Below are 228,663 nucleotides of genomic sequence, written 5' to 3'. Positions count from 1 at the left end.
AGGTCAGCTCATGGTCGCGCGACAGGTAGTGATAGCGGTAGCGTTCGGCCATGCGCGCATGGAATTTCGGCTCCACGTCGGGCATCACCAGCTGCATCGCTTCCTGCAAGCCCAGGCCGATCACGTGCGAAGCGAGCAACTCGGTGGGAATGGGCAAGCCGAGGTCTTTGGCCGATGCCTGGATGCACTTGACGATGGTCGAGGTACTGTCTATCAGGGTACCGTCCCAATCGAAGACGATCAGATCAAATTGCTTTCTTGCCATGTTTCCCGACAGCATAGCCGCCGGCTCCTTGAGAATGAATGATGGCGACTGACTACCTTATGAGTAGTGTCGCGCGCACGCGCTGCATACTTATCGTGCGGCAACGGCCAATGGTTTGCCCAAGCTTACCAAGAAACGCTCGCATTCGGCAGCCAGCGGTGCGTTCAGGGTCATCGTCTTGCCCGTTTCCGGATGCGTAAACGTGATCTGGTGCGCGTGCAGGAACATGCGTTTCAGGGCACCGCGCGTGCTGTCGGCCTTCAACAGGGCACGGTTGAGGGCAAAGTCGCCATATTTATCGTCGCCGGCGATGGGGAAACCGGACGAAGACAGGTGTACGCGGATCTGGTGCGTGCGTCCCGTCTTCAATTCCGCTTCCAGCAAGGCGAAGTTGTGATATTTATGCAACAGTGAAAACACCGTGTGCGACGCCAGGCCATCGGCCTGCACGGCCACCCGGCGCTCGCCTTCGGCCGTCGTATATTTATGCAGCGGCAACTTGATATGCTGGCGCGCATTCTTCCAGTCGCCGGCTACCAGCACCAGGTAGCGCTTGTCGGTGACGCCGTCGCGCATCTGCTCGTGCAGGTTGGTCAGCGCCGTGCGTTTCTTTGCCAGCAACAGCAGGCCGGACGTGTCGCGGTCCAGGCGGTGCACCAGTTCCAAAAACTTGGCGTCGGGACGCGAAGCGCGCAATTGCTCGATCACGCCGAACGACACGCCCGAGCCGCCATGCACGGCCACGCCGGCCGGCTTGTCGATGACGAGCAGCTGCGCATCTTCGAAGATGATCTTGAATTCGGCGGCCGGCGCGCCCGTAGGGGCCTTTTCGGCCACGCGCACGGGTGGAATACGCACCACGTCGCCGGCGGCGAGACGGTACAGCTGATCGATACGGCCTTTATTAACCCGCACTTCTCCCGATCGCAAGATCCGGTAGATGTGGCTTTTAGGCACTCCCTTGCACACTCTTAATAAGTAGTTGTCGATGCGCTGGCCTGCTTCTTCCTCGGCGATCGTTACGAATTGGGCTTGCGGCTGAACCGGGGGTGTTGAAGGGGGAACAACATCATTTTGACTCTTCATTTACTATGTCTTCCCAGAAATCTCTCTAAGTCCTTCATTTTGAATATATAATTGTTTTTGCTGCGGCCCTGGCTGCTGCGAGTGTAAGAATAAAAGCACATTTTACACAGGGGCGTCTCCACCGGCCTCGCCAAATTGCAAATTCGGTGGAAAAAAATGTATATGCACCATCCCTGCGCGAATCAAGGTTGCACCGTAGTTGTAATCGGATAACGCGTGGAGATGCTGAAGTGAGTGTGGGATTATAAGGATAAGTACCCGTTAGCGCGACTTATCGAGTCGGGCTCGCGGGTTGATGAAGTTGATAACGCTTGCCGTTTTCGCCAAACCCCGTATGTGGCCAAATACTGAGGGTTGTCGATGATAGGCTGAGGCCAAGCCTCGCCATCGCGATCCCTGTAATGAGCCGGCTAACGATTTTGGCTCTGAATTTGCTGACCACTTGCATTCTCTGCCCCCGATGCAGTTCATTCTCATCCGGGCTGTTTCAGATGAGTTGCAAGTGTCCTGTGCACTCGGCATGACGATCGACCTCACCGCGCCTGTTGCGGCCGTAACGTATACCTCGTACGCGTTGTTGCTCCGCACGCCTGGGCATTTCCCCCGCCAGCACTCCCGTTCTCGCATATATCCCTGTACTTCGCCGCTTCCCCGGAAGCGGCTTTGAGATGGCCTACGGGTCGCGGAGTTATAAAAATGAAACGCATGTTGTTTAATGCCACGCAGCAAGAAGAACTGCGCGTAGCGATTGTCGACGGACAAAAACTGATCGACATCGATATCGAGACAGCCGGGCGCGAACAGCGCAAATCCAACATCTACAAGGGCGTGATCACGCGCATCGAGCCTTCGCTCGAAGCGTGCTTCGTCAGCTATGGCGAAGACCGCCACGGCTTCCTGCCTTTCAAGGAAGTTGCCCGCACGTATTTCCGCGAAGGCGTCGACGTGCGTAACGCTTCCGTCAAGGAAGCGCTGCGCGAAGGCCAGGAAATCATGGTGCAGGTGGAGAAGGAAGAGCGCGGCAACAAGGGCGCCGCCCTGACCTCGTTCGTCTCGCTGGCTGGCCGTTACCTGGTCCTGATGCCGAACAACCCGCGTGGCGGTGGCGTATCGCGCCGCGTGGAAGGTGAAGAGCGCCAGGAATTGCGCGAAACCATGGATAAACTGGACTTGCCTGCTGGCATGTCCGTGATTGCCCGCACGGCAGGCATCGGCCGCAACGTCGATGAACTGCAGTGGGACTTGAATTACCTGATGCAACTGTGGCGCGCCATCGAAGGCGCCGGCAAGTCGGCCAACGGCGCTTTCCTGATCTACCAGGAATCGTCGCTCGTCATCCGCGCCATCCGCGACTACTTCCAGCCCGACATCGGCGAGATCCTGATCGACACCGACGAGATCTACGACCAGGCGCACCAGTTCATGAGCCACGTGATGCCCGACATGGTGCACCGCGTAAAACGCTACAGCGACGACGTGCCGCTGTTCTCGCGCTTCCAGATCGAACACCAGATCGAAACGGCGTACAGCCGCACCGTGCCGCTGCCATCGGGCGGCGCCATCGTTATCGACCATACCGAAGCGCTGGTCTCCGTCGACGTCAACTCGGCCCGCGCCACGCGCGGCTCGGACATCGAGACGACCGCCTTCAACACCAACTGCGAAGCGGCCGAAGAAGTGGCCCGCCAGCTGCGTCTGCGCGACTTGGGCGGCTTGATCGTCATCGACTTCATCGACATGGAAGTGGCGAAAAACCAGCGCGAAGTGGAACAGCGTCTGAAAGATGCGCTGCACCATGACCGGGCCCGCGTACAAATGGGCAAGATCTCGCGCTTCGGCCTGATGGAACTGTCGCGCCAGCGCCTGCGCCCTTCGCTGTCCGAAGGTTCGCACGTGACGTGCCCGCGCTGCTCCGGCACCGGCCACATCCGCGATACGGAATCGTCCGCCCTGCAGGTGCTGCGCATCATCCAGGAAGAGGCGATGAAGGAAAACTCGGCCACCATCCACGTGCAAGTGCCCGTGGACGTGGGCGCCTTCCTGCTCAACGAAAAGCGCGGCGAAGTGCTGAAGATCGAGAACCGCCACCGCATCGCCGTGATCCTGATCCCGAACAAGCATCTGGAAACGCCACACTACAAGCTGGAACGCATCAAGCACGACGACCCGCGTCTGGAAGACAGCCAGGCCAGCTACAACCTGGCGGAAAGCGCTGAAACCGACATGGCTTACAGCAAGCGCCAGAAGGAAGAAGCCAAGCCGCGCCAGGAAGCCGTCGTCAAGACGATCACGCCTGACCAGCCGGCACCGCTGGTCGAGCGCAAGCCCGTCGAAGCGAAACCGGCTCCAGTGGCCGCGCCTGCCGCACCACAGGGCCTGATCGCCAAGATCATCAGCTTCTTCACCGGCGCTCCGGCACCGGTGGCGCCCGCACCTGCTCCTGTCGCACCAGCCAAGCCGGCCGGCGCCGACCGTGGCGACCGCAACAGCCGTGGCCCGCGTGGCCGTGGCCGCAACGGCAAGCCTGGCCGCGAAGAACGCGAACCAGGCCAGGGCCGTCCAGCTCAGGACGATGCAGCGAAAGAAGCGGAAGCACTGGAAAAAGCGGCCCGTCCGCCACGTCCACCGCGTCCGCCACGCGAACCGCGTGAAGCGCGCGAGAACGGCGATACGGCGGCAGCACCGCGCGAACGCGGCGAACGCGGCGAACGTCCTGAACGCGCCGAGCGTCCGGAACGCGCGGAACGTCCAGAGCGCGCCGAGCGTCCGCCACGCCAGCCACGCGAAGCGCGCGAACCACGCGCCGACAAGGCTGTTGTTGCTGAGGTGAAAGCTGAAGAGCTGGCACTGGTTGGCGCCACCGCCAGCGCAGTCAACGTCGTCGTGCCGTCAAACGGTCCTGAATCCGACGCCGCACCGGCGAACCTGCTGAAGGCGCCAGCAAATGCCGGTCCTGAAGGCGAAGAGACGGAAACCGACGTGGAAGGCGAAGAACCGCGCCGCCGCCGTCGTCGTGGTGGCCGCAACCGCAACCGCCGCGACCGCGAAACGGGCGAGCTGATCGAATCGGCAAACGGTGAAAACGAAGGCCAGGACGCACCAGTGATCAGCTTTACGGTCGCTCCGGCGCCGGAAGCTGCAGCTGATGCCGCTCCGGCCGCCGTCGTGGCCGCCGCCGCTGTCGTCGCCGTTGCCGCACCAGTGGAAGCTGCATTGGATGCCGCTCCTGCCGTCGTGGCTGAAGTCGTGGAAGTGGTCGAAGTGGTGGAAGTGGCCAAGGTTGAGGAAGCCGCCTCTGCCGCTGAAGTGATCGTGCCGCCAGCCCCTGTGGAAGCCGTCGTTGCTGCAGCGCAAGCTGAACCAGCCGCTGGCGAACCAGCACCAGCTGCCGAGTACAGCTTTGCCGAGAAAGCGGAAGCCGCACCGGCGCCTGCGCCTGCTCCAGCGGAAGTCATCGTCGAAGCGGCGCCAGTCGTGGAAACGGCAGCTGCCGTGGAAACCGTCGCCGTGGCTGAAGAAGTTCCAGCAGCAGCGCCAGTCGCCGAAGCGGCGCCAGCCGTGGTGGAAGCTGCCCCGGTGGTTGCCGAAGCGGCTCCCGCCCCTGCTCCCGTGCCTGCTCCGGCACCAGCGCCAGCGCCTGTCGTTGCTCCTGCTCCTGCTCCTGCTCCTGCCGCGCCGCTGGACTTGAGCGCGGTGCTCGGTTCGGCCGGTCTGACCCTGGCTGCCACCGATCCGGAAAAACTGCGCCTGGCGCAGGAAGCGGCCGCCAAGGCAGTCGCTCCGGTCCGCAAGCCACGCGAACGCAAGCCATTGCCGCCGCAATCGGATGAGCCGTTGATCCAGGTCAACACGCAACGTCCATAAGCGCGCCGGGTTCGCCCAGCCGCCAATGATAAAAGGGGAAGCTCAGGCTTCCCCTTTTTTATGTCCACTTTTTTGCTGCCATCCACCCGCCATGCACGAGAACGCCAACCTGCCTCCCGCCCCCGTCAGCCTGCGCAGCGCCTTCTGGTACTGGCTCAAGCTGGGCTGCGTCAGCTTTGGCGGCCCGGCCGGGCAAATCGCCATGATGCATGCGGAGCTGGTGGAAAAGCGGCGCTGGATTTCCGAGCAGCGTTTCCTGCACGCGCTCAATTACTGCATGCTGCTGCCGGGGCCGGAAGCGACCCAGCTGGCCATCTACATCGGCTGGCTGATGCATCGCACGCGCGGCGCCCTGGTGGCGGGCCTGCTGTTTTTGCTGCCCTCGCTGCTGGTGCTGATCGCGCTGTCCTGGCTGTACATGGCGTATGGCCACGTGGGCGCCATCGCCGGCGTCCTGTACGGCATCAAGCCGGCCGTCGTCGCCATCGTGCTGGCGGCCGCCTGGCGCCTGAGCCGGCGCACCTTGCGCAGCCCCGCTCTGATCGCCATCGCGGCGGCCGCATTTGCCGCCATCGCCGCGCTACAGCTGCCATTTCCGCTGATCGTGCTCGCCGCCGCTTTGCTCGGCATGGCGGGCGGGCGCTGGCTGCCGGACCACTTTCATTCCAACGGCGCGTCGCATGGCGGCGCGGCCCGCTACGGCACAGCCCTGATCGATGACGACACGCCGACGCCGGACCACGCGCGCTTCCGCTGGCCGCGCCTGCTTGGCACGGCTGCCGTGGGCCTGGCGCTGGCCTTCTTCGTCTGGCTGGGCCTGGCGCTGGCGGGCGGCACGGACCAGCCGCTGGCGCAGATGGGCGTGTTTTTCAGCAAGGCGGCCCTGCTCACGTTCGGCGGCGCGTATGCCGTGCTGCCCTACCTGGTGCAGGGCGCCGCCGACCACTACCACTGGATCACGAGCGCGCAAATGATGGATGGCCTGGCGCTGGGCGAAACGACGCCCGGCCCGCTGATCATGATCGTCGCCTTCATCGGTTTTGTCGGCGGCTGGAGCCATGCCGTGACGGGTGAGCAGCTGTGGCTGGCGGGCGTGTGCGGCGCGCTCGTCGCCAGCTGGTTTACTTTCCTCCCCTCGTTCATCTTCATCCTGGCCGGCGCGCCCCTCGTGGAAGCGTCGCGCGGCAATCTGCGCCTGAGCGCGCCCCTGACGGCCATCTCGGCGGCCGTGGTCGGCGTCATCGCCAGCCTGGCCCTGTTCTTTGGCCACCATGTCTTCTGGCAAACAAACCCGCTGCCGCACTGGGACTGGCTGGCGATTGCCATCGCGCTGGCGGCCGGCGTGGCGCTGATCCGGTTTCAAGTGGGCACCATCAAATTGCTGCTCGCCTGTGCCATCCTCGGCCTCGTGCTATCGTATCTGCCTTGACCGATTTTACGTAAGTGGCATGACCTTTCATGGCTGACAAGATTATCTACCTCGCCGAAGCCCGCAATGGGGCACCGGCGATCCCCGCACGGCTGGAAAGTCCCAGCGGCAACGTGGCCGACAGCCTGGGCCGGCCCCTGCACGACTTGCGCATCTCGATTACCGACCGCTGCAATTTCCGTTGCGTGTATTGCATGCCGAAGGACGTGTTCGACAAGAACCACGTGTATCTGTCGCACACGGATTTGCTGTCGTTCGAGGAAATCACGCGCATCGCGCGCCTGTTCGTTGAACACGGCGTGGAAAAGATTCGCCTGACGGGCGGCGAGCCGCTGTTGCGCAAGAATATCGAAAAGCTCATCGCCATGCTGGCCGCGCTGCGCACGCCGTCGGGCCAGCCGCTGGATCTGACCCTGACCACCAACGGCTCCTTGCTGGCCAGAAAAGCGCAAGCGCTCAAGGATGCCGGCCTGAACCGCGTGACCGTGTCGCTCGACTCGCTCGACGACGCCACCTTCAAGCGCATGAACGACGTCGATTTCGCCGTGGCCGACGTGCTGCACGGCATCGATGCGGCGCACGCGGCCGGCCTGGGTCCCATCAAGATCAATATGGTCGTCAAGGCCGGCATGAACGAGCAGGAAATCGTGCCCATGGCGCGCCACTTCAAGGGCACGCCATATATCCTGCGCTTCATCGAATACATGGACGTGGGCGCCTCGAACGGCTGGAATTTGCAGGAAGTCATCCCTTCGGCCGAAGTCGTGCGCCGCATCGCCTCACACATGCCCTTGCTGCCCATTAACCCGAACTACACGGGCGAGACGGCGGCGCGCTGGCGCTATGCGGATGGCGGCGGCGAAATCGGCCTCATTTCCAGCGTCACCCAAGCGTTCTGCGCCGACTGCAGCCGTGCCCGCCTCTCGACCGAGGGCAAGCTGTACACGTGCCTGTTCGCCAGCAGCGGCCACGACCTGCGCAGCCTGCTGCGCGGCGGCCATAGCGACGCGGAAATATCCTCGGCCGTGGCGCAGTTGTGGCGCGGCCGCGGCGACCGCTATTCGCAATTACGCACCAGCCAGACGGATTTGACGGGCGGCACACTTGAGCACGGTAAAAAGAAAGTGGAAATGTCGTACATCGGCGGCTGAATCCGGGGCGGCGCACGCCCCGCGCTGCTACCATGGCGCATGCACCAATTTCCCTACCTGACATGATCAACAAACACGACATTACCGGCCTGATCCTGGCCGGCGGCCTCGGCACGCGCATGGGCCAGCGCGACAAGGGCATGCTGCCCCTGCATGGCCAGCCCCTGGCCCGCCACGTGCTGCAGCGCCTGGCACCGCAAGTGGGCGAACTGGCCATCAGTGTTCACGCCGATGCCGGCGATTACGCGCGCTTTGGCCTGCCCGTGTGGCCCGATGCGCTACCGGGCCAGCTGGGGCCGCTGGCCGGCCTGCACAGCGGCATGCGGCACGCCGGCACGCCCTATCTGCTCACCGTGCCGTGCGATTCGCCCCTGTTGCCGTCCGACCTGGCTGCGCGCCTGACGGCCGGTTTGATCGACAACGATGCCGACCTGGCCATCGCCGTCACCGAGGAGACCGACCCGGCGACGGGATCGGCCGTGCGCCGCCCGCATCCCGTCTTCTGTCTCGTCAAGACTGCCGCCCTGCCCCAGTTAGACTCGTATCTGCGCAGCGGCGAGCGCCGCATGCGCACCTGGCATGGCCCCTTGAAACTGGCTGAGGTGCTCTTCGAGAACCATGGCGCGTTCGGCAACATCAATACGCCAGACGAGCTGGCCGCCCTGCAGGCGCAAGGCTTGTCCGTGCCGATGGCGCAAGCCATCCTGGCCGACACGGTCGTGCCCGTCACCGAGATCGAGGAACTGGCGCTGCCGCAAGCGTTCGAACGCATCCTGGCCGCCGACATCATCTCGCCCATCAGCGTGCCCGCGCACGACAATTCCGCCATGGATGGCTATGCCCTGCATGGGGCCGACCTCGGTGGCGACGCACCCGTGACCCTGGCCGTGGTCGACACCATCCTGGCCGGGCGTCCCGGCACGGTCAACGTCGGGCGCGGGCAATGCGCGCGCATCATGACGGGCGCCGTCATGCCGGACGGCTGCGACAGCGTCGTGCCGCAGGAACTGGTGCGGCACACCAGCGAGCACAGCATCACCATCGCGCCGGACTCCATCCGCCCTGGCGACAACCGCCGTTTCAAGGGCGAAGACTTGATGCAGGGCCAGCCTGCGCTGCTGCAAGGCAAGCTACTCGGACCGGCCGAACTGGGACTGCTGGCATCACTCGGCATCGCCACAGTGCCCGTGCGCCGGCGCCTGCGCGTGGCCTTCTTTTCCACCGGCGACGAATTGCGCTCGATCGGCGAGCTGCTCGACGCGGGCTGCATCTACGACAGCAACCGCTACACCCTGCTGGGCATGCTGACCCGCTTGGGCTGCGAGGTGCTCGACATGGGCATCGTCAAGGACAATCCGCAAGCGCTGGAAGCTGCCCTGCGCGGTGCCTGCGCCAAGGCTGACGTCATCGTCACCTCGGGCGGCGTGTCCAGCGGCGCGGCCGATTTTACGCGCGAGATCCTCGCCCGCCTCGGTGACGTGGCCTTCTGGCACATCAACATGCGCCCGGGCCGCCCCATGGCCTTTGGCCGGATTGCCAGCGAAGGCGACACGACCTTGCTGCTGGGCCTGCCCGGCAATCCCGTGGCCGTGATGGCGGCGTTTTATTTCCTCGCCCGCCCCACCCTGCTGCGCCTGATGGGCGCCGATGCGGACACGTCCACCCTGCCACTGCTGCAAGTGGCGGCGCAAGCGCCCATCCGCAAGAAACGGGGCCGCACGGAATACCAGCGCGGTATCGTCGAACGCGACGCGGACGGGCGCCAGCACGTGCGCGTGACGGGTGCGCAAGGCTCGGGTATCCTGCGTTCGATGACGCAAGCCAATTGCATGATCGTGCTGCATGAAGCGCAAGGCCACGTGGCGGCCGGCGACCTCGTCGACGTCGTGCTGTTCCATGGGCTGATCTAAGCAGCTCCCGCTTCCCTTCTCCTGAACGGCCCGCCCTGCGCGGGCCGTTTGCATTTCCCCATTGCAATCAATTCCCCTGCGCGGCCGATGCTCGCCTATCGAGATAAAAATATCAATCATTTCTCCTTAAAACAAATCAATAAACACAACACTAATTGCAATAATTTTATTTATTAGTTGATATTGAAGTTTCTTCGGTGATAACATTCGAACTCATACAAAAAAGTTCAATTTTGATATTGTTTTCACGAGGAACAACAATGAGACACAGCTCATGGATCGCGGGAGCCAGCTTGCTGGGTACGGCCTGCCTGCTTGCCACCTTGTCCCTGGCGCCCTTGCCCGCCAGCGCGAAAGGCATCGCGCGCGCCGATGTGCTCGATAACTGCAACTGGAATCGTCCCGGCGTCGACCCGTTCATGGGTGACGTGGTGGCGGCCGTGGACCGCTATACGGATATCGCGCCGCCCGTACGCGAACAATTGAAGGAGCGCATGCGTGCGCGCCAGTACGATGAGATCGTCGTGATCAGCCGCGACGCCATCCGCGGCAAGGGCAATTACAACGCGCGCATCAGCGACATGCATTTCGGCCCGGGTCGCGTTTGCCGCAACGTCACGCGCGCGGGCTGGAACGAGCAGATGCAGGAACGGGGACTCGTGTATTGCGTGCAGGGCCAGTGCATCCTGGTGCCGACGATCTGCCGCAACGTCAGCCGTATCACGCAAGCGCCCGCATCAGCGCCGCCAGCGGCCGGTGCCGCTCCCGGCGGTGCGGCACCCGTTGCCGCCGCGCCCGCCGCCCCGGCAGCGGCAGGCGTACCACTGATCGACAACCCCGACGCCTTGCGCGGCGGTTCCTTCACGGGCGGCGCCATGCCGCCCGAGGTGGCCAGCATTCCTTTCCTGCCCTTCGATTATGTGCGTACCGTCGGCGGCATCACGTCGCCGGCCGGCATGGGCGGCGGAGGTGGTGGTGGTGGCGGCAGCGGCCGGCCGCCGGACCAGGGCAGCAGCATCATCGTGCCGCCCACCGTGATCATCCCTACCTTGCCACCGACCGTGCCGACCGTCTTGCCGGCCGTGCCGGAACCGCAAACCTGGGCCATGCTGCTGGCGGGACTGGCGCTGACAGCCTTCGGCGCCAGAAAACGCCTTGCCAGCAAGCATGCCGCTTGAGGCGTAGCCAGCCGTATGCGGACTTGTTACTATGGTGCATTCCAGACAAGGACCGCCATGCCCGACATCGATAGCCGTTCGACACGTCTCGTTGCACTGCGCAACGAAGGCCGACACGCGGAAGCGCTGCCGCTGCTGCAACAGCTGTTCGCCGAGGCCGGGCAAACCCTGAATCCGGCAAGGTCGAGCTATTTCATTGTCATGCTGGAGTGGAAGTTTTTGGCCGAGGCATACGCGCCAGCGTACGCCGCCCTGCAGGCGGAGCGTGATGCGCAAATCCAGTTGCTGCTGTCGGGCCAGCATGATTTCGGCCACCACGACAGCCGCGCGCCACAGGCAGGCAGCACGTTTGGCCGCAGGTCGCGCTTCTCTCTCATCGCCGAGATGAACGACACGCTGGGCGATGCCCGCTCCACCGCCGACCTGTTCGCCCAGCTGGACGCCAGCGCCCCCGAACTGGCGCCCCAATACGCTTGGCAAGCCCTGCCAGCTGTTGTCGAGGCGGGCAATTTCGCGCTCGCGGACCGCTATCACCGCGCCCCGCTGGAGCACCTCGATATGGTCAATGCCCTGTCCGCCAGCCTGCCCCTGTTTCCTGCGCCGGGCACGCCGCCGCGCCTGGCGGCGGAGTTGATGAATCTGGTAAAAGACGTGCGGATCGCCGCTGCCATACTGCGTGGACAAGGGCAAAGCGCCGAGGCGGACGCACTGGGCGCTGCCTTGCTTGCCGGCCTGGCGAATGACGCCATGCGGACACTGGCACAGCGCGAACTCGATGCGCCGGGCAGCATCACCGCTGAACTAGTCAACCATCAGATGGCGCAAGAACAGCAAGACCAGCAGACTTAGCCGGCCGCTGCGGCGAACGAAGCGGCGCTATTCGGCATCCGCCTTACCCAGCAGCAAGGCGGCCGCCTCGCCCGGCAAGGCTTCCACGGATTTCAATTTGCGCGCCATCTGCCGGCTGCGCACTTCCGCGCTTTCGATATTCTTCGCCGCCTTTTCCAGGGTCAACCGGGTTTGCGACAGCACCTCGCCGAACTTGCCGAATTCCGTCTTGACGGCGCCCAGCACCTGCCACACTTCGGACGAGCGCTTTTCCAGCGCCAGGGTGCGGAAACCCATCTGCAAGCTGTTGAGCAAGGCCGTCAGAGTCGATGGCCCGGCGATGCTGACCCGGTGCACGCGCTGCAATTCGTCGGCCAGTCCCGGGCGGCGCAGCACTTCCGCATACAGCCCCTCGGTAGGCAGGAACAGGATGGCAAAGTCGGTGGTCAGCGGCGGCGCCAGGTATTTCTCGGCGATGGTTTTCGCTTCGCCCCGCACGGCCCGTTCCAGCTCGCGTCCGGCCAGGGCCACGCCGTCGGCATCGGCCCGCTCGGCCGCCTCGACCAGGCGCTCATACTGTTCCTTGGGGAATTTCGCGTCAATCGGCATCCAAACGGGCGGCCCGCCGTCGACCATGCCCGGCAGTTTCAAGGCGAATTCCACGCGCGCGCCGCTGCCCGGCAAGGTTTCCACATTCTTCGCGTACTGGTCGACAGTGAGTACCTGCTCCAGCAGCATTTCCAGCTGCACTTCGCCCCACGTTCCCCGCGTCTTGACGTTGGTGAGCACCCGCTTCAAATCGCCCACGCCCAGCGCCAGCTGCTGCATCTCGCCCAAGCCCTGATGGACTTTTTCCAGCCGCTCCGACACTTGCTGGAACGAGGCGGACAGGCGCGTTTCCAGGGTCGCGTGCAGTTTCTCGTCGACCGTCTTGCGCATCTCTTCCAGACGCGCGCCATTGTCGGCCTGCAAGTCGCGGATCTTGTTTTCCAACGTGGCACGCACTTCCAGCATGCGCTGGGCATTCGATTCCGTCAGTTGCGCCAGAGTTTGATTGGTACTCTCGGCAAAGCGCGCCAGGCTTTGCGCCTGTTCTTCGCGTCCGACTTTGCCCTGCGCCTGCATCTGCGTGCGCAGGCTGTCGAGCTGTTGCAGGGTCGCCGCCTGGAATTGCGCCAGGCCCGCCGCCAGGTCTTGCCGCGTGGCCTGTGCCGAGGCCTGCAGCTGCAGCCGCACTTCGCGCTCGACCCGGTCGATGCGCTCCAGGCTTTGCTGCTGGTGCTGCTGCACCAGGGCCAGGGTGGTGGCGCCATCGCCAGCCGCGCCACGCGGGCGCAGCAAGATCAATAGCAACAGGACGATGGCGACGATGGCGGCGCCCAGCAGGCTGTAGAACTCGATTGGGCTCATGGGATCAGTCAGGTTTGTTGCGCATCCAGTCGGCCGTCTGATAGAACGATTCCATCAGGCGCACGCGCAAGGACTCTTCGATACCCGTGTCTTCCATGGCCCAGGCCATGGCGCGCAGCCACTGGTCGCGTTCGCTGGTACCGATGGCATACGGCAAATGACGGGCGCGCAGGCGCGGGTGGCCGAATTTCTCGATATACAAATCCGGTCCGCCCATCCAGCCCGTCAGGAAAAAATACAGCTTGTCGCGCGAGCCGTCCGTCGACGGCGGATGCATGACGCGGATGCCGGCGAACTCGGGCTCGAGCTCCATCAAGTCATAAAAACGGTCGACCATTTCGCGCAGCACGGGGGCGCCGCCGATGGTCTCGTACAGGGTGGGGGCAGTGGTATCAGTCATGGCCGCCATGATAGCGCAAGCGCTGGCGGCCCATGCGGCGCCAGCCCCCTCTGCCACAATAAATGGCAATATACTTGACTAATCAAGCTTTTATCAAATATCATGCAATTTTTAACGAGAGATAAAACAGCATGTCAACCGCCGTCCAACCTCCTTTGCTACGCAATACCAATTTCCGCTGGCTGCTCGGCGGCGGCCTCGTGTCGATGCTCGGTGACCAGTTCAGCATGCTGGCCCTGCCTTGGCTGGTGCTGAGCCTGACAAACGATAGCCTCAGCCTGGGCATCGCCGTGGCCCTGATGGGCGCGCCGCGCGCCGTGCTCATCTTGTTGGGCGGCACCATCGCCGACCGTTACTCGCCCCGGCGCGTGCTGCTGCTGAGCAAATATGCGAACGCCGCCATCCTGCTGGCACTGTCCGGCCTGCTGATGCTGGACCAGGCCAGTGTGGCGCTTGCGTATGCGGCCGCGCTGGCGCTGGGCGTCGCCTCCGCCTTCGGCATTCCCGCCGGCACCGCCATCCTGCCGCAAGCCGTGCCGCCGCAAGTGCTGCAAACGGCCAACAGCCTGCAGATGGGCGCGCGCCAGTTGTCCTTGCTGGCCGGCCCGCTGCTGGCGGCGCTCGTGCTCGGCGCCCGCGATGGCGGGCAGCAAACCGGCATGGCGGCGCTGGCCGCCGCCTTTGCCATCGATGCGCTGACGTTTCTGTTCTCGGCCTGGACCTTGCGGCAAGTCAGCCTGCGGCCACTGGCAGCGGCCACGGCGGCGCAAGGCATGTGGCGCGACATGGCGGCGGGCCTGTCCATGGTGTGGCGCGACATGGCCTTGCGCAGCTGCTATGCCTACTGGGCGGTGGTGGCGTTCTTCGTCATGGGTCCGCTGCAAGTGGCCCTGCCCGTACTGGCCAGCGAGCGCCTGCACGGCGCCTCGGCGCTCGGTTTGCTGATGGGCGCGCACGGCGCCGGTACCCTGGCCGGCATGCTGGCGTCCAGCCTGGGTGGCGCCTGGCTGCGCCGCCGCTTCGGCGCCACCCTGCTCGCCGTTGACGCCATCGTCGCCATCCTGCTGATGGCGCTGGGGCAAATCGATACAGCCTGGCAAGGCGCGGCCTTGCTGGCCGTCACGGGATTGCTGGGCGGCTACGTGCAGGTGGCCATCTTTACCTGGATACAGCGGCGCGTGGCGCCCGCCATGCTGGGCCGGGCGATGGCGCTGTTCATGGGTATCTTCCTGGGACTGGCGCCGCTGTCGGCAGCGGCCACGGGCGCGCTGCTGCGCCACCTGAGCGTGGGCGAACTCTTCTGCGCCGGCGGCGCCCTGCTGCTGGCCGCCGCCATCGCCGCCGCCCTGCTCACCGATATTGCGCGCATCGCAAGCACCGATTACATCACCCAAGCTTGAGGACGTCTCACCATGGATAAAACACAGCAAGCTGCCTTGAAAGCAGCTTACCGGCAACAAGCACCCGCGCTGGGCATCATCGCGCTGCGCCACCTGCCCAGCGGCCGCACCCTGCTCGAACGCAGCCGCAATGCGCCCGGCGCGCTGAACCGCCACCGCTTCGAGCTCGCGCTGGGCTCGCACCGCAATGCGCGCCTGCAGGCGGACTGGCGGCGCGATGGCGAGGTGGCTTTCCGCTTCGACATCATCGACACCGTCAAGCCATCGGCCGATCCCGGTTTCGACGCGGACGCAGAACTGGACGCCCTGCTGGCGCTGCACCAGGCGCAGCTGCTGGAGCAGGGGCAATCACGCTATTGAGCGGCCATGCTTTACACTTGCGCACTCACGCACTACGCACCATGCAGCAAATGAAAAGGATGTCATGACCGATCTCACTCCCCCGCCGCCGGACGGCGGCAGCGCGCTGGACTTTTGCCTGCGCCTGGCGCGCGCCCAGGCCATGCTCGTGCGCCGCTTCGACAGCACCCTGGGCAATCTGCATGGCTTGAGCTTTGGCGATTATCAATTGCTGTACCACTTGCAGCGGGCACCTGGCGGACGCCTGCGCCGCATCGACCTGGCCGAGCGCCTGGCGCTGACGGCGTCCGGCATCACGCGCTCGCTGATGCCGCTGGAGAAAATCGGTCTGGTGGCGCGCCAGGCCGATGCGCGCGATGCCCGTGTCGGCTACGCCGCCATCACGGCCGCGGGACTGGAATTGCTGGCGCATGCGAATACGACGGCGCAGGCGCTGGGCCAGGAATTGCTGGGTAATGCCAGCGCGGAACAGCTGGCGCCCCTGTCCCTGCTATTGAACGGCATCGCCGGCAACCAGCCCGGCCAAGTCTGAGGTCTACACCAGCGCCAGCTTGCGCAGGCGCCGCGTCGATGGCCAGCGCGCCATGCCCGTCTCGTCGCGGATGGCGGCGCAGGCGGCCAGCACCCTGGCGCACTCGTCCTCGCGCAAGCCCGCATTCAGGGTCAGGCGCACCAGCGAGCGGTTTTTCGGCGTGGCCGGCGCGCAGAAGACGGCGCCGTAGATGCCATGCCGTTCCAGCGCCTTGCGCAGGATCAGGGTATCGGGTTCGCTGCCCGCTTCCAGCGCGATGATCTGCTCGGTGCCGTCGCTGACGTTGTAGCCCAGATCCATCAGCCCCTGGCGCAGCTGCACGCTGTGGCGGTGCAGCGCAACGCGACGGCCATCGGCGGCGCGGATGAAATCGAGCGCCGCATCGAACCACGCCAGCTCGTGCTCGAGCAGGCAGGAGCTGAAGATGGCGGGCCGCGAAGCGGACAAAAAATATCCCTTGAAACGGGCCGAACAGGTAATCAGCCCGGCCCGGCCCGCAAACGCCTTGGCCAAGGACGCCGTGCGGAAATGCACGCGCTCGGCCAGGCCCAGCTCCACCACCAGCCCCGCGCCCTGCGGGCCGTGCGTGCCCAGCGAGTGCGACTCGTCAACGATCAGCATGCTGCCGCTGCGCTCGGCGATTTCCACCATCTCCAGCAGCGGCGCCACGCTGCCATTCGTGCTGTACAGCGCATCGACGATGATGATGCCGGGGCCATGCTTGTCGATCTGGCGCTGCAGGTGGGTGCCATCGTTGTGCAGAAAAGCAACAGGCACGGCTTGCGCCGATTGCACGCCTTCCCACAGCGAAGCATGGGCCTGCATGTCGAGGTACACGGGGATGCCGGGCCCGGCCAGGCTTTGCAGCAAGCCCACATTGGCGGCCCAGCCCGACTGCGCCAGCACGCACGCTTCACTGCCCAGATAGTCCGCGAATTTTTGTTCCAGCCGGTGCTGGCGGCTGCCTTCCTGCAGGAAGACGGACGACATCAGCATGGCGCCCCCGCCCTGCAAGACGCGCGCCTGGGCCGCCAGCAGCGCCGCCTCGCCGGCGATGTTCAGGTAATCATTACCTGCCAGCATGACCGCACTGGCCGGCATGGCTTGCCATTCATGCAAATGCTGGCCGCCAAGCAGCTTCTCGATGCGCTCGACGTAATGTTCATCCATGCGCGCACGCACGAAGGCGGGCATCCGTTGTTCGGCGTGGATGGCGCGGGACGACAGGGGGGAAATGGCGTTTAACATAGGAACTCCTGATTGGTTGCGAGGGAACTACCGCATCCAACATGCGCGAGCCATCGGGCAAGAGTTTGATACAGCTCAACAGTTATGCCGATATCCTGCTGATACAGAGGGAACCCGCCGATCATGTTGCATTGACACGCCTCAACGAACGCGCCCCCTGATCATGAAGCATGCGCAGTCCCCTTCCGGAAAACGATGGCAAGGCAAGCTGCTCCAGCCTTTCCTGCATTTCCACGACGCCATCGAACATACGCCTGTGCGGCGCGCACAGGTGCGTAAGCTGGCGCTCATCGGTGCGCTGGGCATGCCCCTGTACTACGCGCTGTGGCATTATTTTTTCCCGCAGGAATATGAATCACCGCTGCTGCGCATCGTGGCGGCGCTGCTGTTCCTGCCCGCGCTATGGCCCGACCGCTTCAGCAATACCTGGTTCAGCGTCTACCTGTTCCTGGGGCTGACCTTCGAACTGCCATTTTTCTTCACGTACATGTTCCTGATGAACCATGCCTCGACCATGTGGGTGCATTCGCTACTGGTGGCGCTGGTCGTGCTGTTTCACTTCGATACGCGTATCGCCATACTCGCCTACCTGAGCGGCACCCTGCTGGCCTGCCTGGCGTTTGCCGTGGCCGGCGATCCCGCCTTCCTGCTCAGCGGCGACGTCTTGCAGCAATTGCCCGTGCACTGGTTCACGATTGCAGTGCTGTCCGTGGTCAAGGTGGGGCGCAACGTGGGCGCGCAAGAGAAACTGGCCGGGCTGGCGGCTGGCCTGGGCAGCGTGGCGCACGAATTGCGCACGCCCCTCGTCAGCGTCGAGGCGAACGTGCGCGGACTGCAGCGCGGGCTACAGCAAAACATGCAAGACCAGCCACCTGACGCGGCCAGCCTGGAAGCGCTGGCGCGCATCCAGTTCGAAGTGCGCCATATGCACCACATGATCGATCTGTTCCTGCTCAGTGCCAGCGCCGTCAACCGCAAGCTCGAAGCGAATGAAGCGGTGGCCATGCACGACAGCGTGGCGGCCGTGCTGCGCCGCTATCCGTTTACCAGCACGGCCCAGCGCGACATCGTCAAGGTCGACGTGCGCGCCGATTTCACGTTTCCCGGCCAGTCGGAACTGTGCGTGGTGATCCTGCTCAACCTGCTGCGCAATGCCTTGAAAAGCATCCACCGCGCGGGCAAGGGCCGCGTGCGCATCATCATCGATGGCGCCCATCCCGTGCCGCGCCTGCTGTTCATCGACACGGGCTGCGGCATCGCCACCAGCCGCCTGCCGCTGATCTTCGACCGCTTCTATTCCTATCCCTCGCACAACGGCAGCGGCATCGGCCTGGCCCTGTGCCGGCAAATCATGCAAGCCTGGCAGGCGCGCATCCGCTGCGTCGCGCGCGAAGGCGCCTACGCCATCTTCGTGCTGGAATTTCCCCAGCCCCTGCCCGTGCCCACGCACAACCGTTTTCCATCCATCCACCGCGCGAGGTGACGCATGCAACTGCCCGTCTACACCCATCCGACCCTGACCGTACTGATCGACGACAGCGATTCCTTCCTGAAAAGCCTGGCGTTCCAGCTCGATCCCGGCCTGGCGCGCAAGACTTTTCACGACACCAGCAGCGCCCTGCACTGGCTGCGCCAGAGTGCGCAACCGGGCGAAACGCCGCTGCACGTGAACTTCGACACGCAAAACCTGCCGCCCGACCAATGCAACGTGGCGCTCGATATCGAACGCATCTGGCGCATCAGCGGCCAGGCGCAGCGCTTTGCCGTGCCCTCCGTGCTGGTGGTCGATTATTCGATGCCGCAGATGAATGGCCTGGAATTTTGCGAGGCCGTGCGCGATCTGCCGTGCAAGAAGATTTTATTTACGGGGGCGGCCGATGAAAAAGTGGCCGTGACGGCCTTCAACCGGGGCTTGATTGACCGCTACATCAAGAAAAGCGACGACGATGCGCTCGACATCCTGGAACAGGAAATCGTGGCCTTGCAGCGCGAATTCTTCCTGCAGCAAACGGAGACCGTGCGCGACTTGCTGATGCTGCACGATTACACTTTCCTGCAAGACGAGGCGCTGGCCGCCGTCGTGCACGAGCTGTGCCAGCGCCATGGCTTTGTCGAATACTATATTTTCCCCAATCCCAGCGGCATCCTGTTCTTCACGCACGACGGCCACGCCAAGCTGATGATCATCGAGACGGAACGCAGCCTGCACACGCAATATGAAATGGCGCGCGACAGCGACGCGCCCGAGTCATTGCTGCTGGCGCTGCTGGAAATGCGCGTGATCCCGTATTTCTCCGACGCCGACAGCGACGGCATGTACGCGGCGCAGATCGGCGAAAACTGGTTCCGCTACTGCGCCGCGCCCACCATCTGCCTGGGCCGCGTGACGTATTTCTGGGCCCTGTTCGACGTGCCGGCGCACCAGCTGGGGCAAGCAGTCATGTCCTACTCGCAATTTTTGCGCGCGGGCGCGGGCGACAGCGTCAGCGCTTAGGACTAGCCTTCGCGCAGGGTCTGCAGCGGCGGATGTTTGAGCACATTGCGCAAGCCCAGCCAGCCGCCGGCGATCGCGCACAGGGCGCCGGCCAGCAGGCCGAACGCCCACACGCCGGGCGCGAAGCTCCAGGCGAACTTGAACTGGTACGTGGCCAGGGCCCAGCCCATGGCGGCCGCGCCCGATGCCGCCAGCAAGCCGGCCAGCGCGCCGACGAGGGAAAACTCGATCAGCTGCGCCTGCGCCAGCTGGCGCCGCGTGGCGCCCAAGGCGCGCAGCAAGCCCGCTTCGCGCGTGCGCTCGTCCTGCGAACCCATCAGGGCCGCATACAGCACCAGCAAGCCCGACGCCAGCGTGAAGGCGAAGAGGAATTCGACGGCCGTGACCACTTGGTCCAGCACGCCCTGAATCTGTTTGAGCACGCCGCCCACGTCGACCACCGTCAGGTTCGGGTAGTCGCGCAGCAGAGCATTCCCCAGGTCCGCCTGCGCGGGCGGCAGGTGAAACGCCGTGATCCACGTCTGCGGCGTGTCCGCCATGGCCGCCGGGTTGATGATGACGAAGAAATTGACGCGCATCGAGCCCCATTCCAGCTTGCGCAAACTCGTGATGGCCGCTTCCACAGGCTGGCCGGCGATGTCGAAGCGCAGCTTGTCGCCCAGTTTCAGCTTCAGGGTCTTGGCGATACCCTCTTCCACCGACGCTTCGGCAGGCGCGCCTGCCGTATTGGCGAACCACTTGCCGGCCACCAGTTTGTTTTCTTCCTGCATCGTGGCCATCGTCGACAGATTGAATTCGCGGTCGGCCAGGCCCTTGGCGCGGTCATCCTCGTACGTGGTTTCCGTGATGGCGTTGCCGTTCACGGCCACCAGGCGCCCGCGTATCATCGGATACAAAGGCGCGTTGGCCACGCCCGCTTGCGACAGGCGCGCGGCGATCGGCTCTTTCTGTTCGGGCAGGATATTGATCATGAAACGGTTCGGCGCGTCCGGCGGCGTGGCATTACGCCAGGCCACCATCAGGTCGCCGCGCACCACCGTCAGCAGCAGCAAGGCCATCAAGCCCAGGGCCAGCGACACCACCTGGATGACGGTGGCGCCCGGGCGGCGCTGCAAGGACGTGACGGCAAAGCGCCAGCCCTGGTGGTTGAAAACGCCGCGCAGGGTTTTCAGCGACTTGATGCCCAGCCAGCCGGCCAGCGCGAACAGGGCGAAGCCGCCGAGGAAACCGGCCGCCGTCAGCAGCGCCAGTTTCACGTCGCCCGCCTGCCACAACAGCAGCACGACGAAGGCGGCGATGCCCAGGCCATACGTGGCCACGGCCAGCGCCTGCGGCGGCTCCTGCTCGCGGCGGATCACGCGGTTGTGCGGGACATTGCGCAACTGCAAAATCGGCGGCAGGGCAAAACCCAGCAAGAGCAGCATGCCGGTGGCCACGCCTTGCAGCGCGGGCAGCATGGACACGGGCGGCAAGTCGTTCTGCACCAGTTTTCCCAATAACTCCAGCAGCACCAGGTGGCCGCCGAAACCCACTATCACGCCGACGACGCTGCCGGCCAGGCCGACGAGCAGGAATTCAATCACGTACATGGCCGTGACCTGGTTTTGCGTCAATCCCAGGCAGCGCAGCATGGCGCACGCGTCCAGGTGGCGCAGCATGAAGCGGCGCGCGGCCATGGCCACGGCGACAGCCGCCAGCATGGCCGACAGCAAGCCGACGAGGGACAGGAAACGGTCGGCGCGGTCCAGGGTCGACTGCATCTGCGGGCTACCCGATTCCAGCGATTCGATGCGCACGCCCTTGATGGCCTGCGTCTTGATCTGGCTTTCCAGCCTGGCTTGATATTGCGCAAGCTCGGCGGCCTTGGCCGGTGGCGCCGACAGCAGCAGCCGGTACGACACGCGCGAGCCGTTCTGCACCAGCGCCGTGGCGGCCAGGTCGCCCAGGGGCAGCATGACTCTCGGGGCGAAGTTCAAGAAGGACGCGCCGCGGTCCGGTTCGCTGGCGATCAGTTGCGTGACCGTAAATGCCTTGTCACCGAGGGTCAGGGTGTCGCCCAGCTTGGCATTCAGGCTGGACAGAATCGCCGCATCGACCCACAGGGTGCCGGGCGCCGGCACCTGGTCCGTGGGTCGTCCCACGGCATCCTGCGCTTCGCTCAGTTTGGTCGTGATTTTCAGCTTGCCCCGCTGCGGGTAGCCGGGCGAGACGGCCTTGATGGACGCCAGCTGCGACAGCGACTGCTCGCCCTCGCCCGCCTGCGCCATGCTGGGAAACGTCACCGTATCGGCCAGGATGAAGCCGCGCTCGAGCGCTTCGGCGCGCCAGGCCGCATTGACGGGCTGGTCGGCGTTGATGACGAGATCGGCCCCCAGCAGCTGGTGCGCGTCGCGGTTCAGGCCCGCGCGCAGGCGGTCGACGAAGAAGCCGACGGCCGACAGGGCCGCCACGGCGACGATCAGCGCGACGAGCAGGAAACGCAGTTGCCCGGCGCGCCAGTCGCGGCCGGTCATTTTCAGGGAGAGGCGGAACATGGGCGGCGGGTCTTTATGCGAATTGGTTGTGATGCGTTATTGCGCGATGCCGTGGGCAGCCGCGTGCTGGGCGAAATACGCATCGACGGTGGCGAGGAAGGCGTCTTTCTGTGCCTGCGGCAGGAAGGCGGCGATGAAACCGTTGCGCGCCAGGCGATGCGCGTGGGACAGGCCCAGTGGCAGCGCGTCGAAGATGGCGTCGAAATTGTCGTTCATGTAGCCGCCGAAATACGCGGGATCGTCCGAGTTCACCGTCACCAGCAGGCCGGCGTCGAGCAGTTGCACCAGGTTATGGTCATGCATCTGGTCGAACACGCGCAGCTTGGTGTTCGACAGCGGGCAGACGGTCAGGGCGATCTGTTCGCGCGCCAAACGGGCCGTCAGTTCCGCGTCTTCCAGGCAGCGCACGCCATGGTCGATGCGTTCGACCTGCAAGTCGTCGAGCGCCGTGCGGATGTAGGCTGGCGGACCTTCCTCGCCCGCGTGGGCCACCAGGTGCAGGCCCAGCTCGCGGCAACGGGCGAATACGCGCGAGAATTTCTCGGGCGGGTTGCCCACTTCCGACGAGTCGAGGCCGATGCCGATGAATTTGTCGCGGTACGGCAAGGCGTCTTCCAGGGTCTCGAACGCCTCTTCCTCGCTCAGGTGGCGCAGGAAGCACAGGATCAGGGCCGCGCTGACGGGGCTGTCCTGGCAGGCGCGGTGGATGCCGTTGATCACGTCGGCCATGGCCACGCCGCGCGCCGTGTGGGTTTGCGGATCGAAGAAGATTTCAGTATGCAAGACGTTATCGGCCTCGGCGCGCTGCAGGTAGGCTTGCGTCATGTCGTAGAAATCCTGCTCTTTCAAGAGCACGCTTGCGCCAGCGTAATAAATGTCGAGAAAAGACTGCAAATCCGTAAAAGCATAGGCGCTGCGCAAGTGTTCCACGGATTCATAGCCAAGCGGCACGCCATTGCGCGCTGCCAGTGCGAAAATCAGTTCCGGCTCCAGCGAGCCTTCGATATGGATATGCAGTTCGGCCTTCGGCATGCCGCGGACGATCGCGCGCAATTGGGGGTTCATCATGGGTGTTCCTTATAGGGTGACGATAAAAATGCTGGCTCGCGCACGCGCGGCGCGCAGGGCCATCAGACATGCAGGCATCTTAGCGCAAGATGGCCAGCCTCACCGGCGACCGGCCGCCATGGCGCCGGCTGCGGCAGCGCCACGGCCGGCATCGGCACGCGCTGGCGAATTGTCGTATGATGGTTTAAAAGGCCTACAAAGGTTCATTGAAATTGAGGAAAAATTTGATGATTTATCCAATTAAATCAACAATTTACAAACAAGTATTAAGGATATGCTGACATATCTTTTGACTTCCTGATCCTTTAGAGCAATAATTAATTTCATGGGGTAAAGGTAAGTGCAACAAGCGCTATCAACAGTGAAAAAATAAGCCGGCTGGCCACGTCAGCACACGGCATCAAGCGCCAGTTTTTTGGTCCGGGCAATCCGGACTCGCAAAGACAGCCGGGCTTGAAACAACAATAAAAATCGGTACGGGGTACAGAAAAAATTCAGACGGCAAGCCCAGGCGAGTGCCAGGCGGGCGGCCATGGTGACTGGCAGTTCAGGTTTACATTAAAGGACATTGACATGACCATTTTTGATAACTATGCAGCACGCTACGAGCGCACCCGCGAAGAGGAAATGTCGCTCACCGAATACCTGGCCCTGTGCAAGAAGGACAAGCTGACGTATGCCAGCGCGCCCGAACGCATGCTGGCCGCCATCGGCGAGCCGCAGCTGGTCGACACGCGCAACGACACGCGCTTGTCGCGCATCTTCGCCAACAAGGTGATCAAGATCTATCCCGCCTTCCGCGAGTTCTACGGCACCGAGGAAGTGATCGAGCAAGTCGTCTCGTATTTCCGCCACGCGGCGCAAGGCCTGGAAGAACGCAAGCAGATCCTGTACTTGCTGGGGCCTGTCGGCGGCGGCAAGTCATCCATCGCGGAAAAACTCAAGTCGCTGATGGAACACGTGCCCTTCTATTGCCTGAAAGGCTCGCCCGTCAACGAATCGCCGCTGGGCCTGTTCAACGAGGAAGAGGACGGCACCATCCTGGAAGAGGATTACGGCATCCCGCGCCGCTACCTGCGCAACATCCCCAGCCCGTGGGCCGTGAAACGCCTGCATGAATACAATGGCGATATCAACCAGTTCCGCGTCGTCAAGCGCTATCCTTCCGTGCTGAAACAGATCGCCATCTCGAAAACGGAGCCGGGCGACGAGAACAATCAGGATATTTCCTCGCTGGTGGGCAAGGTCGACATCCGCAAGCTGGAAGACTATGCCCAGGACGACCCGGACGCCTACAGCTATTCGGGCGGCCTGTGCCTGGCCAACCAGGGCTTGATGGAATTCGTGGAAATGTTCAAGGCGCCGATCAAGGTCTTGCACCCCTTGCTGACGGCCACGCAGGAAGGCAACTACAAGGGCACGGAAGGCTTTGGCGCGATTCCGTTTGACGGCATCATCCTCGCCCACTCGAACGAGTCGGAATGGAAGACGTTCAAGAACAACCGCAACAACGAGGCGTTTCTTGACCGTATCTATATAGTCAAGGTGCCGTATTGCCTGCGCGTGTCCGATGAAATCAAGATCTACGACAAACTGGTGGCCAATTCTTCGCTCGTCAAGGCGCCGTGCGCGCCCGGCACCCTGCGCATGATGGCGCAGTTCGCCATCCTGTCGCGCTTGAAGGACCCGGAAAACTCGAGCATCTTTTCGAAGATGCTCGTCTACGATGGCGAAAACCTCAAGGATACGGACCCGAAAGCCAAGTCCATGCACGAATACGTCGATTACGCGGGCGTGGACGAGGGCATGAACGGTCTGTCGACGCGCTTTGCCTTCAAGATCCTGTCTAAGGTGTTCAACTTTGACAATTCCGAAGTGGCCGCCAATCCCGTGCATCTATTATATGTACTGGAACAGCAGGTCGAGCGCGAGCAGTTCGCGCCGGAACTCGAGCAACGCTACTTCTCGTATATTAAAGAGCATCTGGCGCAGCGCTATGTGGAATTCATCGGCAAGGAGATCCAGACGGCGTACCTGGAAAGCTATTCGGAATACGGGCAGAATATCTTCGACCGCTACGTGACGTTCGCCGATTTCTGGATACAGGACCAGGAATACCGCGATCCGGACACGGGCGAAAGTTTTGACCGCGAGTCGCTGAACAATGAACTGGAAAAGATCGAGAAACCGGCGGGCATTTCCAATCCGAAGGATTTCCGCAACGAAATCGTGAACTTCGGCTTGCGCGCCCGGGCTTCGAACGGTGGCAAGAATCCCGCCTGGACCAGTTATGAAAAGTTCCGCACCGTGATAGAAAAGAAAATGTTTTCGAATACGGAGGAATTGCTGCCCGTGATTTCCTTCAATGCCAAGGCCAGCGCCGACGATGCCAACAAGCACGCCGACTTCGTGGCCCGCATGGTGGAAAAAGGCTATACGGCCAAGCAGGTACGCCTGTTATGCGAATGGTACTTGCGCGTACGCAAGTCGTCATAGCGCGGACAGCGGAGGCGCGCTCCCGCCTGACGACCGGCGGGGCGCGCAAGACGAGAGGCAAGGAGGCACCCTTTGACATACCTTATCGACAGGCGCTTGCAAAGCAAGAATAAATCCGCCGTCAACCGCGAGCGTTTCCTGCGGCGTTACAAGGGCCAGATCAAGGATGCCGTGGGGCGCGCCATCAAGGGGCGCTCGATCACGGACGTCGAGAATGGCGAGAAGGTCAGCATCCCCGTCAAGGACGTGGGCGAACCGTCGTTTGGCCACGCGCATGGCGGCGTATGGGAAGTGGTCAATCCCGGCAACAAGGAATACCTGAAAGGCGACCAGATCGCCCGGCCGAAAGGCGGCGGCGGTAGCGGGCGGGGCAAGGCGGGCAATAGCGACGAGACGACGGAAGACGATTTCATCTTTGAGTTGTCGCGCGAAGAATTCATGAATTATTTCTTCGAAGACCTGGAATTGCCGCACATGGTGAAAACCCAGCTGACGGCCACCACGGAATTCAAGAACCAGCGCGCCGGCTACAATATGTCGGGCACGCCATCGAACATCCACGTGCTGCGTTCCTTGCGCGGCGCGCTGGGCCGGCGCATCGCCGTCGGCGGTGGCGCCCGCAAGCAGCTGGCGCAGGCCGAGGAAGACCTGGCAACACTGCTGCACGAAGGGGCGCCCGACAGCGACCCGCTCGTCACGGAACTGCGCCGCCTGATCCACCACCTGCACACGCGATTGCTGGCGATTCCCTTCATCGACCCGTTCGACTTGCGCTACAGCAACCGCATCAAGGTACCGAAGCCGATGACGCAAGCCGTCATGTTCTGCATCATGGACGTCTCCGGCTCCATGGACGAGTCGCGCAAGGACACGGCCAAGCGCTTCTTCATCCTCTTGTATCTGTTCCTCAAGCGCGTCTACGACAAGATCGAGGTGGTCTTCATCCGCCACCATACGGCGGCGGCCGAAGTGGACGAGCATGAATTCTTCAATTCGCGCGAATCGGGCGGCACCGTCGTGTCCTCCGCGCTGCACTTGCTCAATACCATCATCGACGAACGCTATGGCGCCGGACAATGGAACAGCTATGTAGCGCAGGCGTCCGACGGCGACAACTGGGACAACGATTCCATGCTGTGCCGCCAGTTGCTGATCAATACCATCATGCCCAAGGTGCAGTACTACACCTATGTCGAGATCACCGATGGCCCGCAGCAAAACCTGTGGGAGCAATATGCGGGCGTGCTCGACCATCACGCCCATTTCGCCATGCAAAAGATCGTCACGCCGGCCGATATCTACCCGGTCTTCCGCGAACTGTTCAAGAAACAGGTGAAATGATGAGTGCAGCCTTTGACCGCGCCAGCAATACTCCGGGCGAACCGTTCGTGCGCCTGCGCCACCCGAACGCCCTGCCCGAGCAGTCGGAATGGACGTTCGAGCTGATCGAGCAAATCCACGAGGAAATCCGCCGCGTCGCGAAACAGTTTGGCCTCGACACCTATCCGAACCAGCTGGAAATCATCACGGCCGAGCAGATGATGGATGCCTACACGTCGGTAGGCATGCCCGTCTCGTACAACCATTGGTCGTTCGGCAAGCATTTTCTGTCCACCGAGAAAAGCTACAAGCGGGGCCAGATGGGCCTGGCCTACGAGATCGTCATCAACTCGAACCCGTGCATCGCCTATTTAATGGAGGAAAACAGCCTGACAATGCAATCGCTGGTGATCGCGCATGCAGCGTACGGGCACAATTCCTTCTTCAAGGGCAATTACCTGTTCCGCGCCTGGACGGATGCAGACGCCATCATCGACTATATGGTGTTTGCCAAGAATTACATCGCCGAATGCGAACAGCGCCATGGCGTCGACGCCGTGGAACTGCTGCTCGATTCGTGCCACGCCATCCAGAACTATGGCGTGGACCGCTACAAGCGCCCGGCGAAACTGTCGATGGCGAAGGAATATGCGCGCCAGAAAGAGCGCGAAGCCTATGTGCAGTCGCAGATCAACCAGCTGTGGCGCACCCTGCCCCGGCGCGACGAAGACGAGGAGGAGGACGACCAGCGTAAGGCCGCCCCCCGCTTTCCGCCCGAACCCGAGGAAAACCTGCTGTACTTCATCGAGAAGTACGCGCCGCTGCTGGAACCGTGGCAGCGCGAGATGGTGCGCATCGTGCGCAAGATTTCCCAGTATTTCTATCCGCAGCGCCAAACCCAGGTCATGAACGAAGGCTGGGCCACCTTCTGGCACTACACGATATTGAACCAGCTCTACGACGAAGGCGTGGTGGGCGACGGCTTCATGATGGAATTCCTCAAAAGCCATACCAACGTCGTCTACCAGCCGCCCATCGACAGCCCCTATTACAGCGGCATCAACCCGTATGCGCTGGGTTTTGCCATGATGAGCGACATCCGCCGCATCTGCGAGCACCCGACGGACGAAGACCGCGCCTGGTTCCCCGACATGGCCGGCAGCGACTGGCGCAAGAGCCTGGACTTTGCGATGCGCAATTTCAAGGATGAAAGCTTCATCGCCCAGTATCTGTCGCCGCGGCTGATCCGCGAATTCCATTTCTTTGCCGTGCTCGACGACGACAAGAATGAAAAGCTGGCCATTTCCGCCATCCACGACGATGCCGGCTACCGCTACGTGCGCCAGCAGCTGGCCGAGCAGTACAACCTGGGCAACCGCGAGCCGAACATCCAGGTCTGGTCCGTCAATACGCGCGACGACCGCGCCTTGACCCTGCGCCACACGCAATTCCAGCGCCGCCCGCTGAACCAGCAGGCGGCCGAGGTGCTCAAGCACGTGGCGCGGCTGTGGGGCTTCGATGTGCACCTCGATACGGTCGACCCGCAGGGCGTCGTCCTGGGCACCCTGAATTGCCGACGGGAAAAACGCAACCGGCGCGACGACCCCGTTGTCCGGCCATGAAATGATTTGTTGATAATAATCAATGGCAAGAATATAAGCGTTTCCTATGCCTACATAGGAATTCAGTATGGCCTGGCGGCCTCAAATGGGCCGCCAGGACCGCCTTTTTTGACCTGGGTGAAGTGGCTTCCGCACCCGTTTGGTGCGCGCGTGCCGCTAAGTGGTCTGGTTCCGAGGTAAAACATTTCCAAAAGGAAAGATTTTCCTCCAAATTTAGCAGTTTCCATATTGAATATCACGAAATATAATTCCGCCATATGGGCACATCGGAGAACTTAGCAGTGGTAGCCCAAAACGGCTGTAAAAAACCGATAAGACCGCCTTTTTTTCTGTCCGAAAGCGTGCAAAGATGACATAAGCAAGTACGTTTTCAGGGCGCAAAAGCGCCGAAAATTTAACCGGTTTTAGGCGTTAAAAATCTGTGTAAAATAAAGAATTCGTATGTATAATTCGGCGACGTCCCGGATACGGCTGGAGCTTTGTGTCGTCATTTTGGGGTTCAGTTGCAAGACAAGAGATGGTATTTGGAGAAAGCAGGCATGAATTTTTCGAACGAGAAAAGTCCCAAGAACTACACAGGCATCACTATCGTTGTCCTGCTGCACGTTCTCGCGGCTTACGGGATCGTGACGGGCTTGGGCAAGCGGTTGGTCACCAAAATGATGGAACCGGTTGAAACCAAGATTATCGAGGAAGTCAAACCGCCTCCACCGAAGGATCTTCCACCGCCACCACCGCCGCCAGAAATGAAAGCGCCACCGCCGCCATTCATTCCGCCAGTCGAGGTGAACGTGCAGCAGCCGCCACCACAGCAAAACGTGATTGCAAATACGACTGCTGTGAAGCCAGCCACGAATGTATTGGCACCGCCAGCACCGCCTGCACAGCCTGCGCCAACTCCTGGACCAGCCAAATCGGTGCGTACACCGGCCGTGGTTGACTTCAGTGTCTGCGAAAAGCCGGCTTATCCAAAGTCGTCGCAGCGCAATGAGGAAACCGGTGTGGTGACACTGTCGTTCCTGATCGGTGTAGACGGCAAGGTCGCTGATTCGAAGATCGTGAAGTCCAGCGGCTTCAGAGACCTGGACAAAGCCGCGGTGCAAGGTATCAGCCGCTGTACATTTAAGCCGGCAACAGTTGACGGCAAGCCGGAACAAGGCTGGCAGCAAATGCAATACGTTTGGTCGCTGGATTAAAACCCGAGACAGTTATCCCCTGTCTCACACTATGATTTCGTTGTCATTACGTTCAGCGATCTGTTATTTTTAATTTTGGAGGAAGCATGTTTAAGAATACCCGTTTGTCCGCATTTTTTGCCGCGGTTCTGTTGTCCGTTACCGCTACTACCGCTCTGGTAGCAGCTCCGGCATTCGCTGACGCGCCAGCATCGGCAGCAGCTACGGCTCCAGCGGCAGACGCTGCAGCAGCACCAGCACCAGCTGCTGACGCAGCAGCTCCAGCAGCAGACGCAGCCGCTCCAGCCGCTGACGCAGCAGCTCCAGCCAAAACCGAAGAAGTCCACAACCCGTTCGGCCTGCAAGCAGTGTGGGACGGCGGCTTCGTGCCACGCGCCACCCTGATCATCCTGGCCATCATGTCGATCGGCAGCTGGTACATCATCATCACCAAGCTGATGGATCAAATGAAGATCTTCAAGCAAGCTAAAGAAACCGCTGCCAAATTCTGGAAAGCACCTTCGATCGCTGCTGGTTCGGCAACGCTGACCGAAGGCTCGCCATTCCGCTTCATCGCTGAATCGGGCACCAAGGCAACGGCTCACCATGACGGCGCCCTGCTGGAACAAATCGATCTGTCGACCTGGGTGACGATGTCGATCCAGCGCGCTTCGGACAAAGTCCAATCGCGTCTGCAAGATGGCCTGTCGTTCCTGGCAACCGTTGGTTCGACCGCACCGTTTATCGGTCTGTTCGGTACCGTTTGGGGTATTTATGGCGCGCTGACCAACATCGGCATGACCGGTAACGCTTCGATCGATAAAGTTGCAGGTCCAGTTGGTGAAGCACTGATCATGACCGCTTTCGGTCTGCTGGTCGCCGTTCCTGCCGTTCTGGGTTACAACTGGCTGGTGCGTCGTAACAAAACCGCAATGGAAGACGTACGCTCGTTCAGCGCCGACGTTCACTCGGTACTGATCTCCGGCGCAATGTCGACCAGCGAAGCTGGCCGTGCTGCCGGCGCTAAAAAGATCGGATAAGAATCATGTCGATGTCCGTCGGCTCCGACAGCGGAGATGAAGATCAAGTAATGTCAGAAATCAACACGACGCCGCTCGTCGACATCATGTTGGTTTTGCTGATCATTTTCTTGATCACCAGTCCGGTTGTCCTCAAATTGCAGAAAATCGATCTGCCGATCGAGGCCAACCAAGCCCTTCAAAGCAAGCCAGAAAACGTCAACATCGTTGTCAACAAGGATGGCGAGATTTATCTGGGCCAGAAGAAACTGAAAGATACGAGCGAACTGTTCGATTATCTGAAAGTTGAAGCAGTGAAAGTACCGCAGCCGGAAGTACACGTTCGTGGCGACCAAGAAACACGCTACGAATCGATCGGCCGGGTTATTTACACGACCCAACGTGCCGGGATCCAGAAGGTCGGCTTCATCACCGAACCACCTGACAAGGGCTGATAGCGACTGGCAGCGGCGCCCCGGCAACAAGGGCGCGCCACTGCCGGAAGCTGACCGGGCGGCAGTTTCGCCCGGTGCTTCGTTGGACTTCTTAAAGGAAACACTATGAGTATGAATGTCGGTTCGGGAAGCGCTCCAGGCGCGGATCCGGAACCAATGATGGAACTGAACATGACGCCCCTCATCGACGTGATGCTGGTGCTGATTATCATGTTGATCATCACGATTCCTAAGCAAAACCACTCGGTGAACTTGAACATGCCGGTCGGCACCCCGCCGCCACCGACAACCGAACCAGTGGTCGTCACGATCGATGTCGATTTTGACGGTACGATCTTGTGGGACAATCAGGTCGTTCCTGACCGCGCTTCGCTGGAAGCCAAGCTGAGCAACGTCGCTGCGCAAGCAGACCAGCCGGAAGTGCATCTGCGTCCGAACAAGCTGGTGGAATACAAAGTCGTCGCCGGTGTGATGGCGTCGGCGCAGCGTCTGGGCGTGACCAAAATCGGTCTGGTCGGCAACGAGCAATTCCAGTAAGCTGCAGCAATCAGGTTCTCTTTACATCCGAATAGGCAGGACTTCCTGCCTATTCGCTTTTTACTGAAAGACTTTCTTATGTCCAAGTTTCGTCTCGCTCATCTCGGCCTCGTCATGGCCGCTATCGGTTTTACCGCAGCAACTCCCGTAATCGGCCTGGGCTCGCTGGCATACGCCGCGGACACCGTGCGTGCCGAAGTGGGCAAGCCACTGCAAGAAGCGCAAAAACTCGCTAGCAGCGGCAAAAACAAGGAAGCGCTGGCCAAGCTGCGCGAAGCTGACAGCGTCGGCGGCAAGACCGCCTTTGAAAGCTACCAGATCGAGCGCGTGCGCGCCTCGGCCGCTGCTGCCGCCGGCGACAATGGCACCGCCATCAAGGCGTTTGAAGCCGTCATCAATTCCGGCCGCCTGAGCGCCGCCGAAGCCCCCAAATTCACGCAAGCGCTGGCAGGCATGTACTACCGCGCCAAGGACTGGCCGAACACCATCACCTGGATCAAACGTTCGCTGAAAGACCGCGAAGATCCACAGATGCGCGAACTGCTGATCCAGACCTACTACGTCAGCGGCAACTACGCCGAAGCGGCGAAGGAACTGCAATCGCGCGGCGGCAACTCGGAAGCGAGCCTGCAAATGCTGGCCAACATCCAGCTGAAACAGAACGACAAGGCCGGCTATGTCGCCACCCTGGAAAAACTGGCATCGAGCTATCCGAAAACCAGCTACTGGGCCGACCTGCTGAACCGCGTTTCCGGCAAACCTGGCTTCTCGCAGCGCCTGGGCCTGGACGTCCAGCGCCTGCGCCTGGCCAACGGCCTGTTCACCAAGCCATCCGAATACATGGAAATCAGCCAGCTGGCCCTGCAAGCAGGCAATCCTGGCGAAGCGCTGGCCATCATCGAGCAGGGCTACAAAAAAGGCGTGCTGGGCACCGGCACCGATGCCGCCCGTCACCAGCGCCTGAAAGACCTGGCCCTGAAGACCCAGGCTGACCTGAAGGCCAACGCCGCCAAGTCGGAAGCGGAATACGTCAAGAACAAGGACGCCGACAGCTTGAGCAAGCTGGGCTTCGCCCTGGTCTACGATGGCCAAGCCGACAAAGGCCTGGGCCTGATGAATGACGCCGTGAAAATGGGCACCGCCAAGTATCCGGAAGAAGCCAAGCTGCATCTGGGCATTGCCTACATCCACGCCGGCAAGAAATCCAACGCATCGACCGCGCTGAAAGCCGTCAAGGGCACGGATGGCGCTGCAGATCTCGCCCGTTACTGGGCCCTGATGAACAAATAAGACAACACGTCCAGGGCGTTGTTACCGCGTCTCGCCGTACATTCGTACTGTCTTCGACGCGGCGCCTAGCCCTGAACATGTTGTGAAGCCCTTAGTTAGCGAAAAGCGTTGCCAGCACACTCGCCGGCAACGCTTTTTATCATTTCAGCAGGGAAATTGCCCCTGCGCCCGCCCTGCCGGGTGTGCATCCCTGAAACAGTCCGTATAATCCCCCTTTTGGCACAGTTTTTCATCAGATTCCTATGAAGGTATTCCGCGGACTTCCCAATGCCCAGGCACGAGCGCCTTGCGCTCTGACCATCGGCAATTTTGACGGTGTCCACATCGGCCATCAGGCCTTGCTGGCGCGCGTGCGCGAAGCTGCAACCGAACTCGGCATCGAAGCGGCCGTGATGACGTTCGAGCCGCACCCGCGCGAATTCTTCGCGCAGCGCTCGGGCGACCTGTCGAAGGCGCCGCAGCGCATCGCCAACCTGCGCGACAAGCTGCAATCGCTGGACGACGCCGGCATCGACCGTGTCGTCGTCGAGCACTTCAGCGCCCAGTTTGCCGCCCTGACGCCGCAGGAATTCACGGAAAAAGTCCTCGTCGACGGCTTGCACGTGAAATGGCTGATGGTCGGCGACGACTTCTGCTATGGCGCCCGGCGCGCCGGCGACGTGGCCATGCTGCAGGAAGCGGGCCGCCAATACGGTTTCCACGTAGAAACTTTACCGACGGTGATGAATGGCAGCACGCGCATCTCCTCGTCGGCCGTGCGCCTGGCCCTGGCCGCCGGCGATTTCCCGCTGGCCACGCAGTTGCTCGGCCATCCATACGCCATTTCCGGCCACGTCATCCACGGCCAGAAGCTGGGCCGCACTCTCGGTTTCCCCACCCTGAACCTGCGCGTGGCGCACCGCCCCGCCCTGTCCGGCATCTTCATCGTGCAGGTACACGGCCTGGGACCGGCACCGCTGCCCGCCGTGGCCAGCCTCGGCGTGCGCCCCACCGTCGACGACAGCGGCCGCGTCTTGCTGGAAGTGCATTTGTTCGATTTCGCCCAGTCCTGCTACGGCAAGCTGGTACGCGTGGAATTCCTGGAAAAGCTGCGCGACGAAGAAAAGTACGACGACTTGCCCACCCTGACGGCCGCCATCGAGCGCGACTCGAACCAGGCGCGCGCCTACTTCGAGCAGCGCAGCGGCGCCATTACCGCCACCGACCGAATTTGACGCCGGCCAACTCCGCCGACTGGCGGCACCTGCCGCCGCAAACCATTCAATATCATTAAAGAAGATTATGTCCGATCAAAACAAGCCAGCCACGCCCAAGCAGAACAAGAAGCCTGAAAGCAAATACCCGGTCAACATGACGGAAACCCCATTCCCGATGCGCGGCGACATGGCCAAGCGCGAGCCTCAATGGGTACAGCAATGGCAAGACAAGAAGATCTACGAGCGCGTGCGCAAGGCTGCCGCCGGCCGTCCGAAATTCATCCTGCATGACGGCCCGCCGTACGCGAATGGCGACATCCACCTGGGCCACGCCGTCAACAAGATCCTCAAGGATATGGTCGTCAAGTCGCGCTCGCTGGCCGGCTTCGACGCGCCCTATGTACCGGGCTGGGATTGCCACGGCATGCCGATCGAGATCCAGATCGAAAAACTGCACGGCAAGAACCTGCCTACGGCCGAAGTGCTGGAAAAAGCGCGCGCCTACGCCAACGTGCAGGTCGAGCGCCAGAAGAAAGACTTTATCCGCCTGGGCGTGCTGGGCGAGTGGGACAACCCCTACCTGACGATGGCGCACGGCAATGAAGCGGACGAATTGCGCGCGCTGGGCAAGCTGCTGGAAAAAGGCTATGTCTACCGCGGCCTGAAACCGGTCAACTGGTGCTTCGACTGCCAGTCGGCCCTGGCCGAAGCGGAAGTGGAATACGCGGAAAAACGCGATCCCGCCATCGATGTCGGCTTCAAGTTCGCCGAGCCGGCCAAACTGGCGGCCGCCTTCGGCCTACCATCGCTGCCGACCGATAACGGTTTCATCGTCATCTGGACCACGACGCCGTGGACCATCCCGTCGAACCAGGCGCTGAACGTGCACCCGGAAGTCAAATACGCGCTGGTGAAAGCCGAGCGCGATGGCCAGCCATTGCTGCTGATCCTGGCGCAAGACCTGGTCGTGGCCAGCCTGGCGCGCTTCAAGCTCGAAGGCACGACGATCGCCACCTGCGACGGCGCGGCCCTGGCCGGCATCAGCTTCCGCCACCCGCTGCATGCGAGCGACGCTTTCTATGACCGCCTGTCGCCCTTGTACCTGGCCGAATACGTGACCACGGAAAGCGGCACGGGCGTGGTGCACTCGGCGCCAGCCTACGGCCTGGACGACTTCATCTCGTGCAAGGCGCACGGCATGAAGGACGACGACATCATCAAGCCCGTCATGGGCGACGGCAAGTTCGCCTCGACCCTGCCCCTGTTCGGCGGCATGACCATCTGGGAAGCGTCGAAGCCGATCTGCAACGCCCTGCGCGAAGCGGGCGCGCTGTTCGAAGTCAAGATGTTCGACCACAGCTATATGCATTGCTGGCGCCATAAGACGCCGATCATCTACCGCGCCACCTCGCAGTGGTTCGCCGGCATGGACGTGACGCCGAAAGACGGCGGCGCGACCCTGCGCGAGACGGCCTTGAAAGGCATCGCCGACACCGAATTCTTCCCGGACTGGGGCCAGGCGCGCCTGCACGGAATGATCGCCAACCGTCCCGACTGGACCCTGTCGCGCCAGCGCCAGTGGGGCGTGCCGATGGCCTTCATCGTGCACAAGGAAACGGGCGACCTGCATCCGCGCACGCCGGAATTGCTGGAGCAAGTGGCCAAGCTGATCGAAAAAGACGGCATCGAGGCATGGCAGGCGCTCGATCTGAAAGACCTGATCGGCGACGAAGCGGCCATCTACGCGAAGAACAAGGACACCTTGGACGTGTGGTTCGATTCCGGCGCCACGCACCAGACGGTGCTGGGCGGCCCGCAAGGCCACGGTTCGCACTCGACGCAGCTGCAATTCCCGGCCGACCTGTACCTGGAAGGCTCGGACCAGCATCGCGGCTGGTTCCACTCGTCCTTGCTCGTGTCCTCGATGCTCAATGGCCGTCCGCCATACAAAGCCCTGCTGACGCACGGCTTCACGGTCGATGGCGAAGGCAAGAAGATGTCTAAGTCGCTGGGCAACACCCTGGCGCCGCAAAAGATCTCGGACACCCTGGGCGCGGACATCCTGCGCCTGTGGATCGCCTCGACCGACTACACGGGCGAGCTGTCAATCTCCGACGAAATCCTGAAACGCGTGACGGAATCGTACCGCCGCATCCGCAACACCCTGCGCTTCCTGCTGGCGAACACCTCGGACTTCAATCCGGCCACGGACGCCGTGCCGGTGGCGCAGATGTTCGAGATCGACCGCTATGCGCTGGCCAACATGGCATCGCTGCAAACGCAGATCGAGAACAACTACGCGCGCTACGAGTTCCACCCGGTCGTGTCGAAGCTGCAGACGTACTGCTCGGAAGACCTGGGCGGCTTCTACCTGGACATCCTGAAAGACCGTCTGTACACCTCGGGCCTGACGTCGCACGCGCGCCGTTCGGCGCAAACGGCCCTGTGGCACATCACGCAAAGCCTGCTGCGCCTGATGGCCCCGGCCCTGTCGTTCACGGCCGAAGAAGCATGGGCCGTCTTCGCAGGAAGCGAAGCGTATGCCGCCAGCGATGAAACCATCTTCACGCAAACCTGGTGGCAACTGCCGGAAGTGGCGGATGCCGCCGGCCTGCTGGAGAAATACACGGCCCTGCGCGCCGTGCGCACGGACGTGACGAAACAGCTGGAAGACTTGCGCACCTCTGGCGCCATCGGTTCGTCGCTGCAGGCGGAACTGACGATCAAGGCCGCGCCGATGAAGTACAAGCTGCTGACCACCCTGGGCGAAGACTTGAAGTTCGTCTTCATCACCTCGCAGGCAACCGTGGCTGAAGTGGCCGACGAAGCGGCAGAAGAGGTGGTCGTGGCCGCGTCGACGGCGCCGAAGTGCGAGCGCTGCTGGCACTACCGTGCGGACGTGGGTACGGACGCCGCGCATGCTACCCTGTGCGGCCGCTGCGTCAGCAATCTGTTTGGCGCGGGCGAGAAACGCCGCTTCGCCTAAAACAGCAAGCCGGGGCTGGATGACTTCCGCCCCGCTCCCACCGCCGCTGCCCCAAGGGTAGCGGCGGCTTTATCTTCCCTGGAAAAATATGGCCACTAAAAACCGTTTTTCATCGAAATCGTCATCGTCTGCGTCGCTCGTGCCATGGCTGGGCATTGCCGCCATCGTCATCCTGTTCGACCAGATCACCAAGATCACAATCCTGAAGACCTTCCGTTATGCGCAGGAGATGGTCATCACCTCGTATTTCAACCTGGTGCTCGCGTATAACAAGGGCGCCGCGTTCAGCTTCCTGTCCGACCAAGGCGGCTGGCAGCGCTATTTCTTCACCGGCATCGCCCTGGCAGCCGCCATCTACATCATCTATCTGCTGAAAAAGCACGCGGGCCAGCGCATGTTCTGCTGGGCCCTGGCGCTGATACTCGGCGGTGCGCTGGGCAACGCCATCGACCGCCTGATGTACGGCCACGTGGTCGACTTCCTCGACTTCCACTGGAAAAGCTGGGGCCATTTCCCCGCTTTCAATATCGCCGACAGCGCCATCTGCATCGGCGCGGCCCTGTTCATCATCGATGAACTGCGCCGGGTAAACAAATAAACACGCGGGAGAACGGCATGGAATTGTCCGGCAAAAAAATCGTCCTGGGACTGTCAGGCGGCGTCGCCTGCTACAAGGCGGCGGAACTGTGCCGCGCGCTGACAAAGGCCGGCGCCTCGGTGCAAGTGGTGATGACGGATGCGGCCAGCCACTTCATCACGGCCGTCACGATGCAGGCGCTGTCCGGCCACCCCGTTCACACGAGCCAGTGGGATGCCCGCATCGACAACAACATGGCGCATATCGATTTGACGCGCCATGCGGACGCCATCCTGATCGCGCCGTGTTCGGCAGACTTCATGCGCAAGCTCGCGCATGGCGTGTGCGACGACCTGCTGTCGACCCTGTGCCTGGCCCGTCCCGCCCACCTGCCCCTGCTGGTGGCGCCGGCCATGAACGTGGAAATGTGGCAGAACCCGGCCACGCAACGCAATGTGCAGCAGTTGCGCGACGACGGTATCAAGCTGTTCGGCCCGGCCGCCGGCGAACAGGCATGCGGCGAAGTGGGCCTGGGCCGCATGCTGGAACCGGAACAGCTGCTGACGGAGCTGATCGCCGCCTTCCAGCCGAAAGTCCTGGCGGGCAAGCGCGTGCTGGTCACGGCCGGCCCCACGTTCGAAGCCATCGACCCCGTGCGCGGCATCACCAATCTGTCCTCGGGCAAGATGGGCTATGCGGTGGCGCGCGCAGCGCGCGAAGCGGGCGCCGAAGTGCTGCTCATTTCCGGCCCAACTGCCCTGGACGCGCCATTCGGCGTGCGCCGCATCGACGTGCAAAGCGCGCAGCAGATGCATGATGCCGTGCTGGCCCACGTCGACGGCCAGCACGTCTTCGTCGCCGTGGCCGCCGTCGCCGACTGGCGCGTGGCCAACGCCAGCGACCAGAAGATGAAAAAGCAGGCCGACGGCTCCGTGCCCGAACTGCAGTTCGTGCAAAACCCCGACATCCTGGCCACCGTGGCGGCACGCACCAACCTGGCCGGCTATCCGTACTGCGTGGGCTTTGCCGCCGAATCGGAAAACCTCGTGGAATTCGGCTCGACCAAGCGTGAAAAGAAGGGCATTCCCCTCCTGGTCGGCAATATCGGCCAGAACACGTTTGGCCAGGACGACAACACCATCATCCTGTTCGACGAGGAAGGCCATACCGTGCTGCCGCGCGCCTCGAAACTGAACCTGGCGCGCCAGCTGATTTCGGAAATCTCGAAGCGCATTGCCAAGAATTCGCTGCTCAAATAATCCCATTAAACGACTTAGCTTAGTTAGTTAGATTCATGAAAAATATCGACATCAAGATCCTCGACGCCCGCATGAAAGAACTGCTTCCGGCCTACGCCACGCCCGGCAGCGCCGGCCTGGACCTGCGCGCCTGCATAGCCTCAGCGATCACCATCGAAGCCGGCCAGACCGTGCTCATTCCCACTGGCCTGGCCATCCACATCGGCGACCCGTCGTATGCGGCCATGATTTTGCCGCGCAGCGGCATGGGCCACAAAAACGGCATCGTATTGGGGAATCTGGTAGGCTTGATCGACTCCGATTACCAGGGCCAGCTGATGGTATCGACCTGGAACCGGGGCCAGAGCGCTTTCACGCTCAATCCCATGGAACGCCTGGCGCAACTGATTATCGTGCCGGTGCTGCAAGTGGGCTTTAACGTCGTCGAGGAATTCGGCGACAGCGAACGCGGTGTTGGCGGTTTCGGCAGCACCGGCAAACATTAACAGCGACTGACAAACCGTAGCGAGCGGATGTGAGTTGTGGCTGAGAAGCGGAGCTGTGCGAATGCACAGTGAGCATCGGAGGCCGCAAATCGCGCCGCGCAGTAGGTTTTGTCAGGAGCTACACGAAGGAATAGTCCATGCCAGGTTTCCGCCATCTGATCCCAGCCCCAACTTCGCTGCGCCGATTGGCCACTCCTCTCCTGTTGGCCAGTGCGGCCATCCTCGCTGGTTGCACCACCCCGATGACGAATGTCAGCGGCCCGTTCAACGTCGTGCCGGCGCCCGATGCGCCCGCGCCGACGGCGCAGCAAAAGGCGGCGCAGGAAGAACTGGTGAAGATGGTGGCGCTGCAGGACCGCCTGTCGAAAGTCTCGGCGCCCCTGCTGATCAACAATGCGGACCTGTGCAAGACGTATGCGCGCAACCTGCTGGGCTTCACGGCGCAGAACAAGTATTCCTACCCTGGCATCTATGCCGACGCGGCGCAGGCGGCGCTCGGCTATGGCGAACAGATGCAGGTGTCCGGCGTCCTGCCGGGCAGCGGCGCCGCGCGCGCCGGCTTGCGCAAGGGCGACGGCTTGCTGGCCGCCGAAGGCAAGCCGCTGCCGGCCGGCCCGAAAGCGGAAGGCCCGTTCGGCGCCATCGTCGGCCCGCTGGCCTCGAAAAGCGCAAGCCTGAACATGACCATCGCCCGCGACGGCCAGCAGCAGGACCTCAAAATTCCCGTCACGCGCGCCTGCGCCTTCCGCGTCGCCCTGGGCAATGCGGACAATATCAACGCGTATTCAGACGGCGGACGTATCATGCTCACGCGCGGCATGGTCAATGCGGCGCAAAACGACGAAGGCATCGCCTTCGTCATCGCCCGCGAAATGGCGCACAACATCCTCGACCACGCGCGCAGCCAGCGCACGGCAGGCACGGCCGGCAGCATCATCGACAGCCTCGGTGCCGTGCAGCCCGACGTGTCAATGCTGACGGGCGCCGCCGGCATCAAGGCCATGCCGCAGGAACTCGACGTGCAAGCCGACACCCTGGCCATCTACCTGCTGGCGCGCGCCGGCTACAACGTCGACAACGCCGCCCGCTTCTGGCAGCGCCTGGCCGCGCAAGTGCCGGCGACAGTCGCCAACGGCTACACGGCCCTGCACCCGGGTACCAACTCGCGCATGGCGGCCGTCAACCGCGCCGTCATCGACGTGCGCGCAAAGCAGGCGGCGAAAAAGCCGTTGAAGCCTTAAACGCCAAAGGCGCCTGATGCAGCAGGTTTGCTCAGGCGCCGGGGAAATTCGGAAAGTAGGTGCCCATGACCCAGGTCAGGGCGCCGCAAAACACCACCGCCAGGAACAGGGCGATGAGCAGTTTGCCAAACTTGGGGATGCCGTCATCTTGCGTCTTTTGGTCGTTCGACATGAAACTCTCCGCAGGCTGTTGGAGAGCGTAGTATAGCCACAATATTAAAAAATATTCCATACTTTGCCGCCTACCTGCGGCTTTCCTTCCGCGCCCCATGGACAGCATCGACCTTGAAGTTCTGAAAACCAGCGCCGCCTGGCTCGCCGCCGGCCACCGCTGCGAACTCGTCACCGTCATCAAGACGTGGGGTTCCAGCCCCCGCCCCGTGGGCGCCACCCTGGCCATCTGCGACGATGGCACGGTGGTCGGTTCCGTTTCCGGCGGCTGCATCGAAGATGATTTGATCGATACCGTGCGCGTGCACGGCATCGTGCGCACGCAGCCGGAAATCGTCAGCTACGGCATCAGCGCGGACGAGGCGCACCGCTTCGGCCTGCCCTGCGGCGGCACCATCGAACTGGCCATCGAACCGCTGCATGCGGACAGCAAGGTGGCCGAACTGCTGGCGCGCCTGGAAGCGCATGAACTGGTCGAACGCCGCCTGGATCTCGATAGCGGCGCCGTCACCCTGCGGCGCGCCACGCCGGGGGCCGTGCTGGCCCTGGAAGACGGCATGCTCACCACCCAGCACGGCCCGCGCTGGCGCTTGCTGATCATCGGCGCCAGCCAGCTGTCACGCTTCGTGGCGCAGATCGCCACGGCCATGGATTACCACGTCATCGTCTGCGACCCGCGCGAGGAATACCGGGGCGGCTGGAACGTGCCCGGCGTGCCCCTGCTGCACGCCATGCCGGACGACCTCGTGCTCGAACTCAAGCTCGATAGCCGCAGCGCCGTCGTCGCCCTCACGCACGACCCCAAGCTCGACGACCTGGCCCTGATGGAAGCGTTGAAATCGCCCGCGTTCTACGTGGGCGCGATCGGCTCGCGCGCGAATAACGCCAAGCGCCGCGAACGGCTGCTGCAGTTCGACGTCAGCGCAGAACAGCTGGCGCGCCTGCATGGACCCATAGGCCTGTACATCGGCAGCAAGACGCCGGCCGAAATCGCCATTTCCATCCTGGCCGAACTGACGGCCGTGAAAAATGGCGTGCCCGAGACTCTGCAGATCCAGCACGCGGCGGCCCTGAGTCCACCCAGCACCGACATCTGCGCGCGCTAAGGTAAAAAGCAAGAAACGCGGTGCGCCCGCATCGGCCCCCTGATACCGTCCCTGATACGCTCCCTAATTTCCTGCCCACCATGACCCTGTTGCACTGGACCCTCCCCCTGCCCGCCGGCTACCGCCGCGACGACGTCATCGCCTTCCACAGCCGCGATGGCGAAGCCGTGGCCGAACAGGTCACCGAGACTGGACTGCGCAAGGGCATCCTGATGCAGGGCGTGCCGGTCGTGCTGGACGTGGCCTTCACGGACGCTGCGGCCATCTGCCAGGCGGACATCGATGGCGATACCGATGCCGGCCTTCAAACACCGCTGCACGGCGCCTTGCTCAACATCCTCGGCCTGCGCATCGACCCGCAGCCGTTCGCGCAACTGGCCGCCGGCGACCCGCTACTGGCGCCTCTGGTCAGCGTCAATCCGGGCCTGCGCATCGTGCAATCGGCCAGCCCTTTCGAAGCGCTGACCTGGGCCATCATCGGCCAGCAGATCAACCTGCCGTTCGCCATTTCCCTGCGCCGTACTTTCATTCTGCAGGCGGGACGCCGGCACACCAGCGGCTTGTGGTGCTATCCCGAGGCGCGCGACGTGGCACGGTTGTCGGTGGAAGATCTGACCAGCCGCAAATTCTCGCGCGCCAAGGCGGAAACCGTGCTGCGCCTGGCACGCCTCGTCGATGAGGGAGAACTGCCGCTGGAGCTGCCGCCTTCCGGTGACGTGGCGGCGATATCGCAAGCGCTGCTGGCCGTGAAGGGCATCGGCCCGTGGACCGTCAACTACGCGCTGCTGCGCGGCTACGGCTATGCCGACTGCTCGCTGCACGGCGACGTGGCCATCCGCGCCGCCCTGCAAAAGCTGCTCGGCGAAGTAACGAAACCTGACATGGCGCGCACGGAACAGTGGCTGCGCCAGTACGCGCCGCACCGCACCATGGCGGCGGCCCACCTGTGGGCCAGCCTGCATCCAAAAAATAATCCGCCAGCGCGGGAATAAACGGCGGGCGACACGCGTCTATCCCTTGCAAGCCCCCAAAACCTCAAGGAGACCATCATGCGCTTTACCACTTTCGCCGCCACCGCCCTGTTCACCGCCTTGTCCGCCCCGCTGGCGTTCGCCGCCGACGTCATGCCCGCCAACGGCATGCTGGTCAACGCCAGCGGCATGACCGTCTACGTGTTCGACAAGGATGTCGCCGACAGCGGCAAGAGCGCCTGCAGCGGTGGCTGCCTGGTGGCCTGGCCCGCCGTCATCGCCACCGAAGCGGCGCCCGCCGCCCCGTATGGCAGCATCAAGCGCGAAGACAACGGCGCCATGCAGCTGACCTACAAGGGCAAGCCTCTGTACCTGTACAAGGAAGACAAGAAGCCGGGCGACGTGGCCGGCGACAATTTCAAGAATGTGTGGCACATCGTCAAGCCGTAAGCAGCCCTTCCCGCCGCCACGATGACCACGCAAGACGATAGCCGCCAGCTGCAAGCGTGCCTGCCCGGCCTGCGCCGCTATGCGCGCGCGCTGGCGGGCGCCCTGCACGCGGACGACCTGGTGCAGGACACCGTGGAGCGGGCCTGGCGCAAGCTCGATCAGCGGCAGCGCGGCGGCGAGATGCGGCCCTGGCTGTTTTCCATCATGCATAACCTGCACGTGGACCAGTTGCGCCGCCCCGGCCTGGCGCTGCAGGAGCTCGACGACGACGCCCTGCTGCCCGCGCCCGAGCGTACGCCGGGGCAGTCCATCGCCATCGGCGAAATGGATGCGGCGCTGGCCCGCTTGCCGCTGGGGCAGCGCGAAGTGATCCTGCTCGTCGCGCTGGAACAGATGCCGTACGAGCAGGTGGCGGCCACCCTGGACATCCCCGTCGGCACCGTGATGTCGCGTTTATCGCGCGGGCGCGAGCGGCTGCGCGAACTGCTCGACGGCCGCCCCGTTGGCAGCCATGGCGCCCCCACCCTGAAAGTCGTGAAATGACAACGCAAGCCATCAGCGAAGCGCAATTGCACGCCCTGGCCGACGGCGTCCTGCCCGAGGAACAGCGCGCGGCCATCGACGACCACCTGCGCGCGCATCCAGAAGACGCCGCCCGAGTCGACGCCTGGCGCGAACAGAACCGGCAACTGCGCGCCCTGTTCGATCCCGTGCTGGACGAAGCCGTGCCGCCGACGCTGCTGCAAGCGACATCGCCAGCGGCGGCGAACGGCACCTGGCAGCGCCCCGCCATGCAGGCGGCAGCGGCCGTCGTGCTGGTGCTTGCTGGCGGCATGGGCGGCTGGCTGCTGCGCGGCGATGCCGGCGACAGCATCACTGCCAGCGCCAGCCCGATCTCCCTGGCGCGCAGCGCCGCCATCGCCCATGCCGTCTACACGCCCGAAGTGCGCCACCCCGTCGAGGTGGGCGCGGAACAGGAGGCGCACCTGGTGCAATGGCTGTCGAAACGCCTGGGTACGAAATTGCAGCCGCCCGCGCTGTCGCCGCTCGGTTATCGCTTGATCGGCGGACGCTTGCTGCCCGGCGATGGCGACGGCCCCGTGGCGCAATTCATGTATGAAGATGGCGGCGGCAAGCGCCTGACCCTGTACGTGGCGAAAGAGCGGGCCGGCAGGCAGGAAACGGCCTTCCGCTACACGCAGGAAAAGGAATTGAGCGTGTTTTACTGGATCGACGGCCAGCTCGGTTATGCCCTCTCGGCGAACCTGCCCAAGCAGGAACTGGGCAAGATCGCCGGCGCCGTGTACGCGCAGCTGGAACAGCCGCGTTAAGTTAAGGTTGGCGCGCGCCGCTGTGCGCCTGATCCGGCGAGGTGGATCGCTCCGGCCAGCAAGCCCAATACAACGCCAAACACCGCCACGCCCGTCCAGCCGAAACGCTGCATCAGCCAGCCGCTCACCGCCACGCCGGCGGCGCCGCCGATGAAGGTCGCCGTCATGTACAGGCTGTTGATGCGGCCCTGGGCGGCCGGATCGACGGCAAAGGCGCGCGTCTGGTTGGCTACCAGGGCGGCCTGCACGCCGATGTCGAGCACGATGACGCCGATCACCAGCAAGGCCAGCGACGAGGCGGCGCCCGCCAGCAGCAGGTAGGACAAGGTCACGATGGCGATGCTCAATCCAATGACCGTGCGCGAACCGAGTCTGTCGGTGGCCCTGCCGCCCACAGTGGCGGCCAGCGCGCCGGCCGCGCCGATGATGCCGAAGGCGCCGGCCCAGGCGCTGCCCAGATGCCATGGGCCGTTGGCCAGCAGCGAGGCCAGGTTGACCCAGAACGCATTGAAGCACGCCCACAACAGCGCCTGGATCAGCATCGATTCGCGCAGGGGACGATGGTCGCGCGCCAGTGGCCACAACGACGCCAGCAAGCCAAGGTAGGAGAGCTGGCTACCCGGTTTCCCGCGTGGCAGCAAGGCCGCCGCCGCGATCCACACGGGCACCATGAATGCCGCTTCCATGGCGTACACGGCGCGCCAGCCCCAGGCCTCGCCCACCACGCCGGCCACCGTGCGCCCGAGCAGGATGCCCACCATGATGCCGCTGACCACCGTGCCGACGGAACGGCCGCGCTCAGCGGGCGGCGACATGCTCGCGGCGAGCGGCACCAGTTGCTGCGGCACGCAGCTGACGATGCCCAGGCCAAACGAAGCGCCGATCAGCGGCCAGATGCCCGGTGCCAGCGCCGCCGCCAGGGCGCAAACGAAAGCCAGCGCGATCTGCCCCAGCACCAGGGTGCGCCGGTCGACGCGGTCGCCCAGCGGCAGCAGCAGCGCCAGCCCCGTGGCAAAGCCCAGCAGCGCCGCGCCGGCGACCAGGTTGACGGCCGCCAGATCGACACCGAGGCCGGACTGGATCAGGGGCAGGATAGGCTGGGTGCAATAGATGTTGGTGATGACCGCACCAGCGATTACCGCCATCATGAGGATCTTGCCGCGCGGCGCGGACGCCACGGTGTGTGCATCGGGCGGGGGAATGGGTGTGGGGCGCATGGCGCTCTCCTTTCAAGTTGCCGCGGCGACGTGCCGCAGCGAAGGAGACCAGCTTACTTACTTGCACCAACAAAGAGAATCTCATAAGATTGAGAATCATTCTTCCAATATTTGACAGGATCACATGAGAGCAAGCGATGGATAGACTGGAATCCATGACCATCCTGCTGGCCGTGGTGGACGCGGGCAGCCTGTCGGCCGCCGCACGCCATCTCGGCATGCCGCTGGCCAACGTCAGCCGCAAGGTGGCGGCGCTGGAAGCGCACCTCAACACGCGCCTGCTGCACCGCACGACGCGCCAGCTGTCGCTGACGGAGGCGGGCCACTCCTACGTGGCCGCGTGCCGCCGCATCCTCGAAGAGATCGGCGAAGCGGAGCGTATTGCGACGGGCGAATATGCGGTGCCGAAAGGCGAACTGACGATCACGGCGCCCGTCATGTTCGGACGCCTGCACATCGTGCCCGTGGTGGCGGCGTTCCTCGCCCGCTATCCGGACATCGAGATCAAGCTGGTACTGACGGACCGCGTCCTGCACCTGATGGACGAGCAGGTCGACGTGGCCGTGCGCATCGGCGACCTGCCCGACAGCAGCTTCGTGGCGACGCGGGTCGGCACGGTGCGCCGGGTCGTCTGCGCCAGCCCCGGCTACCTGGCCGCGCATGGCACGCCAACTGCGCCGGGCGATCTGGCCGCGCATGCCTGCATCAGTTTCGAGGTGCTGGAATCGCGGCGCGCCTGGGTCTTCGGCACGGGCAAGGCTGCGCAGTCCGTGCCCGTGCACTCGCGCCTGGCCGTCAATACGGTGGACGCGGCGATCGCCGCCGCCACCCTGGATGCGGGCGTGATCCGCGTGCTGTCGTATCAGGTCATGGACGCCCTGCGCGGCGACAGGCTGCGCATCGTGCTCGCGCCGTTCGAAGCGGCGCCCTTGCCCGTCAGCCTGCTGCACAAGGGACAAGCGCCGCTGCCATTGAAATTGCGCGCCTTCCTCGATTTCGTCACACCGCTGTTGCGCGCGGTGGCACTGGACGTCAGCCCAGCGCGCGTTGGAGTTCCGCATACGCGTCGACCAGCCGCTCCTTCGAATAGCCGCGATTGAGCCCACTGGGATTGGGCAAGATCCACACACGCGCGCCGCCGAAGCGCTCTGCCTGTTCGCCCCACTCCAGCTGGCGCTTGCCCGTCATCGCCGCGTAGGCGGCCTTGCCCAGGAAGGCGATCCACTGCGGCCGCATCAATACCAGTTTATGTTGCAGGCCCGCCGCCGCTTGCGCGAATTCGTCCGCCCCCACCTGGTCCGCGCGGCTGGTCGGGCGGCCGACGGCCGCCGTCAAGCCCAGTCCGAAATCGAGCACGCTGGCATCGTCCTGCGGCGCCACCAGATGCGGCGTGAAGCCGGACAGGTGCAGCACGGGCCAGAAGCGGTTGCCGCGGCCGAGAAAATGGTGGCCGGCCGCCGCCGCGTCCACGCCGGGGTTGAGACCGCAAAAAACCACCTGCAAGCCGGGAGCGAGGATGTCCGGCAAGCCTTGCGCCGCTGCGATGTATGTCATGGAGAACTCCAATATCAGAAGCCGCAGTATGCCACCGGGCCCCACTCCCTGCAGCGCATGGCGGCTGGTGCTACCATCCCCTACTGATGAGCTAATCCGTATGGCGGATGGCCGTCGCGCTTTCCGTACCAGCCCCCACAGAGGAATACACATGACGACCCTGACCATCAATGGCAAACAGCACGACCTTGCCCTGCCTGAAGACACGCCCCTGCTGTGGGCCCTGCGCGACGAACTGGGCATGACCGGCACCAAGTTCGGCTGCGGCATGGCCCTGTGCGGCGCCTGCACCGTGCACCTCGATGGTGTAGCCATCCGCTCCTGCGTGACGCCGGTGTCGGCCGCCGCCGGCAAGAAGATCACCACCATCGAAGCCGTGGGCGAAGACAAGGTCGGCCTGGCCTTGCAACAAGCGTGGCAGGAGCACGGCGTGCCCCAATGCGGCTACTGCCAGGCCGGGCAGATCATGTCGGCCACGGCCCTGCTGCACAAGACGCCCAAGCCGAACGACCAGCAAATCCGCGAAGCGATGAGCGGCAATATCTGCCGCTGCGGCACCTACACGCGCATCCACGCGGCCATCAAGCAGGCCGCCACCAGCATCAACGCAAAAGGAGCGGCCAAATGAGTATCCATGACACTCCCGCCGTCCATTCGCCTGCGCGGCGCAACTGGCTCAAGGCCGCCGGCGCGATGGCCGGTCTGACTCTGGTGGCAGGCCCTTCCGGCCTCGTGATGGCGGCCGACGCCGTCAAATATGGCGGTGACAAGATGGCCGGCGGCGTGGTCGACGACACCCTGGTCTTCCTGTCGGTGGCCGCCGACGGCATCGTCACCATTGTTGTGCACCGCTCCGAAATGGGCCAGGGCATCCGCACCAGCCTGCCCATGGTGGCGGCCGACGAACTGGGCGCCGACTGGGCGCAGGTGCGCGTGCAGCAGGCGCCCGCCGACGAAGCGCGCTACGGCAGCCAGGATACGGACGGTTCGCGCAGCATGCGCCACTCGTTCCGCGCCATGCGCCACGTGGGCGCCACGGCGCGCCTGATGCTGGAAACGGCGGCCGCCGTGCGCTGGGACGTGCCAGTCACCGAGGTGAAAGTCGTCAACCATGCGGTCGTGCATGCGGCCAGCGGACGTTCGCTGTCGTTCGGCGCCCTGGCCGAAGAAGCGGCCAAATTGCCGGTGCCGCCACGCGCGCGCATCAGCCTGAAAACGGCGGACGAGCTGCGCTACATCGGCCAGACCAGCACGCGCGGCATCGACCTGCGCGACATCGTCACGGGCAATACCCACTTCGGCATCGACACGCGCCTCGATGGCATGGCGTATGCCGTCATCGCCCGCCCTCCCGTCTTCGGCGGCAAGCTGAAAAGCGTGGACAAGACGGCGGCCCTGAAAGTGCCTGGCGTGCTGCGCATCGTCGAACTGGCGGGCAGCCCGCCGCCGGCCATGTTCAATCCGCTGGGCGGCGTGGCCGTCATCGCGCGTAACACCTGGGCCGCCATCAAGGGCCGCGAAGCGCTGGTGCTGGAATGGGAAGATGGCCCGAACGGCGATTACGACTCAAAAGCCTTCCGCAAGACGCTGGAAGCGGCCGTGCGCCAGCCGGCCAGCCCGGCGCGCGACCAGGGCAAGACGGTGGCTACCCTGGCCGCCGCTCCCGCCGCGCGCAAACTGAGCGCCGAATACTATCTGCCCCACCTGGCCCACGCCACCATGGAGCCGCCCGCCGCCACCGTGCGCATCGCCGGCGGCAAGGCCGAAGTGTGGGCCTGCGTGCAGGCGCCGCAAGCGACGCGCAGCAACGTGGCCAAGGCCCTGGGCTTGTCGTACGACGACGTGACCGTCCACGTGACCTTGCTCGGCGGGGGCTTCGGGCGCAAATCGAAACCCGATTTCGCCGTCGAGGCGGCGCTGCTGTCGAAGGCCATGGATGGTGCGCCCGTCAAGCTGACGTGGACGCGCGACGACGACCTGCAGCACGACTATCTGCACACGGTGTCCGTCGAACGGCTGGAAGCGTCGCTGGACGCGAAAGGCATGCCGACGGCCTGGCTGCACCGCACAGCCGCGCCCACCATCACCTCGACCTTTGCCGCCGGCGCGAACAAGCAGGCGCCGTTCGAACTGGGCATGTCGGCCATCAACGTGCCGTTCGCTATTCCAAACGTCCGCGTCGAAGTGCCCGAAGTGCCGGCCCACACGCGCATCGGCTGGTTCCGTTCCGTGTCGAACATCCCGCACGCGTTTGCCATCCAGTCGTTCACGGCCGAACTGGCCCACGCGGCAAAGAAGGACCACCGCGACTACCTGCTGGCGCTCTTGGGTCCCGCGCGCAAGATCAATCCGGCCGACCTGTCCGACGGCTGGAACTATGGCGAAGACCCGGCGAAGTATCCGGTCGATATCGGCCGCATGCGCCACGTGATCGAGCTGGCGACGGCCAAGGCGGGCTGGGGCCGCAAGCTGCCCAAGGGACGGGGGCTGGGCCTGGCCGTGTCCTACAGTTTCGTCACCTATGTGGCGGCCGTGATCGAAGTGGAGATCAATGCGGCCGGCGAAGTCATCGTGCCGAGAGTCGACATCGCCATGGATTGCGGCCCGCAGATCAACCCGGACCGCGTGCGCTCGCAGATCGAGGGCGCCTGCATCATGGGCCTGTCCTTGGCCATGAGCGGCGAGATCAGCTTTAAAAATGGCCGGGTGGAGCAAAGCAATTTCCACGACTACGCGGTGCTGCGCGCCGCCGACGCGCCGCGCGTGATCCACACGCATCTGGTGCCGGGCACCCTGGACATGGAGCTCGGCGGCGTGGGCGAACCGGCCACGCCGCCCATCGCCCCGGCCCTGTGCAACGCCATCTTCGCCGCCACGGGCAAGCGCATCCGCGCCCTGCCCGTGGGCATGCAGCTGGCGAAAAAGGCTTAAGTCCGCCGCGCGGCAGGCCACTGCAGCAGCAACGCCGCAGTGGCGACCAAGGCGGCGCCTGCCGCCAGCAGCCACATCGGCCAGTTGAGCAGGAGCAGCAGGCCGCCCGTGGCGGCGCCGATGGCGCTACCCAGGTACAGCGCCGATTCGTTGAGGGCGATGGCCAGATTGCCGTCGCCCTGCCGCGCACGCACGGTGAGCAGCTGCTGGTTTTGCGGCACTTGCAGGGCCCAGCCAGCCGCGCCCCACAGCGCGATCGGCGCCAGCATCAGCCAGGCCGACCAGCCGGCCGCCAGCGGCAGCGCGCACAAGGCCAGCGCCAGCAGCAGCAAGATGATGCAGGTCAGCTTCGGCGCCGCCACCTTGTCCGCCCATGGTCCGACCAGCACACTGCCCACGATCCCTCCCACGCCCCACGCCCACAGGAAGGGCGTGGCGAACATCGCCATACCGTTCGCGGACCACGCCAGCAGCGGCGCGATAAACGTGTACATGCCCAGGCTGGCGATGGCCGCCAGCAAGGACACGAGCAAGATGGCCAGCACCTGCCCATCGGCCAGCAAGGCCAGCTTGCGGCGCAGAGAAATCGCCGGTGCCGCCGGCAGCGCGGGCAGCTGCCACAGCAAGCCCGCCAGCGCCAGCCCGCCCAAAAGAGTCACCAGCCAGAGGGCTGCGGTCCAGCCCAGCTGCTGCGCCAGCAGCAAGCTCAATGGCACGCCCAGCACCGTACCGCCCGCCATGCCGCCCATGATCACGCCGATGGCCTTGCCCCGCTGCTGCGGCGCCGACACACCCGCCGCCGCCGCGATACCGAGCGCCAGGTAGACGCCGGCACCGATGCCCGCAATGGCGCGCCATGCGAGCAAACCGCTGAAACCGGACGCCAGCGCGCTAGCCCCATTCGCCAGCACGAACACACCCAAGGCGATCAAGAGGCCGGAGCGCTGCGCGCGCGCCGGCAGCAAGGCCACGGCCAAGGGCGAGCCGAGGCCATAGGCCAGGGTGAACGCCGTCACCAGTTGCGCGGCCATCGCCAGGGAAACGGAAAACGCGCAGGCGATCATCGGCATCAGGCCCGCCGTCACATACGACGCCATGCCCAGCGCGAACGCGCCAATGGCGATCAGGTAGACGGTGGCGGGAAGCGCGGTAGTGCCAACTGCGGGGGCGCTGTGGAAAGAGTCAGACATGGGCAAGCCTTCGGAAAGAAAGCAGGCATTCTGGAATACAATATAAACAATTACAATTTAACTGTTTATGCTATTACTGATAGCAACAGGCTCACCGGAAAGACCGTACCATGCGCACTTTAGCCCGCACCCGCCACGAACTGGCCGCCTACCTGCAGGCGAGGCGCGCGCGGCTGTCGCCCGAGGACGTGGGTTTGCCCGGCGGCGGACGGCGCAGGACGCCCGGCCTGCGCCGCGAAGAAGTGGCGGCGCTGGCCGGCGTGGGGCTGACCTGGTACACGTGGCTCGAGCAAGGGCGCGACATCGGCGTCTCGAGCGCCTTTCTCGACAAGCTGGCCGAAGTGCTGAAACTGGACGCGGGCGAACGGCGCCACCTGTTCCTGCTCGCGCATGCGCGTCCGCCAGCAGAAGAAGGCAAGACGTTTTGCGTGGTGCCGCCGCCGGTGCGCCGCCTGATGCACGAGCTGGCGCATCCGGCCTATGTGCTCAACCTGCGCTGGGACGTACTGGCGTTCAATGCGGACGCGGACGCGCTGTTCGGCTTCGCCGCGCATGCCGCCTCGCGCCGCAATCTGCTGTGGCTGCTGTTTACCGACCCGCTGCTGCGCTCACGCTTCACGGCCTGGGAAGAGCAGGCGCCGCTGATGCTGTCGAGCTTTCGCCGCGACTATGCGCGCGCCACGCAGGAAGCCGATATCCACGCGCTGGTGCAGGAACTGGAAAAAGTCTCGCCCGAATTCAAGCTGTGGTGGCGCCGCCACGACGTGCATGCGCCGTGTGCAGGCGTGCGCCAGCTGACAATCGACGGCGAGCAGGTCGCCTATGAACACACCTCGCTGACCATCGATGCGGACCGCCACTTGCGCCTGGTCGTGTATGCGCGCCAGGCGCCGGAGTAAACGGGGCGCACAACGAGGCGCACAACGAGGCGCACAACGAGGCGCACAACGAAAAAACCGCTGGCCCTCTTGCGAGGAACCAGCGGCTTCGAATTGGTTGCGGGGACAGGATTTGAACCTGTGACCTTCGGGTTATGAGCCCGACGAGCTGCCAGACTGCTCCACCCCGCAGGCGAATTATATACCAGTTTGCTGCACTGCGGGGAGCTAATCGCGGCAGGCGGCTGGAAGAGCGGCATGGGCGGCTTGAGAATGAAAAAAGCCGCTGATCTTTTGCAAGTATCAGCGGCTTTCCGGTATTGGTTGCGGGGACAGGATTTGAACCTGTGACCTTCGGGTTATGAGCCCGACGAGCTGCCAGACTGCTCCACCCCGCACAAGAATTATAAGGGCAAACGGGTGGCTTAGGCAATAGCTATCTCAAATTCAACCGTAATAGACCAATCTAATGAATACGCAGGCGGCACGAGCGGCAGCCAATCGTGCCTGCGCTGCTCGCCACGCGGCACGCAATCGGTGTACAGTAAGCGTTACACGAGACATCTCTTATCCTAAGCTGCCCATGAAATTCTGCTCCGAATGCGCCCATCCTGTCAGCCTGTCCATTCCGGAAGGCGACAACCGTCCCCGCTATGTGTGCGCCAACTGCGACGCCATCCATTACCAGAACCCGAAAATGGTGGTCGGCTCGATTCCCGTCTGGGAAGAAGATGGGCAGCTGCAGGTCTTGCTGTGCAAGCGGGCCATCGAGCCGCGCCTCGGTTACTGGACGCTGCCGGCCGGCTTCATGGAAAACGATGAAACGACGTCCGACGCGGCCGAACGCGAAACGGTGGAGGAAGCGGGCGCGAATATCGAACTGGGCCCCCTGTTTTCGCTGCTCAACGTGCAGCGCGTGCACCAGGTGCACCTGTTCTACCTGGCGCGTTTGCGCGACCTCGATTTCGCGCCCGGCATCGAAAGCCTGGACGTGCAGCTGTTTACGGAAGCGCAGATTCCCTGGGATGACCTGGCCTTCCCCACCATCCGCGCCACCCTGGAACTGTTCTTTGCCGACCGCGTGAAAATCCGCGAAGGCGGCAGCTACGGCGTCCATACGGGCGACATCACGCGCCCGATGGCGCGCGCGGACGCAGAGTAAGCCACCACGCCGCATGATTCCCTGGCTCGACATCCACACCCCGTTCCCCGACGTCTCGCACGCCCTGACCGACGAGGCGCCCGGCCTGCTGGCGGCCGGCGCCGACCTGTCGCCCGCGCGCCTGCTCGACGCCTACCGGCGCGGCATCTTCCCCTGGTTTTCCGAAGGCCAGCCCATCCTGTGGTGGAGCACCGATCCGCGCATGGTGCTGATGACGGAAGACTTCAAGGTGTCCGACAGCCTGGCCAAGGCGATCCGCAAGGTCGAGCGCAGCGCCGCCACGGATGGCCGCTGGCAGCTGCGCTTCGACGGCGATTTCGAGGCCGTCATGCGCGCCTGCGCGGCACCGCGCAAGGATGGCCCGGGCACCTGGATTTCGGACGAAATCATCGCCGGCTACACGGGCTTGCACAAGCTGGGCTACGCGCATTCGTCGGAACTGTGGTTTGACGGTGAACTGGTGGGCGGCGCGTATGGCGTGTCGATCGGCCGCATGTTCTATGGCGAATCGATGTTCGCCCGCGTTTCCGATGGCTCGAAGATCGCGCTGGCCCACCTCGTACGGTTTTTGCAGGCGCGCGGCGTGGCCATGATTGACTGTCAGCAAGAAACCAGACACCTGGCCTCGCTGGGCGCGGCGCCCATTTCGCGCGCGCGCTTCCTGGCCCATGTACGGATCGCCATTGAAGCAGCGCAAATCACCGATTGGCATGCTGCGCCCCCGGCGTAAAAAAGCTATGATAGATCAAGGCACACCGCCGCGGACAGACCAGACAGGATCAGCATGACGCACCTGAACGAACTACCGTTTGCCACCCTGCAGTTCTACACGACGGCACCGTACCCGTGCAGCTACCTGGACGACCGCCAGGCCCGCTCGCAGGTAGCCACGCCTTCGCACCTGATCAACAGCGACGTGTATTCGGAACTGGTGCGCAACGGCTTTCGCCGCAGCGGCATTTTTACCTACCGCCCGTATTGCGACGGCTGCCAGGCCTGCATCCCCGTGCGCGTGGTGACGGGCGATTTCACGCCCAACCGCAACCAGCGCCGCGCCTGGAGCCGGCACGCCGGCCTGCAAGCGGGCGTGGCCACCCTGTCCTTCCTCGACGAACACTACGAACTGTATCTGCGCTACCAGAGCACGCGCCACGCGGGCGGCGGCATGGACCAGGACAGCCGCGACCAGTATGCGCAATTCCTGCTGCAAAGCCGGGTCAACACGCGCCTGGTGGAGTTCCGCGATGCCGACGGTATCCTGCGCATGGTCAGCATCATCGACGTGCTGGCCGACGGCCTGTCGTCCGTCTACACGTTCTTCGACCCGGACGTGCCGGGTGCCTCGTACGGCACCTACAACGTACTGTGGCAGATCGCCCAGGCGCGCGAGCTGGGGCTGCCGTATGTGTATCTCGGCTACTGGATCGCGCAGAGCCCGAAGATGGCCTATAAAATCAACTTCAAGCCGCTGGAAGCCAGAATCAAAGGACAGTGGGTGGTGATGTAAAACCAGGCGCATGTCGGTGGGGGCAGTTGGTAGGTCGGATTAGCGCGCAAGCGCGTAATCCGACACCACCGGCGGCGCCAACAATATTGTCGGATTACGCTCCGCTAATCCGACCTACTCTTTCACTTGCTCTTGTCCGGAAACGCCGGACGCTTGGGCAGCACGGGCGGGTTTTTCGCCAGCTCGGCCTGGATCACTTCAATCGCTTTTTCCAGCTGCGGATCGCGGCCGGCGATGACGTCGGCCGGCGTTTGCTCGACTTCGATATCGGGCGGCACGCCTTCGTTTTCCACGCCCCAGCCGTTTTCGCGGGTCCAGAACGCCAGGTTCGGCGCCGTGATGGTGCCGCCATCCATCAGCACGGGGAAGCCGAGGATGCCCACCAGGCCGCCCCACGTGGCCTTGCCGATCAGCGGGCCCAAGTTATTTTTGCGGAACATCCACGGCAGCAGGTCGCCGCCCGAACCGGCCGTCTCGTCGATCAGCATGGCGCGCGGTCCCTGGATCGACGCGGACGGCGTCTTCATGTCGGCGCCGTAGCGCATGGTCCACCAGGCGATTTCCTTCTTCTGCAGGATCTCGATGTAGTAATCGGCCACGCTGCCGCCGCCATTGAAACGCTCGTCGACGATGATGGCCTGCCTGTCCGCCTGCGGGAAGAAATAGCGCTTGAAGTAGGTGTGGCCCAGGCCCGCCGTATTCGGCACGTACACGTACGCCACCTTGCCGCCTGTGGCGGCATTGACCTTGCGCATATTGCCTTCGATCCAGTCGCGGTTGCGCAAGGCGTCCTCGGTGGGCACGGGCACGACAGTGATCGTGCGCGCGCCCTTGCCGTCGGCCGATGGGCCCACGGTCAGGTCGATGGCCTTGCCGGCCGTGTTCTCGAAGGCGCTGTAGATATTCGTCGGCGGCGCCAGCGGGCGGCTGTCGACGGCCAGCAGGTATTCGCCCGCCTTGACGTTCAGGCCCGGCTCCGTCAGCGGCGCGCGCAGGGCCGGATTCCAGTTCAAACCGCCATACACTTTCTTGAAGCGGTAATGGCCATCGCTCACGTCATAGTCGGCGCCCAGCAAGCCCCCCGGCACCTTCTTCGCCTCGATAAAATCGTCGCCGCCACCACCGCGGTGATGGCCCACGGCCAGCTCGCTGCACATCCACTGGATCAGGCGGTTCAGGTCCGCGCGGCTCGACAGCTCGGGCAGGAACACGGCGTACTTGTCGCGCATGGCTTTCCAGTCCACGCCATGCATGCCCGGATCATAGAAATAATCGCGGTTGATGCGCCACACTTCGTTGAAAATCTGCGTCCATTCGGCGCGCGGGTCGGCTTTTACTTCGATGGCGTCGACCTTGATCTTGCCTTCGCCCGGCATCAGCAGCTTGCCCGTGGCGGAACCCATGGCCCAGTTATCCTTCTGGCGGTACAGCAGCTTCTTGCCGTCGGCCGACACTTCGAAATCATCGGCTTCGGCCACCACGGTTTCCGCCTTGCGCTCCTTCAGATCGAAGCGCTGCACGGCCTTCTTGCCATCGCTTTCGCGCAGCAAAAAGATCTGCCCCGCGGCACCGGCGGCGAGGCTGGAAAACTGCGCGGCCGGCAGCGGCAAGTCGACGATGCGCGTGGCGATGCCGTCGAAATCGATGCTGATCGGCGCCACAGGCGCCACGGCCACTTTCGGATCGTCGCGGCCCGTCTTCGGATCGATCTTCGGTTCAGTCTTCGGCTCCGCTTCCGCCTTGGCCGTGTCTTTTTTCGCGTCCGTGCTGGCGGCCTTTTCCTCGTCGCTTTCCTTGATCAGGGGCGACGGCAAGTCGCGCCGCAACACGGCCATCCACACGGTGCGCGTCACCAGGTTGTCTTCATTCTGCTGCGAGAACCAGTTGTTGCTGGGCCCCGCATTCGTCGACGCGAAGAAGTACAGGTATTTGCCGCTCTTGTCGAACACAGGTTCGGCCACGTCGGACAGGCCGTCGGTCACCGGCATCGACTTGTTCTGCTCGACGGAATAGATGTAGGCGCTGCGCGTGTAGGTGGGCGAATTGAGCGTGTAGGCCAGCCAGCGCGAGTCGGGCGCCCATGAGGCGCGCATGCTCTTGTCGACGCCATACATCGGTTCCGTGGCGACCTTCTGCACCTTGCCCGTGCCGACGTCGATCACGTACATGCTCCAGCCATTGTCGGCAAACGCGATCTTTTTGCTGTCGGGCGACCAGACGGCGTTGTCATAGAAGCCGCTGCCATTGAGCTTAAATTTGCGCACGGCGCCCTTGCCATCCTGCGCCCGCACATGCAATTCATATTCGCCCGACTCGTCCGAGAAATATGCGACCGAGCGGCCATCGGGCGACCAGATCGGCGTACGCTCGTGGGCGCCGGCCGTCTGCGTCAGATTGCGCACGTCGCCCTTGTCGGCGGGGATGGTGACGATCTCGCCCCGGTACTCGAAGGCGACCCTCGCGCCCGATGGCGAAATCGACGCGTCGCGGATGTATTTCGCGTTCTTGACCCAGCGGGGGCGTGTCTGCCCCAGATCGCTGGCCACGCCGATGGTCAGCTTGTGCGCCTGGCCGCTGGCGATGTCGAACGCGTGCAGATAGCCGGCCTGCTCGTAGACTATCTTACCGTTCGCGGCCGACGCGTTCAGCACGGGGAAATCCGCATGCCGCGTCAGCTGGCGCACGGCCTTCGTTTTCACGTCATACGCAAAGAGGTTGAATTCGCCGTTGCGGTCGGAGCGGAAGTACACGGTGTCGCCTATCCACATCGGGTCGACGTCGTTCGAGCGCGTCGTCGGCTGGGGGATTTTTTCAATCGATTTATCGGCGGACGAGAACAGCCACAGCCAGGAATTGGTGCCGCCCCGGTAGCGCTTCCACTGCTTGAAGGCGGGCGCCAGCGGGTTGTACGCGATGCGCTTGCCATCGGGCGAATACGTGGCGCGCGACGCGTTCGGGATTTCCAGCTGCGTTTCCACGCCGCCCGCCACCGGTACCGTGAACAGCTTCTGGAAGCGGTTGTTGAAGGCGGCGCGGGGCGAGGTAAACATCACGGACTGGCCATCGGGCGTGAACGACTGCGCCAGGTCCGCGCCCGGATGGAAGGTCAGGCGGCGCGGCACGCCGCCGGCCGCGGCGATCACGTACACGTCGACATTGCCGTCGATATTCGCGCTATACGCGATCAGGCTGCCGTCGGGCGAAAACACGGGATTGGACTTGTCGCCCAGGTCGGACGTCAGGCGCCGCGCGCCGCCGCCATCGAGGTTCGACAGCCACAAATCGCCCGCATAGATGAAGGCGATGTGGCGGCTGGAGACGGCCGGTTCGCTCAGCATGCGGGTGTCTTGCGTATTGGGCAGGGCCAGGGCCGGGTGGCTCAGCAGCAGTGCGCTGGCGGCCGCGATGGCCGTCAAGATGCGTGTCTTTTTCAATCGATGTCTCGCTTATGAAGTCAACAGAACAGAGAAAAAACAGAAAGGTCCGCGGCCCAATGCAAATTATGAATGAATCAATGTTGCTTTAGACCAAAGAGAACTATACACCCGGCAGCCGTGCGGAACACGGTAAAATACGGCACTTATTTCGCGCACCGCCAGCCCTTCCCGGCGGCCCGCACACCTACTCAAAGCGCCCCATGTCTGAAAAATTCCTGTACTCCCTCGCCCGCCCGCTGCTGTTCTCGATGGATGCCGAAGCGGCCCACCATCTGACCCTGCCCGCCCTGAAACGCGCCAGCGCGCTGGGCCTGACGAAGCTGGCCGGCAAACCGGCGGCGGACCCGCGCACGGTGATGGGCATCACCTTCCCCAACCCGGTCGGCCTGGCCGCCGGTCTGGACAAGGATGGCGCCTATATCGACGCGCTGGCCGACCTGGGTTTTGGTTCCATCGAAGTGGGCACCGTCACGCCGCGCGCGCAGGCGGGCAATCCGAAACCGCGCATGTTCCGCCTGCCGCAGGCGCAGGGCATCATCAACCGCATGGGTTTCAATAATGGCGGCGTGGACGCCTTTGTCGCCAACGTGCAGGCGTCGAAGTTCTACCAGAACCGCGCGGGCGTGCTGGGCCTGAACATCGGCAAGAACGCCGACACGCCCATCGAGCGGGCGGCCGACGATTACCTGCTGTGCCTGGAAAAGGTCTATCCGTACGCCAGCTATGTGACGGTGAACATCTCGTCGCCGAACACGAAAAACCTGCGCCAGTTGCAGGGCGCGTCCGAACTCGACGCCCTGCTGTCGCAACTCAAGGAAGCCCAGGCGCGCCTGGCGGACAAGCACAAGCGCTACGTGCCACTAGCCCTGAAAATCGCGCCGGACATGGATGGCGAACAGGTGAAAAGCATCGCCGAGTCGCTCACGCGCCACCAGATCGACGGCGTCATCGCCACCAACACGACCCTGTCGCGCAGCGCCGTCGAAGGCATGCCGCACGGCGCGGAAGCGGGCGGCCTGTCCGGCGCGCCCGTGTTCGAACTGTCGAACAATGTCATCCGTTTGCTGAAAGCGGAACTGGGCGACGCGCTGCCCATCATCGGCGTGGGCGGCATCATGCAAGGCCTGGACGCCGTGGCCAAGTTCGAAGCGGGTGCGCAGCTGGTGCAGCTGTACAGCGGCCTGATCTACGCGGGCCCCGCCCTGATCAAGGATTGCGCCCGCGCGCTGCGCGGCAAGCAGGCGAAATGATCGACAAGGTCAAGCTGGGTTCCAGCAGCCTGGAAGTGAGCACGATCTGCTTGGGCACGATGACCTTCGGCGAGCAGAATAGCGAAGCCGAAGCGCACAGCCAGCTCGATTACGCGCTCGAACGCGGTATCAACTTCATCGACACGGCCGAGATGTATCCGGTGATGGCCAGCGCGCAAACGCAGGGCAGCACCGAGCGCTACATCGGCAGCTGGCTGAAGAAAAGCGGCAAGCGCAGCCAGATCGTGCTGGCCAGCAAGGTGGCCGGGCCGAACTCGCGCATGCACTGGATACGCAATGGCAAGACGGACCACGACGCCGTCAACATCCGCGCCGCCGTCGAGGACAGCCTGCGCCGGCTGCAGACGGAGCACATCGACCTGTACCAGTTGCATTGGCCCAGCCGCAACCTGCCCATCTTCGGCGCCAGCGTGTACAACCCGCGCAAGGAACACGCGTCGGTCGCCATCGAAGACACGCTGGCCGTGCTGGGCAAGCTGGTCGACGAGGGCAAGATCGGCCACATCGGCGTGTCGAACGAATCGTCGTGGGGCGTGTGCGAATACATCAAGCAGGCCGAGCTGAAAGGCTTGCCGCGCATCGCCTCGATCCAGAACCTGTACAACCTGACGGCGCGCCATTTCGAGACGAGCTTGCTCGACGAGACCTGCCACCGGGAAAATGTCAGCTTGCTGGCCTACAGCCCGCTGGCGTTCGGCCAGCTGACGGCGAAATACCTCGACGATTCGCAAGCCAGGGGCCGCCTGACGATTTTCCCGCCCGGCTGGAGTCCCCGCTACGTGCGCCCCGCTACCATAGCGGCAGCCGCCCAGTATGCGGCGCTGGCCCGCGCGCACGGCTTGACGCCGGCGCAGCTGGCGCTGGCCTGGTGCTACTCGCGCTGGTTCGTGGCCTCGACCATCATCGGCGCCACCAGCGTGGCGCAGTTGCAGCAAAATATCGATGCCCATCAAGTCAGCCTGTCGCCGGACCTCGTGGCGGCCGTCGACGCCATCCACGCCAGCCTGCCCAACCCTGGGCAGTAAGCGCGCCCCTCCTGGCGGCGCAGGCCGCCGCCAGGCTCCCCCTCATCGCAGATAGTCGTATTTATACAACAGCTGGCAATTTACTGCTGTGCAGCATTGCGGCCTTGCCTTGCCCGGTCGTATGCTGGAAACGAGGCCATATGCGCTACTCGCGCCATGTTGACGTCTTTCAGATATTTATTGCATATCGATAGACAGAACGATTCGTAAGCACGCCGCGTTCCCACTGTTAATCTGATTGCATCATCGGACCGCCATGGTCCGCGCAACCACCAACCGAAGAGATATCGTCGATGAGTTCAAGCACCGCCCGCTCCCAGCTTCCCGCCCTCCCCGTCAAAACCGTTATCGCCGCCAGCCTGGTCGCCTGCTTCAGCCTGCCGATGCAGGCGCAAGCGCAGCAAGAGCTGCCGGCCGAAGGCGAATTGCAATCGGTGGTGGTCACCGGCACCTTCGCCAAGAACCGCCGCACCATCGATTCCGAATCGCCGATCGACATCCTCACATCGCGCGACCTGCAAAGCACGGGTTCGGGCGAGCTGGCGACCGTGCTGGCGCGCCTGCTGCCATCGCTGAACTTTGCCCGCGCCACGGGCGCCGACGCCAGCGACGCCGTGCGTCCGGCCCAGCTGCGCGGCCTGTCGCCCGACCAGACCCTGGTGCTGGTGAACGGCAAGCGCCGCTACACGTCGGCCGTCGTCAACGTCAACGGTTCGCTGGGCCGCGGCTCGGCGCCCGTCGACCTGAACGCCATCCCGCTGGCCGCCATCGACCACGTGGAAGTGCTGCGCGATGGCGCGGCGGCCCAGTATGGTTCCGATGCGATTGCCGGCGTAATCAACATCATCCTGAAAAAAGGCGCGGCCGGCGGCGACGTCGAGGTGGGCTATGGCCAGACGCAGGAACGCGACGGCAAGCAGAAATCCATCAAGGGCTCGGCCGGCTTCGCGCTCGGCGACGACGGCTGGGTGCGCGTCTCGGCGGAAGTGGCGGAACGCGATCCGACCAACCGCGCCGGCGCCGACTTCCGCAATCCGCTGGAGCCACGCTACGGCAAGGTCAACCAGCGTTATGGCGATCCGGAAAGCAAGCCGGCGACGATTTTCCTCAACAGCGAATACCGCATCAACGACAATATCGACTGGTACGCCTTCGGCAACTATGGCAAGCGAGATACGTCGGCCGCCGCCACCTGGCGCACGGCGCTGATCGCGGACCCGAATAATTCGAAGCAGTTCATCCAGCGCACGCCGCTGTTCCCGGAAGGCTTCTTGCCGCTGCAAAACAGCACCCTGACGGACCAGTCCATCGTCACGGGCTTGCGCGGCGAGGCGGCCGGCTGGCGCTGGGATGCCAGCCTGAACTACGGCAGCAACAAGTTCGAACTGGATCTCGACAACACGGTCAACCAGTCGCTGGGCGCGAACAGCCCCACGCATTTCTATGCCGGCTCGCTGAAAAATGAACAGACCATATTCAACCTCGATGCCGCGCGCGAATTTCCCGTCTCTTACTTTACGGGTCCGCTGACGGTGGCCGTGGGCGCCGAAGCGCGTCATGAAAAGTACAGCATCGGCGCTGGCGACGAAGCGTCGTACACGGGCGGCGGCTCGCAAGGCTTTGCCGGCTTCCGTCCTGCCAACGCGGGCAGCCACTCGCGCCACAACGAGTCGATCTATGTGAACCTGGAAGCGGAAGCGACGAAGAAACTGTCGGGCGGCGTGGCCCTGCGCCATGAGCGCTACAGCGATTTCGGCAGCACCACCTCGGCCAAGGGTTCCGCGCGCTATGCGTTCACGGACGCCTTGTCCCTGCGCGGTACCGTATCGAGCGGCTTCCGCGCGCCATCGCTGGCGCAGCAGTACTACACCATCACCACGACCAACTTCCAGGTCGTCAACGGCATCAACACGCCGATCGAGACGGGTACCTTCGCCGTCAACACGCCGCAGGCACGCGCCCTCGGTGCACAGGATCTGAAACCGGAAAAGGCCCGCAACTACAGCCTGGGCCTGCAGTTCCAGCCTAACCGCAACTTCACGACGACGGTGGATGCCTACCGCATCGACATCGACAACCGCATCCTGTTCTCGGCCAATCTGGTCCTCAACAATGCCTTGAAAAGCGTCCTGGCCGCGCAAGGCACGCCTGTGGGCTCGGGACGCTATTTCACCAACGCCGTCGATACGCGCACGGAAGGCGTCGACATCGTCAGCACCTACCGCATCGACCTGCAGGACAAGGACCGTCTCGACCTCACCGTGGCGTACAACCACAACAAGAGCAAGGTACAGAAAATCGCCGACAATCCGGCCATCCTGACGGCCAACAACCTGAAACTGATCGACCGCCAGAGCATCGACCGCATCACGGTGGCGTCGCCAAAGGACAAGTTCAGCCTGGCCGCCGACTACGGCTTCGGCATCTGGAATGCGCATGGCGTCGTGACGCGCTACGGCAGCTTCACCGTGCCGCAGAACGACGTCAAGCTGGACCAGACGTATGACCCGCAATGGGTGCTGGACGTGTCCGGTTCCGTGAAACTGGGCAAGAACTGGCGCCTCGTGGCCGGCATCGACAACGTGACCAACCGCTACCCGGCGCAAGTGACGAGCGCCGGCAACCTGAACGTCAACGGCACCCAGCCCTACAGCATTTTCGCGCCGAACGGTTTCAACGGCCGCTACTACTACGCCAAGGCTGGCTATAGCTGGTAAATAGCGCTCTGCCATGCAAAAAGCCCGGAACGCATAACGCGTTTCCGGGCTTTTTCACGTCTTGCGCCCGCAGGCGCATCAGGCTCAGGCGCGGCGGCGGCGCGCGGCAAAACCGACCAGGCCCAGGCCCAGCAGCATCATGCCGTAGGTCGCTGGCTCAGGCACTGCCGAGACCGAATTGAACGCGCGGAAATTGCTCAGGCCACGCGGCAGGTTGCCCAGGCTGAAAACCGTATTGGCGGCCAGCGGCGTGTCCCAGTGGAACAACAGTTCGCCACGGCCATAATGCACGGCCAGGTAGTCGAAGCTGGAGTTGACGGTGAACGAACCGGACTTGCTGCTGACCAGGTCGCCTTGGGCGGCCAAGACCAGCGAACCGGTGCCGCTCGATGGCAGACCAAATTTGCTGCTGACCAAGCTCTTGATGGCGGCCGCACTTTGCGCGCCCGACGGGTTGGCGCCGTCATAGACCCAGACCGAGTCCGCTGCCACGCTGCCGTAGGTGACGGTCTTGCTGCCCACAGCGAAGCCGCTCATGGCAGGATCGGTAATTTCCACCCAGCTCGCAGCTTGGGCCAATGGCGCCAGGCAAGCCGAGACAGCAAGGCAGAGACCCAGTACAGCACGTTTAGTCATATTCATAGTTTCCCCTATTGATGAATTTCAAAAATTACAATGTTGTTTATATTTTTATTACGCTTCTTTGCGATTGGACAAAAGATATCATTCAGGAAATCAAAATGCAATAAAAGAAACATCTTGAGTCATTGAAAATTTCAATCGGTCTCATGCATTGAATGCATTAGCCTGCTTTGCGTAGTGTCATGCTTCGTACAACCGGGACGACGAAACCTGCTGACTGGATGGAAGTGTTGTTAATGCACACAGACGCATGCGCCGTTCAGGCAAGCCCGGCCGACTTTATCGCACGCCGTCTTGCGCCAGCGCAGACAAACGCCATGCTTCCTGCCGGACGGCCCCTCGCCGCGCCCTATCATGCATGCTCCTGCCGACATCCATCACGGAGCACGCCATGCTGACTTTAAGCAAATTGAGTCCCTCCATCACCGACATGATCCGCTTCGACCATAGCCACGTGCTGCTGGCCTTCCATCAGTACACCACCAGCAAAAAACCTGCCGTCAAAAAAGCCCTGGCAGAAACCATCTGTAGCGCACTGGACATCCACGCGCAGCTGGAAGAGGAAATTTTCTATCCGCAGATGCGCCAGCTGGACGGCGATGCCGCGGTTCGCCAGAAAAGCGTGCCAGAGCACCAGGAAATGCGCCGCCTGATCGCCGAATTGCGCGCAACCGATGCGGCGACCACGCGCCATGACACCCTGCTGCTGGAAATGATGCGCGGCGTGCTGCACCATGTCGCCGATGAAGAAACCGTGCTGCTGCCGGAAGCCGAGACGCAGCTGACAGCAAGGCGCTTGAGCGAGCTGGGCGCACAGATGACTCAGCGCCGCATGGCCCTGGTCAAGCCGCAAGCGGGCAAGATCGCCGCCAATACGCTGGTCGGTTTTTCCAGCAGCACCACGGCCTGGGTCATGGGCGCGGCCGGCGTACTGCTGGCGGCCAGGCTGTTTGCCCGCAAGGCAGCCTGAACTGGCGTAGGGAGTAGCCAGGCCGGCGGGCAATCAGCTACCATGGGAGCTCTTCGACTCCGATGACGGACCACCATGCCCAGCTGGCACCTGGCCGACGCCGCCGAACTGGCGGCGCGCCATCCCTATACTTTTTATAAATCACCGCCCGAGGCCATCGCCCAGGTGCGCCCCGGCGAAGTGGTCAAGCTGATCTTCGCCTTCCACAGCGACGACCCGCAAGCGCCGGGTGCCGAGCGCATGTGGGTGCTGGTCGATACGGTCGAGCCGCATGGGCACTTCACTGGCAAGCTCGACAACATGCCCGGCTACATCACCGATTTGCAGGCGAAAGACCCCATCGCCTTCGCGGCGCGCCACATCATCAATACCCAGCACGACGATGATGATAACCTCGTCAACCGCTACGCGGGCCTGTGCTTCGTGACGAAAAAAGTGCTGGAAGACGGCGCGCCCGTCGGCTATCTCTACCGCGAGGAACCGGACAACGACGACGACAGCGGCTGGCGCTTCACGGCCAACGACGAAAGCGACGACTACATGAACGACAGCGCCAACGTGGCCCTCGTATCGCTGGGCGCCGTGCTCAGCGTGGACGATCGTTGTATTGCGCTGCTGGATGCGCCCGCCGGATCGGCCTATGCCTTCGACCACAACACGCAACAATTCATGGCGGTGGACGAATGACAACAGATGAACTGAAGCAATTTTGTGCGGCCCTGCCCGGCGTGCAAGCCGTGCTGCATGGCCCGCCGTCGAACATCCTCGTGTGTGAAGTAAGCGGCAAGAAATTTGCCTATTTCAAGACCAGCGCACCCGAGCAGTGGCGCTTCAGCCTGCGAGTCAGCGCCGAGCGCTTTATCGAACTGACGGACATGCCCGGCGTCAAACCGGCCCGCTACATGGGCCGCTTTCACTGGGTGACCATCGTCGACGTGGCGCGCTTCCCCGCCGATTACCTGGCGGAACTGGTGCAAGATAGCCACGCGCGCGCCGTGGCCAGCCTGACGCGCACGCAGCGGGCGGCCATCGCCTAGAGCGCTTCCTCTCCCGCCATGGCGCGGTCGATGTCTTCGCGCGTCAAGTCCGGCGCCAGCTGCAGGATGAACTCGTAGGCGTAGGCGCGCAGGTAGGCGCCGCGCCGCACGGCCAGGCGCGTCGTGTTGGTGGCGAACAGGTGCGACGCTTCCACGGCCCTTAGCCCCTTGTCGCGGCCATGATCGAAGGCCATCGAAGCCACGATGCCCACGCCCAAGCCCAGCGCCACGTACTGCTTGATGACGTCCGAATCCATGGCCGTCAAAATGATGTCGGTCGTCACGCCCGCCTTGGCGAATGCATCGTCGATATGGCCGCGTCCCGTGAACCCCTTGTCGTAGGTGATCAACGGGTATTTCGCCAGGTCTTCCAGGCGGATCGGCGAGTGCTCGAGCAGCGGGTGGCCGTCCGGCACGACGATCAGATGGCTCCAGCGGTAGCACGGAAACGACACGAGGTCGGGAAACTGGCTCAAGCCTTCCGTGGCGATGCCGATATCGGTCTTGCCCGACAGCACCCATTCCGCGATGTGTTCGGGCGCGCTTTGCTGCAGCGCGATGCGGACCTCGGGGAAAGCGGCGCGGAAGCCCTGCACCACTTTCGGCAACGCATAGCGCGCCTGTGTGTGCGTGGCCGCCACGGATAACGTCCCGCTGGTCTGGCCGCTGTATTCGAGACTGGCCTGCTGCAGGTTTTCCGCCTCGATCAACAGGCGGTCGACGATCTTCAGGATGCCCTTGCCCGGCTCCGTCAAACCCGTCAAGCGCTTGCCGTTGCGCTCGAAAATCACCACGCCCAGCTCGTCCTCGAGTTCGCGGATTTGCCGGCTCACGCCCGGCTGCGACGTGAACAGGGCGTTGGCCACTTCCGTCAGGTTATAGCCGCGGCGGGCCGCTTCGCGGATCGAACGCAGTTGTTGAAAATTCATAGTGTTCCAGCCTCTCAGGTTCTTGTCGGTTCAACGAACACGTGCAGACGTTTCGGGCGGACAACTAACGTCTCGCCTTCTTTCAGCTGCAGATGCGTAAAACGCTCGTTCGACATCACCGCTTCGATCAGCTCGCTGTTATCGACGCGCTGCAAGTCCAGCTGGGCCAGCGGACCGATCGCATGGGCGCGGCTCAGTTTCACGACGATGCCTTCCGCGCCCTGCGTGTAGCGGTCGATTTCCAGGTCATGCGGCCGCACATAAGCCGTGCCCTTGCTGTCGCTCACGCCCGCATAATCAGGCACTTCGAAGCTGGCGTCGCCCGTCGCCATCACGCCGTCATGCACGCGGCCGTGGAACAGGTTGACGTTGCCGAGGAAGCCGTAGACGAACGGGGACGCCGGGTGGTTGTAGACTTGCTCCGGGGAACCCAGCTGCTCGACGGTGCCCTTGTTCATCAGCACGACCTGGTCGGCCACTTCCAGCGCTTCTTCCTGGTCATGCGTGACGAAAATGCTGGTGACGTGCAAGTCGTCATGCAGGCGGCGCAGCCAGCGGCGCAATTCCTTGCGCACCTTGGCATCCAAGGCGCCGAACGGTTCGTCAAGCAGCAGCACGCGCGGCTCCACGGCCAAGGCGCGCGCCAGGGCGATACGCTGGCGTTGTCCGCCCGACAACTGCGGCGGATAGCGGTCGGCCAGCCAGTCCAGCTGCACCAGTTCCAGCAAATCCTTGACCTTGCGGCGGATCTGGTCTTCCGACGGGCGCTCGCTGCGCGACTTCACGCGCAAGCCGAAGGCCACGTTTTCAAACACGGTCATGTGCTTGAACAGCGCATAGTGCTGGAAGACGAAACCGACTTGCCGCTCGCGCACGTGGCGGTTCGACGCATCTTCCGCGTCCAGCAGCACTTGCCCGCTGTCCGGATGTTCGAGGCCCGCGATGATGCGCAGCAAGGTGGTCTTGCCGCAACCGGACGGACCCAGCAGGGCCGTCAGTTCGCCGGCGGGAAAGTCCAGCGAGATATTGTCGAGGGCGACGAAATCGCCAAAACGCTTGTGGATGTTTTTAACTGCGATGGTCATGTCAGTGCTCCGTAGAACGTAAGGCGGAATCGTCGGCGTCGCTCTCGTTCAAACGCCACTCAATGAAAGCTTTCAAGGCCAGGGTCACCAAGGCCAGCAAGGCCAGCAGGGAGGCGACGGCAAATGCGGCGGCGAAGTTGTACTCGTTGTACAGAATCTCCACTTGCAGCGGCATGGTGTTCGTTTCGCCGCGGATATGGCCGGAGACCACGGACACGGCGCCGAACTCGCCCATGGCGCGGGCGTTACACAGGATCACGCCATACAGCAGACCCCACTTGATATTCGGCAAGGTGACTCGGCGGAAAGTGTTCCAGCCCGACGCGCCCAGCACGATGGCGGCCTCTTCCTCTTCGCTGCCCTGCGACTGCATCAGCGGGATCAATTCACGCGCGACGAACGGGAAGGTGATGAAGATGGTGGCCAGCACGATGCCGGGCACGGCAAACAAAATCTTGATGTCGTGCGCCTGCAGCCACGGGCCGAACCAGCCTTGGGCACCAAACATCAGCACGTAGATCAGGCCGGAAATGACGGGCGAGACGGAAAACGGCAAGTCGATCAGGGTCAGCAAGATGCTCTTGCCGCGGAACTCGAACTTGGCGATGCACCAGGAAGCGGCCACGCCGAATACCAGGTTCAGCGGCACGGCGATGGCGGCCGTGATCAGGGTCAATTTAATCGCGGAAATCGCGTCCGGATCAATGATGGCGGCGATATACGCTTCCCAGCCCTTCTTGAACGCTTCCGCAAACACGGCCACCAGGGGCACGATGAGGAAGGCTGTCAGGAACAGCAAGGCGATGGTGATCAATACCGTTCGTACCCACAATGGTTCCAGCACAACGGGGCCGACATTCGGTTCGAAGCGGCGCGCTGTCGGCAGCGCCTTGTCCACGCCAGCGGCGGCAGTCGTATTCGTACTCATGATTTCTTCGCCTTTCCGCGCGTCCATGCTTGCAGCAGGTTAATCGTCAACAACAGCAAAAAGGAGACCACCAGCATCACCACGGCGATGGCCGTGGCGCCTGCGTAATCGTATTGTTCCAGCTTGGTAATAATGAACAGCGGCGTGATTTCCGACACCATCGGCATATTGCCGGCGATAAAGATCACGGAACCGTACTCGCCCGTGGCGCGGGCAAAGGCCAGCGCAAAGCCCGTCAGCAAGGACGGCAAGATCGTGGGGAAGATGACGCGGATAAACGTTTGCAGGGAATTGGCGCCCAGGCTGGCTGCCGCTTCTTCCAGTTCCTTTTCCGCGTCTTCCAGCACCGGTTGCACCGTACGCACGACGAAAGGCAAGCCGATGAAGGTCAGCGCCACCACCACGCCCAGCGGCGTGAACGCCACCTTGATGCCCAGCACACCTTCGATGAACTGGCCGAACCAGCCATTTGAGGAATACAGGGCCGTCAGGGTGATGCCGGCCACGGCCGTCGGCAAGGCGAACGGCAAGTCGACCAGCGCGTCGATGATGCGCTTGCCGGGGAATTTATAACGCACCAGCACCCAGGCCAGGATGCCGCCAAACACCACGTTCAACAGGGCGGCGATCAACGACGCGCCAAACGTCAGGCGGTAGGACGCCATCACGCGGTCGGACGTAACGGCGCTGAAGAAGGCATCCCATGTCATGGTGAAGGTCTTCAGGAACACCGACGACAGCGGGATGAGAACGATCAGGGCCAGGTAAAAGAGCGTGAAGCCCAGAGACAGCTTAAACCCCGGCATGACCCGAAACGGCGCTCCGCGCGCCTTGAGCGGTGCTGCTGATGCTGCAGACATAGAAACCCCTTCTTATTACATTTTTGAGTTATAGGGCGCAATAATCACATGCAACCGTTATAAAAAGAACTAACCATTTCTCATTTGCTTAGATGGATTTTGCATACTTGCTGGCGGAATCTATGGGCGAAAAAAAGGGGTCGGACCCTGCGGGTCCGACCCCGGCTTTTGGGGTGGGGGTTGGGGTGGGCACACACTTAACCCAACACCTTGACGGCTGGGGTCAGACCCGACGGGGAAATGCGTCCTAGTAGGACGCATTTCAATCGCGAAGCGACTGACCCCGTTCTTACTTGTTCGGCTGCGGCGTCAAACGAAGGTATGGCTTGGCTGCCGTAAAGCCCTTCGGATACTTCTGCTTGATCACGTCCGGGTCTTGCACGGTCAATGGAATGATGACGTCGTCGCCGTCTTTCCAGTTGCCTGGCGTGGCCACCGTATAGCCGTCCGTCAGTTGCAAGGCGTCGATGACGCGCAGGATTTCATTGAAGTTGCGGCCCGTGCTCAGCGGATACGTGAGGATCAGCCGCACCTTTTTGTTCGGGTCGATGATGAAGACGGAGCGCACGGTGGCCGTGACGGACTGTTCCGGATGGATCATGTCGTACAGCACCGACACTTTCTTGTCGACGTCGGCGATGATGGGGAAGCCCACGACCGTGTTTTGCGTCTCTTCGATATCCTTGATCCAGCTCTTGTGCGACTCGGCCGCGTCCACGGACAGGGCGATGGCCTTCACGTTGCGCTTGTCGAATTCCGGCTTGAGCTTGGCCGTCAAGCCCAATTCCGTCGTGCATACGGGGGTAAAATCGGCCGGGTGGGAAAACAGCACCACCCAGGAATTGCCCGCCCACTCGTGGAACTTGAGCGGGCCGATCGAGCTGTCTTGTTCAAAATCAGGGGCGACATCGCCCAGGCGTAAAGTCATCGTGATCTCCTGTGAGGTTGTGTATCGGGATGTTGGTCGAATCAGGCTGCCTGACGGTGGCGCTTGTCGCTTTGCGCCAGATCAAACAGCGTTTGCAATTGCGCCTGGCCGTAGACCCAGTCGCCAAGGCGCGACTCGGCGTTGATATGGCCCAGCGCACCGCCATCAATATACTTGCAATTCCAGCGCCGTGCCCACTGCGCCGCGTGTTCGGCCGTCATCCACGGATCGGTCTGGCTGGCGATCAGGATGCCGGGGCAAGGCAGCCGCTTTTGCGGCAATGCCTTTGCCACGCCAAACTTGTCGGGATCGGCTGGTCCCACCAGCAGCACGCCGGCCACGCCCTGCGGATCGCGGGCCAGGCTGTGCGCCGTCGTCAGGCAGCCGAAGCTGTGGGCGACGATCAGGGTCGGGCGCGCATCCTGCCGCCGCACCTGGTCCAGCCGCGCCGACCAGGTGGCCAGGTCGGGCGCGTTCCAGTCATCCTGCTCGACCCGCTCGAATTGCGGATACAGGCGCTGCCAGCGGCTCTGCCAATGCTCGGGACCGCTGTTATGCAAGCCCGGCACGATCAGTACCCGGTAATCGGAAAAGCTGCGCAGCGCCATGATGTGTCCTTTTAGTAACGGTCTGGCAATCGTGCCATCCGGTATTACTTAGGCTGGTAGATCTGGTCGAAGATGCCGCCGTCGGCAAAGTGCGCCTTCTGTGCCGCCGTCCAGCCGCCCGCCACTTGCTCGATGGTGAACAGGTTGACCTTGGCGAACTGCGACGCGTATTTCTTCGCCGCCTTGTCCGTTGCCGGACGGTAGTAATTCTTCGCGATGATGTCTTGCGCTTCATCCGTGTACAGGTAGTTCAGGTAAGCCTCGGCCACCTTGCGCGTGCCATGCTTGTCGGCAAACTTGTCGACGACGGCGACGGGCGGCTCGGCCAGGATGCTGACGGATGGCGTGATGATGTCGAACTTGGTCGGGCCCAGTTCCTTGACGGCCAGGTAAGCCTCGTTTTCCCAGGCGATCAGCACGTCGCCGATGCCGCGCTCGACGAACGTGGTGGTGGCGCCGCGCGCGCCGGAATCGAGCACGGGCACGTTTTTATACAGCTTGCCGAGGAAATCCTTGGCCTTCGCTTCGTTGCCGCCCGGCTGGCGCAGCGCGTAACCCCACGCGGCCAGATGGTTCCAGCGGGCGCCGCCCGAGGTTTTCGGATTCGGCGTGATGACGGAGACGCCTGGCTTGATCAGGTCGTTCCAATCCTTGATGCCTTTCGGGTTGCCCTTGCGCACCAGGAAGACGATGGTCGAGGTGTAAGGCGAGCTGTTGTGCGCCAAACGCTTTTGCCAGTCGCCAGCCAGCAGCTTGTGCTCGGCCAGCGCATCGATGTCATAGGCCAGGGCCAAGGTGACGACATCCGCTTCCAGGCCGTCGATGACGGCGCGCGCCTGCTTGCCCGAACCACCGTGCGATTGCTTGATCTTGACGTTGTCGCCCGTCTTGCCTTTCCACTCCTTGGCAAACGCCGTATTCACATCCTGGTACAGCTCGCGCGTCGGGTCGTACGACACGTTGAGCAGGGTGATATCGGCAGCCTGCGCCGTTTGCAGAATGGCAAACGCGCTGATGGCGGCGGCAATGATGATTTTTTTCGACAGCATCTAAGATCCCCGTGTGGTTGAACTTGCAGAGCCACCAGATTACGGCGCCATGGCCGCAAAGAGAACGAAGCGTTTCGCCGTTTGATATGCGTTTTTCACATATGGACGGCGCGCAACGGGGATTTAGCAGTTAATAAAAACGGTTAAACAAAATGACGGCCCAGGTGGCGAAGGCCAGGATGCAGGTCAGCAGCACGGCGGCGCTGCCAAAGTCCTTGGCGTTTTTCGACAGCGGATGACGTTCGAGCGAAATGCGGTCAACCACGGCTTCAATTGCCGAATTGATCAGTTCGACGATCAGCACCAGCAGCAGCACGCCGATCAGCACCAGCTTTTCAAACGCGGAAACGCGCAGCAGCAAGGCGATCACCGTGCCGACGACGAACAGGCCCAGTTCCTGCCGGAACGCATGTTCGTGGCGCCAGGCCGCTTTCAAGCCATCGAGCGAGTAGAAAAAGGCGGAGAAAATCCGTTTCAAGCCGCTTTTGCTCTTGAATTCATTTACAGGTTGCATAGTTTTCCATGGTTCAAAGCACATGCTATCCACGCATTATGACGGGCACAATAGGGATTGTGACAATTTATTCGCTATCTATCTCGGAACATTTCACTATTTTTTCACATCATGGTATAAAGAAGGATGAATACTGCATTGCACCAAAGCCATCATGAAAATTGAACCGGTCGCTGCCCCGAAGACGACGATCCAGGTCATCGAACGCATGGTCGCCCTGCTCGATGCCTTGGCCAAATATTCCGACCCGGTCAGCCTGAAGGAATTGTCCAAAGTATCAGGCCTGCATCCCTCGACGGCGCACCGCATCCTCAACGACATGGTGCTGACGCGCTTTGTCGACCGCATCGAACCGGGCACCTACCGGCTGGGCATGCGCCTGCTGGAACTGGGCAATGTGGTGAAAAGCCGCCTCAGCGTGCGCGAAGCGGCGCTGGACTTCATGCGCCAGCTGCACAAGAAAACCCAGCAAACGATCAACCTGTCCGTGCGCCAGGGCGATGAGATCGTCTACATCGACCGTGCCTTTTCCGAACGCTCGGGCATGCAGGTGGTGCGCGCCATCGGCGGCCGCGGCCCGCTGCACCTGACCTCGACCGGCAAGCTGTTCCTCTCCGTGGACGAGCCGAAAGCCATCCGCGCGTACGCCACGCGCACGGGCCTGGCCGGACACAACAAGAATTCCATCACGGATCTGCAAAAGCTCGAGCGCGAACTGAGCCTGGTGCGCGAGCGCGGCTATGCGCGCGACAATGAAGAGCTGGAACTGGGCGTGCGCTGCATGGCCGCCGGCATCCGCGACGATACAGGCAAGCTGATCGCCGGCCTGTCGATCTCGGCGCCAGCCGACCGCCTGCAGGATGAGTGGCTGGTGGACCTGGTGGAAACGGCGAACCAGATTTCAGTGACTTTGGGTTTTATACCCCAAGACTAAAGAAACAGAGCAGCAACGCTGCCCTGTTTCTTTTAGCCGCCAGGCAAGCTCATGTTGGCAGGCTTGAGGGCTTCCAGCCACTTGCGCATGCGCCCCGCATCGGCCGTGCGCGACTGTTTTCCCTTGGAATCGAGGAAGACCATGATCACGGCCCGTCCTTCGATGACAGCCTGCATCATCAGGCAACGTCCCGCCTCATTGATAAAGCCCGTCTTTTGCAAGCCGATTTCCCAGCCGGGATTCGCCACCAGGTGATTCGTATTGCCAAACTGCATGGGCTGGCCGCTGGCTTCGACGATGGCTTTCGGGTCCGTCGAGTACTCGCGCAGCAGCGGATGGCGGAAGGCGGCCATGGCCAGCTTGCCCAGGTCGCGCGCACTGGCCACGTTCATCTTCGACAAGCCGCTGGAATCGACGTAATGCGTATCCATCATGCCCAGCTGGCGCGCCTTGCTGTTCATCGCGTCGACAAACGCCGACAAGCCGCCCGGATAATTACGGCCCAACGCCGAGGCGGCACGGTTTTCCGAGCTCATCAAGGCGATGTGCAGCATATTCGCGCGCGTCAATTGCGAACCCACTTTCAGGCGCGAGCTGCTGAACTTGGCGCGATCGACATCCTCGTCCGTGATCGTCAGCAGTTCCTCCATGTCCTGATGCGCTTCGACGACCACCAGGCCCGTCATCATCTTGGTGATGGAGGCGATGGGCAGGGCCACATTCGAATTCTTTTCAAACAGCACTTCCGAATTGTTCTGGTCCAGCACCAGCGCCACGCTCGACTTGAGGTCGAGCGGATCGCGCGTGAGGTTCAGGCCCGCCAGGTCGCCCATGGTGGGCATCGGCGCGGCCATGGGCACGGCCACGCTGCTGATTTTTTGATAGATGACCTTGCGTTTGCCGCGCACCATGACAACCCGGCGCACGCTCTTTTCGCGCGGCGCGGCCGTCGCGCTCTTGCGCAGCACGACTTTGACTTTCTTGGTGTTCTGTTTCTTGGAGGCTGAGGATTTGCCGTTCGCTTCCTTGGCGTGCACGGCCGCAGCCGGCGCCAGTGCAAACAGCAGGGAAGCCAGGATACCCAGCGCAAGTTTAAACTTAGCCATTCGATAATTCCCCGTGAAGCTGTTGCCTTATTGCAGTGTAGCGAAATGCAGAGTATTCGCAAGCCTATTTAACAGTTAGGACAGTATTTATTGCAGTACTGAAATACAAATCGTTAGCGATCAGCAAACAAGCTCATCCTTGACGGCTATTTGCATGTGCTCATCGCTGGCGTGTCTATTTGTCCATGAATTTAACAAAACCGGCCAGCGGCTCGCGTTCCGTGTTCAAGCGGTTCTCGACCTTGTCCGGGTCGGCATAGCCGAGGGCCATGCCGCACACCACCATTTCGCTGGCCGGCACGCCCAGCTCGTCACGGATGATGTCATGGTAGTGAATGAAGGCCGCTTGCGGGCACGTGTCGAGTCCCCGCGCGCGCGCCGCCAGCATGATATTTTGCAAGAACATGCCGTAGTCGAGCCAGGAACCCTGCTCCAGCACCCGTTCGATGGTAAAGATCAGCCCGACGGGCGCATCGAAAAACTGGAAATTGCGTCCATGCTGAGCCGCCATGCCGGCCGTGTCGCTCCGCTCCAGGCCCAGCAGCTGGTACAGGTCCAGGCCGATCTTGCGCCGGCGTTCGATGAACGGCGCCGTCCACTGGCGCGGGTAATAGATATACGACGCCGTGCGCGCGGGCGCATCGGGCGCCTTCGGTGCGGCATAGACGTCGAGGATGCGGCGCGACAGCCGCGCGCGCGCCTCGCCCGACAGCACATACACTTTCCACGGCTGCATGTTGGCGCCCGAAGGCGCGCGCGCCGCCACTTCCAGGATGCGCGCGATATCGTCCTGCGCCACCGGCGTGGGCAAAAAGGCGCGGATCGAACGGCGCGACAGAATGACGGCGTCGACGGCTTGCTGCGCCGCCTGTGTTTCAGATGCTTGCTTGTTCACTGCCCTGCTCTCCCGCTATCTCTACTTCTTGACGACAAACACCACGCCGATCACGGCCACCAGCATGCCGGCGATGCCCAGCATATTGAACGCTTCGCCGAACATCAGCCAGGCCATCACGGCCGTCGTGGGCGGCGTCAGGTACAGCAAGCCCGTCACTTTCGTGGCATCGCTGCGACGGATCAGGGCGAACAGCAGAAAGATGGCGCCGATGGACAGCACGAGTACCGACCACAGCAAGGCGCCGATGAAATTCGCCGTCCATTGCACATTGCTGAAATGCAGGTCCAGCCCTTCGTAATACAGGGCGAATGGCAAGACCACGACGATGGAGGCGGCAAACTGCACCACGGTGCCCGTGCGCAAGTCGAATTGCGGGCAGTGGCGTTTTTGGTACATGGTGCCGGCCGTCATCGACAGCAGCGCGAACACGCACAGCAGCACGCTTTCCACGGTGAGGCCCACGAGGTTGATCTTCGCATACACGACGAGGGCCACGCCCAGCAAGCCGAAGAACAGGCCCAGCCACTGGCGCGGGCGCACGGATTCGCCGATCAGCGGCGCGGCGCAGGCCGTCAGCACAGGCTGCATGCCCACGATCAGGGCGGACAGGCCGGCCGGCATGCCCAGCTTGATCGCGCACCAGACGCCGGCCAAGTAGCCGGCCTGCATCAAAATGCCGGCCACGGCGATCTGGCGGAACTGTCCCACGGGCCACGGTGCGCGCAACAGCAGCACGAGCGGCAGCAGGATCACCAGCACGCCCAGGAAGCGCAGCAGCAAAAAAGTCAGCGGGGGCGCGTACGGCAGGCCGAACTTGGCCACGATAAAACCTGTGCTCCATAACAACACGAAGAAGCCAGGCAAGGCCATCGGCGTCAGAGTGGTCAGAAGAGAGGCTTTGCCGCTGGCGCCAGCCGCGGCGGGAAGATTGGACATGGTATCAACTCGGGAAACGGGATCGGCACCAGATGCTGCGCCAGTGCGGGAGGCAAAGTCTAGCATGCTGCGCCGCAATCGTCCCCGTAGCCGCTGGAAACGATAGTTTAGGCATAAACCATTGACACCCAGAAATCAAATATTTCTCTTTAGAAACAATGACTTTTGATCCAAATCTATTCAATTGTTGCATCGCACAAGAAACGCTTGACTTCGTTTTTTTTCACCGTAGAATAGGGTTTGTTGCGTTGCACAATTCTTGTTCAGCTTGAAAAATTTAGATTCACCTGCTTTCCCAAACGGTACACGCAGCATCAAATTAACCAGATTTCGATTTTTTGGAGATTTATATGTTTTCAATTCCTGAGCAATTTTCGTCCGCTACCAAAGCCAACCTGGAAGCCCAATTCGCCCTGTTCTCGTCGCTGACGGGCAAAGCCTTCGAAGGCATCGAAAAGATCGTCGAACTGAACCTGACCGCTGCCAAAGCGACCCTGGAAGAATCGACCGCCGCCGCCAAGCAATTGCTGTCGGCAAAAGATCCACAAGAATTCTTCTCGCTGAGCGCTGCTCAAGCCCAGCCTAGCGCCGAAAAAGCCATCGCTTACGGCCGTCACCTGGCTGCCATCACGTCGGGCACCCAAGCCGAATTCAGCAAAGCTGCTGAATCGCAAATCGCTGAAACCAACCGCAAAGTCCTGTCCCTGGTGGAAGAAGTCACCAAGAACGCGCCAGCCGGTTCGGAAAACGCCGTCGCCATCCTGAAAAGCGCCATCGGCAACGCCAATGCGGGCTACGAGCAATTCTCGAAAACCAGCAAGCAAGCCGTCGAAGCTATCGAAGCGAACCTGACCTCGGCCGTGAACCAGTTCACGCAAGCAGCTGAAAAAGTCGTGCCACGCGCTGCCGCCAAGTAATTCTTGCGCGACCGCTACGGCGGTCCGCTGTACCTGCTCCTCCAGGCATCCATCCCGTACTTCCCCGACGGATGCCATTATGCCCCAGCCCAGCTGGGGCATTTTTTATGCGCGCTTACTCTCCCAGATACGCCGCCTTGACGCGCGGGTCGTCGAGCATGGCGGCCGCGTTGCCGCCCATGGTGACGAGGCCGGAATCCATCACATAGCCGCGGTGCGCCGCTTGCAGGGCCAAACGGGCATTCTGTTCGACCAGCAAGATCGTGATGCCTTCGGACGACACCTTGCGGATCACCTCGAAAATTTTCTCGACCATGATGGGCGACAAGCCCATCGACGGCTCGTCGAGCAGCAGCAGCTTCGGATGACTCATCAGTGCCCGCGCCATGGCCAGCATCTGCTGCTCGCCGCCGGACAAGGTGCCGGCCATCTGCGCCGCCCGTTCCTTGAGGCGTGGAAAGACGTCGAACCAGCGGGCGATATCGTCCTCGACACCGGCCTTGTCCGTGCGCGTGTAAGCGCCCATCATGAGGTTTTCCCGGATCGACATGCGGGTAAACACGCCCCGCCCTTCCGGCACCATGGCCAGTTTTCTTTCCACCAGGTGGAACGATTTCGTGCCCTTGAGCGATTCGCCCAGGTAGCTGATCGTGCCTTCGACCTTGCAGGCCGGCAAAGTGCCCGTGATGGCTTTCAAGGTCGTCGTCTTGCCGGCGCCGTTCGCGCCGATCAGGGCGATCAGCTCGCCCTGGTTGACTTCCAGGTCGATGCCCTTGACGGCCTTGATGCCGCCGTAGGCCACGTGCAGGCCCGATACCTTCAATACATTCTTGTTCAAGCCAGCGTTACTCATGCGTGCGACCCTCCCAGATAAGCCTCGATGACGGCCGGGTTTTGTTGTATTTCGGCCGGCAAGCCTTCCGCGATGCGCTTGCCATACTCGAGCACGGTGATGCGGTCGCACAGTCCCATCATCAGTTTCACGTCGTGCTCGATCAACAGCACGGTCTTGCCTTCGGCCTTGATTTTCACCAGCAACTCGCGCAGAGCCAGCTTTTCCGTCGCATTCATGCCCGCCGCCGGCTCGTCGAGCGCCAGCAGTTGCGGGTCCGTGGCCAGCGCGCGGGCGATTTCCAGGCGCCGCTGGTCGCCATACGACAAGAAGCGGGCCGTGCGGCTGGCGAACTGGGCGATGCCGACGAAGTCGAGCAACTCCATGGCCCGCTTGCGGATGGACGCCTCTTCCTCGCGCGCCGCCTTGTGGCGGAAGATGGCGCCGAACACGCCCTGGTGCGAGCGCACATGGCGCCCCACCATGACGTTTTCCAGCGCCGTCATGTCGCCAAACAAACGGATGTTCTGGAAGGTGCGCGCAATGCCCGCCTTGGCCACCTTGTGCGGCGCGGATGGCGAATACGGTTTGCCGGCCAGCTCGAAAGTACCCGTGTCGGGCTGGTACAGGCCGGTGATCACGTTGAAGAAGGTGGTCTTGCCGGCGCCGTTCGGGCCAATCAATCCATAGATTTGCCCTTGCCGGATGGTGATGCCCACGTCGGTGAGCGCTTGCAAGCCGCCAAAACGTTTATTCACGCCGGCAATATTGAGAATGATCTGTTCGCTCATGCTATCCCTCCCTTAAGCGGACACGACGCCGGTGGATTTGTTCGGCTGGTCGGCGTCGTGGTCGGGCCGGTCTTCGTGCTTCGGCGATGGCCACAGGCCGGCAGGACGGTTGAGCATGATCAACACCATGGCCAGGCCATACAGCAACTGGCGCAGCACTTCCGCCTCGATCACCACGTGGCCGAACAGCGCCTGCTGGGCCGGTTCCACCACGTGGCGCAGCACTTCCGGTATCGAGGCGAGGATCACGCCGCCGAGGATCACGCCGGGGATATGGCCGATGCCGCCCAGCACCACCATGGCCAGCACGGCGATCGATTCCGTCAGGGAAAACGATTCCGGCGAGACAAAACCCTGGAACGAGGCAAACATGGCGCCCGCCACGCCGCCGAACGAGGCACCCATGGAAAAGGCCAGCAATTTCACGTTGCGCGTATTGATGCCCATGGCCTTGGCGGCGATCTCGTCTTCGCGGATGGCGACCCAGGCGCGGCCCAGGCGCGAATGCTGGAGCCGCTTGGTGACGAACACGACGGCGATGCACAGGAAGAGGAACAAAAAGTAATAGGCGTTCACGGACGGCATGGAAAAACCGGCCACCGTCACGGTGCTGTTGGTGCCCGCCTCGCCCGCCAGGTTGACGCCAAAGATGCGGATCGGGTCGATCAGATTGATGCCTTGCGGCCCGTTCGTGAAATTGATCGGGTCGTTCAAGTTGTTCATGAAGATGCGGATGATCTCGCCAAAGCCCAGGGTCACGATGGCCAGGTAGTCGCCGCGCAGCTTCAAGGTGGGCGCGCCCAGCAGGGCGCCGAACAGGCCAGCCACCGCTGCGGCCAAGGGCACGATGATCCAGATCGACAAATGGATGCCGTTTTCGCGGATTTCCGGCCCCATCAGCTGCACCAGGGCTTCGCCCAGCACCGGATATTGATTCACCACCGATTCGAGCAGAATGGCGAACTGGGGCGACGCCAGCAGGGCCGTCAGGTAGGCGCCCACGGCGTAGAAGGCGATGTAGCCGAGGTCGAGCAGGCCGGCAAAGCCGACGACGATGTTCAAGCCCAGGGCCAGCATGATGTACAGCAAGGCCATGTCGATGATGCGTACCCACGAGTTGCCGAACTGGGCGGCAAAAAACGGGAACACCATCAGCAGCGCGGCCAGGCCCAGCATGCCGGCGTAGGCCTTGGCGGGATTCTTTTTTGCGTCGAAATCGAGTAGTGCCATGATTTAATCTCCCAGTTTCACATCAGGCACGGTCGGCCACGCGTTCGCCCATGATGCCGGACGGGCGCAGGGTCAGCACGATGATCAGCACGACGAAGGCAAAGATATCCTGGTAGTGGCTGCCCAGGAAGCCGCCCGTGATGTCGCCGATATAGCCGGCGCCCAGGCTCTCGATAATGCCCAGCAAGATACCACCCAGCATGGCGCCGTAGATATTGCCGATGCCGCCCAGCACCGCCGCGCAAAACGCTTTCAGGCCGGGGATGGCGCCCATGGAAAATTGAATGGAGGCATAGTTGGCGCCCCACATCACGCCGGCCACGGCCGCCAGCGCGGCGCCGATGGCAAAGGTGGCCACGATGACCTTGTCGGAATCGACGCCCATCAGCCCTGCCACGCGGGGGTTTTCCGCCGTGGCGCGCATGGCGCGGCCCATGCGGGTTTTTTCCACCAGCAACACCAGTCCGCCCATCGACAGCGCGGCCAGGGCCAGCAGCAACACTTGCGTTTGCGAAATCACGGCGCCGCCTATGTTGATGGGGTCGGTCGACAGCAATTGCGGGAAGGGCAAGGGATTGCGCGTCCAGATCATCATGGCGAAGGTTTGCAGCAGGATGGAGACGCCGATGGCGGTAATCAGGGGGGCGAGGCGGGGGGCGTTGCGCAGGCGGCGGTAGGCGACCCGCTCGATGATGATATTGACCAGAATACAGATGGGAATGGCGCCGAGGATGGCGGTGGCCAGCTTCAGATAGCCGGGCCAGTCGGGCACATAAATGCCCAGCAGCTTGAGAATGGTCAAGCCCACCATGGCGCCGATCATGAGCACGTCGCCGTGGGCGAAGTTGATCAGGTTCAACACGCCGTACACCATGGTGTAACCGAGGGCGACTAAGGCATACATGCTGCCCAACACCAAGCCGTTAATGATCTGCTGGATGAATGTATCCATGATTGCCCTATCAAATATGCATTTTTCGGGAACAACTTCCGCCAGAACATGTCGCTGATACAAAAACGGCACCGGAGGAAGAATTCCTGCAGTGCCATCCCTGGACCGTTCTCACCAGCATGGTGCACGCACTGAAAACGGGCGTGACCTTGCTTAGTCATAACGACAACATATTCAAGCTTGAGGCAATCATAACGATCTTTTGCAAAAACTAAGCTTGGAATAAATCAATCATTTCCGAATTAAATTCGGTTTTGAGGTAACTATTTCATCGATACTCAGCAGCCGTACAGCCTCAGGCGACGTCGCGCTTGATGCCGTCGAGGCCTTTCGGCATCGGGAACGTAACGGCTTCCTGCACGCCGTCAAGCGGGCGCACGCTCTTCACGCCGCACTCTTTCAAGCGGTCGATGACGGCCTGCACCAGCACCTCGGGCGCCGAGGCGCCAGCCGTGACACCCACGCGCAGCTTGCCTTCCAGCCACGCCGGGTCGATCTGCGAGGCATTGTCGACCATGTAGGCAGGCGTGCCCATCTTGTCTGCCACTTCGCGCAGGCGGTTCGAATTCGAGCTGTTCGGGCTGCCCACGACGATCACCACTTCCACCAGCGGCGCCATGAATTTCACGGCTTCCTGGCGGTTCGTGGTGGCGTAGCAGATGTCGCCTTTTTTCGGCTCGGCGATATTCGGATATTTCGCTTTCAAAGCCGCAATAATGTCGCTGGTGTCGTCAACTGACAACGTTGTTTGCGAAACATAGGCCAGGCTCTGCGGATTGGCGACCTGCAATTTCGCCACATCATCGAGCGTTTCCACCAGATGCATGCCCATATCGGCCTGGCCCATCGTGCCCTCGACCTCGGGATGGCCATCGTGGCCGATCATGATGATCTCGCGGCCCTCGCGGCGCATCTTGCCCACTTCCATGTGCACCTTGGTGACCAGCGGGCAAGTCGCATCAAAAATGCTCAGGCCGCGCGATTCCGCCTCGGCACGCACGGCTTTCGACACGCCGTGGGCGGAAAACACGAGCGTATTGCCGGCAGGCACGTCATCGAGGTCGTCGATGAAAATGGCGCCCTTGTTGCGCAAATCGGCCACCACATAGGCGTTATGGACGATTTCATGGCGCACATAGATCGGTGCGCCAAATTGCTGCAAGGCGCGTTCGACGATTTCAATCGCCCGGTCGACGCCAGCGCAAAAACCGCGGGGCTGGGCCAGTAACAGTTCTTTATCCATCGCTACTCCTTACAGGACCGAAATGAGCTTGACTTCAAAACGCAGCGGCTGGCCGGCCAGCGGATGGTTGAAGTCGAACAGGGCCGAATCGTCACGCAATTCGCGCAGCACACCGGCAAAGCGGCCGCCGCCCGGCGCGGCGAAGTCGACCAGGTCGCCGATCTTGTAGTCGGCGCCCGGCACGGAGTTTTCGTCCAGGGTAGCGCGCGAGACGGACTGCACCAGCTCGGGATTGCGCTCGCCAAAGCCTTCGCCCGCCGCCAGCTCGAACGTCTGGTGCGTGCCTTCAGGCAAGCCCAGCAGACGCTGCTCGAGGAATGGCGCCAGTTGGCCCTGTCCCAGCATCAAGGTCGCGGGATTGCCGCTGAAGGTCGTGACAATGTCAGTACCGTCAACAGTAGCAAGACGATAATGCAGGGTAAGGTAAGCCGCTTCGGTGACGACTGCTGGTTGCTCGTTGGACATAGTAGTTTTCAAGTAACTGGTGCAAAACGATATTGTAAGCCACCCTGAGCCAGCGCGCCCCATGCCATCTCGGCGCGGCCATGCTTTTGTCAAAAAACATGACCGCGCCCCCTTTCACTTATCCGACGTTGACGTACACCAACTGGCCAGGCGTGCTCGCATGATTGCCGAAGCCCGAGCTGTCTTCCAGGTTGCCGTCGAGCTTCCAGCGTCCCACGGGCCGGTGCACGATGCCGTACTGGCCATAGTCATACACTTCCTTGGGCGTCAGCACGCGGTCGTACAGGATGACGTCCGACAACTGCCAGGCGGGCGTGCCCTGCTCCAGCGCATGCACGGGGTGGCCGATCACAAGGGGGGTGCCGGCGGCCTGCACGAATGGATTTGTCATCTTGTTGCTCTGGTACATCAGGAAATCATCGACGTACAGGCTGATGCTCCCGTCATGCTTGACAGTATAGGTGCAGCGAAACCAGCGGTTGGCAATATCCACCTGCAGGCCGTGGCCATGGCTATTGACGCCCGTACCAACACTGTTCCACATGGACAGGAACGTCTTGATATCCTGCTTGAACAGCGCCCATCCTTTCTTGTCCGCCTGATGCGCGACAAAAGCCTGCGCCTGACCAACGGTCGAGGAGAAAGCCTGCTGCCGGATACAATACGACAGCGAAAAATCCGCACTCTCGTAGCGCACGGACGAAGGCACGGTGAGCATCAGACCAGGCTGAAATTGCAAGGTCTTCGTCACGCCGAAGCAGGGTGTGGGCGGCGCCGGACGCATGGCATCTTCGCCGCGCAAGGCGTCCCAGACAGCCTTGCGTCTGTTGCTGTAGGCCGGCGTCTCGACCAGGTTCAGTCCGTCCTCCTCCATGGGTTTTCCCCCATTCCAGTCCCAATAGCATGCCAATTGCACGCCCGTACGGCGTATGGCGCTCAGCAACGCATGCAAGTTGTCTTGCCGTTCGGTATCTTGCAACGCCAACTCCTGTTTTTTCGACAGGCAAAAGCTGCCAAGGTAATACGGCTTGCCCAAGGTATGTGCGGCACGCTGCATCACTTGCAGATAAGCGAGCGAAGACGAAACGAAGTCGGATGGCAAATCCGCCCCCTCAGTCAGGCCGCTGCTCACATATTCATTACCCGGGAACAGATTTTCACAAAGACAGTCGACCGGGTCCGGATTCACGAATGGCAGGGTTTCCGCAATATATTGCTGCAAGGAACCTTGACGAGGCGAAGTATGGGCAATGCCGGCATTACCGGAAGAAATCATGCGCGCCAGACCATCGTTGGCGCGCAGCAATTGCGCCGTCTCCTGGATGATTTCCCGCGTAGCGGTCAAGCTGATCCCGGTCACGCCCATCAGTTCCTGTGCGGCCATCCAGGCGGCGATGCCGGCGTGGTTGCTGTAGTGCTGCGCAAAAGCCTGCGCAAAGGCACGCATGTAGCGGCGCGTTTTCGACTGTGGATTGACCAGTGCGACCCGCGCAGCCGCGGCCTGCTCGTCTTTTGTAGCGCCCGCAGCGCCCGCCTCCCCCACCAACTGCGGCACGGCGTAGGGATTCCAGAATGGGCAGGCGATGATGCCGATGCCATTGGCCAGCGCGCAATCGAGCAGCGCCGTTATGGCAAGCCAGTACGAATCTTTGATATTCACATCGGTTAGCGTGTTGTCGCTTGCGAACTTTGGCTCACCAACAACTTCGCCCCAGTTCCAATAGCCATCCTTGCCCTTGAAAGGCGCCAGCATCACCTGAAGGTACTTGAAGCCGTTGGCGGCAAGATACGGAAAATCGGTGCTGTAATCGGGATACTTCGGGTCCGGAGCGAGCGGTGCGGTAACGCTCCAGTTACGGTGTTCCAGATACGCATGCGCATTGAGGCCGATGCCGCTGACCTTGCCCGTGTTGACGCCGGCGGCGTTGAACTCTTGCATGACTCCATTGATAACTTTGATGTACGGCATGACTGCTCCTGTAAAACAAGTGGAAGACATTGAGTTCAGGGCCCTGACTCCCCGTCGTTGCAACTTACATGGAATGCAACGACAGGCAAATGATAGCGCCTGAAAATACCCGGGCCGGGCATCTTGGTTTTTTGTTTTTTTACCATGATCCGACATAAAGACGAGCTAGCGCAGCATGGCCGCCCGGGGAAGGCGCGACAATCATCGGCAGGCGCCACGACCAACTGGGCGCACCGGGGAGGCAACATGGGCATCAAGGATTGGCCAGCCGGCGAACGGCCGCGCGAACGCCTGATCGAGGATGGCGCACAATCGCTGTCGGACGCTGAATTGCTGGCCGTCTTCCTGCGCACTGGCGTGCGCGGCAAGAGCGCCGTGGAGCTGGCGCGCGATACGGTCGAGCACTTCGGCTCCTTGCGGGGCCTGTTTGGCGCCAGCCTCGTGAGTTTTTCCGCCGTGCACGGCATGGGCAGCGCCAAGTTCGCCCAGCTGCAAGCGGTGCTGGAACTGGCGCGGCGCGCCATCATCGAAGACTTGCAGGCGGGCCAGGCCCTCAATTCGCCGCACGCGGTCAAAGACTATTTACGCCTGACTCTGGGCAACCTGGCGCATGAAGCGTTTCACGTGTTGTTTTTGGACGTCAAGAACCGGCTGATCACGACCCAGGAAATGTTTCGCGGCACCCTCACCCACACCAGCGTGTATCCGCGCGAAGTGGTCAAGCAGGCGCTGCTGCACAACGCGGCCAGCGTCATGCTGGCGCACAACCACCCGTCCGGCACACCGGAGCCCAGCGAATCGGATCTGCTGCTCACGCGCGCGCTGGTGCAAGCCTTGTCGCTGGTGGATGTGCGCATCCTCGACCATTTCATCGTGGCCGGGCGGCAAGTGCATTCGTTTGCGGAACATGGGCAAATCTAGGCCAGAGCCCGCTCCACCGCAGTTAACCATGTGTAAACAAGGACATACGTGACAAGGGCAGCAGGCTTGTCTAACAGTAAACAGCGCTGTTTACCAGTGCTTTTCCCTATGAGGAAGGGTAAAAGTCAAATTGTTAAATTATTTCAATACAACATGACACAATTGTTTTTCGCAAGTCATTGATAAATCTGCTTATTTTGGATATACTCTCGTTTTTCCAATTTGGAATATCTTTAAGGAGTGCGCCATGGCACGTGTTTGCCAAGTCACTGGGAAGAAGCCGATGGTCGGCAACAATGTTTCCCATGCAAACAACAAAACCAAACGTCGTTTTTTGCCTAACTTGCAGAATCGTCGTATTTTTGTTGAATCTGAAAACCGCTGGGTCTCCCTGCGTTTGTCCAACGCCGGTCTGCGCGTCATCGATAAAGTCGGCATCGACGCCGTATTGGTCGATATGCGCGCTCGTGGCGAAAAAGTCTAATTAGCAGAATAAGGGAGCTATCATGGCAAAATCAGGCCGCGACAAAATCAAGTTAGAATCGACCGCCGGTACGGGTCACTTCTACACGACTACCAAAAACAAGCGTACGACGCCTGCGAAAATGGAGATCATGAAATTCGATCCTAAAGCACGCAAGCACGTCACGTACAAAGAAACCAAAATCAAGTAATTGATCTTGTGTTCTGTAAAAAGAGCCGCTCCGATGAGCGGTTTTTTTTCGCCCTGATTTTCGACCGACTCTCTTCACCTTTGTCGCGACGAAAAAAAAGCCCTGGAAACCAGGGCCTTTATCTGCTGCCGCAGCTTACCTATGCATAGCTGCGCAGGCGCAAGGAAAAGTCTTGCAGCGACTTGATGCCCGACGCTTCGGCGCGCGTGCACCAGTCTTGCAGCTTCTGCAGCAACTGTTCTCGCGTAAAGTGCGAGCGCTCCCAGATGGCGCCCAGCTCCACGCGCATGTGGTGCATGGTTTCCAGCGCCTTGCTGTGCTGGAACAGTTCCGACAACTGTTCGTGATGCGCATCGGCCAGTTTGCCCGGTTCGCGCTGCATCAGCTTGCGTGACGATTTCAGGAAGCGCTTTTCCAGCTCGGCCTTGTGTTTCAGGTGTTCCAGCTCTTCCTTCCAGGCATGCTTGATCGATTTTGCATACTTGGCCATCACGTCATAGCGGTTGGCGATGACGGACTGCAAGGTCTCGAAGTCCGCTTCCAGCTTGCCGTGCGAGAACTTCGGTTCCGGCGCCAGTTTTTTCACCTTGGCCAGGCCCAGCATTTCCAACGCGCGGATATACGCCCAGCCGATATCGATTTCATACCATTTCGACGACAGCTTGGCCGACGTCGCATACGTATGGTGGTTGTTGTGCAACTCTTCGCCGCCGATCAAAATACCGAAGGGAATGATATTGGTGGCCGCGTCGGCGCAGTCGTAGTTGCGGTAGCCCCAGTAGTGGCCGATGCCGTTGATGATGCCGGCCGCCGTGATCGGGATCCACATCATTTGCACGGCCCACACGGAAATGCCGATCACGCCGAACAGGGCGAAGTTCACGAAGAACAGGATGACCACGCCCAACCAGCTGTATTTGGTGTACAGATTGCGCTCGATCCAGTCCGTCGGCGTGCCGTGGCCGTACTTGGCCATGGTTTCCATGTTCTTCGATTCAGCGCGGTACAGCTCGGCGCCTTCCCAGAACACTTTCTTGATACCGCGCGTCACGGGGCTGTGCGGATCTTCTTCCGTATCGCACTTGGCATGGTGCTTGCGGTGGATGGCGGCCCACTCCTTGGTGACCTGGCCCGTCGTCAGCCACAGCCAGAAACGGAAGAAATGGCTGGGCAGCGCATGCAATTCCAGCGCCCGGTGGGCCTGGTGGCGGTGCAGGTAAATCGTGACGCTGGCGATCGTGATGTGGGTGACCACCATGGTATACAGGAAAACTTGCCATGCGGACAGATCGGTAATGCCAGTTGCCATGAACTGCAAAACGTCGTGTAAAACGGAACTCAATGTCATTACTACTACTCCAAGTGGACAGGGCGTGCGCACGGTCGCTCCAGTGACTCTGGAGGTCCGGCAGAGTTAATTTTAGGCGTGATTGTACGCCCTAATGGGTGCTATCAGGCAAAATCGGAGGCAGGCAGCGAGGTTAAGGCTGGGTGCCGGATGGCGCGGACTCACCGTCTGCCGCGCTGGCAAGCGGGGCAGGAGGCGTACCAACAATACGCAATTCGCGTTGCGGAAACGGTACAGTGACCTTATGTTCCTGCAAGGTGCGCCAGATGGCGCGGTTCACATTCGACTTCACGCCGCCCGTGCCGTTTTCCGGATCCGCGATCCAGAAACCGATCTGCACATCAAGGCCGTCGGCGCCGAAACGCACGAGGGTAGCCGATGGCGGATTGCTTTGCGACACACGCGGCACCTTGGCGGTCGCCTCTTCCAGCAAGGGGAAGATGACGTCCAGGTCCGTTTCGTAACCCACCGACACGGCCGTCGACAGCCAGACCATGCGGTTGCTCAGCGACATGTTCTGCACGCCGCCGGAAATCAGCATTTCATTGGGCACGATGGATTCAACCCCATCGCCACCCAATAACACAGTATAGCGCGTATTGATCTGCGTGACCTTGCCTGTAAATTGACCGACCGTGATCATGTCGCCGATGGTGAGGCTGCGGTCGAGCAGGATGATGAAACCGGAGACGAAGTTCGCGGCGATCTTTTGCAAGCCAAAGCCCAGCGCCACGCCGAAGGCGCCGCCAAACACGGACAGCACCGTCAGGTCGATGCCCACCAGCGACAGGCTGACCAGCACGGAAACAAGGATCAGCACGGCGCGGCCCATGCGCGACAGCACCACGCGCAAGGAGGTGTGCAGGCCCTGCATTTTCATCAGGCGCTCGTCGAGCGAAGTGCCAGCCCACATGGCCAGCACCAGCAGCACGGCTACGGAAATAGCGGCTTGCAAGATGGCAGCCACGGACACCTTGTTGCGTCCCAGCGGCACGACGATGCTTTCCAGGAAAGTATGCAGCTCCGGCCACAGGCCCGTGATGTACAGGGCCATGCCGGCCCACACCACGACCGTGAAGATTTTCTCCAGCAACAACATGGTGGGGCTGATGTCGCCATGGCGGGCAAAAATGCGGCGCAGCACATAAAAACCGAAGCGCACCAGCGCCATCGACGTGCACAGGGGGATGGCGATGCTGAGCAGATTCACCGACTGGAACTTGGCCAGGAAATGCTGCGCAATGCCCAGCAGCATGGCCGCCAGCACGGGCGTCAGGATGCGGATAAAGCTATCGGTGCGCTGCAGGGTTTCCGGCGTGGCAGGCGTGGCGGCCGCTTCGGCCCGCTGGTGCAGGAACACGCGCAACTGCCGCACCAGCAGCCAGCTCAGGGCCAGGCAGGCAACGATGACCAGCGCCTGCCACAGGATGGCCGGTTGACGGAAATCGTCGACAAAGTCAGTGATCAGGTTGAGCAGCGGGGTTTCATTCATGGCGGATGGAATCTGGAAGGTGGTGCGGGAAAACAAACGGGCGGGGTGCCCACAGCCTGCGCCAGACTGGCTGGCGCAAGTGCTTGGCCACCGCTGCGATGCTGCGGCGATGGCCGGTGACAAACTTATTCGGCTGGCTCGGCGTCAACGTCGTCGGCCGGTTTTTCATCGGCGTAGACTTTTTTCGGCATGACCTTGCGCTCGAACACGGCGGCGAAGAAGCCGTCGGTCTGGTGCAGGTGCGGCAACAATTTCAGGTAGTCGCCCATTTCCAGCTCGATCTTCTGCTCGGCCAGCACCTTGTTCATCGGCACCAGGGTGAAGTCCGGATGGGCCGCCAGGAATTGCTCAGCGATAAAATCGTTTTCTTCATTCAGGAAGCTGCAGGTGGCGTACACCAGACGGCCGCCGCCCTTGACGAGGCGCGCCGCGCCGGCCAGGATGGCTGCCTGCTTGGCTTGCAGCTCGACGATCGAGTTCGGCTGCTGGCGCCATTTCACGTCCGGATTGCGGCGCAGGGTGCCCAGGCCGCTACATGGGGCATCGACCAGCACGCGGTCGATCTTGCCGGCCAGGCGCTTGATCTTGGCATCGCGCTCATGCGCGATCTGCACCGGATGCACGTTCGACAGGCCGCTGCGGGCCATGCGCGGCTTCAGCTTGGCCAGGCGTTTTTCCGACACGTCGAATGCGTACAAACGGCCCGTGTTGCGCATCAGCGCGCCCAATGCGAGCGTCTTGCCGCCCGCGCCGGCACAGAAATCGACGACCATTTCGCCGCGCTTGGCGCCCACGATTTGCGACAGGATCTGGCTGCCTTCATCTTGCACTTCGATGGCGCCGCTCTGGAACAGGGGCAGGTTTTGCAACGATGGCTTCTTGATCACGCGCAAGCCCAGCGGCGCAAACGGCGTCGGCGTGCTGAGGATCGGCGCTTCGGCCAGGGCCAGCATCACGTCGTCACGCGTGGCCTTGAGCGAGTTCACGCGCAAGTCCAGCGGCGCCGGCGCGTTCAGCGCATCGGCCAGCTTCATGGTTTCCGCTTCGCCGAACTGGGCGATCAGCTTGTCGAACAGCCAGGTCGGCATGTTGGCACGCATGTTCGACGGCATCAGGCCGCGGTCGATCTGCGTGATGCGTTCCAGCCACTCCACTTCTTCTTCCGTCAGGCCACCCAGCGAATCGGCGCCCACCGCTTCGGCCAGGCCGAGGATGGTCAAACGGCGCATGGTCGGGCCACTGCCCGCTTCGGCGAAGTCCGTGAAGAACGATTTGTTGCGCAGCACGGCATAGATGCCTTCGGCAATGGCGCCGCGTTCGCGCGAACCGAGGCGCGGATGGTCGCGGAAATAGCGCGACAGGGTGGTGTCGGCCGGGGCCGTGAAACGTAAAATTTCGCGCAATACTTCTTCAGCATTGGCAAGTATCGCTGGTGGCAATCTCATTGTTATTCTTTCTGTAATATTTTATTGAGGGTCCACGCGGACCTGGCCATGCTCGACTGACAGTTTATCGTCAATGAACAGGCGGATGGCGCGCGGGTAAAGCAGATGTTCCTGTACCAGCACGCGCGCCGATAAGCTCTCTTCTGTGTCGCCTGGCAAGACGGGGACTTTCGCGCTTGCCACGGCCGGGCCATGATCGAGCTCGGCAGTGACGAAATGCACGGTCGCGCCGTGTTCCGTTACACGAGCCTCGAGCGCCTGGCGGTGTGTCGCCATGCCCGGGAACAGCGGCAGCAGCGACGGGTGGATATTGAGCATGCGCCCCGCGTAATGCTCGACGAAGGGCGGCGTCAGGATGCGCATGAAACCGGCCAGCACGACCAGGTCGGGGGCAAAACCGTCGATCACGGCTTGCAGCGCCGCATCGAACTGTTCGCGGCTGGCATAATCCTTGTTGGCAACGACTGCGGTCGCTATCCCATGTTCCGCGGCAAAAACCAATCCCTGGGCATCGGCCCGGTTACTGATGACGGCGGCAATACGGGCTGGCCATTGCTCGGCTTGCGCCGCGCGTACGACCGCTTCCATGTTGCTGCCGCGTCCGGAAATGAGGATAACGATATTTTTCATAGCGCGCATTGTACCCGCTATGGCGATGCGAACCAAGAAAGGCCGGCGATATTGTTGCGCCGCAACATGATCGCACAACAAGCGCTTTCGCCGGACAATGCTGCCTGCCAAGCGGGAAAAAGGCTGATTTTACGCTACTACAACGTGAGTAAGTGTTTACTCGAACGAATAGAAAACGCGGAACGGGACTTTTTTCTCGGCCCAGTAGTCGGCCGCGTCGCGGAACACGTCGAGCAGGATCTCGCGCGCTTCCTTGTCGAATTTTTGCGTATTTGGCAATTGCTCGAGCACCACCAGGAAGCCTGTCTGCGTGCCCGCCTTGAACATGGTGTCCGTCAGGCACAGGCGCAGGGCATCGAAATTCTTCGCCAGGTTTTTCGGAAACAGGAATGCTTCTGCAATAATGCCGATGACTTGTTGTTTGGTCTGTCCAGCGTTGCAATGCGCATATAAAAAGTGCTGCCCGAGACGGATCGCCTCGTCTTGTAATTCGGTCACGCGAAAGGCACGGATGGACTGGACAAGGTTGGGCGGCACGGTTAGTAACAAACTCATTTTTCCCTCAAATCGACCTGTTATGTATGGATCTCTTCTAGCTGCTCTTCTTATTGCATCCCCGCACGCGGGTCAATGCGCACGCGGTGATTCGATCTGTATCAACTTTTATGCGATTCAGTGCGATTTTATATAAGCCATACGCGTATTAGGGTAACGTGTTGTCCTGCATGAATCAACCCGAATATGATGTCAAACGCAAGATTTGTTACAAACCGCTGGTTTCAAGTCATTTCAACATCTTGTATCGATTGAAAGTGCATGTTACAGACTGTGGGGCAAGGGACTTGGGCTGTTACATTTTGTTGCCAGCCGAAACACTTGTCCCGGTCTGGCGGGATTACTATAGTCCCAAGTTGTAAAAAATACCCTGAAAGATTCTCTAGATAACGAGGTTACAAATGAACTTGCAAGCCAAATTGATGATGTCAGCCCTTTGTATCGGTGCATTGCCACTCGCCCAGGCCGCCGACTTTGAAGATTTCGGCAAGGTCGTGCGCGTCGTGCCGCAAGTGGAACAGATCAACCGTCCACGCCAGGAATGCCGTACAGAATACGTGCAAGTCCAGGCGCCGCCGCAACAGCGCAGCGCTGGCGGCTCCATCGTCGGCGGTATCGCTGGCGCCCTGCTCGGTAGCCAGGTCGGTGGCGGCAATGGCCGTACGGCCGCGGCAGCCGCTGGCGCGATTGCCGGCGCCGTCGTCGGCGACCGTGTCGACAACCAGAACAATTACCAGGGCGGCGTGCAGGAACAAGCCGTCAAGCAATGCCGCCAGGTCGACCACTGGGAATCGCGCAACAATGGCTACCAGGTCACCTACGACTACCGCGGCCGCAACTACACGAGCATCATGTCCTACGATCCGGGCGAGCGCATCCGTCTGCGTGTATCGATCGAGCCCGCACAACAGTAAGAGTAGCAACCGGCCCATACCATGCCAGCCCCAGCGGCTGGCATTTTTTATGGCGCTCCGGCACGGGCTATAATGCGGCACACTTTCAGGCCGCCTTATGCTTATCAAACGAAAATCCATCGAACAAGTCGAATCCTCGCGCCCCGCGCGCAAGCCCCGCTACGCCCCTGTCACCCTGTCGGAAATGGATGGCGTGCGCTATCTGCATTTCGGCACGGAATGGGTGCAGGGCGCCATGCGCATCCGCAAGCCGGACTGGCCGGAACTCGAATACGCGCAGCAGATGATGGCGTGGATGCTGTGGATCGAGCAGCCGCAGCGTATCGCCCAGCTGGGCCTGGGCACGGCCGCGCTGACCAAGTTCTGCTACCGCCAGTTCCCGCAGGCGCAAGTCGAGGCCATCGAACTGAATCCGTCCGTCATCACCATCTGCGAATCGATGTTCAAGCTGCCGCCCAACGACGAGCGCCTGCACGTGCGCGAGATGGATGCGCTCGACTACGTCAACGACGACGCCAATCACGGCACCCTGGACGCCCTGCAGGTGGACTTGTATGACGCCACGGCGCGCGGTCCCGTGCTCGATAGCGCCGATTTCTATACCGCCTGCTGCGCCTGCCTGGCGCCGCACGGCATCATGACCGTCAACCTATTTGGCGACCATCCCAGCTACGCGAAAAACATCAAGGCGATGAAGTTTGCGTTTGAACAGGTGATCTGCCTGCCGGAAGTCCATGATGGGAACGTGGTGGCGATCGCGTTCAAGACGAAAGTGGCACTCGATGCCGAAGCGCAAGCCGCTCTGCTCGAGCGCGCAAAGCAGATCGTCGCCGAGACCAAGCTGCCCGCCAAATCCTGGGTCAAGGGCATCGTCAGCACCCTGTAACCGCCGGCCTGTCCAGGCAAGGCCGGCAGCCTGGAAAGGCACCGGCCATGCCCGCTTCCCCTACCCCCTCTTCCACCTCGCCCGACACGCCGCTGGAACTGCCGCAACTGCTGGCCTGGCTGCAGGAAGACGGCTTGCTCGATGCGGCGCAAGCGGCCGCCATCGGCACCCAGGCCGCCCTGCTGCCGGCGCCGGCCCTGCATCCGCTGTGCAGCATCGCCCACGGCGCACTCACGCTCGACACCCTGTGCGCGTGGCTGGCGCAACGCTCAAGCTTGCCGTATGTGCGCATCGATCCCCTGCACATCGATTTCAGCCAGGTGGCCGACATCATGACGGCAGGCTATGCGGCCCGTTTCAACATCCTGCCCGTGGAAAGCACGCCCGAGCGTATCGTCATCGCCACGGCCCAGCCGTATGCGCTCGCCTGGCAGGCGCAGCTGGGGAATCTTGCGCCACGCAAGCTGAGCCTGGTCATCGCCAACCCGCTGCACATCGCCGACGCCATCGCGCAATTTTTCAGCCTGGCCAGTTCCGTCAAGGTAGCCCGGCAGGCGTCCACGCAAGACCTGGCGCTGCGCCACAATTTCGAACAACTGGTGGAACTAGGGCGCAACAAGAGCAGCCTCGACGCCAACGACCAGCACGTCGTGCGCATCGTCGACTGGCTGTGGCAATACGCGTTTGCCCAGCGCGCTTCCGACATCCATCTGGAACCGAAGCGCGACGCGGGCCTCGTACGCCTGCGCATCGACGGCCGCCTGCACCAGGCCTATCAATTGCCGCCCGTCGTGCTGCTGGCCATGACGGCGCGCATCAAGTTACTCGGGCGCATGGACGTGGTGGAAAAGCGCCGTCCGCAAGATGGCCGCATCAAGACGCGCAATGCGCAGGGCCAGGAAGTCGAACTGCGGCTGTCGACCTTGCCCACGGCCTTCGGCGAAAAGCTCGTCATGCGCATCTTCGACCCGGAAGTGGCCGTCAAGAGCCTGTTTGACCTGGGCTTTCCGCCGGCGGATGCCGAACGCTGGCGCCAGCTGACGGCGCGCACGCACGGCATCGTGCTGGTAACGGGCCCTACCGGCTCGGGCAAGACCTGCACGCTGTACAGCACCTTGAAGGCGCTGGCCAGCAGCGAAGTCAATGTGTGCACGGTGGAAGACCCCATCGAAATGGTCGAGCCGGCCTTCAACCAGATGCAGGTGCAAACCCAGGCCGGCATCGAACTGTCGTTTGCCGATGGCGTGCGGGCACTGATGCGGCAAGACCCCGACATCATCATGGTGGGAGAAATCCGTGACCTGGCCACGGCCGAGATGGCCATCCAGGCGGCGCTGACGGGCCACCTGGTGCTGTCGACCCTGCACACCAATGACGCGCCCTCGGCCGTCATGCGCCTGCTGGAACTGGGCGTGCCCGCCTATCTGCTGGAAGCGTGCCTGATCGGCGTGCTGGCGCAGCGATTGCTGCGCTGCCTGTGCGCGGGCTGCAAACAGCTGGACGACGCCCCCGACGCCGCGACATGGCAACGCCTGACGGGCGGCCAGCTGGAGCGCCCGGCCGCCGGGTACCGCCCCGTCGGTTGCGCCCTGTGCCGGCACAGCGGCTACCTGGGGCGTGCCGGCATCTACGAACTGCTGAGCGTGACGGAAACGTTCGGCCAGCTGGTCAAGGCCGGCGCCGACCTGCACGCGCTGCGCCGCCAGAGCATCCTCGACGGCATGACGCCGCTGCGCATCGCCGGCGCGCGCAAAATCATCGATGGCACGACCAGCATCGACGAAGTGCTGAAACTCACGGCTGCCCTGCACTAGCAGGCCAGCACTTTCTCACAGGAATGCTTTGCATTCTTTTTCAACTGATATATAATGCGGCCTCTTTCGGGTCGTTAGCTCAGCTGGTAGAGCAGCGGACTTTTAATCCGTTGGTCGCAGGTTCGAATCCCGCACGGCCTACCACGAATGCGCAGTACTAAAAAGCCCATCCTCACGGATGGGCTTTTTTCGTTTCCGGCCCCCACGGTTATACTGGCACTTCGTCTTGCCAGCCCTGAAAGAAACGCATGAAACTTGCTGCCACCCTCCTCCTGGCCACCGCCTGCCTGTCCGCCCACGCGCAAACGCAAACACCGATCGTGCTCGACGGCCAGTACAGCGCGCGCACGGACGAGATGAGCTTGGAGATCATCGGCAAGCGCGTCTGCTTCGCGCCCGACAAGGCGCAGTGGGGCCGTTTGCCCCGCCCTGCCGCCACGCACGATGCGTGGTTCTGTTTTTCCAACGATGGCGAGGCGCGCCGTCTGCTGCGCGTGCCCGCAGGCCAGGCCGACAATTGCGGCTGGCAGGCGCGTGCGCGCATCGTCATCGACAGCTATCAACCGTATGTGGAGCAAGGCGACGGCAACGGCATGGCGCGCCTGGCGTCGGTGGTCAAAGTGGCGCAGCCGAACGCCATCGCCTGCGAGTAATCAGTTCAGTTCGATCAGTCCAGTTCGTACTCCTGCAGATAACGGGCAAACAGTTCCCCATCGGATAGCGGACACGCAAACCCCGCGCCCCAGTCGGCCAGCAGCAACTGCTCTTTCAAGGGCAGCAGCAACAGCTCGGGCATGGCGTCGCTGCACCACAGGTCGCACACGATGCCCTTGTCGTCCAGGCCGGCAAACAGGGTTTCCGTCTTCTCGCCGCCAAAGGCCAGCACGTTCTTGCATTCCACGCGGTAAGTGCTGTAGCCCGTGTAGACGGCGTCATACGGCGGCAAGGCGTCCGCCAGCGCCAGCCGCAGCTGTTCCATCGTGAGGCCCAGCGCACCCATCTGCGACGGCGGCGCCTCGGGCACGTACATCTGCGTCCAGCCGGCGCCGCTGCGGTGCGCGTCGGCAAACGCCTCTTGCTCGCCCATCTGCGTCAGACAGTGCTGCAAGCTATCGAGCGGCAGCAGTTCGATCATGCAAAAATCGTCTTCGTGGTAGTACGCTTCCCGCATGTTTTAGTTCTCCAGCAAGTCTTGCAGTTGTACATTGCGCCGCGACGTCAGCCGGCCGGCCCAGGTCTCGCTCGTCACGGATGGATAGCGCACGGCGCCAAAGTTCATCCAGGCATCGCGGTACGCGAGCCACAGGCGCTGGGTGGCGCGGATGCCATCCTTGCTCACGGCGCCCGCATGGGTTTGCGCCGGCTTTTTCATCAGCTTGCCGTAGATGGCGTTGAGCTCCTTGTCCAGCGCTGCAGCCTGTTCCTTGGACATGCTGGCCGGCAGCTTGCCCGCTTCGTATTCGCGCAGATCGTGCGCCAGCAAATCGAGCTCGGCCGTACGGGCGGCGATGCTCAGGGCGGCGCGCGCCGTGCCGCTCAAGTCCGTTTCATTGGCCGCACGCGCATCGGCAAACTTGCTTGCCGCCGCCTGCAGCTTTTGCAGCGACGCTTGCGCCACGGCCGGCATTGCTTCGCTGACTTTGGCTGTCGCCTGCCCGCGCACTCTTTGTTTCTGGCGCGCATCGATGGCGCTGCACACGCCCATCATGTAGCCGCTCGTGATGTCGTCGCACAGGTCGATCATGCCGCGACCGCTGGCATTGATCTGCTGCAAGTGCTCGATACGGCCCCGCATCTCGGCGGGCGCCGCATCGATGCTGCACGCATACTTGAGCGCCAGCAACGGGTCTTTTTGCACGCCCTGTCCATTCTGGTACAGCATCATCAGGACGGCGCTGTTTTGCGTGGCCATGGCGCAATGGCGCACGGGACGCCAGTCGGCCGGCTTGGGCGAGGACATACTCTTGGTATCGTAATACAGGTCCGTTGCCTGGCATTGCTGCAGGGACGCCACGGCCGATGGCGCCGGCAGGTCGGCGGGCGGCGGCGCCGCATCCTTGACCTTCAGGCAGCCTGCATACCAGGCCGTGCTTTCCGCGTGACCGACGCCCATGGCGCTCGTGTTCGGGTAGGGAGCGGGTGCGGCGGCAAAAACCGGGGCCGCCAGAAGGCAGCTCGCGCCCAGCAATATCGTTTTCAATAAGGGTAGACTAATTTTCATGGCCGGCCACAGGTAGCGTCAGTAAAAGAACAAGTTTAACTGATCAGCCATGGCGCGTCCGCCCGATACGTGACCATCCCTCTTGGTAAGTAACGGTACCCAGCCTTGGCAGTGCAGGAAAGCATGGGCAATAATGTTGCCCGCTGTACTTTTTTCACTACTCCGGACCACGCCCATGACCTCACCCCGTCTTCGCCGTTCCCTCGGCTCCCTGCTGATCGCAGCGGCCTGTGCCTCGCTGGCCCAGGCCGCCGATACTAAGGCCACCACCCCAGTTGCCGCTATGCAAACACAAGCCAAGCACGCCATCACGCATGAAGACGTGTGGCTGATGAAACGGGTGGGCGCGCCCGTCGCCAGCCCCGATGGAAAGTGGGCCGTGTTTTCCGTGGTCGACAGCGCCTACGATAGCAAGGAGCAGTGGTCGGACCTGTGGATCAAGTCGCTGCTTGACGACAGCCCCGCACGCCGCCTGACCTATTCCAAGGGCGGCGAAAGCGCCGTGGCCTGGTCGCCGGACAGCCGCCAGCTGGTCTTCGTTGCCAAGCGCGACGGCGATGAAGCTGGGCAGATTTACCGCCTCGACGTGGCCAACGGTGGCGAAGCGCAACGCCTGACCTCGCTCACCCTGGGCGCGCGCATGCCGAAATGGAGCCCTGACAGCAAGCAGTTGCTGTTCATCAGCGATATCTATCCAGGCAACAAGACGGAAGCCGACGTCAAGCAAAGCGCGAAAGAACGCAAGGAGCGCAAAGTCAGCGCCCGCTCGTATGAAACGACGGCACCGCGCTATTTCGACAAATGGCTGACCGACAAGCAGGTGCGCCTGTTCGTCGTTGATGCGCAAGCGGACGCCAAGCCGCGCGACATCCTGTCGGGCACGCAACTGGTCACCCTGCCGGGCTTTGGCGGCGGCCAGGGCGACGAAGGACAATCACTGGACGCCGTCTGGACGCCGGACGGCAAGGCTGTCGTCTTCAACGCTGCCACCAACCGCGACGCGGCCCAGCGCGAAGCCGTCGTCTCGCAACTGTATCTGCTGCCCGTGGCCGGTGGCGAAGCGCAGCGCTTGACGCAAGACAAGCACAGCTATGGCAGCCTGAAATTCGCGGCCGACGGCAAGACCCTGTTCGCCTTGAGCGACGCGGAAACACCAGGCAAGGTGTATGACGTGAAGCGCCTGGCCAGTTTCGCCTGGCCGATGAGCAACCCTGCCCCGACCATCCTGACAGCCAAGCTGGACCGTTCAATCTCCCGCTTCGTGCTGCCCGAAGGCGGCAAGCGCGTCATCTTCAGCTATGAACATGCGGGCCTGGAAAAGCTGTACTCGATCGACACCAGGGGTGGCGACGTGCGCGAGGAGCCATCCTTGCCGACGGGTACCATCAACTCGCTGAGCAGCGGCGGCAAGGCCCTGGTCGGTGTGTGGGAGTCGTCCATCAACCCGCCGGAAATCTACGCGTTCAACGGCAAGCAGCCGAAGCGCCTGACGGCATTCAACACGGACAAGGCCGATAAAATCGACTGGCAGGCGCCCGAGCACTTCTGGTTCACCACGGCCGACGGCCGCCAGATCCACAATATGCTCGTCAAGCCGGCCAATTTCGATCCGAACAAGAAATACCCGCTGTTTACCGTCATCCATGGCGGCGCGGCCAGCATGTGGCGCGACCAGTTCGTGCTGCGCTGGAACTATCACTTGCTGGCCAAGCCAGGCTATGTCGTGCTGCTGACCGACTACAAGGGTTCCACCGGCTATGGCGAGGAATTCTCGCGCTCGATCCAGTTCGACCCTTTGAAGGGCCCGGGCGATGAAGTCAACCAGGGCGTCGATGAAGCCATCAAGAAATATCCATTCATCGACAGCACGAAGCTGGCCGCCGGCGGCGCCAGCTATGGCGGCCACCTGGCCAACTGGCTGCAAGCAACCACCACGCGCTACAAGGCCATCGTCTCGCACGCGGGTGAAATGGATCTGATCATGCAATGGGGCACCAGCGATGGCGGCTTCGGCCGTGAAACGAATGCGGGCGGCCCCGTCTGGTCGAACTTGCCCGTGTGGCGCGACCAAAGCCCCATCATGCAAGCGGGCAACCACGAAAAAGGCACGGGTTTCACGACACCGATCCTGATCACCGTGGGCGAGCTCGACTACCGCGTGCCGGCCAACAATGCCTTGATGAACTTTGCCGTGCAACAGCGCCTGAACGTGCCGGCGAAATTGCTGGTGTTCCCGGACGAAAACCACTGGATCTTGAAGGGCGAGAACAGCCGCTTCTTCTATAGCGAAGTCGAGGGATGGCTGGCTAAATACCTCAAATAAATCCTGAAACGTTCTTGATAAACAGAAGCCAGGCTCCGCGCATGCGGGCCTGGCTTTTTTCATGCCGCTTGCACGGCGGGCGCGGCCGCCTTCTGCCGCTGGATCGCCAGCACCATCAGCGCGGCCACGAGGCAGGCGGCGCCGGCCGCGAACAGGGCCGGATTGTAGGTCAGCATCAGGGTGCGGATGCGGCCCGCGCCATAGGCGGCCACGGCGGCGCCCAGCTGGTGGCCGGCGAAGATCCAGCCGAATACCATGCCCGCCCGCTCCCGGCCAAACGTGGCGCCCACCAGTTTGACGGTCGGCGGCACGGTGGCGATCCAGTCGAGGCCGTAGAACATGGCGAACAGCGACAGGCCGTACAAGGTGAATTCCGAATACGGCAGCCAGAACAGCGACAAGCCACGCAAGCCGTAATACCAGAACAGCAATTTGCGGTTGTCATAGCGGTCCGACAGCCAGCCGGACAAGATCGTACCGAACAGGTCGAACGCGCCCATCATGGCCAGCACGGACGCGGCCGGCACGGCCGACAGGCCCGAGTCGCTGCACAGGGAAATGAAGTGCGTCTGGATCAAGCCATTGGTGCTGAGGCCGCAGATGAAGAAGGTGCAGAACAATATCCAGAAAGTGCGGTTCGCCGCCACGCTGCGCAGGATCACGAACGGCGTGGCAAATGTCATTTTTGCGGCCACTGGCGCCGTCAGGGGCGTGGCCGGGTCGGCGCCATACGGACGCAAGGCAATATCCTGCGGACGGTTGCGCATGCACAGGAAGGCCAGCACGGCGACGAGGGCGCAGGCGACGAACACGGGCATGACGGCCGTGCGCCAGCCGTAGTGCTCGATCAGCCAGGCGCCCACGGGCAGGAACAGCAGCTGGCCCGTGGCCGAACTGGCCGTCAGCACGCCCACCACCAGGCCGCGGTGCGTCTCGAACCAGCGGTTCGCCACCACGGCGCTCAAGACCAGCGCCGTCATGCCCGAACCGAGCCCCAGCAGAATGCCCCACAAGGCCACCAGATGCCAGAACTGCGTCATGCGCGTGGCCAGCAGCATGCCGGCAGCGATCAAGCCCAGGGCCACGCAGATGACATTGCGCAAGCCGAAGCGTTCCATCAGGATGGCGGCAAACGGCCCCATCAAACCGAACAGCACGAAGCGCACGGCCAGGGCCGAGGAAATCTGCTCGGCATCCCATCCAAACTCGCGGCTCAGAGGCTGCATCAACGCGCCCGGCAAGCCCAGCGCGGCGGACGAGGTTAATGCCGTGAGGAAAGTGATGGCGACGATGACCCAGGCAAAGTGCACGCCGCGCCGCTCCAGCCATTGCGAAAAGGGATAGGAAAGCATGCAGTCCTCATGAGAAAAAGTAGATGCCGATCAGTGCCAGCCGACGGGATTTTTCTCATGTTATATTATGATCGTAATTTATACAATCAAAAAAAACTGAAGCCACACTGCTGCGTGCGACTCCAGTCCTCGTTTCGAGACATGTGCGGAATGGGCTTATTTCACCTTCAAGCCATTCTTCACATCCGTCACGCCTTCCACGCCACGGGCCAGGTCGGCGGCTTTCTGCACTTGCGCCTGGGATGGCACGAAGCCGCTGAGCATGACGACACCGTTGACCGTTTCCACGTGCACGTCGAGCGCTTTCAAGTCATTGTCCTTGACGAGGTCAGCCTTGATTTTCGTGGTGATGACGGAGTCGGCCACGGCCGTCTTGGTGCTGCCGGCCGCGTTGCGCGTCACGCAGGCGGCCTTGGCCGTCGCATCCATGGCGTCGCAGTTTTCCTTCGTCGTGGCGGGCGGATTTTGCGCCACGTTGGTGCCATCCCTGGCGCCCGTGTTGGCATCGGCCAGCGCCGCCGTTTTCGCTGCCTTGGCATCGTTCATGCACGATGTCTTGTCGGCGCCTGTGTGGTCGCCGCATTTGGCCTTGGCCAGGTCATACTCGGCATTGGCGACGTCCTTGCGGGCCTTGCCCAGTTCGCGCGGCGTGTTGCGGTATTGCGCCACGGCGTCCGATTCGGCCTTGGCGCGCGCCACCTTGGCTTCTTCCACGCAGACTTTTTTCGCGTTGCCGCTCTGGGCGTCACAGGCGGCCTTGGCCTGCTTGTAATCGGCCGTTGCCTTGTCCGTCAAACTCTTGTACGAGGCATCCTGCGCATACGCTGGCGTGGCGGCAAGCAGGGCGCTGGCACTGGCGGCCAGCATGAGTGCGATCATTTTGTTCATGATGGTTCCTCTCTGGTTAGTTGATGCCCAGATTAGACCCCTGCCGGAAGCAAAGCTCCGTGCGACAGCACACGCTGACCGTCCATTCACATAAAAATCATCGTTTATTTGTCGCCGCTCAAGCCTTTTCGCCACAATACTTGCGCCTGTTCAAATATTGAAGCGGGCCCATCAAATACACCGGCGCCATCGGCCAGCGCCAGCCATGCCTGCGTGGCGTGGGAACCGCCTGCACCGCCGCCCGCAACCTCGCCACCGGCCCGCACGCCGCGCATCCAGGCCAGCACATGCGGGTACTGCTCCGGGTGGCGCCCCTGCATCCAGGCCAAGGCCACGAGGTCCGCATAGCCTTCTTCGCGGCGCGTCTCGCGCAACTCCTGCGCCAGCGGTGTCAAGTTGCCCCGCTGCGTGCTGCGCGGCTCGACAAAGCCGCGTGGCAAGGCATGCCAGTCGCCCTGCGCATAGCGCTGGCAATGGCCGATCTCATGCGCCGTCATCGCTTCCATCATCAGGCCGTGGCGCGCGGGCGGCACGCCCTGCAAGACACTGTCCGCCTGCGCATTGCCGCGCAAGGACAGCACCAGCTTGCAGCGCCCTGCTTCGTAACCCAGCGCCAGCGGCACGGCGCCGGGCGCATCCTGCGGCTGCACGATGATATCGATGGGCAAGCCTTGCGCACGTGCAAACGCGATGACGGGTTGGCCCGCCTGCAGCCAGCGGGTTTCCAGATCGGTAAGCTGGGCGGCAGCCACGGCGGGCAAGGCAAGGGACACACTTAACAGCGGGAACAGTTTCAACATGGGATCAACAGGAGAAATGGGGATTTACTACTGCAGAGTAAGCGGTGAAAATATTTCCACAAGGAAAAACTGGCAACTTTTCATAAATAAAGACGCAAAAAAAACCGGCGCAGAGGCGCCGGCTTTCCAGACTGACAATAATCAAAGTCAGCTTATTTCTTCGCCGCCTGGTCCAGCGCGCGGGCCGTGACGAATTCCGGGCGGATATCGTTGGGCACGGCCTTCATCTTGTCGAGCGCCACCTGCACTTCAGGGCGGATGACCACGTACTTGCTCATCATGTCTTTCGCGCGCGCATAGTCGCCCGTTGCCTCGATGGTCAAAAATTCACGGTCCAGGTCGATCACGGCCTGCTTGATCTTGCCAAAATCGACGCCGAACTTGCCGTCGCCCAGCGACACAAAGCCGCCCTTGTCGAGGATGTAATTCATCTGGATGGCCATGCCGCGCGCATGCGAATCCGTCAGGCCGAAATGCAGGGTGCGGAAACCCGAGGCGAGGAACGTGTTGTACAGCTTGCGCTCGGCCGCCTCGCCCTGGCCCAGGGTGTCCTTGAGTTGACCCTTGTCCATCATGTAGCGCAAAGCGAACAATCCCGTGATGTCGGCCTTGGCTTCTTCGATGGTCGAATACGCTTCCTTCAAGTCCTGGCGCGGCGTCGATGGCTTGCCGTCGACGACGGTCGCATGCGGGCCCAGGCCGTGCATGATTTCATGCGCGAGGATGTGCGTGAAGAAGGAATTGAAATCGACGTCCTGCTGCGCTTCGGGCGTCAGCACCAGTTTCGAGATCGGCGTCAGGGTGGCTTTGAACTTGGCTTCCTGCACGTTTTTCAACATGACGCGCTTGGAGCCGCGCGCGCTGATGATGCGCTCGTCGTTGGGCAAGTTGTAGGCGGCCGTCTGCACGGCCATGTTGCCGTCGCCGGCGCCATACACCTGGTTGACCACCACCATCGGCGCCAGCGCGCCCACCTTCGGGTTGCGGTACTGGGCGTCGAGCGGCAGGTTGTCTTCCAGCTCCTGCATGTGCTTGGCGAAGAAGTTCAGCTTTTGCGTTTCCGCCTGGTCGCGGATGTTCACGTACGCTTCGAACGCGGCCTTGTAGCCGAACAGCTCATCGTTATACGTCTCGTACGGGCCGATGGTGATGTCGACGGGCGAATCGAGGTCCATCCAGGCGAAATCGGACGGCAGATAGTCGTTGTCGAGGAAAGCCTTGGCGCGCAGGGTGAGGAATTTCTTCAGCGACGCGTTATCCGTGGCGGCAGCAGCTTCATCAAGAAGCTTCGCCAGTTGCTTGAGTTCCACCTTGTATTCGTCCGAATACTTGACGGTCTGATATTTTCCATCCTTGCCCGCGCGAATCGTCGTGAAGAACCATTGCGCCTGCTGCTTGTCCTCTGGCGACAAGCCATTCATCCACGTTTCCAGGCTGGCCTTGGTGGCGCCCTGTGGATAGAAATTGCCCGCTTCCGGCTTGTGCGCGGGAATGGCGATACCGGCATAGCTGGCCGGCATGAACGAGGCGTGCGCGTCGAGCACCGACCAGGGACCTTTATTGATCCAGAAATAGTTCAAACGGGCCTGTCCCAGCTTTGATGTGTCCTTCTTCAATGCCGCCCACAGCGCTTCATTGCCGGACCAGCGCTGGCGCAGCTGCAGCACGTCGACCAGCTTGGCCGCCTCGACCAGCTTGGCGATGGCCTGGCGGTCGCCAGCAGACAGGTGCGTGACATCGGCCGTCAGCGCGACGGGCGCGTAGCGGGCGCTCATGGCCGCCAGTTGTTGCGCGGTGGCCGGGGTGGCCGGCGTTGCGGCGCAAGCGCTGCCGACGGCGGCAGCCATCAGCAGGGGGAACAGGATACGTTTCATGGGGACCTCAGCAAACAATGTAAGGTCCCGATTGTAAACGAGCGCCGCTTAAAACTCTTCCCATGCGTCATCGGCGGGCACCTTGGAGGCCAGCTTTTTCGGTGCCGGCTTCGCTGCGGCCTTGAGGACCGGCCTGGCAGCAGTCACGGCGGCCGGACGCGCACGCGCCGGCTGCGGCGCCTGCAGCGGCACTTGCGAGTTGTCGAGCTTGAAGATGCTGACCACCTGCGACAGGCTGCCGGCCTGCGCTTCCAGCGACGCGGCGGCCGAGGCCGACTGCTCCACCAGCGCCGCATTCTGCTGCACCACCTGGTCCATCAGGCCGACGGCCTGGTTGACCTGTTCGATGCCGGACGACTGCTCGCGCGTGGCCACACTGATTTCGCCCATGATGTCGGTCACGCGCTTGACGCTGTCGACAATATCTTGCATGGTCGTGCCTGCTTCATCGACCAGGCGCGCGCCCGTGCCGACGCGCTCGACCGAGTCGTCGATCAGCGACTTGATTTCCTTGGCGGCCTGGCTGGAACGCTGGGCCAGGCTGCGCACTTCGGTGGCGACGACGGCAAAGCCGCGGCCCTGCTCGCCGGCGCGCGCCGCTTCCACGGCGGCATTGAGCGCCAGAATATTCGTCTGGAAAGCGATGCCGTCGATCACGCCGATAATGTCGACTATCTTTTTCGACGATTCATTGATGGCGGCCATGGTCTGCACCACCTGCGCCACGACGGCGCCGCCCTTGACGGCCACACCCGAGGCCGATACGGCCAGCTGATTCGCCTCGATCGCGTGCTCGGCGTTCTGCTTGACGGTGCCCGTCAATTGCTCCATCGACGTGGCGGTTTCCTCGATCGAGCCGGCCTGCTGTTCCGTGCGGTTCGACAGGTCCAGGTTGCCGGCCGCTATTTCGCGCGAATTGGTGGCGATGGTCTGCGTGCCGGCGCGCACCTGGCTGACAATGGCCACGAGGCTGTCGCGCATGCCGCGCATGGCGTACAGCAAGCTGTTGCGGTCATTCGGCCCGGTAGTGATGGTCACTGCCAGGTTACCAGTGGCAATTTCACCGGCGATGGCGGCCGCGTAGTCGGGCTCGCCGCCGAGCTGGCGCAGCAAGCCGTGGCTGATGCGCCAGGCCGCGATGGTGCCGATGGCGATCGCGCCCAGGCACAGCAGCACCATGAAGAAGAAAAAGCTGCGCGCCACCGTGCTTGCGCTGTCGGCCTGTTCGCGGCTCATCTTTTCTTCGAGGTCGATCAGCTGGTTGACGGACGCAAGCCAGCCCGTGAAGGCGGCGGCGCCCTGCTGCTGCAGCAAGGCGGTGGCGCCGGCCACATCATCGGCCAGGCGCAATTGAATCACCTTGGCGATGATCGGCTGGGCCTTCGCTTCACTGGCCTTGATGGCGGCCAGGGCCGTGCGTTCCGCTTCGGTCACGCCCTTGCCGCTGCCGATGATCTGGTCGAGCGGTGCGGCGGCCTGCGCGTAATTGGCGGCCAGCGTTTCGATGCGCGCGATTTCCGGCTTGGCCGACGCCGCGTCGGCCGCCAGCACCACGTCGCGCAGGGCGATCGCGCGGTCATGCACGCTGCCACGGAAATTGATCGCATGGCGCTGCTTGACGTTGTTGACGTCGCTGATACTGGTGAGGATGGCGTCGATCTTTTGCACGCGGTTGATGCCGAGTGCGGTAACGATGATCAGCAGCAACAGGACCAGGCCGAATCCCGTATAAAGCCGTGTGCTGATTTTGGTGCTTTGCATATCCGTCTCATCCATTCATTCATGAAAATGTCCAAATTCTTCATCACCATGATGTTGACATTTGGAAATAAAAGTTAATTTATCATGAATGGAAGCAGGCTGCCTGAGGCCGGTCAAAAGCAGCCTTTTTGAGGCCTTTAGACCTACCACACGCGGTAGACTTGCCCCGTCTGCGCCCCTTCCACGCTGCGGCTGTAGGCCAGCGCTACGCGGCTGGCGGCGGCCGGCTCGAAGCCATAGAAGAACGGGCCATACGCTTCCAGCGACTCTTCCAGCACCGTCGGGCTGACGACATTGATGCGCACGCCGCGCGCCAGTTCGATGGCGGCGCCCCGTACAAAGCCTTCCACGGCCGCATTCGTCATGCTGGCGGCCGCGCCGAAGCGGATCGGCTGCTCGGCCACGATGCCGCTGGTCAAGGTAATCGAGCCGCCGTCGTTCAGGTATTCCTGCGCCACCAGCGCCACGTTGACCTGGCCCATCAGCTTGCTGTCCAGGCCCAGCTGGAACTGCTCGGGCGTGAATTCTGCCAGAGGGCCGAAATGCAGCTTGCCGGCCGTGACGACGACGGCGTCGACCTTGCCGATGCGCTGGAACAGGGCGCGCACTTGCGCGATGTCGCCCATGTCGGCCTGGTGCGTGCCCGTGCGGCTGCCCACTTCGATGATTTCATGGCGTTGCGCCAGTTGCGCGGTGACGGCCTTGCCGATGGTGCCGCTGGCGCCGATGATGACGATTTTCATGCTGCTTCCTTGTGTGGGTTGAACGATGGAGCCAGTATGCGCCGCTTCCAGAAAGGAATAAATGCGCTAGAATTTACAAGATTACCAACCCACAGTTTGCAATCAAGGTGCCATGGATAAATTGCGCAGCATGGAGATCTTTGTGTCCGTCGTCGACCAGGGCAGTTTCACGGCGGCCGCCGACACCTTCCGCATCTCGCCCGTGATGGTGGGCAAGCACATCAAACAGCTGGAAGAGCGGCTGGGCACGCGCCTGCTGGCGCGCACGACGCGCCGGCAAAGCCTGACGGAAATCGGCCGGCAATACGTGGAGCAATGCCGCCAGATCCTGGCGCAGATCGCGGCGGCCGAAACGGGCGCGGAAGCGATGCGCGCCACGCCGCGCGGCAAGCTGAAGATCACGGCGCCCGTGTCCTTCGGCAGCGAATGCATCGCGCCGCTGATGGCCGACTATCTGACGGCCTATGCGGACGTGAGCCTGGAGCTCAATTTGAATGACAGGATGGTCGACCTGGTGGAGGAAGGATTCGATGCGGCCATCCGCATCGGCAAGCTGGAAGATTCCGGCATGGTGGCGCGGCCCTTGCGGCCCTATGCGATGGTGATCTGCGCCTCGCCCGCCTACCTGGCAAAGCACGGCACGCCGCGCACGCCGGACGACCTGGCGCGGCACGAATGCGTGGATTTCATGCAGTGGTCGCGCCACATGCGCTGGCGTCTGAGCGGCAAGACAGCGCGCCACGATGGCGCTGCGGCCGAGAGCCGCTTCCTCTCGAACAATGGCCAGGCGCTGCGCATGGCGGCCCTGCACGGCTTCGGCATCGTCATGCAGGCGGAGATTTTACTGGCCGACGATATCGCGGCGGGACGGCTGGTGCCGCTGCTGGCCGACTACGTGCCGGCGCCGCGCCTGATGCATGTGCTGTATCCGCGCGACCGCCAGCCTACGCCGAAGCTGACAACCTTCATCGATTTTCTGCTGGAACGCTACGGGCCGGCGGCGACACCGCCACCGGCCACGCTCACGTAATCGTCGTGCCTAGTTCACCTTCGCGGCAGGTGCGGACGCCAGCTTGGCCAGCTCGCCGTCCGGCTGCCAGCCAGCACCCAGGGAACGGGCCACGGCCACCGTCGCCAGCAGGCGCTGGGTCTTGATCTGCGCGGCGGCGCGGTCCGCTGCCAGCGAACTGCGCTGCGCGTCCGTCACGTCCAGGTAGGTCGAGATGCCGCGCTCGTAGCGCGTGCGCGCCACCAGGTAGGCGCGCGCCGCCGCTTCCTGCGACAGGGCCTGGGCGTCGCCCTGCAACTGGCGCTGCTCCACGTCGGACAGCGCATCTTCCACTTCGCGCAAGGCCGTCAACAGCTTCGTTTCATGGTTCGCCACGGCTTCCGCATAGCGCGCCTTGGACAGGTCAAGATTGGCCTGGTTGCGGCCACCGTCAAAGATCGGCAGGGACAGGGCCAGCGGACCAAAGCTGAACTGGCGCGAACCGCCCTGCGCCAGGTCGCGCAGCTTTTCCGACGCATAGCCGAAATTGCCCGTCAATTGCAGCGACGGGTAAAACGCGCCTTCGGCCACGCCCACTTGCGCATTCGCCGCGCGCAGGCCCGCCACGCTGGACACGAGGTCCGGGCGGTGCGCCAGCAGGCTCGCAGGCAAGCCGACAGGAATGGCAGGCGGCAGCGGCAAGACGGATGGATCGGCGGCCACCGGCAATTGCAGTGCCGACGGCGGCTTGCCCGTCAGGGTGGCCAGGCTGTTTTCCAGCTGGTTGCGCTGGCGCTTGACTTCATGCAGGTCGGCCTGCGCGTTCGACAGCTCGACTTTCGCGCGCGCCAGGTCCAGCTCATTCGTCAAGCCCGCGTTGAAGCGCGCTTCGACTAGCTGCGCCGATTCGCGGCGCGTGTCGAGCGCGCCATTCAGGATGGCCATTTCCGCATCGAGTCCGCGCAGCTGCCAGTAATTGCTGGCCACTTGCGATGACAGCATCAGCAGCACGCCGTCGCGGTCGGCCTGCGCCGCCAAGGCTTGCGAGTCGGCCGCTTCGACCATGCGTTTTACACGGCCCAGCAAGTCGACTTCATACGACAACGAGCCGCCGATCGAAAAATTATTGCCACTGATGGAGCGGTTGCCCAGGGCCAGGCCCTGCGAAGTGTTGGCCGAGGTGCGCGAGTTCGAGATCCCCGTGCTGACGTTCACGCTCGGGCCCTGGCTGGCGCGCGCCGTGCCGCTTTGCGCCAGCGCCTGCAGCAAGCGCTCGCCAGCCGCTTTCACGCTCGGGTTGTCCTGCAGCGCGCTCTGCTCGAGGCGGTTCAGGGTGGCGTCGCCGTAGATGCTCCACCATTCTTTGGGCAGCTGCGCGGCATCCGCCGCGGCCGCACCATGGCGGAAGGTGTCGGCGCCGGCGACATTGCCCGGCGCGGTGAAATCCTGGCCCACGGTGCCGCAGGCGGACAGCGCCACGGCAAGGGAAGCGGCCAGCGCAATTTTCGTCAATACTGTTTGCATGATGTGTACCTTCTTGTTCTTGAGGTGCTGCACGTGCGGGCTGTGCGCGGTCAATGACCGCCGCCACCGCCACCGGGAGCTTTGAGTTTGTCGGCCAGCCACAGGGGCACGATGCAGGCCAGCAGGATGGCGCCGATCAGGAAGAAGCCATCGTTGTAAGCCATCACATACGCTTCGCGGCGCACGATGCCGTCGATCGCCTGCAAGGCCTGGTTGCCGGCCGTGACGGCGTCATAGCCCTTGGCCATGAACGACGACGTCAACTGGTCGATGCGCAGCTGGGTGGCGCTGGAATACGCATTGATCGCTTCGCCCAGGCGCTGCGAATGAAAATGCTCGCGAGTGCTCAGGGCCGTGGCCAGCAGGGCGATGCCGATCGAGCCGCCCAGGTTGCGCGTCATGTTGAACAGGCTCGAAGCGGACGGCATGTCTTTCGGCGCGATGCCCTTCATGGCGAAGTTCGACAGGGTCAGCATGACGAAGGGCTGGCCCAGCGCGCGCACCACCTGCGACCACAGCAGCTGGTCGTAGCCGGTGGAAGCGTCCATGTAGGCATTCATCATGCACGAACCGCCAAACAGCAAGAGGCCGAACGAGCACAGGATGCGGTTGTCCACCACGGACGACAGCTTGGCGACAAACGGCATGATGAACAGCTGCGGCAAGCCTACCCACATGATGACTTCACCGATCTGCATCGGCGAGTAGCCCGCGATCTGGCCCAGGAACAGCGGCAGCAAAAAGGCCGAGCCATACAGGCCCATGCCCGTCACGGCCGACAGCACGGTGGCCACTAAAAAATTGCGCTGGCCATACAGCGCCAGGTTGACGAACGGTTCGGCGCGCGTGGCACTGGTGACGACCCAGCCCAGGATACCCACCAGGGCCATCGAGGCGAAGGCGATGATGAAACCGGAGTCGAACCAGTCCTTCGAGTTGCCTTCTTCCAGGAAGATGGTCAGGCAGCCGAGGCCCAGGGCCATGAAGAAGATGCCCAGCCAGTCGGCCTTCCAGAACATCTCGAGCTTCATCGGCTCCTTGTCGAGGCCATAGATCATGCCGGCGATCAGCAGCACGCCCGGCACCCAGTTGATGTAGAAGATCGAAGGCCAGCCATACAGCTCGCTCAGATACCCGCCCAGGGTCGGGCCCATGGCTGGCGCCAGGGTGGCCGTCAGGCCGAAAATCGCCATGCCGACGGCGCGCTTCGACGGCGGCAGCTTGAGCATCACCAGCGTGAACGCCATCGGGATCAGGGCGCCGCCAGTGAACCCTTGCAGCATGCGGAAGACGATCATGCTTTCCAGGTTCCACGCCGTGCCGCACAGGGTGGAGAACAGCAGGAAGAAAGCGGTGGTGCCGATCATGTAGGTACGCAAACCGAACACGCGCGCCAGCAGCGCGGTGAGGGGAATGACGATAATTTCGGCCACCAGGTAGGCCGTGGAAATCCACGAGCCCTCTTCCTGGGTGGCCGACAGCGAGCCAAGGATATCCTTGAGCGAGGAATTGGTGATCTGGATGTCGAGCACCGCCATGAAGGCGCCCAGCATGCCGGCGGCGACCGCCAGCCAGGTGCGCCCGGAGACTTTCTCGTCGATCACGGGAAACGCTGGCGGCTTCGCCAGCGTGGTGGAGGGGCTGCTCATGGAAGCTTAATGGGTGGTGGACTGGGCGGCTGGAGCGGCGGCGTGGCGCGCGGCCGGCTGCGTTTCAGGCTGATTGACTTCCACTTCGGCGATCACCGACATGCCCGGCACCAGGCGGCCATTCATGGCCTTGATGTCTTCCGGCTGGAAAACGATTTTCACCGGCACGCGCTGGACGATCTTGGTGAAGTTTCCGGTGGCGTTATCGGCTGGCAGCAGCGCGAATTGCGCGCCCGAGGCAGGCGCGAAGCTGTCCACGGTACCGACCAGTTTCTTGCCCGGCATGGCGTCGATGGTCACGTGCACGCTCTGGCCGCGGTGCAGGTCGGCCAATTGCGTTTCCTTGAAGTTGGCGGTGACCCAGACGTTGTCCTGCACGATGGCCGTCAATTGCTGGCCAGGCTGCACGCGCATGCCCGTTTCCACGTTGCGCTTGCCGATGCGGCCGGCGACAGGGGCCAAGATGCGGTTGTATTGCAGCTGCTGCTCCGCGTCCTTCAATTGCACGCGCAGCACGGCCACTTGCGCCTTGGCCACGTCGCGCGCAGCTTGCGCCGCACCGATCTGCGCCTTGGCGGCCGACGCGCTGTCGCGGCGGGCGGCCAGGTCGGCCACGGCGCTCGAGCGGGCCGCATTGGCCGCGTCGAGTTCCGCTTTCGAGACGGCTTTCATCTGGCTCGTGTACAGCTGGCCATAACGGTCCGCATCCTGTTTTGCGCGCAGCAGTTGCGCATCGGCTTGCGCCACTTGCGCCTGGGCGCCACTGGCTTGCGCCTGCACTTGCGCGATCTGCGCGTCCGCTTGCAGCACTTGCTGCTCGGCGCTGGCGATCTGCGCGGCGATCTGCTCGGTCTTCACGCGCTGGTCGAACGGGTCGAGTTCAGCGATCACGTCGCCCTCTTTCACCATTTGATTGTCGTCGATGAAGACCTTGGTGACGACGCCGGAAATGCGCGCCGAGACGGGATGCACGTGGCCGGCAACATAGGCGTTTTCCGTTTCCACGAAATAGTGGCTGCGGTACCACATGCGCGCGCCGGCGCCCAGGGCCACGAGGACGATCAGGCCGGCGATGATTTTGACGCGGTTGTTCGGTGGTGCGGAGCTGGCGGAGGCGGCGGGCGCGGAAGGGGCGGCCGGGGCCGCGGGTGGGACGGCGCTCAGCACTTTGTGCTCTGCTTGGCCTGGCTGGTTGGACATACTCGCTCCGGAAATGAAATGATATAGGTTCATTATTGGGCAAAGAAAAGCCAAAGTCAAGAAATGAAACGATTGCATTTCATTTTAATTTGCACTACAGTGTGAGCCATCACTTACCTTCCAACTTATAAAGAGACCCAGACCATGTCCGATCCCGGCCTCAGCGATACCTTGCCTACCGATAAAGAATCGGGCGACGCCGCCCAGGAGCTTTCCTGCTGCGGCAAACCAGCCGGCCGCCCGCGCGCGGCCGACATGGAAGCGCGCATGGACAACCTCCTGCACACGGCCGGCTGCCTGTTTCTGGAAAAAGGATATGGAAAGGTGAGCCTGGAAATGATCGCCCGCGAAGCCCATGTGGCCGTGCGCACGATTTATGTGAAGTTTGGCGGCAAGTCGGGCTTGTTCAATGCCGTGGTGGAATTGCGCCGCGCCGCCTACTTCTCGACCATGCCGGCGCTGGAAACGGATATGCGCCCCCTGCCCACCATCTTGGGCGAGTTCGGCCTGCTGTTCGTGCAACTGGTCACCATGCCGGCGGCCATCCACCTCAATCGCATGGTGGTGGCCGAAGCGGCCACGCATCCTGAACTGGCGGAAACGTTTTACAAAGTGGGACCGGGACAGACGCGCGAGATGCTGACGAGGTTTTTCAGCCGCCCCGACATCGCGCCGCTGTTCCGCGCGGAACTGGCGCCGGCCATGCTGTCGCTGCACCTGCTCAATTGCCTGCTGGGCGACCAGATGTCGCGCCTGCTGTTTCCTCCGCAGACGCAACCGGACGTGGCGCAATTACGCGCCAAAGTGGCCGTCAGTCTCGACCTGTTCCTGCGCGGCACCCTGCGCCAGCCGCTGGCGGACTGACACGGGAAGGCTGGTCCAGGAAATCAGCCAGGGCGGCTGCAGTCTGCCGGCAACGCCGCTTCGGCGTGTTCATCGTTCAAGCCCAACACGCGCAGGAAAGGCTGGGCCGCCGACGCGCCATCGACAGTGAGTGAAGACTCGCTTTCATCGTAGCGGTCCGGGCCATAGCGCATCAGGTCAAACGAGGTTTCAAAGCGCTGCGCCAGGAAATACGTGCGGAAGTAATCGAAGGAAAACGCCACCTGGCCATCTTCCCGCAGCAGCAAGCCATGCGCATACAGCGGCGCCAGCCAATCCCCGGCCGCCATGCTCCAGCCCTTCACGCCGCAATAGTCGCTGGCAAAGCGGTGCAGTTCCGCCTCGCTGAGGAAGACGCTCTTGGCTTCGAACATCACGAACGCCAGCTCGATCAGGAATTCACGCGCATCGGCAGCCGCGCCGGCGTCCACGCGCCGCTGCGCGCCCGCCTTGCCCAGCAAGCCATCGAGATAATCGCGTTCGCCTGCCAGCTGCGGCAGCAAGGTGGCAAACACATACTCGGCATCCACCTGCCCCGTTTCCTGGCCATTCGGCGTGTAGAGCACCGACAGCGCGAAGTTCTTGCTCACGTCATCGAACTCGCGCAGGGACACCGTCCACCGCGTGCCCGGCGCGCCGCCATCGGCCGCTGCCTCGCCCGTGCCGAACTCGAGCACGGCAAACGCCGCCATCTGGCCACTGGTATCGTACAGGCTGCCAGGATTGCTCTTGAACAAGATGCCCAGCGACTTCATGAGCGAACTGGCATCGCCCGTATGCTGATGGCCATGGAACACGGCGTGGATATTCTTGTAGTGTGCGCGCTGCTCGGCACTGGCGTGCTCATCGGCGGAGAAAAAGCTGAAACCGGCATTGCCCAGCGCCGCAGCGGCGACACCCTGCGCGCGGCTGCCCGGCACCAGGTAGAAACGCGCGCCAGGCAAGCTGGCCGCCTGCAGCAAGGGGCGCAGGAAGTATTCGTAGACATACACGGGTGTCGTGCCGGCACAGGCGTCGGGCGCCACCAGCTGGCCCGTGAAGAAAATCGCATCGATCCGCTTGCCCGCCGCCAGGATAGCGGCCACATCCTGGTACAAGGCATGCAGCATCACGGCTTGCTCTTGTTCGTCAGCCCGGCGCAAACGGACGTCGGCAATATGAAGGGCGGTAAATTTTTTCATCGTTGCAAAGCTCTCTCAGTACAGCGGAACTTGACCGTATCCCACGCTGGCAACATTCCTGGCAAAATCACGCGTTTCCGTCGAAGCAAAAGAAAAACATGGTGACAGACCCCCATTCTGCCACTTTTTCCACACGGCAATACTCACCAATTTTCACAAGGCCCCGCTACACCACGTTTTACTATGATGCAGATCAAGGGAAATAAAAAAACCGGGAACATGTCCCGGTTTTTTTGTACTGAAAGTTAACGCTTTATCAGCGCTTGCGCGGTGGCGGCAAGTCCGTGCACACGCCTGCTTCGGCGCGCTTTTGCCAACCTGCCGATCGGCTCGCCCAGGGTTGGATGCGGGTGGATGCTCGTGCCGATGTCGGTGCCGTCGCAGCCCATTTCGATGGCCAGCGCGATCTCGCCGCGTCATCGCTCCCCTGTCGCCCGCGTGCGTGCCGACGATGGCCGGATAATAAAAAACCCCGCAATCGCTTGCGGGGTTTTTAGTGTTACGACACAGCGCTACAACATCAGCGCTTGCGCGGTGGCGGCAAGTCCGTGCACACGCCTTCGTACACTTCAGCGGCCATACCGATCGATTCGCCCAGGGTCGGGTGCGGATGGATGGTCTTGCCGATGTCGGTGCCGTCGCAGCCCATTTCGATGGCCAGCGCGATCTCGCCAATCATGTCGCCCGCATGCGTGCCGACGATGGTGCCGCCGATGATGCGGTGCGTTTCAGCGTCGAACAGCAGCTTGGTGAAGCCTTCGGCGCGGCCGTTGGCCACGGCGCGGCCCGAAGCTGCCCATGGGAAGTGGCCCTTCTCGACCTTGATGCCCTTGGCTTTCGCTTCGTCTTCCGTGATGCCGGCCCATGCCACTTCCGGATCCGTGTAGGCGACCGATGGAATCACCTTGACGTCGAAGTGCGACTTCTGGCCAGAGGCGGCCTCCGCTGCCACGTGAGCTTCGTGCACAGCCTTGTGCGCCAGCATCGGCTGGCCCACCAGGTCGCCGATGGCGAAGATGTTCGGCACGTTGGTGCGCATCTGGCTGTCGACGTTGATGAAACCGCGGTCCGTCACTTGCACGCCGGCTTTGTCGGCGGCCAGCTTCTTGCCGTTCGGGCTGCGGCCCACGGCCACCAATACCAGGTCATAGATCTGTGGCGCCGGCGCGGTAGCACCCGCTTCGGCTGCTTCGAACGTGACCTTGATGCCTTCCGGCAGTGCCTCGACGGCCACCGTCTTGGTCTTGGTCATGATGTTGTCGAAGCGCTTCTCGTTGAACTTCTGCCACACCTTGACGGCGTCACGGTCCGCGCCCTGCATCAGGCCATCCATCATTTCGACCACGTCGATGCGCGCGCCGAATGTGGAATAGACGGTCGCCATTTCCAGGCCGATGATGCCGCCGCCGATGACCAGCATGCGTTTCGGGATCTGGCGCAATTCCAGCGCGCCTGTCGAGTCGACGATGCGCGGGTCTTCCGGCACGAAGGGCAGTTTTACCACGGAGGAACCGGCGGCGATGATGGCTTGCTTGAACTGCACGACTTTTTTGGAGCCGTCGCCTGCCGTCACTTCGATGTGGTTCGCGGACAGGAACTGGCCCACGCCCGTCACCACTTGCGTCTTGCGCGCCTTGGCCATGCCGGCCAGACCGCCCGTCATGTTCGAGATCACGCCTTCCTTGTACTTGCGTACCTGGTCGATGTCGATGGTCGGCTTGGCAAACGTCACGCCCGTGTTGGACATGTGCGCCGTTTCATCGATGACGGAGGCGACGTGCAACAGCGCCTTCGACGGGATGCAGCCCACGTTCAGGCACACGCCGCCCAGGGTCGCGTAGCGCTCGACGATGACCGTCGACATGCCCAGGTCGGCCGCGCGGAACGCCGCCGAATAGCCGCCAGGACCGCCGCCCAGCACCATCATGTCGACGTCGATGTCGACCTGGCCGCTGTAATTGCCGGCCGGGATGGCGGCAACGGCTGCAGCTGGTGCCGCCGCTGCAGGAGCCGGAGCCGCTGCAGGCGCAGGAGCGGCCGCCAGTGCGGCTGCGGGAGCGGCAACGCCTTCCGACGCTTCCACCACCAGCAGCGCGCTGCCTTCGGCGATCTTGTCGCCGACCTTGACCTTGACTTCCTTGACGACGCCGGCGTGGGTCGATGGGATCTCCATGCTGGCCTTGTCCGATTCCACCGTGACCAGGGACTGGTCCACCTTGATGGTGTCGCCGACCTTGACCATCAGCTCGATGACTTCGACTTCCTTGAAGTCGCCGATATTCGGTACTTTTACCTCTACTGTGCTCATCAATCGCTCCTTACAGCAGAATTTTGCGCATGTCGGCCAACACTTCGCCGAGGTACACGGAGAATCGCGCGCCCATCGCGCCATCGACCACGCGGTGGTCGTAGGACAGCGAAGTGCCCATCATCAAACGCGGCTGGAAGGCCTTGCCATCCCATACCGGCTTGATCGAGGCTTTCGACAGACCCAGGATCGCGACTTCCGGTGCATTGACGATAGGCGTGAAGTGCGTGCCGCCGATCCCGCCCAGGGACGAGATCGTGAAGCTGGCACCCTGCATGTCGGCCGGTTTCAGCTTGCCTTCGCGCGCCTGCAGCGACAGTTCCGTCATTTCGCGGGCGATCTGCGAGACCGACTTCTGGTCCGCGCCCTTGATCACGGGGACCACCAGGCCGTTCGGCGTGTCGGCCGCGAAGCCGATGTTGTAGTACTGCTTGAGGATCAGGTTCTCGCCCTTGGCATCCAGGGAAGCGTTAAACGCGGGGAATTTCTTCAGCGCGGCAACCGAGGCCTTGATGACGAAAGCGAGCATGGTCAGCTTGGCCGCATCCTTGTTCTTCGCATTGGCCGCGTTGGTGTCAACGCGGAACGCTTCCAGGTCCGTCACGTCCGCTTCGTCGAACTGCGTGACGTGCGGGATCATGACCCAGTTGCGGTGCAAATTCGGGCCCGAGATTTTCTTGATGCGCGACAGCGGCAGCAATTCGGTCGTGCCGAACTTGCTGAAGTCCAGCGACGGCCATGGCAGCAGATCCAGGCCCACGCCCGAACCGCCTTTGGCGGCGACCGGCGCATTCGGCGCGGCGACGGCGCCCGACATCACGCCCTTGACGAAGTTCTGCACGTCTTCCTGGGTGATGCGGCCCTTCGGACCGGAACCGCCCACGCGGGTCAGGTCCACGCCCAGTTCGCGCGCGAACTTGCGGATCGATGGCGACGCGTGCGCCAGCTTGCCGTTCGCTGCAGGAGCGGCGGCAGGAGCTGGTGCAGCGACCGGCGCCGAAGCGACGGCGGCGGCTGGCGCGGCGGCAGCTTGCGCAGCGGGTGCAGGTGCAGCAGCGGCAGGTGCGGCAGGAGCAGCGCCACCGGTCGTTTCCACGACCAGCACCAGGCTGCCCTTGGCAACCTTGTCGCCGACCTTGACTTTCAATTCCTTGACGATACCGGCATGGCTCGATGGGATTTCCATGCTGGCCTTGTCCGATTCGACCGTCAGCAGCGACTGGTCGACCTTGATCGCGTCGCCGACCTTGACCATCAGTTCGATGACTTCGACTTCCTTGAAGTCGCCGATATCGGGCACGGTCACTTCGACCAGGGCTGGCGCGCCGGCTGGGGCGGCAGGTGCTGGCGCAGCGGCGGCGGGAGCGGCTTCAGCGGCAGGTGCTGCGGCCGGGGCGGCAGCGGCCGGCGCAGGCGCCGAGGCGTCGTCCGCCACTTCCAGCAGCAGGACCAGCGAACCTTCGGCGATCTTGTCGCCCACGTTGACTTTCAATTCCTTGACGACACCGGCGTGGCTCGATGGAATTTCCATGCTGGCCTTGTCCGATTCGACCGTGATCAGGGACTGGTCGACCTTGACCGTATCGCCTGGCTTGACCATCAGTTCAATGATCTCGACTTCCTTGAAATCGCCGATATCCGGGACTTTGACTTCCACAATGCTCATAGCTTGCTCCGTTATTTTATTTGTCAGATGGACCCGCACACACGCCAGGGCGGCGCTTTCGCACCGCCCTGGCATCATCGGGTCCGCACAACGATTACTGGGTCACCGGATTCGGTTTGTTCGCGTCGATGCCGTACTTGGCAATCGCCTGCTCCACCACCGACACGTCGATCTTGCCTTCGTCAGCCAGCGATTTGAGCGCGGCCACGGTGACATAATAACGGTTCACTTCGAAGAACTCGCGCAGCTTGGCGCGGCTGTCCGAGCGGCCAAAGCCATCGGTACCGAGCACTTTATAAGTGCGGCCCTTCGGCATGAAGGCGCGGATCTGTTCTGCAAACGCGCGCATGTAGTCGGTCGTGGCGACGATCGGGCCATCCGTGTCCTGCATCAGCGACGTCACGTAAGGCACGCGCTGCTCTTTCGACGGGTTGACCATGTTCCAGCGTTCCGCATCCTGGCCATCGCGGGCCACCAGGGTCAGCGACGGCGCCGACCACACGTCCGCAGCCACGCCCCAGTCGTTGGCAAGCAATTCGGCGGCGAAGATCGATTCGCGCAGGATGGTGCCGCAACCGATCAGCTGTACGCGCAGCTTGGCGTCCGCCGGACCTTCCTGCAGCTTGTACATGCCTTTCAGGATACCTTCTTCCTGGCCTGGCTTGATGCCTGGCTGGGCGTAGTTCTCGTTCATGATCGTGATGTAGTAGAACACATCTTCCTGGTTGGCGATCATGCGGCGCAGGCCGTCCTGGATGATGACGGCGACTTCATGGCTGAAGGTCGGATCGTACGGCATGCAGGTCGGGATGGTCGCGGCGAAGATATGGCTGTGGCCATCTTCGTGCTGCAAGCCTTCGCCGTTCAGCGTCGTACGGCCAGCCGTGCCGCCCATCAGGAAGCCACGGGCGCGCATGTCGGCCGAAGCCCATACCTGGTCGCCGATGCGCTGGAAGCCGAACATCGAGTAGAAGGTGTAGAACGGGATCATGATGCGGTCGTTGGTCGAGTACGACGTCGCCGCGGCGATCCACGAGCTCATGCCGCCCGCTTCGTTGATGCCCTCTTGCAGGATCTGGCCAGCCTTGTCTTCGCGGTAGTACATGACCTGGTCTTTGTCGACCGGCTCGTACAACTGGCCTTTCGGGTTATAGATGCCGATCTGGCGGAACAGGCCTTCCATGCCGAAGGTACGCGATTCATCGACCAGGATAGGCACGACGCGCTGGCCCAGGTTCGGGTCTTTCAGCAGGGTCGAAATGACGCGCACAAACGCTTGCGTGGTCGAGATTTCACGGCCTTCAGGCGTCGCTTCCAGCACGTTCTTGAACGCGTCCAGGCCAGGCACCGGCAGGGTTTCTTCCGACTTCTGGCGGCGCTGCGGCAGGTAGCCACCGAGGGCCTTGCGGCGCTCGTGCAGGTAGACCATTTCCGGCGCGTCGTCGGCTGGCTTGAAGAACGGGATGTCGGCCAGCTTGTCGTCAGGGATAGGCAGCGAGAAGCGGTCGCGCATTTCGCGGATGGCTTCGTCGTCCAGTTTTTTCGTCTGGTGCGCCGTGTTGCGCGCTTCGCCGGACTTGCCCATGCCGTAGCCCTTGATGGTTTTCACCAGCAGGACGGTCGGCTGGCCCTTGTGTTCCTGGGCGATCTTGAATGCCGCGTAGATCTTGTGCGGATCGTGGCCGCCACGGGTCAGGCGCCAGATGTCGTCATCCGTCATGTTGGCAACCATTTCCAGCAGCTTTGGATGCTTGCCGAAGAAGTGCTTGCGCACGTAGGCGCCGTCTTTGGCCTTGTAGTTCTGGTACTCGCCGTCGACGGTTTCCATCATCACACGCTGCAGGATGCCTTCTTTATCTTGTGCCAGCAGGGCGTCCCAGCCCGGGCCCCAGATGACCTTGACGACGTTCCAGCCGGCGCCACGGAATTCGCCTTCCAGTTCCTGGATGATCTTGGTGTTGCCGCGCACCGGGCCGTCCAGGCGCTGCAGGTTGCAGTTGACCACGATAACCAGGTTGTCGAGCATGTCGCGTGCGGCCAGGCCGATCGCGCCCAGCGATTCCGGCTCGTCCATCTCGCCGTCGCCACAGAAGGCCCAGATCTTGCGGTTGTCGGTTTTCGCGATGCCGCGTGCGTGCAGGTATTTCAGGAAGCGCGCCTGGTAGATCGCCATGTGCGGGCCCAGGCCCATCGACACGGTCGGGAACTGCCAGAAGTCAGGCATCAATTTAGGATGCGGGTACGAGGACAGGCCCTTGCCGTCGACTTCCTTGCGGAAGTTCAGCATTTGCTCTTCCGTCAAGCGGCCTTCGAGGAAGGCGCGCGCGTAGACGCCAGGCGACGAGTGGCCCTGGATGTACAGCAGGTCGCCGCCGTGGTCGGCCGTAGGCGCGTGCCAGAAATGGTTGAAACCGATGCCCAGCATGTTCGCCAGCGAAGCGAACGAGGACAAGTGGCCGCCCAGGTCGCCGTCAGCGCGGTTGGCCTTGACGACCATGGCCATGGCGTTCCAGCGCATCCACGAGCGCAGGCGCTCTTCGTATTCGAGGTTGCCGGGACAGTGTGCTTCTTGTTTGGTGGGGATGGTGTTGACGTAGGCGGTGGTGCTGGAGAACGGGATCTGGGCGCCGCGGCGGCGAGCCAGGTCAACCATGCGCTCCATCAGGTAATGCGCGCGTTCCGGACCTTCATTTTCCAGAACGGCTTCGAGCGCGTCCAGCCACTCCTTGGTTTCCTGCATATCCGGGTCGGTGCCGATCTGTGTCGTTACCTGGTTCAGTTGAGCTGACATCTGTTGAGTCTCCTTTGTGAACGCCCCACCCCGATTTTCCGGATCGCTGTCGGACGGTATTTCGCTGATTATTTACTATTAAGTCGGTTTAGTGTGGGGATTCTAACAGCGTATTTACTATTTTTCAAATTACGATATAGCATTTCGTATTGTGAAATCACCCTATGAAATTTATGCTGCACTGCCGCAAATTCTGCCCGGAAATTAGCGTGATCAAAGTGCCAAAAACGAATGTACACCCCGGTCGCCCGCACAGGCATACCGGGCCAAGCGGGCCTGAAAAATGTCGAGGGCAAGGCGCAGCGACGCAGACAGTACGCCAGTACGGCAAGGAGCTGCAACGCCGCCATCGGCATTTTCTCAGGCCCGCGTCTCTGGCCCGCTGTTGTCACGCCTTTGCATAGCCAAAACCGCCCCTTTGCACCGGCCGGCTTTATAATCTGTCTTTTCCCTCCCACACAGCCTCCTACCATGCCAGCACAACTGATCGACGGAATCGCCCTCTCCCAAAAACTGCGCAGCGAGATCGCCACGCGCGCCGCCGCCCTCACGGCCAAGGGCATCCAGCCCGGCCTGGCCGTGATCCTCGTCGGCGAAGACCCGGCCAGCCAGGTGTACGTCCGCAACAAGGTCAAGGCGTGCGGCGACGTGGGTTTCCACTCGGTGCTGGAAAAATATGAAGCGGACCTGTCCGAAGCGGACTTGCTGGCACGCATCGCCAGCCTGAACACCGATCCGGCCATCCATGGCATTCTCGTGCAAATGCCCTTGCCCAAGCACATCAACCCGCACAAGGTCATCGAAGCGATCGCCACGACGAAAGACGTGGACGGCTATTCCGTCCTGAGCGCAGGCGAACTGATGACGGGCTTGCCCGGCTTCCGCCCGTGCACGCCATACGGCTGCATGAAACTGATCGAAAGCACGGGCGTGGACTTGCGCGGCAAGCACGCCGTCGTCATCGGCCGCAGCAACACCGTCGGCAAGCCGATGGCCCTGCTGCTCTTGCAAGCGAACGCAACCGTCACCATCTGCCATAGTGCGACCCCGGACCTGGGCCTGTACACGCGCCAGGCGGACGTGGTCGTGGCCGCCGTCGGCCGCCGCAACACCCTGACGGCCGACATGGTCAAGCCAGGTGCCATCGTCATCGACGTGGGCATGAACCGCGACGATGAAGGCAAGCTGTGCGGCGACGTGGATTTTGCCGGCGTGAAAGAAGTCGCCTCCCACATCACCCCCGTACCGGGTGGCGTGGGTCCGATGACGATCACGATGCTTCTCATGAACACGGTAGAGGCCGCCGAGCGCATTTAAGAATCACCGGGGCGGCATGGCCGCCCTTTTATATATGGATGGAACCGACGATGAATACCAACCCCCTGCTTGATTTTTCCGGCCTGCCACGCTTCGACGCGATCACGCACGAGCATGTCACGCCCGCCATCGATACCCTCTTGGAACAGGCGCGCGCCACGGTGGCGCAGCTGGAAGCGCCCATGGAAGAAGTGAGCTGGGAAAACTTCGTCGCGCCCCAGGACCAGATCGCCGAAACCCTGGGCCGCGCCTGGAGCATCGTCAACCACTTGAATAGCGTGGTCGATACGCCTGAACTGCGCGCCGCCTACAATGCCAACCTGCCCAAGGTGACGGAATTCTGGACCGAGCTGGGCCAGAACGAAATTCTGTTTGGCAAATACAAGCAGCTGCAGGCGCGCGCCGATTTCGCCAGCCTGTCGCCGGCGCGCCGCCGCATCGTCGACAATGCCGTGCGCGACTTCCGCCTCGGTGGCGCCGAGTTGCCAGAAGACAAGAAAGAACGCTTTGGCGCCATCCAGGAAGAACATGCGGCCGTCTCGACGCGTTTTTCCGAAAACGTGCTCGACGCCACCAATGACTACAAGTTGCTGGTCGAAAACGAGCTTGACCTGGCCGGCCTGCCCGACGACGTGAAGGCCGCCGCGCGCGCCGCCGCCGAAAAGGCGGGCAAGCAGGGCTATGAATTCTCGCTGCACTTCCCGTCGTACTACCCGATCCTGCAATTTGCCGACAATCGCGCGCTGCGCGAGACCATCTACCGCGCCAACGCCACCAAGGCGTCGGACCAGGGCGACGTCTTCAGCAAGAAAGAGGACTGGGACAACACGCAAAACATCGTCACCTTGTTGCGGCTGCGCAACGAAGAGGCACAACTGCTGGGCTACGCCAATTTCGCCGAAGTGTCGCTCGTCCCCAAGATGGCCACCTCGCCCGCGCAAGTCATCGCGTTCCTGGAAGACCTGGCCAAGCGCGCGCGTCCGTTCGCCGAGAAGGATCTGGCCGAACTGAAACAATTCGCCCGCGAAGAACTGGGCATCGCCGAGCTGCAGGCGTGGGACGTGTCTTACGCTTCCGAAAAGCTGCAGGAACGCCGCTACGCGTTCTCGGCCCAGGAAGTCAAACAGTACTTCCCTGAACACAAGGTGATCGACGGCCTGTTCCGCCAGATCCAGAACCTGTTTGCGGTCGACATCAAGCCCGATACGGCGCCCGTCTGGCACAAGGATGTGCGTTTCTACCGCATCGAGCGCGACGGCAAGCTGGTCGGCCAGTTCTACCTGGATCTGTATGCGCGCGCCGGCAAAAGCGGCGGCGCCTGGATGGACGACGCGCGCGGCCGCCGCGCCGACGCACAACACGTGCAAACGCCGATCGCCTACCTGACATGCAATTTCACGGAACCGGCCGTGATCGACGGCAAGGCTCAGCCTGCCCTGTTCACGCACGATGAGGTGATCACCCTGTTCCACGAATTCGGCCACGGCCTGCACCATATGCTCACCGTCGTCGACGAACTGGGCGTGTCGGGCATCGCCGGCGTCGAATGGGATGCCGTGGAACTGCCATCGCAATTCATGGAAAACTTCTGCTGGGAATGGGAAGTGCTCGAACACATGACGGCGCATGCCGTCACGGGCGAGCCGCTGCCGCGCGCGCTGTACGACAAGATGCTGGCGGCCAAGAATTTCCAGTCCGGCTTGCAAACCCTGCGCCAGGTGGAGTTCTCCCTGCTCGACATGCATCTGCACTATGACTACGATGCCAGCACGGGCCAGAGCGTGCAGCAACTGATCGACGGCGTGCGCGCCAAGTTTTCGCTGCTCATCCCGCCCCCGTTCAACCGCTTCCAGAATGCCTTTGGGCATATCTTTTCCGGCGGCTACGCGGCCGGCTACTACAGCTACAAGTGGGCCGAGGTACTGTCCGCCGATGCGTATGCGGCGTTTGAAGAAGCCAAGGCGCTGGGACCGGACGCCACCACGGCGGCAGGCAAGCGTTATTTACAGGAAATCCTGTCCGTCGGCGGATCGCGCCCCGCGCTGGAATCGTTTACCGCCTTCCGCGGCCGCGAGCCGAGCATCGATGCCCTGCTGCGCCATAGCGGCATGGCCGCTTGATCGCCATGAGCCGTGTCGATTTTCACAGCAACGTGCCGGACAAGCTGGCGTATGCCTGCCGTCTGGCGCGCAAGGCCTATATGGCCGGCAACAAGGTCGTCGTGCTGGTGGCCGACAGCGCCCAGCTCGACGCCTTGAACAGCGCCATGTGGACCATTTCCGCCACGGATTTCCTGCCGCACGTGCTGGCCGGCGATCCGCTGGCGGCGCAAACGCCGATCATCCTGACCGATGACGAAGCGGCCGAGCTGCCGCACCACGACATCCTCGTCAACCTGTCGCAGCTGCCGCCCGCCAATTACGCGCAGTTCCAGCGCGTCTTCGAGATCGTTTCCATGGATGAGCAAGATGCGCAGGCGGGCCGCCAGCGCTTCCTGCACTACCGCCAGCAGAACGTGCAGCCGACCCACTTCGTGGCAGGCAACTCAGTGGACAAACAATGAGCCAGCAGCCATTCGACCAGGGCATCCCCCTGCTGACGGAGGTGCTGCTGGGGCCGGAAGTGGCGGAGGTCGTCGCGCCAGTTGCGGCTCCGCCTGCCGTCGAGGAAGCGCCGGCATTGCCGCCAACGGTGGCGCAGCCCGACTGGGACGCCATCGAACAGCGGCTGACGCAGCGCATCCTGCACCAGGTGCAGGGCAAGATCGACCATCTGCTGGAAGAGCGCATCGCCCATGTCCTGCAGACGGCCCTGCAAAACGCCCTGATCGGCATGCGCGGCGCCTTGCGCGAAGACTTGCAGCAGTCGCTGGAGCAGATCGTGGCGCATGCGGTCAGTCATGAACTGGGACATTTGCACCCACCTGCGCAAGCCTGAGCATGCTGCGCAATGTCGGGTTACGCGCTTTGCGCTAACCCGACCTACCCGACCTACCCTATTCTTCCCTCCAACGCCATTCTTTGGTGCGCTCGCGCCTGCGAAATCGGTGCATCGCGCCTCACTTTGGTGATTGTTGCGACAAAATGTAAAAAGCCCGAAATGCGGCTTTGCGCCGCCTGTTTTTTGTTGTACCTTTCTTCACACGTACCGCCTGTCGAAGCGGTTTTCACGAGACGCCGCCGTATCTTTATCCATTGGAGAATGTTTATGCTGCTCAAGACCAAAGTCCTTCCTCTCGCCCTCGCCCTCGCTTTTGCCGGCCATGCGGGCGCACAGGAAATCATCAAGATAGGCCACGTCGCCCCGGTCTCTGGCGCCAGCTCCCACTTGGGCAAGGATAACGAGAACGCGGCCAAGATGGCCATCGAGGATTTGAACGCCAAAGGCTTCAAGATCGATGGCAAAGCCGTCAAATTCGTGCTGGTCCCCGAAGATGACGCAGCCGATCCCAAGCAGGGCACGGCCGTGGCGCAAAAGCTGGTCGACGCCAAGGTCAACGGCGTCGTCGGCCACCTGAACTCGGGCACGACGATTCCCGCCTCGCGCATTTACTTCAATGCCGGCATTCCGCAGATTTCACCGGCCGCCACCAACCCGACGTACACCCAGCAGAAATTCAACACGGCCTTCCGCGTCGTCGCCAATGACAACAAGCTGGGGGGAACTTTGGGCGCATATGCCGTGGGCAAGCTGCAAGCGAAGAAAATCGCCGTCATCGATGACCGCACGGCCTACGGCCAGGGCGTGGCGGAACAGTTCGTCAAGGGCGCCAAGAAGGCGGCACCAGGCGTGCAAATCGTCGGCAAGGAATTTACGAATGCCAACGCGACGGACTTCAATGCCATCCTGACCAGCATCAAGTCGAAAAATCCCGACCTGATCTTCTTTGGCGGCATGGATTCCGTGGGCGGCCCCATGCTGCGCCAGATGAAGGCGCTGGGCATCAAGGCCAAGTTCATGGGTGGCGACGGCCTGTGCACGGAACCACTGGGCAAGCTGGCGGGCGACGCCGTGGGCGAAGACATGGTTACCTGCGCGGAAGCGGGCGGCGTGACGGGCGCGCAGCAAAAAGGCATGGACGATTTCCGCGCCCGCTACAAGCAGAAATACAATATGGAAGTACAGCTGTATGCGCCGTACGTCTACGATGCCGTGATGACCATGGCCACCGCCATGGCCGACGCCAAATCGTCGAAACCTTCCGTCTACCTGCCATTCCTGGCCAAGGTGCAGTACCAAGGCGTGACGGGTCCGATCTCGTTCGATGCCAACGGCGACATCAAGGATGGGGCGCTGACCTTGTTCACGTATCGTGATGGCAAGAAGACAAAAATGGAAGTGGTCAAGTAAGCGGCTGCGTCGCCACGTAAGCCTGCAAGCCTTCGGCCAGCGCGTCGAAGGTGGCGCGGCAGCGCAGGCTGCCGCGCAAGTCTTCATGCATCGTGACCCAGGTTTCCATCGGTAGCGAAAACGCTTGCGGCAACACGCGCCGCAAAGCCGGATCGCGCGCCGCCAGCCCCGCCTGGCACACGCCGATGCCGGCGCCTGCCCGTATCAGGGCCAGTTGTGCCAGGTCGCTGTCGCTGCGCCAGGCAAAATTTTCCCGCGTAAATCCCTGGAAGGCTACACCCGCGTTGCGCACGAAGGGGCTCGCCTCGTCGTAGCCGATGACGGCATGGCGCGCCAGATCGGCCAGTGCCAGCGGCGTGCCGTGCCGCGCCAGGTAGTCCACGTGCGCATGCAGGCCCAGTTCGATATCGCCCACCTTGCGCGCCACCAGTTGCTCCTGGCGGGGCCGCAGCATGCGCACGGCGATGTCCGCCTCGCGGCGCAGCAAATCCTGCACCTTGTTGCTCAATACCAATTCGATGACGAGGTCCGGATGGCGCGCGCGCAAGCTGGCCAGGATGGGCGGCAGCACTTCCACGCCCACCACTTCGCTGGCCGCGATGCGCACGACACCGGCCACGTCCTGCCCCTGGCTGCTGGCGGCGCGCTCCATCAGGGCGGCAGTATGCTCCATGGTTTCCGCATGGGGCCGCAGCGCCAGCGCCACTTCCGTGGGTAGCAAGCCCAGCTGGGAACGCGTGAACAGGGTCGTGCCCAGCGCCTGTTCGAGCGCGGCGATATGCCGGCCGACGGTCGGTTGCGTGATGGCCAGCGCCCGTGCGGCGCCAGACAGGGAACCATGCTTGAGCACGGCCAGCAGCGAACGGTAGTATTCCCAGGCAATCGAGGTAGTCATACATAAATGTATAGCCTGTGGTCGATGCTCGTCAATTCCCAATTAGCCCTGCGCGGCAGATACTGGCCTCATCAACCACACGGAGGTCAGAATGGACAAAACAGCATTGGTACTGGGCGCCACGGGCGGCATCGGCGGCGAGATGGTGCGTCAGCTATTGGCGGCGGGGTGGCAGGTGCGCGCCTTGACGCGGGGAGCGACGCCATCGCCACGCGGCGACGGCATTGAATGGCTGCGCGGCGATGCGCTGTCGCCCGCGGACGTGCTGGCGGCCGCCAAAGGCTGCGCCGTCATCGTGCACGCCGTCAACCCGCCCGGTTACCACAACTGGGGCCAGCTGGTGCTGCCCATGCTCGACAACACGATTTCAGCGGCGATTGCCGAAAATGCCACCATCGTGCTGCCGGGCACCGTGTACAACTTCGGCCCCGACGCCTTCCCCGTGCTGGCGGAAGACGCGCCGCAACGTCCGCAGACGCGCAAGGGCGCCATCCGCGTGGAACTGGAAGCACGGCTGGAGCGGGCCAGCACGCAGGGCGCCAGGGTCATCATCGTGCGCGCGGGCGACTTCTTCGGCCCCCGCGCCGGCAATAACTGGTTTTCGCAGGGACTCGTGAAACCGGGCCAGAGGGTGCGCAGCGTGCTGTATCCGGGCGCGCCCGGCGTGGGCCACCAGTGGTCCTACCTGCCCGACGTGGCGCGCACGATGCTGCAATTGTTGGCCATGCGCGCCACCTTGCCCCCGTTCTCCCGCTTTCACATGGCCGGCCACTGGGACCACGACGGCCAGCAAATGACGGGGGCGATCGCCCGCGTGGTGGAGCAGGCGACGGGCACTGCGCCCGCCATCCGGCGTTTTCCGTGGTGGCTGGTGGCGCTGGCGTCGCCGTTCGTGGCGACCTTGCACGAAATGCGCGAGATGCGCTATCTGTGGCAAACGCCCTTGTCCATGGAGAATGCGCGGCTGCTGGCCGTGCTGGGCCGGGAGCCGCATACGCCGCTCGACGAGGCGGTGCGGGCGACATTGGAAGGCATGGGCACTCTGCAAAAGGCGGCGGGCAAAAAAAACGCGCCGGGATTGCCGGCGCGCTAATTGCTGGTACTGCGGCACAGATTATTTCTGTGCCAGTACCCATTTGACCAAGGTGTGGGCTTCAGCATCGCTCACTTGCGGGTTCGCTGGCATCGGGATCGCGCCCCAAGTGCCGGAGCCGCCCTTCATGACTTTCGCCACGAGCTTGTTTTCAGCGTCTTTCTGGCCAGCGTACTTGGCAGCCACGTCCTTGAACGCAGGGCCCACCAGTTTCGTGCTCACTGCGTGGCAAGCCATGCAGTTTTTTGCTTTCGCCAGGTCCGGATTGGCCAACGCTGCTTGCGATGCCAGAGCCGATACGGTCAATACACTCACCAACATAAAACGTTTCATTGTCTTTTCTCCAAAGTTACTTCCTGCGGCATTTTACTGTGTTTCCGCAGATGCACTACGAGCCCAGATCAAGCGTTTCAATGTAGTAACGCAGTGTAGTAGCGATTAGGCATTCATATTCTGCCCCATCTGCGCGTCCATGACCATGTTGTTTGTAAGGCGATGTAACGACAAGCGGCCCCGCATAGCCAAACGGGGCCGGCTGTCTTACCTGCGCAACAGATCAGCGCTTCTTCAGCTGCGACAGATCGCGCACGGCGCCACGGTCGGCCGACGTCGTCAGCGCCGCATACGCCTGCAGCGCCTGCGACACGTAGCGCTCGCGGTTGACGGGCAGCCAGGCCGCGTCGCCCTTCGCTTCCATGGCGGCGCGGCGCGCGGCCAGTTCGGCATCCGTCACGCGCAGATTGATGGTGCGCTCGGGGATGTCGATGTCGATGAAGTCGCCCTCTTCCACCAGGCCGATGGCGCCGCCTTCGGCCGCTTCCGGCGAGGCATGGCCGATCACCAGGCCCGAGGAACCGCCCGAAAAGCGCCCGTCCGTGAACAGCGCGCATGCCTTGCCCAGGCCCTTCGACTTGATGTACGAGGTCGGGTACAGCATTTCCTGCATGCCGGGGCCGCCTTTCGGGCCTTCGTAGCGGATGATGACGACGTCGCCTTCATGCACGGTGTCTTCCAGGATGGCAGCGACGGCCGCATCCTGGCTTTCGAACACGCGCGCCTTGCCCGAGAATTTCAAGATGCTTTCATCGACGCCTGCCGTCTTGACGATGCAGCCCTTTTCAGCCAGGTTGCCGTACAAGACGGCCAGGCCGCCATCCTGCGAATACGCGTGGGCCTTGTCGCGGATGCAGCCCGTGCTGCGGTCCGTGTCGACGGCGGCAAAACGCTCCGACTGCGAAAACGCCGTCTGCGTCGGCACGCCGCCCGGCGCGGCGCGGAACAGTTCATGCACGGCCGGATCGTCCGTGCACTTGATGTCGTTTTGCGCGATGGCGTCGGCCAGGGTCGGCGCATGGATGGTCGGCAGAGTCGTGTTGAGCAGGCCGGCGCGCGCCAGTTCGCCCAGGATGCCCACGATGCCGCCCGCGCGGTGCACGTCTTCGATATGGTATTTGTCCGTCATCGGCGCGACCTTGCACAGGCACGGCACCTTGCGCGAGATGCGGTCGATGTCGGCCATCGTAAATTCCACTTCCGCCTCGTGCGCGGCGGCCAGCAAGTGCAGCACGGTGTTGGTCGAGCCGCCCATGGAGACGTCGAGCGCCATCGCGTTCTCGAACGCGGCCTTGGTGGCGATCGAGCGTGGCAGCACCGAGTAGTCATCCTGCTCGTAGTGGCGCTTGGCCAGTTCCACGATCAGACGGCCCGCGCGCAGGAACAGCTGCTGGCGGTCCGAGTGCGTGGCCAGAATCGTGCCGTTGCCGGGCAGGGCCAGGCCCAGCGCCTCGGTCAGGCAGTTCATCGAGTTGGCCGTAAACATGCCGGAGCAGGAACCGCAGGTCGGACAGGCCGAACGTTCGATTTCCGCCACGTCGGCGTCGGACACGGTGCTGTCGCCCGCTTTGATCATGGCGTCGACCAGGTCCAGCTTGATGATCTTCTGGCTGCCGTTGACAACCTTGACGACCTTGCCCGCTTCCATCGGCCCGCCCGAGATGAAGACGACGGGGATATTGATGCGCATGGCGGCCATCAGCATGCCCGGCGTGATCTTGTCGCAGTTCGAGATACAGACCATGGCGTCGGCGCAGTGGGCGTTGACCATGTATTCGACGGAGTCGGCGATCAGGTCGCGCGACGGCAGCGAATACAGCATGCCGCCGTGGCCCATGGCGATGCCGTCATCGACGGCGATGGTATTGAATTCCTTGGCCACGCCGCCGGCCTTTTCGATTTCGCGCGCCACCATCTGGCCCAGGTCCTTCAGGTGCACGTGGCCGGGCACGAACTGGGTGAACGAGTTGACGACGGCGATGATCGGCTTGTCGAAGTCGCCGTCCTTCATGCCGGTGGCGCGCCACAGGGCGCGGGCGCCAGCCATGTTGCGGCCGTGGGTGGTGGTACGGGAGCGGTATTGCGGCATGATGAGGACCTTCCGAGAAATGAATAATGCCTGACTGCCCGGATTTTCAACAAAACCCTGCATGCAGTGGGGGTACGCCAGATTGCCTTGCGCGCGCCCCACTGTCAAATATATGATGCACGTGTCTGTGAGTCGTTTTACATATCACAGCAATCAATCCGCATGGAAACACATATGAACCTGGAACTGCGCCAGCTGCGCTACTTTGTCACCGTCGCCGAGGAATTGCACTTCGGCCGCGCCGCCGCGCGCCTGCACATGACGCAGCCGCCCCTGTCGCAAACCATCATGGCGCTGGAAGAATTGCTGGGCGCCCCGCTGTTCGTGCGCACGCGGCGCGAAGTGCAGCTGACGCCGGCCGGCACGGCCCTGCTGCCCGAGGCGCGCCGGCTGCTGGCGCAGGCGCAGGATTTATCCGCGCTGGTGCTGCGGGCCGCGCAGGGCGAGGCGGGACGTCTGAGCCTGGCGTTTGTCTCGTCGGCCGACTACAGCGTGCTGCCGCCCCTGCTGCGCGCTTACCAGGCGGCCTATCCGCAAGTGCAGATCGCCCTGCAGGAAGCCACGTCGGACCTGCAGCTCGATGAATTGCTGGCCGGGCGCACGGATGCGGGCCTGTTGATCCCGCCCCTGCCCGAAAAAGCGAAAGGGGAACTCGATTACCTGCCCGTGCTGGCCGAAGGGCTGGTGCTGGCCGCGCCGTCCGGCCTCGACATATTGAATACGCCGGGACCCGTGCGCCTGCGCGACGTGCCGCCCCTGCCCTTGATCGTTTTCCCGCGCGCCATTTCTCCCGCCCTGCATGACGCGATCCTCGGCGTCTTCCGCGCGGCCGGCATCACGCCGCAGATCGGCCAGGAAGCGATCCAGATGCAGACCATCGTCAGCCTCGTCTCGGCTGGCATGGGCATCGCGCTTGTGCCACAATCGGTATCGAATCTGATGCGCCCGGGCGTAGAATACAGGCCGCTGCAGGACGCCACGCCGCTGGTGGAAACGGGCCTGGCCTGGCGCCGCGACAATCCGTCCGCCGTGCTGCAAGGTTTTTTGGCGCTGCTGCGCAAGCAGATCGGCGCGGCCGCCGATTAAATTAAGTGGCCGCTAAGACAAAAAACGGCCAGCGCCCCCATACTACGCAACCTTGGCTTTAAACAAAGAAAGAAACCCCATGCTGATACACCCGATGCCCGACCCGATAGCCATCCAGATCGGCCCGCTCGCCGTGCACTGGTACGGCCTGATGTATGTGCTGGCCTTTGCCCTGTTCATTATCCTGGGCAGAGTGCGCATCAAGCAGCCGCATATCGCCGTACTGGGCTGGAAGAAGGAAGACCTCGATGACATGCTGTTCTACGGCATGCTGGGCGTGGTGATCGGCGGGCGCCTGGGCGAAGTGCTGTTCTACCGTCCTGAATACTTCATGCACAATCCGCTCGAGATCTTCATGGTCTGGCATGGCGGCATGTCCTTCCATGGCGGCTTCCTCGGCGTCATCGTGGCCATGTATCTGTGGAGCCGCAAGGCAGGCCGCAACCTGTTCGACGTGCTCGACTTCATCGCCCCGCTGGTGCCGCTCGGCTACGCGGCTGGCCGCCTGGGCAACTTCATCAATGCCGAACTGCCTGGCCGCATCGCGCCGGACACCCTGCCGTGGGCCATGCAGTGGCCGGGCATTCCCTATCCCGTGCACCCGTCGCCGATCTACCAGATGCTGGTCGACGGCATTTTAGTGTTCATCATCCTGTGGCTGTTTGCGCGCAAGCAGCGCCCGCGCATGGCCGTGGGCGCCATGTTCACCCTGCTGTACGGCTGTGCGCGCTTCTTCACGGAATACTTCCGCACGCCGGACTGGGAAGTCGTGTGGCTGGGCGTGCCGATCACCTCGGGCCAGATGCTGTCCCTGCCGATGATCGTCAGCGCCATCGCGCTGCTGGTGTGGGCATATAAAAGCCAGGTGATGGGCACGCCGCCCACCAAGGTCCGCCCGGCAAACACGTAAAACCGCTGTTCCCAGGTGGCGCGCCAGGCAGGCGCGCCACTTTCCCTCCCCCGCCTCCCGGCAACATTTCCCTCAACACAATTAAATTTCCTCGCGGAATAGACTTGCTGTTGACATCTCGGTATCATCGTTTTCACATGCCGCCACCGGGGAGTGCCTTGCCATGCCGCCTGCCGGACAACAACTGACGTACTCGATTGCGCTGGGTGCCAGCTATGTGCTGGCGCAGCTGGCCTTGACGGCCTGGGCCGGCACGCACGCGCCGTACGTCAGCTATGCGTTCAACATTGTCGCGCCCCTGCTGGCGCTGGCGGCCTGTTGCCGCTGCGCCTATCTCAGCGCGGCGGGCGCCGCCAGGACAGGCTGGGCCCTGTTCGCCGTGGCCATGCTGTTCTGGAGCACGGGCATGATATTGTCCGCCTGGCAGGATCTGAGCGGGCAAGTGGCATCCGACGCCACGTATTTTTCCGATTTCGCCTATTTCATGTATGGCGCGCCCCTGCTGCTGGCCATGTCGTCCGTGACGCACAGCCATCCCTCGCGCACGCTGCAATGGCTCGACGCCGTGCAAGTGCTGCTGGCGGCCTACCTGGCCTATACGGCCATCTTTTCCGTGTCGCCATTCGACCAGCGCTCGATCGCGCCGATTCCCGCCAGCCTACTGGTGCTGACCTACAACGTGGAAAACCTGGTCCTGGCCTGCTGTGCTTCGCTGCGTCTGCTGGCGCACCGCCGCGATGGCGGGCAAGGCCGCTTTTACCTGCTGCTGACGGTGTTTTTATGGTGCTATGCGGGCTGCGCGGCCGCGTATAACTATCTGACCCTGCATGGCGTGACGCAAGCATGGAGCGAAGTGCTGCCCAGCCTGCCGTTCCTGCTGCTGGTGCTGCTGGCCACGCGCGTCACGGCGGCGCAATCCGCAGCCGAAAATACACAGGCGCAGCAAGCCCCGCAAAAGCTGACCCTGCTGATCGACAATTTCAGTCCCATCTTCTTTACGGCCGCCCTGCTGGGCCTGGGCTTTGCCGTCATGCGCGCGCATTTCTACCTGGCGGCGGCGTCGCTGTTCGTCGCGCTGCTGGTCCACGCGCTGCGCTCGGCCACCCTGCAAAGCCGCTACATGCAAAGCGAACTGGCCTTGCGCGCCGCGCATGACAAACTGGAAAAGTTGTCGCTGACGGATGGCTTGACGGGCATCGCCAACCGGCGCTGCTTCGACCAGACATTGCAGCTGGAATGGCAGCGCGCCGCGCGCAACCATCAAGGGCTGGCACTGCTGATCATCGATATCGATTTCTTCAAAAGCCTCAACGATACCTTCGGCCACCCGTATGGCGACGCCTGCCTGGTGCGGATCGCGGCCGCCCTGCATTCCGCGCTGCCACGCGCCAGCGACCTGGCGGCACGCTTCGGCGGCGAGGAGTTTGCCGCCATCCTGCCCGCCACCGATGGCGACGGCGCGCTGGCCGTGGCGCACAAGATGCAGGAAGCGATCGCCGCGGCCGCCATCGTCCACGCGCCGTCGCGCGGCGGCCTGGTGACGGCCAGCATCGGCCTGGCACTGAGTTACGGCGGCCAGACGCCGGAACAATTGCTGGCCGCCGCCGACCAGGCCCTGTACCGGGCCAAGCAGAATGGCCGCAACCGGGTCGAAAGCTAGCCTTTCAGCTTATTGGTAATCACTTTCCATTGCGCCGGCGTCACGGGCGTGATCGACAGCCGGCTGCCTTTCTTGAGCAGCAGCATGTCTTCCAGTTCCGGCATCTGGCGCATCTCGGACAAGGGCAGCAGCGCCGTCTTCTTCACGCCGCGCACGTCGACACTGATCCAGCGCGGCTGTTCCTGTGTGGCCTTCGGGTCGAAATATTTGCCACCCTCTTCAAACTGGCTGTGATCGGGATACGCGCCGCTGGCCACTTCGGCCACGCCCGCCACGCCCGGCTGCGGGCAGCTCGAGTGATAGAACAGCACGCCATCGCCTGGCTGCATGCCATCGCGCATGAAATTGCGCGCCTGGTAGTTGCGCACGCCGAACCACGGCATGGTGTGCTGGGGCGCCGCCATCAGGTCGTCGATGCTCACTTCATCGGGTTCGGATTTCATCAGCCAGTATTGTTTCATGCAGACTCCGTATCAAAGTGACAGGCGTAAAAAAACGGTTGCGCATCAATGCTGCAACCGTTTTCAGTTGTACTACCAAGTTACTGCGAATTGGGCCCCGCCTGTGCCGCTATGCCGGCATCCCGAACCAAACGGTTCAAGGTGGTCACGTTAGTTCAATTTCGGGTTCGTCGAACGAGCGACGCTCACTCCCATCAAACAAAATTCGCAACCGATGCGCATAAATGGTTCAAGGAATATATGGCAATCGCGAACACCGCAGGGTAGACCCAAGTTTACTCCTTTGATCGCGCATCGCAAAGACAAATCGTCGCGTGCACGCTTAAAAAAGGTTTTCCTGGGGCGTCAGAGCGCTATCAAGGACAGTATGCATGGCCGAGATTTTCTGCTTCACTTCCAGGATCGTCAATTCCGACAGCGGACCTTGCGGCGACTTCACGGAGAGGAACTCCGCGGCCACGCCCAAGGCGGCCAGCACGGCGATGCGGTCGTTGCCCTTGACCTTGCCCGCGTCGCGGATGGCTTTCATTTTGCTATCGAGATAGATCGCCGCTTCGCGCAGCGCACGCTCTTCGCCGTCGCGGCACACCATGCTGTAGGACTGGCCCATGATATTGACATCGACACGCGGCATCACGCTTCCTTCTCGTTCTCGGCAATATAGGCGCCCGCTTCCGAAGCGGCTTGCTCCAGGCCGGCTTGCACCAGTTCGGGAATTTTTTCCAGCAAGGCTTCGACCCGCTCCTGCGCCTCGCGCATGCGCTGCACGTACAGCGCGTTCTCGGCGGCCAGCGCGGCGTTATCCTTGCGCAGTTGCGCGTTTTCACGGCGCAGCGCATGGGTCATTTCGGCCAGCAGGCCTATTTTGTCGGATAATTCGTTGAATTCGGAAATCATCCCGCCACTATAGGGCGGACGCTCCATGGGCGTCAATCGAATCACGCCGCTGTCACACATATTTACATCAATGCAGGTCAGTTGCCGTGAAATACACGCTTTTTCCGGCGCTTTTCGCCAAGTGCGCGCATCTGCCAGCGCCGCGATGGCAGCGTTTTACTCGTCGACGTAATCGGGTTCGATATCGAGTCCGCCATAGCGGTTTTCGCAAGAGCGGCGCGTCAGCGTCTGTTGTCCGCTCTTGCCGTCAAGCACCATCGTCAAATCGCGGCAAGTACGGCCGTAGCTACCAGGTTTGCCGTCCGTGCCCGAGGGCGTCAGGCGCACCGCCAGCGGTACCGCATTGCCCAGTCCCTTGTTGCTCCACTGGCGCGTCTTGCCATCCTCTTCATCCTTCAATGTGCGCACGGCGGCCGTCAACAGGGCTTGCTTTTCCTTGGCATTCAGCTTGGCGATGGTGACGTCGGACAGGAAAGGCGGATACACGACGGGCGCCGGATCCTTGCCCTGCACATCCCAGCGGCCGCTGTTCTGCGAACAGGTGCGGCGGCTCAGGTCCTGCGACTTGCCGCCCGCCGTGACGACGAATTTCAGGTCGCGGCAGATGTGCGCCTTCAGGCTGTGTTCCGTCATGCCGGAGTTGCTGAAGTTATATGTGACTTTGACCAGCACGCCGCGGTCGCCGCCGTTGTCCCACACGTGCGCTTCCTGGTCGTCGTCATCCTTGTTCAGATCGTTGAACAGGTCGCCCAGCAGCATTTCCTTTTGCTGCGGCGTCAGGGCGGCTACGGTGATCTCGTCGACGATGGTGGGCGTTTGCGCGGCGGCATTGCCCAGGCAGGCGAGACCGATGACAGTGGCGCCCAACAGGCGCAGGGCGGGATGGGAAGTGGTCAATGGCATGGTGTGCTTTCTGCTGCAGATAAGGATGTGTGGCGATATTGATATGCAATTACAATCATCTTATCAAAGTCCATAGTAAAACTGTGTTTCCTGTGCGTACAGGAACGCCGTTCGCCTGACGGGCATGCTAGAGTCGCGCCTGTTGCTGACGCCCGGGAACGAGGCTTGCGTTTGCGCAAACCCTGCGTAAATGCAGGCTGCGCAGAACGTCTAAGCTTATCTTCCCGGAGAATAAGCCCTTGAATAAGCCCCCTACCGTCCCTATAATTAGCACTCGTTAGTAGAGAGTGCTAACAAACTCTTTCGTAGCAATCCTCAGGACATGATGGTGTCTGCCGGGCAACAGCAGGGAACGCTACGCGGCGGGCGACGCCGCGATGCCACCACTGCCTAGCTGGCACGCACTCGATGACATGGGGTTTGCTTGACCGTTGCGGGCTGCTTTCAACGGCGGTCACTGAAAGCAGGTCTGGCGCTGTGCCAGGCATGTATTCATTTAGCAACACCTATCCATTGAACTTTAAGGAGTTTTGTATGAATCTGCGCCCATTGAACGATCGCGTCATCGTCAAACGCCTCGACCAGGAAACCAAAACTGCGTCCGGCCTCATCATTCCTGATGCAGCTGCTGAAAAACCGGATCAAGGCGAAGTCCTTGCCGTAGGCAATGGCAAGATTCTCGACGACGGCAAAGTCCGTCCTCTGGATGTCAAAGTAGGCGACCGCGTCCTGTTCGGCAAATACGCTGGCCAAACCGTCAAAGTTGACGGCGATGAGCTGCTGGTCATGCGCGAAGAAGACATCATGGCGATCGTCGTCAAGTAATTGTTTCCACGTTGTAGACAGATACATCCCGAAACTCAGGAGAATTGAACATGGCAGCTAAAGAAGTAGTATTCGGCGACGCAGCGCGCGCCAAGATGGTCGAAGGCGTCAATATCCTCGCCAACGCAGTCAAAGTCACCTTGGGCCCGAAAGGCCGCAACGTGGTTCTGGAGCGCTCGTTCGGCGCCCCTACCGTCACCAAGGATGGTGTGTCGGTAGCGAAAGAAGTTGAACTCAAAGACAAGCTCATGAACATGGGCGCGCAAATGGTCAAGGAAGTTGCTTCCCGCACCAGCGACAACGCCGGCGACGGCACCACCACCGCAACCGTGCTGGCACAAGCCATCGTGCGCGAAGGCATGAAGTTCGTTGCCGCCGGCATGAACCCGATGGACCTGAAGCGCGGTATCGACAAGGCTGTTGCAGCCACCGTCGAAGAACTGGCGAAAATCGCCCGTCCTTGCACCACGACCAAAGAAATCGCCCAAGTAGGCGCGATCTCGGCGAACTCGGACTACTCGATCGGCGAGCGTATCGCTGAAGCGATGGAAAAAGTCGGTAAAGAAGGCGTCATCACCGTGGAAGACGGCAAGTCGCTGAACGACGAGCTGGACATCGTTGAAGGCATGCAGTTCGACCGCGGCTACCTGTCGCCATACTTCATCAACAACCCAGAGAAACAAGTTGCCGTACTGGACAGCCCATTCGTCCTGCTGTGCGACAAGAAAATCTCGAACATCCGTGACCTGCTGCCGGTACTGGAACAAGTCGCAAAAGCTGGCCGTCCACTGCTGATCATCGCAGAAGACATCGAAGGCGAAGCGCTGGCGACCCTGGTTGTGAACAACATCCGCGGCATTCTGAAAACCTGCGCAGTGAAAGCCCCTGGCTTCGGCGACCGCCGCAAAGCCATGCTGGAAGACATCGCTGTCCTGACCGGCGGCCAAGTGATCGCTGAAGAAGTCGGCCTGACCCTGGAAAAAGTGACCCTGGCCGAACTGGGCCAAGCGAAACGCATCGAAGTGGGCAAAGAAAACACCATCGTCATCGATGGCGCCGGCGAAGCTGCCTCGATCGAAGCACGCGTGAAACAAGTGCGTGTACAGATCGAAGAAGCGACCTCGGACTACGACCGTGAAAAACTGCAAGAGCGCGTCGCCAAACTGGCTGGCGGCGTTGCCGTGATCAAGGTTGGCGCAGCCACCGAAGTCGAAATGAAAGAGAAAAAAGCCCGCGTTGAAGATGCACTGCACGCTACCCGCGCTGCCGTGGAAGAAGGCATCGTGCCAGGCGGCGGCGTAGCCCTGCTGCGCGCACGCGCCAACATCACGGTCAAGGGCGACAATCCTGATCAAGACGCTGGTATCAAGATCGTCCTGCGCGCAATGGAAGAGCCACTGCGCATGATCGTGCAAAACGCTGGCGAAGAAGCTTCGGTCGTCGTGGCAGCCGTACTGGCTGGCACGGGCAACTACGGCTACAACGCTGCCAACGGCACGTATGGCGACATGGTTGAAATGGGCGTTCTGGACCCAGCCAAAGTGACCCGTTCGGCGCTGCAAAACGCCGCTTCGATCGCTTCGCTGATGCTGACGACCGACTGCATGGTCTGCGAAATCGCTGACGACAAAGCAGGCGGCGGCATGGGCGGCGGCATGGGTGGTATGGGCGGCATGGGCGGCATGGACGGCATGATGTAATGTCCGGCGGCCAGTCGCGCAGGCGACGGCGCGACTGGCCGCATACGCCGGGACAGGGCTGGCAGACCAAAAGCTGTCAGCCCCTCCCCGGCGGCCCCAAAAGCCACCTTCTACGGAAGGTGGCTTTTTTTCGTCTATGAATTTGGCAAACCCGTTTGGCAAACCCGTTGGCAAGCCCGGCGATTGCCCGCCTGCCCGTTTTGCTTTAGCATGGCCGCCATCGTCGTTCTTTCTCATCCCACCATCATGCCGCCACGCGCCTCTTCTTCCAAAACCACCATCATCGCCGGCATCCTGGCCGGCTTGCTGGCCGCCGGCCTCGGCGCTTTCTACCTGCACCAGCAATCCGCGCCGCACGGTGACCATGCCAAGGCCTCAAGCAGCCAGACGACGGCGCAAGAACAGAACGCACGCGCCGTCGATGCCTTGCTGGCTTTGCCGGAAATCAAGGCCTGGTCGGCGCATATCGAAAAGGCTTCGGGCGGCCGCGCGCACGGCGCCGTGATGGAAACGTCGCCCGAGACGCGCCTCGTCGATGGCGTCGCCTGCTATCAGCTGAGCTTTTTCGAAAGCACGCCCGATGCGGCGCACCGCTGGGAAAGTTTCGTCGTCACGCCCGACGGCAAGCGCATCCTCGTCGACGACACCGTCAGCGGCGACCTGATCAGCCTGGAACAATGGCGCAAGGACAACGCGCCCATGCAGCGCATCGCCACGCAGTAACGCCCTACACCGGCGAGCCTTGCGGCGGGACGCTGGCGTTGCAGCGCAAGCTTTACTTTCTGGCATCGAAGACCGATACTCGCCCACATGCCCGCCATCACTGTCCGCCCCCTCACGCCAGACGACGCCAGCGCCTACCGCGCGCTGCGCCTGGCCGGCATCGCCGAACTGCCCGCCGCCTTCTGCACCACGCATGCGGCGGAAAGCGGCTTGCCGCTGGCACGGATAGCCGAGCGCTTGTGCACCACATCGCACCAAATAATATTTGGCGCTTTCGACAAGGAACAATTGATCGGCATTGCCGGCCTGCGCCGCGAACCGATCGCCGTCGTGCATGACAAGGCCAGCCTGTGGAGCGTGTACGTGGCGCCGCAGGCACGCGGACACGGCGCGGGACGGCAACTGGTGCAGGCCGCCATCGCGCACGCCTGCGGCGTGCCCGAACTGGCCCGCGTGCGCCTGGCCGTGGCACAGGACAACAACGCGGCATTGACCCTGTACCTGGGCTGCGGTTTTACCATGGAGGACGGTCCCGCATCGGATGGCATGCTGCAAATGCAACTGTTGCTGCCCCGCCCTGCCCGTGCAAGTGCCGAAAGTAATGTCTTTATGAAAATCAATACCTTACAAATCCCTGCGAAATAGCGGACAGGCCGTTTTTTCTGTTGCAAGCAAACGCGGCAGGCCTTAGCATCGCGGCTTACAAAAAAAACTTGGGGAGAGCCAATGTCATCGGCCGAGACACAAACCGCCACGGGCAAAATGCCCCGGCAAATACCGTACATCATCGCCAACGAAGGCTGCGAACGCTTCAGCTTTTATGGCATGCGCAACATCCTGACGCCATTCCTCATCAGCACCTTGCTGCTGATGATCCCGATCGACCAGCGCACGGGCGAAGCCAAGCACGTGTTCCACACCTTCGTCATCGGCGTGTACTTCTTCCCGCTGCTGGGCGGCTGGCTGGCCGACCGCTTCTTCGGCAAATACAACACCATCTTCTGGCTCAGCCTCGTGTATTGCGCCGGCCATGCCTGTCTGGCCCTGTTTGAAAACAGCGTCAACGGCTTCTATTTCGGCCTGTTCCTGATCGCCTTCGGTTCCGGCGGCATCAAGCCGCTGGTGGCCTCGTTTGTCGGCGACCAGTTCGACCAGACCAACAAGCACAAGGCCAAGCTGGTCTTCGACCTGTTCTACTGGATCATCAACTTCGGCTCCTTCTTCGCCTCGCTGCTGATGCCGCTGTTCCTGAAAAAGTATGGCCCGTCGATCGCCTTCGGCATCCCCGGCCTGATGATGCTGGCCGCCACCATCGTCTTCTGGATGGGCGCCAAGAAATACGTGCACGTGCCGCCAGCACCGCCGAACCCCGATTCGTTTACCCGCGTGGCCCGCACGGCCCTGCTGGCCCGCGTCGATGGCGGTTCGCGTCCCGGCCTGTACGTGGCCTACGTCGGCGTGATCGGCGCCCTGTATGCGTTCTACAGCATTCCCGAATGGGGCTTCGTGATTTCCGCGTGTACCGCGCTGGTATTGCTGCTGGCCTTCGGCAGCATCGGCACGGCCATGCAGCTGGAACGCGCACGTGGCATCCACCCTGACGAAGCCGTCGAAGGCGTGCGCGCAGTGCTGCGCATCCTCGTCATCTTCGCCCTCGTCACGCCGTTCTTCTCGCTGTTCGACCAGAAGGCCTCGACGTGGATCGTGCAGGCGAACACCATGGAAAAACCAAGCTGGTTCCTGCCGGCGCAGATGCAGGCGCTGAACCCGATGCTGGTGATGCTCCTGATCCCGTTCAACAACCTGGTGCTGTACCCGATGCTGAACCGCTTCGGCTGGGAAGCGACGGCCCTGCGCCGCATGACGGCCGGTATCGGCTTTTCCTCGCTGGCGTGGATCGTCATCGGCTTGCTGCAACTGGCCCTCGACAGCGGCAGCGCCGTCTCCATCATGTGGCAAATCCTGCCGTACGCGCTGTTGACGTTCGGCGAAGTGCTGGTCTCGGCGACGGGCCTGGAGTTTGCGTACAGCCAGGCGCCCGTCTCGATGAAGGGCGCCATCATGAGCTTCTGGAATCTGTCGACCACGGTGGGCAACCTGTGGGTGCTGATCGTCAACCGCAGCGTCATGAACGAAGGCGTGATCGGCAAGATCGCCGAAAGCGGCATCAGCGTGACGGCCTTCCAGATGTTCTTCTTCGCCGCCTTCGCCGCCGTGGCCATGCTGGCCTTCGGCCTGTATGCGAAGCGCTACAAGATGGTCGACAACTACCGCCAGGCGGTGGTGCCGGGCAAGGCGTGATGTAAGTAAGTGAAGTGAAGTGAAAAGAAGCGTCCGCCAGCAATGGTCGGGCGCTTTTTTTATTTCCAGTCGTACTATTCAGGCCGGCATCTCGCGCAGCCGTTTGCTTGACCGCCGCAATCCATCGAAAATGGATGCGGCTACATCAGCGGGGAAATCCTGCGCCAGAAGCGCACTGACTTGAGCGATGACGTCATCCACGCTGGCCAATACCTCTTCGATGATATGTTCGGCAACGGCCGCGCCCAGGCCGACTTGCCGGGCATGGCTGGACCAATGGCGGCGCTGGATCTCGTCGATGTGATAGTGATTTCCCGCTCCGCGCAGCGCCATGGCCAGCCTCGCGCGCCGATACGCAAGCTGATGCGCGCCATTGCCGATGATCGGATGGGCGGACAAGATGTCATACAGCGGGGTTGCCTGGAATTGGCGATGGGGCAGGTGAACGATGCTGAAGTTCTTGGCATGTCCATCGGTGGCTGCCAGCAGCTAGAAAATGAGCTGCGTTTTGAAAAACCGTTGTCGATCACTTTCAGCTTGTGCGGAACCGAGCAAAATCTCCATGATCCTGGTAATCCCTGGCCCCCCATCGGCCTGGTATTTCCGCAACGGCGAGGTGCCGGTAGCCTGGCAAAAATCCTCCTGCGGCAATCGTATTATCCAGCTGCCGTCATGCGAAAGGCGGCGGTCGAAACGTTCGACCACCAGGGTTTTCAGCCCATAGAAGGTCTGGATCGAGCAGGAGGCCGTAGGTAGCCCGAAAGCATGCATGATTTGCGAGCACAGCCATTCATTTTCCACCGAGGTGCGCATGTCGGCCTGCATATTGCCCACCAGCCCCATCGGCAATTTGAAGATATGCGTAGTGGGAGTGTTGCCCGTGGGTCGGTGCCATTGGCCTTGATGCCACAGCAAGGCGCTTTTTTCCTGAGCACCGGCAATCGACAAGCGCAGCTCATCCGCTTCTGTCCCGTGCCCAAAAGGTTTCTCGGCAAGAGTATTGCGCAAGATGCCGGCGACGCCCGCCGCATCGAGCGGCTCGCCTGTAATGGAAAACAGATCCACCGGCGTTTCACCGGGCGGCAGCAACTGGATCGCACCGACACAGTCTCGCCCGACTGCTGCAAGCAGTTGATACGGTTCAATACCGTCGGTATGAAAATGCAAGGCCAGACGGCGCCGGATCGGTTCACTGTCGGGCAACAGATTATCGAAGTAATGCTGGACCACGGCGCCCCGGTAAGCCTCGTTGTGCGGCTTGAAGGGCATGGAGAGCGACAATGGTCGTCCGGCCTCGTCATCGAGCCACGTATCGAAATACGTGAACGAGGATTTGCCTGGCATGGCATCCCAACAGCCGACAGGCGTACCGTTCAGCCAGACGTTCAGGCGTTGCGCATGTGCTTTTCTTCCCATGACTTACCAGACGTCCTTCTCCCCGGATGGGGGAACGATTTTTTCCGGCCGCATTCCCCCCATGCTACCTCTGGACGCGGGGATAGCATCGGCACTTGCCAATTCCATCTCCACACCAAGCAGGCGCAATATCAGATACAGGCGCTCGACGCTGGTCGAAGCAGGATTGGCTTCGATCTGCGCGTAACTTTGCTGTGTCACGCCAAGCCGCTCCGCCAGGGCTTGCTGGGTAAGTCCAGCCTGCTTGCGGTAGCTGATCAGCAAAGGGCGTAGTTGCTGCAGGGTTTTGATGGGGTAGCGCATGAGGTAACTCCGGACGGTTAGCTCATAGTATAGAAGCAATCAAACAAGATACAAGTCATAGGCTGTATTTTAAAAATACAACCCAAACGCTGTAAATTCATAATACAACCCTCAAACTGTAAATCGAAATGACAGTTTGAAGGTTGTATTTGTCAGGTCGTCACCGTCGGCGCATCGTGCCCCGTGCGCTCGCGGATCTGCGCGACCTGCTGCGCCACCGCGATCAGCCCCGCCAACGCTTCCTGGGTGGGAATATCGTGCCGGGCCGGATCGGCTTCGTAGCGTTCCAGGTACAAACGCAGGGTGGCTCCCTCGGTGCCCGTGCCGGACAGGCGCAGCACGATGCGCGCGCCGTCCGTCATGATGATGCGGATGCCCTGCTGCGTGGCCACGGAGCCGTCGACGGGGTCCGTGTAGCTGAAGTCGTCGGCCAGCGCCACCGTGTAGCCATTGACGACCTGGCCCGGCAAGGCGGCCAGCTGGCCGCGCACGGCATCCATCAGCTGCGCCGCGCAAGCGCTGTCGATGTCTTCGTAGTCGTGGCGCGAATAGTAGTTGCGGCCATACATGGCCCAGTGCGCGCGCACGATGTCTTCCACCGATTGCTTCTTCTCTGCCAGCAGGTTGAGCCAGAACAGCACGGCCCACAGGCCATCTTTTTCGCGCACGTGGTTCGAGCCCGTGCCGTAGCTTTCTTCGCCGCACAAGGTGGCCATGCCGGCGTCGAGCAGGGTGCCGAAGAACTTCCAGCCCGTCGGCGTCTCGTAGCACGGTATGCCCAGCGCGCCAGCGACCCGGTCGGCCGCGCCCGACGTGGGCATGGAGCGGGCGATGCCGGACAAACCGGCGCGGTAGCCGGGCGCCACGCTGGCGTTGGCGGCCAGGATGGCCAGGCTGTCCGAGGGTGTCACGTCGAAGCGTCGGCCGACGATCATGTTGCGGTCGCCGTCACCATCGGAGGCGGCGCCGAAGTCCGGCGCATCAGCGCCGGCCATGATGGCGATCAGCTGCTGCGCGTTGACGGGATTCGGGTCCGGATGGCCGCCGCCAAAGTCTTCCAGGGGCAGACCGTTGATGACGCTGCCCTTCGGCGCGCCCAGCATGCCTTCCAGGATGGCCGTCGCATACGGGCCGGAGACGGCGTGCATGCCGTCAAAGCAGATGCGCAGGCCGCCCGCGAACAGGGCGCGGATGGCGTCAAAATCGAACAGCTGCTGCATCAGTTCCGCGTAGTCCGCGACGGAATCGATCACTTCGACCGTCATCTGCTCGATGCGCACGGTGCCCAGGGTATCGAGGTCGATATCGGCAGCGTCGCTGATCCGGTATTCGGTGATGGCTTGCGTGCGCGCAAACATGGCTTCGGTGACCTTTTCGGGCGCCGGGCCGCCACTGGCGATGTTGTACTTGATGCCGAAATCGCCATCGGGGCCGCCCGGGTTATGGCTGGCCGACAGGATGATGCCGCCGCTCGCGCCCTGCTTGCGGATCACGCAGCTGACGGCCGGCGTCGACAGGATGCCGCCCTGCCCCAGCAGCACGCGCGCATAGCCGTGCGCGGCCGCCATGCGCAGCACCGTCTGGATGGCCGCGCGGTTGTAGTAACGCCCGTCGCCGCCCAGCACCAGGGTCTGGCCGCGGCAGTCGCCGAGCGTGTCGAAAACGCTCTGCACGAAATTTTCCAGGTATTGCGGCTGGCTGAACACGCCCACTTTCTTGCGCAGGCCCGAGGTGCCTGGCCGCTGGCCGGCTATCGGCGCCGTATTGATGATTTGAATAGCCATCTTGCCTCCATATTAACTTTGCATGTTAACGCATGCGGGGCTGGCGGCAAAGCGTTGTACGTCTGCCACGGTGCGGTAAACCGCTTACGCTGGCTGCGGCAATGCCGCACCTCACTCTTGCATGTCTCGCAACCCCGCACTATAATAAGAATAGTTCTCATTCACATTTAGGCTCTCACCAGAGTCTGCACGCAGCCACCGGCTGGTGCGCAGCTGGATGACACGCTGCGCCAGCCAGGCACTACGCCAAGCAAGCCTTCCCCTATCAATACCTGTGTGCCGCACAAAGGCAGGCGCACGAGAAGAAGGATGTTTCATGGCGCGAGCACGTTCGCTGGCCGGCATGGTTGCCGGCCCGTTTTCCCCACCCATTTCCAAGGTTGCATTGCGGCCGCTGGCCATCGCCGTGCATTCGGCCTTGCTGACGGCGGCCCTGGGCGCGGGCGCGGCCCTGGCAGCGGAAGCGCCCGCCAAGCCCGAAGAAGCCACCTTGAGCGAAATCAAGGTGCAGGCCCAGCAAGACAAGGCGTCGACCGAGCACACGGGTTCCTACACCACCAAGCAGATGTCCACGGCCACGCGCATGGGCCTGTCCATCCGCGAAACGCCGCAATCGATTTCCGTGGTGACGCGCCAGCGCATGGACGACATGGGGCTGAACAGCCTGGCCGAGGTGCTGGTGCAGTCGACGGGCGTGACGGTGCAGGAAAACGACAGCGAACGCACGAGCTTTTCGGCGCGCGGCTTTTCCATCGGCAATTACCAGATCGACGGCGTGGCCGTCAATTCCGGCAGCAATGCACTGTTCGACACGGCTATCTATGACCGCATCGAAATCGTGCGCGGCGCCACGGGCCTGGTCAGCGGCAATGGCGACCCGTCGGCCACCATCAACATGCTGCACAAGCGTCCCGGCAAGGAGTTCGCCGCCTCGGCCGGCCTGACCGTGGGCTCGTGGAACAAAGTCCGCCTCGAAGGCGACATCAGCGCGCCGCTGAACGCCGACGGCAGCATCCGCGGAAGAGTCGTCGTGGCAGGCCAGAACCGCCATTCCTATATGGACCTGTACAAGGAACGCAAGCTGGTGGGCGCCGTCATCGTCGAGGCGGACCTGACGCCGGACACTCTGCTGACGGCCGGCATCGACTATCAAAAGAACACGCCGAAAGGCACGAGCTGGGGCACCACGCCCCTGTTCTTCTCGGACGGCACCTCGGCCAACATGCCCCGCTCGTTCAACATGGCGGCCAAGTGGAGCAGCTGGGAGCGTGAATTCGAAAACAAATACGTCTACCTCGAGCACCGCTTCGCCAATGACTGGAAGATCAAGGCTGCCTACGGGCGCCTGGACAGCTCCTCGAACGGCAAGCTGTTCTACGGCGGCAGCGGCTTTCCCAACCGCGACGGCAGCGGCCTGGAAGTCTGGAGCGGCGCCTTCCCCTACGATGAAAAGCAGGACAACTTCGACCTGTCGGCCAATGGCGCCTTCACCCTGTTGGGCCGCCAGCACGACCTGGTGCTGGGCGTGAACGGCTGGAAGCGCACCGGCACGACGAATGAAACCCTGCTGCCCGATCCGCTGCCCTACGCCACCACCATCCCCGACTTCCTCCACTGGACGGGCGACGTGCCCGAGCCGGTGCTGACGCGCACGGGCGCGCGCGACGTCGCCACCACCAAGCAGTCGGGCGCCTTCATCGCCACGCGCATCAACGTCACGGACAACTTCAAGGTGCTGGCCGGCGCGCGCGTCTCCCGCTGGGAAACATATAACGACCGCATCGACACCCAGGGCCGTTTCGTGAAGCGCAGCTCCGCCTACAAGACGGACGACGTCGTCACGCCGTATGCGGGCATGGTGCTCGACGTGAGCAAGAGCACCTCGCTGTACGCCAGCTATACCGACCTGTTCAAGCCGCAAAACCTGAAGGACAAGAACAACGCCTTCCTCGACCCGATCACGGGCAGCAACGTGGAAGCGGGCGTGAAGAGCGAATTCTTCGACGGCGCCGTGAATGCTTCGTTCGCCGTGTATGAAGCCAAGCAGGACAACCTGGGCGAGGAAGACAGATCGGTGCCGCTGACCTTCGTGCTGCCCGATGGCAGCCGTCCCTATGTCTCTTCGGGCAAGGGCACGAAAAGCAAAGGCTACGAAGCGGAAGTGTCGGGCAGCCCCTTGAGCGGCTGGCAGCTGTTCGCCGGCTACACGCACAACAAATCGAAGACGGGCAAGGGCGTGGTGACCAACACCATCCAGCCGACCAATATGCTGCGCGTCTCGACCACCTACCGCCTGCCGGGCGAGCTGCAAAACGTCACCGTCGGCGGCGGCTTGAACTGGCAGAACGAGATCTACACGACAGCCACCCTGCCGAACAAAAGCAAGATCCGGGTCAGCCAGGGCAGCTACGTGCTGGCCAACCTGATGGCGCGCTACCAGATCAGCCCGAAACTGTCGGCCAGCCTGAATGTCAACAACCTGTTCGACAAGACGTATTTCCGCCGCGTGGGCTTCTATAACGGCGGCTATTACGGCGAGCCGCGCAACGTGGCACTGAACCTGCGCTACCAGTACTGAAGCACGATACGAGCCGATTTTCCACTCACATAACAAGATAAGGGATACACCATGCACATCACTTCCATCGCGCGCCTCGGCGCTCTCGCCACCGCCCTGCTGGGCGCAGCCCTCGTCTCCGGCAGCGCCAGCGCGCACCAGATCTGGCTGCAGCAGGACGGCAAGGCGGCCAGCGTCTACTTCGGCGAATTCGGCGACAACCTGCGCGAAGCGTCGCCCGGCCTGCTCGACAAGTTCAGCATCAAGAACGTGACGTGGGTATCGGCCAAGGGCACGCAGCCGCTGCAGGCAAGCAAGACGACCGGCGCGTTCCTCCTCAATGGCAAGGTGGGCGCCGGCGAAAGCATCATCGTCGAGGAAGACAACTACCCGTCGTGGGAAGAGAAAAAGGATGGCAAGGCCACGCGCACCGTGTGGGTCCCGGCCGCGCGCCTGATCGCCGACGGCAAGGCGCAGACGCCAGCGTTGACCCTGGACCTCGTGCCGACCGGCAAACCAGGCCAGTTCCAGGTCAGCTACCAGGGCAAGCCGCTGGCGCAAGCCAAGGTCAACGCCGTGGTGCAATCGGGCTGGGGCAAGGAAGCGTGGAGCGATGCGCAAGGCCTGGTCAGCTTCCCGCTGCCATGGAAGGGCACCTATGTGCTGGAAGTGCAGCACACGGACAAGACGGCCGGCCAGCGCGGCGCGCAAGCCTATGACAAGGCCATGTTCGTGACCACCCTGAGCCTGGTGCAGCCGCAAGGCGTGACGCCGCTGCCGGCCGGCCCGGCCCTGCCGCCCAGCAAGGATCACGACTGACCATGCCAGCGCCAGCCATCATTAAGATGCCGCGCCTGCGGCTGTCCGCCGGCGCCGTGTACCGGCTCGGCGTGGCCTCGCGCAGCGTGGCGGCCATCGTCGGCGGCTACGTGCTGGCCGCGCTGGTCACCATGCTGCTGTCGGTAAGCCTGCCCATGGCCCGTTCCGAAGCCGTCATGGCAGCTACCCTGCTGTCGTTTGCCATCTACACCTGCGCCGTGATGTGGGTCTTCGCCACGCGCAGCGCCCTGCGCGCCTGGCTGGGCCTACTGATGCCGGCCGCCGTCATCGCCGCCATCCTGCAGTGGATGGACGCACTATCCTGGAGTCTCGCATGAAAGAAGGTTTCCGCCAGTCGATGGCATGGCTGCACACCTGGTCCGGCCTGCTCGTCTGCTGGATTTTATTGCTGGTGTTTTGCGCCGGCACGGCCAGCTACTACCGCAATGAAATCACGCTATGGATGCAGCCCGAACTGCATGGCGCCGCCGCCAGCGAAGTGAGCACCGAGGAAGCTGCCAAGGTCGCGCAGCAGGCAATGGAAGAGCGGGCCACGGGCGCCACGCGCTGGTTCATCAGCCTGCCCGGCGAGCGCAGCGCCGCTACGCAACTGGGCTGGAGCAAGCCGTCGCAACCGGGCGAAAAGAAACGCGGACGGCGCGGCAATTTTCATAGCGAAAAAGCCGACCCGGCCACGGGCGAGGTGCTGTCCAAGCCGCGCGAGACGCGGGGCGGCGAATTCCTCTACCGCCTGCACTTCGACCTGCACTACATGCCGGCCATATGGGCCCGCTGGATCGTGGGTTTCTGCGCCATGTTCATGTTCGTCTCCATCATCAGCGGCATCGTCACGCACAAGCGCATCTTCAAGGACCTGTTTACCTTCCGGCCGAAAAAGGGCCAGCGCTCGTGGCTCGATGCGCACAACGTGACGGCCGTGCTGGCCCTTCCCTACCACATCATGATCACCTACACGGGCCTGGTCACGTTGATGTTCCTGTACATGCCATCGGGCGCCACGGCCGCCTACAAGGGCGACAAGGACGCGTTCTTCGCCGAAGCGTTTCCCGGCCGCTCGGGCGACAGCAAGCCGGCCGGCGTGGCCGCCCCGCTGACGGCGCTCGCGCCCCTCGTGCGCCAGGCGGAACAGCACTGGGGCGGCGGCAAGGTCGAACGCATTTCCGTCAGCCACCCGGGCGACGCCAACGCCACCATTTCACTGACGCGCGCGGGCGGGCGCGACATGTCGTCGAAGCAGCCATCGATGGAATTCGATGGCGTTTCCGGCAAGCTGCTGTCGACCGACGGCGACGCACAGCCCGGCGCGGCCGCCACGCAAGGCGTGATGGTGGGACTGCACGTCGCGCATTTCGGCGGCCCGCTGCTGCGCGCCCTGTTCTTCCTGTCCGGCCTGGCCGGCTGCGCCATGGTCGCCACGGGCGCCCTGCTATGGGCCGTCAAGACGCGCCAGAAGCAGGCCAAGGCGCTGGCCGCCGGCAAGCGCGCCAGCTTCGGCCTGCGCCTGGTCGAGGCGCTCAACATCGGCGCCATCGCCGGCATCCCGATCGCCTTCGGCGCCTACTTCTGGGCCAACCGCCTGCTGCCGGTGGCGATGGAAGACCGGCCGCAAGAGGAAATCGCCTGCTTCTTCGGCGCCTGGGCCCTGGCCGCCATCATCGCCCAGCTGCGCCCGTCACGCGCCATGTGGCGCATGCAGCTGGCCGCCGGCGCCTTCCTGCTGGCGTCGCTCCCTGTGCTGAACGTCTTTACCACCAATTCGCACCTGGGCGTCACACTGTTCCTGGGCCGTGGCCCGGTGGCGGTGGCCGCCTTCGACCTGGTGGTGCTGGTACTGGGCCTGGGCCTCGCGTATGCGGCGTTCAAGTTGAAACCGCTGCCCGTGAAAGCGGCCAAGGCGGCGCCAGTACAACCGGCGCAGACGATGGAGGCCGCGTGATGGAGCTGCTGTCGAACTTCCTCGTCTTTGCCTTGTGCTATGCGGGCCTGTCTTCGCTGTGTCTGGCCATGGACCGCCACTACGCCGACCTGCACGGACGCGGCGCCGAACCGCCCGTGCCGCTGCGCCGCCGCCTGCAATGGGCAGGCTGGCTGGCGCTGGCGGCGGCCCTGGTCTGGGCCATGCACATCGCCGGCGGCGGCTATGGCCTCGTCTACTGGGTCGGCAGCCTGACGGGCTGCGGCTTGCTGCTGATCTGGCTGCTGCCGTATGCGCCCCACCAGGCCATGCGCCTGGCGCGCATCATCGGCGTGGCGGCCTTGCTGGCCGCCGTCGCGCTGGCAGTGCTGTAATTATCATGGCCATGCCACCCCTGCTGCCCACGCAGCTGGAAAGCCATTACCGCGCGCACCACGGCTGGCTGGCGTACTGGCTGCAGCGGCGCCTGGGCAATGCTGCCGAGGCGGCCGACCTGATGCACGACACCTTCGCGCGCCTGCTCGCCGGCGCGCCCATGCAGCCGCAAACGCCGGCCCTGCGCGCGCCCAAGGCTTACCTGGCGACCGTCGCCAAACATCTGCTGATCAACCACTTGCGCCGCCAGTCGCTGGAACGCGCGTGGCTGGCCGCGCTCGCCGCCCTGCCCGAACAGCATGCGCCATCGACCGAACAGCGCGCGGAAATCCTGCAGGCGCTGCAAGCGGTCGACGCCATGCTCGACGGCCTGAAACCGAAGGTGCGCGCCGTCTTCATCATGGCGCAGATCGAAGGCCATGCCTATGCGGACATCGCCGCGCAGCTGGGCATCGGCGAGCGTTCCGTGAAGCGCTACATGGCCGAGGCGCTGACCGAATGCGTGCTGCTGGCGCAGGACTTGCCGGCATGAGCGCGGCCACTTCGCCATATCCACCGTTGTCGCGCAAGGTGGCGCGCCAGGCCGTCGAATGGTATTTGCTGGAGCAGTCAGGCCAGGCCACGCCGGACGACCTGGCAGCCAGCGCCCAGTGGCGTGCACGCGACCCGGAACACGCGCGCGCCTGGAACAGGGTGCGACAGGTAAGCCAGACGGCAGGCCTGCTGCCGCCGGAGTTGGCCGTGTCCGTGCTGCGCCGGCCGCAGCGCCGCGTGGCCGTGCAAGTGCTGCTGGCGCTGATGGCGGCGCCCGCCGCCTGGCTGCTGGTGCGCCACGACATGCTGGCCGATTACCGCAGCGGCGTGGGCGAACGGCGCGAAGTCTCGCTGCCCGATGGCGGCACCGTGGTGCTCAATACGGACAGCGCCGTCGACGTGGCGTATGGCGCCGGCGAACGCCGGCTGACCCTGCGCCGCGGCGAAGTGCTGGTGCAGACGCGCCCCGACCATGCGGGCAGCCGCCCTTTCATCATCGTCACCTGCCATGGCCGCATCCGCGCGCTGGGCACGCGCTTTACCGTGCGCGTCGACGACGACGGCAGCCGCGTGACGGTGCTCGAACACGCGGTGGAAATCACGCCGCGCGCGGCATCGGCCACCGTCCGCACGCTCGTGGCGGGCCAGCACAGCCGCTTCGACGCCAATCACACGGGCCTGCCCACGCCGGCGCCGCTGCAAGCCGATGCGTGGGCGCGCGGCATGCTGGTGGCGCAGGACATGCGCCTCGACACCTTCGCCTTCGAGCTGTCACGCTACCGCCCCGGCCTGCTGCGCGTGGAGCCGCAAGTGGCGGGCTTGCGCCTGTCGGGCGCCTTCCAGCTCGACGACACGGACGCCGTACTGGACAGCCTGGCGCGCATGCTGCCCGTCGACGTGCTGTACCGCACCCCGTACTGGGTCACCATCGCGGCCCGCAAAAAATAATCGTGAAAAGTTGGCCCCTTTTTTCGGCATGGCCTGTCCTGTAAGTACGACAACGACACTCACCGGAAAGGCCACACCATGCACCCACCCCGTTTGACTCCCCTCGCGCGCGCCATCGGCAGCGCCTTGATCCTGCTGTCGCTGGCGCAAGCGCCGGCCATGGCGGCCGATGCCAACGCGCCAGCCGCCGCGCAAACGCTCTTCCACGTGCCGGCCGGCGAACTGTCCGCCGCCATCGCCAGCTTTGCCATCGAAGCAAAAGTGAGCGTGGGCGCGGCGGCCGAACTGCTGCAAGGCGTGCGCACGCCTGGCCTGAGCGGCAGCTACACGGTGCCGCAAGCACTGGCCCGCCTGCTGGCCGGCACGGGCCTCGAGGCGCTGCCCAGCGGGGAACGCAGCTACGTGCTGCGCAAGGCCGGTGCCGCATCGACCGGCGCGCCGATTGCCGCCACCCTGGACGAAGTGGCCGTCAGCTCCAGCGCCCTGCGCGACGGCACCACGGAAGGCAAGCGTGGCTACGCGGGCCTGACCAGCGCCACGCGCCTGAATCTGTCGCTGCGCGAAACGCCGCAGGCCGTCAGCGTCATCACGCGCCAGCAGATCGACGACCAGGGCTTGCGCACCTTGCAGGACGTGCTGGTGCAGGCACCCGGCATCACGGTCGACCATTCGTCGAGCACACGCGAATACGACCAGGTATTTTCACGCGGCTTCGAAGTGACGTCGTACATGTTCGACGGCATCCCCACCAGCAAGAACCTGGAAGCGCGCACCTACGACATGGCCATCTACGACCGCGTCGAAATCATCCGCGGCGCCACGGGCCTGATCAGCGGCACGGGCAGTCCGTCGGCCGCCGTCAACCTGGTGCGCAAGCGCCCGGGCCGCGCTTTTGCCGCCACGGCCGGCGCGCAGCTGGGATCATGGGACCGCTACCGCATCGAAGGAGACGTCTCGACGCCGTTGACGGCGGACGGCAAGGTACGCGCGCGCCTCGTCGCCGCGCATGAAGACCAGCGCTCGTTCATCGACCGCTACCGGCAGAAAAAGGACGTGCTGTACGCCATCGTCGAAGCGGACCTGACGCCGTCGACGGTGCTCAGCGCCGGCATCAACTACCAGCAGGAAAAGCTCAAGGGCGCGGGCCGCGAATTCCCCATGTTCTATGCCGACGGCTCGCAGACCCGCTTCCCCCGCTCGATGAACGGCACGGCCGCATGGAGCACGTATGACCGCGAACAGAGCATGTTGTTTGCCACGCTCGACCATTATTTCGACAACGACTGGATCGCCAAGCTGGCCGTCAGCCGCAGCAGCAACCAGTACGATGCCTTGCAGGGTTTTTCCGGCAATGGCTACCCGGACCGCATGACGGGCGGCGGCATGCGGCTGTGGCTGGCCAACTGGCACAGCAAGCCGCAACAGACCTCGCTCGACGCGTACGTCAGCGGACCGTTCCAGGCCTTCGGCCGCCAGCACGAACTGGTGCTGGGCGTGAGCGCCTCGGAACTCGAGACGAATAGCCCCATCTATCCGGGCTGGCGCCTGGCCGGCTATGATCATGCGGTGCCGAATATCCACGCCTGGAATGGCGACATGCCGGTGCCCGACTACAGCGGCACGCGCCTGGGCAGCTCGTACGACAAGGAGCGCGAAAGCGGCCTGTATTCGACGCTGCGCCTGCGCCCGACGGACGCGCTGTCGGTGATCCTGGGCGCGCGCCTGTCGTACTGGAAGCGCGACATCCGCAGCGATTACGATGCCGACACGGACCTGTACGACGCGATGCGCGAAAACGGCAAGATCACGCCGTATGCGGGCCTCGTCTACGACCTGGGCCGAAACTGGTCGGCCTATGCCAGCTACACGAGCATCTTCACGCCGCAAAGCCAGCGCGACGTCAACAGCCGCTTCCTGGCGCCGCTCGAGGGCAAGAACTACGAAGTGGGCGCCAAGGGGGAATTCTTCGGCGGCAAGCTCACCACCAGCGCCGCCGTCTTCCAGCTGAAGCAGGAAAACCTGGCCGAAGCCGATCCGGGCAATGTCTGGATCATCGGCACGGGCGGCGGCTCCTACGCCTATCACACGGTCAAGGGCGCCACCACGCGCGGCTTCGAGGCGGAAGTATCGGGCCAGTTGCGCCCCGACTGGCAGCTGACGGCCAGCTATGCGCATAGTCGCATCCGCAATGCCGCCGGCGCACGCATCCAGACCAACCAGCCGCAAAACATGGCCAAGCTGTGGACCACCTGGCGCCTGGCGCAAGGCATGCCTGGCCTGGTGCTGGCCGGCGGCGTGAACTGGCAGAGCGATATCTACATGGACGACCGCGGACCGAATGGCGAACGCTTCACGCAGAAGGCGTATGCGGTGGCGGGACTGATGGCGCAGTACCAGGTCAGCAGGCAGCTGGTGGCGACCCTGAACGTCAATAACGTCTTCGACAAGCGCTACTATTCGACGGGCATGGGCGGCTACTACGGCGATCCGCGCAACGCCATGCTGTCGCTGCGCTATCAGTTCTGAATGGCTTCGCTACTTTTGAGCAGCGCCTCGATGTCCTCGGGCGCCACGGCGCGGCCGAGAAAATAGCCGAACGCTTCGTCGCAACCCATCTCGGCCAGCAGTTCCAGCTGCTCGCCGCTTTCCACGCCGCCGGCGATGGTGCGCAGTCCGAGCGTGCGCGCCATCGCCACGATGGCGCGCACCACGGCGCTATCGCCGCCCGGCTTGCCCAGGTCGTCGACGAAGCACTTTTCGATCTTCACGGCATCCGTGGGAAAGCGTTTCAGGTAAGTGAGCGAAGCGTCGCCCGTGCCGAAATCGCTGATGGCGATCGCCATGCCCAGCTGGCGGAACTGGCGCAGTATCAGTTCGCAGTTCTGGTTGCTGTCGATCAGGATGCCGGCGACGATTTCCAGTTCGATGCAATGGCCCGGCACGCCGGCCACCTCCAGCGCGGCGGCGAAATTGCGCGCGATATCGCGCTGGTAGAACTGGCGCGCCGACAGGCTGACGGACACCGTCAGCATCTGCCCCTGCGCGATCCAGCTGCGCGCCTGCTCCACGGCCGTGGCCAGCACCCAGGCACCGACCGGCAGGATCAAGGCGCTTTCCTCCAGCACCGGCAAAAAGTCGAGCGGCATCATCAGGCCCAGTTCCGGGTGCTTCCAGCGCAGCAGCGCCTTCACGCCCGTGATCCTGCGCGTCTTCAAGTCCATGCGCGGCTGGTAGTACAGCACGAATTCATTGCGTTCGAGCGCGTGGCGCAACGCCGTCTCGAGGATGGTGCGCGAATACGACTGCGTCTGCATGCGCGGCGCATAGCGCTGGCAAGTACCGGGCGCGTGGCGCTTGGCCGCATACATGGCCAGGTCGGCCTTTTCGATCAGCGCATTGACGTCGTCATCGTCGTCCGGGTACAGGGCCACGCCCACGCTGGCCGCCACCGACAGGCTGTATTCGCCGATGACGAAGGGCGCGGCGATGGCGCGGACGATTTTTTCGGCCACCCGCTCGGCATCGTGCGCCGTGCGCAGTTCCGTCAGCAGGATGATGAATTCGTCGCCGCCCTGGCGCGCCACCGTATCGACCTTGCGCACGCACTGCTGCACCCGGCGCGCGAACTCCGTCAGCACCTGATCGCCCACGTCGTGCCCCAGGCTGTCGTTGATGGATTTGAAGCGGTCGATGTCGACGAACAGCACGGCCAGCAGCCCCTGGTGGCGGCGCGCGTAGGCGATGCCGTGCTCGAAGCGGATCTGGAAATGCAAACGGTTCGGCAAACCCGTCAAGCCGTCGTGGTGGGCGATGAATTCCAGCTGCTGCTCGGCGCGCCGGCGCGCCGACACATCGTGCAGCAGCAGCACCGCGCCGCCCTGCGCCAGCGGCGCGCAGCTGTATTGCACGTCGATGCGCTTGCCGTCGAGATGGCGCAACAGCACGGCGCCGCGCGCCACTTCCAGCACTTCCTGCCGCGCCACGCAGTCGCGCACCTGGCGCGCCGCATCGATGGGCGTGCCATCATGAAACAGCGGCAGCAGCTGCGTCACGGCCTTGCCCGGGCCATCGTCGCCCTGCAAGCCGCCCATGGCGCTGGCGCGGGGATTCAGGTACCGCACCACGCCATCGTGGTCGGTGCCGATGACGGCCGCCGGCAGCGCATGCAGCAGCGCCAGCGCATCTGCCATGCGTTGCGCCTGCGCCGCCTGCAGCACCACGCCCGTCGCATGGCGCATGCGCCACATGCGCGCCGCCCGCCACTGGCAGGCCAGCAGCACGGCGAGCACCATGGCCAGGGCCAGGCACAGCGCCAGCAGCAGCGCCGTCATACGTCACCCGGCAGGCGGAAAGTACGGAACATAGTTTTCCTTTGCAACGTGCGCCATGCGGCCGGGCGCAGATACATGCTGAAAGGAAATAATATAAGAATTTTGGCGCGATATTTGCCTGATCGGGCGCCGCTTGACTGGCATCAAGCGGCGCGCGGCGCGTGTGCTTCAAGCCAGCGACAGCGTCCGGGCCGGGGCGGCGCCCGCCGCTGCGGCCACGCCGGGCGTGCCGTGCAGCTTGAAGATGCTGACGGCGTCGGCCAGGCTGGCCGCCTGCTGCTGCAGCGCGTCTGCGGCGGCGGCGGCCTGCTCCACCAGGGCCGCGTTCTGCTGCGTCACGCCATCCATCTGGCTGATGGCGATGCTGATCTGCTCGATGCCGTCGCGCTGCTCCACGCTGGCCACGGCGATCTCGCCGATGATGGCGTTCACGCGCTGCACGCTGCTCACCACGTCATCCATCGTGCGCCCCGCCTGGCCGGCCAGCACGCTGCCCTCTTCCACCGTGCGCACGGATTCGCCGATCAGCTGCTTGATTTCCATGGCCGCCGCGGCCGAGCGGTGCGCCAGGCTGCGCACTTCCGTCGCCACGACGGCGAAACCACGCCCCTGTTCGCCCGCGCGCGCCGCTTCCACAGCCGCATTCAGGGCCAGGATATTCGTCTGGAAAGCGATGCCGTCGATGACGGCGATGATGTCGACGATGCGCTTGGACGAAGCATTGATATGGCTCATGGTCTGCACCACCTGCGCCACGGCTGCGCCGCCGCGCTGCGCCACGTCGGACGCGCCGCCAGCCAGCTGGCGCGCCTGGTCGGCGTTGTCGTTATTCTGCCGCACGGTGGACGTCAGTTCGATCATCGAGGCGGCCGTCTCTTCCAGCGAACTGGCTTGTTCTTCCGTGCGCGAAGACAGATCCATATTGCCGCTGGCGATTTCCGCCGAGGCCATGGCGATGGCGTCCGTGCCGGTGCGCACACGTCCCACGATGGCAGCCAGGTTGCCGCTCATGGCTTTCAGGGCCCGCAGCAGGTCGCCGATTTCATCGCGGCTGCCATCGGCCACCACGGCGCGCAGGTCTCCGGCGGCAACCTGCTGGGCGATGCCGACAGCCGCGCCCAGCGGCACCGTGATGCTGCGGATCAGCCACCACACGGTGACGCTGCCGACGACCAGGGTCACCAGCACGGTGGCCAGCATGGCGATGCTGGCGCTGCGGTGCGCGGCCGCGTCCTGCTCCTTCATTTGCGCCATCAGGCTGTGCGACTGCTTGCCGATGGTCGTCACGATGGCGTCGATCTGGCGCGTCGGTTCGCGATCCATGCCCTTGACCAGCGCATCGACCACGTGGGCGCTGTCGGCGCGCGCGCCATCAAATTTTTGCAGGGCCGCCAGGTAGCTCACGCCCAGCCCGTCGTGCGCCTGCAGCGCCTGCGCCACGGGCGCCGTGTCGAGCCCCAGCGCCGCCATCATCGATTGCAGGCTTTTCAATTCCTTGCGCGTCTGCGCGCCGCTGGCGACAAACGCTTCGCGGTAACGCTGGAAGGCGGCCGTATCGCCGCCGCGCAGCAAAATATTTTTCCACTCCTGCACCTGGATCTTGAATTCCACCTGCGCGCTGCGCGCCGCATCGACCGCTTCCGTCAGGGCCACGGAGCGCTGCATGGCGTCCGCGCTGCGCGCGCTGGCCGCGTCGAGCGCGCTCCAGCCACGCGCACCGACGAACACCAGCGCAAGAAAGAAGAAGGCGCCCAACAGACCGAGGCGGATGGAGATTTTCAGATTCGCGAGTTGCATGGGTTTCTCCCGGCGGCAAGAACAGGATGGCAACAAAGGCGCCGCCAAAACTATCCAATTCTCACCAAATGGGGAAATCATGCGGCGCGCCCCGTGAAAAACCAAGCAACGCTTTCGCTAAAGAAACACTTTCAACATAGAAACAACAAATTACAAGGAAAGGTTGACTTCCTGGCCATAGTGACGCGCTCGCAGCATGGTCAGGCCGGCAATCTTGCCGGTCGCTTCAGCGCTACACCGCAGCCGCTCCCGCAAACTCCGCGCGCAGCAGCGGATACAAACGCCGGTAGCGCGCCAGCCGTTCGTCCAGCACAGCCGACGCTTGCGGCGCGATTGTCTCCTGCGCGGCTGGCCGCGTGCACACCTGCGCGGGCGGCAAGCCCGTCACGGCCATCTGCGCCAGGCGCGCCGCGCCCAGAGTGCCGCCAGCCACGCCGTGGTCGTGGCGCAGCACATTCAAGCCCGAGGCATTCGCGCACAGCTGGGCCCAGAAGCGGCTGCGCGAACCGCCGCCGACGAACGATGCTTCTTCCAGATGCGTGCCGGCGCTGCGCAAGGCCGCATTGCCGTCGGCCATGGCAAAGGCCACGCCCTCCATCACGCTGTAGGCCAGTTCGGCGCGCCCGTGTTCCGTCGACAAACCGAAAAACACGCCGCGCGCGGAAGCGTCGTTATGCGGCGTACGTTCGCCGCTCAGGTAAGGCAGGAAGACGGGCGCCGTGCGCGCCTCGACGTTTTCCGCCAGGCTGACCAATTCGCCGATGTCGGAAGACTGCGTCAGCCGTGCTACCCAGCTGAGGCTGGACGCGGCGCTGAGGATCACGCTCATCTGGTGCCAGCGCTCGGGCAGGCAGTGGCAGAACGCGTGCACGCCCTGGCCCGGATTCGGCGCAAAGCCGTCGCTGCCCGCGAACAGCACGCCGGACGTCCCCAGCGACAGCAGGCCGGCGCCCGGCTCCACCACGCCCAGGCCGACAGCCGCCGCCGCATTGTCGCCCGCGCCGCCGGCCAGCAGCACCGGGTGCGCGATGCCCCATTCCTGGCACAGCGAGGGCCGCACCTGCGCGGCGGCGGCGCTGCCTTCGACCAGGCGCGGCATGTGCTCGCGCGTCAAACCGGTGGCGGCCAGCATGCGCTCGGACCAGTCGCGTTTGGCCACGTCCAGCCATAGGGTGCCGGAAGCGTCGGACATGTCGGACACATACTCGCCCGTCAAGCGCAGGGCCACGTAATCCTTGGGCAGCAAGACCTTGGCCGTGGCGCGGAACAGCGATGGCTCGTATTTTTGCAGCCACAGCAGCTTGGGCGCCGTAAAGCCGGGCATGGCCTGGTTGCCCGTGATGGCGCGCGACTCAGGCACCAGCGCCTCGAGTTCCACGCATTCGGCAAAGGCGCGCGTGTCGTTCCACAGGATGGCCGCGCGCAGCACGTGCTGCTGCTTGTCGAGCAGGGTGGCGCCATGCATCTGGCCCGACAGGGCGATGCCGCGCAAGCCGGAAAACGCCACCGGCTGGGCGGCGCGGATGGCGGCGATGACGTCCAGGGTGGCGTGCCACCAGTCTTCGGGATTCTGTTCCGACCAGCCGGGATGGGGGCTGGACACGCGCAGGGTCACGCCGGCGCTGGCAACGATGGTTTGCGCGTCATCGGTGAGGATGGCCTTGACTTCGGAAGTGCCGATATCGATACCGAGATAAGTCATTTGATTCCAGAATAAAGTTAAGAATGGCCGTCGCCGGACGGATCGGGCATGTTCATCAGCAGGCAGGAGCGGAACTTCGACGGCGACATCTGCTTGTGGGCCAAAAACTGGCGGTTGAAATTGGAAAGGTTGTTGAATCCCGTGCGGTAGCAGATATCGGTGACCTTCATGTCCGTGTTCATCAGCAGCTCGCAGGCCAGCGCGATGCGCTCCTGGTTCACGTACTGGATGAACGAGGTGCCCGTATGCTTGCGGAAGAAACGCGTGAACTTGAGCGTATTCATCTCCGCCACGTCAGCCACGTCCTGCTCGCAAAAATCGAGCGTGATGTTTTGCTTGATATACGCCAGCACCAGGTTGATGGTCGACGACATGTAGCGGCCCGCCTGTGCCAGGTAAGTAACGCTGGCCAGCGGGCGCCGCTCGCGGCACTCGCACAGCTCGCCGAACAGGCGCGTAAACAGTTCAACCCGGCGCAAGCCCTGTGCCGTCGTCAATTCCTTCATCAGCGGCACCAGGCGCAGGCCCAGCGCATCGGGAAATTGCAAGCCCCTGGCAGCCTCGCCCAGCAGGGTTTTCAGCGGCGCCATTTCCGGGAACAGCAGCGCGCAGCGTTCGATGAAGTCGCCGGAAAACTGCAGCACCAGGTCGCGCTCGGGCAAGACCACGCCTTCCGGCAGTTCGCTGACCCAGTTGTGCGGCAGGTTCGGCCCCGTCAAGATCAGATTGCCCGCCCCGTAGCTGCCGATATGGTCGCCGATGAAAAATTTGCCGTTTGACGTGATGATGAAGTGCAGTTCGTACTCGGGATGAAAATGCCATTTCGCCACCGTATGCGGAAAGCCGTGCGCCCACGCGCGAAACGATTCATGGATCGGTTTGTGGATCAGTTCCAGGTCAGGCGTCACGGCAGTTCCCTTGCGCGGTCTCGTTGCCAGCTATTCTAACCACTTACCTGGGCATTGAGCGCCAAAGCCAGACCGCTGTCGGCGTCGAACAGGTGCATGTGCTCTTCATCGAAGGCCAGCGCCAGGGTCTGGCCCACCTGCGCCGCGCTGTTGGCCGCGTTCGCCGGCAGCAGCGCCGACAAGGTCAGGGCGCCGCACTGGAAGCTGATCAGCGCTTCGGCGCCCAGCAGCTCGACCAGGTCGATCACGCACGCCAGGCCATGCGTGCCTGCCTGCTCCTGCGGCAGCGCCGCGCGCAAGTGATTCGGACGCAGGCCGAATACCACGCGCGTGCCCTCGGCCAGCGCGGTGAAGCGGGGCGATATCAATGGCCAGCGGTAGCCGGCGCACACGAGCACCGTTTGCCCGCCCTCTTTTTCGACGACGCCATCGATGAAGTTCATGGCCGGGGTGCCAATGAAGCCGGCCGCGAACAGGGTGCGCGGATGGTTGTACAGTTCCGCCGGCGTGCCGATCTGTTCGATATGCCCGCCTTTCATCAGCACCACCCGGTCGGCCAGGGTCATGGCTTCCAGCTGGTCGTGCGTGACGTACAAGGTGGTGGTGCGCAGGCGGCGGTGCAGGCGCTTGATGTCGGCGCGCAGCTGCGCGCGCAGCTTGGCGTCCAGGTTCGACAGCGGCTCGTCGAACAGGAACACCTGCGGCGTCTTGATCATGGCGCGCGCAATGGCCGTGCGCTGCTGCTGGCCGCCCGACATGGCGCGCGGCTTGCGTTCCAACAGGCTGTCCAGGCTGAGGATGGCCGCCACCTCGCGCACGCGGCGCTCGATCTCGTCGTTCGGCACCTTCAGGCGGCGCAAGCCGAAGGCGATATTGTCGTACACCGTCATGTGCGGATACAGCGCGTAGTTCTGGAACACCATCGCCACGTTGCGCGCGCGCGGTGGCAAATCGTTGACGATGGCGCCGCCGATGTGCAGCTCGCCGCCGCTGATGTCTTCCAGGCCCGCGATCATGCGCAGCAAGGTCGACTTGCCGCAGCCCGATGGCCCCAGCAGGACGATGAATTCGCCGTCGGCTATCTCCAGGTCGAACGGCTGCAGCACGGCCGTCTTCTCGTCATAAGTCTTGTGCAGCTGCCTGCAGGCGATGTTTGCCATGATTAATCTCCTGCCAGTTCAATCTGGATCTTGACGTCGCGCGGATGGCCCTTGGCCGCTTCCTCGAACGCCTGCACACCGTCGGCAAAACCGAAGGTGCGCGAAATGAAGGGTTTGACGTCGATCTTGCCCGAAGCCAGCAAGACGATGGCGCGCGGGAAGATGTTCGCGTAGCGGAAGACCGACTCGATGCGCACTTCCTTGGCCTGGATGGCGACAATATCGAAAGGGACGTTCTCGGGCGGCATACCGACCAGTACCAGGCAGCCGTTCGGGCACAGCAGGTCGACGATGTTGTCGTAGGCGCGCATACTGCCGCTGGCCTCGAAAACGATGTCGGCGCCCCAGCCATCCGTCAGTTCGCGCACCGTATCGGCCAGGCTGGCGTGGCGCACGTCGACCGTGGTCACGGCGGGATTGCCGGCGAACAGGGCCAGCTTTTCCGGCACCAGGTCGGCCAGGATCACGCGCGAGCAGCCGCCCGCCAGCGCGGCCAGCGCATTCATGGCACCGATGGTGCCGGCGCCGATTACCACGGCCACGTCGCCCGGCTTGATGGCCGCCTTCTTGGCCGCCTGCAGGCCGATGGCCAGCGGTTCAACGATGGCGCCTTCGCCGAAGCTGACGTTGTCGGGCAGCTTGAAGGTAAAGGCGGCCGGATGCACGACATACGGCGTGAGGCAGCCGTGGATCGGCGGCGTGGCCCAAAAGCGTACGGCGGGGTCCAGGTTGTACAGGCCGCGCATGGTGGCTGGCGAATCGAACTGCGGCACGCCCGGCTCCATGCAGACCCTGTCGCCCACCTTCAGGTGCGTCACCTCATCGCCCACTTCCGCCACCACGCCGGACGCCTCGTGGCCGAGCACCATCGGCGCTTCAACGGCGAAGGGGCCGATCTTGCCATGTTTGAAGTAGTGCACGTCGCTGCCGCAGATGCCCACGGTGTGAATCCTGATTTTCACGTCGCGCGGGCCGACGGCCAGCGGCAAATCGATATCGCGCAGGGTGATGGAATGCGCTTGTTCCAGTACGAGTGCTTGCATGATGGATTTCCTTATTTATGTTTGAGCATGGAGTTGAGCAGCCGTCCCAGGATGCCGACGAACAGCAGCGGCGGCAGCGCCAGCAGTACGGTGGAAGCGTTCACCACGCCCCACGGCACTTCCTGGCCCATCGAGGTAAAGGCCGACGCCACCACGGGCAGGGTCATGCTTTTCGACGAGGTGAGCGCCAGCGCGATCATCAGTTCATTCCAGACCAGCACGAAGCTGAAGACAATGCCGCCCATCAGGGTTTTCGAGGCCACCGGCAGGGCCACGTACCAGAACACCTGGTAAGGGCCGTAGCCGTCGAGCGCGGCCGCTTCCTCGATCTCTTTCGGAATGCGGGCAAACGCGGGAATCGATAGCCAGATGATGGTCGACAGGGTCACCAGCAGATACGTCACCACCATCGACAGGCGCGAGTCGTACAGGCCCAGGTCGATCCAGATCGAGATCAAGGGAATGGCGACGGCGACAGGTGGCAAAAAGCGCAGCGACAGCAGGAAGAACTGGATATCCTTCTTGGCCGGGATCGGATAGCGGGCGATCGCATACGCGGCCGGCACGCCCAGCACAGCCCCCAGCAGCACGGCGACGCCGACGATGGCCACGCTGTTGCCCAGTCCCGTCAGCACTTCGGGGCTGGCCAGCACCTGCTTGTAATTGGCCAGGGTCGGGCTGAAGAAAAAGCGCGGCACGGGCGTGACGATGTCCATCAGCTCCTTGAAGGAGTTGAGCACGGCCCACAGGATGGGGAACAGCGCCACGAGGATAATCGCGGTAGTAATGGCGGTGGTGGCGGCATGGTCCACACCGCGCCGGATAGTCAGTTTTCCCATTTGGCGACTCGCTTCCAGAGCAGGGTGAATATTACTGTCGTGGCCAGCATCATCAGCACGGCCATGCTGGACGCGTACGACACCTTGCCCATCAAGCCGATGCCCTGCGCATACGCGTACATGTCCAGGGTTTCGGTGGAGATGCCGGGGCCGCCCTTGGTCATCACGTAGATCAGGTCGAACGAGCGCAGCGACTCGACCATCTTGATGAAGACGAGGCTCATGATGGGTACCTTCAGCATGGGCAGTGCGATGTAGGCATACACCTGGAGCGTGCTGGCGTAGTCGAGGCGCGCCGCTTCCAGCGGTTCGCCGGGCAGAGTTTCCAGCAGCTTCAGGATGACGGCGCCGAAGAACAGGCCCCACTGCCAGATGTCGACCAAGGCCACCGCGTACAGGGCCGTGGCGGGATCGGACAGCAGGGCCGTGCCGCCCAGGCCAACGCATTCGAGCATCCAGTTGAGGATGCCCATCAATGGCGAATACATGAACTTCCAGATGAAGGCGGCCGACACGCGCGGCAGCAGCACGGGCACGATCAAGAGCAGCGCGATGATGTCACGCGTGCGTCCCTTCACCTTCTCGAACAAGAACACGGCCAGCAGCACGCCGACGATCAGCGAGCCGGCCACAGTCACCACTTCCCAGATGGCCGACACCTGCACGGCATTGACGAAGCGGCGGTCGCCGAACAGGCGGAGAAAATTGGCAAAGCCGACGTAATCGCTGTCGCTGTAGCGCAGCACGCGATTTTGCAGGGCCAGGTTGATGGCGGCGATGCTGGGCACCAGGCCCAGTACCAGCAGGACCAGCAGCGGCAAGGTCAGGAAGACGGCCGGCAGCCAGGTGTGGCGTTTTTTATGGATGGTGTGTGGCATAGGATGGCTTTCAGACGTGAAGATGCAAGCGCTGGCTTTACCCCAAAAGCAAGAGCTGGGGTCAGACCCGCCGGGTCTGACCCCTGATTTAAGCTAGCGGAGTCGTCGGCGATACGGGCTTACTGACGTTTCTTAGCCCGTTGCATCACTTCCGTCGCATACTCATTCGCCTCATCCAACGCGCTTTGCACGTCGCCGCGCGTGCCCGTAAACACTTCCTCCAAAACTACACCCAGGTTGTCGCCAATGTCCGGCCACTCGGGGCTGGGCCAGATGGTGACGCGCGAGACGGGCGTGGTGTCCGTCAGGCCCGCCTGGATCTGCGGCTTGACGTGCTTGCGGAAGTAGTCGCTGTTGATGGTGCTGGTGCGGTTATAGTCGCTGAAGACGTTGTCCTTCAGGCGCGCCTGCTCCTGCTCCTTGCCCGTGGCGAAGGCGATGAACTTGCCGGCCGCCTGGCGCGTGCATTCATCTTTCGCGCCGGTGGCGGAGATGGCCAGGCCGTGGCCATACGCAGCCGATGGCAGCGGCGCTGGCGGGCGCACATAGCCGACCTTGTCGACCACCGAGGATTTTTTCGGGTCTTCCATCCAGTCGGCAAACGGCGTCGACTCGATCATGAACGCCACCTTGCCCGACCTGAACGCTTCGAGCGCATTGCTCCAGTCGTAGGTGGCGCCGCCCGGTGGCGAATACTTGAACAGCTCGCGATACAGAGTGGTGGCCTTGACGGCCTGCGGCGAATTGAAGGCGGGCACGCCGTTGTTTTCCCACTTGCCGCCGGCGGCCAGCATAAACGGCGCCCAGCGCCACACATTCATGCCCGAGCCGCGCTGGCCCCGCGCCGCCCAGCCATACACGTTCGGCGGATTATTCATTTTCTTGACAGCAGCGACCAGTTCATCGAGCGTTTTCGGCACGGCGATGCCGGCCTTTTCCAGCAGGTCGCGGCGGTAGAACAGGAAGTCGCTGCCGCCGATCAGGGGCGCGAAATACGCTACGCCCTTGTACGAGGCGACGGCGCGGCGGCCCGGCAGGAAGTCGTCGTAATCGGCGTCCTTGGGCAGGTATTTGAGCAGCGGGACGACCCAGCCGGCCGTGGCGAATTCGGCCACGTTGGCTTCGTCGATGTAATAGATCTGGTAGGAGCCGGCCTTGGTGGAAGCGTCGAGGCGGGCTTTCGAGCGGCGGTCGTTTTCGCCGAAATAGCTGATTTGTACCTTGGTGCCGCTTTTCTTTTCATACTCGGCGAGGGTCTTTTCCATCACCGTCAGGCCCAGGCTTTTTTGTGCCAGCACCTTGATCACGGGCACCGAGCAGCTTTGCGCCGAGGCGTCTGCAAACCCGGCGGACATGAGGGTGCCCCATGCAACAGCAGTCATGATTTTCATAACACGTCTCCATTTTTATAGTCCGGCGGTTTTCCACCGGTATGCCAACTATAAAAACAAAGTCCATCTGCCACCACTGCAAAAGCGGCGAGTTTTCAAATACTATTTTTCAGCAAAAAGGCCTCCATGCCGGCCGCGATGGGCTGATCTTTTTTACCACACACAATATATAAAGCCGCTTGATTTATTAATTAGCCGGGCGTATATTTGGCTCGGGCACCGCATTGACGGCCGCCCCCAGGCCGAGGCAATCGCCTCCCGGTAAAAAATAAATAGATTCTGGAGACAACACAATGAACGTCAAACAATGCATCGCACTGTCTGTCCTGACGGCAGCCGGCGGCGCCGCCATGGCCGAGGAAGCAATCGTCGGCCTGATCACCAAGACCGATACCAACCCCTTCTTCGTGAAGATGAAAGAAGGCGCGCAGCAACGCGCGAAACTGAAGGGCGCCAAGCTGTTGACGGCGGCCGGACGCGCCGACGGCGACAACGCCGGCCAGGTGACGGCGATCGAGAACATGGTGGCCGCCGGTGCCAAGGCGATCATGATCACCCCGAGCGATTCGAAAGCCATCGTGCCGGCCATCAAGAAGGCGCGCGCGGCCGGCGTGCTGGTGATCGCCCTCGACAGCCCGACCGAGCCGCAGGACGCCACCGACGCGCTGTTCGCCACCGACAACTACAAGGCCGGCTTGCTGATCGGCCAATACGCGAAGGCTGCCTTCGCCGGCAAGCCCGTCAAGATCGCCATGCTGGACCTGTTCCCCGGCCATCCGGTGGGGATCGCCCGCCACAACGGTTTCCTGGCCGGCTTTGGCGCGCCGGGCATCAGCGCCAAGACGGTCGGGCCGGCGAAAACCGCCGACGTGGTGTGCATGGCCGACAGCTTCGGCGACCAGGGCAAGGGTCAGACGGCGATGGAAAACTGCCTGCAGAAAAATCCCGACATCAATCTGGTGTACACCATCAACGAGCCGGCCGCCGCCGGCGCCTACAAGGCGCTCAAGGCCCTGGGCAAGGAAAAGAACGTGATGATCGTTTCGGTCGACGGCGGCTGCGCCGGCGTGCGCGACGTCAAGGCCGGCGTCATCGCGGCGACCTCGCAGCAGTATCCGCTGAACATGGCAGGCCTGGGCGTCGAAGCCGGCGTCGAGTACGCCAAGAACGGGAAGAAGGCCAGCGGCTACGTCGATACCGGCGTCACCCTGATCAGCGACAAGCAGCAAGCGGGCGTCGAGAGCCGCGACACGGCGTTCGGCCTGAACTCCTGCTGGGGTAAATAAATCCACGCAGGCGGCCACGTTCGGCAAGGCGATCTGCCTTGCCGGCGCGCGGCCGCCTGCGCGCCGCCTTTTTCCCCTCTTGAATATGGATAACAGATGCGTTCCACCGTTCCGGCATTTATGCCGCCGCTCTCTAAACTGGGCCCGGTCATTGCCCTGCTCGCCGCCTGCGTCTTCTTTGCGTCGCAAAGCGACCGCTTCCTCAGCAGCCAGAATTTTTCCCTGATCTTGCAGCAAGTCATGGTCGTCGGCATCATCGCCATCGGCCAGACCCTGATCATCCTGACCGCCGGCATCGACCTGTCCTGCGGCATGGCCATGGCCCTGGGCTCGGTCATCATGACCAAATTCGCCGTCGACCTCGGCATGAACCCCTATCTCGCGATCGGGTGCGGCATTGCCGTCACCGTGCTGATCGGCTTTATCAACGGCGCGCTGGTGACCTCGGTCAAGCTGCCGGCGTTTATCGTCACGCTGGGCACGATGAACATTGCCTTCGCCGTCACGCAGCTGTACTCGCAGGCCCAGACGGTCACCGGCCTGCCGGAAGCAATGGGATATTTCGGCAACACCTTCCAGCTCGGCCAGGCCACCTTTACCTACGGCACCGTGCTGATGCTGGGCATGTACGTGCTGACCTGGCTGTACCTGCGCGAGACCGCGCCCGGCCGCCACCTGTACGCCGTCGGCAACAATCCAGAAGCGGCCCGCCTGACCGGCATCGCCACGAATAAAGTCTTGTTGGGCGTCTACATGATCGCCGGGATGTGCTACGGCATCGCCGCGCTGATGTCCGTGGCGCGCATGGGCGTGGGCGACCCGCAGGGCGGCCAGACCGACAACCTCGACAGCATCACCGCCGTCGTGCTCGGCGGCACCAGCCTGTTCGGCGGGCGCGGCTCGATCATGGGCACCCTCGTCGGCGTGCTGATCGTCGGCGTGTTCCGCAACGGCCTGACCTTGATGGGCGTGTCCTCGGTGTACCAGATCCTGGTGACGGGCATCCTGGTCATCCTGGCCGTGGCCACCGATCAACTGACACACAAGAAAGGTTGATGAACATGACGACGCATGTGCAACCGGTATTCCAGGCCCGCGGCCTGGTCAAGCGCTACGGCAGCGTGACCGCCCTCGACGGCACCGATTTCGATTTGTTGCCGGGAGAAATACTCGCCGTGATCGGCGACAACGGCGCCGGCAAGTCCTCGCTGATCAAGGCCCTGTCGGGCGCCCTCGTCCCCGACGAAGGCGAGATGCTGCTCGATGGCAAGCCGATCCACCTGAAGTCGCCGATCGACGCCCGCCGCTACGGCATCGAGACGGTGTACCAGGACCTGGCCGTGGCACCAGCCATGACGATCGCCGAGAACCTGTTCCTCGGCCGCGAACTGCTGCGCAAGGGCATGTTGTCGCGCTTCCTGCGCTGCATCGACAAGAAGCAGATGCTGGCCGAGGCGGAAGCCCATATGCGCGATTTGAAAATCGGCATCCGCTCGATGAAGCAAGCCGTCGGTACCCTGTCTGGCGGCCAGCGCCAGGGCGTGGCCGTGGCGCGCAGCACGGCGTTTGCCAGACATGTCGTGATTCTCGATGAACCAACCGCCGCACTCGGCGTAAAGGAGGGCAATATGGTACTGGAACTGATACGCAATGTGCGCGACCGCGGCCTGCCGGTGATTTTGATCAGCCACAACATGCCGCACGTGTTCGAGATCGCCGACCGCATCCACGTGCAACGCCTGGGCAAGCGTGTCGCCGTGCTGAACCCGAAGCACATCAGCATGTCTGACACCGTGGCAGTGATGACGGGCGCGAAGAGCGCCGAAGAATTTCCGGAGGAAGCCCATGCTTAAGGGAATCGATCCGCTGCTCAGCCCGGAATTGCTGAAGATCCTGTGCGAAATGGGCCATGGCGAGGAAGTCGTGCTGGTCGACGCCAACTTCACCAGTCAGACCCTGGGCCAGGGCAAGCCGCTGGTGCGCCTGCCCGGCATCGACCTGCAGCGCGCCAGCGCGGCGCTGCTGTCGGTGTTTCCGCTCGACGCCATGGTCGACCAGCCGGTCGCCTTCATGAAGGTATGCAACACCGCCGACGGCTATCTGTCGGCGCTGCAGCGCACCATGCTCGAGCAGATCGCCGCCACCGGCGCCGCCACGCCGGAGCAATGCGAGGCGGTCGAGCGCTTCGCCTTCTACGAACGCGTCAAGGGCGCCTACGCCATCGTGCAGACCGGCGAAATGCAACCGTACGCCAATTTCCTGTTCAAGAAGGGTGTGATCAGCGATCCGCTGGCGGGCTGAGGAACGTGCAGCTGGAATAAAACATAAAATATAAGGAGATAACCATGTCAAAGCACTTCCCTGTTCTCGCCTCTTGCCTTGCCACCCTGCTGGTGGGCTGCGGCAGCGATAGCGACAGCAGCAGCGGGCCGCCCCAGTCCAGCTACCTGGAAACCTACCGCCCCCAGCTCTCGTACACCGCCGCAAAAAACTGGCTGAACGATCCCAACGGACTGGTCTACCACGACGGCGAATACCATCTGTTCTACCAGTACAACCCGAACGGCAATACCTGGGGCGACATGTCCTGGGGCCACGCCGTCAGCACCGACCTGCTGCACTGGAACGAGCTGCCCGTCGCCCTGACGGCGGAAAAAGACGCTGGCGGCAAGCTCACGCAAATGTTCTTCTCCGGTAGCGTGGTGGTCGACACCAACAATACCAGCGGCCTTGGCAGCGCCGGCAAGCCTGCCATGGTGGCCATCTATACCAGTGTGTACCCGCAAGGAAAAACGCTGGCCAACGGCCAGGTGCTCGCCCCCAACACCCAGTCCCAGTCCATCGCCTACAGCCTGGACCGGGGACGCACCTGGACCCAGTACGCCGCCAACCCGGTGATTGCCGCGCCACCGGCGCCGTTTGAAACCGAAGGGCAAAATTTCCGCGATCCAAAAGTCTTCTGGTATGCACCGGAGCAAAAATGGGTGATGGTTGCCGTGGCCTCGGAGAAGCACCAGGCGCTGCTGTTCTCGTCCAAAAACCTGCGCGACTGGACCTACATGAGCGCCTTTGGCCCGGCCAACGCGGTCGGTGGCATCTGGGAATGTCCCGACCTGTTCGAGCTGCCCGTCGATGGCGACGCAAGCAAACGCAAATGGGTGATGAACATCAACATCAACCCCGGCTCGGTGGCCGGTGGTTCCGGAGCGCATTATTTTGTGGGGAAATTCGACGGCACGCGCTTTGTGGCCGACGCCAACAGCGTAATCGACAAGAAGCCCCCCACGGGCACCGTCTACCAGGACTTTGAAGCGGCCAGCTTCGATGCCACCGGCTGGGCATCGACGGGCGACTTTGCAGGCAAGACGCCCGTGGTCCCCTCGCATGGCGTGGCCGACAACCAAGGCAGCCAGTTGCTCGACACCTACCGGCTGGGCAAGGATGACGGCGCCACGGGCACGCTCACCTCGCCCGCCTTTACCGTCACCAGCAAGTACATCAATCTGATGGTCGGCGGCGGGCGCCATCCGCGTCTGGCCGGTGCGGGCGATGGCACGGTGCCTGCGGGAACCTTGCTGTTCCCGGGCGCCGGTTTTGAAGGCCCGGCCAATGCCACCTACGCCGACCTGGGCTGGACGCCCGCCGGCGACCTGGTGGGGCAAAAGGTTGCCGCCGGAAGCGACGCCGACCGGCAAGCGGCAGCTGGCAAGCTGGGCGCGGGTGTGTTCAATTCCTTCTTCGGTGCCGGCGACACGCCCAAGGGCAGCCTGACGTCGCCCACCTTCACCATCTCCAGGGCCTATATCAACTTCCTCGTCGGGGGCGGCAACCATCCCTATGACAGCCCGAATCCTGTGGCGGTAGTGCTCAAGGTCAACGGCAAGGTGGTGCGCAGCGCCACCGGGGCGGACTCCGAACTGAACTGGACAAACTGGGACGTGCGCGAGTTCGCCGGACAGCAGGCCCAGATCGTCATCATCGACGATAACGACGGGGCCTGGGGACACATCCTTGCCGACGTGTTCGAGGCATCGGACCAGCCGGCCAAGCCCGTCAGCGATGAAACGACGGTGAACCTGCTGGTGAACGGCCAGGTGGTAAAGAGCGCAACCGGCGCCAATGCCGAAACCCTGAACTGGCGCAGCTGGAACGTGGACGCCTACCGGGGCAAGAGCGCGCAGATCCAGGTGGTCGACAAAAACACGGGCGGCTGGGGCCATATCCTGGTCGACCATATCGTCTTTTCGGACAGCGCCAAGGAAGAAGCCAACTGGCTCGACTACGGCGCCGACTTCTATGCCGCCGTGACCTGGAACGGCATACCCGATGGCAAGCGCATCGGCCTGGGCTGGATGAGCAACTGGGACTACGCCGGCAACACGCCCACCACCCCATGGCGCAGCGCGCAGACCTTCGCCCGGGAATTCACGCTGCGCACCATAGCCGGCCAGGCGCGGCTGGTGCAGCAGCCGGTGGACAACTTCAGCACACTGCGCAGCAAAGCGCTGTACAGCGCCCAGGACCGTTCGGTGGCCGCCGGCGTGCAAGCACTCGCTATCGCCCCCGCCCCGGGCCAGGCCCTCGACATCGTGGCCAAATTCCAGCCAGGCAGTGCCACCGGTTTTGGCCTGAAGGTGCGCACCGGCACGAATGGAGAAGAAACCGTCATCGGCTATGACGCGGTAGCGGGCGAGGTCTATATCGACCGCAGCAAATCGGGCGACGCCAGCTTCAACGCCAGCTTTGCCGCCCGCCATACCGCCCCGCTGCCGCTGCGCACCGGCACGGTGGACCTGCGCATCGTGGTCGACACCTCGTCGGTGATGGTATTTGCGGGCAACGAGGTGGTGTTGACCGACCAGATCTTTCCGCAACCGTCCAGCAACGGTGTCGCGCTGTTCGCCGTGGGCGGCGCGGCAACACTGAAAGAGCTGACCATCTGGCCTTTGAAGTCGATCTGGGCCAAGCGCTAAAGCTGCACGGGAGCTCCAGTCATCTGGAGCTTCACTGGCGGGGCGGTCGATATGTAATAAAATGTCCTTCTTTACGCCTGTAGAAACCGGACCCGCCCCGCCATGTCAGACAGCTTTACCGAAGAGGCGTGCGCGCCGCAAGCAGCCATCGACGATGTTCAATGGCTGCAGCCGCGCGGCTCGAACCAGATGGGCATGAGCCAGTTCAACGAGCGGGTGGTGCTGCAGGCCGTACGCTTGCACGGCAGCATGCCCAAGGCCGACCTGGCCCGTCTGACCAATCTGAGCACGCAAACGGTTTCCCTGATCATCAACCGCCTGCTGGACGACGGCCTGGTCAGCAAGCGCGCGCCCGTGCGCGGCAAGGTCGGCCAGCCGTCGGTGCCCATCATGCTCAATCCGGACGGCGCCTTCTCGATCGGCATCAAGATCGGCCGGCGCAGCCTCGACGTGTTGCTGGTCGATTTCGTCGGCAAGACGCGCGAGCGCCTGTCGTTCCCCTACTCCTTTCCCGTCCCCGACACCGTGTTCGGCCAGATCGAGTCGGCGCTCAAAAGCATGGCCGTGCTGCTGGGACCGAAGTTGCTGCCGCGCCTGTGCGGCGTCGGCATCGCCGCGCCACTGGGCTTGGGCGGCTGGCAGAATCTGCTCGAGATGGCGCCGGAGCAGGCCAACGCGTGGGACAGCATCAACATCGGCCAGCGCGTGCAGGCGATGACGGCGTTGCCGGTCGAGTTCGCCAAGGACACGGCCGCCGCCTGCGTCGCCGAGCTGGTGCTCGGGCGCGGGCGCAGCATCAAGAACTTCCTGTACATCTTCGTCGACATCTTCATCGGCGGCGGCCTGGTCATCAACAGCCATTTGCACAGCGGCCTGCACGGCAACGCCGGCGCGGTCGGCTCCTTGCCGCTCGGCATGGCCACGGCCGGCGCCAGGCATCCGCCGGGCCAGCTGCTGGGCGACGCTTCCCTGTTCAACCTCGAGCAGTTGTACACCCTGGCCGGGCTGGACCCGGCCGCCGCCCACGACGGGCGCGCGCTGCAGGAACCGTTCGTCACGCACACCGCGGCCTGGCTCGACGACGCGGCGCGGGCCATCGCGCTGAGCATCACCAGCGCCACCTGCCTGCTCGACCTGGAGGGGGTGATTATCGACGGCTCCTTCGACCGCGGCCTGCTCGAACAATTGCTGGCCCAGGTCGAGCGCGCGCTGGAATGCTATAGCTGGGAGGGCATCGCCCGACCGCAAGTGCTCGGCGGCACCGTCGGCTCCGACGCGCGCGCCGTTGGCGGCGCCTTCCTGCCGCTGTACGCGCATTTCGCACCGGACCGGGACCTGTTCCTCAAATAAATGTTCTAATGGACCGGACGCCCTCCTTCAAACGGTATTGAGGTGCCCAAACAGGGGGCGTATCCGGCTCCAAACGAAAGAAGCGGCTACCATGAAGATGGAAGCTGATGGCGCCGCAATTCGTCAAGCCGCACGTCAAGACGAACAATGCTGCCGATGCGCAAGCGATCTGCGAAGCGGTGACCCGGCCCGGCATGCGGTTTATACCGATCAAGACGGACGCGGTGCTGTCACGCCACCGAGTCCGTCAAGGTTTCGTGAAAGCAAGAACTTAATTACTCATATCAGGAGACCAACATGGACTCTCAAGACCCGCGATTCAGCGGACTCAGCATTGGTACCGGAGTCGTTCGCTACTCAGACCTCGGCTATTTGATTACCACGGACGACCTCTCTATCAGCGAGGGTTACACTGGTTCGTTACTGATTTCTCTGGATTGTGGAACCTGGGGCGCCGGCACAGTGCCATGGCTCGCCTGTTCCGGAACAGTCTGCCATGTGCCGGCCGAACGTTACCTGGCGCTGGGGACCGATGGGTCAGTAGAAGCCAGTGGTGGCGGCACTGTACTGGAAGAATCCATTGCCAGCTGCGGCGCAGACCCCAAAAAACGCGGCCCGCTGCGTGAAATCCGCGGCATCGCCAACGGTCGGGCCTATGCCGTGGGCACCTGCCGGCAGGCCTATGTGCGCGAAGGCGAAGACCAGTGGCGATGCATCGACCAGAGCGCCCAGGTCGGCGACACCCCGATCACCGACACCAGCTTCGAGTCCATCGATGGCTACAGCGAACAGGAAATCTATACCGTCGGTTGGGAAGGCGAAATCTGGCAATACGACGGCGCCCTCTTCACCCGGCAGAACAGCCCGACCCAGCTCGCTCTCCACAAGGTTCGCTGCGCACCCGATGGCTTTGTCTACGCCTGCGGACAGCTGGGCACCTTGCTACGCGGACGCCATGACCAATGGGAAATGATCGAACATGAAAGCACGCAGGAAGACCTCTGGGGCATGGAGGTATTCGATGGACAGCTGTACGTGTCTTCCACCCATGGCGTCTATCGGCTTGAGGACGGCAAGCTCAAACCCGTCGACTTCGGCGACGACGTGCCGCTGACCTGTTATCACCTCAGTGCGGCCGACGGCATCATGTGGTCCATCGGAGCCAAGGATGTCATGCAGTTCGATGGTTCGACTTGGACGCGGTGCCTGAGAATTGACTAAGAAAAACTCTTGCGATAGATATTGATGTCCTTGCCAGCCAGCGGCTGGCGCGAAAAGCGTTCGAAGCGCAAACCGAGCTTGTTGACCAAGTTGATCGAAGGCTGGTTCTGCGGCGACACGAGGCCATACACGGCCGGCAGGCACAGCACGTCGCGCGCATGGCGCAGCACGCTAGCTGCAGCCTCCCAGGCCAGGCCCTGGCCGCAATACGCGGGCAGCAGCGCGTAGCCGATGTCGGGACCCGGCATGGTGGCGCGCTTGATCAGGCCGCACATGCCGATCGCCACGTTGTCAGCGCGGTGCTCGACGATATAGAAAGAGTAGCCGAGTTCCTGCTGCTGCGCGATCGGGCCCGTTTCCAGCGCCGCGCGCGCCGCGTCCACGGTATGGATGTGGCGGTCGCCGATGGTGGCCAGCCAGGTCGGCTCGTTCACCAGCCCGAGGAAAAACGCCCCATCATCGACGCTGGCGGTACGCAGGCGCAGGCGGGGCGTCTCGATCACAGTGACGGCGCCACTCATGCCGGCCACTGCATCGGGTCGGTCAGCAGCTGGTACATCACATAGGCATCGACATAGCCGAGCTGCGCGTGGCGGTAGGCCAGCGGCAATGTGGCGACGACCGTGAAACCCAGTTTTTTCCACAGGGTGACGGCGGCCAGGTTGGTGCTGACGACGAAGTTGAACTGCATCGCCAGGTAGCCCGCGCGGCGCGCTTCTTCCATGCAGTGCACGCCCAGCAGGCGCCCCACGCCCACGCCCTGCGCGGCCGGGTCGACCATGAACGAGGCATTGGCCACGTGCGATCCATGTCCAGGCTGGTTCGCCACCAGCTTGTACATGCCCAGCAGGCGCTCCGTGCCCATGGTGGCGACAAAGCTTTGTACGCCGGGGCCGAACCAGTAGGCGTGGCACGCTTCGCGCGTGGTATCGGCGGGGAAGGAATACGTGTCGCCGCCGGCCACCAGGGTCTGGAAGATCGGCCACATGGCATCGAAATCGGCTTCACTGGCCGGGCGGATATCAATTTCTTTCAAGTCGGTGCTCCCGATAACAAGTGATGGCTGATTGTATCAGCGGCCCAGGCGGAAGTTCACGCTGTCCGGACGCCCCGGCAGGTGCAGGCGCGATTGCGCGCGCGGCGCCTCGCTGACGATTTTCCCGCGCCGCAGCACCAGGCGCCGCGCCGCGCGCAGGCGCAGCGCTTCCACGGTGCTGCCGCAATCGAGGATCAGCAAGTCCGCATGGCAGCCGGGCGCGATGCCGTAGCCATCGAGGCCCAGGATGCGCGCCGGCGTTTCCGTCACGGCCAGGAAGCAGTCGTGCATCGCTTGCTGGCCCGTCATCTGCGCCACGTGCAAACCCATGTGCGCCACTTCCAGCATGTCGCCCGAACCGAGGCTGTACCACGGGTCCATCACGCAGTCGTGGCCAAAGGCGACGGGGATGCCGGCGGCCAGCATCTCGGGTACGCGCGTCATGCCGCGCCGCTTCGGATACGTATCGTGGCGTGCCTGCAAGGTGATGTTGATGAGGGGATTGGCGATGGCCGCCACGCCCGCCTCGCGGATCAGCGGCAGCAGTTTGCTCACATAATAATTGTCCATCGAATGCATGGACGTCAGGTGCGATCCCGTCACCCTGCCCTGCATGCCAAGGCGCTGGCTGTGGAAGGCCAGGGTTTCGATGTGGCGCGACAGCGGGTCGTCCGACTCGTCGCAATGCATGTCGACCATCAGGCCCCGTTCGCAGGCGAATTCGCACAGCAGGCGCACGGATTCCGCGCCGTCCGCCATGGTGCGCTCGAAATGCGGGATGCCGCCCACCACGTCGACGCCCATGGCGATCGCGCGCTTCAGATTGTCGAAGGCACCGGGGCTGCGCAGGATGCCGTCCTGCGGGAACGCCACCAGCTGCAAATCGAGATATGGCGCCACTTGCCGCTTGACGTCGAGCAGCGCTTCGACGGCCAGCAGGCGCGGGTCGCAGATATCGACGTGCGAGCGGATGGCCAGCAAGCCGCGCGCCACGGCCCAGTCGCAATACTGCAGGGCGCGGTCCACCAGCGCCTGCTGCGTCAATTGCGGCTTCAGCTCGCCCCACAGGACGATGCCTTCGAGCAGGGTGCCAGAGGCGTTCACGCGCGGCAAGCCATAGCTGAGCGTGGCGTCCATGTGGAAGTGGGCATCGACGAAGGGCGGCGTGACGAGGTCGCCGGCGGCGTCGATCTCTTGCGCGCCCGTCACGGGCAAGGCGGGGCCGACGGCGGCGATGCGACCTCCCTCGATGGCGATATCGATGGCGCGGCGCCCGTCGGGCAGGCTGGCATTGCGGATGACAAGGTCCATGCGGACACTCCTTCGGTTGACTACGGTACCTGGTGTTTCGAGTGCATTGTCATCGTATCTTTTCAAGCATGCTGCAGTGCAAGAATACAGTCACTGGCAAAAGCGTAGCCATAGATTCCCTGACAACGCTTTGCGCACGCGCAAACTTACCGCAAATGCTGCCAGGCGCATGAATGAAGCCGGCACGCGGTACACGCCCTTGAGAAAATAGCTTTCAACTAACTCGAATCACCGCTAGAATATTCATATTGCGTTGCATCATAAAAAGTCTATGATCAGCTGTTTAGCACGCTACCTACTTTACAAAACGCGGCCAACTCTGGTTTTCGGGATTTTGCAGAGCGTTTTGCCAGCATTTTAATCCGTACAAAGGAGTAAATATGTTTCCGCTTCCTGAACAATTTTCCAGCGCCGCCAAGTCGCAACTGGAAAGCCAGCTGCAAATCTTCAGCACCCTCACCAGCAAAGTCTTTGAAAGCGCCGAGAAAATCATCGCGCTGAACCTGAACGCCGGCAAGGCTGCCATCTCGCAGACGGCGGAAACGGCGCAGCAGCTACTGGTAACGCAGGACCCGCGCGACTTTTTCAGCTACAGCACCAGCCAGGCGCAACCGAACATCGAAAGCGTGCTGGCCTACAGCCGTCAGCTGTTCGGCATCGCCTCGAGCACCCAGGCGGAATTGCTGGCCTCGGCCAAGGCACGCCTCGACGAAGCCGCGCCTGTCGCCGCAACCGCACCCGCTCCTGCCGCAGCCAAGCCTGCGCTGGCAGCTGTACCTGCGCCTGCCGCTGTGCCTGCACCAGCGCCAGCAGCGGCACCAGCGCCCGTTGCCGCCAAGCCTGCCGAAGTAGCCAAGCCTGCCGCCGCGCCGGCAGCCAAACCAGAAGCAGCGCCGGCCAAACCTGCCGAGAAAGCCGCCGACAAGCCAGCCGTGAAAGCGGTGGAAGCCAAACCGGCAGCCAAGCCGGAAGCGGCCAAGCCCGCACAGGCGCACACCGCCGCAGCACCGGCGAAAGCCGCCGCGCCGGCACCGGCCAAGCCAGCTGCAAAGCCAGTTCCTTCGAGCAAACCGGCCGCCAAGCCAGCCAGTGCCGCCGGCAAGACCGTAGCCAAGGCCGCCGTCAAGCACGCCCCTGCGCCAGCCGCCAAGCCGGCAGCCAAGGCAGCGCCCAAAGGCACGCCATCGAAACAGCTCGACATGCTGGGTGGCGCTAAAGGCAGCGGCCGCAAGTAAGCCTCGCGCACAGCACTGACGCAGCAAAACAACGGGCTACGGCCCGTTTTTTGCGTGCCCGTCCACAGCGCACTTTTCCACCTTGTTGTATCCTACGCGTACTTTCCGTCCGCGTGCCCGTCCTTCCGCCCCGCGACACCCCATTACTACAAAACAAAAGGTAACCATGAGTTTATCGAGGCTCATCGCCGGCTTCGTGCGTCAGCATTGGCCGGCGTATGCCGCCGCTGCCGTCATGCTGACAGGCGTGGCAACACTGACCGTCTGGATCCCGCGCCGCGTGGGCGCCATCATCGACGCGCTGGCCGCGCACCGCATGACGGCGGCCGAACTGTGGCTTGAGCTGCTGACCCTGCTCGCCGTCGGCGTCGTCATCTACTTCCTGCGCGTGGGCTGGCGCATCACCCTGTTCAAGGCCGCCTACCAGCTGGGCGTGATGCTGCGCACGCGCTTCTACACGCGCATGTCGCAGCAGGGCGCGTCGTTCTACCAGAACCAGCGCACGGGCGACCTGATGGCGCTGGCGACGAACGACATCGACGCCATCGAAATGGCCGCCGGCGAAGCCATGCTGGCCGGCTTCGACGGCACCTTGACCCTGCTGATGGTGCTCGGCATCATGCTGCTGGGCGTGGACTGGCGCCTGGCCTGCATCGCCCTCTTGCCCTTCCCGCTGATGGGACTGGCCTTCTGGCGCATCTCGAGCCATATCCACACGGCGTCGACGGATTCCTTAAAGCGCTTTGCCGCGCTGAACGACCATGTGCAGGAATCGCTGTCGGGCGTGCGCACCTTGCGCGCGCTGGGCCTGGAAGAGCGCAGCAGCAAGCAGTTCTCCACCCTGGCCGGCCACGCGGCCAACGCCAGCCTGACGGCGCAGCGCTGGGAAGCGGCGTACGAACCGGCCGTCGGCCTGACCCTGACGGCCGCCACGGCGCTGACCCTGGGCCTGGGCGGCTACCTCGTGTGGCAAGACCAGCTGACCATCGGCGCGCTGACAAGCTTTTCCATGTACCTGGGCCAGCTGATCTGGCCCATGTTCGCCGCCGGCTGGGTGCTCTCGCTGATCGAACGGGGCCGCGCCGCCTGGCAGCGCTTGCAGCCGATGCTCGATGCGCCGCTGGCCATCGACGACCACGGCACCATCGCCACGCTCACTCCTGGCCTCCTGCAATTGCAGGACGTCGGCTTTGCCTACGCGGGCCAGACGGCGCCGGCCCTGTCCGGCATCTCGCTGCGCCTGCTGCCGGGCCAGACCCTGGGCCTCGTCGGTCCGACGGGCAGCGGCAAGTCGACCCTGCTGCGCGTGCTGCTGCGCCAGGTGACGCCGCAATCAGGCCAAGCCACATGGAATGGCCAGCCGCTCGACGCCTACACCCTGCACGCGCTGCGCGCGGCCATCAGCTGGGTGCCGCAAGAGTCGTTTTTATTCTCCGCCACCATCGCCGACAATATCGCCCTGGCCCGCCCCGGCGCCACGCGCGAGGAAGTGGAACGGGCGGCGCAGCTGGCCGACATCCATGCCGATATTTTGCAGTTCCCCGATGGCTATCAGACGCACGTGGGCGAGAAAGGCATCACCCTGTCCGGCGGCCAGCGCCAGCGCGTGGCGATTGCCCGCGCGCTCTTGGCCGACAACGGCTTGCTGCTGCTCGATGATGCGCTGTCCGCCGTCGACACGGGCACGGAAACGCGCATCCTGCAGCACCTGGAAGAACTGCGCGCCCGCCGCCCCGAGCGCAGCGCCATCATCGCCAGCCACCGCCTGAGCGCCGTCGTCAACGCGGACCTGATCCTGGTGCTGCGCGACGGCCACGTCACGGAAACGGGCAACCACGACGCGCTGATGCAGCGCGACGGCTGGTATGCCAGCCAGTGGCGCTATCAACAACTGGAGGCCAGCCTCGATGCCATCTAAGACAGTACAAACAGATACAGCCACCCAATCCGTGCGCCGCCAGGCCGCGCAAGCGATCGGCCTGCTGCGCCGCGCCGCCGCGCCCGACCTGCGCCATTTGTATTGGGCCACGTTCTGGCTGATCATCGCCGCCGCCCTCGAAGTGACGGGACCGATCCTGGGCAAGGCCCTGATCGACCAGCATCTGCTGCCGCGCCACCTCGACTGGACGCGCGTGTCATTGCTGCTGGGCGGCTGCCTGCTGACGGGCTGGGTCGCGTCCGGCCTGCGCTATCTGCAGCTGGTGCGCCTATCCGGCCTGGCCATGCGCTCGGTGCAGCGCCTGCGCGAAACCGTGTACCAGCACGTGCTGCGCCTGCCGATGAGTTTTTTCGACCGCGCCATCACGGGGCAGCTGGTCAGCCGCGTCACCAACGACACGGAAGCCGTGAAATCGCTGTACGTGCAGGTGCTGTTCGTCATCCTCGACAGCTCCATCGTCCTGATCGGCACGATGGCCGCCATGGCTTTTCTCGACTGGCGGCTGATGCTGATCGTGCTGGCCCTGCTGCCGGCCGTGCTGGTGATCGTCTTCCTGTACCAGCGCTGGAGCGCGCCGGCCGTCACGCGCGCACGCGCCCTGCGCAGCGAGATCAACGGCCAGATCGCGGAATCGATCGGCGGCATGAGCGTGCTGCAGGCGAATAACGCGGAAAAGCGCTTCGGCGCGCGCTTCACGGGCATCAACCAGGACCACTACACGGCGCGCATGCAGGAATTGCGCGCCAACGCCTGGCTGCTGCGCCCCGCGCTCGACATGCTCAACATCGTGCTGCTGGCCGTCGTCATCTTCAGCTTCGGCCGGCGCGAGATGGGCGCCGTGGAAGTGGGCGTGCTGTATGCGTTCATCAGCTACATCGCGCGCGTGATCGAACCGCTGATCCAGATCACGATGCAGTTCAGCCAGTTGCAGCAGTCAGTGGTGGCCACGGCCCGCGTGTCGGCCCTGCTCGACGAGGCACAGGCGCTCGAACATGCGCAGGGGCGGGAAACTCCGGCCCTGCGGCAGGCGCAAACGGGCAGCGAGCTGCCCGCCGTCGACATCAGGAAGCTGACCTTCGCCTACGTGGAAAACCAGCCCGTGCTGCACGAGCTGTCGCTGACGATACCGCAAGGTGCGTTTTTCGGCATCGTCGGCCACACGGGCAGCGGCAAGTCGACCCTGCTGTCCTTGCTGCTGCGCTTTTACCCCGTCACGCAGGGCAGCATCGCCATCAATGGCGTGGCCCTCGACAGCATCGACAACGAGCACTTCCGCGCCGACGTGGGCCTGGTGCCGCAAGACCCGTTCCTGCTGGCCGCCTCGGCGCGCGAAAACATCGACATGGGCCGCGGCTACACGCAGGCACAGATCGAGACGGCCGCGCGCGCCGCGCATGCGCACGACTTCATCGCGGCGCTGGAACACGGCTACGACACGCCGCTGGGCGAAGGCGGCTCGCGCCTGTCGTCGGGGCAGAAGCAACTGATCGCCATTGCCCGCGCGCTGGCCGGCCAGCCGCGCATCTTGCTGCTCGACGAAGCGACATCGCGCATCGATAGCCAGACGGAGCAGATCGTGCAGCTGGCCCTCAACGAGTTGCGCGGCAAGGTCACCATCATCGCCATCGCCCACCGCCTGTCGACCATCCGCGAGGCCGACCGTATCATCGTGCTCAATCACGGCCGCATCACGGAAGCGGGGCCGCACGACGCCCTGATGCAGATCGAAGGCGGCCTGTACCAGCGCCTGTACCTGCTGCAGCAGCTGGCGCAGTAGTAGCGCCTTGTCAATGCCGGCTGTGTGCACTTTCGCAAATTTCTGCGGTGCGCATGATATTTCTTGATTGCAACAGAATATAATCTGTTACAGACAGGTGGTCATTGCGGGAGCGGGACGTTGGCAGGCAGACAGAGACGGGCATCATGGCGAAAGGCGCATTGGCTGCTGGTATTGGCCTGCATGCTGCCGCCTGCCGCGCATGCCCAGGCCGGCAGCAACCTCGAGGAGTATCTGACCGCCGTGCGCGACGATGGCCGCTTCGTGCCCGCGCGCGCCCTGCAGCGCCTGCAAGAAGTCGAGACGCAGGCGCGCAGCGCCCCCTTGCCCGTACGCGCGGAATTCCTGACCCAACTGAGCCACGCCCGCATGCGCCTGGGGCAGAATGATATCGCCATGCAGCTGGCCGAAGAGCTGATCGCCTACGCCCGCCTGAACAAGAGCGACGTGGCGCTGGCGAAAGGCATGCTCAACAAGGCCTACATCACGTTTGCCCGGAACGAGCGCCGCGCCTCGCACCTGCTGGCCTTTGAGGCGGAAAAGATCGCCAACCGCACGGACGACCTGCCCGTGCGCGTGCAGGCGGCCATCAGCGCAGGGCAGTCGTGGGCCGAGGAAGGCAATTTCCCGTTTGCGCTGACCAAGCTGCAGGCGGCCGTCGACCTGGCGCGCCAGAGCAAATCCCCGTCCAGCCTGGCCGCCGCCCTGAATGCCCTCACCCTGCTGTACACGCAGATGCGCGAATACGACAAGGGGTTCGAGGTGCTCGACGAATTGCTGGCCGTGTCCAGCACCCTGGCGTCGCCGGGCCGCATGGCGCAGGCGAAGAATACGGAATACGGGCTGGCGCTCGACGCGCGGCAGCCGCGGCGGGGCCAGCGCGCCCTGCTGGCGGCCCTGGCGCTGGAACGCCAGCTGGGCGCGCGCGGCATGGTGGCCGTCACCCTCGTCAATCTGTCGGACAGCTACCTGAAGGAAGACGACTACGGGCAAACCTTGCGCTACGCGAATGAAGCCATCACGGCGGCGCGCCTCGTCAACGATGAACAGGTGGAGGCGACGGCAAGGCTCAATATCGGCCAAGCGCTGATCGGCCAGGGACGGTTGCAGGAAGGCAAGCAAAGCGTGGCCACTGGCCTGGCCTACTACGAACGCACGGCCAACCAGCCGGAAATGCAGGCCGTGCTGCTGGAGTACGGCATGGCGCTGGAAAAGGCGGGCGACCTGCGCGGCGCCGTCACGGCGTACCACCGCGAGCGCGGCATTTCCAACCAGCTGTTCGAAAAGCAGCGGCAAAAGGCCGTGTATGAGCTGCAAGAAAAGTATGAGGCGGAAAAGAAACAGCGCCAGATCGAACTGCTGAGCAGGGAGAATCAGCTGAAGAGCACGGAAATCGACAACCGCCGCCTGCAGCAGCGCGTGTGGTGGCTGCTGGCGCTGGTACTGGCCATGGCGTCCGCCATCGTCGGCTTGCTATACCGCAAGGTGCGCCACGCGAACGTGCAGCTGAAGGTGAAAAACCAGGAACTCAAGCGCCAGAGTTCGCGCGACCCGCTGACGGCCCTGTACAACCGCCGCCATTTCCAGGAATTCATGCGCAGCCATGCGGGCAAGCCGCAGCCATCCTATGCCGGCGGCGATGTCGTGGGCGCGCTGTTCCTACTCGATGTCGACCATTTCAAGCATATCAACGACGGCTACGGCCATGCGGCGGGCGACCTCGTGCTGACGACGATCGCCGAAACCTTGCACGACGTGTTGCGCGAAACGGACATGATCGTGCGCTGGGGCGGCGAGGAATTCCTCGCCTTCCTGCCGGCCGTCGCGCGCGACGGGCTCGACGACATCGCACGGCGCATCCTCAACGGCATGGCGGCGCAAAGCATCGACTACCAGGGGCAGGCCATCCAGGTGCACGTGTCCGTCGGCTTTGCGCCTTATCCGCTGGCGCCGCTGGGACGGCCCCTCACGTGGGAGCGCAGCGTCAACCTGATCGACATGGCGCTGTACCTGGCCAAGGCGCACGGGCGCAACCGGGCGTATGGCTTGCGCGGTTTTCGGCAGGTGGAAAAAACGACACTGGAAGCGGTGGAGCAAGACCTGGAACGCGCATGGCGCGACGGCTTTGTCGATTTGAGCGTGGTGCTGGGGGGAACGGACGGGATGGACAAGACAGGGACGACCGTATCAGGCGGCCAGGCCAGCGAAGGCGTCGCCGCAGCCGCCATCACCTGACGGCAGCTGCGGGGCGCGCTGATGACGACGATTACTTGTGCGCGGCGTCCTGCATCTTTTCGCCGGCTTTTTCCACTTTCTTGCCCACGGCATCGGCCGCTTCGCTCATTTTCTTGTCCGCGTCAGCGGCGACCTGGTCCATCTTGGCGCCCGTATCGGCAGCGGCCTGGCTCACGGCGGCGTCGGCCTTGGTAGCGGCATCCTTGATGTCGGCTTCAGCCTTGGCGGCGGCCGCATCGATCTTCTGGCCAGCCTGTTCCGCAGGACCGGCGGCGGCGACATCATCCTTCTTCTGGCAGGCAGCCAGTGCCACAACCATCATCCCGGCGGCGCACACGGTCATCCAATTTTTGCTTGCTTTCATGGTATTCCCTTTCGTTGTTATCAAAAGACACAGATCAGTTCGCAATATACACCTGCCTAAAATTTTCTAGCGTGCGCTAACGCACATAAAAACAGGCTTTTGTGGCGTAGTTGTAAGCAATGGTATCTTGATATCTTTTAGCCATGTTTTCCCTGTGCCGGGCGAGGTTCCCGATAGCCATCCGTCAGGGTGTGCAGGAAGGCGATCACGTCGGCGATCTCCCTGTCGTTCAGGGCTGGCGCCTGGCCCGGCTGGCGGTCGAACGGCGCTTCCACGTTCACGTTCGCCGCCAGGCCGGGCGGCAGGTCGTCGTATTTGCGCACCTTGCCGTTTTTATCCATCGGATACCATTTTTGCGGCGCCGTATCGCGCTGCACGTAAAAGCGCAGCACCTGCTCCAGGCTGGTAAAGCTGCCGTTGTGGAAAAACACCTTGCGCAGGGCGACGTTGCGCAGGGACGGTGTCTTGAAGCTGCCGCAGTACTCCTTATGCGCCATCAAGTCGGTGCGGTCCGGGCCGCACAAGCCCATGTCGAAGTACGCGGGGTCCGCGTTGACAGGCAGCTTGCCATTGCGCGGCACACCGATATTGATCAAGCCGTAATCGGTAAACTGGGGAAAGGCGCCGCCGGAAGTAATCTCGCTGATGTGGCAGGACGCGCAATTGCCCTTGCGTTCATCGTTGAACAGGGCCAGGCCGCGCGCTTCCTGCGGACTCAAGACGGCCTGCTTGCGCAGCACGGCGTCGTACTTGCTCGTATATGGATAGAAGTCCAACGGGCTTTCCTGGAACACTTCCAGCGACATCAACGCCCAGCGCAGCGCCTGGCCCGGCTGCGCGAAGATATCCGCGCCATACGTCTGGCGGAACTGCGCCGCCAGGGGGCCGGCCTGCAATTTGGCGACGACGGCGGCCGCATCGCGGTTGCCCATTTCGCGTTTGGAGAGCAAGGGCGCCAGCGCCTGCTCGTGGCCGGACTGGGCGCGGCCATCCCAGTTGCGCCCGCCCGTGGGCCCCGCGTCGACGCTGTCGTCGCCATCGTCGTCGTGATAGTGCTCGGTGAAGGCGGGCGCCGTCTGCAGGTAGCGCAGCGAGGGCGCGGCGCGCGTGCCCGCATCTTTTAGCTCTGGTCCCCCCAGCTGCACCGCCAGCCCATTCGGCGGGCCATACGCGTGCTCGGGACTGTGGCAGCTGGCGCACGACATTTTTCCTGAGACAGACAGGCTGGGCTCGAAAAACATGGCCCGTCCCATGGCCGTCATCTGGGCCACGGAAGGCTGGCGTTGCAGGGTGGGCGCGTAGGCGCCCGACAGATAGGCGGGCTTGGCGACGGCTTCTTTTTGCGCTGCAGGATGGCAGGCGGCCAGCAGACAGGCGGCCACGGCGGCAAGCAGCAAGGTGGAGTTCGTTTTCATCATGGGCTGGCAGCGTAGCAACGGCATGTGACAGCTGCGTGACAAAACCCTGCAAAACCTAATGTATCAAGTCCGTACATTACGTCATGTAACAGGGACTGACATGTCACGCAGCTGACATATTGCCTGCCTAGCATGCGACGTTTTCCACCCAAAAGGCATGCACATGAAACCGTACTCCCGCCCCGTCTTACGTCCCCTGCCTATCTTGCTGTCGCTGGGCCTGGCCGCCTGCGGCAGCAACTATGCGATCACGCCCAGCACCACGGGCCAGGTGATCGGCAGCTACTATGAAAACGCCCAGGTATGCCTGGAAAGCGCCAGCGCCAAACTCACGTGCGACAGCGCCTCCAGCCCCGTGCGCACGGCCGCCGACGGCAGCTACACCTTGGACGGCCAGGGCGCCGTGCTGGTGACCATCGGCACGGACGCGATCCGCCATGAAGTCGTCGGCGACGCAGGCACCAAGGTCACGCAAAAACTGCTGCTGCGCGCCCCTGCCGGCCACAGCACCTTCGTCAGCGCCCTGTCGACGGAACTGGCGCAAGTCATGGATGGCAATGGCGGCGACTTTGCATCCGCCAGCGGCAAGCTGGCCGCGCGCATCGGCGTGTCCGAAGCGGGCCTGGCGTCGGACTTCAACAAGGCCAGCGGCGACGAGCTGGCGAAACTGAAGGCGGAAAACGCCAGCGTGACGGCCTTGATCGCCAGCGCCAGCACGCAGGCGGCGCCCGCCGATATGCTGGCCGCACTGAATAGCAGCTTGGCGCTGAACAATATCCAGACCATCGTCGTCATCTATGCGGAAAACCGCGGCTTCGACAATCTGTACGGCCTGTTCCCGGGCGCGAACGGCGTACCGGGCGTCAACCCCACGTCAAGCGCCGCCTATGTGCCGCAGAAAGACATCGACGGCAGCACCCTGCCCGTGCTGCCACCCACCTGGGGCGGCATGACGGCGGCCGGCCAGAGCACCGTCATCACGCAGGCGCAATCGGCCAACCTGCCCAACAAGCCGTTCCAGATCGACGACGCCAGCAGCCCGCTGTACCTGCCGCAATCGGTGATCACGCGCGACCTGGTGCACCGCTTCTACAACAACCAGATGCAGATCAACGGCGGCGCCAACGACAAGTTCGCCGCGTATTCCGATGCGGGCGGCCTGTCGATGGGCTATTACGACGGCAGCAAGATGCAGCTGTGGGACATCGCGAAACAATATGCGCTGGCCGACAGCCTGTTCATCGGCGCCTTCGGCGGCTCCTTCCTCACGCACCAGTACCTGATCTGCGCCTGCGCGCCCACGTATCCGAACGCCGACACGTCGGTGGCGAAAGGCTTGATCGCCAAGATCGACGTCGACGCCAACGGCAACTTCGTGCGCCTGACGCCATCCGCCACGGCGCCAGGCACGGTCTTGAACGGTGCGCCCGCCTATGCCAACGATGGCGCGCTGACGCCGGCCGACAGCACGGGCATGTTCTACGCCGTCAATACCATGCAGCCGCCGTTCCAGCCCAGCAGCAACGCGCCCGCCTCGGGCGACAGCAGCAAGCTGTATGCGGACACGGGCAAGGCCAATACGCTGCCGCCGCAAACGCAGACGAATATCGGCGACCTGCTCTCTGGCAAGAACATCGACTGGGCCTGGTATGCGGGCGCCTGGAAGGACACGACGGTCCTGGCCACGGCCAGCGCGCGCGCCGGCAGCTTCCCGAATCCGCCGAACTTCCAGTTCCACCACCAGCCGTTCAATTACTTTGCCAACATGGACCCCGTAAAGGCGCCCGCCTACCGCGCCGCCCACCTGCGCGACTTCGACAGCCAGTTCCTCAGCGACGCGGGCGCCGGCAAGTTGCCGCCCGTGACCTTCTACAAGCCGCAGGGCAATTTGAACCAGCACCCGGGCTACGCCAGCGTGGCCGACGGCGACGCGCACATCGCCAGCGTCATCGCCCAGCTGAAGAAAAGTCCGCAGTGGAAGAACATGCTGGTCATCGTCACCTACGATGAGAACGGCGGCTTTTATGACCACGCCGCGCCGCCGAAGGGCGACCGCTGGGGTCCGGGCACGCGCGTGCCGGCCATCCTCGTCTCGCCATACGTGAAAAAGGGCTTGGTCGACCATACGCCATACGATTCAGCCTCGATCCTGCGCGCCATCACGCACCGCTTCGCCCTGCCCGTGCTCGATGGCTTGAGCACGCGCGACAAGGCGCTGGTGGCCAATGGCGGCAAGCCGATGGGCGACTTCAGCGCCGCGCTGGCGCTGGTGCCGCAAGAGTAAGGCTGAGTAAGGCTGAAAAATTCGCCCGCCCGGTTTGACCGCGGCGGGCGTTTTACATGCTGGCGCTACTGGCCAGGTGACGCATCGAGCAGCGAGCGTTCGAGCAATTGCGACAGCGCCGTGCGCAGCGCCTGCGTGCGCGCCGCCAGTTCCGGCCGCTTGTAGCGCTCGGCGGCGATCAGGCTGTTTTCCAGGCAGACGCGGTCGCCCCTGGCCAGGCAGGCGTCGGCCAGATCGAGCTGGGCGCTCGCTTGCGCCACTTTCACCTTGGCGTCGAGTTCCAGGGTGTCGGGATCGTCGCCCCAGCGTTTCACGTAGACGGCCAGGCGCGTGGCAGCCAGCTCCGGCTTGCCCGCATCGAGCGCCTGCTTGACGCTGCCCTGCAGCACCGTCCACGCCTGCGTCCTCTGTTGTTGCTTCTCGCAAGTAGCGGCGGACTTGGTGATGCTCGCCTGCAAGCGCTTGATGTGCGCGGCGGGCGCCTTGGCGCTTTTCAGCACGGCCAGCGCGCTGCGCGCCCCATCGAGGTCGCACTGCGCCGCCAGCGCAGTGGCGGCCTCGACCTGTTCCGCCACGCTGGCCGGCTTGTCGGCGGGCTTGTTATAAAACCAGATGCCGGTCAGCACCACCGCCGCCGCAATCCACGTGCGCAAGCGCACGGGCGGGCGCGGCGGCGGCACCGAGCCTTTGCCGGCAGGCTTGGCGGGCGGCGCCTTGGCCGGCGCGGCAGGCGCTGGCGGCAAGGGTACTGGAGGGACAGGCTTGGGAGCAGGCGCGGCAGCGGGCTGCGGTGCAGGCTGCGGCACGGGAATGGGCGGAGCCACGGGTACCGGGGGTGGCGCTACCGCTTTCTCCAGAACAGGCGCTTGCGCCACCTGGCGCGCGCCGCAAAACGGGCAATGCGCCACGCGCAGCGGCAAGGGTTGGCCGCAAGCGGCGTTGATGCAAACGTCATTCACTGTTTCAAGCACATTCCAACCTTTTTCTGGAGTCATTCCACTGCGTTCTGCCGCAATATTACCTTACGCAAGCATCACAACGGCGCACCCGCACCGTGTTCCACGGCCTTGATACCGATCAAAAAGCATCGGCCACCGCAGCCTAAGCTGGAAGCACCGGCCAAGGACAAGGAGAACGCCATGCCAGCCCACCTGATCATCGAAGACGGCCAGCCCTGGTGGGACAGCGCCGATATCTGGGTCGTGCCGGGCAATGATCCGAATGGCCCGCCCGGTGCGCCCATCGCCGGCACCAGCAATTACCTGTGGGGCCGCGTGCACAACACGGGCAACAGCGCCTCGAACGGCGTGCGCGTGGATTTTTACTGGGCCGATCCTTCCGGCCAGATCGCCGTCGGCGCCGCCACGCAGGTCGGTTCCGCGTTTGCGGACTTGCCGCCCGGCGCCACGCAGGAAGTGCTGTGTCTGGTGCCGTGGATCCCCGTCATCGTCAATGGCGGCCACGAATGCCTGCTGGCCGTGGCCCATGGCCCGGGCGACGTCAACCCGCTGCCCGATCCCCTGCCCAACGGCTTTCCCTTCCAGCCCAAGCAGCACGAGCAGATCGCCCAGCGCAATGTCACCGTGGTGCTGGCGGCAAGACGCGCGCAATTGCTGAGCATCGCGGTGGCGGCCCTGCCCCGTGCGACGAAAAAAGTGGAGCTGCAGATTGAATATGGCGGCGAGCTGCCCGAGCGCCTGCTGGCCACCCTGGGGCTGGAGCGGTGGCAGCCGGCCAGGGACGCACGCCTGGTAGCGGGCCTGGTGCGCACGCCGCATTGCAATGGCGATGCGCCCGGTGAGCAAAAGCTGGTGCTGGAAGTGCCGCGCGGCCAGGCGCAGGCCGTGTACCTGAGCGTGCGCGCCGAAGCCTTGCCGCCACGCCAGTATGCGCTGCTGCGCGTGCTGGAAACGCGCGACGGCAAGGTCATGGGTGGCGTTACGTATGTCGTCACCGATCTCGAGAACGAGCAAGCTCAAGAGCCCGCGCAAGAACAGCACAGCCCCGAGGAGCAAGCATCATGAGCGATACCCCCCTGCAGGTGCTGACGCGGCCGTTCGCGATCGAGCCCGTCACCAATATCATGCTGCCCGATGGCATCTTCGACAATGCCATCTATGGCTTGCGCATCGCCGCCCACGTCACCAATATGTCCGGCAGCGCCCTGACGAATGTCACGGTGTACCTGGAAAGCGTGGGCGACCCCGGCATCGTGCCCGTGGCGCGCACCTTTTTCTTTGCCAGCATTCCCGCCGGCGCGGCCATGCTGGTCATGTGGGATGCCGACTTCCAGCATGCGACACCCGGCAAGCGCCTGGTCAGCTTTGTCGCCAAGGCGGACGGCCACACGCCGCACCGCTCGATCCAGCAAATCTTCGTGTCGCAGACGCGCTTCGACAGCGCCACCAACACCTACACGTGCACGGTCGAGGAAGGCACGCTGGAACTGTCCAAACCGCAAGGCCACCTGCCGGGCAAGCGCTGGGGCAGCACGGGCACGGATGGGAAGGAGTGCCGCTGCCCGCCCGGCCTGGGTCCCATCGTGCCGACCGGCATGACCCTCGTCTGGACGCCAAACCCCGCCTACGCGGGCACGCACGGGGACTTGCCATTTTCCGACCCGTGGTGGAAAGTGCTCGCCATCATCATTGCCATCATCGCCGCATTGGTGGCCATCATTGCCGCCGCGCTCGGTTCGGGCAAGGCCAGCTTCAGCGTGGGCGGCACCTTCGAGGAAACCGATCCCAGCGTCGATTGCTGCTCACTCGAAGGGGCCGGCTCGGGCCAGCCCGAATTCACGGTGGCGGGCGTGGCTTCGGCCATCGCCTCGGGCGCCATCGCCGTCGCCTGCTCCGATATCGCGGACCCGTTCTGGCGTGGCCAGGAAGCAACACCACCGGCCGCCGGCGAACTGACCCTGGCCGAGCGCGTGGTGGCGAAATGGGTGTTGCCGGAAGCGCCGAACGCGGGCTTGCCCTACACGGCCGACATCAGCTGGGAGTATCAGCGTTTCACGACGGGCGCCACCTATCAGCATGCCGTCACCGAAACGCAAGTCAACATCCACGTGGCGGGGCCCGTGGAGACGGATACGCCCGCCGTCGTGCAGGCCTACGAACCGTTGTGGATACGCGCCAGCTTCAGGCACGACAATGGCAATGTCTTCCGCGGCACGGAACTGTACGCCTTCGTGCTGTTCCAGGCGCCGCAAGGCCTGTATTTCGTCGAATCGCTGACCGACGACGGCCTGGGCTTCGACCCGGGCGCCAACGATGGCGTCTACGCAGGCAGCCTGGACTTGAAACGCGCTTACCGCACCCTGCTGCAATATGATCAAAAGGTCTATGGCACGTGGAGAGTCTTCGTCTTCGCCCAGGACGTCAACCTGACCAAGCCCGGCACGCCGCCCGAAATCGCCGCCCAGCACATCGGCGGCATGTTCGTCGCCAGCGCCATCGAAATCACCTTCGACGACACCCTGCCCTGCCCGCTCAAGGCGCAGGCGAATATCGTCGTGGTGTAGTAAGAAGCGAGGTCAGGCGTAGGTCGCGTAGGTCGGATTAGCGGGGCAAAGCCCCGCGTAATCCGACAATATTGTTGGCACCGCGCGCACGCGAAAGGCAACAGAGGAAGTATCCTGGGGCAGGCAACATCTCCCCGGCCTCGTATCAGCCACCCTTACACCTTGACGCTTTCAGCCTTGGCAATGAGGGTACGAGGAATAATATCCGTCGCCGGGCAAGTATCCATCGCATCCGAATACGCAAGCCAGCGCTGCAGGCTTTCCATGCGGCGAATCGTGATGCCCTTGCCATTGATGTAGCCGATCTGCTCGAAATTGGCGGGGCTGGTGGTCAGCTTCGACACGGTGGGCGCATTGTCGACCAAGCGGTCGTAGGCCTTGCGCGCCTTGTGCTCCCACTTGGCCAGCACGGGGTCGTCAAAGCGGTTGCTTTCAAAATACACGGTGATGGTGCGGTCGTGGTTGGCAAAACCGACGATGGCCGCACCCTTGCGTATGGTCAACAGGACATCTTCCTTGACGCCCGTGACGGGAACGAAGACGGCGGCGCGCCCATCCGTATCCGGCCGCTCCATGGGAATATCTTGTCCGATTATGCTCATCGCATCACACTCTTAGTTCTGGCTTGTCAGCCTGTTGTATTGATATGATTCTGTGGAACCGCGCCTGGCGCAAACGGGCTCTACCGCTGCTCCCCGCACTGTCCAAGCTCGCCATCAAGCCGTTTATCAATAATACATTGCCGTGTGGCACTACACAAGATCACCCGCGCCACAGGCAAGCGGCCCTACGCCCGATGGCGAATGGCGGCGCCCGCGGCAATCGCCTTATAATGCCGTGTTTACTTCACGCCCGACACCTTCGCACCATGACGCTTCCCGAGAATGACACCAGCCGGCTCGACGCCATCAGCGCCGCCGCCACCGAAGTGGCCGCGCAAAACGTGGCCGACGTGCTGGCCATGGCCATCTGCCACCGCCCGGACGAACCGTCCCTGATCGTCTGCGACAAGCGCAGCTGGCTCAACGTCGTGCTGACGGAAGCATATCGCCAGGCCTTGCCGGACGCCACCTTCATCGATTTCGACGAGGTCACGCCCGATGCCGTGCTGGCCGCGTTTGCCGAACTGCCGGCCGGCAGCCTCGTCGTGCTGATCCAGTCGACCAGCTTCCGCCTGGAAGCGTTCCGCATCCGCATCGAGTTGTTCAAGCGCGGCCTGAAAGTGATCGAGCACGTGCATCTGTCGCGCATGCCCGGCGTGCAGGGGCTGCACTACATCGCCTCGCTGGCCTACGACCCCGCCTACTACCGGGGTGTAGGCCACGCCTTGAAAGCGCGCATCGACGGGGCCCGCCACGGCATGGTCGACAGCGGCGGCGAACAGCTGGTGTTCGCTTCGCCATTCGAGGGCGCCAAGCTCAATATCGGCGACTACAGCGGCATGAACAATATCGGCGGCCAGCTTCCGCTGGGCGAAGTATTCACGGAAGCGCAGGACCTGGAAGCCGTGAACGGGCGCGTGCGCATCTTCGTTTTCGGCGACACGCACTTCATGGTCAACCGTCCCGACACGCCGATCACGCTGATCATCGACAAGGGCCGAGTCACGGGCACGGAAAACGCCACGCCGGAATTTACCGCCATGCTGGAGATCATCCGCGCGCACGAAGGCGAAGTGTGGGTGCGCGAACTGGGCTTCGGCATGAACCGCGCCTTTTCGCGCGAACAGCTGGTCAACGACATCGGCACCTATGAACGCATGTGCGGCATCCATTTGTCGCTGGGCGCCAAGCACGGCGTCTACACGAAACCGCAATTCAAGCGCAAGGATGCGCGCTACCACGTCGATATCTTCGCCGTCACCGAAGCAGTTTATCTGGACGACGAGCGCGTGTACGCCGATGGCGCGTGGACGGTGGAGCCGGTCGCTATCAATTGACCCTCAGCTGAAAAAACCCGCCGCTTCCAGCTCACGGTCCCACGGCGGCACGGGCTGATATTCGGCCACGAGGAAATCGATCAGCGCGCGCACCTTGGGCGACGGCTGGCGGCTGGCCGGATACAGGGCGCTCAAGTGATTCAGGGGCAGCTCCCAGTCCGTCAGCACGGGCACCAGGCTGCCATCGAGCAGATTGCGCCAGGCGAGGAAGGTGGTGCTGTAGACAATGCCAAGGCCCCGCTGCGCCGCCTGGTGCAGCACCAGCCCGTTATTCGCCGTAAAACCCGCCTGCACGCGCACGCTCACCTCTTCGCGCGACGCTCCCTCTCCACGCTGGAAATGCCAGTTCGTGCCATCGGTCAGGTGGCTGAAATGCAGGCACTGGTGCTGCAACAGCTCTTGCGGCGTCTGCGGCACGCCCCATTGCGCCAGGTAGGCGGGGCTGGCGCACAGCACGGCGCGGCACGGCGCCAGCGGACGCATGGCCAGCGCGCTGCTGTCCGGGATGCCGCCCACGCGGATGGTCAAATCAAAACCGTGGCGTATCGGGTCGAGCAGTGCATCGTCGACAAACAATTCAGCTTGCACCTGCGGGTGCAGCAAACTGAAACGGGCGACGGCGTCGGCCAGCCACGCGCTGCCGAAACTCGACGGCGCCTGGATGCGCAGCGGCCCGGCCAGCTCCGCCCCCGCTCCCGCCTGCGCCACGTGCGCCACCATGCGCGCCGCTTCCTGCGCCTGGCTGACGGTGGCCATGCACGGCGCCAGATAGGCGCGGCCCGCGTCCGTCAGACTCACTTCGCGCGTGGAGCGGTGCAGCAGGCGCGCATGCAGGCGTTCTTCCAGCTGCATGATGGTCTTGCTGACCATGGCCCGCGTCAGGCCCAGGCGCTGCCCGGCCAGCGTGAAGCTGCGCTGGCGCGCCACCTCGACAAAGATTTCCATCGCTTTTAATTGATCCATATCAAAGATTGTCTGCGTTTTGGCGACAATCTGTCAACCGCTGGGCGATTGTTTGCCGCCCTCGCCCATCCTACAATGGCGCTTTCCACTGACTTCAGGAGCCGCCGCCATGCTAACGATCGAACAACAAGAACAGTATCAACGCGACGGCTACATCATCCTGCCCGGTTTCAAGGGTGCGGACGACATCGCCGCCCTGCGCGCGCGTGCCGAGCAGATTGTCAACGAATTCGATCCCAGCCTGAGTCAATCCATCTTCACCACGCGCGACCAGGCAAAAAACACCAACGATTATTTCCTCGCTTCCGACAACACCATCCGCTGCTTCTTCGAGGAAGAAGCGTTCGGCCCGGACGGCCAGCTGAAGCAGGCCAAATCGCTGTCGATCAACAAGATCGGCCACGCCATGCACGACCTGGACCCCGTCTTCCGCGCTTTTTCGGCCGATCCGAAACTGGCCGAAGTGGCACGCGACCTGGGCCTGGCGGACGCGCAGGTGTGGCAATCGATGTACATCTTCAAGCAGCCCGGCATCGGCGGCGAAGTGCGCTGGCACCAGGACGCCACGTATTTCGAAACCACGCCGATCAGCGTGACCACGTTCTGGTTCGCGCTGGAAGACGCGACCCTGGAAAACGGCTGCCTGTGGGCGGAACCGGGCGGCCACCGCGGCCCCCTGCGCGAACGCTTCATCCGCAACGGCGACCAGGTGCGCGTGGAAAAACTCGATGCCATGCCGTGGCCCGACGACAGCACGGCCGTGCCGCTGGAAGTGAAGGCGGGCGCCCTCGTCTGCTTCCACGGCTTGCTGCCCCATTACAGCGCGCCGAACCGCTCGCCCGTGTCGCGCCACGCCTACACCTTGCACGCCACCGACGGCCGGACACAATACGCGGCCCACAACTGGATCCAGCGCGACGCAGCGTTCCCCGTGCGGGGCTTCGTCTGATGCGCATCGATGTCTTCGCCGCCCACTGGGGCAATAACGCGCTGCCGCCCGACGTCTTCATCGACAAGGTGCTCGATGCCGGCTTCGACGGCATCGAGATGCCGCTGCCGCTGGACGCCGCCCTGCGCGAGGAATGGACGGACCGCATCGCCAAGGCGGGACTGCAACTGATCGCCGCGCAGTGGGAAACCGTGTTCCACGCTGACTTCGAACTGCACCGCGCCGCTCTCGCCGAACTGCTGGAAAACGCCTGCCTGGCGCGCCCCGTGCTGGTCAACACGCACACGGGCAAGGATTTTTATACGCAGGCACAAAACGCAGAACTGCTCGACCTGGCCGCCGCCATCTCGGCCAGGCACGGCGTGCCCATCGTGCATGAAATCCACCGCAGCCGTTTCAGCGGCCACCCGATGCTGCTGCTGCCGTATCTGCGGCAGTATCCCGATCTGCCCTTGACGGCCGACCTGTCGCACTGGTGCTGCGCCTGCGAATCGCTGCTGGAAGACCAGCCGCACACGCTGGCACAAGTGCTGCCGCTGGTGCGCCACGTGCATGCGCGCGTGGGCCAGGCGCAGGGGCCGCAAGTAGCCGACTTCCGCGCACCGGAAGCGAAACCTGCGCTCGACGCCCACCTGGCCTGGTGGGACGCCATCGTCGCCCTGCGCCGCGCGGCCGGCGCCGAACGCATGACGTTCACGCCGGAATTCGGCCCCGCGCCCTACACGCAAACCTTGCCGTGGACGCAGCAGCCCGTGAGCGACGCGTGGGAACAGAACGTCGCGATGCTGCAGTTACTACGCCAGCGTTATCCGGCGGACTGAGGAAACTGCGCAAAATTGGCCTGCACGAAATCGATGAAGGTACGCAGCGGCGCTGGCAGATGGCGCCGGCCCGCATAGTATAAAAACGGGCCGGGAAAGGGCATCGCCCAGTCTTCCAGCACGGGCTGCAGCTGGCCCGCATCGATATATGGCTGCAGCCACTCTTCAAACAGATAGACGAGGCCATGGCCGGCGATGGCCATGCTGACCGCAAAATCAGCCGCCGTCGGCGTGACGATCACGGGGCCGTCCGGCTCCACACTGACCTTTTGCCCATCACGCTCGAACTCCCACGGTGGAACCGCGCCACTGAGGAATTTCCCCAGCAGGCAGGCATGCCGCAGCAGGTCGCGCGGATGCACGGGCACGCCGCGCTGCGCCAGGTAGGACGGTGAGCCCGCCACCGCGAAGCGCTGCGTGCGCGGGCCGATGGGGATGGCGATCATGTCCTGCTCCAGCCGTTCGCCATAGCGGATGCCCGCGTCGCAGCCACTGGCGACGACATCGACAAAATTATTATCGACCACCAGCTCGACCCTGATCTGCGGATAGGCGCGCAGGAACTGGTCGACCATGGGCTGCAAGAAGAAGCGCGCCGCATTGACCGGCACGTTCAGGCGCAAGGTGCCGCGCGGGCTGTCGCGCAAGTCGTTCAGCACATCGAGCGCGCTGCTCACTTCGTCGAGCGCCGGGCGCAAACGAGTCAGCAGCAGCGCACCGGCCGCCGTCGGCGTCACGCTGCGCGTCGTGCGTTCCAGCAGGCGGATGCCCAGCTGCTGTTCCAGCCGCCGCAGCGCTTCGCTCATGGCGGACGCGGACTGCCCGCTGGCCCGCGCGGCCTGGCGAAAACCGTGGTGCCGGGCCACCAGGGCAAAGGCGGACAAATCGGCCATGGAAGGGTTGTATGCATGCATGAGTAGCGCTTTCATTGTGCGTAAATGAGTACAGCCTGTGCCGGATTGACCCGATTATCATACAGCGCAATCGGCCTTACGATGGCTGCTCCCTTACTCGACCACCACACAGGAGCTGCCATGCACACGCCTTCCCCCGCCCGCGACCAATTCACGCCCGCCCATTGCGACATCGTATTCAACCGCCTCGGCTACGGCGCCATGCAACTGGCCGGCCCGCACGTCTGGGGGCCGCCGAAAGACCGCGCCGCCGCCGTCGCCGTGCTGCGCGAGGCCATCGAACTGGGCGTCAACCATATCGACACGTCGGATTTTTACGGCCCGCACGTCACCAACCAGATCATCCGCGAAGCGCTGCATCCCTACCGCGACGGCTTGAGCATCGTCACCAAAATCGGCTTCGTGCGCGGCGCCGACCAGTCCTGGCTGCCGGCAGCATCGCCACAGCAGCTGCGCGACGCCGTGCACGACAACCTGCGCAACCTGGGCCTGGACGTGCTCGACGTGGTCAACCTGCGCGCACCGGGCATGGCCGGCCCGGACGGCTCGTCGCTTGCCGGGCCGATGGCCACCTTGGTGCAGCTGCAGCGCGAAGGCCTGGTGCGCCATATCGGCCTGTCCAATGTCGATGCGGCCCAGGTGGCCGAGGCACAGCGCATCAGCCCCATCGTCTGCGTGCAGAATCACTACAACCTGGCGCACCGCGCGGACGATGCGCTGATCGACTCCCTGGCCGCGCAAGGCATCGCCTATGTGCCGTTCTTCCCCCTCGGTGGCTTTTCGCCGCTGCAGTCCGATACCTTGAACCAGGTGGCGGCCGCCATGCAAGCCACGCCGATGCAGGTGGCGCTGGCCTGGCTGCTGCAGCGCGCGCCGAACATGCTGGTCATTCCCGGCACTTCATCGGTGGCGCATCTGCGCGAAAACGTCGCGGCCGGCGCGCTCAGGCTCGATGCACAGGCGCTGGCGGCATTGAGGTCGCTTGCAACTAAGTAGCGCACTATATATACTGTGCCCATGGATACCACTACCGCTCCCAACCCCTTGCACCAGGTGCCGCGCCTGGACGGCCAGCTATGCTTTGCGCTGTACTCGACCTCGCTTGCCATGAACAAGCTGTACCGCAAGCTGCTGCGCAAGCTCGGCCTCACCTATTCGCAATACCTGGTGATGATGGTGTTGTGGGAGCGCGACGGCTTGACGGTGTCGGAAGTGGGCGAACGCCTGTTCCTCGATTCGGCCACCCTGACGCCCTTGCTCAAGCGCATGGAGCAATCGGGCTTGCTCACGCGCACGCGCGCCGCCAGCGACGAGCGCCAGGTCATCATCTCCCTCACGCCGCAGGGCGACCAGCTGCGCCACGAGGCGGCCCTGCTGCCAGAGGCCATCCTGGCGGCCAGCCACTGCAGCGTGGAGCAGGTTGTGGACATGAAACAACAACTGAACCAGTTGCGCGACAGCCTGATGAAAAGTGAGTGAAAGCACCGCTTTTCCGAGCAAAATCAGGCAAAGCATCGCCCTGACAGCGCCACGCAAAAGCTGGCGCGAAATCCGCCTTTCTTTATTACAAATCGATACATGGATGGCCCCACCCTGCGTATAGAATAGTTGCCACTATTTCCTTACAACAACATCAGGGTGATCATGCGCATACCTTTCGGCTCCGTCGCTTCGCTGGCTCTGTGCTTTACCGTATCGGCCTTTGCCGCCGAGCCATTCGACGACAAGTTCCGCCAGCTCGAAGAAGTGCTGCCCACCCCGAATACCTACCGCACCGCCTCCGGCGCGCCAGGCCACGCCTACTGGCAGCAGCGCGCCGACTACACGATCCGCGCCACCCTCGATGAAGCCAAACGCGAAATCGCCGGCAGCGGCACCATCACTTATCACAACCAGTCGCCCGACACGCTCGGCTACCTGTGGGTGCAGCTGGACCAGAATATCTACAAGCCCGATTCCGACGCGCGCCGCATGGCCACGGCGCCATCGCGCCAGGCGTGGGCCAAGACGACGGGCGAAGACACGATGAAATTCGAAGGCTTGCGCGGCATCCTCGCGCGCGGCGACTTCCAGGGCGGCTTCAATATCCGCGCATTGAAAAGCGCCGATGGCCAGCCCCTGAAGTACGTTGTCAACCGCACCATGATGCGCATCGACCTGCCGCAGCCCTTGAAGCCGGGCCAGGATTTCGCTTTCCAGATCGACTGGGATTACCGCATCAACGAACAGAAGGTGCTGGGCGGGCGCGCCGGCTATGAAGTCTTCGACGACAAGAACGCCCTGTTCGAAGTGGCGCAGTGGTTTCCCCGCATGGCCGCCTATTACGACGCGGCCGGCTGGCAGCACAAGCAGTTCCTCGGCTCGGGCGAATTCACGCTGGAGTTCGGCGACTACGACGTGCAGCTGACGGTGCCCGCCGACCATATCGTCGCCTCCACGGGCCAGTTGCAAAATCCGCAGGACGTGCTGTCGTCCGCGCAGCGCGAGCGCCTGGAAAAAGCGCGCGGCAGCGACAAGCCCGTCGTCATCGTCACGCAAAAAGAAGCGGAAGCGGCCGAGAAATCCGTCAGCCGCGCGCAAAAGACGTGGCACTTCAAGGCAGCCAACGTGCGCGACTTCGCCTGGGCCTCGAGCCGCAAGTTCATCTGGGATGCGCAGGGCTACAAGAAGGGTGGCAGCGATGTGATGGCCATGTCCTACTATCCGAAAGAGGGCAATCCGCTGTGGGAAAAGTACAGCACGCAAGCCATCGTGCACACGATCGAGCAGTACAACAAGTACAGCATAGCCTACCCGTACCCGACGGCCATTTCCGTCAACGGCCCCGTGGGCGGCATGGAGTATCCGATGATCTCGTTCAACGGCCCCCGTCCCGTGAAAGACAAGAAGACGGGCGAGCTGACCTACTCGAAGCGCACCAAGTATGGCCTGATCGGCGTGATCATCCACGAGGTGGGCCACAACTACTATCCGATGATCATCAACTCGGACGAGCGCCAGTGGACGTGGATGGATGAAGGCCTCAACACCTTCGTGCAATACCTGGCGCAGCAGGCGTGGGAAGAAAACTATCCTGCCTCACGGGGCGAGCCGCGCGAGATCGTCGACTACATGCGCAGCCGCGACCAGGTACCGATCATGACCAATTCCGAATCCCTGCTGCAGTTCGGCAACAACGCCTACGCCAAGCCGGCGGCGGGCCTGAACATCCTGCGCGAAACCATCCTCGGGCGCGAACTGTTCGACTACGCGTTCAAGGAATATGCGCAACGCTGGAAGTTCAAGCGCCCCACGCCCGCCGACTTTTTCCGCACCATGGAAGACGCTTCCGGCACGGACCTGGACTGGTTCTGGCGCGGCTGGTTTTATACGACCGACCCGGTCGACATCAGCATCGACGGCATCAGCGAATACGGCGTGAGCTCGAAAGATCCGGCAACGGAAAAAGCGTGGAAAAAGGCGCAGAAAGACGCCCAGCCCGAATCCGTCACGAGCCGCGCCAACAAGGGCATGCCGCGCCGCGTCGATGCGCATCCGGAGCTCAAGGATTTCTACAACCAGCACGACGATTTCACGGTGACCAACAAGGACCGCAACGCCTACGCCGAAGCGCTGGCCGCCCTGGAACCGTGGGAAAAGGACTTGCTGAAACAGGGCAAGCATTTGTACCTGGTCGACCTGTCGAACGTGGGCGGCATGGTCATGCCCCTGATCCTCGAGATCGAACTGAAAAGCGGCAAGAAATACGTCGAGCGCGTGCCGGCCGAAGTGTGGCGCTACTCGCCGAAGAAAATCACCAAGGTCGTCATCACGGACGAGCCGATGGTGGGTCTGGTGCAAGACCCGTACTGGGAAACGGCCGACATCGACACGAGCAACAATAGCTGGCCGCGCAAGATCACGCCATCGCGCCTGGAGCTGTTCAAGAGCGAGAAGTCGCCCAAGGATAACCTGATGCGCGATTTCCATACGCCGCTGAAAGGCCACAACGGCGGCGCGTCCAAGGGCGACGAGGCATGAAGCGCTGGCGCGCGCTGGGCGCTGCCTTGCTGGCCTGCGCCAGCATGGCGGCCGGCGCCCACAACTTCCACATGGGTATCGCCGACATCAGTTACAACGCGGCCAGCGGCAGCACGGAAGTGGTGCACACCTACACGGGCCACGACGTCGAGGCGCTGCTGACGAACCTGTACCAGCGCCAGTTCGACCTGGGCCAGGAAGACAGCGAAGCGGCGCTGCGCCGCTATGTGGAAAAACAGTTTTACCTCGTGGGGCCGGATGGCAAGCGCTTGCGCCTGAACTGGGTCGGCATGAAGGTCAACGCCGACAATGTGGTCATCTTCCAGGAGCTCGAACGCACGCGCCTGGCCCCCGCCACGCGCATCCATAACCAGTTGCTGATCGACTTCCTGCCCAGCCAGCGCAATACCCTCAACGTGCAGGACAGCGGCACCATCCAGACGCTGATTTTCGACCGCCAGAACACGGAACTGCCGATCCGCTAAGCCACGGCACACCCACAGACCCATGACGCCACGCTCTCTTCCCCTGCTCCTCGCCGCCCTGTTTTCAGCCACCGCCGCCCACGCCGACGACATCTTCCAGCGCGTGCTGATCGACGGTTCGCGCCTGAACCAGCTGGGCGTGGCCGATTCGGCCAACGCGGGCAGCGTCACGCAACAGCAGCTCGATGCGCGCACCAGCTACCGGCCCGGCGAATTGCTCGAAGCCGTGCCGGGACTGATCGTCAGCCAGCATAGCGGCGAAGGCAAGGCCAACCAGTTCTACCTGCGCGGTTTCAACCTCGATCATGGCACGGACTTGCGCACCACCGTCGACGAGATGCCTGTCAACCAGCGCAGCCATGGCCACGGGCAGGGCTGGACGGACCTGAACTTTCTGATCCCCGAACTGGCCATGCGCCTCGATTACAAAAAGGGGCCGTATTCGGCGGCGCAAGGCGATTTCTCCTCGGCGGGCGCGGCGTCCGTCGTCTACGCGAACCGCCTGACGCAGGGCATCGCCAGCGTGGGCGTCGGGCAAAACGGCTTTCGCCGCGCCCTGCTGGCCGATACGCTCGATGCGGGCGACGGCAGCCTGCTGTACGCGCTCGAAGCGCAGCGCAACGACGGCCCGTTCACGCAGCCGGACCGCTACCGCAAGCGCAATGGCGTGCTGCGCTACAGCGAAGGCTATGCCAACAACGGCTTCAACGTCACGGCCATGGCGTATGACGCCAGCTGGAACGCCACCGACCAGATTCCGCTGCGTGCCGTGCAGGACGGCACCCTGGGGCGCTTCGACGCCATCGATGCCAGCGACGGCGGCAAGGCCCAGCGCTACAGCCTGTCGGGCGCCTGGCGCCAGACGACGGACGACATGTCGTCCAAAGTCAGCGCGTATGTGATCGCCAACCGCCTGGCCCTGTTCTCGAATTTTACGTATGCGATGGACGACCCCGATAACGGCGACCAGTTCGCCCAGCCCGACCGGCGCGTGACGGCCGGCCTCGACGCCAGCCACACCTGGCACCGCCACACGGACAGGGGCAGCAGCGACACCACCATCGGCCTGCAGCTACAGAACGACAATATCCACAATGGCCTGTACAACACGCGGCAGCGTCAGACCGTGTCGACCACGCGGCAAGACCATATCGTCGAATCGAGCATCGGCGTGTATGGCGAAAACAGCACGCGCTGGTCGCGCTGGCTGCGCACCGTGGCCGGCCTGCGCGCGGACGCCTACCGCTTCGACGTGCGCAGCGACCGGCCGGAAAATTCAGGCAAGGCCAGCGACCATTTGTTCAGCCCCAGCCTGAGCGTGATCGCGGGACCGTGGCGCGACACGGAAGCGTATATCAACATTGGCAATGGGTTTCACAGCAACGACGCGCGCGGCACGACGATCACGGTCGACCCGAAGACGGGCGAAGCGGCCGACAAGGTCACGCCGCTGGTGCGCTCGCGCGGACTGGAACTGGGCTTGCGCAGCGCCGCCGTCGCCGGCCTGCAAACGTCGCTGTCGCTGTACCGGCTGGACTTCGATTCCGAGCTGCTGTTCATCGGCGACGCGGGCGCTACCGAGGCGGGCCGCCCCAGCCGCCGCTACGGCATCGAATTTTCCAGCTACTACAAAGCGGCCAGATGGCTGTCGCTGGACCTGGACCTCGCGTATGCGCGCGCACGCTCGCGCGGCAGCGACCCGGCGGGCGACTTCATCCCCGGCGCCATCGAAGGCGTGGCCCAGCTGGCCATGACGGTGACGCCGCCAGGGCCGTGGTCGGGCTCCCTGCGCCTGCGCTACTTCGGTCCGCGCCCGCTGGTGGAAGACAACAGCGTGCGCTCGTCGGCCAGCGTGGGCTTGAACGGGCGCATCGCCTACCAGATCGACAAGACCTTGCGCGTGGAGGTCGAAGGCTACAACCTGGCCAACCGGCGCGACTCGGCCATCGATTACTACTATGCCTCGCGCCTGCCCGGCGAGGCGCAGCCCGTCGACGACATCCACTTCCATCCGGTGGAATCGCGCTCGCTGCGCCTGACCCTGGTAAAGAATTTTTAAGTAAACAAGAATAATTCTTATCGGACTGCACAGGAAACGCCGCGAAGTCGTAGAATGCCAGGCTGGATAAACTGAGACAGGCCGCGTTGCGGCCGCACCGCCATGAGCACTTCCGCACCGATCTTTACCGACCCGTCCCACGTCAAGGAAGCCTTGCGCGATGACGGCTATGCCGTCCTGCGCCCGCAGGACGTGGCCTCGCTGGCCGGCTGCTCGCTGGACGCATTGCGCGCGCTGGAAGGGAGCTGGAATACCCTGGCGCTGGACAATTACCTGAAGGATGGCGGCCGCTATCGCCGCCGGCGCCACTCGTGCTTCGTGCAGGATGGCGAACGCCTGACGCAGACAGCGCACCGTCCGCACTGGCAGCCGGTGGAATACAACGCCCTGCACGGCGGCATGCACCGCCTGTTCGAACCGGTCGAAGCGGCTATCGTCGCGCAAGCGGCCTGGCAGCAGCTTATCCGCGCGCTGGGCGACGTCTGCTCCCAGGTCAAGGGCAGCCAGCCGTGGTTCATCGAGGCGCACCAGTTCCGCATCGATACGACGGACGGCATCGGCCGGCCGACGCCGGAAGGCGCGCACCGCGATGGCGTCGATTTCGTCGCCGTGCTGCTGATCGGGCGCGAACAGGTCAAGGGCGGCGAGACGCGCATCTTCGAAGCGGACGGCCCCAACGGCAAGCGTTTTACCCTGACCGAGCCGTGGTCGCTGCTGCTGCTCGACGACGCTGCCGTCATCCACGAATCGACGCCGATCCAGCCCGTCGGCGAGCACGGCCACCGCGACACCCTCGTGCTGACCTATCGCGCAGGCCAGTTCCAGGGCGAAAACTGACAGGCGGCCACAGCATTGCCTGTGGCCAAAATAGTTACTTGGAAGTTACTTTTGCAGACCTAAATCCGATATAGTCATACGATGTCGATATTGCGCGCTCACGGCGCCCAGCATCACCACACTGAAATCCTAGGAGAGGTCTGTGGACTCCAACAACCAAATCAAGCCTGACGAAATCGAGATCCTGATCGTCGAGGACAGCCCGACCCAGGCGGAGCGCTTGCGCCGCCTGATCCAGTCGCTGCACTACAACGCGCGCGTGGCGGCGAATGGCCAGCTGGCCCTGGCCGCCATCCGCGAGCGCAAGCCGCACCTGGTGCTGTCCGATATCGTCATGCCTGAAATGAATGGCTACGACCTGTGCCGCGCCATCAAGTCCGATCCGACCCTGCGCGACATTCCCGTGATTCTCGTCACCTCGCTCAACGATCCGAAGGACATCATCCGCGGCATCGAGTGCGGCGCCGACAATTTCATCCGCAAGCCCTACGCGGAAGACTACCTGCTCAACCGCATCAGCCACATGCTGATGAACCAGAAGCTGCGCAAGAACCAGAACGTGGAAATCGGCATCGCCCTGTACCTGGGCGACCAGAAGCATTTCATCAATGCGGAACGCCAGCAAATCCTCGACCTGCTGATCTCCACCTATGAACAGGCGGTGCAGGTCAACGGCGAACTGCAGGCGCGCGAACGCCAGGTGATCGAGCTGAACATGCGCCTGGCGCACCATGCGGCCGAACTGGAAACCATCAACCGCGAAATCGCCCTGAAAAACCTGGAGCTGGCCGAAGCGAGCCGCATGAAGTCCGCCTTCATCGCCAACATGTCGCATGAACTGCGCACGCCGCTCAACGCCATCATCGGATTCACGGGCGCGCTGCTGATGAAACTGCCCGGCCCCCTGACGTCGGACCAGGACAAGCAGCTGAACACCATCCGCGCCAGCGCGCGCCATCTGCTCTCGCTGATCAACGACATCCTCGACGTGGCCAAGATCGAGGCGGGCAAGCTGACCCTGTCGATAGAACCCGTGCACTGCCAGGAACTGATGGCCGACGTGGCCGACACCCTGCGTCCCCTGGCCCAGCAAAAAGGCCTGGCGCTGGAACTCGAACTGGGCGAGCCGGGCCAATCTCCCGCCATCATCGACACGGACCGCCGCGCACTGACACAGATCCTCATCAACCTGCTCAACAACGCCATCAAGTTCACGGAACAGGGCACGGTGCGCATCAGCCTGGCCCAGCGCGACGAAGACGGCGTGCTGGTGACGGAAATGAGCATCGCCGACAGCGGCGCCGGCATCAAGGAAGAAGACCAGGCCAAGCTGTTCCAGGCCTTCTCGCAGCTCGATTCCACCTCCACGCGCCACGTGGAAGGCGCGGGACTGGGCCTGTACCTGTGCCAGAACCTGGCCAACGCCATCGGCGGCGCCCTGTTCTTCAACAGCGACTACGGCTCGGGCAGCACGTTTACACTGGCCCTGCGCAGCAAGGCCTGAGCTTCTGTGCGCCGCAACATGGAATACGGGCTTTTTGCCATTAAAAACGGCTCAATACAGTAGTTCTACGGTATTGCACTGCACCATTTTCAGCGCTATAGTAGAACTGTCTCCTCCAATTCGTTCTCCGAACATTGGATTCAGCCCGCGAATACAACCGCGGGCTTTTTTTTTGCCTGCGTTTTTCATTATCTTCATCCTTTCTTAACTAAATCAACCGGCTTAGTTATATCAATCGTTTGAGATATATGATTAAATCTCCGGCATGATTGAAAAAAACGCCATCCCCACTTCCCATGCCGACGACGGGCGCAAGCCCCGTTCCGACGGCGAGCAGTCGCGCGAGCGGCTGCTGCATAGCGCCATCCGCCTGTTTGCAGAGCAGGGCTACGCCAAGACGTCCACGCGCGAACTGGCGCAGGCGGCCGGTACCAACGCGGCCGCCATCAGCTACTATTTTGGCGACAAGGCGGGACTGTACCGCGCCGCCTTTGCGCAGCAGTCAGCGGACCCGCAAGACAATATCGCCCTGTACGAGCAACCGCATTTCACCTTGCGCCAAAGCCTGGAAGGCTTCTATGCGCAATTGCTCGCTCCCATGCAGCAGGGCGACATCGCGCGCGACTGCATGCGCCTGTGGTGCCGCGAAATGCTCGAACCGACTGGACTGTGGGCGCGCGAGATCGACCAGAACATCCGCCCCGAACACGAAGCGCTCACGCGCGTGCTGGCGCGTCACCTGGGCGCGCCCGACAACAGCGACGACATGCACCGGCTGGCGTTTTCCATCGCTTCGCTGGCTCTGCAGCACATGGTGGGCACCGAGGTGCTGCACACCTTGCGCCCGCAACTGCTGGAATCGCCGCATGCGATCGACACCTGGCTGGCGCGCCTGACCGACTACGCGCTGGCCATGGCCGACGTCGAGCGCCGGCGCCTGGCCACTCCGCCCTCCTCCTCTACCATTCAACGACAAGCAGAAGGACCAGCATGACGACTATTCGATGCACCGTTCAACGCGCCGTGGCCGCCAGCATCGTGCTGGCGCTGGGCGGTTGCGCACTGCAGGGGCCGCCCGCAGCGGTGGCCACCAGCGCGCCCGCGCAGTGGCAGGCGCCGCTGCCGCACAACGGCAAGCTGACGGACCTGGCCAGCTGGTGGCAGGGCCAGGGCGACAGCCTGCTGGTGGAATTGATCAACGACGCGCAACAGGTCAGCCCGACCATCGCCGCCGCCGGCACGCGCATCGTGCAGGCACGCGCGGACCGCATCGCCAGCGGCGCCGCGCTGGCGCCCATCTTGGACGCGACGGGCAGCGTGGTACGCACCAGCCAGCAATCGGCACAGCCCAGCGGCACCACCTCGCAGGCCGCCTTGCAGGCGTCGTGGGAAATCGACGTGTTCGGCGCCAACCGCGGCACGCGCGATGCGGCCCAGGAGCGCTACGACAGCGCCCGCGCGCTCTGGCATGAAGCGCGCGTCTCGGTGGCCGCCGAAGTGGCGAACCAGTACTACGCCTTGCGCACCTGCCAGCAATTGCAGGCCGTGTCCGAACAGGACGCCGTCTCGCGCCGCGACTCGGCGCGCCTGACGGAACTGAGCGCCGGCGCCGGCTTCCAGCCGCCCGCCAATGCGGCGCTGGCCCGCGCCAGCGCCGCCGAAGGCGCCAGCCGCGCCATCGAACAACGCGCCGCCTGCGACGTGAATATCAAGGCGCTGGTGGCCCTGTCGGCCATGCCGGAACCGACGATGCGCCAGAAGCTGGCGGCCAGCCCCGCCATCCTGCCCTCGCCCGTGGCGATTGCGGAACTGCCTGCGCAAACCCTGGGCCAGCGTCCCGACATCTACAGCGCCGAACGTGAAGTGGCGGCGGCCAGCTTCGAAGTACGCGGCGCGCAGGCGCAGCGCTATCCCCGCCTGAGCCTGGCCGGCTCCATCGGCAAGGGCAATATCCGCGCCGGCGGCACCAGCATCACGGCCAGCACCTGGAGCATCGGCCCGCTGGCCGTCAGCCTGCCCATCTTCGACGGCGGCACGCGCCGCGCGCAGATCGATGCGGCCACGGCGCGCTACGACGAAGCCGTGGTGAAATACCGCGCCGGCGTGCGCCAGGCCGTGCGCGAAGTGGAAGAGGCATTGGTCAACCTGGCCAGCACGGACGAGCGCAGCGGCCATGCGAAAACGGCACTGGAAGGCTACCGCGTATCGTTCATCGCCACGGAAGACCGCTACAAGAATGGCCTGGCCAGCCTGATCGAACTGGAAGACGCGCGCCGCACGCGCCTGGCCGCCGAAAACACGGTGGTCAACCTCGAGCGCGAACGCAGCGCCGCCTGGGTAGCGCTGTACCGCGCCGCCGGCGGCGGCTGGACCAGCAGCGCCATCGCCAACAACGCCCCCTGACGGATACACAACATGAAAAAACTGACCTTGAAACCGATGGCGCTCGCCTTTGCGGCCCTCGTTGTGGCGCTGGGCGCCGGCGTGGCCCTGTACTCCCCTTCCTCTACGGCGGCCGATGACGCCAAGGATAAAAACGCGGCGCAAAAACCGGCGCTCACCGTCACCACGGCCAAGCCGCAGACGGCCAGCCTGCCCATCAAGTTGCAGGCCAACGGCAACGTGGCCGCCTGGCAGGAAGCCGTCATCGGCAGCGAATCGAACGGCTTGCGCCTGACCGACGTGCGCGTGAACGTGGGCGACGTCGTGCGCGCCGGCCAGGTGCTGGCCGTGTTCTCGAACGACACGGTGAACGCCGACGTGGCGCAAACGAAGGCCGCCGTGCTGGAAGCGCAAGCCAATGCGGCGGAAGCGGCCGCCAACGCGCAGCGCGCCCGCTCGCTGCAAAGCACGGGCGCCATCAGCGCGCAGCAGATCAGCCAGTACCTGACGGCAGAACAGACGGCCAACGCGCGCATCGCGTCCGCCAAGGCGCAGCTGGCGTCGCAGCAGCTGCGCCTGAAATACACGCAGGTGGCGGCGCCCGACAGCGGCATCATCTCTTCGCGTTCGGCCACCGTCGGTTCCGTCGTGGGCGCCGGCACGGAACTGTTCCGCATGATCCGCCAGGGCCGCCTCGAATGGCGCGCCGAAGTGACGGCCACCGAGCTGCTGAATCTGAAACCAGGCACCCTGGCGCAAGTGAAGGCGGCCAACGGCAGCGTCTTGACAGGCAAGGTGCGCATGATCGCTCCTACCGTCGATCCGCAGACGCGTTCCGCCCTCGTGTACGTGGACCTGCCTGCCGGCACGGGCAGCAATGCGCCGTTCAAGGCCGGCATGTACGCCAGCGGCGAATTCGAACTCGGTACCTCGGGCGCGCTGACCGTGCCGCAACAGGCGATTGCCGTGCGCGATGGCTTCAGCTATGTCTTCCGCCTCAATCCCGACCAGCGGGTCAGCCAGATCAAGGTGCAGGCCGGACGGCGCCTGAGCGACCGCATTGAAATCCTTGGCGGCATCACGGCCGACACGACGATTGTCGTCAGCGGCGCCGGCTTCCTCAATGATGGCGACTTGGTACGGAATGTACCGGCTCCGGCAGCGGCCAAGGCTGCTGTAGCACCGGCAGCGAAAAAGTAAGGAGAGGCCATGAATTTTTCCTCCCTCTCGATCAAGAATCCGATCCCGGCCATCATGCTGTTCGCGCTGCTGACCCTGGCCGGTCTGCTGGCCTACAAGGCCAATCCGGTGCAGGATTTCCCCGACATCGAACTGCCCATCGTCACCGTCAGCGCGGTGCTGCCCGGTGCCGCGCCAGCCCAGCTGGAAACGGAAGTGGCGCGCAAGATCGAAGATTCCGTCGCCACCCTGCAAGGCGTGAAAAACATCTACACCAAGGTGCTCGATGGCGTCGTCACGGTAACCGTCGAATTCATCCTGGAAAAGCAGATCGCCGAAGCCGTCAATGATGTGCGCGACGCCGTCGCCCGCGTCAAGGCGGACATGCCGGCCGAGCTGCGCGACCCCACCGTCACCAAGGCTTCCACGGCCGGCAGGGTCGTGCTGACCTTTATCGCCACCGCGAAACCGGGCGTGGACAACCCGCTCGACTCTCCCGACCTGTCCTGGTTCGTCGACAATACGGTGGCCAAGCGCCTCTTGACGGTGCCCGGCGTGGGCGCCGTCACCAGAGTCGGCGGCGTCTACCGCGAGATCCAGGTCGAACTCGACGAGGCGCGCATGGCCGCATTGAAAGTGTCGGCCCTCGACGTGTCGCGTCAGCTGCGCCTGGTGCAGCGCGAAGCGCCTGGCGGGCGGGGCGACATCAGCGGCGCCGAGCAGTCGGTGCGCACCATCGCCACAGTGAAAACGGCCGATGAACTGTCGCGCGTGGAAGTGCCGCTGCCGGACGGGCGCCATGTGCGCCTGGACCAGGTAGCCACCGTGCGCGACACCATCGCCGAACCGCGCGCGCTGGCCGAGCAGGATGGCAAGACGGTCGTCGCCTTTGAAGTATTCCGCACCAAGGGCGCCAGCGAAGTGGCTGTCGCCAAGGGCGCGCGCGACGCCATCGCCGACCTGCAGAAGGAAAACCCGAACGTGGTGCTGCAGCAGTCGATCGACAATGCCTTCCCCGTCGAGGAAAACTTCGACGGCTCGATGGAGCTGCTGTACGAAGGCGCGCTGCTGGCCGTGCTGGTGGTGTGGTGGTTCCTGCGCGACTGGCGCGCCACCCTGGTGGCCGCCGCCGCCCTGCCCCTGTCCGTGATGCCCGCCTTCCTCGGCATCTACTGGTTCGGCTACACGCTCAATACCGTCACCCTGCTGTCGCTGGCCCTCGTCGTCGGCGTGCTGGTCGACGACGCCATCGTGGAAATCGAAAACATCGAGCGCCATCTGCGCATGGGCAAGTCGCCAATGGAAGCGGCCATGGAGGCGGCCGACGAAATCGGCATGGCGGTCATCGCCACCACCTTCGCGCTGGTGGCCGTGTTCCTGCCGACGGCCTTCATGAGCGGCATCCCCGGCCTGTTCTTCAAGCAGTTCGGCTGGACGGCCGTGCTGGCCGTGCTGGCGTCCTTGGTGGTGGCGCGGCTGCTCACGCCGATGATGGCGGCCTATATCCTGAAACCGCTGCCGCACAAGGAAGAGCAGGATGGCTGGCTGATGACGCGCTACCTGACGGTCATGCGCTGGTGCCTGAACCACCGCGGCATCACGGCCATCGCCGCGGCCCTGTTCTTTGTCGGCGCCATCGCGCTCGTGCCGCTGCTGCCGACCGGTTTCGTGCCGGCCGCCGACCGTGCGCAGACGCAGATCAACCTGGAACTGCCACCCGGCTCCACCCTGGGCGAAACGCAGGCCGTGGCGGCCCTGGCGCGCGATGCGGCCATGCGCACGCCGGGCATCGAGGGTGTCTTCAGTTCGATCGGCGGCGGCTCCAGCGGCGACGCCTTCGCCCCCGGCGCCGCGGCCGAGGCGCGCCGCGCCGTGCTGACCCTGACCACCGTGCACCGCACGGAGCGCAAGGAATCGATGGCGGACCTGGAAACGCAGCTGCGCCAGAAGCTCGATACCATCCCCGGCGCCCGCTTCACGGTGGGACCGCCCGACACGGGCGTCAAGATGCAGCTGGTGCTGCGCTCGGAAGACCCGGTGGCGCTGATGGCGGCGGCGCAAAAGGTCGAGCGCGAACTGCGTAGCCTGAAGGGCATCGGCAACGTCAATTCCAGCGCCTCGCTGGTGCGCCCGGAAATCATCGTGCGTCCCGATTTCGCCAAGGCGGCCGACCTGGGCGTGACGGCGGCGGCCATCGGCGAAACCGTGCGCGTGGCCACGGCCGGCGACTACGACACGGACCTGACGAAAATGAACCTGCCCGAGCGGCAAGTACCGATCCGCGTCAAGCTGCCCAACAGCGTGCGCGCCGACCTGGCCGCCATCGAGCGCCTGACCGTGCCCGGCAAGAATGGTCCCGTGCGCCTGGCGAACGTGGCCACGGTGACGATGGAAAGCGGCCCGGCGCAGATCGACCGCCTGAACCGCAGCCGCAATGTGACCCTCGACGTGGAACTCGGTTCGCGCACCCTGGGCGAACTGAATGAAGAGGCGCGCGCGCTGCCGTCGATGAAGAACTTGCCGCCATCCGTGAAGATCGCCGAACTGGGCGACGCGCAGGAAATGGCCTCGCTGTTCGCCAGCTTCGGCCTGGCCATGCTGATCGGCGTGCTGTGCATCTATTGCGTGCTGGTGCTGCTGTTCAAGGACTTCATGCAGCCGGTGACCATCCTGGCGGCGCTGCCGCTGTCGATCGGCGGCGCCTTCGTGGCGCTCCTGATCACGGGCAGCGCCCTGTCGATGCCGTCGATGATCGGCCTGATCATGCTGATGGGGATCGTCACCAAGAACTCGATCCTGCTGGTCGACTATGCGATCCTGGCGCGCCAGGCCGGCATGAACCGCTTCGATGCGCTGGTCGACGCCTGCCACAAGCGCAGCCGCCCCATCCTGATGACGACGATCGCCATGGGCGCCGGCATGATGCCGCTGGCGCTGGGCTGGGGCGCCGACCCCAGCTTCCGTTCGCCGATGGCCATTACCGTCATCGGCGGCCTGATCACGTCGACCCTGTTGAGCCTGCTGGTGGTGCCGGCCGTGTTCACCTACATCGACGACCTCGAGCACCTGCTCAAGCGCGGCATGGCGAAACTGCGCCGCCAGAAGGCGCCGCTGCGGCGCGATGACAAGGTGGCGCTGGAAAAATAAGCGCCACGGCAAATTGCAAAATCGCCCCGTGCGGGCAAGGAAACGAGGGACCGGCCGCCAGGCCGCGCTCCCTCGCTTTCATCTATCTGGCATACTGCGCCCATTCTCCATGAACGCAATCTGCCCTGCCTATGAATTACCGCACCCCGCTCGTCCTGCTGATGGCATCCGCGCTGCTCGGCGCCTGCTCGGACAAGGCCGCCCCCGCCAGCGCCGACCTGGCAGCTGACGTGGTCACCGAAGTCCCCGCTGCCGCTGCCGCAGCAGACACCGCATCGGCCGAACACGTGCCGCCGCCATCCGCCACCGCACCGAGGACGGAAGCGATGAACACGCCCCAGGCGCGCGAGCGCGAAGTGGGCATGATGCGCGCCGTCTTCGGCAAGGACTACCGCAGCGACAGCGAAGATGCGCTGGCCGACCTGCCCGATCCTGATAACCACGTCGACAAGCTCAGTTACGTGGTCAGCGCCGTCAGCCACAAGCTGCTGCCCGATGGCAGCGCCATCCTGGTGGCGAATGCGGAAACGGCCAACACGGAAGGCACGGCCGAATCGGCGCATGCTTCGCCGGGGCTGCTGAATGTCTTTTTCCTGGCGCCCAAGGGCCAGCCGGAAGACGGCCAGTGGCAAGTCGTGAAACGCCTGGAAAACATCGCCGCCCTGGGTTCGTCGGGGCAGCTCGGCGAAGTCCACTGGGTCATGCTGGGCGCGAACAAGCCGGGACTGGCGATCCGCCATGGCTATACGGGCCAGGGCTACACCATCACGCAACTGGCCCTGTTTGAAATCGGCGACGGCAAGGTCACCTCACTCGATGGCGCCATCGACCTGTATTCGGACAATATGGGCGCCTGCGGGCCTGAGACGGACGAGTGCTGGATGGTCAAGGGGAACTGGCGCTTCGCACCGGCACGCAATGGCGGCGCCCATGATGACTTGCTGATCGATTTCAAGGGCGCCTCCGAGAAGATCAAGCCCGGCGTCACGGTCAAGCCCGACGAAGACCCGCCGCGCATCGCCACGCCCCTGAACAACCACGCGCGCTACGGCTTCGATGGCAAGGGATATAAACTGATTGAAGGGAAGAACACGGTGCCTGGCGTCTAATGGGGTCAGACCCGCCGGGTCTGACCCCACGTAAGCCAGCTACTTGCGCGCCGCTTCCAGGCGCGCCAGCAGCGGCGCATACATGGCACGCGTATGGCTGCTCCAGCGGGCCATGGCGCTGTCGATATCGAGCAGCAGGCGTTCCGACAATACCTTGTCGCCCTGCCGCAGCGCCCAGATCGCGCACTCCGCGCGGCACTCGAAGCTGTTGTAGCGCGTCAGCGCATCGTCGAATTCCGCCTTTGCTTCCACCTGGCGCCCGCTTTGCGCCAGCGCGCGCGCCGTCAGCAGGGACACCATCTCGGGACGGAAATGCATATCCGTGCGACGGATGAATTCGAGGTGCGTCAAGGCCTCGGCGCCCCGTTCGCACTCCAGGTAGGCGCGCGCCGCACCGAGGCGAATTTCCAGGTCCGATGCAAACGCCCCCTGCAGGCAGGCTTCGTACGTCGATGCCGCTTCCTTTGCATCGCCCGCCTCGAGCTGCGCGCTGGCCAGGCGCATCTGGTTTTGCGCCGTCGGCGTGTACTCGAAGGCCGCTTTCGCCTCGCGCAATTCGCGGTTCGGATCGAGCACCTGCACTGCCACCGACGCAACCTTGCGCGCGCCTTGCGGCAGGCGCGAATTGGGCAGGTAGATGGCGAAGAAATACACCACGCTGCCCAGCAGCGGGAACATGAATAAGATGAGCAGCCAGTACAGCTGCTGCCCGTTGCGCACCACGTGGACCGCAAAAAATACCGCGATCAGGATGTGGATGCCTATGCCAAAAATCGTCATGCTGCGACCTCGTTCGTGATGGGAGCAGCCGGCACCATGCCGCCGCTTTCCCTGCTCAGAATATTACACTGGCCACGCCGTGCACACGCGCCTATCGCGCCTTGGCCGACCAGCCGCCGCCCATGGCGCGGTACAGGTCCACCGAGGCGACGAGGATGCGCGTCTTCAGCTGCAACAGTCCCACGTCGGCACTGTACAGGGTGCGCTGGGCGTCGAGTTCTTCCAGGTAGGAGGCGTAGCCGTTGCGGTAGCGGTTGTGCGCGATGCGCAGGGTGTCGGCCGCCGTGGCGCGGCGCGCATCGTTTTCCACGGCCTGCTGCTGCAGCCGGTAGATGGCGCCCAGGCTGTTCTCCGTTTCGGCGAAGGCATTGCGCACCACGTTTTCATATGTGTACACGAGCTGGTCGCGCTGGGCGCCCGCCGCATCCGTCTGCGCCTGCACCCGGCCGCCATCGAACAGGGGGCCGGCCGCCAGCGCCGTCAGGCGCCACAGGGCGGTCGGTGCATGCAGAAAATCGGTCAGGGTCGTGGCTTGCCCGCCGCCGACGGCCGTCAGCTTGAACGAGGGCAGCAGCTGGTCGCGCGTGGCGGCCAGGCTGGCGTTGGCGGCCGCCAGGTTGTGTTCCGCACGCGCGATGTCGGGCCGCCGGCGCAGCAATTCGGATGGCAGTCCGGCCGGCACGTCGGGCGCCGCCAGCTCGGCCAGCGGCAAGCCGCGCGCGATGGGGCCCGGATTGCCGCCGACGAGGATGGCCAGCGCGTTTTCCTGTTCGAATATCTGCCGCTGCAGCTGCGGCACCTGTTCGGCCGCCGCATGGTATTCCGATTGCGCCTGCAGCCATTCCAGGCGCGAGCTGTAGCCCACCTCGAACTGCTTGCGCGCCAGCTCGCGCGACTGTTCGCGCAGCTGCAGGGTCGATTGCGTGAGCGCCAGCTGCGCGTCGAGTCCCCGCAAATTCAGGTAAGCGGTCGCCACGCTGGCGGCGATCGACAGGGCCGCCGCATCGAGGCTGGCCTGCTCGGCGCGGTAGCTCTCGCCGGCCGCCTCGCTCAGGCTCGCCAGCCGGCCCCACACGTCGATTTCATAACTGGCCTGCAGTTCCGCCTGGAAGACATTCGTCACATACGGCTTGCCGCTGGACGCCAGGGTGCGCGTGCGCGTGGGCGAACCGTCGAAGGCCAGGCTGGGCGCGCGGTTGGCGTCGGCCTGCGCCAGGCGCGCGCGGTATTCCTGCACGCGGGCGCGCGCCACGCGCAAGTCGCCATTGCGCGCCAGCGCCTCGCCCACCAGATCGCTCAAGACCGGGTCGCCAAAGGCTTGCCACCACAGCTGCTCGACATGGGCCTCAGTCGCCGCAGGTGCACCGGCCGCGTGCGCGCGCCAGCCGGATGGCAGCTGCAGTACCGACGCAGGCTGCGGTGGCGCGTTGGCGGCGCAACCGGCCAGCGCCAGCGCGCCGACCATCAGCAGGAAACGGCGCTTCATGGCTTGGCCTTCTTCGGCGGCGGTGGCGGCGCCGGATTGTCCGCCGAGTCGTTCAGCACGGCAGACGTGTCGACGCTGACCACCACCGACATGCCGGGCACGAGGCGGCGCGCATTCGCCTGCCCCGGATCGATGCGGATGCGCACGGGAATGCGCTGGGCGATTTTGAGGTAGTTGCCCGTCGCGTTATCGGCCGGCAGCACGGAAAACTCGGAACCTGTGGCCGGCGAAATGCGCTCCACCTGGCCCGTCAGCACGGCGCCGTCGAGCGCGTCGACATGGAAGGTGGCGCTTTGCCCTTCCTGCACGCCGTTCATCTGCGTTTCCTTGAAATTGGCGATCACCCACATCTGGCGCGGCACCAGCGCCATCAGCTGCGCACCCGAATTCACGTACGCGCCCTGGCGCACCGTCACCTGGCCCAGCTGGCCATCTGATGGCGCCACGATGCGCGTGTTATCGAGGTCGATCTTGGCCGCCTTGACGGCCGCCTGCGCGTTGGCCACGGCCGCTTCCAGCGCCTGCTTGTTGACCACCACACTATGCACGCTTTGCTGCGCGATGTCGAGATTGGCGCGGGCCTGCGCCAGCGCCGCCGCCATCTGCGCCTGCGTGGCGCGCGACTGGTCATGTTCGCGCTGCGACAATGAACCGTCGGCCACCAGCTGTTCCACGCGATTGAGGTCGGCGCTGGCCTTGCGCGCCTGCGCTTCCGCATTCGCCATCACGGCCTCGCTGACGGAAATGCCCGCCTGTGCGCTGGCCTTTTGCTGCGCCCAGTTCGACAGCGCCGCCTGCTGCGCGGCCAGCTGGGCCTGCGCCTGCTCGTAGCGCTGCTGGTAGATGCGGTCGTCGATACGCACCAGCAGCTGGCCTTCCTTGACGTCCATGAAATCCTGCACCGTCACTTCCACCACATAGCCCGACAGCTGTGTGCCGATGATGGTCACCTGTCCGCGCACGGTGGCGTTTTCCGTCGTCACGATGGGACTCGTGAACGGCGGCAGACGCCACGCGTACAGCACGATCAGCACGCCCACCAGGGCCACGGCGGCAAAGGCCAGCGCGGACAGCCACTGGTGGCGCCGGTCCGGCTGCGCCGTGGAAGTGGCTGGCGCCGGCGTGGTCGCGGCTGCGGGCGTTGTCGGTGCTGGTGGCGGAGTATTATTTTCTGTCATTGCTCGGTTCCGAATTGGTAATGGGGACGATGGCCATGGCCGTCTGCGCATCGCGCACGGGGCCGACCAGGCGGCGCGCGCCGGTGGTGATGCGGGTCCAGGACTGGCTGACCAGCATCCAGATCAGGGTGGCGATGGCAACGCCGGCGATCATCAAAAAAACGTCGTTATAGGCCAGCACATTGGCTTCGCGCGTGGCGACGGCGCCCAGGCGCGCCACGCCCTGGGCACTGCGCAAGGCGGGGTCCATCAGTACGCCGCCATAGCTTGCGGCGCCCGACTGCACGCGCGCAGCCACCTGCGGATCCAGCATGCTCAGGTGCTCGACCAGGTAGCTGGAATGGTATTTTTCGCGCGCCGTCTGGATGGTGCCGACGATGGCTGCACCGAGCAGACCGCCCAGGTTCTGCGTCATGGTAAACATCACGGAAAAACTCACGAGGTTGCGCGGTTCGGCGATCACGGCGCCCATGCCCGCCACCATGGTGGGACCGAGGAAATACGTGCCGCCAAAGGCCAGCAGGAACTGGCTCACATACATGTTGACGGGGCGCGTCTGGCTGGTGGCGTGCGCGTCGATTAGGGCACCGGCGGCGATTAGCAGCAGTGCGAACATCAGCGAGCGGTTCAGGGTGGCCGGATTGATCGTCAGCGCGCTGACCACCAGGCCCGCCACGCTGCCCAGCAGCACCACGACGAACAGGTTCTGCATCTGGTCCGTGTTCAGGCCCAGCGCCTGCAGGAAGCCCACGGCCCCCGTCGATTCGGACAGCACGATGCGAAACAGCAGCACCGATAAAAACAGCTTGGCGATCTTGCCCGTCGTGAGCCAGCGCGTGTTGAGCAGCGGGCGCGCGCGGTTATGCTCGATGGCCAGCGAGGCGGCGATCAGCACGATGGAACACGCCAGGCACACGCCCACCCATTCGGACTCCATCCACCATGCCGTGCGCCCCTGCGCCAGCACGGCACAGAGCAGCGCCACGCCGGGCGCGAACAGGATGAAAGTGAGGAAATCGAGCGGCTCGAACGTCTGCACCCGGTCGCCGGGCGGCAGCTTCAGGGCCAGCACGCAGCCGAGCGCCAGCAGGGCCAGTCCCAGTTCGAACAGGTACAAGCCGTGCCATTCGCCGATCTGCAGCAGTTCGGAGGTGAAGATGCGCGCCAGCGGCAAGGCCAATTGGGCAAAGCCCAGGCCCAGCACCACGCCCTTCAGACGGTGCCGCGCGGGGAACGCCTGCAAGGTGTAGTACAGGCCCAGCACCCCCAGCGCGCCGCCCACCATGCCATGCGCGGCGCGCACGGCGATCGCCGACGGCAAGGTATTGGCATACAAGTGGGCGAACGTCACCAGCGCATACAGCACCAGGAACGCTTCCGTAAACAGGCGCAGGCCGAACTGCTGGCGGAACTTCACCAGCAGCAGATTCATGGAAACGATGGTCATCACATAGGCGGCCGGCAGCCACTGCATCTGGTAGGCATAGGCGGCAAGCGAACCTTGCAGGTTCAGCAAATTGGCCGTCACCAGGCCGTTGCCCAGTCCCCCCGTCAGCGCGACGATCAGGCCGACGATGAAATACCCGACACGCTTGGGCGTCGAATGTTCGGGCATCGATGGCGACCCGGGCAAGGTCGGGCGTTCGCCCGGCCCCCAGGTGCGAGGTGTGTACTTGTCCATGCGGTAATCGCGATCCGGTTTGCTGAAGCCGTTCCTTGCTGCTGTTATAGAAATAGTTGCAAATGAACAGTTCTAGTCAGCAGCATATCACCGCGGGACGTTTTTATTGTTTACATTGTTGCAGGGCGTTGCGCACGAAACGCAAACAGGGTATGCAGCGGGGCCGGCGGATCCGGCCCCTGTGCTGACGCAGTCACTCACACCCGCGGCGGATCCGTCTCGCGCGCAAACGCCCGGTGCGCGGCCAGCGCCTTCTTGAACGCAGCCACGGCTTTCGCTAGGTCGCCGGAAGGCGCGACGATGATGGCGGGATCGGGCTTGCCATCGGGCAGGGTCACCGGCACGCCAGCCTTGTCCAGCAGGTCCTTGCCTGCGCCGATGACCAGCATCGGCTTGCAGTGGCGGTATTGCAGGCGCAGGAAGTCGAGCGCGTTGGCGTCGCTGCCCAGCTGCTGCACGGCGCCCTGGCCGTCGGGCACCACGACGGCGTCGAACAATACCCCCGGCCCTGCTTCGAGCGAGATTTCCACGTCCAGCGGCGCGCCGCCGCTCGTATCGACTTTGCCCAGGTGGCTGCCCACCAGGCGCGGCGCGGCGCCATCGGCCAGCAGCGCGGCATAGATATTGCGCACCTGCGCGCCATCGCTGCCCGGCCCCACCAGGATTGCCACGCGCCGGGTATGGATGCCTATCTTGCCAGGGCGGAAAAAGAGCGACAGGGCTGGCGATGGCGGATACGCGGGCAGCGGATCCAGGGAAGCGCGCGGCATGACGGGCGGCAACGCCAGGCCCAGGCCATCGGCCAGGCGCTGCGCCAGGGTCTCGTCGACATTGCGCAGCATGGCGACGATGCGCTGGCGGATGGCCACCGTCTGCACCTTGCTCAGTTCAAAGCGGAACGCATGCACAATGTGCTCTTGTTCGACAGGCGTCTGGCTGATCCAGAACAGGCGCGCCTGGCCATAATGCTCGGCGAATTTCTCGGGCTTGCCGCGCACCTTGTCGCCTTCGGCGGAGGCGGGAAAACTGTTGAAACCCTTGGTGCCCGCCTGGAACGGACAGCCGCCCGCCAGCGAGTTCGGTTCATACGCGACCCTGCCCCGGTTGATGGCCTGGCGGTGCATGCCGTCGCGCTGGTTGTTATGCACGGGCGCCAGCGGCGCATTGATGGGAATCTCGTGGAAATTCGGACCGCCCAGGCGCGTCAGCTGGGTATCGACATACGAGTGGATGCGCCCCTGCAGCAGCGGGTCGTTACTGAAATCGATGCCGGGCACGATGTGCGCCGTGCAGAACGCCACCTGCTCCGTCTCGGCAAAAAAATTGTCGGGATTGCGGTTCAGGACCATTTTCCCGACGGGGATGAGAGGGACGACTTCTTCGGGAATCAGCTTGGTCGGGTCGAGCACGTCGAAGGGAAACGCTTCCGCCTGCGCTTCCGTGAAAACCTGGAAGGACAGCTCGTATTCGGGATACTCGCCACACTCGATGGCTTCCCACAGGTCGCGCCGGTGGAAGTCGGAATCGGCACCGCTGATCTTGACGGCTTCGTCCCACACGAGCGAATGCGTGCCGGCCATCGGCGACCAGTGGAATTTGCAGAACACGGACTGGCCCTTGGCATTCACGAGGCGGAAGGTGTGCACGCCGAAGCCCTGCATCATCCGGTAACTGCGCGGAATGGCGCGGTCCGACATGACCCACATCAGCATGTGCGTAATTTCCGGCGACAGCGATGCAAAATCCCAGAAGGTGTCGTGTGCGCTGGCCGCCTGCGGCATGCCGTGGTGCGGCTCGGGCTTGACGGCGTGCACCACGTCGGGGAATTTCATCGCATCCTGGATGAAGAAGACGGGGATGTTATTGCCGACCAAATCCCAGTTGCCCTCGTCCGTATAAAACTTCACGGCGAAGCCGCGCACATCGCGCGCCGTATCGGTCGAACCGCGTTCGCCGGCCACCGTGGAAAAGCGCACGAAGACGGGTGTGCGCTTGCCCGCCTTGGCGAACGGCGCGGCGCGCGTCAGCTTGCTTTGTTCCTTGTAGCATTCGAAATAGCCGTGGGCGGCCGAACCGCGCGCATGCACGACACGCTCGGGGATGCGTTCATGGTCGAAATGCGTGAGCTTTTCACGCAGGATGAAATCTTCCATCAGGGTGGGGCCGCGCAAGCCCGCCTTCAAGGAATTCTGATTGTCGCCCACGGGCACGCCCTGGTTCGTCGTCAGCACGCAGCCGCTGTCGTCGCTGCGGGCGTGATCCAGCGAGCTATTCAGCGCATTGTCACCCAGCGCGGGCTGGCCATCGCCCGTCTTAGGAGACGCTGTCGTTTCTCCCGTGGTGCTGGCCGTGGCCAGCGGTTCGCCCGTTGCCACATGCACGCCTTCGACCGGTGTGCGCGCCGCGTCGCCATACTGGCCATCTTCCTTGGGATTGACGGCCATGGCGGCGGACAACTGCTGGCCGGCGGCCGTCTTTTGCAGCAGCGCACGGGTCACGTCATTGTCCGCGCCCAGGCTGTGCGGCGCATTGCTGTCGGATGGGCCGGACATGCTGCTCAATACGGAACCGGCACCGTCCGTGGACGGCGTTTTCTTGTTGGTAGCCATTACATCTCCTGTGAGTAGTCTGCCCCGGGAAGTAACGCTACAACTCCCTCATTCAGCGCACGAACAGGGCAATCAAAATAATGATGGGAATAGGTATGCCGATCAACCACAACAAAATGGAGCGCATCATCACTCTCCTTTACTGCTTGTTACTACCTTGTGCGCGTGGGCGCCGGCCCGCCCCGCCATGACGGCGAAGGGAACAGCGCCCACGACAGTACCTTCCAGGAAGGCGCAGAACTTATCTACGCGAACCCAGCAATTTCGACAGGCCATAACCGGCCGCTGCCGCGATCAGCAGGGACACGGCCGGGCGTTCGCGCACATAACCGCGGCCCGTTTCGCCGGCACGCTGGCAGGCGGCACCCAATTGCTTGCCGCGCGCCATCAGGCGTTCGGAAGCCTTGTTGACGCTATCGCTGACCTGGCCGATGCGGTCGCCCACCTGGTCCACGCTGTCATGGGCGCGCGTGGCTACCTTGTCGGCCAGGGGCTGGGCCTGGCTTGCCACCTTGTCGATGGTGCGGTGCAAGTCCTGGCGGGTATCCTGGGCGGTGCCATTCATATCGGAGCTGGTTTTTTCAATCGCGTTCATGATGGTTTCCTTTAACAGTGAATAATTTCAACCATGCTCGATGCCGTGACCGAATCATGATTCTCCTCGCTTCGGGGAAAAAGAAGCGGCTAAACGCTGCCGGGCTGAGCCATATCAAACAGTGGATCAGCAGCAAGCTGTTGGCACTACCTTAACTGCGTCCGCCCCGCGCCACCGTGCGCTGCCACACCTTGAGGCACAGACTTAAATGCCTGTTAGAAATAACAATCCCCGCCGGCCTGGTGGGGCGGGCGGGGATCGGGGTGAAATGGTGTTATTTAGGCGTAGGTCGGGTTAGCGGAGCGTAACCCGACACATCGTTGACATCACCGCTTACGCCCGCAACCACGCATCGAGCGAATAGCGTCCAGCGCCGCTGATGGCGATGGTGCCGAAGACGATGATCAGTAGCCAGCCGAACTGGCCGTCGGCGATGCTCCAGTCCGGGTGCACGAGCAGCATGGACACGCCCAGCAGGAACAGCAATGGCAGACAGGCCAGGCGCGTCAGCAAGCCGGCGGCGACCAGCAGCGGGCAGAGGATTTCCGCGAACAGGGCGCAGTACAGGGTGATGGCGCGGCCCAGGTGCAGCGGGTCGTCGATATGCGCCAGTTCATCGGAAAAATGCAGCAGCTTGGGCAGACCGTGCACGTGCAGCACCAGCAGCGCACCCGTCAGGCGCGCAAACAGCATACCCGCATCGGGTAAAAAGGGGCCGGCCAGCGCCGCCATCCAGTTTTTCTTCATGATCGCTCCAGTGGGAAAGCCAGTCGGCGCGGCGCGCCGCTGCCAGCCATCATAGGCAGGCGGACACGTGGGCGCGACTGGTCTTTTGGCAGAGGCGCCGGCGCGCGCGAAGGCCTAGACTGGCCGATGCCATCACTGGTCCAGGCCGTAACCGGCCTCCCTCCCCCATCCCCGAAGGAAATGCATCATGTCGAAGAAAATCGAAGCCGAAGAAGTCACTTCCCGCCGCAAGCTGCTCGTCAGCGTCGCCGGTGTCGCCGCCGGTGCGGGCCTGCTGGCCGCCGGTGGCGCCAGCGCCGCCGCCAAGCCTGCCGCTGCCGCTGCCGCTGCCGCTGCCGCACCGGGCAAGCTCACCGTCAACAGCGTCACCGTCAAGGACGGCACCGTCATCCACTTCAAGGACTGGGGCACGGGCACGCCCGTCGTCTTCAGCCACGGCTGGCCATTGCAGGGCGACGCCTGGGAAGACCAGATGATGTTCCTGGCCAGCCACGGCTACCGCGTGATCGCGCATGACCGCCGCGGCCACGGCCTGTCGAGCCAGCCATGGCAGGGCAATGACATGGATACCTACGCCGACGACCTGGCTACCCTGCTCGACGCGCTCGACATCAAGGGCGCGACCCTGGTCGGCCATTCGACGGGTGGTGGCGAAGTGGCCCGCTATATCGGCCGCCATGGCGAAAAACGCGTGGCCAAAGCCGTGCTGGTGGGCGCCGTGCCACCGCAGATGGTCAAGTCGGACACCAATCCGGGCGGCTTGCCGATGTCGGTGTTTGACGGCATCCGCGCCGGCGTGCTGGCCGACCGTTCGCAATTCTTCAAGGACCTGACCGTGCCGTTCTTCGGCGCCAACCGTCCCGGCAACAAAGTGTCGCAAGGCATGCGCGACACCTTCTGGCTGCAGGGCATGCAGTGCGGCATCAAGAACGCCTACGATTGCATCAAGCAATTTTCCGAGACGGACTTCACGGCCGACCTGAAGAAAATCTCCGTGCCGACCCTGGTGGTACACGGCGGCGACGACCAGATCGTGCCGATCGACGCGTCCGGCAAGGCCGCGGCCAAGCTCATCAAGAACGCCAAGCTGGTCATCTATGAAGGCGCGCCGCACGGCTTGCCGGCGACCCACAAGGACCGCCTGAACGAAGATTTGCTGGCCTTTATCAAGTCCTGATCGTTCTTCGCTTCCCCGCACCGCCGGCCCGCCCGGCGGTGTTTATCGCCTCCGCCGCATAAAAAAACCGCCCGCCTCCCCCATTCGTATAACTGCCTTGCCTGACGGCGCGTGCATACTTGTTGCAATGCGGCATACGCCGCGACAGCGACAGGAGCACGGCGATGGCCAGCATGCATTATTTCCCTCAGAAGCAAGACGCCGGCCTGGCGCACGCGCAGCACATGGGCGGCATGGACGGCATGGGTGAATTTGCCGCATCGGTCGCGCACGAGGTGCGCCAGCCGCTGGCGGCCATCGCGCTCAATGCCGATGCCGCCTTGCGCTGGCTCGACCACGATCCGCCCCGCCTCGACGAGGCGCGCGCGGCGCTGGCCCTGGTCGCCAGCGCCGGCAGCCATGCCAGCGCCGTGTTGCGCAGCGTGCATGGCCTGGCCTGCAAGGCGCCGGGCAGCCACGATCATTTTGTGGCCGACGACGCCGTGCAAGACCTGCTGCCGCTGCTGCGCGCACCGCTGCAACGCCACGCCATCCACCTGGAAACGCAGCTGGCAGCTGGCCGCCCGCTGCTGCACGCCGACCCGGTGCAATTCCGTCAAGTCCTCCTGAACCTGCTGATGAACGCCATCGAAGCCCTGCAGGGCACCAGCGGCAGGCCGCGCACGGTGCTGCTGTCCTCGCGCCTCGATGGGGGCGTGCAGCATTTCAGCATCGCCGACAATGGCGCCGGTATCGCGCCGCAGGCAGCCGGCCGCCTGTACGACGCCCTGTATTCCAGCAAGCCGGACGGCATGGGCATGGGCCTGGCCATCTGCCGCCGCATCGTCGACGCGCATGGCGGCCGCCTGTGGCATGCGCCCGGCGCGCCCCACGGCAGCGTCTTCCACTTCACCCTGCCAGCGTTATGAGGACAACCATGGACATGACCACGCCCCCGGCGGATCCGCCGATTACCCTCTTGATCGCCGACGACCACCCGCTGATCCTGGCCGGCCTGGCCTCGCTGATCGCATCACTGCCTGGACTGCGCCTGCTGGGCCAGGCCGGCACGGGCCTCGCCGCCGTGGAGCTGTACCGGGAGCTGCGGCCCGACGTGGTGCTGATGGATTTGAACATGCCGGAGATGCATGGCATCGAGGCGATCGAGCGCATCTGCGCGGACGACGCGCAAGCGAAGATCGTCATCCTCACCAGCTACCAGGGCGAGGACAGCGTGCACCGGGCCTTGCGCGCCGGCGCGCGCGGCTACCTGCTGAAGGATTCCGGCTTCCTGCAACTGACGCAGTGCATCCGCCAGGTGGCCGCCGGCAGGCATTATCTGCCGCCGGAACTGGCGGCGCAGCAGGCCAGCCGCATCGACGCGAACCGCCTGTCGAAACGCGAGCACGACATCCTGCTGCACCTGTCCGCGGGCAAGAGCAACAAGATGATCGCGCGCAGCGCCGGCATCGAGGTGGGCACCGTGAAATTTCACGTGAATAATATTTTGACCAAGCTCAA

At 63.3% G+C, this 228,663-nt stretch carries 194 protein-coding genes, 3 tRNA genes, 1 other RNA gene and 3 pseudogenes (2 of these 201 cut by a window edge); 111 read left to right on the top strand and 90 right to left on the bottom strand.

Annotated features, from left to right (window positions below; genetic code table 11):
- Nucleotides 1-265, bottom strand: the beginning of a protein-coding gene (locus tag SKZ59_RS04360; protein ID WP_046685951.1) for an HAD-IIIA family hydrolase. It extends 395 nt beyond the left edge of the window; only the first 265 of its 660 coding nucleotides appear in the window; its start codon is at nucleotides 263-265; its stop codon lies beyond the left edge, outside the window.
- A gap of 90 nt (nucleotides 266-355) precedes the next feature.
- Nucleotides 356-1,351 (bottom strand): RluA family pseudouridine synthase, encoded by a 996-nt coding sequence (locus tag SKZ59_RS04355; RefSeq protein WP_034754116.1) that lies wholly within the window; start codon nucleotides 1,349-1,351, stop codon nucleotides 356-358.
- A 696-nt stretch (nucleotides 1,352-2,047) separates the two neighbouring features.
- Here SKZ59_RS04355 and SKZ59_RS04350 point away from each other — a divergent pair.
- From SKZ59_RS04350 to SKZ59_RS04325, 6 genes are all read left to right on the top strand, one after another.
- Complete coding sequence (locus tag SKZ59_RS04350) at nucleotides 2,048-5,215, top strand: Rne/Rng family ribonuclease (protein WP_319990932.1); 3,168 nt, start codon at nucleotides 2,048-2,050, stop codon at nucleotides 5,213-5,215.
- Nucleotides 5,216-5,306: 91 nt separating this feature from the next.
- The gene (gene chrA, locus SKZ59_RS04345; RefSeq protein WP_319990931.1) at nucleotides 5,307-6,644 is read left to right on the top strand and encodes a chromate efflux transporter; all 1,338 of its coding nucleotides are present in this window, start codon (nucleotides 5,307-5,309) and stop codon (nucleotides 6,642-6,644) included.
- Nucleotides 6,645-6,673: 29 nt separating this feature from the next.
- Complete coding sequence (gene moaA, locus SKZ59_RS04340; protein WP_319990930.1) at nucleotides 6,674-7,795, top strand: GTP 3',8-cyclase MoaA; 1,122 nt, start codon at nucleotides 6,674-6,676, stop codon at nucleotides 7,793-7,795.
- A gap of 62 nt (nucleotides 7,796-7,857) precedes the next feature.
- Nucleotides 7,858-9,705, top strand: coding sequence for a gephyrin-like molybdotransferase Glp (gene glp, locus SKZ59_RS04335; RefSeq protein ID WP_319990929.1), 1,848 nt, complete (start codon nucleotides 7,858-7,860; stop codon nucleotides 9,703-9,705).
- A gap of 260 nt (nucleotides 9,706-9,965) precedes the next feature.
- On the top strand, nucleotides 9,966-10,883 hold the full coding sequence (locus SKZ59_RS04330) for an MHFG family PEP-CTERM protein (RefSeq protein WP_319990928.1): 918 nt from the start codon (nucleotides 9,966-9,968) through the stop codon (nucleotides 10,881-10,883).
- Between the two features lie 57 nt (nucleotides 10,884-10,940).
- Nucleotides 10,941-11,732: a hypothetical protein gene (locus SKZ59_RS04325; protein WP_319990927.1), complete on the top strand. Its 792-nt coding sequence runs from the start codon at nucleotides 10,941-10,943 to the stop codon at nucleotides 11,730-11,732.
- A 27-nt stretch (nucleotides 11,733-11,759) separates the two neighbouring features.
- Here the strand turns inward: SKZ59_RS04325 and rmuC are convergent, their stop codons facing one another.
- Both rmuC and SKZ59_RS04315 read right to left on the bottom strand, forming a co-directional pair.
- Entirely contained in the window at nucleotides 11,760-13,121 is a 1,362-nt protein-coding gene (rmuC, locus tag SKZ59_RS04320) for a DNA recombination protein RmuC (protein WP_072455416.1), read from the bottom strand.
- A gap of 4 nt (nucleotides 13,122-13,125) precedes the next feature.
- A complete protein-coding gene (locus SKZ59_RS04315) occupies nucleotides 13,126-13,521 on the bottom strand; it encodes a group II truncated hemoglobin (RefSeq protein WP_034754244.1) in 396 nt (131 codons plus the stop codon).
- A gap of 131 nt (nucleotides 13,522-13,652) precedes the next feature.
- Here SKZ59_RS04315 and SKZ59_RS04310 point away from each other — a divergent pair, with 131 nt between their 5' ends.
- From SKZ59_RS04310 to SKZ59_RS04300, 3 genes are all read left to right on the top strand, one after another.
- On the top strand, nucleotides 13,653-14,921 hold the full coding sequence (locus SKZ59_RS04310) for an MFS transporter (protein ID WP_319990926.1): 1,269 nt from the start codon (nucleotides 13,653-13,655) through the stop codon (nucleotides 14,919-14,921).
- A 12-nt stretch (nucleotides 14,922-14,933) separates the two neighbouring features.
- Nucleotides 14,934-15,281 (top strand): GIY-YIG nuclease family protein, encoded by a 348-nt coding sequence (locus SKZ59_RS04305; RefSeq protein WP_319990925.1) that lies wholly within the window; start codon nucleotides 14,934-14,936, stop codon nucleotides 15,279-15,281.
- Between the two features lie 64 nt (nucleotides 15,282-15,345).
- On the top strand, nucleotides 15,346-15,813 hold the full coding sequence (locus SKZ59_RS04300) for a MarR family winged helix-turn-helix transcriptional regulator (RefSeq protein ID WP_319990924.1): 468 nt from the start codon (nucleotides 15,346-15,348) through the stop codon (nucleotides 15,811-15,813).
- 3 nt (nucleotides 15,814-15,816) lie between these two features.
- On the opposite strand, the gene cqsA is transcribed toward SKZ59_RS04300, so the two are convergent.
- On the bottom strand, nucleotides 15,817-17,061 hold the full coding sequence (gene cqsA / locus SKZ59_RS04295; RefSeq protein ID WP_319990923.1) for an alpha-hydroxyketone-type quorum-sensing autoinducer synthase: 1,245 nt from the start codon (nucleotides 17,059-17,061) through the stop codon (nucleotides 15,817-15,819).
- A gap of 163 nt (nucleotides 17,062-17,224) precedes the next feature.
- Here cqsA and SKZ59_RS04290 point away from each other — a divergent pair, with 163 nt between their 5' ends.
- Nucleotides 17,225-18,544 (top strand): HAMP domain-containing sensor histidine kinase, encoded by a 1,320-nt coding sequence (locus tag SKZ59_RS04290; RefSeq protein WP_319990922.1) that lies wholly within the window; start codon nucleotides 17,225-17,227, stop codon nucleotides 18,542-18,544.
- 3 nt (nucleotides 18,545-18,547) lie between these two features.
- Nucleotides 18,548-19,555, top strand: a complete 1,008-nt coding sequence (locus SKZ59_RS04285; RefSeq protein WP_319990921.1) for a response regulator — start codon at nucleotides 18,548-18,550, stop codon at nucleotides 19,553-19,555.
- A gap of 2 nt (nucleotides 19,556-19,557) precedes the next feature.
- On the opposite strand, the gene SKZ59_RS04280 is transcribed toward SKZ59_RS04285, so the two are convergent.
- Together SKZ59_RS04280 and SKZ59_RS04275 are read right to left on the bottom strand one after the other, a co-directional pair.
- Complete coding sequence (locus tag SKZ59_RS04280) at nucleotides 19,558-22,089, bottom strand: ABC transporter permease (RefSeq protein WP_319990920.1); 2,532 nt, start codon at nucleotides 22,087-22,089, stop codon at nucleotides 19,558-19,560.
- Nucleotides 22,090-22,125: 36 nt separating this feature from the next.
- Nucleotides 22,126-23,157 (bottom strand): adenosine deaminase, encoded by a 1,032-nt coding sequence (locus SKZ59_RS04275; protein WP_319990919.1) that lies wholly within the window; start codon nucleotides 23,155-23,157, stop codon nucleotides 22,126-22,128.
- 573 nt (nucleotides 23,158-23,730) lie between these two features.
- On the opposite strand from SKZ59_RS04275, the gene SKZ59_RS04270 reads away from it, so the two are divergent.
- From SKZ59_RS04270 to SKZ59_RS04205, 14 genes are all read left to right on the top strand, one after another.
- Nucleotides 23,731-25,653, top strand: coding sequence for a PrkA family serine protein kinase (locus SKZ59_RS04270; RefSeq protein WP_034754154.1), 1,923 nt, complete (start codon nucleotides 23,731-23,733; stop codon nucleotides 25,651-25,653).
- 72 nt (nucleotides 25,654-25,725) lie between these two features.
- A complete protein-coding gene (locus SKZ59_RS04265) occupies nucleotides 25,726-26,994 on the top strand; it encodes a YeaH/YhbH family protein (RefSeq protein WP_128142175.1) in 1,269 nt (422 codons plus the stop codon).
- Nucleotides 26,994-28,595: a SpoVR family protein gene (locus tag SKZ59_RS04260; RefSeq protein ID WP_072455730.1), complete on the top strand. Its 1,602-nt coding sequence runs from the start codon at nucleotides 26,994-26,996 to the stop codon at nucleotides 28,593-28,595. The genes SKZ59_RS04265 and SKZ59_RS04260 overlap by 1 nt, the downstream gene beginning before the upstream one ends.
- 539 nt (nucleotides 28,596-29,134) lie before the next feature.
- Nucleotides 29,135-29,791: an energy transducer TonB gene (locus tag SKZ59_RS04255; protein WP_034754161.1), complete on the top strand. Its 657-nt coding sequence runs from the start codon at nucleotides 29,135-29,137 to the stop codon at nucleotides 29,789-29,791.
- Between the two features lie 86 nt (nucleotides 29,792-29,877).
- Entirely contained in the window at nucleotides 29,878-30,810 is a 933-nt protein-coding gene (locus SKZ59_RS04250) for a MotA/TolQ/ExbB proton channel family protein (RefSeq protein WP_181878028.1), read from the top strand.
- A 5-nt stretch (nucleotides 30,811-30,815) separates the two neighbouring features.
- Nucleotides 30,816-31,244, top strand: coding sequence for an ExbD/TolR family protein (locus tag SKZ59_RS04245; RefSeq protein ID WP_034754165.1), 429 nt, complete (start codon nucleotides 30,816-30,818; stop codon nucleotides 31,242-31,244).
- A 105-nt stretch (nucleotides 31,245-31,349) separates the two neighbouring features.
- Nucleotides 31,350-31,781, top strand: coding sequence for an ExbD/TolR family protein (locus tag SKZ59_RS04240; protein ID WP_176741207.1), 432 nt, complete (start codon nucleotides 31,350-31,352; stop codon nucleotides 31,779-31,781).
- Nucleotides 31,782-31,859: 78 nt separating this feature from the next.
- Nucleotides 31,860-33,071 carry a tetratricopeptide repeat protein gene (locus SKZ59_RS04235; RefSeq protein WP_034754169.1) on the top strand — a complete coding sequence of 404 codons (1,212 nt, stop codon included), beginning with the start codon at nucleotides 31,860-31,862 and terminating at the stop codon, nucleotides 33,069-33,071.
- A 242-nt stretch (nucleotides 33,072-33,313) separates the two neighbouring features.
- On the top strand, nucleotides 33,314-34,285 hold the full coding sequence (locus SKZ59_RS04230) for a bifunctional riboflavin kinase/FAD synthetase (RefSeq protein ID WP_319990918.1): 972 nt from the start codon (nucleotides 33,314-33,316) through the stop codon (nucleotides 34,283-34,285).
- 67 nt (nucleotides 34,286-34,352) lie between these two features.
- The gene (gene ileS, locus SKZ59_RS04225; protein ID WP_319990917.1) at nucleotides 34,353-37,253 is read left to right on the top strand and encodes an isoleucine--tRNA ligase; all 2,901 of its coding nucleotides are present in this window, start codon (nucleotides 34,353-34,355) and stop codon (nucleotides 37,251-37,253) included.
- Between the two features lie 88 nt (nucleotides 37,254-37,341).
- Nucleotides 37,342-37,851 carry a signal peptidase II gene (lspA, locus tag SKZ59_RS04220; RefSeq protein ID WP_034754175.1) on the top strand — a complete coding sequence of 170 codons (510 nt, stop codon included), beginning with the start codon at nucleotides 37,342-37,344 and terminating at the stop codon, nucleotides 37,849-37,851.
- Nucleotides 37,852-37,868: 17 nt separating this feature from the next.
- Nucleotides 37,869-39,089, top strand: coding sequence for a bifunctional phosphopantothenoylcysteine decarboxylase/phosphopantothenate--cysteine ligase CoaBC (gene coaBC / locus SKZ59_RS04215; protein ID WP_319990916.1), 1,221 nt, complete (start codon nucleotides 37,869-37,871; stop codon nucleotides 39,087-39,089).
- Between the two features lie 35 nt (nucleotides 39,090-39,124).
- Nucleotides 39,125-39,574 carry a dUTP diphosphatase gene (gene dut / locus SKZ59_RS04210; RefSeq protein WP_034754180.1) on the top strand — a complete coding sequence of 150 codons (450 nt, stop codon included), beginning with the start codon at nucleotides 39,125-39,127 and terminating at the stop codon, nucleotides 39,572-39,574.
- A gap of 137 nt (nucleotides 39,575-39,711) precedes the next feature.
- Nucleotides 39,712-40,815 carry a M48 family metallopeptidase gene (locus SKZ59_RS04205; RefSeq protein ID WP_070303583.1) on the top strand — a complete coding sequence of 368 codons (1,104 nt, stop codon included), beginning with the start codon at nucleotides 39,712-39,714 and terminating at the stop codon, nucleotides 40,813-40,815.
- 31 nt (nucleotides 40,816-40,846) lie between these two features.
- On the opposite strand, the gene SKZ59_RS04200 is transcribed toward SKZ59_RS04205, so the two are convergent.
- Nucleotides 40,847-40,987, bottom strand: coding sequence for a hypothetical protein (locus SKZ59_RS04200; RefSeq protein WP_162995759.1), 141 nt, complete (start codon nucleotides 40,985-40,987; stop codon nucleotides 40,847-40,849).
- 97 nt (nucleotides 40,988-41,084) lie between these two features.
- On the opposite strand from SKZ59_RS04200, the gene SKZ59_RS04195 reads away from it, so the two are divergent.
- The 5 genes from SKZ59_RS04195 (at nucleotide 41,085) to SKZ59_RS04175 (ending at nucleotide 44,844) form a co-directional block, all read left to right on the top strand.
- Nucleotides 41,085-42,092, top strand: a complete 1,008-nt coding sequence (locus SKZ59_RS04195) for an XdhC family protein (RefSeq protein ID WP_319990915.1) — start codon at nucleotides 41,085-41,087, stop codon at nucleotides 42,090-42,092.
- Between the two features lie 80 nt (nucleotides 42,093-42,172).
- Nucleotides 42,173-43,084, top strand: coding sequence for a DNA-3-methyladenine glycosylase 2 (locus SKZ59_RS04190; RefSeq protein WP_319990914.1), 912 nt, complete (start codon nucleotides 42,173-42,175; stop codon nucleotides 43,082-43,084).
- 57 nt (nucleotides 43,085-43,141) lie between these two features.
- Nucleotides 43,142-43,513 carry a hypothetical protein gene (locus SKZ59_RS04185; RefSeq protein WP_071322330.1) on the top strand — a complete coding sequence of 124 codons (372 nt, stop codon included), beginning with the start codon at nucleotides 43,142-43,144 and terminating at the stop codon, nucleotides 43,511-43,513.
- A 21-nt stretch (nucleotides 43,514-43,534) separates the two neighbouring features.
- Entirely contained in the window at nucleotides 43,535-44,056 is a 522-nt protein-coding gene (locus SKZ59_RS04180; protein WP_034754194.1) for an RNA polymerase sigma factor, read from the top strand.
- A complete protein-coding gene (locus SKZ59_RS04175; RefSeq protein ID WP_319990913.1) occupies nucleotides 44,053-44,844 on the top strand; it encodes an anti-sigma factor in 792 nt (263 codons plus the stop codon). Before SKZ59_RS04180 ends, SKZ59_RS04175 begins: the two co-directional genes overlap by 4 nt.
- Here SKZ59_RS04175 and SKZ59_RS04170 read toward each other — a convergent pair.
- On the bottom strand, nucleotides 44,841-46,061 hold the full coding sequence (locus SKZ59_RS04170; protein ID WP_319990912.1) for an MFS transporter: 1,221 nt from the start codon (nucleotides 46,059-46,061) through the stop codon (nucleotides 44,841-44,843). The two genes, SKZ59_RS04175 and SKZ59_RS04170, sit on opposite strands and share 4 nt — an antisense overlap.
- A gap of 137 nt (nucleotides 46,062-46,198) precedes the next feature.
- Here SKZ59_RS04170 and SKZ59_RS04165 point away from each other — a divergent pair, with 137 nt between their 5' ends.
- Nucleotides 46,199-47,161 carry a LysR family transcriptional regulator gene (locus SKZ59_RS04165; protein ID WP_319990911.1) on the top strand — a complete coding sequence of 321 codons (963 nt, stop codon included), beginning with the start codon at nucleotides 46,199-46,201 and terminating at the stop codon, nucleotides 47,159-47,161.
- On the opposite strand, the gene mug is transcribed toward SKZ59_RS04165, so the two are convergent.
- Nucleotides 47,094-47,615, bottom strand: a complete 522-nt coding sequence (gene mug, locus SKZ59_RS04160) for a G/U mismatch-specific DNA glycosylase (RefSeq protein ID WP_319990910.1) — start codon at nucleotides 47,613-47,615, stop codon at nucleotides 47,094-47,096. The two genes, SKZ59_RS04165 and mug, sit on opposite strands and share 68 nt — an antisense overlap.
- Nucleotides 47,616-47,766: 151 nt before the next feature.
- On the opposite strand from mug, the gene SKZ59_RS04155 reads away from it, so the two are divergent.
- Entirely contained in the window at nucleotides 47,767-48,243 is a 477-nt protein-coding gene (locus SKZ59_RS04155) for a (2Fe-2S)-binding protein (protein ID WP_034754200.1), read from the top strand.
- Complete coding sequence (locus SKZ59_RS04150) at nucleotides 48,240-50,546, top strand: xanthine dehydrogenase family protein molybdopterin-binding subunit (protein WP_319990909.1); 2,307 nt, start codon at nucleotides 48,240-48,242, stop codon at nucleotides 50,544-50,546. The genes SKZ59_RS04155 and SKZ59_RS04150 overlap by 4 nt, the downstream gene beginning before the upstream one ends.
- Here SKZ59_RS04150 and SKZ59_RS04145 read toward each other — a convergent pair.
- A complete protein-coding gene (locus SKZ59_RS04145) occupies nucleotides 50,543-51,736 on the bottom strand; it encodes an MFS transporter (protein ID WP_319990908.1) in 1,194 nt (397 codons plus the stop codon). The genes SKZ59_RS04150 and SKZ59_RS04145 overlap by 4 nt on opposite strands.
- Nucleotides 51,737-51,846: 110 nt before the next feature.
- Here SKZ59_RS04145 and SKZ59_RS04140 point away from each other — a divergent pair, with 110 nt between their 5' ends.
- The gene (locus SKZ59_RS04140) at nucleotides 51,847-52,635 is read left to right on the top strand and encodes a helix-turn-helix transcriptional regulator (protein WP_319990907.1); all 789 of its coding nucleotides are present in this window, start codon (nucleotides 51,847-51,849) and stop codon (nucleotides 52,633-52,635) included.
- A 94-nt stretch (nucleotides 52,636-52,729) separates the two neighbouring features.
- Here SKZ59_RS04140 and SKZ59_RS04135 read toward each other — a convergent pair.
- A tRNA-Met gene (locus tag SKZ59_RS04135) sits at nucleotides 52,730-52,806 on the bottom strand.
- 129 nt (nucleotides 52,807-52,935) lie between these two features.
- Nucleotides 52,936-53,012 (bottom strand) — tRNA-Met (locus tag SKZ59_RS04130).
- Nucleotides 53,013-53,197: 185 nt separating this feature from the next.
- Here SKZ59_RS04130 and SKZ59_RS04125 point away from each other — a divergent pair.
- From SKZ59_RS04125 to SKZ59_RS04115, 3 genes are read left to right on the top strand one after another with little or no spacing between them, the layout of a single operon-like run.
- Nucleotides 53,198-53,776: an NUDIX hydrolase gene (locus SKZ59_RS04125; RefSeq protein WP_034747557.1), complete on the top strand. Its 579-nt coding sequence runs from the start codon at nucleotides 53,198-53,200 to the stop codon at nucleotides 53,774-53,776.
- Between the two features lie 13 nt (nucleotides 53,777-53,789).
- Entirely contained in the window at nucleotides 53,790-54,506 is a 717-nt protein-coding gene (gene aat / locus SKZ59_RS04120) for a leucyl/phenylalanyl-tRNA--protein transferase (protein ID WP_072455458.1), read from the top strand.
- Between the two features lie 54 nt (nucleotides 54,507-54,560).
- Entirely contained in the window at nucleotides 54,561-55,283 is a 723-nt protein-coding gene (locus SKZ59_RS04115; RefSeq protein ID WP_034747551.1) for an arginyltransferase, read from the top strand.
- A 122-nt stretch (nucleotides 55,284-55,405) separates the two neighbouring features.
- Here the strand turns inward: SKZ59_RS04115 and SKZ59_RS04110 are convergent, their stop codons facing one another.
- The gene (locus SKZ59_RS04110; protein ID WP_319990906.1) at nucleotides 55,406-58,717 is read right to left on the bottom strand and encodes a PDZ domain-containing protein; all 3,312 of its coding nucleotides are present in this window, start codon (nucleotides 58,715-58,717) and stop codon (nucleotides 55,406-55,408) included.
- A gap of 203 nt (nucleotides 58,718-58,920) precedes the next feature.
- On the opposite strand from SKZ59_RS04110, the gene SKZ59_RS04105 reads away from it, so the two are divergent.
- The 3 genes from SKZ59_RS04105 (at nucleotide 58,921) to SKZ59_RS04095 (ending at nucleotide 63,733) form a co-directional block, all read left to right on the top strand.
- Nucleotides 58,921-59,970 (top strand): quinone-dependent dihydroorotate dehydrogenase, encoded by a 1,050-nt coding sequence (locus SKZ59_RS04105; protein ID WP_128142159.1) that lies wholly within the window; start codon nucleotides 58,921-58,923, stop codon nucleotides 59,968-59,970.
- Nucleotides 59,970-61,016: an aldo/keto reductase gene (locus tag SKZ59_RS04100; RefSeq protein WP_072455732.1), complete on the top strand. Its 1,047-nt coding sequence runs from the start codon at nucleotides 59,970-59,972 to the stop codon at nucleotides 61,014-61,016. The genes SKZ59_RS04105 and SKZ59_RS04100 overlap by 1 nt, the downstream gene beginning before the upstream one ends.
- 293 nt (nucleotides 61,017-61,309) lie before the next feature.
- Nucleotides 61,310-63,733 carry a TonB-dependent receptor gene (locus tag SKZ59_RS04095; protein WP_319990905.1) on the top strand — a complete coding sequence of 808 codons (2,424 nt, stop codon included), beginning with the start codon at nucleotides 61,310-61,312 and terminating at the stop codon, nucleotides 63,731-63,733.
- A gap of 84 nt (nucleotides 63,734-63,817) precedes the next feature.
- Here the strand turns inward: SKZ59_RS04095 and SKZ59_RS04090 are convergent, their stop codons facing one another.
- Nucleotides 63,818-64,270: an FxDxF family PEP-CTERM protein gene (locus SKZ59_RS04090; RefSeq protein ID WP_034747531.1), complete on the bottom strand. Its 453-nt coding sequence runs from the start codon at nucleotides 64,268-64,270 to the stop codon at nucleotides 63,818-63,820.
- 496 nt (nucleotides 64,271-64,766) lie between these two features.
- Here SKZ59_RS04090 and SKZ59_RS04085 point away from each other — a divergent pair, with 496 nt between their 5' ends.
- From SKZ59_RS04085 to SKZ59_RS04075, 3 genes are all read left to right on the top strand, one after another.
- Nucleotides 64,767-65,345 carry a hemerythrin domain-containing protein gene (locus SKZ59_RS04085; protein WP_175444482.1) on the top strand — a complete coding sequence of 193 codons (579 nt, stop codon included), beginning with the start codon at nucleotides 64,767-64,769 and terminating at the stop codon, nucleotides 65,343-65,345.
- Between the two features lie 75 nt (nucleotides 65,346-65,420).
- A complete protein-coding gene (locus SKZ59_RS04080; RefSeq protein ID WP_319990904.1) occupies nucleotides 65,421-66,032 on the top strand; it encodes a DUF2185 domain-containing protein in 612 nt (203 codons plus the stop codon).
- Nucleotides 66,029-66,382, top strand: a complete 354-nt coding sequence (locus SKZ59_RS04075; protein WP_319990903.1) for an MmcQ/YjbR family DNA-binding protein — start codon at nucleotides 66,029-66,031, stop codon at nucleotides 66,380-66,382. The genes SKZ59_RS04080 and SKZ59_RS04075 overlap by 4 nt, the downstream gene beginning before the upstream one ends.
- On the opposite strand, the gene SKZ59_RS04070 is transcribed toward SKZ59_RS04075, so the two are convergent.
- The 8 genes from SKZ59_RS04070 to SKZ59_RS04035 form a co-directional block, all read right to left on the bottom strand.
- Nucleotides 66,379-67,311, bottom strand: coding sequence for a CysB family HTH-type transcriptional regulator (locus SKZ59_RS04070; RefSeq protein WP_070301441.1), 933 nt, complete (start codon nucleotides 67,309-67,311; stop codon nucleotides 66,379-66,381). The two genes, SKZ59_RS04075 and SKZ59_RS04070, sit on opposite strands and share 4 nt — an antisense overlap.
- 14 nt (nucleotides 67,312-67,325) lie before the next feature.
- On the bottom strand, nucleotides 67,326-68,396 hold the full coding sequence (locus SKZ59_RS04065) for a sulfate/molybdate ABC transporter ATP-binding protein (RefSeq protein ID WP_034747519.1): 1,071 nt from the start codon (nucleotides 68,394-68,396) through the stop codon (nucleotides 67,326-67,328).
- Between the two features lies 1 nt (nucleotide 68,397).
- Nucleotides 68,398-69,324 carry a sulfate ABC transporter permease subunit CysW gene (gene cysW, locus SKZ59_RS04060; RefSeq protein ID WP_070301500.1) on the bottom strand — a complete coding sequence of 309 codons (927 nt, stop codon included), beginning with the start codon at nucleotides 69,322-69,324 and terminating at the stop codon, nucleotides 68,398-68,400.
- On the bottom strand, nucleotides 69,321-70,130 hold the full coding sequence (cysT, locus tag SKZ59_RS04055) for a sulfate ABC transporter permease subunit CysT (protein ID WP_099408869.1): 810 nt from the start codon (nucleotides 70,128-70,130) through the stop codon (nucleotides 69,321-69,323). Before cysT ends, cysW begins: the two co-directional genes overlap by 4 nt.
- Nucleotides 70,131-70,473: 343 nt before the next feature.
- The gene (locus tag SKZ59_RS04050) at nucleotides 70,474-71,112 is read right to left on the bottom strand and encodes a peroxiredoxin (protein WP_034747512.1); all 639 of its coding nucleotides are present in this window, start codon (nucleotides 71,110-71,112) and stop codon (nucleotides 70,474-70,476) included.
- Nucleotides 71,113-71,153: 41 nt separating this feature from the next.
- A complete protein-coding gene (locus SKZ59_RS04045; RefSeq protein ID WP_034747509.1) occupies nucleotides 71,154-71,720 on the bottom strand; it encodes an RBBP9/YdeN family alpha/beta hydrolase in 567 nt (188 codons plus the stop codon).
- Nucleotides 71,721-71,764: 44 nt separating this feature from the next.
- Nucleotides 71,765-72,769, bottom strand: a complete 1,005-nt coding sequence (locus SKZ59_RS04040) for a sulfate ABC transporter substrate-binding protein (protein WP_034747505.1) — start codon at nucleotides 72,767-72,769, stop codon at nucleotides 71,765-71,767.
- A 130-nt stretch (nucleotides 72,770-72,899) separates the two neighbouring features.
- A complete protein-coding gene (locus SKZ59_RS04035; RefSeq protein ID WP_034747502.1) occupies nucleotides 72,900-73,283 on the bottom strand; it encodes a diacylglycerol kinase in 384 nt (127 codons plus the stop codon).
- Nucleotides 73,284-73,437: 154 nt separating this feature from the next.
- Here SKZ59_RS04035 and SKZ59_RS04030 point away from each other — a divergent pair, with 154 nt between their 5' ends.
- The gene (locus SKZ59_RS04030) at nucleotides 73,438-74,217 is read left to right on the top strand and encodes an IclR family transcriptional regulator (RefSeq protein ID WP_034747499.1); all 780 of its coding nucleotides are present in this window, start codon (nucleotides 73,438-73,440) and stop codon (nucleotides 74,215-74,217) included.
- A 32-nt stretch (nucleotides 74,218-74,249) separates the two neighbouring features.
- Here SKZ59_RS04030 and pbpG read toward each other — a convergent pair whose 3' ends face one another.
- The 3 genes from pbpG to SKZ59_RS04015 form a co-directional block, all read right to left on the bottom strand.
- Nucleotides 74,250-75,323, bottom strand: coding sequence for a D-alanyl-D-alanine endopeptidase (gene pbpG / locus SKZ59_RS04025; RefSeq protein WP_034747497.1), 1,074 nt, complete (start codon nucleotides 75,321-75,323; stop codon nucleotides 74,250-74,252).
- 175 nt (nucleotides 75,324-75,498) lie between these two features.
- Nucleotides 75,499-76,218, bottom strand: coding sequence for a nitroreductase (locus SKZ59_RS04020; protein ID WP_319990902.1), 720 nt, complete (start codon nucleotides 76,216-76,218; stop codon nucleotides 75,499-75,501).
- A 21-nt stretch (nucleotides 76,219-76,239) separates the two neighbouring features.
- Complete coding sequence (locus SKZ59_RS04015) at nucleotides 76,240-77,157, bottom strand: DMT family transporter (protein WP_319990901.1); 918 nt, start codon at nucleotides 77,155-77,157, stop codon at nucleotides 76,240-76,242.
- Nucleotides 77,158-77,507: 350 nt separating this feature from the next.
- Here SKZ59_RS04015 and SKZ59_RS04010 point away from each other — a divergent pair, with 350 nt between their 5' ends.
- A complete protein-coding gene (locus SKZ59_RS04010; protein ID WP_034747490.1) occupies nucleotides 77,508-78,074 on the top strand; it encodes a phasin family protein in 567 nt (188 codons plus the stop codon).
- A gap of 115 nt (nucleotides 78,075-78,189) precedes the next feature.
- On the opposite strand, the gene SKZ59_RS04005 is transcribed toward SKZ59_RS04010, so the two are convergent.
- The 7 genes from SKZ59_RS04005 to SKZ59_RS03975 form a co-directional block, all read right to left on the bottom strand.
- Nucleotides 78,190-78,912, bottom strand: coding sequence for an ABC transporter ATP-binding protein (locus SKZ59_RS04005; RefSeq protein ID WP_139248441.1), 723 nt, complete (start codon nucleotides 78,910-78,912; stop codon nucleotides 78,190-78,192).
- 11 nt (nucleotides 78,913-78,923) lie between these two features.
- On the bottom strand, nucleotides 78,924-79,697 hold the full coding sequence (locus SKZ59_RS04000; RefSeq protein ID WP_034747484.1) for an ABC transporter ATP-binding protein: 774 nt from the start codon (nucleotides 79,695-79,697) through the stop codon (nucleotides 78,924-78,926).
- 12 nt (nucleotides 79,698-79,709) lie between these two features.
- Entirely contained in the window at nucleotides 79,710-80,927 is a 1,218-nt protein-coding gene (locus SKZ59_RS03995) for an ABC transporter permease subunit (protein ID WP_319990900.1), read from the bottom strand.
- A 22-nt stretch (nucleotides 80,928-80,949) separates the two neighbouring features.
- A complete protein-coding gene (locus tag SKZ59_RS03990) occupies nucleotides 80,950-81,879 on the bottom strand; it encodes a branched-chain amino acid ABC transporter permease (protein WP_034747477.1) in 930 nt (309 codons plus the stop codon).
- Between the two features lie 295 nt (nucleotides 81,880-82,174).
- Nucleotides 82,175-83,122 carry a 4-hydroxy-3-methylbut-2-enyl diphosphate reductase gene (ispH, locus tag SKZ59_RS03985; protein WP_319990899.1) on the bottom strand — a complete coding sequence of 316 codons (948 nt, stop codon included), beginning with the start codon at nucleotides 83,120-83,122 and terminating at the stop codon, nucleotides 82,175-82,177.
- A gap of 9 nt (nucleotides 83,123-83,131) precedes the next feature.
- Nucleotides 83,132-83,587, bottom strand: a complete 456-nt coding sequence (locus SKZ59_RS03980) for an FKBP-type peptidyl-prolyl cis-trans isomerase (RefSeq protein WP_034747468.1) — start codon at nucleotides 83,585-83,587, stop codon at nucleotides 83,132-83,134.
- Nucleotides 83,588-83,705: 118 nt separating this feature from the next.
- Entirely contained in the window at nucleotides 83,706-85,556 is a 1,851-nt protein-coding gene (locus SKZ59_RS03975) for a LamG-like jellyroll fold domain-containing protein (RefSeq protein WP_319990898.1), read from the bottom strand.
- Between the two features lie 246 nt (nucleotides 85,557-85,802).
- Here SKZ59_RS03975 and radC point away from each other — a divergent pair, with 246 nt between their 5' ends.
- The 3 genes from radC to rpmG all read left to right on the top strand — a co-directional run bounded on the left by radC (nucleotide 85,803) and on the right by rpmG (nucleotide 87,151).
- The gene (radC, locus tag SKZ59_RS03970) at nucleotides 85,803-86,477 is read left to right on the top strand and encodes a RadC family protein (RefSeq protein ID WP_319990897.1); all 675 of its coding nucleotides are present in this window, start codon (nucleotides 85,803-85,805) and stop codon (nucleotides 86,475-86,477) included.
- Between the two features lie 247 nt (nucleotides 86,478-86,724).
- A complete protein-coding gene (rpmB, locus tag SKZ59_RS03965; protein ID WP_010400928.1) occupies nucleotides 86,725-86,961 on the top strand; it encodes a 50S ribosomal protein L28 in 237 nt (78 codons plus the stop codon).
- Nucleotides 86,962-86,983: 22 nt separating this feature from the next.
- Nucleotides 86,984-87,151 carry a 50S ribosomal protein L33 gene (gene rpmG / locus SKZ59_RS03960; protein ID WP_010400929.1) on the top strand — a complete coding sequence of 56 codons (168 nt, stop codon included), beginning with the start codon at nucleotides 86,984-86,986 and terminating at the stop codon, nucleotides 87,149-87,151.
- A gap of 139 nt (nucleotides 87,152-87,290) precedes the next feature.
- On the opposite strand, the gene SKZ59_RS03955 is transcribed toward rpmG, so the two are convergent.
- The 5 genes from SKZ59_RS03955 to SKZ59_RS03935 all read right to left on the bottom strand — a co-directional run bounded on the left by SKZ59_RS03955 (nucleotide 87,291) and on the right by SKZ59_RS03935 (nucleotide 92,621).
- Nucleotides 87,291-88,460: a fatty acid desaturase gene (locus SKZ59_RS03955; protein ID WP_413774528.1), complete on the bottom strand. Its 1,170-nt coding sequence runs from the start codon at nucleotides 88,458-88,460 to the stop codon at nucleotides 87,291-87,293.
- A 172-nt stretch (nucleotides 88,461-88,632) separates the two neighbouring features.
- On the bottom strand, nucleotides 88,633-89,991 hold the full coding sequence (locus SKZ59_RS03950; RefSeq protein WP_072455487.1) for a mechanosensitive ion channel family protein: 1,359 nt from the start codon (nucleotides 89,989-89,991) through the stop codon (nucleotides 88,633-88,635).
- Between the two features lie 125 nt (nucleotides 89,992-90,116).
- On the bottom strand, nucleotides 90,117-91,436 hold the full coding sequence (locus SKZ59_RS03945; RefSeq protein ID WP_319990896.1) for an RsmB/NOP family class I SAM-dependent RNA methyltransferase: 1,320 nt from the start codon (nucleotides 91,434-91,436) through the stop codon (nucleotides 90,117-90,119).
- Nucleotides 91,437-91,457: 21 nt separating this feature from the next.
- Nucleotides 91,458-92,066, bottom strand: a complete 609-nt coding sequence (gene purN, locus SKZ59_RS03940; RefSeq protein WP_034747453.1) for a phosphoribosylglycinamide formyltransferase — start codon at nucleotides 92,064-92,066, stop codon at nucleotides 91,458-91,460.
- A 156-nt stretch (nucleotides 92,067-92,222) separates the two neighbouring features.
- Nucleotides 92,223-92,621 (bottom strand): barstar family protein, encoded by a 399-nt coding sequence (locus SKZ59_RS03935; RefSeq protein ID WP_034747450.1) that lies wholly within the window; start codon nucleotides 92,619-92,621, stop codon nucleotides 92,223-92,225.
- Nucleotides 92,622-93,022: 401 nt separating this feature from the next.
- Between SKZ59_RS03935 and SKZ59_RS03930 the strand changes: the two genes are divergently transcribed.
- From SKZ59_RS03930 to SKZ59_RS03910, 5 genes are all read left to right on the top strand, one after another.
- On the top strand, nucleotides 93,023-93,535 hold the full coding sequence (locus tag SKZ59_RS03930; RefSeq protein ID WP_034747447.1) for a glycine zipper 2TM domain-containing protein: 513 nt from the start codon (nucleotides 93,023-93,025) through the stop codon (nucleotides 93,533-93,535).
- 97 nt (nucleotides 93,536-93,632) lie between these two features.
- A complete protein-coding gene (locus tag SKZ59_RS03925) occupies nucleotides 93,633-94,421 on the top strand; it encodes a spermidine synthase (RefSeq protein WP_034747444.1) in 789 nt (262 codons plus the stop codon).
- A gap of 47 nt (nucleotides 94,422-94,468) precedes the next feature.
- Nucleotides 94,469-96,235 carry a GspE/PulE family protein gene (locus SKZ59_RS03920; protein WP_319990895.1) on the top strand — a complete coding sequence of 589 codons (1,767 nt, stop codon included), beginning with the start codon at nucleotides 94,469-94,471 and terminating at the stop codon, nucleotides 96,233-96,235.
- A 68-nt stretch (nucleotides 96,236-96,303) separates the two neighbouring features.
- Nucleotides 96,304-96,379: transfer RNA gene (locus tag SKZ59_RS03915), tRNA-Lys, on the top strand.
- A 104-nt stretch (nucleotides 96,380-96,483) separates the two neighbouring features.
- Nucleotides 96,484-96,888 carry a hypothetical protein gene (locus SKZ59_RS03910; protein ID WP_319990894.1) on the top strand — a complete coding sequence of 135 codons (405 nt, stop codon included), beginning with the start codon at nucleotides 96,484-96,486 and terminating at the stop codon, nucleotides 96,886-96,888.
- Nucleotides 96,889-96,902: 14 nt separating this feature from the next.
- Here SKZ59_RS03910 and SKZ59_RS03905 read toward each other — a convergent pair whose 3' ends face one another.
- Entirely contained in the window at nucleotides 96,903-97,406 is a 504-nt protein-coding gene (locus tag SKZ59_RS03905; protein WP_319990893.1) for a hypothetical protein, read from the bottom strand.
- A 3-nt stretch (nucleotides 97,407-97,409) separates the two neighbouring features.
- Nucleotides 97,410-98,456, bottom strand: a complete 1,047-nt coding sequence (locus tag SKZ59_RS03900; RefSeq protein ID WP_083292512.1) for a lysozyme inhibitor LprI family protein — start codon at nucleotides 98,454-98,456, stop codon at nucleotides 97,410-97,412.
- 175 nt (nucleotides 98,457-98,631) lie between these two features.
- Between SKZ59_RS03900 and SKZ59_RS03895 the strand changes: the two genes are divergently transcribed.
- Entirely contained in the window at nucleotides 98,632-100,779 is a 2,148-nt protein-coding gene (locus tag SKZ59_RS03895; protein ID WP_319990892.1) for a S9 family peptidase, read from the top strand.
- A 59-nt stretch (nucleotides 100,780-100,838) separates the two neighbouring features.
- Here SKZ59_RS03895 and SKZ59_RS03890 read toward each other — a convergent pair whose 3' ends face one another.
- The 6 genes from SKZ59_RS03890 to SKZ59_RS03865 all read right to left on the bottom strand — a co-directional run bounded on the left by SKZ59_RS03890 (nucleotide 100,839) and on the right by SKZ59_RS03865 (nucleotide 108,197).
- On the bottom strand, nucleotides 100,839-102,131 hold the full coding sequence (locus SKZ59_RS03890) for an MFS transporter (protein ID WP_319990891.1): 1,293 nt from the start codon (nucleotides 102,129-102,131) through the stop codon (nucleotides 100,839-100,841).
- Nucleotides 102,132-102,287: 156 nt separating this feature from the next.
- Entirely contained in the window at nucleotides 102,288-103,019 is a 732-nt protein-coding gene (locus SKZ59_RS03885) for a BON domain-containing protein (RefSeq protein ID WP_034747429.1), read from the bottom strand.
- A gap of 104 nt (nucleotides 103,020-103,123) precedes the next feature.
- The gene (locus tag SKZ59_RS03880; RefSeq protein ID WP_319990890.1) at nucleotides 103,124-103,819 is read right to left on the bottom strand and encodes a hypothetical protein; all 696 of its coding nucleotides are present in this window, start codon (nucleotides 103,817-103,819) and stop codon (nucleotides 103,124-103,126) included.
- Nucleotides 103,820-103,971: 152 nt separating this feature from the next.
- Nucleotides 103,972-105,693: a dipeptidyl-peptidase 3 family protein gene (locus SKZ59_RS03875; RefSeq protein ID WP_319990889.1), complete on the bottom strand. Its 1,722-nt coding sequence runs from the start codon at nucleotides 105,691-105,693 to the stop codon at nucleotides 103,972-103,974.
- Nucleotides 105,694-105,741: 48 nt separating this feature from the next.
- Nucleotides 105,742-107,454, bottom strand: a complete 1,713-nt coding sequence (locus SKZ59_RS03870) for a methyl-accepting chemotaxis protein (protein ID WP_319990888.1) — start codon at nucleotides 107,452-107,454, stop codon at nucleotides 105,742-105,744.
- Nucleotides 107,455-107,597: 143 nt separating this feature from the next.
- Nucleotides 107,598-108,197, bottom strand: coding sequence for a short chain dehydrogenase (locus SKZ59_RS03865; protein WP_034747417.1), 600 nt, complete (start codon nucleotides 108,195-108,197; stop codon nucleotides 107,598-107,600).
- A 112-nt stretch (nucleotides 108,198-108,309) separates the two neighbouring features.
- On the opposite strand from SKZ59_RS03865, the gene SKZ59_RS03860 reads away from it, so the two are divergent.
- Nucleotides 108,310-109,227, top strand: a complete 918-nt coding sequence (locus tag SKZ59_RS03860; RefSeq protein WP_219327677.1) for a LysR family transcriptional regulator — start codon at nucleotides 108,310-108,312, stop codon at nucleotides 109,225-109,227.
- 9 nt (nucleotides 109,228-109,236) lie between these two features.
- Here SKZ59_RS03860 and SKZ59_RS03855 read toward each other — a convergent pair whose 3' ends face one another.
- Genes SKZ59_RS03855 through SKZ59_RS03845 form a run of 3 tightly spaced genes read right to left on the bottom strand, consistent with a single transcriptional unit; the run spans nucleotide 109,237 to nucleotide 113,558 of the window.
- Nucleotides 109,237-110,709 carry an efflux transporter outer membrane subunit gene (locus tag SKZ59_RS03855; RefSeq protein ID WP_070301498.1) on the bottom strand — a complete coding sequence of 491 codons (1,473 nt, stop codon included), beginning with the start codon at nucleotides 110,707-110,709 and terminating at the stop codon, nucleotides 109,237-109,239.
- Between the two features lie 50 nt (nucleotides 110,710-110,759).
- Complete coding sequence (locus tag SKZ59_RS03850) at nucleotides 110,760-112,358, bottom strand: DHA2 family efflux MFS transporter permease subunit (protein ID WP_070301420.1); 1,599 nt, start codon at nucleotides 112,356-112,358, stop codon at nucleotides 110,760-110,762.
- 6 nt (nucleotides 112,359-112,364) lie between these two features.
- The gene (locus tag SKZ59_RS03845) at nucleotides 112,365-113,558 is read right to left on the bottom strand and encodes an HlyD family secretion protein (protein WP_034747407.1); all 1,194 of its coding nucleotides are present in this window, start codon (nucleotides 113,556-113,558) and stop codon (nucleotides 112,365-112,367) included.
- A 144-nt stretch (nucleotides 113,559-113,702) separates the two neighbouring features.
- On the opposite strand from SKZ59_RS03845, the gene SKZ59_RS03840 reads away from it, so the two are divergent.
- Complete coding sequence (locus SKZ59_RS03840; RefSeq protein ID WP_139091047.1) at nucleotides 113,703-114,422, top strand: TetR/AcrR family transcriptional regulator; 720 nt, start codon at nucleotides 113,703-113,705, stop codon at nucleotides 114,420-114,422.
- A 23-nt stretch (nucleotides 114,423-114,445) separates the two neighbouring features.
- Here SKZ59_RS03840 and SKZ59_RS03835 read toward each other — a convergent pair whose 3' ends face one another.
- The 5 genes and pseudogenes from SKZ59_RS03835 to aceE form a co-directional block, all read right to left on the bottom strand.
- The gene (locus SKZ59_RS03835) at nucleotides 114,446-115,621 is read right to left on the bottom strand and encodes a hypothetical protein (RefSeq protein WP_072455511.1); all 1,176 of its coding nucleotides are present in this window, start codon (nucleotides 115,619-115,621) and stop codon (nucleotides 114,446-114,448) included.
- Nucleotides 115,622-115,877: 256 nt separating this feature from the next.
- Nucleotides 115,878-116,074, bottom strand: a pseudogene (locus tag SKZ59_RS28175) (dihydrolipoyl dehydrogenase); the annotation flags it as partial.
- A 67-nt stretch (nucleotides 116,075-116,141) separates the two neighbouring features.
- Nucleotides 116,142-117,929 (bottom strand): dihydrolipoyl dehydrogenase, encoded by a 1,788-nt coding sequence (gene lpdA / locus SKZ59_RS03830; RefSeq protein ID WP_319990887.1) that lies wholly within the window; start codon nucleotides 117,927-117,929, stop codon nucleotides 116,142-116,144.
- 10 nt (nucleotides 117,930-117,939) lie between these two features.
- A complete protein-coding gene (gene aceF, locus SKZ59_RS03825) occupies nucleotides 117,940-119,595 on the bottom strand; it encodes a dihydrolipoyllysine-residue acetyltransferase (RefSeq protein ID WP_319990886.1) in 1,656 nt (551 codons plus the stop codon).
- 94 nt (nucleotides 119,596-119,689) lie between these two features.
- The gene (gene aceE, locus SKZ59_RS03820) at nucleotides 119,690-122,386 is read right to left on the bottom strand and encodes a pyruvate dehydrogenase (acetyl-transferring), homodimeric type (RefSeq protein WP_251350656.1); all 2,697 of its coding nucleotides are present in this window, start codon (nucleotides 122,384-122,386) and stop codon (nucleotides 119,690-119,692) included.
- A gap of 471 nt (nucleotides 122,387-122,857) precedes the next feature.
- On the opposite strand from aceE, the gene folD reads away from it, so the two are divergent.
- The 5 genes from folD to SKZ59_RS03795 all read left to right on the top strand — a co-directional run bounded on the left by folD (nucleotide 122,858) and on the right by SKZ59_RS03795 (nucleotide 128,053).
- A complete protein-coding gene (gene folD / locus SKZ59_RS03815; RefSeq protein WP_072455517.1) occupies nucleotides 122,858-123,703 on the top strand; it encodes a bifunctional methylenetetrahydrofolate dehydrogenase/methenyltetrahydrofolate cyclohydrolase FolD in 846 nt (281 codons plus the stop codon).
- Nucleotides 123,704-123,753: 50 nt separating this feature from the next.
- On the top strand, nucleotides 123,754-125,823 hold the full coding sequence (locus SKZ59_RS03810) for a M3 family metallopeptidase (protein ID WP_413774527.1): 2,070 nt from the start codon (nucleotides 123,754-123,756) through the stop codon (nucleotides 125,821-125,823).
- 5 nt (nucleotides 125,824-125,828) lie between these two features.
- Nucleotides 125,829-126,266 (top strand): DNA polymerase III subunit chi, encoded by a 438-nt coding sequence (locus SKZ59_RS03805; RefSeq protein ID WP_099403026.1) that lies wholly within the window; start codon nucleotides 125,829-125,831, stop codon nucleotides 126,264-126,266.
- Nucleotides 126,263-126,640, top strand: a complete 378-nt coding sequence (locus SKZ59_RS03800) for a hypothetical protein (protein ID WP_219327683.1) — start codon at nucleotides 126,263-126,265, stop codon at nucleotides 126,638-126,640. Before SKZ59_RS03805 ends, SKZ59_RS03800 begins: the two co-directional genes overlap by 4 nt.
- A 270-nt stretch (nucleotides 126,641-126,910) precedes the next feature.
- A complete protein-coding gene (locus tag SKZ59_RS03795) occupies nucleotides 126,911-128,053 on the top strand; it encodes a branched-chain amino acid ABC transporter substrate-binding protein (RefSeq protein WP_319990884.1) in 1,143 nt (380 codons plus the stop codon).
- Here SKZ59_RS03795 and SKZ59_RS03790 read toward each other — a convergent pair.
- The gene (locus tag SKZ59_RS03790; protein WP_319990883.1) at nucleotides 128,046-128,948 is read right to left on the bottom strand and encodes a LysR family transcriptional regulator; all 903 of its coding nucleotides are present in this window, start codon (nucleotides 128,946-128,948) and stop codon (nucleotides 128,046-128,048) included. The two genes, SKZ59_RS03795 and SKZ59_RS03790, sit on opposite strands and share 8 nt — an antisense overlap.
- A 91-nt stretch (nucleotides 128,949-129,039) precedes the next feature.
- On the opposite strand from SKZ59_RS03790, the gene SKZ59_RS03785 reads away from it, so the two are divergent.
- Nucleotides 129,040-130,041 (top strand): NAD-dependent epimerase/dehydratase family protein, encoded by a 1,002-nt coding sequence (locus tag SKZ59_RS03785; RefSeq protein WP_319990882.1) that lies wholly within the window; start codon nucleotides 129,040-129,042, stop codon nucleotides 130,039-130,041.
- A 21-nt stretch (nucleotides 130,042-130,062) separates the two neighbouring features.
- Here SKZ59_RS03785 and SKZ59_RS03780 read toward each other — a convergent pair whose 3' ends face one another.
- Complete coding sequence (locus SKZ59_RS03780) at nucleotides 130,063-130,374, bottom strand: c-type cytochrome (protein WP_034747381.1); 312 nt, start codon at nucleotides 130,372-130,374, stop codon at nucleotides 130,063-130,065.
- 223 nt (nucleotides 130,375-130,597) lie between these two features.
- Nucleotides 130,598-132,463: a dihydroxy-acid dehydratase gene (ilvD, locus tag SKZ59_RS03775; protein WP_319990881.1), complete on the bottom strand. Its 1,866-nt coding sequence runs from the start codon at nucleotides 132,461-132,463 to the stop codon at nucleotides 130,598-130,600.
- Nucleotides 132,464-132,637: 174 nt separating this feature from the next.
- Between ilvD and SKZ59_RS03770 the strand changes: the two genes are divergently transcribed.
- The 3 genes from SKZ59_RS03770 to SKZ59_RS03760 all read left to right on the top strand — a co-directional run bounded on the left by SKZ59_RS03770 (nucleotide 132,638) and on the right by SKZ59_RS03760 (nucleotide 136,119).
- On the top strand, nucleotides 132,638-133,549 hold the full coding sequence (locus SKZ59_RS03770; RefSeq protein WP_319991090.1) for a LysR family transcriptional regulator: 912 nt from the start codon (nucleotides 132,638-132,640) through the stop codon (nucleotides 133,547-133,549).
- A 79-nt stretch (nucleotides 133,550-133,628) separates the two neighbouring features.
- Nucleotides 133,629-134,459, top strand: a complete 831-nt coding sequence (lgt, locus tag SKZ59_RS03765; RefSeq protein WP_319990880.1) for a prolipoprotein diacylglyceryl transferase — start codon at nucleotides 133,629-133,631, stop codon at nucleotides 134,457-134,459.
- Nucleotides 134,460-134,622: 163 nt separating this feature from the next.
- Nucleotides 134,623-136,119 carry a GGDEF domain-containing protein gene (locus tag SKZ59_RS03760; protein ID WP_319990879.1) on the top strand — a complete coding sequence of 499 codons (1,497 nt, stop codon included), beginning with the start codon at nucleotides 134,623-134,625 and terminating at the stop codon, nucleotides 136,117-136,119.
- Here SKZ59_RS03760 and SKZ59_RS03755 read toward each other — a convergent pair.
- The 5 genes from SKZ59_RS03755 to SKZ59_RS03735 all read right to left on the bottom strand — a co-directional run bounded on the left by SKZ59_RS03755 (nucleotide 136,116) and on the right by SKZ59_RS03735 (nucleotide 138,380).
- Entirely contained in the window at nucleotides 136,116-136,580 is a 465-nt protein-coding gene (locus tag SKZ59_RS03755; protein WP_219327689.1) for an EVE domain-containing protein, read from the bottom strand. The genes SKZ59_RS03760 and SKZ59_RS03755 overlap by 4 nt on opposite strands.
- Before the next feature lie 90 nt (nucleotides 136,581-136,670).
- Nucleotides 136,671-136,848, bottom strand: a non-coding RNA gene (gene ssrS / locus SKZ59_RS03750) — 6S RNA.
- A 54-nt stretch (nucleotides 136,849-136,902) separates the two neighbouring features.
- Nucleotides 136,903-137,214 (bottom strand): cell division protein ZapA, encoded by a 312-nt coding sequence (locus SKZ59_RS03745; protein WP_034747344.1) that lies wholly within the window; start codon nucleotides 137,212-137,214, stop codon nucleotides 136,903-136,905.
- On the bottom strand, nucleotides 137,214-137,477 hold the full coding sequence (locus SKZ59_RS03740; RefSeq protein WP_034747342.1) for a hypothetical protein: 264 nt from the start codon (nucleotides 137,475-137,477) through the stop codon (nucleotides 137,214-137,216). Before SKZ59_RS03740 ends, SKZ59_RS03745 begins: the two co-directional genes overlap by 1 nt.
- A gap of 156 nt (nucleotides 137,478-137,633) precedes the next feature.
- A complete protein-coding gene (locus SKZ59_RS03735) occupies nucleotides 137,634-138,380 on the bottom strand; it encodes a hypothetical protein (RefSeq protein ID WP_319990878.1) in 747 nt (248 codons plus the stop codon).
- Between the two features lie 534 nt (nucleotides 138,381-138,914).
- On the opposite strand from SKZ59_RS03735, the gene groES reads away from it, so the two are divergent.
- The 5 genes from groES (at nucleotide 138,915) to SKZ59_RS03710 (ending at nucleotide 143,929) form a co-directional block, all read left to right on the top strand.
- Nucleotides 138,915-139,205, top strand: coding sequence for a co-chaperone GroES (gene groES, locus SKZ59_RS03730; RefSeq protein WP_010400979.1), 291 nt, complete (start codon nucleotides 138,915-138,917; stop codon nucleotides 139,203-139,205).
- 50 nt (nucleotides 139,206-139,255) lie between these two features.
- Nucleotides 139,256-140,905: a chaperonin GroEL gene (groL, locus tag SKZ59_RS03725; RefSeq protein WP_010400981.1), complete on the top strand. Its 1,650-nt coding sequence runs from the start codon at nucleotides 139,256-139,258 to the stop codon at nucleotides 140,903-140,905.
- Nucleotides 140,906-141,115: 210 nt separating this feature from the next.
- Entirely contained in the window at nucleotides 141,116-141,628 is a 513-nt protein-coding gene (locus SKZ59_RS03720; protein ID WP_319990877.1) for a hypothetical protein, read from the top strand.
- 87 nt (nucleotides 141,629-141,715) lie between these two features.
- On the top strand, nucleotides 141,716-142,273 hold the full coding sequence (locus SKZ59_RS03715; RefSeq protein WP_319990876.1) for a GNAT family N-acetyltransferase: 558 nt from the start codon (nucleotides 141,716-141,718) through the stop codon (nucleotides 142,271-142,273).
- Nucleotides 142,274-142,390: 117 nt separating this feature from the next.
- Nucleotides 142,391-143,929, top strand: a complete 1,539-nt coding sequence (locus tag SKZ59_RS03710; protein WP_034747932.1) for an oligopeptide:H+ symporter — start codon at nucleotides 142,391-142,393, stop codon at nucleotides 143,927-143,929.
- 78 nt (nucleotides 143,930-144,007) lie between these two features.
- Here the strand turns inward: SKZ59_RS03710 and SKZ59_RS03705 are convergent.
- The 3 genes and pseudogenes from SKZ59_RS03705 to SKZ59_RS03695 form a co-directional block, all read right to left on the bottom strand.
- A pseudogene (locus SKZ59_RS03705) lies at nucleotides 144,008-145,345 on the bottom strand (type II toxin-antitoxin system HipA family toxin).
- Nucleotides 145,346-145,348: 3 nt separating this feature from the next.
- Complete coding sequence (locus SKZ59_RS03700; protein ID WP_070301402.1) at nucleotides 145,349-145,648, bottom strand: helix-turn-helix transcriptional regulator; 300 nt, start codon at nucleotides 145,646-145,648, stop codon at nucleotides 145,349-145,351.
- A 152-nt stretch (nucleotides 145,649-145,800) separates the two neighbouring features.
- The gene (locus SKZ59_RS03695; RefSeq protein WP_319990875.1) at nucleotides 145,801-147,432 is read right to left on the bottom strand and encodes an alpha-D-glucose phosphate-specific phosphoglucomutase; all 1,632 of its coding nucleotides are present in this window, start codon (nucleotides 147,430-147,432) and stop codon (nucleotides 145,801-145,803) included.
- A gap of 316 nt (nucleotides 147,433-147,748) precedes the next feature.
- On the opposite strand from SKZ59_RS03695, the gene SKZ59_RS03690 reads away from it, so the two are divergent.
- The 8 genes from SKZ59_RS03690 to SKZ59_RS03655 all read left to right on the top strand — a co-directional run bounded on the left by SKZ59_RS03690 (nucleotide 147,749) and on the right by SKZ59_RS03655 (nucleotide 157,127).
- Nucleotides 147,749-150,010 carry a TonB-dependent siderophore receptor gene (locus SKZ59_RS03690; protein WP_319990874.1) on the top strand — a complete coding sequence of 754 codons (2,262 nt, stop codon included), beginning with the start codon at nucleotides 147,749-147,751 and terminating at the stop codon, nucleotides 150,008-150,010.
- A 51-nt stretch (nucleotides 150,011-150,061) separates the two neighbouring features.
- Nucleotides 150,062-150,808: a DUF4198 domain-containing protein gene (locus SKZ59_RS03685; RefSeq protein ID WP_319990873.1), complete on the top strand. Its 747-nt coding sequence runs from the start codon at nucleotides 150,062-150,064 to the stop codon at nucleotides 150,806-150,808.
- A 2-nt stretch (nucleotides 150,809-150,810) separates the two neighbouring features.
- The gene (locus SKZ59_RS03680; RefSeq protein ID WP_319990872.1) at nucleotides 150,811-151,146 is read left to right on the top strand and encodes a DUF3649 domain-containing protein; all 336 of its coding nucleotides are present in this window, start codon (nucleotides 150,811-150,813) and stop codon (nucleotides 151,144-151,146) included.
- On the top strand, nucleotides 151,143-152,765 hold the full coding sequence (locus SKZ59_RS03675) for a PepSY-associated TM helix domain-containing protein (protein ID WP_319990871.1): 1,623 nt from the start codon (nucleotides 151,143-151,145) through the stop codon (nucleotides 152,763-152,765). Before SKZ59_RS03680 ends, SKZ59_RS03675 begins: the two co-directional genes overlap by 4 nt.
- On the top strand, nucleotides 152,765-153,118 hold the full coding sequence (locus SKZ59_RS03670) for a DUF3325 domain-containing protein (protein ID WP_319991089.1): 354 nt from the start codon (nucleotides 152,765-152,767) through the stop codon (nucleotides 153,116-153,118). The genes SKZ59_RS03675 and SKZ59_RS03670 overlap by 1 nt, the downstream gene beginning before the upstream one ends.
- 5 nt (nucleotides 153,119-153,123) lie before the next feature.
- Entirely contained in the window at nucleotides 153,124-153,651 is a 528-nt protein-coding gene (locus tag SKZ59_RS03665) for a sigma-70 family RNA polymerase sigma factor (protein ID WP_319990870.1), read from the top strand.
- The gene (locus SKZ59_RS03660; RefSeq protein ID WP_319990869.1) at nucleotides 153,648-154,601 is read left to right on the top strand and encodes a FecR domain-containing protein; all 954 of its coding nucleotides are present in this window, start codon (nucleotides 153,648-153,650) and stop codon (nucleotides 154,599-154,601) included. Before SKZ59_RS03665 ends, SKZ59_RS03660 begins: the two co-directional genes overlap by 4 nt.
- Nucleotides 154,602-154,679: 78 nt before the next feature.
- Entirely contained in the window at nucleotides 154,680-157,127 is a 2,448-nt protein-coding gene (locus SKZ59_RS03655; RefSeq protein ID WP_319990868.1) for a TonB-dependent siderophore receptor, read from the top strand.
- On the opposite strand, the gene SKZ59_RS03650 is transcribed toward SKZ59_RS03655, so the two are convergent.
- The 9 genes from SKZ59_RS03650 to SKZ59_RS03610 form a co-directional block, all read right to left on the bottom strand.
- Entirely contained in the window at nucleotides 157,118-158,932 is a 1,815-nt protein-coding gene (locus tag SKZ59_RS03650) for a putative bifunctional diguanylate cyclase/phosphodiesterase (protein WP_319990867.1), read from the bottom strand. The two genes, SKZ59_RS03655 and SKZ59_RS03650, sit on opposite strands and share 10 nt — an antisense overlap.
- A gap of 168 nt (nucleotides 158,933-159,100) precedes the next feature.
- Nucleotides 159,101-160,729 carry a methyl-accepting chemotaxis protein gene (locus SKZ59_RS03645; RefSeq protein ID WP_319990866.1) on the bottom strand — a complete coding sequence of 543 codons (1,629 nt, stop codon included), beginning with the start codon at nucleotides 160,727-160,729 and terminating at the stop codon, nucleotides 159,101-159,103.
- A gap of 232 nt (nucleotides 160,730-160,961) precedes the next feature.
- A complete protein-coding gene (gene xylB / locus SKZ59_RS03640) occupies nucleotides 160,962-162,431 on the bottom strand; it encodes a xylulokinase (protein WP_319990865.1) in 1,470 nt (489 codons plus the stop codon).
- A gap of 17 nt (nucleotides 162,432-162,448) precedes the next feature.
- Nucleotides 162,449-163,339 carry an AraC family transcriptional regulator gene (locus tag SKZ59_RS03635; RefSeq protein WP_319990864.1) on the bottom strand — a complete coding sequence of 297 codons (891 nt, stop codon included), beginning with the start codon at nucleotides 163,337-163,339 and terminating at the stop codon, nucleotides 162,449-162,451.
- Between the two features lie 35 nt (nucleotides 163,340-163,374).
- Complete coding sequence (locus SKZ59_RS03630; RefSeq protein ID WP_319990863.1) at nucleotides 163,375-164,499, bottom strand: sn-glycerol-3-phosphate ABC transporter ATP-binding protein UgpC; 1,125 nt, start codon at nucleotides 164,497-164,499, stop codon at nucleotides 163,375-163,377.
- A gap of 2 nt (nucleotides 164,500-164,501) precedes the next feature.
- A complete protein-coding gene (locus tag SKZ59_RS03625) occupies nucleotides 164,502-165,542 on the bottom strand; it encodes an NAD(P)-dependent alcohol dehydrogenase (RefSeq protein WP_319990862.1) in 1,041 nt (346 codons plus the stop codon).
- A gap of 11 nt (nucleotides 165,543-165,553) precedes the next feature.
- The gene (locus tag SKZ59_RS03620; RefSeq protein ID WP_319990861.1) at nucleotides 165,554-166,381 is read right to left on the bottom strand and encodes a carbohydrate ABC transporter permease; all 828 of its coding nucleotides are present in this window, start codon (nucleotides 166,379-166,381) and stop codon (nucleotides 165,554-165,556) included.
- The gene (locus SKZ59_RS03615; RefSeq protein ID WP_058048862.1) at nucleotides 166,369-167,259 is read right to left on the bottom strand and encodes a carbohydrate ABC transporter permease; all 891 of its coding nucleotides are present in this window, start codon (nucleotides 167,257-167,259) and stop codon (nucleotides 166,369-166,371) included. Before SKZ59_RS03615 ends, SKZ59_RS03620 begins: the two co-directional genes overlap by 13 nt.
- A 119-nt stretch (nucleotides 167,260-167,378) precedes the next feature.
- Nucleotides 167,379-168,650, bottom strand: a complete 1,272-nt coding sequence (locus SKZ59_RS03610; protein ID WP_070301390.1) for an ABC transporter substrate-binding protein — start codon at nucleotides 168,648-168,650, stop codon at nucleotides 167,379-167,381.
- A gap of 293 nt (nucleotides 168,651-168,943) precedes the next feature.
- On the opposite strand from SKZ59_RS03610, the gene SKZ59_RS03605 reads away from it, so the two are divergent.
- The 8 genes and pseudogenes from SKZ59_RS03605 (at nucleotide 168,944) to SKZ59_RS03570 (ending at nucleotide 177,480) form a co-directional block, all read left to right on the top strand.
- Complete coding sequence (locus SKZ59_RS03605; RefSeq protein ID WP_319990860.1) at nucleotides 168,944-169,936, top strand: sugar ABC transporter substrate-binding protein; 993 nt, start codon at nucleotides 168,944-168,946, stop codon at nucleotides 169,934-169,936.
- A 96-nt stretch (nucleotides 169,937-170,032) separates the two neighbouring features.
- Nucleotides 170,033-170,992: an ABC transporter permease gene (locus tag SKZ59_RS03600; protein WP_319990859.1), complete on the top strand. Its 960-nt coding sequence runs from the start codon at nucleotides 170,033-170,035 to the stop codon at nucleotides 170,990-170,992.
- Nucleotides 170,992-171,789, top strand: a complete 798-nt coding sequence (locus SKZ59_RS03595) for an ATP-binding cassette domain-containing protein (RefSeq protein WP_319990858.1) — start codon at nucleotides 170,992-170,994, stop codon at nucleotides 171,787-171,789. The genes SKZ59_RS03600 and SKZ59_RS03595 overlap by 1 nt, the downstream gene beginning before the upstream one ends.
- Nucleotides 171,782-172,237, top strand: a complete 456-nt coding sequence (locus SKZ59_RS03590; RefSeq protein WP_319990857.1) for an RbsD/FucU family protein — start codon at nucleotides 171,782-171,784, stop codon at nucleotides 172,235-172,237. Before SKZ59_RS03595 ends, SKZ59_RS03590 begins: the two co-directional genes overlap by 8 nt.
- A 44-nt stretch (nucleotides 172,238-172,281) precedes the next feature.
- On the top strand, nucleotides 172,282-174,909 hold the full coding sequence (locus tag SKZ59_RS03585; protein WP_319990856.1) for a GH32 C-terminal domain-containing protein: 2,628 nt from the start codon (nucleotides 172,282-172,284) through the stop codon (nucleotides 174,907-174,909).
- 102 nt (nucleotides 174,910-175,011) lie between these two features.
- The gene (locus tag SKZ59_RS03580) at nucleotides 175,012-176,259 is read left to right on the top strand and encodes an ROK family transcriptional regulator (RefSeq protein ID WP_319990855.1); all 1,248 of its coding nucleotides are present in this window, start codon (nucleotides 175,012-175,014) and stop codon (nucleotides 176,257-176,259) included.
- A gap of 101 nt (nucleotides 176,260-176,360) precedes the next feature.
- Nucleotides 176,361-176,531, top strand: a pseudogene (locus SKZ59_RS03575) (IS110 family transposase); the annotation flags it as partial.
- 25 nt (nucleotides 176,532-176,556) lie between these two features.
- The gene (locus SKZ59_RS03570) at nucleotides 176,557-177,480 is read left to right on the top strand and encodes a hypothetical protein (RefSeq protein ID WP_319990854.1); all 924 of its coding nucleotides are present in this window, start codon (nucleotides 176,557-176,559) and stop codon (nucleotides 177,478-177,480) included.
- Here the strand turns inward: SKZ59_RS03570 and SKZ59_RS03565 are convergent.
- Genes SKZ59_RS03565 through SKZ59_RS03555 form a run of 3 tightly spaced genes read right to left on the bottom strand, consistent with a single transcriptional unit; the run spans nucleotide 177,477 to nucleotide 179,827 of the window.
- The gene (locus SKZ59_RS03565) at nucleotides 177,477-178,001 is read right to left on the bottom strand and encodes a GNAT family N-acetyltransferase (protein ID WP_319990853.1); all 525 of its coding nucleotides are present in this window, start codon (nucleotides 177,999-178,001) and stop codon (nucleotides 177,477-177,479) included. The two genes, SKZ59_RS03570 and SKZ59_RS03565, sit on opposite strands and share 4 nt — an antisense overlap.
- The gene (locus SKZ59_RS03560; protein ID WP_034747283.1) at nucleotides 177,998-178,516 is read right to left on the bottom strand and encodes a GNAT family N-acetyltransferase; all 519 of its coding nucleotides are present in this window, start codon (nucleotides 178,514-178,516) and stop codon (nucleotides 177,998-178,000) included. The genes SKZ59_RS03565 and SKZ59_RS03560 overlap by 4 nt, the downstream gene beginning before the upstream one ends.
- Nucleotides 178,517-178,552: 36 nt before the next feature.
- Nucleotides 178,553-179,827 carry an amidohydrolase family protein gene (locus SKZ59_RS03555; protein ID WP_319990852.1) on the bottom strand — a complete coding sequence of 425 codons (1,275 nt, stop codon included), beginning with the start codon at nucleotides 179,825-179,827 and terminating at the stop codon, nucleotides 178,553-178,555.
- A gap of 380 nt (nucleotides 179,828-180,207) precedes the next feature.
- On the opposite strand from SKZ59_RS03555, the gene SKZ59_RS03550 reads away from it, so the two are divergent.
- The 4 genes from SKZ59_RS03550 (at nucleotide 180,208) to SKZ59_RS03535 (ending at nucleotide 187,013) form a co-directional block, all read left to right on the top strand.
- A complete protein-coding gene (locus tag SKZ59_RS03550) occupies nucleotides 180,208-181,062 on the top strand; it encodes a phasin family protein (RefSeq protein ID WP_319990851.1) in 855 nt (284 codons plus the stop codon).
- Nucleotides 181,063-181,228: 166 nt separating this feature from the next.
- Complete coding sequence (locus SKZ59_RS03545) at nucleotides 181,229-182,980, top strand: ABC transporter ATP-binding protein (protein WP_319990850.1); 1,752 nt, start codon at nucleotides 181,229-181,231, stop codon at nucleotides 182,978-182,980.
- Entirely contained in the window at nucleotides 182,970-184,778 is a 1,809-nt protein-coding gene (locus SKZ59_RS03540) for an ABC transporter ATP-binding protein (RefSeq protein ID WP_319990849.1), read from the top strand. Before SKZ59_RS03545 ends, SKZ59_RS03540 begins: the two co-directional genes overlap by 11 nt.
- 183 nt (nucleotides 184,779-184,961) lie before the next feature.
- Nucleotides 184,962-187,013 carry a GGDEF domain-containing protein gene (locus SKZ59_RS03535; RefSeq protein WP_319990848.1) on the top strand — a complete coding sequence of 684 codons (2,052 nt, stop codon included), beginning with the start codon at nucleotides 184,962-184,964 and terminating at the stop codon, nucleotides 187,011-187,013.
- Nucleotides 187,014-187,044: 31 nt separating this feature from the next.
- Here the strand turns inward: SKZ59_RS03535 and SKZ59_RS03530 are convergent, their stop codons facing one another.
- Entirely contained in the window at nucleotides 187,045-187,377 is a 333-nt protein-coding gene (locus tag SKZ59_RS03530; RefSeq protein ID WP_034747273.1) for a hypothetical protein, read from the bottom strand.
- A 137-nt stretch (nucleotides 187,378-187,514) separates the two neighbouring features.
- Nucleotides 187,515-188,795, bottom strand: coding sequence for a cytochrome-c peroxidase (locus tag SKZ59_RS03525; RefSeq protein ID WP_319990847.1), 1,281 nt, complete (start codon nucleotides 188,793-188,795; stop codon nucleotides 187,515-187,517).
- Nucleotides 188,796-188,958: 163 nt separating this feature from the next.
- On the opposite strand from SKZ59_RS03525, the gene acpA reads away from it, so the two are divergent.
- Entirely contained in the window at nucleotides 188,959-191,079 is a 2,121-nt protein-coding gene (gene acpA / locus SKZ59_RS03520; protein WP_319990846.1) for an acid phosphatase, read from the top strand.
- Nucleotides 191,080-191,144: 65 nt separating this feature from the next.
- Here acpA and SKZ59_RS03515 read toward each other — a convergent pair whose 3' ends face one another.
- Entirely contained in the window at nucleotides 191,145-192,050 is a 906-nt protein-coding gene (locus SKZ59_RS03515; RefSeq protein WP_319990845.1) for a hypothetical protein, read from the bottom strand.
- Nucleotides 192,051-192,218: 168 nt separating this feature from the next.
- On the opposite strand from SKZ59_RS03515, the gene SKZ59_RS03510 reads away from it, so the two are divergent.
- Nucleotides 192,219-193,103: a hypothetical protein gene (locus tag SKZ59_RS03510; protein ID WP_072455598.1), complete on the top strand. Its 885-nt coding sequence runs from the start codon at nucleotides 192,219-192,221 to the stop codon at nucleotides 193,101-193,103.
- A complete protein-coding gene (locus tag SKZ59_RS03505; RefSeq protein WP_319990844.1) occupies nucleotides 193,100-194,602 on the top strand; it encodes a hypothetical protein in 1,503 nt (500 codons plus the stop codon). The genes SKZ59_RS03510 and SKZ59_RS03505 overlap by 4 nt, the downstream gene beginning before the upstream one ends.
- A 155-nt stretch (nucleotides 194,603-194,757) precedes the next feature.
- Here SKZ59_RS03505 and SKZ59_RS03500 read toward each other — a convergent pair whose 3' ends face one another.
- Nucleotides 194,758-195,177 (bottom strand): hypothetical protein, encoded by a 420-nt coding sequence (locus SKZ59_RS03500; RefSeq protein ID WP_081368300.1) that lies wholly within the window; start codon nucleotides 195,175-195,177, stop codon nucleotides 194,758-194,760.
- A gap of 293 nt (nucleotides 195,178-195,470) precedes the next feature.
- On the opposite strand from SKZ59_RS03500, the gene SKZ59_RS03495 reads away from it, so the two are divergent.
- A complete protein-coding gene (locus SKZ59_RS03495) occupies nucleotides 195,471-196,541 on the top strand; it encodes a hypothetical protein (protein WP_319990843.1) in 1,071 nt (356 codons plus the stop codon).
- Nucleotides 196,542-196,544: 3 nt separating this feature from the next.
- Here SKZ59_RS03495 and SKZ59_RS03490 read toward each other — a convergent pair whose 3' ends face one another.
- Complete coding sequence (locus SKZ59_RS03490) at nucleotides 196,545-197,504, bottom strand: LysR family transcriptional regulator (protein WP_319990842.1); 960 nt, start codon at nucleotides 197,502-197,504, stop codon at nucleotides 196,545-196,547.
- A gap of 109 nt (nucleotides 197,505-197,613) precedes the next feature.
- Between SKZ59_RS03490 and SKZ59_RS03485 the strand changes: the two genes are divergently transcribed.
- Both SKZ59_RS03485 and SKZ59_RS03480 read left to right on the top strand, forming a co-directional pair.
- Nucleotides 197,614-198,453, top strand: coding sequence for a phytanoyl-CoA dioxygenase family protein (locus SKZ59_RS03485; protein ID WP_319990841.1), 840 nt, complete (start codon nucleotides 197,614-197,616; stop codon nucleotides 198,451-198,453).
- Nucleotides 198,453-199,274: a sugar phosphate isomerase/epimerase gene (locus SKZ59_RS03480; RefSeq protein ID WP_319990840.1), complete on the top strand. Its 822-nt coding sequence runs from the start codon at nucleotides 198,453-198,455 to the stop codon at nucleotides 199,272-199,274. Before SKZ59_RS03485 ends, SKZ59_RS03480 begins: the two co-directional genes overlap by 1 nt.
- Here the strand turns inward: SKZ59_RS03480 and SKZ59_RS03475 are convergent.
- Nucleotides 199,259-200,188: a LysR family transcriptional regulator gene (locus tag SKZ59_RS03475; RefSeq protein WP_319990839.1), complete on the bottom strand. Its 930-nt coding sequence runs from the start codon at nucleotides 200,186-200,188 to the stop codon at nucleotides 199,259-199,261. The two genes, SKZ59_RS03480 and SKZ59_RS03475, sit on opposite strands and share 16 nt — an antisense overlap.
- Before the next feature lie 120 nt (nucleotides 200,189-200,308).
- Between SKZ59_RS03475 and SKZ59_RS03470 the strand changes: the two genes are divergently transcribed.
- The 12 genes from SKZ59_RS03470 to SKZ59_RS03415 all read left to right on the top strand — a co-directional run bounded on the left by SKZ59_RS03470 (nucleotide 200,309) and on the right by SKZ59_RS03415 (nucleotide 216,910).
- Nucleotides 200,309-201,184, top strand: coding sequence for an aldo/keto reductase family oxidoreductase (locus tag SKZ59_RS03470; protein ID WP_319990838.1), 876 nt, complete (start codon nucleotides 200,309-200,311; stop codon nucleotides 201,182-201,184).
- A 21-nt stretch (nucleotides 201,185-201,205) separates the two neighbouring features.
- Nucleotides 201,206-201,667 carry a MarR family winged helix-turn-helix transcriptional regulator gene (locus SKZ59_RS03465; RefSeq protein WP_070301370.1) on the top strand — a complete coding sequence of 154 codons (462 nt, stop codon included), beginning with the start codon at nucleotides 201,206-201,208 and terminating at the stop codon, nucleotides 201,665-201,667.
- Between the two features lie 165 nt (nucleotides 201,668-201,832).
- Nucleotides 201,833-204,208, top strand: coding sequence for a M1 family metallopeptidase (locus tag SKZ59_RS03460; protein WP_319990837.1), 2,376 nt, complete (start codon nucleotides 201,833-201,835; stop codon nucleotides 204,206-204,208).
- Nucleotides 204,205-204,693 (top strand): DUF6702 family protein, encoded by a 489-nt coding sequence (locus tag SKZ59_RS03455; protein WP_319990836.1) that lies wholly within the window; start codon nucleotides 204,205-204,207, stop codon nucleotides 204,691-204,693. The genes SKZ59_RS03460 and SKZ59_RS03455 overlap by 4 nt, the downstream gene beginning before the upstream one ends.
- Nucleotides 204,694-204,715: 22 nt before the next feature.
- Entirely contained in the window at nucleotides 204,716-206,752 is a 2,037-nt protein-coding gene (locus SKZ59_RS03450; RefSeq protein WP_319990835.1) for a TonB-dependent receptor, read from the top strand.
- Between the two features lie 102 nt (nucleotides 206,753-206,854).
- A complete protein-coding gene (locus SKZ59_RS03445; RefSeq protein ID WP_319990834.1) occupies nucleotides 206,855-207,589 on the top strand; it encodes a 2OG-Fe dioxygenase family protein in 735 nt (244 codons plus the stop codon).
- Between the two features lie 142 nt (nucleotides 207,590-207,731).
- The gene (locus SKZ59_RS03440; RefSeq protein ID WP_319990833.1) at nucleotides 207,732-209,093 is read left to right on the top strand and encodes a hybrid sensor histidine kinase/response regulator; all 1,362 of its coding nucleotides are present in this window, start codon (nucleotides 207,732-207,734) and stop codon (nucleotides 209,091-209,093) included.
- Nucleotides 209,094-209,358: 265 nt separating this feature from the next.
- The gene (locus tag SKZ59_RS03435; RefSeq protein WP_319990832.1) at nucleotides 209,359-210,087 is read left to right on the top strand and encodes a CerR family C-terminal domain-containing protein; all 729 of its coding nucleotides are present in this window, start codon (nucleotides 209,359-209,361) and stop codon (nucleotides 210,085-210,087) included.
- The gene (locus tag SKZ59_RS03430; RefSeq protein ID WP_319990831.1) at nucleotides 210,084-211,496 is read left to right on the top strand and encodes an efflux transporter outer membrane subunit; all 1,413 of its coding nucleotides are present in this window, start codon (nucleotides 210,084-210,086) and stop codon (nucleotides 211,494-211,496) included. Before SKZ59_RS03435 ends, SKZ59_RS03430 begins: the two co-directional genes overlap by 4 nt.
- Nucleotides 211,497-211,508: 12 nt before the next feature.
- Complete coding sequence (locus SKZ59_RS03425) at nucleotides 211,509-212,675, top strand: efflux RND transporter periplasmic adaptor subunit (protein WP_319990830.1); 1,167 nt, start codon at nucleotides 211,509-211,511, stop codon at nucleotides 212,673-212,675.
- Nucleotides 212,676-212,684: 9 nt separating this feature from the next.
- On the top strand, nucleotides 212,685-215,801 hold the full coding sequence (locus tag SKZ59_RS03420) for an efflux RND transporter permease subunit (protein ID WP_070301362.1): 3,117 nt from the start codon (nucleotides 212,685-212,687) through the stop codon (nucleotides 215,799-215,801).
- Nucleotides 215,802-215,932: 131 nt separating this feature from the next.
- Nucleotides 215,933-216,910 (top strand): hypothetical protein, encoded by a 978-nt coding sequence (locus tag SKZ59_RS03415; RefSeq protein WP_319990829.1) that lies wholly within the window; start codon nucleotides 215,933-215,935, stop codon nucleotides 216,908-216,910.
- A 39-nt stretch (nucleotides 216,911-216,949) separates the two neighbouring features.
- Here the strand turns inward: SKZ59_RS03415 and SKZ59_RS03410 are convergent, their stop codons facing one another.
- The 7 genes from SKZ59_RS03410 to SKZ59_RS03380 form a co-directional block, all read right to left on the bottom strand.
- Nucleotides 216,950-217,690 (bottom strand): tetratricopeptide repeat protein, encoded by a 741-nt coding sequence (locus SKZ59_RS03410; RefSeq protein WP_319990828.1) that lies wholly within the window; start codon nucleotides 217,688-217,690, stop codon nucleotides 216,950-216,952.
- A gap of 91 nt (nucleotides 217,691-217,781) precedes the next feature.
- Nucleotides 217,782-219,176, bottom strand: coding sequence for an efflux transporter outer membrane subunit (locus SKZ59_RS03405; protein WP_319990827.1), 1,395 nt, complete (start codon nucleotides 219,174-219,176; stop codon nucleotides 217,782-217,784).
- A complete protein-coding gene (locus tag SKZ59_RS03400; RefSeq protein WP_223278929.1) occupies nucleotides 219,173-220,354 on the bottom strand; it encodes an HlyD family secretion protein in 1,182 nt (393 codons plus the stop codon). The genes SKZ59_RS03405 and SKZ59_RS03400 overlap by 4 nt, the downstream gene beginning before the upstream one ends.
- On the bottom strand, nucleotides 220,341-222,035 hold the full coding sequence (locus SKZ59_RS03395) for an MFS transporter (protein ID WP_319990826.1): 1,695 nt from the start codon (nucleotides 222,033-222,035) through the stop codon (nucleotides 220,341-220,343). Before SKZ59_RS03395 ends, SKZ59_RS03400 begins: the two co-directional genes overlap by 14 nt.
- A 197-nt stretch (nucleotides 222,036-222,232) precedes the next feature.
- A complete protein-coding gene (locus SKZ59_RS03390) occupies nucleotides 222,233-224,644 on the bottom strand; it encodes a catalase (RefSeq protein ID WP_319990825.1) in 2,412 nt (803 codons plus the stop codon).
- A 241-nt stretch (nucleotides 224,645-224,885) separates the two neighbouring features.
- Entirely contained in the window at nucleotides 224,886-225,239 is a 354-nt protein-coding gene (locus SKZ59_RS03385) for a hypothetical protein (protein ID WP_319990824.1), read from the bottom strand.
- 333 nt (nucleotides 225,240-225,572) lie between these two features.
- On the bottom strand, nucleotides 225,573-225,986 hold the full coding sequence (locus SKZ59_RS03380; RefSeq protein WP_319990823.1) for a DoxX family protein: 414 nt from the start codon (nucleotides 225,984-225,986) through the stop codon (nucleotides 225,573-225,575).
- 187 nt (nucleotides 225,987-226,173) lie between these two features.
- Between SKZ59_RS03380 and SKZ59_RS03375 the strand changes: the two genes are divergently transcribed.
- The 3 genes from SKZ59_RS03375 to SKZ59_RS03365 form a co-directional block, all read left to right on the top strand.
- Nucleotides 226,174-227,163 (top strand): alpha/beta hydrolase, encoded by a 990-nt coding sequence (locus SKZ59_RS03375; RefSeq protein WP_319990822.1) that lies wholly within the window; start codon nucleotides 226,174-226,176, stop codon nucleotides 227,161-227,163.
- Nucleotides 227,164-227,327: 164 nt separating this feature from the next.
- On the top strand, nucleotides 227,328-228,071 hold the full coding sequence (locus SKZ59_RS03370; protein ID WP_319990821.1) for a sensor histidine kinase: 744 nt from the start codon (nucleotides 227,328-227,330) through the stop codon (nucleotides 228,069-228,071).
- A 14-nt stretch (nucleotides 228,072-228,085) separates the two neighbouring features.
- A protein-coding gene (locus SKZ59_RS03365; RefSeq protein ID WP_319990820.1) for a response regulator transcription factor crosses the window boundary here: on the top strand, nucleotides 228,086-228,663 show its 5' portion. The gene runs 64 nt beyond the window's last position; 578 of the gene's 642 nt are visible here — the first part of the coding sequence; it begins with the start codon at nucleotides 228,086-228,088; its stop codon lies beyond the right edge, outside the window.

Origin of the sequence: Janthinobacterium sp. GMG2 (genome assembly GCF_033949445.1) — a bacterium.
Lineage (GTDB): Bacteria > Pseudomonadota > Gammaproteobacteria > Burkholderiales > Burkholderiaceae_D > Janthinobacterium > Janthinobacterium aestuarii.
The sequence above is the reverse complement of the archived record's forward strand: the minus strand, read 5'-3'. Positions and strand labels throughout refer to the sequence as shown.

Excerpts from the sequence above, each read along its gene's own strand:
- SKZ59_RS03650 (WP_319990867.1), bottom strand. The coding sequence starts at position 158,932 with ATGACGGCGCTGCTGCTGGCGCTGTGCCTGGCCCTGGCCATGGTGCTC.
- SKZ59_RS03645 (WP_319990866.1), bottom strand. The coding sequence starts at position 160,729 with ATGCAACTCGCGAATCTGAAAATCTCCATCCGCCTCGGTCTGTTGGGC.
- SKZ59_RS03565 (WP_319990853.1), bottom strand. The coding sequence starts at position 178,001 with ATGAGTGGCGCCGTCACTGTGATCGAGACGCCCCGCCTGCGCCTGCGT.
- SKZ59_RS03995 (WP_319990900.1), bottom strand. The coding sequence starts at position 80,927 with ATGGCACTACTCGATTTCGACGCAAAAAAGAATCCCGCCAAGGCCTAC.
- SKZ59_RS03865 (WP_034747417.1), bottom strand. The coding sequence starts at position 108,197 with ATGAAAATCGTCATCATCGGCGCCAGCGGCACCATCGGCAAGGCCGTC.
- SKZ59_RS04015 (WP_319990901.1), bottom strand. The coding sequence starts at position 77,157 with ATGTCCAATCTTCCCGCCGCGGCTGGCGCCAGCGGCAAAGCCTCTCTT.
- SKZ59_RS03540 (WP_319990849.1), top strand. The coding sequence starts at position 182,970 with ATGCCATCTAAGACAGTACAAACAGATACAGCCACCCAATCCGTGCGC.
- acpA (WP_319990846.1), top strand. The coding sequence starts at position 188,959 with ATGAAACCGTACTCCCGCCCCGTCTTACGTCCCCTGCCTATCTTGCTG.
- SKZ59_RS04105 (WP_128142159.1), top strand. The coding sequence starts at position 58,921 with ATGTCTGAAAAATTCCTGTACTCCCTCGCCCGCCCGCTGCTGTTCTCG.
- SKZ59_RS03670 (WP_319991089.1), top strand. The coding sequence starts at position 152,765 with ATGGAGCTGCTGTCGAACTTCCTCGTCTTTGCCTTGTGCTATGCGGGC.
- SKZ59_RS04290 (WP_319990922.1), top strand. The coding sequence starts at position 17,225 with ATGAAGCATGCGCAGTCCCCTTCCGGAAAACGATGGCAAGGCAAGCTG.
- SKZ59_RS03465 (WP_070301370.1), top strand. The coding sequence starts at position 201,206 with ATGGATACCACTACCGCTCCCAACCCCTTGCACCAGGTGCCGCGCCTG.
- SKZ59_RS03800 (WP_219327683.1), top strand. The coding sequence starts at position 126,263 with ATGAGCCAGCAGCCATTCGACCAGGGCATCCCCCTGCTGACGGAGGTG.
- pbpG (WP_034747497.1), bottom strand. The coding sequence starts at position 75,323 with ATGGCTAAGTTTAAACTTGCGCTGGGTATCCTGGCTTCCCTGCTGTTT.
- groL (WP_010400981.1), top strand. The coding sequence starts at position 139,256 with ATGGCAGCTAAAGAAGTAGTATTCGGCGACGCAGCGCGCGCCAAGATG.
- SKZ59_RS04095 (WP_319990905.1), top strand. The coding sequence starts at position 61,310 with ATGAGTTCAAGCACCGCCCGCTCCCAGCTTCCCGCCCTCCCCGTCAAA.
- SKZ59_RS03980 (WP_034747468.1), bottom strand. The coding sequence starts at position 83,587 with ATGTCCAACGAGCAACCAGCAGTCGTCACCGAAGCGGCTTACCTTACC.
- lspA (WP_034754175.1), top strand. The coding sequence starts at position 37,342 with ATGGCCACTAAAAACCGTTTTTCATCGAAATCGTCATCGTCTGCGTCG.
- SKZ59_RS03420 (WP_070301362.1), top strand. The coding sequence starts at position 212,685 with ATGAATTTTTCCTCCCTCTCGATCAAGAATCCGATCCCGGCCATCATG.
- SKZ59_RS03835 (WP_072455511.1), bottom strand. The coding sequence starts at position 115,621 with ATGAAAAAATTTACCGCCCTTCATATTGCCGACGTCCGTTTGCGCCGG.
- chrA (WP_319990931.1), top strand. The coding sequence starts at position 5,307 with ATGCACGAGAACGCCAACCTGCCTCCCGCCCCCGTCAGCCTGCGCAGC.
- dut (WP_034754180.1), top strand. The coding sequence starts at position 39,125 with ATGAAAAATATCGACATCAAGATCCTCGACGCCCGCATGAAAGAACTG.
- SKZ59_RS03910 (WP_319990894.1), top strand. The coding sequence starts at position 96,484 with ATGAAACTTGCTGCCACCCTCCTCCTGGCCACCGCCTGCCTGTCCGCC.
- SKZ59_RS03485 (WP_319990841.1), top strand. The coding sequence starts at position 197,614 with ATGCTAACGATCGAACAACAAGAACAGTATCAACGCGACGGCTACATC.
- SKZ59_RS04195 (WP_319990915.1), top strand. The coding sequence starts at position 41,085 with ATGGACAGCATCGACCTTGAAGTTCTGAAAACCAGCGCCGCCTGGCTC.
- SKZ59_RS03990 (WP_034747477.1), bottom strand. The coding sequence starts at position 81,879 with ATGGATACATTCATCCAGCAGATCATTAACGGCTTGGTGTTGGGCAGC.
- SKZ59_RS04140 (WP_319990907.1), top strand. The coding sequence starts at position 51,847 with ATGCGCACTTTAGCCCGCACCCGCCACGAACTGGCCGCCTACCTGCAG.
- SKZ59_RS04115 (WP_034747551.1), top strand. The coding sequence starts at position 54,561 with ATGACGCACCTGAACGAACTACCGTTTGCCACCCTGCAGTTCTACACG.
- SKZ59_RS03770 (WP_319991090.1), top strand. The coding sequence starts at position 132,638 with ATGAACCTGGAACTGCGCCAGCTGCGCTACTTTGTCACCGTCGCCGAG.
- SKZ59_RS04200 (WP_162995759.1), bottom strand. The coding sequence starts at position 40,987 with ATGTCGAACGACCAAAAGACGCAAGATGACGGCATCCCCAAGTTTGGC.
- SKZ59_RS03880 (WP_319990890.1), bottom strand. The coding sequence starts at position 103,819 with ATGTTGAAACTGTTCCCGCTGTTAAGTGTGTCCCTTGCCTTGCCCGCC.
- SKZ59_RS03475 (WP_319990839.1), bottom strand. The coding sequence starts at position 200,188 with ATGCATGCATACAACCCTTCCATGGCCGATTTGTCCGCCTTTGCCCTG.
- SKZ59_RS04260 (WP_072455730.1), top strand. The coding sequence starts at position 26,994 with ATGAGTGCAGCCTTTGACCGCGCCAGCAATACTCCGGGCGAACCGTTC.
- SKZ59_RS03690 (WP_319990874.1), top strand. The coding sequence starts at position 147,749 with ATGGCGCGAGCACGTTCGCTGGCCGGCATGGTTGCCGGCCCGTTTTCC.
- SKZ59_RS03855 (WP_070301498.1), bottom strand. The coding sequence starts at position 110,709 with ATGCAAACAGTATTGACGAAAATTGCGCTGGCCGCTTCCCTTGCCGTG.
- SKZ59_RS04280 (WP_319990920.1), bottom strand. The coding sequence starts at position 22,089 with ATGTTCCGCCTCTCCCTGAAAATGACCGGCCGCGACTGGCGCGCCGGG.
- SKZ59_RS03550 (WP_319990851.1), top strand. The coding sequence starts at position 180,208 with ATGTTTCCGCTTCCTGAACAATTTTCCAGCGCCGCCAAGTCGCAACTG.
- SKZ59_RS03590 (WP_319990857.1), top strand. The coding sequence starts at position 171,782 with ATGCTTAAGGGAATCGATCCGCTGCTCAGCCCGGAATTGCTGAAGATC.
- SKZ59_RS03875 (WP_319990889.1), bottom strand. The coding sequence starts at position 105,693 with ATGAAACGTATCCTGTTCCCCCTGCTGATGGCTGCCGCCGTCGGCAGC.
- purN (WP_034747453.1), bottom strand. The coding sequence starts at position 92,066 with ATGAAAAATATCGTTATCCTCATTTCCGGACGCGGCAGCAACATGGAA.
- SKZ59_RS03620 (WP_319990861.1), bottom strand. The coding sequence starts at position 166,381 with ATGGGAAAACTGACTATCCGGCGCGGTGTGGACCATGCCGCCACCACC.
- SKZ59_RS04175 (WP_319990913.1), top strand. The coding sequence starts at position 44,053 with ATGACAACGCAAGCCATCAGCGAAGCGCAATTGCACGCCCTGGCCGAC.
- lgt (WP_319990880.1), top strand. The coding sequence starts at position 133,629 with ATGCTGATACACCCGATGCCCGACCCGATAGCCATCCAGATCGGCCCG.
- SKZ59_RS03430 (WP_319990831.1), top strand. The coding sequence starts at position 210,084 with ATGACGACTATTCGATGCACCGTTCAACGCGCCGTGGCCGCCAGCATC.
- SKZ59_RS04165 (WP_319990911.1), top strand. The coding sequence starts at position 46,199 with ATGGATAGACTGGAATCCATGACCATCCTGCTGGCCGTGGTGGACGCG.
- coaBC (WP_319990916.1), top strand. The coding sequence starts at position 37,869 with ATGGAATTGTCCGGCAAAAAAATCGTCCTGGGACTGTCAGGCGGCGTC.
- SKZ59_RS04040 (WP_034747505.1), bottom strand. The coding sequence starts at position 72,769 with ATGCTGTCGAAAAAAATCATCATTGCCGCCGCCATCAGCGCGTTTGCC.
- SKZ59_RS03535 (WP_319990848.1), top strand. The coding sequence starts at position 184,962 with ATGCTGCCGCCTGCCGCGCATGCCCAGGCCGGCAGCAACCTCGAGGAG.
- SKZ59_RS04275 (WP_319990919.1), bottom strand. The coding sequence starts at position 23,157 with ATGATGAACCCCCAATTGCGCGCGATCGTCCGCGGCATGCCGAAGGCC.
- SKZ59_RS03445 (WP_319990834.1), top strand. The coding sequence starts at position 206,855 with ATGAGCACTTCCGCACCGATCTTTACCGACCCGTCCCACGTCAAGGAA.
- SKZ59_RS03490 (WP_319990842.1), bottom strand. The coding sequence starts at position 197,504 with ATGGATCAATTAAAAGCGATGGAAATCTTTGTCGAGGTGGCGCGCCAG.
- SKZ59_RS03500 (WP_081368300.1), bottom strand. The coding sequence starts at position 195,177 with ATGGAGCGGCCGGATACGGATGGGCGCGCCGCCGTCTTCGTTCCCGTC.
- SKZ59_RS04065 (WP_034747519.1), bottom strand. The coding sequence starts at position 68,396 with ATGACCATCGCAGTTAAAAACATCCACAAGCGTTTTGGCGATTTCGTC.
- SKZ59_RS03655 (WP_319990868.1), top strand. The coding sequence starts at position 154,680 with ATGCACCCACCCCGTTTGACTCCCCTCGCGCGCGCCATCGGCAGCGCC.
- SKZ59_RS04080 (WP_319990904.1), top strand. The coding sequence starts at position 65,421 with ATGCCCAGCTGGCACCTGGCCGACGCCGCCGAACTGGCGGCGCGCCAT.
- SKZ59_RS03795 (WP_319990884.1), top strand. The coding sequence starts at position 126,911 with ATGCTGCTCAAGACCAAAGTCCTTCCTCTCGCCCTCGCCCTCGCTTTT.
- SKZ59_RS03495 (WP_319990843.1), top strand. The coding sequence starts at position 195,471 with ATGACGCTTCCCGAGAATGACACCAGCCGGCTCGACGCCATCAGCGCC.
- SKZ59_RS03905 (WP_319990893.1), bottom strand. The coding sequence starts at position 97,406 with ATGCGGGAAGCGTACTACCACGAAGACGATTTTTGCATGATCGAACTG.
- SKZ59_RS03480 (WP_319990840.1), top strand. The coding sequence starts at position 198,453 with ATGCGCATCGATGTCTTCGCCGCCCACTGGGGCAATAACGCGCTGCCG.
- SKZ59_RS03605 (WP_319990860.1), top strand. The coding sequence starts at position 168,944 with ATGAACGTCAAACAATGCATCGCACTGTCTGTCCTGACGGCAGCCGGC.
- moaA (WP_319990930.1), top strand. The coding sequence starts at position 6,674 with ATGGCTGACAAGATTATCTACCTCGCCGAAGCCCGCAATGGGGCACCG.
- SKZ59_RS03755 (WP_219327689.1), bottom strand. The coding sequence starts at position 136,580 with ATGAAACAATACTGGCTGATGAAATCCGAACCCGATGAAGTGAGCATC.
- SKZ59_RS04250 (WP_181878028.1), top strand. The coding sequence starts at position 29,878 with ATGTTTAAGAATACCCGTTTGTCCGCATTTTTTGCCGCGGTTCTGTTG.
- aat (WP_072455458.1), top strand. The coding sequence starts at position 53,790 with ATGATTCCCTGGCTCGACATCCACACCCCGTTCCCCGACGTCTCGCAC.
- SKZ59_RS04355 (WP_034754116.1), bottom strand. The coding sequence starts at position 1,351 with ATGAAGAGTCAAAATGATGTTGTTCCCCCTTCAACACCCCCGGTTCAG.
- SKZ59_RS04310 (WP_319990926.1), top strand. The coding sequence starts at position 13,653 with ATGTCAACCGCCGTCCAACCTCCTTTGCTACGCAATACCAATTTCCGC.
- SKZ59_RS03845 (WP_034747407.1), bottom strand. The coding sequence starts at position 113,558 with ATGTCCAACCAGCCAGGCCAAGCAGAGCACAAAGTGCTGAGCGCCGTC.
- SKZ59_RS04075 (WP_319990903.1), top strand. The coding sequence starts at position 66,029 with ATGACAACAGATGAACTGAAGCAATTTTGTGCGGCCCTGCCCGGCGTG.
- SKZ59_RS03885 (WP_034747429.1), bottom strand. The coding sequence starts at position 103,019 with ATGAACAAAATGATCGCACTCATGCTGGCCGCCAGTGCCAGCGCCCTG.
- ilvD (WP_319990881.1), bottom strand. The coding sequence starts at position 132,463 with ATGCCGCAATACCGCTCCCGTACCACCACCCACGGCCGCAACATGGCT.
- SKZ59_RS03580 (WP_319990855.1), top strand. The coding sequence starts at position 175,012 with ATGTCAGACAGCTTTACCGAAGAGGCGTGCGCGCCGCAAGCAGCCATC.
- SKZ59_RS04330 (WP_319990928.1), top strand. The coding sequence starts at position 9,966 with ATGAGACACAGCTCATGGATCGCGGGAGCCAGCTTGCTGGGTACGGCC.
- SKZ59_RS03530 (WP_034747273.1), bottom strand. The coding sequence starts at position 187,377 with ATGAAAGCAAGCAAAAATTGGATGACCGTGTGCGCCGCCGGGATGATG.
- folD (WP_072455517.1), top strand. The coding sequence starts at position 122,858 with ATGCCAGCACAACTGATCGACGGAATCGCCCTCTCCCAAAAACTGCGC.
- SKZ59_RS04305 (WP_319990925.1), top strand. The coding sequence starts at position 14,934 with ATGGATAAAACACAGCAAGCTGCCTTGAAAGCAGCTTACCGGCAACAA.
- SKZ59_RS03950 (WP_072455487.1), bottom strand. The coding sequence starts at position 89,991 with ATGAATGAAACCCCGCTGCTCAACCTGATCACTGACTTTGTCGACGAT.
- SKZ59_RS03805 (WP_099403026.1), top strand. The coding sequence starts at position 125,829 with ATGAGCCGTGTCGATTTTCACAGCAACGTGCCGGACAAGCTGGCGTAT.
- SKZ59_RS04125 (WP_034747557.1), top strand. The coding sequence starts at position 53,198 with ATGAAATTCTGCTCCGAATGCGCCCATCCTGTCAGCCTGTCCATTCCG.
- SKZ59_RS03390 (WP_319990825.1), bottom strand. The coding sequence starts at position 224,644 with ATGGCTACCAACAAGAAAACGCCGTCCACGGACGGTGCCGGTTCCGTA.
- SKZ59_RS04315 (WP_034754244.1), bottom strand. The coding sequence starts at position 13,521 with ATGACTGATACCACTGCCCCCACCCTGTACGAGACCATCGGCGGCGCC.
- SKZ59_RS03400 (WP_223278929.1), bottom strand. The coding sequence starts at position 220,354 with ATGACAGAAAATAATACTCCGCCACCAGCACCGACAACGCCCGCAGCC.
- SKZ59_RS03625 (WP_319990862.1), bottom strand. The coding sequence starts at position 165,542 with ATGCAAGCACTCGTACTGGAACAAGCGCATTCCATCACCCTGCGCGAT.
- SKZ59_RS03510 (WP_072455598.1), top strand. The coding sequence starts at position 192,219 with ATGCCAGCCCACCTGATCATCGAAGACGGCCAGCCCTGGTGGGACAGC.
- SKZ59_RS03720 (WP_319990877.1), top strand. The coding sequence starts at position 141,116 with ATGGCCGCCATCGTCGTTCTTTCTCATCCCACCATCATGCCGCCACGC.
- xylB (WP_319990865.1), bottom strand. The coding sequence starts at position 162,431 with ATGACTTATCTCGGTATCGATATCGGCACTTCCGAAGTCAAGGCCATC.
- lpdA (WP_319990887.1), bottom strand. The coding sequence starts at position 117,929 with ATGAGCACAGTAGAGGTAAAAGTACCGAATATCGGCGACTTCAAGGAA.
- SKZ59_RS03410 (WP_319990828.1), bottom strand. The coding sequence starts at position 217,690 with ATGACGATTTTTGGCATAGGCATCCACATCCTGATCGCGGTATTTTTT.
- SKZ59_RS04350 (WP_319990932.1), top strand. The coding sequence starts at position 2,048 with ATGAAACGCATGTTGTTTAATGCCACGCAGCAAGAAGAACTGCGCGTA.
- SKZ59_RS03745 (WP_034747344.1), bottom strand. The coding sequence starts at position 137,214 with ATGCCGCGTGTCGATGTCAATATCATGGGCCAGTCCTACAGCATGGTG.
- SKZ59_RS04170 (WP_319990912.1), bottom strand. The coding sequence starts at position 46,061 with ATGCGCCCCACACCCATTCCCCCGCCCGATGCACACACCGTGGCGTCC.
- SKZ59_RS04180 (WP_034754194.1), top strand. The coding sequence starts at position 43,535 with ATGACCACGCAAGACGATAGCCGCCAGCTGCAAGCGTGCCTGCCCGGC.
- SKZ59_RS03455 (WP_319990836.1), top strand. The coding sequence starts at position 204,205 with ATGAAGCGCTGGCGCGCGCTGGGCGCTGCCTTGCTGGCCTGCGCCAGC.
- SKZ59_RS03460 (WP_319990837.1), top strand. The coding sequence starts at position 201,833 with ATGCGCATACCTTTCGGCTCCGTCGCTTCGCTGGCTCTGTGCTTTACC.
- SKZ59_RS04255 (WP_034754161.1), top strand. The coding sequence starts at position 29,135 with ATGAATTTTTCGAACGAGAAAAGTCCCAAGAACTACACAGGCATCACT.
- SKZ59_RS04045 (WP_034747509.1), bottom strand. The coding sequence starts at position 71,720 with ATGGCGCTGCGCAGCTTTTCCGATTACCGGGTACTGATCGTGCCGGGC.
- SKZ59_RS03760 (WP_319990879.1), top strand. The coding sequence starts at position 134,623 with ATGCCGCCTGCCGGACAACAACTGACGTACTCGATTGCGCTGGGTGCC.
- SKZ59_RS03895 (WP_319990892.1), top strand. The coding sequence starts at position 98,632 with ATGACCTCACCCCGTCTTCGCCGTTCCCTCGGCTCCCTGCTGATCGCA.
- SKZ59_RS03740 (WP_034747342.1), bottom strand. The coding sequence starts at position 137,477 with ATGATTTCCGAATTCAACGAATTATCCGACAAAATAGGCCTGCTGGCC.
- SKZ59_RS03955 (WP_413774528.1), bottom strand. The coding sequence starts at position 88,460 with ATGGCAACTGGCATTACCGATCTGTCCGCATGGCAAGTTTTCCTGTAT.
- SKZ59_RS03610 (WP_070301390.1), bottom strand. The coding sequence starts at position 168,650 with ATGAAAATCATGACTGCTGTTGCATGGGGCACCCTCATGTCCGCCGGG.
- SKZ59_RS03695 (WP_319990875.1), bottom strand. The coding sequence starts at position 147,432 with ATGGCTATTCAAATCATCAATACGGCGCCGATAGCCGGCCAGCGGCCA.
- SKZ59_RS03395 (WP_319990826.1), bottom strand. The coding sequence starts at position 222,035 with ATGGACAAGTACACACCTCGCACCTGGGGGCCGGGCGAACGCCCGACC.
- SKZ59_RS03840 (WP_139091047.1), top strand. The coding sequence starts at position 113,703 with ATGTCCGATCCCGGCCTCAGCGATACCTTGCCTACCGATAAAGAATCG.
- SKZ59_RS04245 (WP_034754165.1), top strand. The coding sequence starts at position 30,816 with ATGTCGATGTCCGTCGGCTCCGACAGCGGAGATGAAGATCAAGTAATG.
- aceE (WP_251350656.1), bottom strand. The coding sequence starts at position 122,386 with ATGTCAGCTCAACTGAACCAGGTAACGACACAGATCGGCACCGACCCG.
- SKZ59_RS04070 (WP_070301441.1), bottom strand. The coding sequence starts at position 67,311 with ATGAATTTTCAACAACTGCGTTCGATCCGCGAAGCGGCCCGCCGCGGC.
- SKZ59_RS03435 (WP_319990832.1), top strand. The coding sequence starts at position 209,359 with ATGATTGAAAAAAACGCCATCCCCACTTCCCATGCCGACGACGGGCGC.
- SKZ59_RS03585 (WP_319990856.1), top strand. The coding sequence starts at position 172,282 with ATGTCAAAGCACTTCCCTGTTCTCGCCTCTTGCCTTGCCACCCTGCTG.
- SKZ59_RS04155 (WP_034754200.1), top strand. The coding sequence starts at position 47,767 with ATGACGACCCTGACCATCAATGGCAAACAGCACGACCTTGCCCTGCCT.
- cysT (WP_099408869.1), bottom strand. The coding sequence starts at position 70,130 with ATGCCGGGGTTTAAGCTGTCTCTGGGCTTCACGCTCTTTTACCTGGCC.
- SKZ59_RS03425 (WP_319990830.1), top strand. The coding sequence starts at position 211,509 with ATGAAAAAACTGACCTTGAAACCGATGGCGCTCGCCTTTGCGGCCCTC.
- SKZ59_RS03780 (WP_034747381.1), bottom strand. The coding sequence starts at position 130,374 with ATGAAACGTTTTATGTTGGTGAGTGTATTGACCGTATCGGCTCTGGCA.
- SKZ59_RS04190 (WP_319990914.1), top strand. The coding sequence starts at position 42,173 with ATGACCCTGTTGCACTGGACCCTCCCCCTGCCCGCCGGCTACCGCCGC.
- cysW (WP_070301500.1), bottom strand. The coding sequence starts at position 69,324 with ATGAGTACGAATACGACTGCCGCCGCTGGCGTGGACAAGGCGCTGCCG.
- rpmB (WP_010400928.1), top strand. The coding sequence starts at position 86,725 with ATGGCACGTGTTTGCCAAGTCACTGGGAAGAAGCCGATGGTCGGCAAC.
- SKZ59_RS03450 (WP_319990835.1), top strand. The coding sequence starts at position 204,716 with ATGACGCCACGCTCTCTTCCCCTGCTCCTCGCCGCCCTGTTTTCAGCC.
- SKZ59_RS03545 (WP_319990850.1), top strand. The coding sequence starts at position 181,229 with ATGAGTTTATCGAGGCTCATCGCCGGCTTCGTGCGTCAGCATTGGCCG.
- SKZ59_RS04150 (WP_319990909.1), top strand. The coding sequence starts at position 48,240 with ATGAGTATCCATGACACTCCCGCCGTCCATTCGCCTGCGCGGCGCAAC.
- SKZ59_RS03665 (WP_319990870.1), top strand. The coding sequence starts at position 153,124 with ATGGCCATGCCACCCCTGCTGCCCACGCAGCTGGAAAGCCATTACCGC.
- rpmG (WP_010400929.1), top strand. The coding sequence starts at position 86,984 with ATGGCAAAATCAGGCCGCGACAAAATCAAGTTAGAATCGACCGCCGGT.
- SKZ59_RS03925 (WP_034747444.1), top strand. The coding sequence starts at position 93,633 with ATGCTTATCAAACGAAAATCCATCGAACAAGTCGAATCCTCGCGCCCC.
- SKZ59_RS03975 (WP_319990898.1), bottom strand. The coding sequence starts at position 85,556 with ATGCCGTACATCAAAGTTATCAATGGAGTCATGCAAGAGTTCAACGCC.
- SKZ59_RS03700 (WP_070301402.1), bottom strand. The coding sequence starts at position 145,648 with ATGCGCTACCCCATCAAAACCCTGCAGCAACTACGCCCTTTGCTGATC.
- SKZ59_RS04300 (WP_319990924.1), top strand. The coding sequence starts at position 15,346 with ATGACCGATCTCACTCCCCCGCCGCCGGACGGCGGCAGCGCGCTGGAC.
- SKZ59_RS04205 (WP_070303583.1), top strand. The coding sequence starts at position 39,712 with ATGCCAGGTTTCCGCCATCTGATCCCAGCCCCAACTTCGCTGCGCCGA.
- SKZ59_RS03790 (WP_319990883.1), bottom strand. The coding sequence starts at position 128,948 with ATGACTACCTCGATTGCCTGGGAATACTACCGTTCGCTGCTGGCCGTG.
- SKZ59_RS03370 (WP_319990821.1), top strand. The coding sequence starts at position 227,328 with ATGGCCAGCATGCATTATTTCCCTCAGAAGCAAGACGCCGGCCTGGCG.
- SKZ59_RS03600 (WP_319990859.1), top strand. The coding sequence starts at position 170,033 with ATGCGTTCCACCGTTCCGGCATTTATGCCGCCGCTCTCTAAACTGGGC.
- ileS (WP_319990917.1), top strand. The coding sequence starts at position 34,353 with ATGTCCGATCAAAACAAGCCAGCCACGCCCAAGCAGAACAAGAAGCCT.
- SKZ59_RS03660 (WP_319990869.1), top strand. The coding sequence starts at position 153,648 with ATGAGCGCGGCCACTTCGCCATATCCACCGTTGTCGCGCAAGGTGGCG.
- rmuC (WP_072455416.1), bottom strand. The coding sequence starts at position 13,121 with ATGAGCCCAATCGAGTTCTACAGCCTGCTGGGCGCCGCCATCGTCGCC.
- SKZ59_RS03630 (WP_319990863.1), bottom strand. The coding sequence starts at position 164,499 with ATGGCAAACATCGCCTGCAGGCAGCTGCACAAGACTTATGACGAGAAG.
- SKZ59_RS03850 (WP_070301420.1), bottom strand. The coding sequence starts at position 112,358 with ATGAGCAGCCCCTCCACCACGCTGGCGAAGCCGCCAGCGTTTCCCGTG.
- SKZ59_RS03935 (WP_034747450.1), bottom strand. The coding sequence starts at position 92,621 with ATGAGTTTGTTACTAACCGTGCCGCCCAACCTTGTCCAGTCCATCCGT.
- groES (WP_010400979.1), top strand. The coding sequence starts at position 138,915 with ATGAATCTGCGCCCATTGAACGATCGCGTCATCGTCAAACGCCTCGAC.
- SKZ59_RS03615 (WP_058048862.1), bottom strand. The coding sequence starts at position 167,259 with ATGCCACACACCATCCATAAAAAACGCCACACCTGGCTGCCGGCCGTC.
- SKZ59_RS04240 (WP_176741207.1), top strand. The coding sequence starts at position 31,350 with ATGAGTATGAATGTCGGTTCGGGAAGCGCTCCAGGCGCGGATCCGGAA.
- cqsA (WP_319990923.1), bottom strand. The coding sequence starts at position 17,061 with ATGTTAAACGCCATTTCCCCCCTGTCGTCCCGCGCCATCCACGCCGAA.
- SKZ59_RS03810 (WP_413774527.1), top strand. The coding sequence starts at position 123,754 with ATGAATACCAACCCCCTGCTTGATTTTTCCGGCCTGCCACGCTTCGAC.
- SKZ59_RS03870 (WP_319990888.1), bottom strand. The coding sequence starts at position 107,454 with ATGCAAAGCACCAAAATCAGCACACGGCTTTATACGGGATTCGGCCTG.
- SKZ59_RS03380 (WP_319990823.1), bottom strand. The coding sequence starts at position 225,986 with ATGAAGAAAAACTGGATGGCGGCGCTGGCCGGCCCCTTTTTACCCGAT.
- SKZ59_RS03945 (WP_319990896.1), bottom strand. The coding sequence starts at position 91,436 with ATGAGATTGCCACCAGCGATACTTGCCAATGCTGAAGAAGTATTGCGC.
- SKZ59_RS04230 (WP_319990918.1), top strand. The coding sequence starts at position 33,314 with ATGAAGGTATTCCGCGGACTTCCCAATGCCCAGGCACGAGCGCCTTGC.
- SKZ59_RS03375 (WP_319990822.1), top strand. The coding sequence starts at position 226,174 with ATGTCGAAGAAAATCGAAGCCGAAGAAGTCACTTCCCGCCGCAAGCTG.
- SKZ59_RS04010 (WP_034747490.1), top strand. The coding sequence starts at position 77,508 with ATGTTTTCAATTCCTGAGCAATTTTCGTCCGCTACCAAAGCCAACCTG.
- SKZ59_RS03680 (WP_319990872.1), top strand. The coding sequence starts at position 150,811 with ATGCCAGCGCCAGCCATCATTAAGATGCCGCGCCTGCGGCTGTCCGCC.
- SKZ59_RS03860 (WP_219327677.1), top strand. The coding sequence starts at position 108,310 with ATGGATAAATTGCGCAGCATGGAGATCTTTGTGTCCGTCGTCGACCAG.
- SKZ59_RS04270 (WP_034754154.1), top strand. The coding sequence starts at position 23,731 with ATGACCATTTTTGATAACTATGCAGCACGCTACGAGCGCACCCGCGAA.
- SKZ59_RS03555 (WP_319990852.1), bottom strand. The coding sequence starts at position 179,827 with ATGGACCTTGTCATCCGCAATGCCAGCCTGCCCGACGGGCGCCGCGCC.
- SKZ59_RS03920 (WP_319990895.1), top strand. The coding sequence starts at position 94,469 with ATGCCCGCTTCCCCTACCCCCTCTTCCACCTCGCCCGACACGCCGCTG.
- SKZ59_RS04085 (WP_175444482.1), top strand. The coding sequence starts at position 64,767 with ATGCTGACTTTAAGCAAATTGAGTCCCTCCATCACCGACATGATCCGC.
- SKZ59_RS03595 (WP_319990858.1), top strand. The coding sequence starts at position 170,992 with ATGAACATGACGACGCATGTGCAACCGGTATTCCAGGCCCGCGGCCTG.
- SKZ59_RS03505 (WP_319990844.1), top strand. The coding sequence starts at position 193,100 with ATGAGCGATACCCCCCTGCAGGTGCTGACGCGGCCGTTCGCGATCGAG.
- SKZ59_RS04145 (WP_319990908.1), bottom strand. The coding sequence starts at position 51,736 with ATGTCTGACTCTTTCCACAGCGCCCCCGCAGTTGGCACTACCGCGCTT.
- SKZ59_RS04035 (WP_034747502.1), bottom strand. The coding sequence starts at position 73,283 with ATGCAACCTGTAAATGAATTCAAGAGCAAAAGCGGCTTGAAACGGATT.
- SKZ59_RS03735 (WP_319990878.1), bottom strand. The coding sequence starts at position 138,380 with ATGCCATTGACCACTTCCCATCCCGCCCTGCGCCTGTTGGGCGCCACT.
- SKZ59_RS03900 (WP_083292512.1), bottom strand. The coding sequence starts at position 98,456 with ATGAAAATTAGTCTACCCTTATTGAAAACGATATTGCTGGGCGCGAGC.
- glp (WP_319990929.1), top strand. The coding sequence starts at position 7,858 with ATGATCAACAAACACGACATTACCGGCCTGATCCTGGCCGGCGGCCTC.
- SKZ59_RS03930 (WP_034747447.1), top strand. The coding sequence starts at position 93,023 with ATGAACTTGCAAGCCAAATTGATGATGTCAGCCCTTTGTATCGGTGCA.
- SKZ59_RS03785 (WP_319990882.1), top strand. The coding sequence starts at position 129,040 with ATGGACAAAACAGCATTGGTACTGGGCGCCACGGGCGGCATCGGCGGC.
- SKZ59_RS03710 (WP_034747932.1), top strand. The coding sequence starts at position 142,391 with ATGCCCCGGCAAATACCGTACATCATCGCCAACGAAGGCTGCGAACGC.
- SKZ59_RS03570 (WP_319990854.1), top strand. The coding sequence starts at position 176,557 with ATGGACTCTCAAGACCCGCGATTCAGCGGACTCAGCATTGGTACCGGA.
- SKZ59_RS03890 (WP_319990891.1), bottom strand. The coding sequence starts at position 102,131 with ATGCTTTCCTATCCCTTTTCGCAATGGCTGGAGCGGCGCGGCGTGCAC.
- SKZ59_RS03715 (WP_319990876.1), top strand. The coding sequence starts at position 141,716 with ATGCCCGCCATCACTGTCCGCCCCCTCACGCCAGACGACGCCAGCGCC.
- SKZ59_RS03685 (WP_319990873.1), top strand. The coding sequence starts at position 150,062 with ATGCACATCACTTCCATCGCGCGCCTCGGCGCTCTCGCCACCGCCCTG.
- SKZ59_RS04285 (WP_319990921.1), top strand. The coding sequence starts at position 18,548 with ATGCAACTGCCCGTCTACACCCATCCGACCCTGACCGTACTGATCGAC.
- SKZ59_RS04030 (WP_034747499.1), top strand. The coding sequence starts at position 73,438 with ATGAAAATTGAACCGGTCGCTGCCCCGAAGACGACGATCCAGGTCATC.
- mug (WP_319990910.1), bottom strand. The coding sequence starts at position 47,615 with ATGACATACATCGCAGCGGCGCAAGGCTTGCCGGACATCCTCGCTCCC.
- ispH (WP_319990899.1), bottom strand. The coding sequence starts at position 83,122 with ATGGATAAAGAACTGTTACTGGCCCAGCCCCGCGGTTTTTGCGCTGGC.
- SKZ59_RS04090 (WP_034747531.1), bottom strand. The coding sequence starts at position 64,270 with ATGAGCGGCTTCGCTGTGGGCAGCAAGACCGTCACCTACGGCAGCGTG.
- SKZ59_RS03415 (WP_319990829.1), top strand. The coding sequence starts at position 215,933 with ATGAATTACCGCACCCCGCTCGTCCTGCTGATGGCATCCGCGCTGCTC.
- SKZ59_RS03470 (WP_319990838.1), top strand. The coding sequence starts at position 200,309 with ATGCACACGCCTTCCCCCGCCCGCGACCAATTCACGCCCGCCCATTGC.
- SKZ59_RS04000 (WP_034747484.1), bottom strand. The coding sequence starts at position 79,697 with ATGAGCGAACAGATCATTCTCAATATTGCCGGCGTGAATAAACGTTTT.
- SKZ59_RS04325 (WP_319990927.1), top strand. The coding sequence starts at position 10,941 with ATGCCCGACATCGATAGCCGTTCGACACGTCTCGTTGCACTGCGCAAC.
- SKZ59_RS04185 (WP_071322330.1), top strand. The coding sequence starts at position 43,142 with ATGCGCTTTACCACTTTCGCCGCCACCGCCCTGTTCACCGCCTTGTCC.
- aceF (WP_319990886.1), bottom strand. The coding sequence starts at position 119,595 with ATGAGCATTGTGGAAGTCAAAGTCCCGGATATCGGCGATTTCAAGGAA.
- SKZ59_RS03405 (WP_319990827.1), bottom strand. The coding sequence starts at position 219,176 with ATGAAGCGCCGTTTCCTGCTGATGGTCGGCGCGCTGGCGCTGGCCGGT.
- SKZ59_RS04235 (WP_034754169.1), top strand. The coding sequence starts at position 31,860 with ATGTCCAAGTTTCGTCTCGCTCATCTCGGCCTCGTCATGGCCGCTATC.
- radC (WP_319990897.1), top strand. The coding sequence starts at position 85,803 with ATGGGCATCAAGGATTGGCCAGCCGGCGAACGGCCGCGCGAACGCCTG.
- SKZ59_RS04050 (WP_034747512.1), bottom strand. The coding sequence starts at position 71,112 with ATGACTTTACGCCTGGGCGATGTCGCCCCTGATTTTGAACAAGACAGC.
- SKZ59_RS03385 (WP_319990824.1), bottom strand. The coding sequence starts at position 225,239 with ATGAACGCGATTGAAAAAACCAGCTCCGATATGAATGGCACCGCCCAG.
- SKZ59_RS03675 (WP_319990871.1), top strand. The coding sequence starts at position 151,143 with ATGAAAGAAGGTTTCCGCCAGTCGATGGCATGGCTGCACACCTGGTCC.
- SKZ59_RS03525 (WP_319990847.1), bottom strand. The coding sequence starts at position 188,795 with ATGATGAAAACGAACTCCACCTTGCTGCTTGCCGCCGTGGCCGCCTGT.